This window comes from Faecalimicrobium sp. JNUCC 81, assembly GCF_053667625.1.
The window spans coordinates 2,536,781-2,767,466 of record NZ_CM132203.1 but is presented as its reverse complement, the minus strand read 5'-3'; the positions used below and the strand labels follow the sequence as shown (position 1 = coordinate 2,767,466).

Here is a 230,686-nt window from a genome sequence, read left to right as displayed (position 1 = left end):
CAATTTATTAAAAGTTGGTTTAGATGCAACAGACTTAAGAAATAAAGTTATTTCAAATAATGTGGCAAATATAAATACGCCAAATTATAAAAGAAAGTATGTGAGTTTTGAAGACAGTCTAAAAGGCAAAATGGATGATAAGGCTAAAATAGAGGTTAAGGCAGATGATACTTCAATAGTTAGATTAGATGGTAATAATGTTGATTTAGAAAGTGAAAAGGTAAATCAGGCAGCGACAACTCTTCAATATAATGCCCTAGTTAATATAACTAATATTAAGTTAGCAATGATCAAGAGTGTAATATCAGGGAGGTAATTAAATGAATATTTTTAGTGGGATGAGAATAAGTGCAAGTGGACTTTCAGCAGAAAGAATGAGAATTGACACTATATCATCAAATGTAGCAAATCTAAAGACGACAAGAACTGAAAATGGGGGAGCTTATAGACGAAAAGTAGCAGTATTTCAAGAAAACTTTGATGAGAAATTAGGGATGTTAGGTGTAAAAACGGTAGCAATAGAAGAAGATAAATCTCCATTAAGAAAACTATATAAACCAGATCATCCGGATGCAGATGCTCAAGGATATGTTGAATATCCAAATGTTGATATTCTTACAGAACGAGCAGATGTATTATCAGCAATTAGAAGTTATGAATCTAATGTTGAGACTTTGAATGCTCAAAAGAATATAATTTCAAAGGCATTAGAAATAGGAAGATAAATATAAATTTGGAGGAAGTTATGCAATCAATTACAAGTATAGGGGCAAATTCTAATATATTTGCAAAAGGAATAAAAAATGAAGTAGTAAACACTCAAGAAAAAAATGATTTTTCCCAAATCATAAAAGATGCTATACACAAAGTCAATGATTATCAAGTAAATGCCAATAGTTCTATAGAAGGTCTAGTGAAGGGTGAAGGATCAAGTATGCATAACGTAATGTTAACAATGCAAGAGTCACAAATTTCAATGCAACTAATGCTAGAAATTAGAAATAAACTATATGAGGCTTATCAAGAAGTAAATAGGGTGCAATTGTAGCCTATTGACAAGGAGTATGCAGATGAATTTAAAAGAAATTATACAAAAAATAAAGGATTTTATAAGCACTAAAAAACAACAGTTTCTAGAACTAAAAAAAGAGAAAAAAATAGCAATTATAGTTGCAGTGGTAGCGGGTATATTAGCAGTAGTATTTGGAACAGGTTATTTAAAAGAGAATAAGTATAAAGTACTTTTCTCAGGATTAGATTCTAATGATGCAGCATCTATAACAAAAGAGCTTGAAAGTAAAAAAGTTGATACAAAAATAAAAGGTGATAGTATATATGTACCTAAAGATGAAGTTGATAAATTAAGACTAGAACTATCAAATAATATATCTAATGGATCAAAAGGTTTTGAAATTATGGATGAAGGTTCGTCTTTTGGTATGACAGATGAAGAATTCAAAATAAAGAAGCAAAGAATGGCGCAAGGGGAGATTGAAAAAACAATAAAAACATTCCCTCAAGTTGATAATGCAAGAGTACATATAACTGAAGGAAAAGAGTCTGTATTTGCTAAGGAAAGCGTACCAGGAAAGGCAGCTGTATCTATTGACCTAAAGCCTGGAGAAAGCTTAGAATCTGAACAAATAAGATCGATAATGTCTTTAGTTTCAGCAAGTACTTCTAATGTACCAAAGCAAAATGTAGAAGTTGTAGATCAAAATATGAAGCTTTTATCAGAGGGACTATTTGATGAAGATGGAAAAGTAAAAGCAGCAAGCTCTAATGGGCTAGATATATCTAGAAAAGCAGAAAAAGAATTAAGCTCAGACTTAGAAAGATCTATTATTGGACTTTTAGAACCTATTTTTGGAAAAGGTAAGGTAAAAGCAACTGTTAATGCTGATTTAAACTTCGATACTAGTGAAAAGACAGAAACAGTAGTTGATCCTAATAAAGTTATAGTAAAAGAAGCAAGAAGCAATAACAAAACTACCGAGGCAGCAAACACTGGCGGAGCTGTTGACAATAATATGAATAATGTAGGTAAGGACAATAAATCTACTTTAGATAATAAGGAAGAAAATATAGAATATGAAGTTGGAAAAACAGAGACTAAGACTATAAAAGCTCAAGGTGAAGTAAATAAAATAACTGCATCAGTTGCCATTGACGGAAAAGTAGGAGCAGCAGAAACAAGAAAAATAGAAACTATGGTAGCTAATACTATCGGAATGAATAAAGATAGAGGAGACGATGTAGCAGTAGTATCAATGGACTTTAACATGAATTCATCTAAGGATAATAAGTTAGACATGATAAAAGAAGACGAAGGAATAAAGAAGATGTTAAAGATAACAGGTTTTATAGTAGGAGCGTTATTATTACTTTTAGTAGTGGTACTTACAACTATGTATATACGTAAGAAAAAGGCTTTAAATAAAGAAGAAATATTTGATGAAGAAAATGAAATAGATTTAATAAATCAAAAATTAGAAGAAATGGAACAAAATAGATTAAAGTACGTTGAAGAAGATGATGATAGCATTACATTAGAAGATGAAGTTAGAAATTATGCTTCTGAAAATCCAGAACAAGTAACAGAGTTAATTAAGAGCTGGTTAAACGAGTAGAAGGTGGTTGTTTATTTTGGAAAAGGAAATTAGTAAATCAGGAAATGCATTTGACTTAGGCGATATACCAAAAGTAAGGAAAGTTACTGGATCAAGAAAAGCAGCAGTTCTTTTAATGACTTTAGGTACGGATATATCTGCCGATATAATAAAAAATTTAACTGACAAAAAGATACAAAAGATAGGTGTAGAGATAGCTAATATACACACAGTAAGATCTAGAGAAAGAAGGGAAATCCTTCAAGAATTTATAGAACTTAATAAAGGGAAAGAGTTTGTTTTAGAAGGTGGTATAGATTATGCTAAATCATTGCTTAATGGTGCTTTAGGTAATCAAAGAGCCAATAAGCTTTTAGAGGGGATTAAGTATGATGCTTATACAAAGTTATTTATGTCAGCTAGAAGAGCTGAACCAGAACAAATTCTTTCGTGTATACAAGGAGAGAGTTCTCAAACTATAGCTATAATTCTTTCTCATATTCAACCTGATAAAGCAGCAGTGATTTTAAGTGAGCTACCAGAAAAAATAAAAAATGAAGTGTCTTTAAAAATAGGTAGTATATCATCAATATCTCCAAATATTATAAAGGCTATAGATAAAGCTGTTGAGTATAAGTTATCAAGACTAGGTCAAAGAGAGAAAGAAAGCTCAGGTGGAGTTGATAGCCTAGTAGATATATTAAGTAGTGTAGATAGAAAAACAGAAAAGAGTATTATCAACTACATAGAACAAAAGGATAGTGAGTTAGCTGAAGAAATCAAATCGAATATGTTTATATTTGATGACATTGTTAGACTTGATAACACAGCTATTCAAAGAATACTTAAAGAAGTTAACGTTAAAGATATTGCATTTGCTCTTAAAGGTTCTTCAAAAGATGTTGCAAATGTTATATTTAAAAATCAATCACAAAGGGCATCTCAAGCACTTAAAGAAGAAATTGATTTATTAGGTAAAGTTAAAATATCACAAGTTGAAGAGTCTCAACAAACTATTGTTAATATAGTAAGAAGACTTGAAGATGAAGGTGCAATAACATTATCTAGAGGTTCAGACGATGAATTCGTTATGTAGAGAAAGTAAAATCATAAGTTCTGAAGATATAAATGTTAGAGGAAAAATAACTTTACAAAATAATATTATTAGCAAAGTTAAAATTGAAGAACAAAAAAATTTAGAAGAAGAACTTGTAAAAAAAGAAGAAGAACTAAAAAATAAGATTCTAGAAGCAGAAAATAAATATAAAGAAATGATTTCAAAAGCTAATGAAGAGAGTTTGAATATTATAGAAGAAAGTAAAAATAAAGTTTCAGAAATAGAAAAGAACGCTTATGAGCAAGGTTATAGCCAAGGAAGTAAAAATGGTTATGAAGATGGGTATAAAGAAGCCTATGAAGAAAATGTTGAAAAAGCAAAAACAGATGCCGAAAGTATATTAAATAATGCTAATAATGTTTTAGAAGAAGCTAAAAACTATGTAGTTGAATATTTAAAGGCAAATAAAAATCAAATATTAGGATTAAGTGTAAGCATAGCAGAACAAGTCTTAAGAGAAAAATTTACAGAAACATCTTTTATGGATAATATGATACTTAATGTGATTGAAGAATATGAACTTAAAGAAAACTTTATTATAAAAACAAATTCTATATATAAAGAAAGCTTACAAAAACAAATTTTAGAGCTTAAAGAAAGTTACAAAATTAATGGTGATGTATTTGTCTTAAGTGATGAATCTGTTGAGCAGGGAAATGCAATAATAGAAACTTCTAAAGGGAAATTAATCATTGGAGTTGACTCTGTTTTAAAAGAAATAAAAGAGGAGTTATTATGATTAATATAGATTTTGAAAGATTAGTAAAAAAAGTTAAAGATATACCTGCTATTAGATCTGAGGGAAAAGTTAAAAAAATAATTGGACTTACTGTAGAGGTAGAGGGAATCAAAAGTTTTGTAGGAGAACTATGTACTATATACAATCAATTAGAACATCCGATAGACTGCGAAGTAGTAGGATTTAAGGATGGAGATGTTATACTTATGCCACTTGGAGAATTAACAGGAATTGGACCTGGATGTAGAGTTGTAGCAAGGGGCATACCACTAAGTGTTAAATGTAGTGATGAGTTATTAGGAAGAGTTCTTGATGGAGTTGGAAATCCAATAGATGAAAGTTCTATAACATCAGGAGAAAGATATAGTCTTTTTAATCAACCTCCTGATCCAATGAAAAGAAAAAGAATTACACAGATAATGCCTACAGGAATAAGGGCTATTGATGGATTTTTAACTTGTGGTGAAGGTCAAAGAATAGGTATATTTGCAGGTAGTGGAGTTGGTAAAAGTACTACTTTAGGAATGATTGCAAGAACTGCAAAAGCAGATGTAAACGTAATTGCTCTTATAGGAGAAAGAGGAAGAGAAGTATTAGACTTTATAGAAAGAGACTTAGGTGAAGAAGGTATGAAAAAATCAGTAGTAGTTTGTGCTACTTCTGATAAATCACCACTAGTAAGACTAAAAGGAGCACTAACAGCTACTTCAATAGCTGAATATTTTAGAGATCAAGGTAAAAAAGTTATTTTAATGATGGATTCTGTAACAAGATTTGCCATGGCACAGAGAGAGGTTGGACTTGCTATAGGTGAACCACCTGCACAGAAAGGATATACACCATCGGTATTTGCGATGCTTCCTAAATTAATGGAAAGAACTGGTTTATCTGATAAAGGTTCTATAACAGCTTTTTATACAGTATTAGTTGATGGTGATGATTTTAATGAACCTATAGCGGATACAGTTAGAGGGATTTTAGATGGACATATAGTTTTATCTAGAGAACTAGCACATAAAAATCATTACCCAGCTATAGATATTTTAAATAGTGTTAGTAGACTTATGAATGAGATTTGCGAAGATGACCATAAAAGGTCAGCATCATTTGCAAGAGACATTATTGCAACTTATAAAGAAGCTGAAGACTTGATTAATATAGGAGCATATGAAAAAGGCTCAAATAAAAATATAGATATGTCTATTACATATATAGATAAAATAAATAGTTTTTTAAAACAAAGAGTAGAAGAAAATACATCCTTTGATGATAGTAAGCAAATGCTAAGCACCATGTTCGACTAAAGGAGAGATGACTAAGTGGAGAAATTTAAATTCAGGCTTCAAAAAGTATTAGATATAAAGGTTAAAAATGAAGAAGAAAGTAAGCTGAAATATACCAAAGCTCAAAGTAAGAAGCGAACGGTTGAACAAAGTTTATCTAATTTACAACTAAGCTATAGTAAGCATTCAGACATAAGTAATATTAAGGATGTTATTACACAAAAAATAACCATTAATTATCTAGCTCATTTGACACAGTCTATAAAATCTACGTCAGAGCAGTTGGAAGAAGAAAAGATTAAGGTTAAGGAAGCAAAAGATGATTTTATAGAAAAGCAGATAGAGCGAAAATCTTTAGAAAAACTTAAAGAAAATAAAATCGAAAAATTAAGAAAAGAAGAAGAAAGAAAAGAACAAATAATTAATGATGAATTTGCATTATATGCATTTATAAGAAATAGAGTAGAGTTGGCATAAAAGGATGGTTAATATGGACTTAAATATATCAACAGAAATTTTAAATAGCTTACCGAATTTAATTGACTTGCAAGATATTAATAAGAGCAGCTCAGTATTTCAAGATATTTTAAATGATTCAATAAATATTGGTGATCTAATAGATTTAAAAGAGGATTTAAACTTAGAAATAAAAAAAGATGATGATGACTTGACTAATTATGAATTGCTTCAAGGTATGTTAGTTAATTTAAAAACTATAGATTTTGAAGAGTTTGTAAAAGTAAAGGATGATATATCTTTAAATTTGGAACAATTTACTGAAAATAATGATGCTATTACAAAGCTTTCAGATAAAGAGGTTGAGGTTTTAGGTAAATTAAACAAGTTATTAGATGAAATTAAAACAGATAAAAACTTTTTGATAGATATAAAAGACTTAGAAGTAAAACAAAAAAAATTTACTTTAATAAAAGAAGACTTAAAAGAGTTAAATTCAGATACAAATTTATCAGATAAAAAACTTTTAGTAAAAACAGACCATAAGAGTTTAAGTTTAGGTGTAAAAGAAGAACTTTATAAGCTTGAATCATATGACAAATTTGAAATTAGTAGCTTATATAATAAAAAAAATATACTGAAAAATAACATAGATTCTGATCCTAGTAATAAGGACTTAAAAACCCTAGAGAGCATTTTAGACAAGGATGATAATAATAATAATTTTATTGTACAAAGTAGCAATTTACATCCTACTAATTTAAATATTAAAAAGGATATAAGTTTAAAAGAATTGCCAGTTAATGAGATAAGGAAAGAATTTATAAGCGAAGATATTATAAAAACTGTTAAATATTTAAAAGCAAATAATATGGAAGAAATAAATATAAAAATAAGTCCAAGAGAATTAGGAGATATGACAATAAAGCTTGTAAAGAATCCAGAAGAGACAAAAGTATTGATTACTATAAGTAAAGATGATGTATTTGAATTGGTACACAAAAATACTCATGAGATAGTAAAACATTTAACTGATGCCAATATAAAGGTTAAAGAAGTGGTTGTAGATATAAAAAGTAATAATGATAAATTTTTCTCTAGTAATCTAAATCAAGAATTTAGTAGAAAAAATCAAGAAAATAAAAAGAGAAGAAATAAATACGAATCATCTTCTATTGAAGAAATAGATACTACAAAAGAAGATAGGATAGATGAAGATAATATAAATATATTAATTTAGAGGTGTGGGTATGAATAATGTAATAGCTCAAGGGAAAGAAATAACCCCGATTAAGAATAAGTCTTATGACAAAACTGAAAAGGGAACACCAATAGTTATGCCAGGGCAAGAAATGAATAAAAATATGTTCTTCAAACTGTTATCTGCTCAAATGTCAAATCCGGATCCAATGAATCAGCAAGATCCTACTCAATATGTAACACAGTTGGCTCAATTTACTATGTTAGAAGAGATGATGTCTTTTAATCAAGGAATGGAGTATCTTATAGGGATGCAAAATGGACTTCTTGCAAATTCTGCTTTAAGTACAGCATCATCTTTGATAGATAAGAATGTAGAAGTATATGCACCAGTGGAAGAGGGAGCTGAATCTGAAGATACTCCAAAAACTTATACAGGTAATGTTAAAGGAGTACATATTAAAGAGGGAATTGTTTACTTAGATATTAAATTAGATGAAACTGGAGAGACAAAATCATTTGAATATGGATCTCTTAAAAAAATAAATGAAAATGTAGAAAAAAAGGGAGAATAAAATAATGTTAAGATCAATGTATTCAGGAATAAGTGGAATGAAAGCAAATCAAACAAAAATGGACGTTGTTGGAAACAATGTTGCTAATGTAGGAACTACCGCTTTCAAAAAATCGGGAACAAGATTTACAGATGCACTAAATCAAACTGTTTTATACGCTAGTGCCCCAGGTGGTGGAGTAGGAGGGGTTAACCCAAGTCAAGTTGGTATAGGTGCTAAAGTAAGTGGAATTTTTAAAAGTATGAAACAAGGATCATTACAACCAACAGGAAGACCAACAGATTTAGCTATAGATGGAGATGGATTCTTTATAGTTGAAACAGCTCCAGGGCAAAAAGGTTATACAAGAGATGGATCATTTAGCTTAGATATGAACGGACTTTTAGTAACATCTGAAGGATATAAAGTTTTAGATAAAGATGGAAAAGCAATTGAAATACCTAAAGAAATGACTGCAGGAGGAGTTAAAAAGAAAGTACTTTCATTTAACTTCTCTAAAGAAGGAAAATTATCGTACCTTTTAGAAGATGGAACAAAAATGCCAGAACTTAAGCCAGATGGAACTCCAGTAGACCCAACAAAGCAACAAGTTGTAGGAGTAGCAACATTCCAAAATGCAGAAGGGTTAGAATTATTAGGTGGAAATATATATGGAGTTTCAGCTAACTCAGGGGCTCCAGTTGTTAATAAAGTTTTCGGTCATGTAACTCAAGGCTCTGTAGAAATGTCAAATGTTGATTTGTCTGAAGAGTTTACAGAGATGATAGTTACAACTAGAGCCTTCCAAGCTGCAAGTAAGGTAATAACAACTAGTGATGAATTATTACAAGAGATAATAAATCTTAAGAGATAGTAAGAGAGGAATAAAATGAAAAAACAAGATATCCTAACACCAATAGGTTTAATTTTAGCAGTAGGGTTAGTTACATTTGGAGCAATGCAAGGAAAATCAGGGCTTGGTATATTTTTCGATCCTGCATCTATAGCTATAACTATAGGAGGATCTTTTGCAGCTGTACTTATAACATTCTCTACCGAAGACCTTAAAAAAATAATAAAAATATTAAAAACAAGTTTTACATCTCATAACATATATAAAATAGACTTAGTAGACCAATTTAAAGAATTATCAAGAAAAGTAAGAAAAGATGGAGTTTTATCAATAGAGTCAGAAGTAAGTGAAATTGAAGATAATTTCTTAAGAAAAGGCCTAGAATTAGTAATAGATGGTCTAGAACCAGATACAATAAAAGAAATATTAGAATTAGAAATGTTAGAAATAGAAGGTGGCTATAATAAAGGTTCAAAGATATTTAAGGTTTGGGGTACTTATGCCCCAGCCTTTGGTATGATAGGTACCTTAATGGGGCTTATTCAAATGTTAGCAGGAGGTTTAGGATCTGCAGATGCTATAGCAAGTGGAATGTCTGTAGCTCTTATAACTACACTTTATGGATCTTTACTTGCAAATATAGTATTAAATCCAGTAGGATTTAATATTCAAAGTAAGGGAGAAAAAGAAATAGAGTATAGAGAAATGATGTTAACAGGAATAATGAGTATTCAGGATGGAGATAGCACAAGAGTAATAGAAGAGAAAATGATAACATTCTTAACTGTAGAAGAAAAGCGCAAATATTATACTAGGGAAGTTGATAGTGAAGGAGTGAGCGTAAATGCAGTCTAGAAGAAAGAAAAAAAGTTTTGACGATGATATAAATCCAGATAGTTGGCTTGCAACCTATGCTGATACTATAACATTATTACTTACATTTTTTATTCTTCTATATTCAATTTCATCTGTTGATAGCGAAAAGTTAAAACAACTTACCAAATCTCTGCAAAGTTCATTATCACCAACAGGATCAGTCGAAGTTGCAGAAATTGAAAATATTACAGATTTAAAAGTTCAAGGCGGAAATACAGAGTATGAAAATTTATCTGAAAAGCTAAACAAAGTAATAAATGATAATGCTCTTACAGATGTTATTAAAATAAGAGAAGAAGAAAGAGGTATAGTGCTTCAATTAGACGAGACTATATTATTTGATCCAGGAAAAGCAAAGTTAAAAGAAGATACTCAAGGTGTACTAGAAGCTATAACAACAATAATAAATAGTACAGATAATGATGTATTAATTGAAGGTAATACAGATAATGTACCTATGAATACAGCTCTATATGGATCTAACTGGGAATTATCAACGGCAAGAGGTGTTAGCGTTGTAAGATACTTTGTTGAATCAAAGAGCGTTGATCCAAGAAGGTTTGCAGTTAAAGGATATGGAGAATACAAACCTTTAGTGGCAAATGATACACCTGAAAACAGAGCTATAAACAGAAGAGTTGATATACTTATTGTAGAGCAAAAGGTGAAAAAAGATACAGAGGATACAAAGAATACAAAAGAGATTAAGGAAACAAAGGAGATAAAGTAAAAACATCATGGATGATATATTACAATACTTAATAAACTTAAGTATATTTGTACCGATTATTATTATATTAATAGTGGTATCTATAAGAATTAGCAAGTCAAACCTAGAGCGTATAGGTATATATAAATATGTTAATGTCATAGAAAGAACAAGCTTAAATAAAGATACAGATGTATTTGTACTAAAAATAGGAGATGAAGGTTGTGTGATAATGTCATCACCTTCATCAATAGAAAAGATTAAAGATTTAAATATAGAAGAAATAAATAATTTAGAGCATAAAAAAGAAGAAATTAAAAAAGTTAATGCATTTAAGTTTAGTATAGATAAAAACAATATAAAAAAATTAAACTTAAAAAAAATAAACCTAAATAAATTAAATTTAAAGGAGAAAAAAAATGGAGACACTAGGTAACCTTTTATCAAATCCACAGGAACTTACTCCTTTAATTAAACTCTTTATAATGATGACATTTTTAATGTTTTTACCAACCGTTATATTTATGATGACGAGTTTCGTAAGAATAATAATTACATTCTCTTTTTTAAAATCAGCACTTGGAGCTCAACAATCTATTCCAAATCAAGTGTTAATCGGAGTTGCCATGGCACTTACAATATTTATAATGGCACCAACTATAAAAAATATAAATGAGAATGCAGTAAAACCGTACATAGCTGAAAAAATTGAATTTGAAGAAGCACTAAAAGAAGCAGAAGTACCGATAAGAAAATTTTTGCTAAATCAAACTAGGGAAGAAGACATAAAACTATTTATAGAAAGTGCAGACGTTGAAAAAGCAGGTCTAACAAAAAATAATATGCCATTGTATGTTTTAGTACCAGCATTTGCAATAAGCGAACTTAAGACAGCATTTCAAATAGGATTTTTAATTTACTTACCTTTTTTATTAATAGACTTAGTAGTATCAAGTACTTTAATGTCTATGGGGATGTTTATGCTTCCACCAGTTATGATATCTCTGCCATTTAAGCTTTTATTATTCATAATGGTAGATGGATGGAATTTATTAATCAAATCTTTACTTTTAAGCTTTTCATAATAAGGAGAAATAATTATGAGTGAAAATATGGTAATGAGTATAGTAAAAGAAGCTTTATTTACAAGTATGTTAGTTGGAGGGCCAATACTTATATTATCTTTAATAGTAGGATTGCTTATAAGTATATTTCAGGCAACAACACAGATACAAGAACAGACATTGACTTTTGTTCCTAAGCTAATAGTTATAGCAATAACATTAGCGGTAGGTGGAAATTGGATGTTGCATGAAATTATGAAATTTACAACAAAGATTATGAATATAATATCAATGATAAATAGGTAATAAATTGATATTTGTATTTATTAGATTAATAACATTTTTTATTTCTATAAATGTTATATTTCCATCAGGTACACCAAATATATTTAAAGTAGGTTTTTCTTTATTTGTATCAGTTGTAATATCTTTTACTATAAATTTAGATGTAGGCATAGCAAGTACGGCAGATTTGATTAATTATTCAGTAATGGAAACGGTAACTGGGTTAGTACTAGGATTTATAACTAGTATATGCTTCAGTAGTTTAAAAGTAGGTGGTAGCTTAATAGATCAACAACTTGGGCTATCAATGGTAAATATATATGACCCAAATAGTAAGGATCAATCTACATTAGTAGAAAATATTCTTTATTGGATGGGGATAATAATATTTTTTAGCATGAATGGTCATCACATGTTAATAGAAGGAATACAAAAAAGCTTTAAATTAGTTCCATTAGGACAATCAATACTTAGTAACAATTTTACATATGTAATAAATGTTTTTATAGAGTATTTTATAATTGGTTTTAAAATAGCAGTTCCTATTATAATATCTCTTATAATAGCAGATTTAATAATGGGACTTATATCAAGGAGTGTACCACAATTAAATGTAATGGTTATTGGGATGCCTTTGAAAATATTAGTAGGGGTTATGTTTTTTATTATTGCATTACCATTTATATTAAATGAAGTACATAATCTATTTAATAAAATACCAGATGTATTAGATGGAACTCTCGCATTAAAAAATAGCTTTATAGGACCGATGGCTGTTATGTTGTCAACTGGAGATAAAACAGAAGAACCTACAGCGAAGAAAAAGAAAGATGCGAGAAAAAAAGGAAATATAGCAAAGAGTAAAGAAGTTCCAACCGCATTTACATTAGTTGGGATTTTACTTATAGCTTATATTATGTCAGATTATATAATATTAGAAATAAAAAATTCCGTAGTTGGATTTCTAAGTATGGATTTTGGTGTAAATATGGACTTTAATATCCTTAAAGTATTATTCACTAATTTAGGTATGACATTTATGAAAATATTTTTACCAATAGGAGTGATAATTATAGTATTTGGTGTTGTGGGCCATATTATACAATCAGGTTTATTATTTACAGGAGAGACTTTGAAGCCTAAGTTATCAAAGTTAAATCCAATAAATGGATTTAAAAATATGTTTTCAGCGAAAGCTTTAGGAAATATGATAAAAAGTATAGCTATTATAATAATACTTTTTATCATAGGATATTCATTTATGAAAAAAAACTTTGAAGGTATTATGAAAATTGGAGATGTATATTTACCATACTTAATGCCTAGTACAATGGAGCTTATAAGGCAACTATTAAAAAATATATGTTTAGCAGTGATTGTTATTTCAGTGTTTGACTTTGCATATCAAAAATATACACATAAAAAAGATTTGAAAATGACAAAGCAAGAGGTCAAGGAAGAATATAAACAAATAGAGGGGAATCCTCAATTAAAATCAAAGATAAAACAAAAGCAAAGAGAAATGTCAGCTCAGAGAATGATGCAGGCAGTACCTTCATCTACTGTTATTGTAACAAATCCGACGCATATATCAATTGCGATAAAATATGAAAAAGGCAAAGATAGTACTCCTATTATAGTTGCAAAGGGTGCGGATGTAATAGCATTTAAAATAAGAGAAATAGCTAATGAACATGATATACCTATTATAGAAAACAAACCATTAGCTAGACTTATATACAAAGAAGTAGAAATAAATCAAGAAATACCTGAGGGTATGTATCAAGAAGTAGCAGAGGTCTTAGTAGCTGTTTATAAAATAAAAAATAGATATAAGAAGCTATAAAAAAGAGGTTTTAAATGGATAAGTTAAATTTAAAGAAGAGATTTGATATATTAGTTGGATTTGGAGTTATAGGAATTGTATTAATGATAATAATTCCACTTCCACCATTTTTACTAGATGTTATGTTATCAATGAATATAGGTTTTTCTGTACTAATATTATTGTTAACTCTTTTTTCTACAGACATACTAGAATTATCAATATTTCCTACAATACTTCTTGTAACTACATTATTTAGACTTGGTCTAAATATATCGTCAACTAGACTTATACTTGGGCAAGGATATGCAGGTAATGTAATAGAATCCTTTGGAGAATTCGTAGTAGGCGGCAATTATGTTGTAGGTATAATTATATTTTTAATAATAGTAATAATCCAATTTGTTGTTATAACAAATGGTTCTAGTAGAGTATCTGAAGTATCAGCAAGATTCACATTAGATGCTATGCCCGGAAAGCAAATGAGTATAGATGCAGATTTAAATGCAGGTATGATAGATGATAAAACAGCTAGAAAAAGAAGAAGAGAGCTTCAACAAGAAGCAGATTTTTATGGAGCTATGGATGGTGCATCAAAGTTTGTTAAAGGTGATGCGATAGCAGGTATAATAGTAACAACTATAAATGTACTTGGTGGTATTGTAATTGGTATAGTTATGCTTAATATGAGTTTTCAAGAATCAGTTCAAACTTATATTAGATTAACAATTGGAGATGGGCTTGTGAGTCAGATACCTGCATTATTAATATCAACATCAGCAGGTATATTAGTAACAAGAGCAGATAGTGATGAGAATTTTGGTAATTTACTAGGAAAACAATTAATATCTATACCAAAGGCAATAGCCATGACAGGTGTAGTTTTACTAATTTTAGGATTTATGCCAGGTCTTCCTAAATTTTCATTCTTTTCATTAGGATTAGGTGCTATACTTATAGCTTATTTATTAAATAAAGATGAAAAGAGTATAGAGGAAGAATCTGAACAAATAAATAGCTCTGAACAAACTACAGAGGGTACTATAGAAATGGCAGAAGATGTTTCAACTCTTATAAATGTAGAGCCAGTAGAGATTGAAATAGGATATGGACTAATTCCGTTGGCAGATGAAAGCAACGGAGGAGACTTATTACAGAGAATAGTATCTGTTAGAAGACAGTGTGCAATTGATATGGGTATAGTAGTTCAGCCAATAAGAATAAGAGATAATCTTCAACTGAATCCAAATCAGTATAGTGTAAAAATAAAAGGAAATACAGTTGTAACATATGACCTTATGCCTAATATGTTACTTTGTATGAATCCTATGGGAATGAACATTGAGATAGATGGTATAAAAACTAAAGAGCCAACATTTGGGCTAGATGCTTTATGGATAAATAAAGATAAAGCAGAAGAGGCTGAATTATATGGACTTACAGTTGTAGACCCTACAACAATTTTAGTAACTCATCTACTTGAGATAATAAAAGAAAAATCGCATGAACTTATAGGTAGACAAGAAGTCAAAACTATAATTGATGCTACTAGAGAAAGATATAGCGCAGTGGTAGATGAATTAATACCTGATTTAATGACATTAGGTGAGGTGCAAAAAGTATTCCAAAATCTATTAAAAGAAAAAATAGCTATAAAAGATAGAGTTACAATTCTTGAAACTTTAGCAGATCATTCAAGGAATACAAAAGATATTGAACTACTTACTGAATATGTAAGGATAGCAATGAGTAGAAGTATTTGTGCAGACTTAGTGGATGAAAGTAATGCTTTGACAGTTGCTACATTATCTGTGGAAGTTGAAAATCTAATTAGTAATAATTTACAGAGGTCAATTAATGGAACATATCCAGCAGTAGATCCAGAAAGCACAAATAAAATATTTACAAGTATTCAAAGTTTAACAGACAGTATTAATTTTTATAACAATAGGCCGATACTAGTAGTATCACCTAAAATAAGAGCACCATTTAGAAGATTAGTTGAAATGATATTTCCTAATATAACGATATTATCATTAAATGAAATACCTAATGATATTCAAATAAAAGCTCAAGGAGTAGTCAACATATAGCAAGGGGGTTAACAGATTGAATTTGTATAATCAAGAAGAATTTATAATTAACAATATGCCTCTTGTGAAGCATATAGCATCTAAATACTATACAAACAAGATAGGTATAGAATATGAAGATTTAGTAAGTCTAGGTGTTATGGGATTGATAGATGCAAGCAGCAAGTTTGATGCTGACAGAGGGGTAAAATTTTCAACATATGCATCTATTAGAATTTCATCTTTTATAATAGATGAAATAAGAAAGCAGTCACCGGTATCTAGACTATATATAAAAAAAATAAATGAATATAATAAATCAGTTGAATCCTTACAAAATAAATTTTTTAGGGAACCAAATATAAATGAAATATCAGAACATATGAAAATATCAAAGCAAGAAGTACATGATATAAAGATGAAAATAGGGAACTTAAGCACCTCATCACTAGATAGCACTATATTTGAAGAAGAAAGTGAAGTTAAATTAATTGATACAATAAAAGAAAAAGAAAACCTATCACCAAGTATATTAGTAGAAAAAGATGAGCAACTAGAAGTTTTGGCAAAAGCTATAGATATGTTGAAAGAAAGAGATAGATTAGTAATATCTTTATATTACTATGAAGAGCTTAATTTAAAGGAAATAGGAATAATACTTGAAGTTTCAGAATCAAGGGTCTCTCAAATACATAGTAGAGCAATATCAAATTTAAGGGACAATATGAAAAAACTAAAGTATATAGACTAAAGGAGTGAAAAGTTATGTTAAGAGGAATTTATACATCTATTTCATCGATGATAAATTTACAAGCAAGACAAAGTATTATAACTAATAACTTAGCTAATATAAGGACTAATGGATATAAGGAAGAAGAACTAGTATCAAAAAGTTTTGATGAAGTAATTTTATCTAATAATGATAATTACTCAAATGGAGTGGCAAAGCATCAAATATTAGGAGGATTAAGTTTTGGAACAAAGATAGATGATACTGTAACTAATTATAAACAAGGTATACATAGATCTACAGACAATAAAACGGACATTGCTTTAGATGGTAAGGGATTCTTCCAAGTCCAAGATTTTAGTGGAAAAAAATTTGTTACAAGGGATGGGTCTTTTAAAATTAATAGCCAAGGATATCTTGTAACGAACGCAGGTCATAATGTAATGGGAGTAAATAAGCTTACAGGTAATTTAGAGCCAATAAATGTAGGCAATGATAAATTTGTTGTTACCCCAGAAAATAATATAGTTGTAAATGGTGAAAATAAATATAGTTTTAGTGTTGTAGACTTTAACGATTATAAGAGTTTAAAAAAAGTTGGAGACAATTTATATTCTGGAGAAAACCCAATTAAAGCTAATAATTTTTATGTTAAGCAAGGTTACATTGAAGAATCAAATGTTGATTATATAAGCGAAACAGCTAATTTAATGGAAACAGTCAGAGAATTTGAGGCTAATCAAAAGATAGTACAAAGTGTAGATTCAATACTTTATAAGATCGCAAATGAAATAGGCACAGTTAAATAAGGTGGGATAAAAGATGTATAATATAATGAATAATAGCAAAACAGGAATGTTAGCATACCAAAATAAGATAGATGTTATATCTAATAATACGACAAATGTTAATACAACAGGATATAAAAAGTTAGAATCTGGATTTTTAGATTTATACACAGAGACTTTAAATAGACAATCATACCCAAATAACTCAAAAGATGCTATTACTGGTACTGGTGTTAAAATTTCTCAAGCGATAAGAAATTTTGAACAAGGAAGTCTGAGAAATACTGAAATAAAAACTAATATGGCTATAGACGGAGAAGGATTTTTTAGAGTTATAAGATCTGATGGAAGCTTTGCATATACCAGAAATGGTGAGTTTAATTTAGATAGTTCAGGAAGATTAGTAGATGATAATGGAAATACATTAGATATAGAATTTAAAAATGGAATAGGATATCAGAATGCTAATTTATCAGATAGTTTAAGCGTAAATAAATCAGGAGAAGTATTTTCAAATAATGAAAAAGTTGGTAGTATAAATATATATACATCTACAGGAGATAATGATTTTATATCAGCTGGAGATAGCCTATTTACAACGATTAAAGGAGCTGATGTACAAAAAAATAATAATTCTCATATAATGCAAGGATATATAGAAATGTCTAATATAAATATGCAAAATGAAGTAACAGATTTGATTATGGCACAAAGGGCATTTCAGTTTAACAGTAGAGGAATGCAAGCAGTAGATGAAATGTGGGGAATGATAAATAATCTTCAAGGAAGATAATTTTAAAATTATTAATCAGTACTTATTACTCATATTACGTTGATGTATGTTGACAAAGAGATTGGGAAAAACAATAACTAATGTAAATGAGTTAATAAGTATAAAAATAGAGGAATATATAATACTTAGTGTTGGGGAGTGTAAAGTCTACAAGTGAAAGTTAAGCTTTATAAAAATACAAAAGGTGTTATATAATAAGTGGCATAAAGAAGGATGTGTAAAATTTATGAATGATAAATTTGGAAGAGTACTAGATATACCCCTAAAAGTTACTGCAATTTTAGGGAGGACTAAAATGAATCTAAAGGATATATTTGAGTTAACAAAAGGTTCATTAATAGAGTTAAATACATTTGAAAATCAAGAAGTTGAAATATTTGTAAATGGGCAAAAAATAGCTTATGGACAAGTAGTTATAGTAGAGCAAAATTTTGGAGTAAGAATAACTAGTATATTGGGTGAAGAAGAGCTAGCAAAAACTCTGGCTTAGTAGTATATCTAGATAGTAAAGGATGGATAAGGATATATGGCTAAAGTATTAAAAAATAAATATAATAGTACAGGTGAGCGATGTGTTGATGCATGCTTAAACTATGGGGAGTTAAGATATATAAATGAAGATGGCTCACCCATGAATATAGAAATACCATGCGATAAATATGAAGAAGCTGTAAGTGATTTTGAAGATAGAATAAGAGAAGGCATTATTCACCAAAATGCTGAGACAAAAGAAGTATTAAAGAGGGGCGCTTTTACATATAATCAAGCAAAGAATATAGCGATTGATGGCAAAGTAAGAGGACTATCTTTTTTTGAAATTGATGGAAGTGTAGAATGTGACCATATTTTGGGAGTGTCAGGGAGTATAGAATATGCACTAGCATTATGGAATGGAGATTCACCTAAAGATGCATTACTAAAATCTATAATAAGAGCTATGAAAGTTTATGGAGAAGAATTTATAAATGGATTGAGTTTAGATAATACCGTTGATATAAATTCATATACTAGATTTGCAAAAAATGTATCTACTATGGATTACATAACAGATATAAAATTATACAAAGCCAGAAATTACGCTATAGATAATGAGGTTCAGATTGAAGGTATTGGTGAGAAAATAAAAAATATAGGTCCTATGAACTTGATACTAGGTTTTATAGGAGCATTAATAGGGTTGATATTTATTCAAATTGCTACAAACTTTGGAAAAGTTATAGATAATAAGATATTATTCTTAATATTAAACTTACTTTGTATATCAATTGGAGGATGGATTTTTATGAGTGTTCCAAAGCATGTAGTCGATAAGTATGTAAAGAATAATACCAAGATGATTATGGATTTATTTAATGAAGAATTAGAAAAAGTTGCATATGATAATCTGTTGACAGAAAAGGAAGCTCATATAATATTAAAAAACATAACAAAAGGTGAAGTATCAAAACTGCTTATAGATATGAAGGGTAGTGTAAATAAGAAAGTATCTAGTAATAGCTTAGTAAGTAAGGAAAGTAAATTTATGTTAGATGCAAGAAAGACAGTTGTATTACCTAATGAATATGACATAAAAGAAGGATTAAGCAGACTTGTAGGAACATATAATGAAAAGCTAGCAAATGAATATAATATTGATTCTATATAAATAAAAACCTAATAGATTAATAATCTATTAGGTTTTTATTTATATATAGAAAAGTTTTTATGATATACTAAAAACATTAATATATAGGGGGAATCTTTATGAATTATAAACTAATAGTCACAGATATGGATGGAACATTACTTGGAAGTAATCATCAAATTACTAATGAAAATAAAATAGCTTTATCTAAAGCATTAAATAAAGGCATAAATGTAGCAATTGCAACTGGAAGATGGTATGATTCGGCAAAGTTACATACTGCATTTTTAGAAAGAAGAATACCTATAATAGCTTGCAATGGTGCATTAATCAGATATGAAGATAAAGTTATTTATTCTAATTATATGGATACAAATTTATGTTTAGATATTATCGATATATTAGAAAAGTATGAAGTATACTATCAGTGTTATGCTGATGATGCTTTATATTGTAAGAAAATGAATAAAGAGAATAAAAGATATCAAGAACTACATGATAAAATGAAAAAAGAAATGAATCTTATTTTTAAAAATGATTTAAAAGAAGATGTGTTAAATAATAATATTTTAAAAATGATAGTATTTGAAGAAGATAATAAAGAACTTTTAAGAGATATAGAAAAAGATTTAAAAGATTTAAAAGGAATAGAACTAACTACATCGGGACCAAATAATGTTGAAATTATGAATAAAGGTGTAAGTAAAGGGAAAGCCGTGGGTATACTATGCGACTACTTAGATGTAAATAAAGAGGAAGCGGTGGCATTCGGTGATAGTTATAATGATTTAAGTATGCTAGAGTACGTTGGAATGGGAGTTGCAATGGATAATGCTGATGATTTTATAAAATCAAAGGCTAATTATGTGACAGAAAGAAATGATAATAGTGGGGTAGCAAAGGCACTATATAATATCGTTGGAATATAATATTGACAATATATAGAAACATAACGTATTATAGATATAATGTACAAAATACTTTTTTTGGTTATTACCTGAGGGAGTAGTTTGCACCAATCGGTGTGGCTAGATCAACATAATGACTACGGTCTGGTCTAGTCTTAAAAAGCGAGACTCATGTATGCTTATTTAGCATACATAAGTCTCGTTTTTTATTGCGCTGAAATTTAGGAGGATGTTTATGAGTTTTACAGCAATTTTATTTACAGCATTTGCTCTTTCTATGGATGCACTTGCAGTGTCAGTTACTAAAGGTATGACATTAAAAAACTTATCAAAAGGCATTTCTATAAAAATAGCATTAGCCTTTGGATTATTTCAAGGAGGAATGCCACTTTTAGGATGGGCTTTAGGTATTAGTTTCGAAAGTTACATAAAGTCAATAGATCACTGGATAGCGCTTATATTATTGAGTTTCTTAGGATTTAAAATGATTCAAGAGTTTATTAAATCTAAAAAAGAAGGTGAAGAAGTTTCTCTAGAATGTGGAATAACAACAGATGAGAGCAACTTATCTAATAAGGAACTTATAATGCTTTCAATAGCAACAAGTATTGATGCACTTGCAGTTGGAATAAGTTTTGCATTTTTAAGTGTAGATATAATCCAAGCGTCTTTGATAATATGTATTATAACTTTTATAGTGTGCTTAATAGGAGTTATATTAGGTAATAAAATAGGTGATATTTTTAATGGCTATGCAGAACTAGTTGGAGGAATAATATTAGTTATAATTGGTATAAATATATTTAATGAACACACTCAAATTTTTAATAATATAATCAGTAGTTTATTTTAACTTAAAAATAGTAAAGGATAGGAATATAAAACATTCTTATCCTTTACTATTTTTTTTGATAACATGTCTCATCATAAAAAATACAGGAGGTGTTGAGAACACAGGAGCTATTATTGGAGCTATTATTTCACTTATATTAAACAAATTAACTAGTCCAATAATTATTGCCATATTAAGAAGATACTCAAAAATATAAATTAAAACAGAAAGAGAAAATTTTTTAAAAGAATAATTATTTTCATTAAAAGTTAATTTTGAATTTAAAATATAAGATGCAGTTATGCTTATTACACTAGTAATAGTATAAGCAATAATATAATGAAGTTTAAAGCCAAGATATAAGGTAAGATAAAGTAATTGTGATACTAGAAAATTACTTATACCTATTATATTAAATTTTATAAACTCTCTGACTTTTCCTTTAACGTTGATAATTTTTTCAGACATTTTAACAATCTCCTTATTATGATAGATTATGTCTATAAATTTAGTATTACATTATAAATTATAAAATATTTAGGTCGATGATTGGCAAAAAAGTAATAAATGCTTAAATTAAATTTCGTAAGAAAATCGTAAGAATTACAGTAGTAAAATTGTAAGAATTATATATTAGCATATAGATATAATCAAAAAGGATGTGAATTTAGTGTATAATACTTTTAGAAATAATAAAAAGATTATTTTTTGACATATTTAATAAAAAAATGAAAAAGCGTAGTTTTTAATCTAGACTATATAGTTAAATATAATTTTAATGTTAGAAAAGGGGTATTTATAGATGTACAACATATTAGTAGTGGATGATGACAAAGAAATAGTTGAATCCATTGAAATATATTTAAAAAATGAGGGATACAAAATATTTAAAGCATATGATGGACTTAAAGCTTTAGATATTTTAATTGAAGAAGAAATTCATTTAATTTTAATGGATATAATGATGCCAAAATTAGATGGTATAAAAGCAACTATAAAAATAAGAGAAGAAAGGAATATACCAATAATTTTAGTATCAGCTAAAAGTGAAGATACAGATAAAATAATGGGCCTTAATATTGGGGCAGATGATTACATAACAAAACCATTTAATTTATTAGAACTTATAGCAAGGGTCAAATCCAATTTAAGAAGATATGTAAGTCTTGGAAATTATAGTATTGAAAATAAAAGTGTTTTAAAAAGCGGAGAGTTAGAACTGAATTTAGAAAGTAAAGAACTAAAGGTAGATGGAGAAGTTGTTAAGATTACTCCAATAGAATATAGGATTATAAAATTACTTTTACAGAATAAAGGTAGAGTATTTTCCATAGATGAAATATATGAAAAGGTATGGAAAGAAGAGAGTTTTAATGTTGAAAATACAGTTGCGGTTCATATAAGAAGAATCCGAGAAAAGATTGAAATAAATCCTAAAGAACCAAGATATTTAAAAGTTGTGTGGGGGGTTGGATATAAAATTGAAAAGTTATAGTGGGAAATTTTTTAGAGAAAAAAGTCTTATGTTTAATACATTATTTATTTTAAGTATATTTATGATAAGTCAATTAATAGGAGTTTACATATGTTTTAAATTTTTTAGTGGGAATTTAATACTTACACTTTTATCTTTAACATTAATAAATTTTACATTTTATAAAAAAATAATAAGTTAAAAATTCTATAATTATGTATAAATAATGAAATTATAAATTTTTTAATATATAAAAGGGAGAATATTATGAAAGATAAAAAACGAATAAAAGGAATATTTTTTATTATATTAGTTATATCTTTATCTTTATGCTTAACTTCCTTAGCTAATATTTTTTCACAATATAGAGGAAATAATGGGCTTTGGAGTAGTTACATGCATGAAGATAGGAAAATACTTGAGGATGATTTCTATAAAAGTAATTTATTTGAATATAACACATTAAGACCGATATCTTATTGGTTAGGTGAAGTTGTAAAATATAATGAGGAATCAGTAAATGAGTATATACAAAACAACTCATATGAAGACTATGATAATGAAACAGACTCATATAAAACTAAGTACCTAAGCAAAGAAGAAGCGCAAAAACGTATAAATGGGCTTAAAAATAATGCAAAAAACAGATTAAATGAGTTACAAAACATTAAATTTATTGTAATAAATAATAAAACTAATGACTATTACTCAAATACTGAATATGGTAACTTAAATGATTTTAAGAAAAATATAAATGGACATTTAGATATAGAAATAAATAAAACTGATAGAAATAGAAACTATATTAAAAATTTAAATAATAAGACATATACTAGTAATCCCACTGTAGAGTGGGAACTTTTAAACGCAGTAAATACAGAAGATGTACAAATTTATATATCATTTTTAAATGCATCTTATCCAAAGTCATTTAACTACTTTGGAACAGATAAAATTTCAGAAAACTATGCTAGACATAATATGGCAATTAATAATGTAAAATTATGCATACCATTATTTATAACATCGTTAATATCAAGTATAATATCATTTATAATGTATAAGAAAATAGATATAGATTTATTTGATAAAGAAAGTAAGCTATTAAAGCTAGCAAAACTAATTCCAATTGAGATTTTAAGTATATTAATTTTATTAGAAATATCACTTTTAATAGGCGCTTCATCTAATTTATCATATATTGGTTACGGATATAATTATAGAGTTGATAAAATTATATATATAGCTCAAATATACACTTTATCAATTTCATTAATATTAACAACTTATTTTACAATAAAAAAATATAAGGTTTATAATAGTAAAGAAGATTTAATAAAAAGTAGCATACTAATAATTTTAATTAAATTTTTTATAAATAATATAAAAGTTATAAAATACTCACTTATAAAAGTACCTCTAGCAAGAAGGATAACATTAATAGGAATTGGGTGTTTAATTATAAATGCTATAGGGGTATTATTTGGAGTATTTATAAGTCATATACTTACTATTATAGGATCAACAATTGTATTAGGATTCTTTATCGTATATACATTAAAAACATTATCTTATGCAAATGAAATAATTGAAGGTACTGAAAGAATAAAAGAAGGAGACCTTAATTATAAAATACCTGTAAAAGGAAATGATAACTTTACAGTTCTTGCACAAAATATAAATAATATTGGTGAAGGGTTAGAAAAATCAATAGATAAACAATTAAAAAGTGAAAGAATGAAATCAGAGCTTATTACTAATGTAAGTCACGATTTAAAAACTCCATTAACATCTATAATAAACTATATAGAGCTTATAAAAAAAGAAGAAGATATAAAACCAGATCATATAAAGGATTACGTAAATGTACTTGATTCAAAATCAAAGAGACTTAAACATTTGATAGAAGATTTATTTGAAGCAAGCAAAGTAGGAAGTGGAAATATTGAATTAAATATTGAAAAAATAGATTTAAAACAACTTCTAAGACAAAGTATTGGAGAGATGGAAGAAAAATTATCAAGCTCTAATTTAGATATAAAGATTAATATACCAGATGAGAATGTATATATATATGCTGATGGAAGAAGAATGTATAGAGTATTTGAAAATCTTTTATCTAATATAGCTAAATATTCGTTAAGCGGAACACGTGTATATATTGATTTAACAGAAAATGAAGAAACTATAAAGCTAAGTATGAAAAATATATCATCTTATGAACTTAATTTCGACCCGAAAGAAATAATGGAAAGATTTAAAAGAGCTGATGAATCTAGAAATACAGAAGGAAGTGGCCTAGGACTTGCTATAGCTAAGGACTTGGTTAATATTCAAGGTGGAAAATTTGAAATTAACATAGATGGGGATTTATTTAAATCTACGTTAGAATTTAAGAAAATTAAAGAAAAATAGTTGAATAAAACTAAAGTTTAATATATACTTTAATTAAAATAATAAATATCTTCAGGGCGGGGTGTAAATCCCCACCGGCGGTAAAGCCCGCGAGCTAAATTTTAGCATGATTTGGTGAAATTCCAAAGCCGACAGTTATAGTCTGGATGAAAGAAGAAAAGTATTAGAATAGTTATGTATTTTACTATGTATTTGTATATGTATACCCTGATTAATTTTAGTCAGGGTATTTTTTATATGAAAATACATAAACTAATACTAAAGCTCCAGAAGAGTTACTTGGAGGAGAGATAATGAAAGAAAAAAACAATTTAAACACACTTATTAAAGTAGCACTTTTAAGTGCAATAGCATTTATACTTATGTACATTGATTTTCCCGTAATTCCAATGTTTCCATGGTTAAAAATTGACTTAAGTGAGGTTCCGGTTTTAATGGGAGCTTTTGCCTTTGGACCTGGTATTGGAATCGTAATAGAATTTATTAAGAATTTACTTATAGTAGTAATGAAAGGAAGTCAAACAGGCCTTGTAGGAGAGGCTGCTAACTTTATAGTAGGAATAGCTATGGTTGTTCCAGCAGCAATGATATACAAAAGAAATAAAACTAAAAGAAATGCTATTATAGGTATGATAGTAGGGATTTTAGTTATGGAAGTTGTAGGAATAGTAGCAAATGTATACTTCTTATTACCAGCATATGGAATGCAAATGAGTCCAGCTGATTTAATGCAGTATGTAACCGTTGGTTTATTACCGTTTAATGGAATAAAGGGGATATTAATTTCAATAGCTACATATATGCTATATAAAAAGCTATCAGTAACTGTATTTAATGATAGACCTATTAAAAATGATATTGTTTTAGATAATAAGTAATTATAATGTAAACTTAAGGTGTAATAAAGGTACCAATACTTTTATTGCACCTTTTTATAATGTGATTTTATTTGAAAATTATATATGATTATTTTGTAATATAATTAAATATAAATGGTAAAATTTATATTTAATATTTTATATGAGTATGTAACAGGAGGATAAGTAATGGATATTTGTATTCAAGAGATAAGTGATTATAAAAAAGTACCAATGGAATTACTTTTATTAGCGGATCCATCAGAGAGTGTAGTAAGAGATTATTTAAATAGAGGAAGTTGTTATATAGCAGAATATAAAGAAAAGATAGTAGGGGTTTATGTGTTAATATATACAAGACCATTAACGATGGAACTTGTATATATTGCAGTAGATAAAGATTATCAAAATAATGGAATAGCTAAAAAAATGATAAAAGATGCTATAGATAGATGTAAAAAAGAAAAAATTAAAGTATTAGAAGTAGGTACTGGAAATTCAAGTATAAAACAGTTACAACTATATCAAAGGTGTGGGTTTAGAATTACAGGAATAGATAAAGATTTTTTTAAGATACATTATGAAGAAGAAATATACGAAAATAAAATTCAATGTATAGACATGATTAGATTAAGTTTGTATTTATAATAAAAAATACTATATTAAATATATAAATCAAAATGTATAATATATTTAATATTCATAAAATTATACTGTAAATAATAAAGCAAATTGTTAAATAAGGAGGTAATTAATGATAATTGATATTACGCAAACTACTAAAATAGGTAGGGTTTATAGGAAAGGCTCAGAACCACTAAAGGTAGAAACGGTTAAGAGAAGTCAAAGTTTGGGAAAAGAGTATACTACAACTTCTTTTTCATGTGATGTACATAATATGGGAACTCATATAGATGTTATGTCTAATAAAGTTGTATTAGAAAATGAAAGATTAATTGCACAGGGAATAAAATTTGATGTTTCAAATATAACAGATAGACCGATTATCTTAGAAGATTTAAATCTTTCTATAGTAAAAGAAGGGGATTTTGTATTTTTCCAAACTAATTGGGACAAGTACTTTGATGATGAAGAAAAATATAATAATCACCCTGAAATATCTATGGAAGTTATGGAGTGCTTAGTTGATAAAAAAGTAAATATGATAGGTATAGATGCACTAGGGCTAGGCATTGGAAGAAATCATGGATTAATAGATGTTTTTCTTGGAAAAAGTGAAACTTATGCTATTGAAAACTTAACTAATCTTGATAAAATACCAGAAGATAATTTTAGAGTATATTGCTTACCTATGAAAATAGAAGGATTAGATGCATATCCAGCTAGAATACTAGTAGAATTTTAAATTAATAACCAGATTAAAGACGTATATATTACGTCTTTTTTTATACTAAAAATTATCTATATATTAATTTATATAAGTGATAAAATAAATTGGAATGTCGAAAAAAAACGAACGTATTTAGTTGCCAAATAATATTATACATCATATAGTATTAGTAAAGGTATATTATACGCCGTATAATATGAACCATCATATAATATGAAAGTAGAGGTGTGAAATATGTCTTTTCAATTAGGTTCAGCATTATTAGATGCATGTGTTTTAGCAGTACTTACAAGAGAAGATGCATACGGATATATTTTAACTCAGCAGGTTAAAGAAGTTATGAATATATCAGAATCAACATTATATCCAGTACTTAGAAGACTTCAAAAAGATGGTTATTTAATCACTTATGATCAATCATTTCAAGGCAGAAATAGAAGATACTATCAAATTACAGATTCAGGAAAAATAAAATACAAGGAGTATATATTAGAGTGGGGAGAGTATAAATTGAGGGTAGATAAGATTTTATTAGGAGGGATAGTAAGTGAATAAAAATCAATTTATAGAAGAATTGAGAAATAAATTAAAAAGATTACCACAAAGAGAAATAGATAATGCAATAAGCTACTATATAGAATATTTTGAAGATGCATCTGTAGGAGATGATGTGAATGTAGTCAGTGAATTTGGATCGCCATCAAGTATTGCATCACAAATTTTAGCAGACTATGCCATTAAAGATAATAAAGAAAGTAGAAAATTTGGAAAATCAGGAATATCTTCTATTTGGTTTGTAGTTCTTGCTATATTAGCATCTCCAATTGCATTTCCACTAGCACTTTCTATGATTATTTTGTTATTTGTACCGGTTATTGTAATAGGTGCTGTTACTTTTGCATTTATAGTTACTACAGTAGCTCTAATATTTAGTGGTTTTGCAATTTCTGTTGCAGGTATATCAGTTATATTAAGTGACTTTTCTACTACTATTTTATTTGTAGGAACAGGGATATTATTAATAGGAGTAGGTTTACTATTTTTAGTAATGGCGTTATTCTTAGCATCAAAATCTATTAAATTAATATCTAGTGCTTGTAGTAAACTACTAAATAAATTTAATAAAAGAGAAATATAGTAAAGGAGAATTTATTTATGAATATATATAAAAAAATAGTAATTACTTCACTTTGTTTAATTTTATTAGGTTTAGTTCTTGCATCTATAGGATATTTCTCAGGAGGTAAAACTCAACTTATAAAAGATAAAATAGGGTACAGTATAAAAGATGATTATAAAAGAATAAGCGAAAAAGAAAAATTAGAAGAATTTAAAAATATACAAATTAATGCTAATTATCTTGATAATATTGAAATAGTAAAAGGTGAAGAGTATAAGATAGAAGTAGACTATAGTGAAAGAATAGGTAAAATTAACTACAAAGTTGAAAATGGAAACTTAATAGTAAATCAGTTTAGTAGCAATGAAGGAGAAATTGGATTTGATTTTGGATTTATAAATAAAGAACCAGACTATATAAAAATTTATATACCAAAAAATAAAAATATGAAAGATTTAGTTATTGAATCTAAAAACTCAGATCTAAAAGTAGAAGATATAGATGGAGATACTATATCTATATTATGCAATTATGGAGAGATAAATTTAAATAATATACTATCAAACGATATGTCTATAAAAGCAAAAAATGGAGATATAGACATGAAAAATATAAAAAGTAGCTCATTAGAAGTAATTAATGATTATGGGGATACAAGTTTTGAATCTATAAACTCAAATGATTTTATAGTAAATATTAAAAATGGTGAAGCTAATATAAACGATATAGAGGTATTACAAAATTTTAATATAGAAAATGATTATGGAGAAGTAGATATAGCAGACTCAAAATTAAATAAACTCAAAGCTATTATATTAAATGGAGATATAAATATAAACAATAGTAATATAGTTGATAGTAATATAGAAAACTCATATGGAGAAGTGAATTACTTGGCTAAAAATCCAGAAAAATCATATAATTATTCTTTAAGTTGTAGTTATGGAGATATAAATATAGATGGAAAAGAATTAGGAGAAACTTTAGAAAAAAGTAATAATGCAAACAAGAATATTAATATTAATTCCGAAAATGGAGATATTAATTTAAATTTTAGGTAAGCTACAATAACAAAATAATAATAGTTTCATAGTATATATAATAGACTTTTAAGGAGACTTTTTATGAGAGAGATACATGAAACTATTTTATTTTTCTTTATATATAGCTTTTTAGGATGGATATGCGAAAGTATATACTGTTCTATTGGAAATAAGAAAATTATAAATAGAGGTTTTTTAAATGGTCCAATATGCCCTATATACGGCTTTGGAGCTATAGTTATTATATTTTTTCTAAAAAACTTTCAGAGTAATTTAACATTGCTTTTTATATTTGGAATGTTTATAACATCAACTTTAGAATATATAACAGGAATTGTATTAGAAAAATTATTTAATACAACATGGTGGGATTATTCTAAAAAAAGATTTAACATAAGAGGTAGGGTTTGCTTAAAAAACTCTGTATTATTTGGAATTATGTCGACGGTATTGATAGAAGTTATACATAAAAATATTTATAATTTAGTAGTATATATTTCTAATTTACTACTGATAGTATTAGTTATAAGTATTTTAGTATGCTTTTTTATAGACTTAAATTTTACATTATTATCACTTAATAAATTAAATCATAAACTAAAATTTATGGATGAGATATTATTAGAGCTAAGTAAATTAAATATAAATCTAGAAAAGTTTGATGAAGAAAATATAAAAAAATTATTTGAGCGTATTAAGAATAAAAATATAATAAACAAAATTGAATCTATAAAAGAAAAATCAACTTGTCAAAGGAGAATTATTAAAGCATTTCCAAATATGAAACATAAATATAAACAAGATAGATTAGTATATCTAAAACAAATAATAAAAGATAAAAAAAAGAGTAAACTTAAGTAAATATATACTTAAATTTACTCTTTTTTATTTAAAAATAAATTTATATAAATATAAGTACAATAATATAAAGATTATATATTTAAGGTAATAAACTTGTAGTATAATTGTTTTAATTATAATTTTAGGGGGGAAATATGGTTTTATTTTATATTTTTATGGGGATAATTGGATGTATTGAACTTTATTTTAGTAAACTACTAAAATCAATTGATAAGAAGTTTAGTTTATTTGAAGATTTTGAGAAATTTACAAATACTAATGAAGTTATTAAAATCCGTTTAAAGTATAGTAAAATACTTAAAATTGCTGGTAAATTTAGTATTGGAGCTTCTATATTTTCTACGATAGTTGAACCTTTTGCTATTAAATATGAATATTTATCTATGATAAGTATTTTTTTATGTATGCTTGTATTAATAACTATAATGATAATAGGAATATTATTTATATTTGTAAATATTAAAAACTCTAAAATCAATAAACAATATAAACTTATAGTATATATTATGATTGCAGTGTATTTTATAGGGCCTTATCACGATAATATAATATTTGGTGCAAAAAATTTATATGGACTTGTTTTTACAAGTTCTATAAAAAAAGATAAAGAGTTTACATTATTTAAATGTAAAAGTGATAATCATAAAAAAGAAAAAGTTTATATATCTATAAATGATATTTATAAGGATAAAAATAATGATTTAATATTAGATGTTAATTTAAGATATGATGGTAAAAGGACATTGAACTTATATGGAAAAGATGGATTTTCTGATCTTAGTGGATTTTATGCAGAAGCTGTAGCTTTAAACGATAGAACGAATTCAAAAGGATTTTATATTGATATTGAAAATGAGCTAGTTACTGAATATAATCCTCATATAAAAGACTTAAAATCTAAAATATCTAGTGGAGAGATTATAAATATTAAAGCACCGATACCAATTAAAGGAAGTAAATTAGAAGATGCTAATATAAAAGATTTAAAATTTAAAATTGACAAATCTTATAGTGGTAATCATTATGGAGTAGGAATATTTAAATATGTAAAAGTTGAAAAATAATAGAGAAAAAGCCTTAATCTTTAATAAGTTTAAAGCTTTTATTTTTTTGTAATATATTTACTAAATTAGGCTAAAAATACCACTATAAAGATAATGAGGTGAAAAAATGAAACTAACTAAAAGTATTAAAACAAATTATGATACTATAGCAAGTAAATTGAAAATTGATAAAAGTTTTGACTTAATTGCTAGGGAAATAAGTATAGGAGGAAGAAAATCATATCTATTTTTTGTAGATGGACTTATTAAGGATGATGTTACGGAAAGAATTTTAAACACCTTTATAACTATTCCAAAGGAAGAAATGGATAAAGTACCCGATATGGGAAGCTTCATGGCAAATTATATAGCTCATATAGAGGTAGATAAAGAGAATGATATAGATAAGATTGCAGCAGCGGTATTAGCGGGACCTATGGCAATAGTTATAGATGGATTTGAAGATGCAATAATATTAGATGTTAGAACATATCCAGCTAGAGGACCTGAAGAACCACAAAAAGAGCAAACACTTAAAGGATCAAGAGATGGATTTGTTGAGACTATTGTAATGAATACAGCACTTATAAGAAGAAGAATAAGAGATAAAAACCTTGTATTTGAAATGGCAAGTATAGGAAATATGTCAAAGACAGATGTATCAATAGGATATATCGAAGGAACTGCAAATAAAGAAACTGTAAGCTTAATAAAAAAAGAATTAGAAGAAATAGATGTAAGAGCTTTAGATATGGGAGATCAAAGTTTAGTAGAAACTTTAACTAAATCAAAATGGTATAACCCATTTCCTAAAATAAAAAGTACACAAAGACCAGATGTTGCATCAGCTCACATAGCAGAAGGTAAAATAGCAATACTTATAGATACATCCCCCAACGTTATAATACTTCCTACAAGTATATTTGACTTTATGCAAGAAGCTGATGACTATTATCAACCAATTTTAACCGGAAATTATTTAAGACTTATAAGAAATATAACTCTTTTAATGACATTAATATTAACACCACTTTATTTATTAGCAATAGAATATATTGATTTGCTTCCACAATGGCTTAAATTTATAGCACCAGATCCTGGTTATCAAGTGCCTTTAATTGTTCAATTTTTACTACTTGAAATAGCTGTTGATGCATTAAAACTTGCATCTTTAAATACACCGGGGTCTCTTGGAATGTCTCTCTCTGTAGTTGGAGCATTAATACTTGGGGAATTTGCAATTAAAACAGAGTGGTTTGTTGCAGAGACGATACTTTATATGGCAATTGTTGCACTTGGAGGTTTTGCACAGTCAAGCACAGAACTAGGTTTTGCAATTAAGCTTTGTAGGATGCTTATACTTATACTTACATTTATATTTAATGTATGGGGATTCATTGCAGGTATTATAATAACTATTTTACTAGTAGCTACAAACAAAACTATGACTGGGCAGTCTTATTTATACCCATTATTCCCATTTGATGGAAAAGCTTTAAAACATTTACTACTTAGAACTCCAATAAAATCTAATAGAAAATAAAAATAAAGGTGTGAAACTTATTCACACCTTTAAATATTAAAATCTTTTAGTTCTATAGAACCTATAAAGAAAATCTTTTTCTAAAGACTTGCTAAGAGTAGCGCTTTCTTGAAAATTTATAAATCTAATTTCTAAAGATGATTTATTTATAGGTATTACTTTATGAATAAGTCTTAAATTAACTATATATTGCTTATGAGTTGCAAAAAAATTTGGAGGTAGACGCTTTTCTAACTCATCAAAGTTCTCATAAAACTTTATAACATCATGGTCTTTAGTATACAAATTAATAGCTCTAGAATTTTTTTCAAACATAACTATATCATCAAAATTAATCATATGCATTTGCTTTCTAACTTTATAAACAAATAGCGTATCTTCTATAAAGTTATCTTTAGCAAATTTATGAGAATTTATATGATCTATAGCTATATTTATAGAATCTAGTATCTTTTCTTTTGTAAAAGGTTTAACGATAAAGTCTATTGGATGAACCTTAAAACTTTCTAAGCTATAGTCAGCAAAACCAGTTACAAATATTATATGAACGTCTTTATCTATAGAAGTTACTTCTTTTGCACAATCTATACCATTTTTATAAGGCATATCAATATCAATAATTAATAAATCTATTTTTTCGCTTTTTATAAACTCAATAGCATCTAATCCATTTTCAACTTTTTTTATATAATCAACATACCCAGATTCCTTAAGGATATCTTCAATATGATTTCTTACAGCTTTATCGTCATCACAAATTAAAACTTTTATCATAAGTACCCCCTAAATTTAGTAGTATTTTGGTATTAAAATTGTAAATTCAGTTAAAAAATCATCACTATTAGCGAAAATATGGTATCCGTATTTATCTAATATACTTTTAACTAAATAAAGTCCATATCCTCTATCTGGTCCATCTTTAGTAGAAAAGCCTTCTAAAAATATTGATTCAGTATTATTTATCTTAGGACCATTATTTTTTATAGATATAACATATTGAAATTCATCTTCATATATAAATAGTTTTATATATTTATTTTCCTTATATACATTAGATAAAGAATCTATAGCGTTATCTATTATATTAAGTATTACAGAACTCATATCACTTGGTTCAATAATCAAATTGTCCATAAAATCTTGAATATAAACATCAAAGGAAATATTTTTTATGAGACATTCTTCATATTTTAAAGAAGCAATAGCATCTAAATATGAAACTTTACCATATCTAGAAGTTTTAGATCTAAAGCTATTAGATATATTTGTTATATAATCCTTTGCATCTTCACTAAGACCAGTATTAAGTAGTGAATATACAACTTGTAGATGTTTTAAATAATCATGCTTTTGACTTCTTAATTTTGCTATTATATTGTCTTTGTGTTCAATTTTATTATTAAGATTGTTTAGTTTATTTTCCTTTGAAGTATTATCATTTAATATATTTATAAATTTTAATCCTATATAAAAACATAAGCATATTAGTATAAAAGCTAATACCGAATTTAATATCCCCTTTAATAATAAATCGTATTTAACTCTAAGTAAAATATAAACGTAACCTCTATAAAGTAAAAAATAAGTAATAATAGCTATAAAAATAGTAACTAAACTTTTTTCTAATATAGAAATTTCCCTATAAAATTTATATTTATTTAATATTAGATTGATAATTATAAATAAAATTAAACATATAGGAAACATAAAAATAATATCCATAGCACACCCCTAATTTCCAATTTATATGAGAATTATAACATTTATAAAAAAATATGTAAAAAGTGAAAATATGCAAATACAGTATATAAACTTGAAAATAACCATGTAATTTTAAGCATATAAGTACTAAAAACTTGAAAAAGTACCGTTTGCTACATTTTTTTTATAAATATATAATCTAGTTAAGTTAAAGAAAGGACGTGGTAAATTTGGAAAATGATTTAAAAATGGTATTAAAGTACATAAAAAGCTATAAATCAAGGTCGCTTGCTATAATTTTAAGTATTGTGCTTGGAACAGCTCTTATTGTAGGAGTAGGTACTTTATCAAGAAGTGCTCAACAAGCTGATTTAGATAGGTTAAAGAGAGAAACTGGTACTCATCATGTATATTTTAGAGACATAAATGAAGAACAACTAGATATTGTAAAAAAAGGAAAAGATATAAAAGATGTATCTATAACCTCATACTATGCAGCTACTGATGAGGGTGAAAAGTTACCTATAAATATAAATTATGCAAGTGAAAATTATTTAACTAATAATTCTAAACTTATAAAAGGTAGATTTCCTAAAACTGATAATGAAGTTGTATTAGAAGAGTGGATACTAAATAGTATGGGTCTTGAACCAGATGTAAATCAAGAAATAACATTTAGATTATATCAAAAGGAAAAACCAGAAACTTTTAAAGTGGTAGGAATTTTAAAAGATAGATATAGAGAAAAAAGTGTTGGAATATGTGAGATGTTTTTAGCTTTAGATGAAGATAAGCTTAATAAATTTACTCCTTATGTAGAGTTTAATGAAGGTAGTGATATAAGTAAAAACATAGATGATATAACTAAGAAAGCTAAACTAAATAAAGAGGAACAAGTTAGATCAAACAATATGCTTATAGCATCAGTAGGTAATAATGGAGCATTAGATGTAACAAGTAGAAATACAGCAATAGCAATAAGTTTATTTGCAGGCCTTGTGGTATACAGTATATATACTATATCTGTATATCAAAGAATAAGAGAATACGGTATGTTAAGGGCAGTTGGTTCAACTAATCTAAGGATATTTAAATTAATTACTAGCGAACTTTTAATACTTAGTTTAATAGCTATGCCTATTGGAATACTTATTGGTATGGGTGGAGCCCAAGTTTTTAATAAAATAGTTGGAAACATACAGTTTGAAGGAACTATAAGAGTAACACCTTTTGTTATACCATTAAAAATAATATTACTTTCTATAATATGCACAATTTTTGTAATATTTATTATAAGTATATTAACATATATGAAAATTAGAAAAGTATCACCAATTGAAGCAATAAGAAGAAACTTAGGTGAAGACAAAAAGATAAAGAAAAGTAATTTTATAGTATCAAGATTAAGTAAAAATATACCAATATCTAAATCTATTTCTATGAAAAATATATTTAGAAATAAGAAAGGATTTATAATGATTATGCTATCTATGAGTATAGGTGGAATAATGATTATACAAAGTAATTACGCATATTCTCGTTCAGATGCCATGGATGAAGATAAAAATAGAGGAATGTATAGAAATGGGGACTTTGTATTAAATGTAAATGCTGCTGGAGATGAGGAAAATGGTCTTAATGATGAACAAATAAATGAAATATCAAAAGTAGAGGGCATTAATGAAGTTAAGGCTGCACGAATAATTCATAGTAGAATGCCCTTAGGAGAAAAAGATATATTAGATATGCAATTCTTTGATGACTTAACTAAAGGCGGATATTTTGGAAAAGTTTTAAATGGATTATTAATGAAAGATAAAAAAAAGGATGGATACTTATTAAAACAAAAGTTAAAAGGTTTTAACGATGAAATGTTAAAATCATTAAATGATTATGTAATAAGTGGAAAAATAGATATAGAAAAAATGAAAAAAGAAAATTTGGCAGTAATATATATGCCACATACTTATGAAGATACTGATGGTACAAGAAGCAAAGTTGTAGGTGGTGGAGAGCCTATTGTTGATATAAAGGTTGGAGATACTGTAAAAGTTAAAGTACCTAAGGGTAAAATAGATGGAGAAAAGTACTGGAAAGGACAAGATAACTATGAGTATAAAGAACATGAGTTTAAGGTAGGTGCAATAGTTAATTATCCATTTGCTGATGAAAATCAGTACTCTGCTGATATGAGTGTTGATGTTATAACAAGTACTGATTATTTAGAAAAAATAGAAGGTAAAAATAATTATGATGTAGTTTATGCCAATATGGATAAAGGAGCTGATCATAAAGCTATAAATAAAAAACTAGGTAAAATAGGAAGTAAAGTACCTGGAGTTACAACTGTTGATATGATGCAAGAGAAAGAGACTAATGAGAAAATGCTTCAAAAAATGAAGATTTATGATTACGGAGTAATAGTTATCCTGTTTGTAATAAGTATATTTAACATAATAAACAATGTAAGTTATAATTTAACTTCAAGAACTAGTGAATTTGGAATGTTAAGAGCCGTTGGTATAAGTGAAAAAGACTTTAAAAATATGATAATATTTGAAGGACTATTATATGGAATAATTTCAAGTATAATAGTTATAGTCTTAGGGGTTTTATTACAAATTAGAATGTATAAAACTTATGGATTTGAAAGCTATGGAATGGAATTTGAATTAGTATATGGAGCTTATATATTAGTCGTAATTACGAACGTAGTTGTAGGTCTTATTGCAACTTATCTACCTTCAAGAAAAATAAAACAAAGTAATATAGTTGAAGCAATAAATATTATAGAATAGAGGGAATATTATGGTGATATTAGAAACTATTAATTTAGGTAAAATATATGGAAAAAAAGAAACATCTGTAAATGCACTTAAAGATGTAAATTTAAAAATAAATAAAGGGGAGTTTGTTGCAGTAGTTGGTCCAAGTGGAAGTGGAAAAAGTACATTTCTACATTTAATAGGAGGACTAGAAAGACCAAGCAATGGTACTATTAAAGTAGACGGTAAAGATATATGTTGTTTAAGTGATAAAGAGTTGGCTAAATATAGAAGACAAAAGGTTGGATTTGTATTCCAACAATATAACTTAATTCCAGTACTTAATGTTAAAGAAAATATAGAACTACCTTTAAAACTTGATAATAAAAAAGTAGATGAAGATTATATAAATGACCTTATGGATTTATTAGGTCTTAGTGAAAGAAAAAATCATCTTCCAAATCAATTATCAGGAGGTCAACAACAAAGAGTTGCAATTGCAAGAGCATTATCTTCAAAACCGAGTATAATACTTGCTGATGAACCTACTGGAAACTTAGATACTAAGACTACAGAAGAGGTTATGGAATTACTTAAGATGTCTATAAAAAAATACAATCAAACTCTTATAATGATTACTCATAATGAAAATATAGCTAAAAAAGCTGATAGAGCTATATCTATAGTAGATGGGAAACTTTATACTTCAGAAAAACAAGGATAGATTATAGTTATAGAAAAAGGAACTTTTAATTAAGTTCCTTTTTTATTTTTACTCTAACGTGTATAAGTGCTTATTTAAATCATATTTAAACTTGTACATTAAAAAAGTTATTATCTCTAATTAACAAGATGAATAAACTATAGAGAGAGTATATAAAAATAGGGGAGAGCCGTTATGAGTAAAAATAAACATAAAATTATAGTAATGAGTGGAATAGGGTTAATTATAGTATCAGTATTAATAATGGCTATTTTTGACTTAGGAATATTATCCTTTTTTGGATTTGAACATGAGTCTATAAAACCAGTGATTATATTTTTCGTAATATACTATATATTATATTTTCCAGTAACATTAGTGTCTGAAGCTTTTACAGAACTAATAGAAGAAATAAAGCATCTTACTCCTGTTCAGTATAAAATATTTAATTTTTGCATGGGAATGTGTATAAATGTAGCTATAGTAAGTTTAGTTGATTTAGCAATAAAAGGAGTAAAAATACCATTTACCACAGTTTTTGTATTTTCAATACTAAAGCATATTATGAGAAGATATATATCTAACTTTATGGATAAAAAATTTGGCAGTAGTGATGACTATGAAGAAGATGATGATTTTTAGAAAAATATAAAATACATTATAAATATACATAAAAATAGAGGATGAAATTTCATTCTCTATTTTTATGTATTTAAATATTAAAAATATAAATTATAATATTATATTGAATTCACATTGACAAATATGTTTATATATTACTACAATTATCTTAGATAAATAATAAAAAAACAAAGTCATGAAGGCTTTTAATACTTCATGGCTTTTTTTGTGTTTAAATTAAAAAAGGGGGAATATTATGGGGCAAGCAGAGTTTTTTGATAGTATAGCGAATCAGTGGGATGATATTATAGAAGTAAATGAAGAAAAGATAAACACTCTTTTATCTAAATTAAATATTAAAAATAATACTAATATATTGGATGTTGGTACAGGAACAGGGGTTTTAATACCTTTTATAAATAAGTTAAATCCTAATGGGAATATAACAGGGGTAGATATCTCAAAAGGAATGATTAATATTGCTAGTAAAAAGTTTAAAGATATGACTAACGTAACTTTTAAATTAGTAAATATTGAAAATGAAATTGTAAATGAAAAGTATGATAAAATAATTCTTTATTCAATGTTTCCGCATTTACAAAATAGAACCGCTACTATCAAGTCTCTAGTAGATAATAACTTAAAAGAGGATGGACAGCTTATGATAGCTCATTCTAATAGTAGAGAATTTTTAAACAATATGCATAAAGAGAAAAATGAAGTGGTTAGAGAAGATAGGCTTATATGTGTTAAAATGCAAAAGAATTTGTTTGAAGAAGTTGGTTTAAATGTGGTAGATGCTTTTGAAAATGATGATATTTATTATTTAGTTATAAATAGAAATTAATAATATAAAATTAGGGGGAATTTATTTATGAAAAGTAAGAAAATAGTTTTATCAGGAATTTTTATAGCATTTGGTATAATACTTCCAATGATATTTCATACGGTAAATATGGCAGGACCCATATTCTTACCAATGCATATACCAGTTTTAATAGGAGGATTTTTATTAGGACCTATTTATGGCGGATTAGTTGGACTTATAACACCCATACTGAGTGGACTTATGACAGGAATGCCACCAATAGTTCCTATGATGCCTATAATGGCTTTTGAACTCTGTGGATATGGAATAATAACAGGATTTTTATTTAACAAAACTAAAAATACGTATATATCTTTAATAGGTGCTATGATTGGGGGGAGATTGTTTGCTATGGTTGGTGCATTTTTAGTATCTATTACTATAGCTCCTCAAGTTAATCCAGTTATATTTATATTTGGAAACTTAGCACAAGCTATTCCAGGTATGTTGATACAAATAGTATTTATACCTATATTAGTTAAATTTATGACTAAAAACCCAGAAATATCTAAAGTATTAACTTAGAAAACAAAATATAAATAAAAAACTAAAAAATTACAAAAATGTTTCAATATTGTTAGATTTATAGACTAAATTAAAGTAAATATGCTAATATAAACCCATTCGAAGAAAAGACTGTTTTCGACAAAAAGTACTAGGTGGTGTTTATTAATGAATGGAAAAATATTCAAAATATGTATTGGTATATTACTAATATTAATAATAGGTTTTGTAGTTTGGAGAAAAAATTCAGATAACTCTGTGTTAAAACATGAAGCTAATTATGATAGAAAGTTTAGTAAAAATGTTGTATTTTATCCACAGCATCAGGATGATGAAGTTTTATGGGGAGCAAGCGCAATAGCCAGGGCAGTAAATGAGGTTGGAGAGAATAATGTATATGTAGTTTTAGTTTCAGATGGTTCTGGAGTTAATGTATTTAAAAATAATAAAAAATTTAAAGATTTAACTAGAGAAGAAAAGAAAGAGTTAAGAAATAATGAATTTAGAGATGCACTTAAGCAATTAGGGGTAAAAAAAGAAAATATTAAAATATTAGCAGATATAGATGAAAAGCCAGGAACTCATTATGAGTTAATGAAAAAAACTATATTAGATTTTGAAAAAAATTTAGGAAGTGTTACTCATATATCTCATCATTATAAGTATGATGATCATATAATGCATAGAAAAAATGGAGAAGTATTAAAAAAACTTAGTGATGAAAAAAAAGTAAAAGACGCTTTATATTTTGTTAAGCCTGAATATAGAAAAGATATACCTATGGATAAGAAGGTCATATATGAAGCAAATAATTCTGAAATGCATGACAAAGTAAAAAAAGCTTGCTATGAATATAGAGAAGTTGATGAGAAAAAGAAAAAATTTGGAATAGGTTATACTTCTGCACATAGCTACTTTGATAAACTACTAAGTGATCCACGTCTTACATCTGTTCTAAGTATTTATTAAATAAGTCTGAATCTATAAAATATTTTATTACTATGATAAGTTATTATTAAATATAATAATAAAATAAATTAAAATATACATAAATAAAAACTAATAAAGTAAAAAGGTATTAATTCTATTAAGGATTAATACCTTTTTTACTAAAAATATAAATTTAAAATGAATTTTTATAAAATCAGTCACAGAATAATTGAAATTTAAATATAAATATGATATCATCATATCAATATATTTGAGCAATGGACCTTATTCGTAGTTCATTGGCGATATAATTTTTAGGAGGTATGAAATGAATCCAGACCCTGAGCCCCAGAGGCTTGTATTACAATTAATATTAATACTTATACTTACAATGGTAAATGCTTTTTTTGCATCAGCAGAAATGGCAATTGTATCAGCAAACAAAAATAAAATCAAAAATTTAGCAAAAGAAAACAACAAAAAGGCGATATTATTAGAAAAACTAATAGAAGACCCAAGTAATTTCTTAGCTACAATTCAAGTAGGAATAACTCTAGCAGGATTTTTCTCAAGTGCATCTGCAGCAACAGGTATATCTAGTATTTTAAGTGAAAAACTACAAATACCTTATGCACAGCCAATATCAATGGTAATAGTAACCCTTATACTATCATATATAACTTTAGTATTTGGAGAACTTGTGCCAAAGAGGATAGCTTTAGAAAATGCAGAAAAAATAGCACTTTTCTCTGTAAAACCAATTTATTTTATATCAATAATTACAAAACCATTTATTAAAATATTATCTTTATCAACACATATAGTACTTAAATTTTTAGGATATAAAGAGGAGAATACAGAAGAACAAGTATCTGAAGAAGAAATTAGATCATTAATATCACAGTCTGAAGAACAAGGTTCTATTAATAAAGATGAAAAAGATATGATAGAAAGTGTATTTGAATTTAATGACAAGTTATGTAAAGAAATAATGACATCTAGAAAAGATACTTATTCGATTGATATAGATGATGATGTTGAAGATTATATAGATGAATTATTAAGTTTACCTTATTCGAGAATACCTGTTTATGAAGATAACATAGACAATATTATAGGTGTAGTTCATATTAAAGACTTATTAATTCAAGCGAAAAAAGTAGGATTTGAAAATATAAACATTAGAGAAATAATGAAAAAACCATATTTCGTTTTAAATACTGAAAAGGCCAATCAATTATTTAAAGTAATGCAATTAAAGAGAATTCAAATTGCGTTATTAATAGATGAGTATGGTGGATTTTGTGGGATAGTGACCATGGAAGATTTAATAGAAGAAATCATGGGTGATATTGAAGATGAGTATGATATAGAAGATAAAGAAATAGTTAAAACTGAAAATAATAGCTACATGGTCAAATGTAGTATAGGGTTGTCCGAGTTTAATGAAAGATTTGGATTACACTTAGAGGAAGGTGATTATGATACATTAAATGGATATATAATTACTAAATTAGGTGAAATACCAAAAGTAAATGATTGTAAGGAACTTCAAGTAGAAGGGATTAATATAAAGATTATAACTGTAAATGATAAGAGAATAGAAAATGTAAAGGTAACTTATTTAGAAAGCATAGATATAAAAGTAAGCTAAAAAGAAGCAGATTAAATCTGCTTCTTTTTTATATATATCTAAATTACATTTTTGTATAATTTTTCAATAATCTGATATAATGATTAGCCTCTCTTAATACGTGATCTGCAAGAAGAGGAAGTATTATAGATTTTATTTTACATTGATCAAGTCCAGCTGTTCCTGCTTGTTTAAAATCTTTAAATTGAATTGTTTGGTTTAGAGTTTCATTTGTAATACTATTTATTGTTACATTTGTCATGTTTTTTGCTTCTTCAATCAAATCTTCGTATTCATTAGCAAAATCATCGGAAGTTTCAATTAAATTATTTTCAGAAGGATCAAGTAAACCTCTAATAAATAATGCATGTTCCATCATGATTTGATCCCAAAATAGCTCTGTTTCTCTTATATCCATAGAATCAATGTCAATTCTATTTTCTAAATCATCTATTAAAGAAAGATATAAAATTGCTTCACGAGTTATGTGATCAATAAGTAGAGGATAATTAACTGTAAATAGATTACAAGATAACACACCATTTAATACTCTTCGTTTAAAATTAATAAGGCCATTAAGAAGTTTCTTCGCATTAGAGTTAAGTCTTTTTACATAGTCTACCATTTCAGAACTAACCTGAGGATTTCTTCCACTGTGTAATCTTGCCTCTGAATTAGTTATATTTTGATTTATCTCTATACCTGTTAAATTTTGTGTTTTTTGCTCTGTGCTTAATGTGTAATCAGTAACAATTTCTCCAGATTCTAAAACATCAGGTCTAATTACACCATTACTGGCACTTACTGTATATGATAACAGTTTTTCAAACTCCCTTTTATAATGATCAGCTTCTTTAGCAAGGTTCGAGTCTTTAGGAGTAAATCCAGCCTCTAAAAAAAGAGAATGCTCTTTCATAATTCTTGAAAAAAACAAGTGAAGTTCAAGTGATAAAATAACATATTTTTGATCGCTTAACATATTTTCTCCTCCTAAAATAAAAAATTTGATTTCATCATGTCCCAACGATATGACATTTGATATCGTTTAAGTCAAATCCGTTGCTTAAAATGTCCTATTTTACATTATTTATTAAGGTGATATATTGTGCATGTCAACACAAAAATAGGTTTAAACTTTAAGTTTAAATCCATTTTCTTTAAGCCAATTTTTTTTAATTATATAATCAGGGATAATACTTTGAACTAAAGACCAAAATTTATTAGAATGATTCATTTCTCTAAGATGGCAAAGCTCGTGAACAACTACATAATCAACTATGTCAATAGGGGCAAGTAGTATTTTGTAATTTATATAAATATTACCTAATGAAGAACAAGTTCCCCAAGTTGATTTTTGATCTTTAACTTTAAAACTTTTATAAGAAACATTTAATTTTTTTGAATAAATGTTTATGCGTTCGTTAACAATAACAGTTCCATACCATATTAACCATTCTATAAAAAGCCTTTTAAGCTCTTTATTTTGTTTATCAACGGACATAAATGTAGGAACATAAGCTATAAACTTATTTTTATCAAATTCTAATTTACAATTAATAATCTGGTTACTTTTAATAATATTTAGAATATAATTTTCTCCAAGGAAAGGTAGTTTACTATTATCTTCAAAACTTAGATTAACTTCCTTAACTTTTTTATTTTCAAATTCTTTTAATTTATTAAAAATCCAATTAGATTTAGATAAAACTAAATTATGTATTTCTTTATCAGATACATATGAAGGCGATAAAACTTCAACAGTATCAGGATATTTTATTTTAATAGAGATACTTTTTTTAGGCTTTGTTCTTTTTATATTATAGTTTATAAAAGTATCTTTATATTTTATCTTATGCAAATTAAAACCTCCTTAAATTAATAATGTATATAATATTACTTTCTATGTTATTATTATATAATATAAACTTTAAGGAGAGAAATACATGAATTATATAAAAGTAAATAACAAATATGAAGTATTTGTTAAAAATATAGGTATAAAACAAAGATTTGAAAAATTAATTACTAAATCTGTAAATGTGACACAAGAACAATTAAAAGAATGTAGAGAATTTGCTCTAAATGAATCTAAACACTTTGATAAATATAAAAATTTAATACCTAAAGAAATAAAAAATAAAGAATTGCAACAAGAAGTATTAGAACAAAGAATATTTGTAGAGAAAGTTTCTGAATGTGGATTTTTAAATTACTTAATGAGTAAGGGTATAGATGAAAGTGTTATAAATAAGAAAAAGATAGCTATAAAAACAGCAATAGCAAAAGAAATACACACTAGACTTATAATAGATAAAGACGAATTTGAAAATAATAAAAGTAATTATTATGTAGGTGTTCATTTAAATTTAGAAATGGAAGATAAAAAAGATAAAGTAAAAAGACATTTAATAAAAGATTTATATAATATAGAAAAAGTACAGATTTTTGGATACTTAGATTACAAATTTATTAATGAACTTAAATATGAGACTATAAAAAACAGAGATGGAAAAAAAGAGCACAAATTCTTTACTAAAAAAGCACATGATTATAAAAGTAAAAAAGAATATGCAAAATTTTTAGATACTGATTGTAAATGGTATTACCTTAATAGATTAATGCCAATAGATAACATAATTAAAAATCTAAAATAAATAAAAAAGAAGCATTTTTGCTTCTTTTTTATTTTATAAAATTTAAATTTTATATTAAATCATTCTTTAAAGAAGGAGAAACATACATGAAGAGTTAATATAATAAATTTAAGAGAAATATATCAAGAGGTGATTGATATGTACATAATAATTGCAGGATGTGGGAAATTAGGTTCTAGTATTGCAAAGGAATTTTTAGATGATGGACATGATGTAGTAATAATAGACAAAGATAAAGAAAAGTTAGAATCACTAGGAAAAGGTATAAATGCGCTAAGATTAGTAGGAGTGGAATATGATATAGATATATTAAGAGAAGCAGGAATAGAGTATTGTAATCTATTTTTAGCACTTACACAAAATGATAGTATTAATATAACCGCCTGCAAAATTGCTAAAAAAGTATTTAATGTAGATAAAGTAATTGCAAGGGTTGTAGATATGAATAAAGAACACATATATACATCATTAGGGATTAATTATATAAGCCCAATTAAGCTTGGGATACAAGAATTAAAATCTAGAGTATAAGAGGGAAGATATGAAAGTTATAGTTATAGGGGGAGGCAAGGTAGGATTTTATCTTGCTAAAAATTTAGTTAATAGAAAGCATAATGTAACACTTATAGAAAAAGATAAAAATTTATGTAATAAAATATCAAAAAAAATAAATACAGATATAATACATGGCGATGGTACTGATTTAGATGTATTAAGAGATGCAGAAATAGATATAGCTGATGTAGTGGTAGCTGCAACAGGTAAAGATGAAGAAAATCTAGTTATTTGTGAAGTTGCAAAAGAGAATTTTAATATAAAGCAAACCATATCGAGAATTAACAATCCTAAAAATCAAGAAGTATTTAAAATGTTATCAGTAGATAAAACAGTTTGCAGTACGGAAGTTATTAGCAACTTAATAGATTGGGAATTTGAAAATGAACAAATTAGAATACTTCAGATTTTTGAAAGAGGAAATATGGTTTTAGTAGAAATTTATATAGATAAAAATATTTCTTGGTGTAATAAGTTAATAAAAGATTTAGTAATGCCACTAGATTTTGTAATTGTTTATATATACAGAGATTCTAATGTGATATATCCCAAAGGAGACTTATTGCTAAAAGATAATGATAAAGTAGTAATAGCAACTGATAGTGAAAATATAAAAAGTAAAAGTCAGTTTATTTACTCTAAATTAGAAGAAGCTTTATATATATAAAGGAGCTTTAGCATGTTGAAATTTAAAAACGTTTTGCTTGGGATTGTAAAGGAAATAGGATATATAATCTTGTTATTACTAGCGTTGTTATTTATGACTTCGTTTATGTAAATGGAGGATTTCATGCGAAGAAGTAAAAGAAATAGTAGAGATTTAAAAGTAATCAGCTATTATACAGGGTATATAGTAGTTGGTAGCTCATTTTTTATGTTAATACCAATGATAGTAGCTTTATTATTAAATGAATATGAGCCATTAATGGATTTTATAATAAGTATAAATATAGCGTTTATAGTTGGATTTTCACTTATGGCAATTGGGAAAAATAATAAAAACAATACATATATGGAATGGAAGCATGGTTTGGTAACTGTATCCTTATCATGGTTAATACTTACGATACTAGCTGCTATTCCACTGTATTTGAGTGGCCATATGCTATCTTTTTTAGATGCAATATTTGATATTATGAGTGGGTTCACAACAACAGGAGTATTTTTAATACAAGATTTAGATCATGTAAGTATGAGTTTAAATATGTGGAGACACACAATAACATTTTTAGGATCACAAGGAATGGTAGTTCTTGCAATAACTTTTTTAACTAAAAAAACTCAAGGTGCTTATAAAATGTATGTGGCAGAAGGCAAAGATATTGAATTATTACCAAATACACATAATACAAGTAAACTTATATGGATTATAAGTTTATTATTTTTATTAGTAGGAACTTTTATGCTTTGGATAAATGGTATGCAAATAGGATTATCTCCCGTTAGAGCTTTGTACCACGGTTATTGCATAATATCATCAGCATGGAGTACATCAGGGTTTGCTCCAATGAGTCAAAATATAATGTATTATCATAGCTTTTCATATGAAATAATAGCAACTATATTTTTAATGTTAGGTTCAATAAATTTTGGACTTCATTATTGCATATGGAGAGGTAATAATAGGGAAATCTATAAAAATATAGAAATAAGAACATTTTTAATTACTATATTTTTAGGAGTATTTTTATTAACAAAGGGGCTTAATAATCTTAATTTATATCCAGATTTTATATCAACATTTAGAAAAAGTGTATTTACTCTATTATCAGCACATACAACTACTGGATTTATGAGTGCATATACAAGTCAGTTTGCATATGAGTGGGGCGATTTTAATATTTTAGTTTTGTCAATAATTATGCTAATTGGAGGAAGTGCTTGTTCAACTGCTGGAGGATTTAAAATACTTAGATTAGCAGTTGTATTTAAAGGGTTTATAGCAAGTATTAAAGAATCATTAGTATCAGAAAGAAGAATAAAAACATTTAAATTTCACCATATAAAAGACCATGTACTAGATAGTGAAATTGTTAGATCTAGTGCAATAATAATACTTTGTTATCTAATTTTATTTTTAGGTGGAGTATTATTAGCATGCTTTTATAATTATCCACTAAATCAATCGATATTTGAATCAGCATCAATGGCAGGAAATGTTGGATTATCTATAGGTATAATTGAACCAAATATGCCTATTATTTTAAAGATTTATTATATATTTGCTATGTATGTAGCAAGATTAGAATTTATGGCAGTATTTGTACTTATAGGATATTCATTTGAAGGGATTAAGAAAATATGCATGAAATGATAAAGAAAATATTGATTTTAATAAGCACATTTATTTTTGCAATATATCCAACTAAATCAGGTGCACAAAATATTAATATAAATGACTTAATTACAAATGCTAAGGAATTTAATCATAAGATTATTAGTGTAAAAGGTGAAGTAATTGGAGAATCATTGAAAAGAGATGGGTATGGATGGGTTAATATAAAAGACAGCACAAATGCTATAGGTGTATATATGAAAAATGAAGATATAAAAAATATAAAAGTATATGGTGGATACAACAAAATCGGAGATAAGCTTGAAGTCGAAGGTGTATATAATAAAGCTTGTAGTGAACATATGGGAGATACTGATATACATGCAATTAAAGTAGATATTATAGAGAGTGGAATTGTGACAGAGCCAGATGTACCTAGTTATAAAATATTAATAGCGGTAGGTTTAATAATGATTTCATTTTCTGTTAATTATATATTATATAAAAAACATAAATAGGAATTTAGATAGCATCCATAAAAATGGGTGCTATTTTTTATAAAAAAATTGTCGGAAAAAATAGTTTAACAAGAAAAATAAAATTAAAATATTAATATGCTTAACACTTAGAATGAAAGTGTATAAAAATTATAAAAAAGGTTAGCTATACTAATTTTTAATAAAATTAATATGAGGATATAATTAGTTATACTAAACTTTATAAAAATTAATAAAAACTTTTTTTTTCAAAAGTTGAATAAATGTGTAAAACACTGAACTTTAACTTTTATATAAAAAAATAAAAAAATATAAAAAAATGGTTGCAAAAAAAAATATAGAATGTATAATTAGATTTGTAAGTTTAATAAAAGTAAATAAAAAAGATAGTTATAATAAGTTTGATGACATAGATTATTAATAAAGGGGGATTTAAATGAAAGATATAGAATCGGAGGAAATACCTCTCTTATACAACTTGAAAAAATATTCAATGAAGGATATATCATGCTTTGATGTACCAGGACATGTAAAGAATCAAGGTGTTAGGATTTTAAATAATTATTTTGGTGACGATTTAATGAATATGGATATAAATTCATCTCCAAGAATGGATAATGTATCAAATCCCAAAAGTATAATAAAAGAAGCTCAGGAATTACTAGCAAAAGCATACAAAAGTGATAAAGCATTTTTTATAACTAATGGAACAACAGGAGCAATACAAATAATGATTTTATCTACAATAAATCCAGGAGATAAAGTGTTGTTACCAAGAAATATACACAAATCAGTTATAAATGCACTTATATTAAGTGGAGGAGAGCCAGTATTTATAGATCCAGAGTTTAGTAATGAACTTGGTATTAGTTTAAATGTTGATGCTAACAAGATTAAGAAAGCATTAGACGAAGTAAATGACATAAAAGCAGTATTTTTATTAAATCCAACTTACTATGGAGCATGTTGCGACTTAGAAGAAATAATTAAAGTTTGCAAGGAAAAAAATATCTTAGTATTAATTGATGAGGCACACGGTGCACATTTTCCGTTTAATGAAGAACTTCCAACATCAGCTATGGAACTAGGAGCACACATGAGTGCTGTAAGTATGCATAAAAGTGGAGGCGCATTAACTCAAGCATCAATGCTTTTAATAAATAAGGATATTGAGGCAGATAAAATTCAGCAAATTATAAATATGCTTCAATCAACGTCAGCATCTTATTTGCTTATGTCAAGTATTGATGGTGCAAGACATAATTTAGTAAAAAATGGTCAAAGTCAATTACTAAATGCAATAAAACTAGCTAGATATGCAAAGTCTAGGTTAAATAAAATTAATAATATAAAAGTTTTATCAAAAGAACTATTAAAAAACAAAGGTGTAGATTATATTGATGAAACGAAATTATGTATAAATGTATCGAATTTAAGTTTAACAGGATTTGAAGTTTATGACTTACTTTACAAAGGATTTGATATTCAAGTGGAACTGGGAGATATAAATAATATACTAGTACTTATATCGCTTGGAACTACAAAAGAAGACGTAGATAAACTTATAAATGCAATAGAAATAATTGCTTTAATAAGTTCAAAAAATGTAAGTAAAGGTGCGATTAAAATAAAACAAATAAATCCAATTATAAAGATGAACCCAAGAGAAGCTTTTTATTCAAAAAAAGAAAGTGTAAATATTGATGATTGTGTTAATAGAATAAGTGGTGAAAGTATAATGGCTTACCCTCCAGGAATACCAGTAGTTGCACCAGGAGAGCTAATTACAAAAGAAATTATTGATTATATAAAACTACTTAAAGATAGTAATGCATACTTATGCGATATGAAAGACAAAAATTTAGAAACAATTTTAGTTATAAATTAAGATTAGATATTTAGGAGAGTGAGAGTTATGAAATTTGAAACATTAGGACGTCATATATTAGTTGAATATTACAATTGCGATGAAGAGCTTTTAAGAGACCCAAAACTAATAGAAGAGTTTATGAATAAGTCAGCATTAAATGCAAAGGCAACTATAGTAGATTCAGTTTTCCATCATTTTAATCCATGGGGAGTATCAGGTGCGGTAATAATAGCTGAGTCTCATTTAACAATACATACATGGCCAGAATATGGATACGCATCAGCAGACTTCTTTACTTGTGGAGATATAGATCCGTGGAAAAGTTTTGAATTGTTAGAAGAACTTTTAAAAGCAGAAAGAAGCGAATCAACTGAAATACCTAGAGGATTAACGACTAAGATACAAAAATTTGCAAAAAAAGATTTAGGCACAATTACTCATAAGCCAGAAGCTATATAAATAAAAATACCTAAAATTCACTGCGTTCATATCGCCAACTAATTAACTTCACATACGTTTAGGTAATTTCGTTGCTCAAAATAACGCTTGAAAAATAAAAATAAATTTGGACTTATATTTTACCATATATATATAAATCGCGCAAATAAGTGCAGGTAAAATTCACTACGTTTAAGCTACTGTGTGGGCGATATTATTCACATCATCGAAACGATTAGATTCACATACATATTGATAATTGTTTTGATAAAAATGACGCTTAAAAATAGAAAATATAAATAAATTTGGAGGAGCTATTATGGAACTTTGGTACACAGAAGAGTGGACTGATAATGTACGTTTTTCGATAAAAGTAGATAAGCATTTATTTAGTGATAAATCTGATTTTCAACAAGTAGATGTGTTTGAAAGTAAAGAATTTGGAAAATTTTTAACACTTGATGGGCTTATGATGGTTAATTATAAAGATGAATTTATATACCATGATATGATAGTTCATACACCTATGGCTACTAATATGAATATAAAAAATGTATTAGTTATAGGTGGAGGAGACGGAGGTACGGTAAGAGAACTTACTCGTTATCCACAAATAGAAAAGGTAGATATGGTTGAAATAGATAAAATGGTTGTAGATGTATCTAGAAAATTTATAGATATATGTGCATGTAAATTAGATGATAAAAGAGTGAATCTTTACTACGAAGATGGTGTAGCATTTGTTAAAAATTCAAAAGATGCATCTTATGATTTAATAATAGTAGATTCAACTGATCCAATAGGACCTGGAGAAGGATTATTCTCAATTGATTTCTATAATGATTGCTATAGAGTGTTAAGTGAAGACGGAATACTTGTAAATCAAAATGAAAGTCCTTATTTTGACTTTAACGCTAAAGAAATGAAAAGAGCAAATGAAAAAATAACTAATTTATTCCCAATAGCTAAAGTTTATCAAGCTCATATACCAACCTATCCATCAGGACATTGGTTATTTGGATTTGCATCTAAAAAGTTTGACCCAATAAAAAATCAAAATAGAGAAGCATGGGAAAAATTAAACTTAAAAACTAAATACTATAACAGCGATATACATGTAGGTGCATTTATGTTACCTCAATATGTGAAGGATATGTTAAATGAAAGTAAATAATTTTTCTCATATAAACACTTTTATGGGAATGGATTCAAGTTATGATGAAGCTGATGTAGTAGTTTATGGAGTTGGATTTGATGGAACTACTTCTAATAGACCGGGAACAAGATTTGCAAGTAGCTCTATGAGACCTGAATTTTATGGGCTTGAAACATATTCTCCAATGCTAGATTTAGATCTGGAAGATTTCAAAATTTGCGATATTGGAGATTTAGAATTAAGTATTGGAGATACTAAAAAAGTATTAGATGAAATATATAAAAGTACTAAAGAAATAGTAAGTGATAAAAAAGTACCCTTTATGATAGGTGGAGAACACTTAGTTACACTACCTGCATTTAAGGCAGTTTATGAAAAATATGAAGATGTATGTGTACTTCATTTCGATGCCCATACAGACCTTAGAGAAGAATATAACAATAATAAAAATTCACATGCAACAGTAATAAAAAGAGTATGGGATTTAGTTGGAGATAATAGAATTTACCAATTTGGAATAAGATCTGGAACTAAAGAGGAGTTTGACTTTGCGTTAAAACAAAATCATACTTATATGGAAGTTGGAAGTATAGATACATTTAAAGATATAGTAGATAGCTTAAATGGAAAGAGAGTTTATTTAACAATAGATTTAGATGTATTAGATCCATCAATATTCCCAGGTACTGGAACTCCGGAGCCTGGAGGAATAACATATAGAGAGTTTCAAAATGTGTTTAGTATATTAAAAAATGGAAATATAAACTTAGTGGGATGTGATATTGTAGAGCTTAGCCCAGACTATGATAATACTAATGTATCTACAGTAACAGCATGTAAGATATTAAGAGAGTTATCACTTGTATTATGTGATAATATAAACAAATAGATAAGGATGGTGGTTAAAATGGCAAGACATTTATTTACATCAGAATCAGTAACAGAAGGGCATCCAGATAAAATATGTGACCAAATATCAGATGCAATATTAGATGAATTATTAAAGAAAGATCCACTATCAAGAGTTGCTTGTGAGACTACAGTAACAACGGGGCTTGTATTAGTAGCGGGAGAAATAACAACAAAAGCGTATGCTGATATACCTAAAATAGTAAGAGAAACAGTAAGAGAAATAGGATACGATAGAGCAAAATATGGATTTGACTGTGACACTTGTGCAGTTATAACTTCTATAGATGAACAATCAGGGGATATAGCTATGGGTGTTGATGAAGCATTAGAAAATAGAGATGGACAAACAGCAGAAGATGAAATAGAAAAAGTAGGTGCAGGTGACCAAGGTATAATGTTTGGTTTTGCTTGTAACGAAACAGAAGAATTAATGCCACTTCCAATATCTTTAGCTCATAAATTAGCTAGAAGATTAACAGAAGTTAGAAAAAATTCTACATTAGATTACTTAAGACCAGATGGAAAAACTCAAGTAACAGTAGAATACGAAGGAAATATTCCAGTAAGAGTTCATACAGTACTTATATCTACTCAACATGGAGAAGAAGTAACTAGTGAAACAATAAGAGAAGACTTAATAAATCATGTAATAAAAGCAGTTATACCAGCTAATTTATTAGATGAAGAAACTAAGATATATATAAATCCAACAGGAAGATTCGTTGTTGGTGGTCCTCAAGGAGATACAGGCCTTACGGGAAGAAAAATAATAATAGATACTTACGGAGGATACTCAAGACACGGTGGTGGAGCATTCTCAGGAAAAGATGCTACAAAAGTTGATAGATCTGCAGCTTACGCTGCAAGATATGTAGCTAAGAATATAGTTGCAGCTGGGCTTGCTGACAAGTGTGAAATAGAACTTGCATATGCAATAGGTGTAGCAAGACCACTTTCTATATTTATAGATACGTTTGGAACTGGAAAAGTATCTGAAGAAATATTAGTTAAATTAGTTGAAAAGAACTTTGACTTAAGACCAGGTGCAATAATAAGAGACTTAGACTTAAGACAACCAATATTCAAAAGTACAGCAGCTTATGGACACTTTGGTAGAACTGATATAGATTTACCATGGGAAAGAACAGATAAAGCTGAGTTATTAAAAGTTCAAGCATTTTAAAAATAATAAATAAAAATATTTAAATAAATAATTATAAGAATCTCATTTATTGAAGGTTAAACACTTTGATAAATGAGATTTTTATTTGGATTAAAAGCATGTATGCAATAAAAAGCTTCATAATGAATATAATATCTTATTACGTTTTTAGTTTTGAATTCATTTCATACTAAAATTATATAAGTATTAAAATAGGAGGTAAAAATGGAAATTAGTCTATGTATGATAGTAAAAGATGAAGAAGAAGTAATAGAAAGATGTTTAAATTCTATAAAAGAAGTTGTGGACGAAATTATCATAGTAGATACTGGTTCTAGAGATAAAACTATAAATAAAGCAAAAAATATTGGAGCGAAGGTATATGATTTTAAATGGGTTGAAGATTTCTCAAAAGCTAGAAATTTTGCATTTTCAAAGGCTACTAAGGATTATATAATCTGGATGGATGCAGATGATGTACTAAATAAAAGTGATATAGATAAATTTAAATTATTAAAAGAAAGTATAGATGAAAGTATAGATTCAGTAACTATGAATTATGTATTGTCAGTTAATAAAAATGGAGAAATTACAAGCTCTTTAAAAAGAAATCGATTAGTAAAGGCAAGTAATAATTTTAAATGGGTAGGTAAAGTTCATGAATATCTTGATGTAAGAGGAAATATAATCCATTCAGATATAAATATAATTCATAAAAAAGAAAAGGAATACACTAATAGAAATTTAAAAATTTATGAAAAACTAGTATCTACAGGAGAGAATTTTTCAACTAGAGATATTTTTTATTATGCAAATGAACTTTATGATAATAGACTTTATGACGATGCAATAAAACAATATATAAAATTTTTAGATAAAAAAGATGGATGGGTAGAAGATATTAAAGCAGCATGTTCTAAATTAGCAGATTGTTATTTATACAAAGGTGATAGCGAAAATGAGTTAAAATATATTTTAAAATCTTTTGAATATGATATACCAAGAGCTGATTTTTGCTGTAAACTAGGACGCAAATTTTTAAATGAAAATAAATTGGATGCAGCAATTTATTGGTATGAATGTGCAATAAATTTATCACCTCAAAAAGATAATATGAGTTTGATTAATCATGATATGTATACATTTTTACCGATGATACAACTTTGTGTATGCCATTATAGAAATGGAAATATTAAAAAATCGTATATGTATAATGAAATGGCTTCCAAATATAAGCCAGAAGATGTGTCAGTAAAATATAATAAAGAATTTTTTAAAGATAAAATTGATAGAGATATAATTGAAGAAGTTGAAAAATTTTTAAACACTATGAATAAATCCTAACTAGAGACAAAAACTAAGTAAAAATACTTAGGAGGTAATTTTATGGATTTTAATAATGATAATATGATAGGAAATTTACCTAAAAATATAAATAAAGAAGTGCCATCACCAAATGCAGATGCAAAAAAAATAACAGCGGTAGTAAAACACTCTGGAGAAATTGTAGGGTATGAATTATCAAATGGTCAGAGATTGACTAAAGAAGAAGGTATTCAAATGGCTAAAGATGGAGAGATATTAGGAGTAGGAGTTCCAACTAGAAAAGGGAATGAGTACTTAAGAACTCTACCAGATGAAAAAGAAAACAATAATTTAAGTAACCTGCCCTCTATAACAGAATAATATGTATAAAAGGTGGTAGTTATATAACTACCCCTTTTATATATTAAAATAATCAAAATACATATCTATTTTGAATTAATATAGTTTTCAATGAATAAATTTAATTTTTGATTACCATATGATTTATATTTATTGGCTAAATATAATACATTAGATTTATCTTCCTCCAAACTAAATACTCTTAGATAGTTAAAAGTCTCTAAGTAGTCGATTAGTATACTATATAAGTTGCCTATTTTTGCTTTATACTCTAAATCTGATGAAGAATTATATAATTCTCTAAGTTCTAGCAAATCAGCAATTATATGGCTTTGATATACACTAACTTGTCTATCTAAATATTTTATTTCACTTGGTACTTCAGATCCATCATAATCTGGATTGCTATTTAAAAATTTTTCATATCTATTTAATACTATATCTAAATTATCACGTAACGAAGTTATTCTATTTATTTCTTCATTAAAATCTATTATTGAAGTTGCAAAGCTAAAGTTTACAGAAAGCAAAAAGCATATAATAAAAATCATAATAAATTTTTTCATATAATTACTCCTTTTTTATATTTTAAGTAAAAAAAGTATAATTATTCAGTAATATATTTTGATTTGAAATAATTTTATAGTTATACATAAATAGTATTTCCTATTAAAAAAACTAATAGTATATTGATAATTCTCTACTAGTAGTTTTTTAAAATTATAGTTTAAGGTATTTAGGCATTAGTATTGTTATTAATTAATAATTGTAATTTTCTATCAGCACTTGATTTATATTCATTTGCTAAAAATAACATGCTTGCTTTATCTTCTTCTGTATAAAACAATCTCAAATGTATCAAAGTTATTAAGTATTGAGTTAATATACTATATAATCTAGCTATTTTTGCTTTATCTTTTAAATCCACTGTAACTGAATATAAATCTCTCAGTTCTGATAGATCAGATAATACGTGACTTTGGTATACACTCAGCTGTCTATTTAAATACTCTATTTCACTTGGTTCTTCATAACCATCATAATTTGGATAGTTATTTAAGAATGTTGTGTACCTATCTAACAATGTATCTAAATCATTGCTTAAATTAATTACTTTATCTATTTGAGTATTAAAATCTATTTTTGAATTAGCAAAACTAAAATTCGAAAAAAATAAAAAGAAAATAATAAAAAGTATAGTGAATTTTTTCATATAACTGCTCCTTTTTTATATTTTAAGTAAAAAAAATATAATTATTCATAGATAGATTTTTATAAAAAGTAGCAAATATTGTAAACGTAAATTAGTTATAATAATAAAATGGTAATAGCGAATTTTTTATAAAAATGATATTATAAAAAGATAAATATATTAAGTAAGGAGACAACAAGATGGAAATGAATATACTTATAACTCAAGAAGCAAAGAAAGAATTAGATAAATTATTAGCAACGAGTGATAAAAAATGCATAAGAATACTTACAAGATGTATAACAATGACTTCAGATGCTAAGCTAGATTTTGAATTAGACGAACCTAAAATTAGTGACAATTTATATGATGTAGATGGGTATAAAGTAATAATAGATAAAGCACTAGATTCTCAAATGAATTATATAACAATTTCATATGGAGGTCTTTTAAGTAGAGGACAATTTTGTGTAGAAGCAGATTTTTGTTTCTATTATTAATTAGAAAATAAGTAATAATGAAAATATTTACTTATAAAAGAAGGGAAAATTTATGAAAAAAATATTAGTCCTAGCAGAAAAACCTTCAGTAGGAAGGGATATTGCACGTGTATTAGGATGTAAAAATGAAAAAAATGGATATATAGAAGGACAAAAATATATAGTAACTTGGGCACTAGGTCATCTTGTTACATTAGCAGATCCTGAAGGATATGGAGAAAAGTATAAGTCTTGGAATATAGAAGATTTGCCAATATTACCAAAACATCTAAAGACAGTAGTAATTAAAAAAAGTAGTAAACAATTTAATACTGTAAAGTCTCAAATGAATAGAGATGATGTATCTGAAATTATTATAGCAACAGATGCAGGACGTGAAGGAGAGCTTGTTGCAAGGTGGATAATAGAAAAAGCACACGTTAAAAAAACTCTTAAACGCCTTTGGATTTCATCAAGTACAGATAAAGCTATAAAGGAAGGCTTTAATAAATTAAAAGATGCAAAGGAATATGATAATTTGTATGCTTCAGCGATAGCAAGGTCAGAAGCAGACTGGATAGTGGGAATAAATGCAACTCGTGCACTAACTACAAAGCATAATGCACAACTTTCTTGTGGTAGAGTTCAAACTCCAACAGTTGCTATGATTTTAAAAAGAGAAGAAGAAATAAGAGACTTTAAGGCAAAAGATTACTATGGAATAAGCTTAGTAGCTACAAAAGGAAATATAGATGTTAAATTTATGTGGAATGATAAAAATAATAGTAGTACAAGCTTTAATGAAGAAAAAATAGATAATATAATAAATAAGGTAAAAAACAAAGATTTAAAAATATTTAATGTTAATAAAGTTCAAAAGAAAAAGTATGCACCATCACTTTATGATTTAACAGAATTACAGAGAGACGCAAATAAAATTTTTGGTTATTCAGCAAAAGAAACATTATCTATAATGCAAAAGTTATATGAACATCATAAAGTACTTACTTATCCAAGAACAGATTCTAGATACTTAACTAGTGATATAGTAGAAACTTTGGCTGACAGAGTAAGAGCAGTTAATGTAAGTGACTATTCAAGGGTATGCAATAAAATATTAAAAAATAAGATAACTTCAAATAAGTCATTTGTAGATAATTCAAAGGTAAGTGACCATCATGCTATTATACCTACAGAAGAAAGAGTATTCTTAGGAGATTTAAGTGATAAAGAAAGAAAAATTTATGACCTTGTAGTTAAAAGATTTTTATCAGTACTATTACCTCCTTATGAGTATGAGCAAACTTCAATAATTGCTCAAATAGAAGGAGAAACTTTTACAGCCAAAGGAAATAAAGTTATAAACTTAGGTTTTAAAGAAACTTATAAAGATAGCGATGATGAAGAATTGATTTCTATACCAAATATAAATGAAAAAGATATATTGAGTGTAGTTAAAATAAACAAAACTAATGGAAAAACTAATCCACCAGCATATCTAAATGAAGGAACACTTCTAACAGTTATGGAAAAAAATGGATTAGGAACAGTGGCGACTAGGGCTGATATAATCGAAAAGTTATTTAATTCTTTTTTATTAGAAAAAAGAGGAAAAGATATACATGTAACTTCTAAAGCTAGACAATTATTAGAATTAGTACCAACAGAATTAAAAACTCCAGAATTAACAAGTGATTGGGAAGCTAAGTTATTAGATATATCAAAAGGAAAGTTAAATAAAAATAGCTTTATAAATGATATGAAAAATTACTCAAAAGATATTGTTAGAGAAATAAAAAATAGTGACTCTAAATTTAAGCATGATAATATTACTAAGAATAAATGTCCAGAATGTGGAAAGTTTATGCTTGAGGTTAATGGTAAAAGAGGTAAGATGTTAGTTTGTGAAGATAGAGAATGTAATACTAGAAAAACTGTATCACAAACGACAAACTCAAGATGCCCAGTTTGTCATAAAAAACTAGAGCTTCGTGGAGAGGGTGAAGGTAAAACTTTTGTATGTAGCTGTGGACATAGAGAAAAGTTAAGCTCATTTAATAAGAGAAAAGCAGAAGAAAAAAATAAAGCATCTAAAAAAGATGTAAATAAATATTTAAAGAACCAAAATAAAAATGAAGAGGTATTTAATAATCCTTTTGCAGAAGCTTTAGCTAAGCTTAAAAAATAAATATAAAAATAAAGACTATAGATTTAAAAAATCTATAGTCTTTTATTTTGAAAATAAAAAGTAATGTATAGACACAATTGTATTAAAATCAAAAATATGTAGAAAAAAGTAAAAAAATAATGTATACTTAGTTTTAGTACTAGGTAATAGTAATAAAAGTAAGGAGTAATATATGAAGAATAAGAAAAAAATAGCAATTATAATTATATCAATAATAACTATACTGTTTTTAACAGTATCTTATGTAGTAGGATATTTAGTTTATGATGGATCAGTTGGATCTGAACAAAGTATAAAAAATGAAGAAGTTTTAGAAGTATTTTCAAATAGAGAAAATAAACCATTAGATAGGCTTAAAAATTATAAATATGAAGATTTATCTATAAAATCACCAAAGAATGGATATGATGTAGAAACAAAGTTTATAAAGTCAAATATTAAAACAGACAATACAATTATATTAGTACATGGTATAGAAAGCTACTACTATGAATATTTAGAGAAAGCCTTTGAATATCTTGAAAGAGGATATAACGTTGTAATATATAATCAAAGACATACAGGAAACACTGGAGGGGATGATTATACATTTGGTTTATACGAAAAGTTTGATTTAGATAGTGTAGCTAAATTTGTTAAAGAAAGATATCCAAAAGGAAAATTAGGAGCTCATGGACATTCTATGGGAGCAGGAACAGCTTTAATGCATTCTAAAATAAATGAAAAAAATAAGTATGTAGACTTTTATATAGTAGATTCACCATATCATGAAATGGAAGATGCTATAAGATTAGGAATAGAAGCTGAAAATATACCACTTTTACCTATTAGCTATGCAAAGTTTATGGGTAATTTATATACACAAATGAAATCAGGATTTAGTTATGACGATGTAAAGCCATATGAAGCAGTTAGGGATATAACTGTACCAATATTTTTAATACACGGTAAGGAAGATAAAGTATGTGCACCTGAAAGCAGTAAAATAATATATGATAATATACCTCATGATAAAAAAGAGCTTTGGTTAATAGATGGAGTTCAACATGTAAATGGATATGATATATTAGGAGATGAATATTTTAATCGAATATATTCATTTATAGATAAATATGTTTTTAAAAAATAAATGTCGATATAGATAAAAGTACCTTTAATTAGGTACTTTTATTAGTTTATAAATAAAACTATGTTATAATTTATGCATAGAAATTTTATTATAATTAGGGGGAATTTTATGAAACTAAAGAAAAATATTTGTGCAAGTATAGTTATTAGTGCTATTGCTTTTAATGGCATAGTTCCATTATCTTATGCAAATGAAAATAATGAGTATCAAACATATCAAAAATCAATACCAAAGATATACCAATCTTATAATTATGCTCCAGAAGAAGTGCAACAAGATTTAGAAGAGTTATCTAGTATTAATTATTTCAAACTAAAAACAGATTCAAATTACGAAGTTGCCCTGGCTCATGTAAATGGTTCGTATACATTTGTAGAAGGGACTGATACTTTAGATAATGCAGTGAATATAGCTAATAGTTTAGAAAATGAATATGTATCTCAAAATATTATACCAACTGTTATAAATAGTGAGGGTATGGTAGCATATACAACAAACTCAATAGGGCGCATCGTTAAAATAGGAGAAGGGATATCTCAAGATTCAATGAATTACACAACAAATGTGTATCCAAATGCAAATAAGTCAGATGCTCATACATATATAAATCATGGATTTATAGACGATGTACCGGTAATAGAAGAGACTGCAGATATGGTAAAAGTAGAGATATCAGGGTATACAGGTTGGATAGAAAAAGCTGACAAAGATGGTGTTAATATAGTATTACTACCTATAAATCAAGCCAAGAATCTAAGTTATTATGAAAATGTAAATGGGCAACTAAACCACTATATAAGTTCTAATGTAGAGGGTAATAATGGAAGCAAAAGAAGTATAGGTAAAGCGCCATCATTTATGGTATCAGGGAAAAGATATTATAGTTATGATGGAAACTATTTCTATACTGATATAGAAAATTTAATATCTGATGCAAAATCAAATAATCATAACAATGCAGTAAATAGTAATAATCCATATTATAATTACTATCAGTATCTATCAGGAAGAAGTAAATCATCATACAGTGCAGATGATATAAATAAATACTTTGAAAGCAAAACTCCAGTAGATAGTGTATTAAAAGGAGCTGGGAAATATTTTATAAAAGCTCAAAATAAATATGGTGTTAATGCATCTTATATGATTGGTATAGCTATGAATGAATCGGCTAGAGGTAATTCAAAACTTGCTAAGGAAAAAAATAATATATTTGGATTAAATGCTAAAGATTCTAGTCCTCAAGATGCAAAGAAATTTGAAAGCATAGAAGTGTGTATTGATGAATTTGCTAGAGATTGGATGTCAAATGGATATTTGAATCCAAAAAGTTATAAATACTATGGAAGTAACGTAGGAAATAAAAATTTAGGAAATAATGTAAAATATGCATCAGATCCTTTTTGGGGAGAGAAGGCAGCCAGCTTTATGAATGAAATGGATGTTTATTTATCTTCGTTAGGTATAAATGATGATTATAATAGATATAGACTTGGTGTATTTAATACATCAACATTAGTAAACGATAAAAATGGGAAAAATTTATATAATGCATCAAAAGGGCATGTTACAATAATTTCTGATAATCGTGGATCAAATATAGAAATAAATCCAGATAGAGTGATACCTTCAAGTGTAACTAATTCAATACCAGGAAGTCATGATTTTACAGTTAAAGGATATGTGGGACAAGGTAGTATAAACACTATAAATCAAGCAAAATCTAACCTGATTATAGATGAAATAAAAGGTGAAAATAGATATGAGACAGCAGGCCTTATAGCAGATCATCAAAATTATAAGACAGCAATATTAGTCAATGCTGATAATACAGTGGCAGATGGTTTAAGTGCAAGTGGTTTAGCAGGTGCTACAAATGCTCCTATATTATTAACAAAAACGGACTCAATACCAAATGATACTATGTCAAGACTTAAAGGAGTTAATAAAGTTTATATTATAGGAAGTACATCAGCCGTAAGTAAAGCTGTAGAAGATAAATTAAAATCAGATAGTATACAAGTTGTAAGACTTGGAGGAATAGATAGATTAAAAACTAGTTATGAGGTAGCTAATGAGATAAAGAAAATAAAAAATATTGATAAGGTATTTTTAGTTAATGGATATAAAGGTGAAGCAGATGCAATGAGTGTATCATCTGTTGCGAGTAGAGATGGAGTACCAATCATATTAACAAATGGTAAAGATTTAACTTATAATACAAATAATGTACAAAACTATGTTATAGGTTCAACATCAGTAATGGATCAGTCTATAGTAAGTAAAACTAAAGCAACTAGATTAGGCGGATTAGATAGATATGATACTAATCAAGCAGTAGTTGAAAAATTCTATAAAGGTACAAATGAATTTTATATATCTAAAGGGGATATTTTAGTTGATGCTCTGACTGTTTCTCCTTTGGCAAAAAATTATCCTGTCATATTAGCTAAAAAAGGAAGCAATAAGTCTGTAGTTAAAAATGCAACTAAATTGATTCAATTAGGTGGTATGGATAATGAAGTTATTGATGAATGTATAAATATAATTAAATAGATTATAAGTTATTCAAATAAAAGAGGACCTATATATGGGTCCTTTTAATTATTTATATTGACAGACCTAAGATACTCTGTAGGAGAGAATCCATAAGCCTTTTTAAATGTATTTGAAAAATAATGTATTGAATTAAAACCTAATATATTAGATATTTCACTAATACTATACTTTGAGTCTTTTATTAATTCTTTGCCTATTTTTAACTTTAAAGTATTAATATAAGCTTTCGGTGTAGTATCAAGATTACTTCTAAAGAGAAGATGAAGCTTGGAAGTGCTAATATTAAATTCATCACACACTATCCTAATATTTATATTTTCATAAATATTTTTGTTAATAAACTTTAATATATCATCTAAAAGAGTGTCGTCATAAAATTGCTGAACCCTATTTTTAGGCTTAATTAAAGATTTTTCTATATTCATACTAAGTATAGTTAAAATAAGTTGTTTTAAATGACAGATTATAAGTTCATTTTTATATAAATTATCAGAATGTAATTCATCCATAAGACTATACATAATAGAATGAAGTTTTTTATTACAGGTAAAAACTTTATTAGAAAGAAGATATATATCTTCAAAATTCATATCAAAACTCAGAGTAAGGTAAGAGCAGGATTTATTTTCATCAGTATATTGGCTATGATACTGATTAGGAGAATAAAATAATATGTCACCCTGTTGTAATTTAAATTCTATTCCATCAACATTTGTATATAAAACACCTCTATCTACAAATGTAAGTTCCCAAAAATAATGTTTTTCTCCTTTAAATAAATAATTAACTGGCTTTTCTTGATAAAATTTTGTATATATTTTATCTATAGATATAGTAGGAATAACTTCATTATAAGTATAAGGATTCTCTAACAAAATATAATTTGTAGATTTATTATCTAAATATAATTCGAGTTGGCAGTCTTTAGATATAGGTATGAAATTGTAAAAAGTGCCTTTTTTTAATAAAATCTGTTTGTTTAGTATGTAAGAGTTTAAATTTATGCCAGATAAATTATCAGATACAACAATAAGAATAACTCCTTTTATAAGTCTAACATATGTATCTTCAGATGAAATAAATAAATTATCTATAGATTTAGATTTAAGTTTTAGAAAGATTTTGTCTTTAGAAGTTAAAATATTTGAGGGAAAATTAGATATTGTACTTCCGTATTTCTCAAATGTTAAGCATGCAGTTTGTTTAAACATTTTAAATCCTCCTTTTTGAAAATATATATTAATAATATGTTACAAGATATTTCAAGAAAATTCAAAATAAATAACAAAAAATTATAAAAACATTAAAGAAAATTACAAATACAAAAAATGTATATAGTACTACAATTATAGTTAATAAAAGATAAAGGCTTAAAATGAGGGGGATTATATATGAAAAAAATAACAGTAGCTATAATAGGCGCTGGGGCTAGAGGTATGCATGCATATGTTCCATACTTAAAAGAAAATCCAGAATTAGGCGAAGTCGTAGCAGTAGCAGAACCTCACGAATTAAGAAGAGATATATGTAAAAAACAATACAATATAAATGATGAAAATGTATTTGAAACCTGGGAAGATTTATTAGAAAAGGATAGATTAGCAGATGCGATAATAATAGCTAATAATGATGAGTCTCATTATGAACCAACAAAATTAGCGTTGGAAAAAGGGTATCATATACTTCTTGAAAAACCGATGTCTAATAGACTAGAAGATATAGTTAGACTAGGAGAGTTAGCAAAAGAGTTTCCTAATCAAGTATTTATGATATGTCATGTACTTAGATATACAACATTTTTCTCTAAATTAAAAGAAATAGTAGATAGTAAAGAATTAGGTGAACTTGTAAGTATACAACATAATGAGAATATAGGATATTGGCATTTTGCTCATAGTTTTACTAGGGGAAATTGGAGAAATAGCAATGAAACAAGTCCACTAATATTAGCTAAAAGTTGTCATGATATGGATATATTGCTATGGTTAACAAATAAAAAGTGTACTAGCGTGTCATCATTTGGACACTTAACTCATATGAGGGTTAAAAACTTTAAAGATGGAATGGCAGATAGATGCTTAGATTGTAAAGAGGAAGTTGAAAAAAAATGTCCGTACTCTGCTAAAAAATTATATTTATCAGAGAAACCAATATTTGCTAAAATAGTTCATCCAATACCTACAAAGGAAAATTTAAAAGAAGCTCTAAGAACAGGTCCTTATGGAAGGTGTGTATATAAATGTGATAATAATGTTGTAGATCATATGGTTACAATATTAGAATTTGAAGATGAAGTAACGGCAACATTTAACTTATCTGCATTTACAGAAGAATGCAACAGAACTATAAAGTTGATGTTTACTCATGGTGAGGTTGGCGGAAATCATGTTAAAAATACTATAGAGGTTAAAAGATTTAAGAAATATGGACAAAATACGATAGAAACTATAACACCTGAAGAGGTTGTAGGGGGTCATGGTGGAGGGGACCATGGTATAATGGAAGACTTCGTTAAGTTGGTTTCTGAAAATGGCGGAGAAGGTAAAACTAGTGCAACTAAATCTGTAGAAAGCCATATAATGGCATTTGCTGCAGAGCATTCAAGACTAAATAAAGAAGTTGTTGACGTACAAGCGTTTTGGAAGAAGGCCATAAATGATATAACTGCTAAAAATTAATAAGTTAAAATTTATTAGATAACTAGAAAAAGTTATTAAAATTAAAAAGAGGGAGAGCTATTATGTTATTTAAAAAAGGTATTATAGCAGGCGCATTACTAATGTCAATATTAGGTTTAACAGCATGTAGTTCTACAGGGGCAAGCGACAAAATAGAATTAAGATATGCAACTTGGGATCCGATGCATAAAGAAGCTATAGAAACATTAATAACAGAATATGAAAATCAAAATCCAAACATAGATATAAAATTAGAACAATATTCATTTGGAGATTATTGGACTAAAATGGAAACAGCAGCAACTGGAGGTTCTGCACCAGACATACTGTGGATGAATGCAACTAATTTTAACTTATATTCTAGTAGTGGTATGCTAGCTGATATGACTGATATGATAAAAGAAAATAATATTAATATGGATGATTATCTTGAAAATTTAACTAGTTTATATAATAAAGATGGAAAGCAATATGCAATTCCAACGTTTTGGGATGCAAATGTATTATTAGTAAATACAGAGTTAATGAAAGAGTATAGTATAGAGAAACCTAAAGAAGATTGGACTTGGGATGAAATGATGGCTTGGTTGCAAGATGCTAAAACTAAATTACCAAATGATATATATCCAATAACTACTTTTACAACTGAAAGTAATCAATTAGGTGTATTTAATGAAGTTGCAGCAGCAGGAGGAATTATATTAAGCGATGATAAGACAAAGGCAATGATAAATTCTCCTGAAACAGAAGACGGGTTTAAGAGATATTTTGAATTAGCAACTAGTGACTTACATACGCCGATAGATTTAAATAGAGAATTAAAAACTAGTACAATATTTAAATCAAATAAAGCTTTAGCAATACAAGCAGGCTCATATCACATACTTGGATATTCAGATCCAGAACAAGCAAAAGTTGCTGGAAATTTTGAAATATATCAAATGCCAAAAATTAATGAAAAAGCTAAAGGAAGTACTGTTATACATGGTTTAGGAAATGCAATATCTTCAAATAGTAAACATCCTAAAGAAGCATTTGACTTTATAAAATTTATGTCAAGTAAAGAATCTATGGAAAAATATATAAAGTTAGCATCAGTTCCTCAATCTCGTAAAGATGTTCAAGATGTATTTTCATCATCTATGAAGGAGCAACTAGGAATAGATGTCACTCCACTTACAGATGCTGCACAAGGAGCAATGCCTCTACCAAATAGTTTCGATACATCTAAATGGGATAAAGTAATAAATGATAATTTTAATGAATATTTAAATGGAAAAATGGCTCTAGATGAAGCACTTAAGAAAACTCAAGAAGGAATACAAAAAGTATTAGACGCTGAGAAAAAATAGAGTATTACTTTAAAAGAATACAGATTCTTATTTTGAATCTGTATTCTTTTAATAATAAGATATATGTTTAAGGAGGAGCTTGATTTGAGCGCTAAAGTAGAGAATATTGATTCTAAAAATAATACTTATGAAGATAAAGAATTAAGAAAAAAATCTAAATTTAAAAAGAAGATGAGAAAAAATATAACAGGGTACATGTTTATATTACCCCTTTTAATAGGTGTAGTAATATTTAACTTTATACCATTTGTATTGAATTTATTTTATAGTTTAACTGATTTAGGGTCTTTTGGACAATGGGATTTTGTAGGAATAGATAATTTTAAAAGATTATTAGATGATCCATTATTTTTTAAGGCAGTAGGAAATACTTTTTTATATGTTATAGTAACTGTACCTATAATGGTCATAATTTCTATATGTATTGCTAATTTATTAAATAAAAATATAAGAGGAAAAGGTATATATCGTACATTATATTTTTTACCAGTTGTTACAATGGCATCAGCATCAACATTAGTTTTTCAATGGATGTTTAATGCAGAGTACGGGTTGGTGAATCAAGTTCTAAAACTTATAGGACTTGAAGGTCAAATGTGGTTTTCAAATCCAGATTTAGCAAGAGTAGTAATAATGATATTTATTATATGGGGAGGGCTAGGGTATAAAATAATGATTCTTTTAGGTGGACTTCAATCTATACCAGAATCATACTATGAGGCTACATCAATAGATGGAGCATCTCCATTTAAGCAATTTATACATATAACAATACCTTTATTAACACCAAGTATATTTTTCATAGTTATATGGTCATTAATAGGATCATTCCAATTATTTGATGTTGTATTTATGTTAATTCCACAAGGAAGTCCATCATATGAAAGTACAATAACTATGACAAGGTACTTCTATGATTTAGGGTTTACGCTAGGAGATAAAGGATACGCATCTGGAGTTGCCGTAATTTTATTTTTAATAATAATGACAATAACTTTAATACAATTTAAACTTCAAAAAAGATGGGTACATTATTCTGATGAGTAATATTAAGGGGGAATAATAATATGAAAATAAAGAAGAGTTCTAAAATATTTACGCATATAACTCTTATAATAGTAGCTATATTTATAGTACTACCATTTGTATGGATGCTACTTACATCAGTAAAGACATTAGCAGAAGCAGAAGCTGTACCACCAGCAATTCTTCCAGAAGTATTTAGATTTGAAAACTACACGAAAATATTTGAAGAATTTCCATTTGGACAGTACTATATGAATACAATAACAATAACAGTACTTACAGTTATTTTCCAGCTAATAATAGTAACACCAGCAGCGTATGCATTTGCAAGATTAGATTTTAAATTTAAAAACACTATATTTTTACTTCTTATGGCAGCTATGATGGTGCCGGGACAAATGTATATAATACCACAGTACCAAATTATACAAAAAATGGGACTACTAAATACTCTAATGGCAATAGTAATACCTGGAGTGTTTAGTATATACTATACTTTTTTATTACGTCAACATTTTAAATCGATACCAAGAGAAATGGAAGAAGCGGCAGTAATAGATGGAGCTTCTCAATTTACAATATTTATTAAATTAATGGTTCCAATAGTAAGACCAGCACTAGCAACTGTTGCAATACTTGGAGGGCTTGGAGCCTGGAATAGCTTCTTATGGCCATTAATTGTTAATTCTACACCAGACAAGTTACCATTAGCATCCGGACTTAGATTATTTATAGGTCAGTTTGGAACTCATTATCCAAAGATGATGGCAGGAGCAGTTTTATCAGTATTACCAATGGTTGTGATATTTAGTATATTCCAAAAGAAATTTATAGCAAGTATGACAGTATCAGCAGGTAAAGAATAAAATATAAAGAGAGTAAGTATTAATACTTACTCTCTTTATATTTTATTCTTTAATTTTATATCTTAAAAATAATCTTAAACTCGGTATAATCATCATTACTTATTACAGATATTTTACCGTTGTTTTTATTTACTAATTCTTTTACTATAGATAATCCAAATCCATTATCTTTACTTCCCTTAGTTGTAAAACCTGGATTGAATATTTTATCTAATATTTTTTCATCAATTTTTGGTCCATCATTTCTTATATTTATATATATAGAATTAAAAATTTTATAAGTTTTGATAACGATTAATCCACTACCATTCATAGCAGTTACTGCATTGTTAACGATGTTAGAAATTATCTTTTGAAGTTCATACTCAGATATTTGAAGCTCAGATAAATCTGACTCTTCTTCTACTATTACATTTACATCATCAGTTATTAATGATGTAACAATAATAGAAATTATAGATTCTGAATTAGATAAAATTTTTAAATTATCGGAAATACTATTGTTACCATTTATAACATCTTTTAAAACAATACCTAACCTTTCATATTGTTCCATTATATATAATCCATTAATGTATGATATTTGAGAACCATAGTCATGCTTTATTTTTCTTAATTCGTCATTTTTTTCATTTAATACTTTGTTTAGCATATCTATTTCATACATTTTCTTTTTTAAATTAACAAAATACATACATACTATAGCTACAAAGGCTATTAACGATAATATAAAAATATTTTTTAAAACTACATTATCATTACCATGAATTATTAAAGACAGAGACAATATGTAATTAAGTGAAAATAAAATTAATAAAAGTATTTCAAAAGAATATTTTCTTCTATTTAAAAATTTATAAATTTCATAAATTTTATCGATAAATATAAAAATAGAAATTTCTATAAGATACATAGGAAGATACATTACAATTATTTCAGATATAATGGAGTCCTTGATAAAAACTAGACCTTGTACGTATGACCAATGTATATTTCCAAATATAATTGATGTTAGTATAAATAGAATAGATATTAAACTATATGAGATTATCACTCTATTATAATTTTTAAAGTAAAAACAAAGTAGTATTAGGATATTTAATATATCCATTAAAATAAGAGAAAGAGAACTTCCTCCTATTTTAATGCTTATAAATTGAATTGAAAGAAATATAAATAAAGCACTACCAACTAATTTTAAACTAGTACCCTCTTGTTGAATTAAATCGTCTTTTTTCATACAATAATATGGAAAATAACTAACTAAAATTGATTGAATTATAGTACTAATTAAATCAGCTATTAGTAACATATTTATCTTTTATTCTTCATTGATTGAGGCATTTCCTCTGTACCTACTAATGCCATTGATGCTACACCAGCATTAACTACAACAGCTGATAATAAAAGCATAACCCCACCTAAAAACTTTTTAATATTCATAACCTATTCCTCCCTTTTAAAAAATGTTTTTTTATTAAACATGAGACAGACTTCTATAAGAAGTGTCCATGTAATAATGCTACTATAAACCCCTATATTATGTAAAACTAGAGCTATTAAAGAAAATATAATGCTATTTATTACTCCTAATTTACAATTTCGATTTATTAAATCTACTCTAGTTATAGGCATATCAGCATTAATCACAGGAGCTCTACTATATATAGCAAAAATATTTAAGCTATTTAATAAAATTAAGCTTATTAAATTTAATTGATTGTTTAAAGATAAGTAAAGAATCATTGATGAGATTATAATTGATGATACTAAACATTTAACTTGAGTATCTTCATGATATCCCCCAATGAATGGCTTAGTGAATGACATTACTATCATAATAACTATAATTTCTTTGAAATATCCTAAAATTGAAAATAGTGAGATTATAATAATTATCTTTATTATTTCGAAAACTGTTATTAATAAACTGTACTCTATTTCCTCTTTTTTTTCTTTACTAAAGTTATTATGGTTACCTATATCATCTGTAATTTTTTTTATTAAGTTTCTAACCATATATTTTCCCATTCTTTTAAATTAAGTTATTTTATAATATTTTAAACTTTTCCCCAAAAGTTAATTACTTAAAATTTATCTTACTATCAATTATACAAGAAAACATTTGCATTACTAGACTTTTATTTTGTAAAAAATTTTGATATTATGAAAGGTAGTGTAAAAAAATGTATAAACACTATATAAATCATGATATTTAATAGATCTTAAAGTAGTATAAAAATATTTAACATAAGTATAAATTTGTGTTAAAATATAAAATACTAGCTACTCAAATATTAGCTAGGACTTGTTCGAGAACCTCCAAGTATAAAAAACTAAGGTATTTATATAGTGGCAGTATATAAGAATTACCCTTAGATACGGCTTTTTTATGTTAAAAAAGCGTATAGGTTCTCCTTATAAATATTTTAAGGAGGAGATTGTCATGCAAAAAAGAAAGGTAATAATTGATTGTGACCCAGGGATAGATGATTCTCTGGCAATTCTTCTAGCAATTAACTCACCAGAGCTAGATGTAGTAGGTATAACTACGTGCAGTGGAAATGTACCTGCAAGGTTAGGAGCAAAAAATGCTCTAAAAGCACTTCAAATGTGTTCTTCACTTAATATACCAGTATATGTTGGAGAAGAATACCCGATAAAAAGAGAACTTGTAACGGCACAAGATACTCATGGAGAAGATGGAGTAGGAGAAAATTTCTATGAAGATGTAAATGTAGAAATATTAGAAGATGGAGTAGACTTTATAATCGATACATTAAAAAATAATAAAGATGTATCTATTATAGCATTGGGACCTCTTACTAATATTGCAAAAGCTCTTATGAAAGATAAAGATGCATTTAATAACTTAGATGAATTTGTATCTATGGGAGGAGCATTTAGAATTCATGGCAATTGTTCGCCAGTAGCAGAGTTTAATTACTGGGTAGATCCTCATGGTGCAGATTACGTTTACAAGAACTTATCTAAAAAAATCCATATGGTAGGACTTGATGTAACAAGAAAAATTGTACTTACACCAAATATTATAGAGTTTATTGATAGACTTGATAAAACTACTTCTAAGTACATTACAGAAATAACAAGATTTTATATTGATTTCCATTGGGAACAAGAAGGCATAATTGGGTGTGTAATAAATGATCCACTAGCAGTAGCATACTTTATCGATAGAAAGTTATGTAGTGGATTTGATTCCTATGTTGAAATAGTAGAAGATGGAGTTGCTATGGGACAATCTATAGTAGATTCATTTAATTTCTATAAAAATACACCTAATGCTCATGTACTAACTAATGTTGATGAAAAGCAGTTTATGAAGATATTCCTTAAGAGATTATTTAAAGAGTATGAGGATGTTATAGACTCTGTAGAAGGGGTGCTATAGCATGAATAAAAGTATAAATGTTAGAAATGTTACAATGGTTGGATTAGGAGTAGCGTTAAATGTAGTAGGGGCATTTATAGCTCTTAATCTAAGGCTCCCAATATATATGGATTCTATAGGTACTATATTTATAGCTTGTTTACTTGGACCAAGATATGCTGTGTTAACAGGACTTTGTGGAAGTATAGTTAGTGGTATAACTTTTGACATATACTCACTTTATTTTGCACCTGTTCAAATATCAACAGGATTACTTGCAGGTATAATGTATAAAAATGGGTTCTTACAAGGTATAAAAACTCCAATTGGTGTATTAATATTTACAATACCAACATCTATAATAAGTGCGTGTATAGCTGCATTTTTATTTGGAGGAATTACATCTTCAGGATCTTCATATATAGTTCAAATATTAAAGTCTATAGGTATTTCAGACGTATTTAGTGTATTTATTACACAAGTATTTACTGACTATACAGATAAATTTATAGGTGTAGTATTTGTAGGTTTAGGTGTAAATGCATTGCCTAAAAGTGTTAAATCACAAATGGTAGTTAATAAATAAAGGAGACATTATGGATAGATATAGTGAAGTAACTAATAAAAATGTACGTGAGATAGTATTACTTAAAGGATTTCCTTGTATATGGGGAAAATGTAGTTTTTGTGACTATATATTAGATAATTCAACGTCAGAAGATGAAATAAATAAAATAAATTTTGAGGTTTTAGAAAATATAACTGGAAAATATAAAGTACTAGAAGTTATAAACTCAGGAAGTTGTTTTGAACTGCCAAAGGCTACTTTATTAAAAATAAAAGAAATAATAAAAGAAAAAAATATAGAAAAACTATTTTTAGAAAGTCATTGGGCTTATAAAAATAAGATACAAGAAATGAGGGAATTTTTTGAAATACCAATAACTTTTAAAATAGGAGTAGAGAGCTTTGACTATGAATTTAGAAATACATTTTTAAATAAAAATGCTAAATTTAAAAGTGTTGCACAGTTAAAAGAACATTTTGATTCACCATGTATGATGGTAGGAATAAAAGGTCAGACAAAAGAAATGATCGATAAAGATATGGAAATAGTTTTAAATAATTTTGAACATGCTACAATAAATGTATTTGTAAACAATAGCACAAGTTTAGAAAGAGATGATGAATTAGTAAAATGGTTTATAGAAAAATATAAATTTTTAGATGAAAGTCCTAAAATAGAAGTATTATATAATAATACAGATTTTGGGGTAGGAGATTAATAAAAAGCACATTGATAAATTTATCAATGTGCTTTTTTACATATAAGAAAATTATATTTTATCTGATTTGTTGATAAATATAATTTTAAACCGCTAAGCTTTAGTAAAGGACATGATTTATAAATCGTTGGTGATATGAGCGAAGTGAATTTTTTATTAATTTATATTAAAAAATTGTATTATTGGGTATAATTTAATCTTAAGTAAATAATTAAAAAGCTTATAATTATAGGAGGATTTTAATGGAAATATTCACAATAGGACATTCAAATTATAGTGTTGAAAAATTAATAGACATGCTTAGATATTACAAAATTGATTGTGTAGTTGATATTAGAGGAACTCCTTATTCAAAATATAATATTCAATTTAACAAAGATACAATAAAAAATACATTGATAAAAGCTGGATTTATATATATTTATATGGCTAAAGAGTTTGCAGCTAAAAGAGAAAATAAAATTTCTTATAATATAGAAGGATATTCAGATTTTGAAAAAGTAATAAATGAAAAAGATTTTTTAATAGGCATAAATAGATTAAAAGATGGTTGTAATAAAGGTTATAAGATTGCTTTGCTTGGTGCAATGCAAGATCCTATAAGATGCCATAGAAGCATTTTAGTAGGAAGAGAATTAATACATTATGGTTTTGAAGTGAAACATATACTTGATGATTATTCATTAGCATCTCAAGATGATATAGAAGAAAGCCTACTAGAGAAGTATTTTAGTGATAGGAATCAGTTAAGTATTGAAAATTTACTTGGAAATGAAAAATCAAAAGATGATATGATAAAAGAGAGTTATAAAATGGCAAATAAAGAAATTGGGTATAGAATAGAACACTTAGATGATTAATACAAAAGCTTAACATTATATAATGTTAAGCTTTTGTATTTGCTAATCCAATATATTTATTAATTTTCCACCATATTCAACTCCACAATTATGACCAACACCTTTATATATAAGCTTGTCTTCTTTAGTATCTACTAAAGTCATATAAACTTTAGCAGATAAAGTTTCTTTGACTAAAGGTATCATGTTTCCGTTCTTAGGTCCCATACATATAACAAAATTATCTCTATTAGTATAAGTACTTAAGGTGAGTTTTAGATTTTTATTAGTTGCAACTAACTCAATATCTTGACCGATACTTTTTAAAGTAAGTTTACTTTTATTTATAGTAGTAAACTTGTAAAAATCTTTTCCAATTGTTACACCAATTAAAAACCCACGGAAATCTCTAACAGGAAATGGAATAGTAGCTAAAGAGCAAGTGACACTTATAGATGGATTTTTAAAGCTATTGCTTTGTATCCAAATCCAAGACCTAGGGAAACTCTTACCCCAATTTTTTTCTATATAAACTTTACCACCAGTAAAATCAACTAATTCTCCGTTTATTTGTAGTTTACCAACTATATTTCCGTTTAGAATGCAAACTTGACTGTAACACTCCATAAAAGATAAATAATTATAAAATCCCATACTCCCAGGATTTAATAAATTACCTTTCCATTTAACTGTATTTTTAAAGGATAAACTTCCTTTTATAGTTTTATTTTTATACTTTAAATTTAAACTAATTTTGTCTAGTGAAAATACATTAGATCTTATTCCTATTTTAAAGTTTTTATTATTAAACTTAAAAGATTTTTCATTAAATCGTAAGTATTTATACTCATTATTAAAACTATCTATTATTTGTATAAAGCTATGATTCTCAGATTTTTTTTCTCCAAAAGATATGCCAGGTATGAATGCAAATTTATATAAATTATCTTTATCTACAATTTTAAAATACCAACCTTCAAAGAAATTGTTATTTTTACCAATTCCATGATATAAATCAGGATTTATCAAACTTTTCATTATTTTTCCTCCAATATGTTCTTATTTATAATAATTGCTTATTTTCATGGGAATTATACTAATATGAATTAATTAAATATAAAAAGGAGAATAAACATGAATCAATCATATTGGATTTTAAGCACACAATCTAAGAACTATGAAAAGCTAGGTAAGAATATAAAAACAAATACACTAATAGTAGGTGCTGGAATAGTAGGAATTACTACTGCATATTTATTGGCAAAACAGGGAGTCGATGTATTAATAGTGGATGCAGACAAAGTTGCATATGGAAGTTCTGGAAGAAATACAGGTAAAGTTACTACACAGCATGATGTGAAATACTCAGAAATCAATAATAAATATGGATTAGAGATAGCATCATTATATTATGAAGGCAACAATGAAGCTTTAAATTTAGTAAAAGATATTATAAAAGAAAATAATATAGATTGTAAATTTGAGCAAGTTTCAGCATATATGTATACTCAAAATGAAAATTATATACCAGATTTAAAAGATGAGTATGAACTATGTAAAAAAATTGGTATAGATTGTGAATATCATAATAAATTAGATTTACCAATGGACATAAAAGGTGCAATTAGTTTTAACAATCAAGGACAATTTAATCCAAAACAATATGTAGACACTTTAGCTAATAAATGTGTAGAATTAGGAGCTAAAATATATGAAAATACTCCAATTGCTAATTTAGAAAAAGGAAAGGTATGCAAAGCAAAAACTAGAGATAATACTGAGATTGAGGCTGAAAATATAGTAATTGCTTCACATGTTCCTTGGTATGATGGGCTAAACCTTTATTTTGCAAAAGAAAAAGCAGATAGATCTTACTTGTTAGGGGCTACATTAGAAACTGACTTTCCAAAAGGTATGTTTATAAGTATAGAAGAACCAACAAAAACTTTTAGAAGTTATGAAGGAGAAGGTAAAAAGTTATTAATATTTGGAGGAAACGACCATAAAACAGGTCAAGGAAAAAGAGAGGAAGAAATATTTGAAGATTTAAAACAATATGCAAGTGAAAACTTTAATGTTAATGACTTTAAATATGAATGGTCAGCACAAGATTGTATGAGTTTTGATAATATGCCGTATATTGGACATATAAATAAAAGTGAAAATAATATATATGTAGCTACGGGATTTTCAAAATGGGGTATGACAAATGGTACATTATCAGCAATTATAATAAGTGACCTTATAACTAAGAATAAATCTAAATATGAAGAAATATTCAAACCAACAAGAAAAGGAAGTTATTTAAATACGGATTTTATAAAAGAAAACTTAAATGTAGGAATCAACTATATAGCTGGAAAGTTAAAGTTTGGTAGTGAAGAAATGCCTAGAGAAAAAGGTGAAGGCAAAATTGTAAATATTGATGGAAAAAGATTTGGAGCATATAGAAATTATGATAATGAGCTATATGTAGTAGATATAACTTGTACTCATTTAGGATGTGAGCTAAAGTTTAATTCTGCTGAAAAAACATGGGATTGTCCATGTCACGGGTCGAGATTTAATTATGAGGGCAATATACTAGAAGGTCCAGCACTTAGACCTTTAAAGAGATATGGAGAAGGTAAGAATAAAGTAGATCCTAAATTATATTAATATAAAAAAGTACTGTAGATAAAAATTTATCTACAGTACTTTTAATATAAAATGTAATATTAAAATCGAATTTTCTATTTGATAAATTGTTGTAAATAATGATCCATCGATAAAGATACTTCTTTAGCATCAACAACAGCTTGAATAACTGTTCTAGCACCATGAGTAACATCACCACAAGCAAATACTCCTTCACGAGTTGTTTGACCAGTTTCGTTTGTTAAAAGTAACCCACCATGTTTAACATCAAGCCCTTTGTTATTTATAACTATATTATTTTTAGGTACCTGACTTACTGCTATTAAAACACTATCACATGTATAAAGTTTTTGACTACCTTCAATGCTAATAAGTGAAGTTGAACCATCTTCATTAACGATTTTTTTAGTATCTTCAAGTATTATACCTTCATCAACTATTTCAACTGGTGACTTGAAAGTTTCGAATAAAACACCTTCATCTTTAGCCTCACTAATTTCATGCTTAGTAGCAGTCATATCTGAAACATCACGTCTGTAAACGATATGAACATCATTAGAACCAAAATATTTAGCGCTTCTAGCAGCGTCCATAGCAACATTACCAGCACCTATAACTATAACTTTATTTCCCAGGTCATAGCTGTTAGGAGTTCTTAAATAATCAATAGCGTAATGAACGTGGCCAAAAGTTTCTCCTTTTATATTTAATCTCTTAGGATTCCAAACCCCTGTTCCTATAAATATTGATTTATACCCATCTTTAAGTAATTTATTTAAAGTAATAACAGGTCCTATTAAAGAATTTATTTTTATTTTTACTCCAGCATCAATAAGGCGTTTTCTCAGAAGGTCTATTATGCTTCTAGGTAATCTGAATTCTGGTATTCCATAACTTAATATACCACCTATTTTTTCATTTTTTTCAAAAATTGTTACATCATATCCTTTACTAGCAAGTTCAAATGCAACTGTAATGCCAGCAGGGCCAGAACCTACTACAGCAACTTTTACACCATTTTTAGGAGCTTTTTCTATTTTTATATTTTCTAAGTATTTTGTAGATATCTCATATTCTATTTCATGAAAGCGTACAGGCTCTCCCTTTATGCCTTTTATACAATTTCCACGACATTGATCTTCATGAGGGCAAACGATAGAACACACTGAAGATAAAGGATTATTATCAAATAATAATTTACCAGCTTCCATTAGTTTACCTTCCTTATACAATTCAATTACCTTAGGTATAGGAGTATCTATAGGACAATTTTTTTGACATCGAGCATTTTTACAGGTAATACATTTGTTAGCTTCATTTAAATTACTAAGCATAAATTTGCCTCCTCACGATATATAATTACAAGTTAATTCAGTTTTTCATATATTATAACAAACAATTTGTATTTATAAAACAATAAACATATTATTAACAAGATCTCATATTTATAAAAAATCGAATCATTTGTTAAACTATAGAAACTTTACATAATAGTTAAAATAAATAGTTTAAAAAATTTAATCTGTATAAGAAAATATGATTTAGTTATAATTGGAGCAAAATTAGCATATAAAATGAAAACTAAAGTATTAAAAGAATATTGATAAAAAATAACTAAAATATAAATGCTATGTATAACTTGAGTATATTTATAGTTATACGCAGAACTACTTAATAATATATTTTTAAATAATATTATAATTTAAGAATTAAAGGCTTAATTTAAGTAAATGCAATGGTATATACTTAACTAAGTCTTTTTATATATCTTAATAATGTTAGTTTACTAATATGTCATATTTTAGTAATATATTATAAGGCATAATATTTATTTATAAAAAAGATATACATTTTTAGGAGGACGAATTAATTGTTAAAGAAGCTTTTTAATATTATGAAAAAAAATGTAAAAGAGGAGAAAGAAGAAAGTAAAGAGATTGAATTTGGGACTAGTAAGTTAGAGATAGAAAGTGAAAATGAAGTTTTAGAAGATAAAATTATACTAAATAACAACGAAGAAGAAGTTAAGAGTAATGAAGTAGAAGGGAACGAAAGTGATTGCAGCTTAGATATAATTACTGATGAGGCAAACACAAAAGTTGTTAATTTTGATACTACAGTATGTTCAGAGAAAGTGGAAAAAGAGTGTAGTGAAAAAGAAAATGAGTTAGAGGAAAATACTCAATATATATATGTAGAATTATCTGAAGAAGATAAAGAATATATAAAAGATATAAAAATAAAAAGAGGAAAAAGCATAAGAGCGATAGATGTTTATTCTGAAGAGATTAAAGAATTTAAAACTCATGCAGAGTGTAGCAAAAGGCTTAAAATACCAATGGATTATATAAAAGAAAACTTAAAATATGGATATACTGATTATTTAGGACAAGCTATAAATTATTTAAGTGAAGAATTAAAATTAGATATAGATGGAGAAAGTAGTTATTTAGAGAGTAATAAAACACCAATAGAACTATTTAACAATCTAAATAATAAAATTTTTACGACTAAGATGTCTGACTCTAAAAGAGAAGAGATTTTATGTAGTGAAAAAATAGATCCAGTAAAAATGCATTATAAATTTGAATGCATAGATGAGGAATATGATGAATATTTTACAAAATACAAATCTATAATCAAAAGAGGTGGAAAGAAAAGAGTAGAGTTAGTAGATAAAAAAGGTGAAGTTATAGAAAGATTTAGGTCTTTAGATGACTGTGCTAATTATTTAAATAAAGAAAAAAATGAAGTTGTAGATATGTTAAAATACAAAGATACAAAAGTAGGAAGGCATGAAATAAGATATAGTTTAAAGGGATTATAATTTCACATTAATTTCATAAGGGTTTCATTTTTTATTCACACATTTTGAAAATATATAATGTAGAATATAATTATAAGTATAAAAGCAATTATAAATGATAGCTAATTAATTTTAAGGAGGACAGAAATGTCAGAGGATAAAAACTTAAGAGATACTGAAGAAAATAATGAAAAACAAGAGGGGGTAGAGTCTACAATTAATAGTGAGCTAGAAGATTTACATACTACAAATAAAGAAAAAGTAGAATCTAAAAAAAATAAAAAAAACACAAAGGTGATAGTATTTACTGTAGTAGCTTCAGTAATATGCTTAACAGTTGGGTTTAGTTTAGGAAAGTCAGAAGGTAGAAAGCTACCAGCAACACATAAAAGCTATAGTGACAGTAAAGTAATAGCAACTGTAGGAGATACAAAAATAACAGGAAAACAACTTAGACAAAGAATGGAACCATTATTTTATATGAATGGTAAAAAAGAATTAACATCAGATGAGATAAAAGCTTATGAACAAAGTATGATAGATTATATGACGACGACAGAAGTATTATACTTAGCAGGTAAAGAAGCTAAAATTGAAGTAAGTAAGGACGATGTAGCTGCACAATACTCAAGTCTTATGGGTAGTATAGGAAAGCAGTTTGGGTTAGATGAACAAGCTTACTTAAAAGAATTTAAAATGAATAAAGAAGACATAGAAAAAGATTTAGAAAAAGAATTAATAGCAACAGAATATATGGCTAAAGAAACTGAGGTTACTGATAAAGAAGCACAAAATTATTACAACAAAAATAAAGATGAATTTAAAAAAGTAAAAGCATCTCATATATTAATACAAAATAAGGGTGATGATGGCAAAGCAGTAAGTGAAGAGCAAAAGAAAAAGAATAAAGAAAAAGCTGAAGGGATACTAAAAAGAGCATTAGCAGGGGAAGATTTTGCTGCTCTTGCTAAAGAATATTCTTCAGATTCAAGTGCATCAAATGGTGGAGATTTAGGATTTTTCTCTAAAGGGCAAATGGTAGAGCCTTTTGAAAAATCAGCATTTGCATTAAAAGTAGGAGAAGTAGATAAGAAGTTAGTAGAAAGTGATTTTGGATATCATATAATTAAAAAGACAGATGAAAAATATGATGAGTTTGATACTATAAAAGAAGATTTAAAAACGAAATTATCTTATGAGAAACAAAGTAACTTAGTAGATAATTTATTAGAAAAATATAATGTAAAATCAAAAGAAAAATAATAATAATAAAAGCCTTAGGATTATCCTAAGGCTTTTATTATTATTTATATCTTATATTTAGATGTTATTTCGTTTAACTTATCAGGATTATTATTTATATATTCATAAAAATCACAGTCAATATTTTGTGCAATTTCTACTAACATCTTAGGTATATCACAAGCTTTATAATCTCCTAAGGAATCACCCAATTTAGTTTTAGTAAATTCACAGCGGCCTCCAATATGTAATTCAAAAGCATCTACAGATTTACCGTCAACATTTTTCATTTTACCAGAAAGTCCAATTTTACCTATTTGATGAACACCACATGAATTAGGACAACCAGATATATGAAGTTTAGGTATTTTATCTAAAAGACTATCATCTTTTTGTTTTTTAAAGTAATCTATTATTTCATTTAGCATTTTTTGAGTATTTTGTATTCCCATTTGGCAAATTGGAACACCAATACATGATACACTTTGCTCTAAGCTAGAAGTGCCACTTATAGATTTACTAACTTCTAAAATTCGTTTTGCTTCATTACCATCTAAGTTAATAATATATAATCCTTCAGTCATAGCAAGTCTTAGCATAGGATTCTTTACTTTATCTAATTCGTTAAGTATAGATTTTAGATCTTTAGTTAATAATTGACCACCTATAGGATGGATATAAACACTATAAAGTCCAGGTTGACCTTGCTTTATTAATCTAGGATCACATATATCTATTTCTATACCTTTTTTATCATAATCTATAGGCTGTGGATAAAGATCAAGTTCACCTTTTTCCTTCTCTTTATTAGAGTATTCTTTGAATTTTTCTAAGAAGTCTTTTTCTCCAAGTTCTTCTATCATATATCTTACTCTAGCTTTATTTTTATTTTCGTAATTACCATAATCTATAAACATTTTAGTTAGACCTTCAACGTAATAAAGAACATCAGAAGGTTTTATAAGTTCATCAAGTTCTAAAGCTATTTTAGGATTTCTACCTAAACCACCACCAACAAACACTCTAAAATAAGGTTCATTATTTTTAGTAGTAGCAATAAATCCTAAATCTTGAACTGTACAGTGAGATTTATCAGTATAATTACTAGAAAAAGATACTTTTAATTTTCTAGGTAAATGATAAGACGTTATTTTACTCATAAAATGTTTATCAGTAGCTACAGCATAAGGAGTAACATCAAATGACTCATCAATATCAACCCCAGAAAGTGGAGATAAACCAACATTTCTTGGATAATTTCCCCCAGAACCCCTACTATATATGTCCTTTTGTAAGGCTTCCTCCATTATATTACATAAATCATCGACAGAAAGACCGTGAAGTTGTATAGCTTGTCTAGTAGTTAAGTGTATTTTCTCTATATTATATTTATTAGCTATTTGGTATACCTTCTTAAGTTGGTGCTTAGATATAACTCCAGAAGATAGTCTAAGTCTTACCATAAAAGATTTTTTATCTCTTTGTGCATAAATACCATATCCACCAGAGAATCCTTTATATTCCATTTTAGAAATTTCACCATTTATAAATTTTAAAGTAGTTTCTTTAAAATTGGGAATTTCATCTAATAATATTTGTTTTAAATTTTGCATTTTCTCACCTCAGCAATATATTGATTACAAAGATATTATACACCTTATTAGTAAAAATTATGATATGTATATTGAATGATTATAATCAATAAAATATATGGAAAATACACTTAAATTAGTTGAAAAAATGTATAAAATATGGTTAAATAGTTAAATTATGGTTTATAATAACTATAAAACATGCTAAAAAGTATTAATAATAAATTTATAGTCTACAATTAGAGTATGCTATATTAAGCTGTCATTTGGGCAGTTTTTTAATATAATAAAGTATTAAGATTTAAAATATTAATCATGCTTTATTTTTATATACCTTTATAGAAAAATAAAGTATGATATTTAAAAGGAGAAATATATAATTATAAGAAATTAATATAACTATTAAGTCATTTAAGATTATTATTTACAGGTAGATATGAATATTCAAAAAGGAAGTGGTTATATGAGGTTTATAAAAGATAGACGCTATAGAGCTATTGCTATAGTAATATCTATACCTATACTACTTATTGCTCAATACTACCTTTTTAAATTTGGGATCATTAGACCGATGGTTAAGGGAGCAGAAGTTGAGATAGTAGATGGAGATTATATAAAAGATATAGATAAATTTATTATTAAGTTAGATGAAACAGTAACATTATCAAGTGGAAAGTATATAACAATACCTTCATACTCTAAGAAAGCTAATATTTGGTTTAATATATTAGATAAAAGTGGGACATTAAAAATAGAAGGAAATAAGCTAACTGGGGTTAAAGAAGGTATTTCATCAGTTGCAATAATGAAAAATACAAGAATCTTAAAAAAAGCAGATATAAAAGTAGTAGACCCACAGGTCATAGATTTAAAAGTTGATATTGATAATAACTTAAAATATGTGGGAGATAAAGCTACAATAAATTCTGTAATAGAAGTTGATTATGATAAATTCAAAGAAAAAGAAAAAGTTACCTATGAAAGTATGAATGAGAATGTAATCAAGATAAAAGGGAATAAGATAGAAGCTGTAGGAGTAGGAACAGCTAATATTTTAGTTAAAGCTAAGGGACAAGAACAAGTATTTAAGTATAATATCAAAGCTAAAGTAGAGAAAATAGATATAGCTGATGTATTTGAAGTTAAAATTGGTGAAAGTAAAAAATTAAGACCAAATATCATTACAAAGCCTAAAGGTTTAGAAGCTCCAAATATAAAATATGAATTGGTTGAGTCAAAATTACCAGTAGAAAGATCTATAAGTTTATATGCAGATGGAACTGTAGTAGCTATTAAAGAAGGTAGTGAAAAAGTGAAGATTAGTTGTGGAAATAAATCAAAAATTATAACTGTAAATGTAGTTAAAGAATCTATAACAAATAATAAAATAGAAAATCTAATATCAAGTTATGAAATTGTAGATAATAAAGCGGTTATATATTTAGAATGGGATCACTTAAAAGGTGTATATGGATATGATGTATTGGTAAGAAACAATTCTTTACAAGAAAGTGGATTTAGAACATATAAATCAATAAAGGTTAATAATGAAGATACTAATAAGTCTATTAAAATAAAAACAACTATAGAAGTAAACTTAATAGATGGTAAAGTACCAGATTTAAGTGTATACATTATAGGTAAAACTGATGTTGGAACAACAAAACCAAGTAATACTATAGAAATAAAACCTACACAAGATGATATACAAGATGTATCAGTTGAAAATTTATCATATAATGTAGATTATGAAAATAATGTTGCTAGACTTACATGGAACGATTTAAATATTGAAAATGTATCTTACAGTGTATATGTCAAAAATAATATAAATAATGATGGTTTTGTATTACTACAAAATGGAATACAAAACAGTGAGTTTACAATTCCTTTAGGGGATGAAGATATAGATTTAGATGTCTATATAATCGCAAATCAAAATGATAAATACTCAAAACAAAGCAATATAATCAATATAAAAAATAATTAATAAATAAAAAGTAGATTGATTTAAATCAATCTACTTTTTATTTTAAAATATGAAGTTTTAAAAATAGTTTAAAGTCAAAATAAATTCAAGATGAATATTGTAAAACAATGTGCTATAATTTAATCATATAGTCATAAATACTATTAAAAATGGTAAACTTTATAATTATCGGGGGATTTATAAAGATTTATATACATAATTATTTTTTAGGGGATAAAATTTAGCCATATATAGGCGATATGAAATTTTTATATATTTATAAAGGGAGAATAGAGAAATATGTACAAGTATAAAGAATTATTATTTGGATGTCCTATTCCTTTTACTATAATTAGATATGAAGATAATAATTATAGAGTAAAAGAAAGTAATATTAATTTTGAAGAAGATATTTATACGAAGATTAGAGATATAGAGAATAATGATACTATACAAAGTCTAGTAAAAGCTACTATTAAAGATACATCTAAAACTATAAATATAAAAAATATAGATGTTGAATATGAATTGGAGTCACAGAAATTATCAGAAAATGAAGTTATAATATGGTTTAAAATTAAAGAAGAAATAATTAAAGAACAGGCATGTGACATATCACATATGAATTTTTTGTCAAATTTAATTCATGAATTTAAGACACCTCTTAATCTTATATTTAGTTCTATGCAACTTTTAAATAAGAAAATAGACAATGACAATATTTCCAAAGGAGACATAAGTAAATATCTAAATATAATAAATCAAAACTCATATAGAATGCTAAAATTAGTAAATAATATAGTAGACGATAGTAAAATAGACATAGGACATGATGAGTATAATCCGATTAATCATGATATAGTCTCGTTTATAGAAAATATATGCGAATCAATAGATTCTTTTATTAAATTAAATAATATGACTCTAATATTTGATACAGATATAGAAGAATTAGTAGTAGCTTTTGATATGGAAAAAATAGAAAGAATTATTTTAAATCTAATATCAAATGCAATTAAATTTAGAAAAGAAGATGAGGGTAATATTTTACTAAAAATATCAAGTGATGATGAATTTGTAAATATAGCAGTAAAAGATAATGGAATAGGCATATCGAAAGAGAATATAAAAAAAATATTTGGAAAATATGTAAGGCTAAATGATGAAAGAAGTATGATAAAAGAAGGCACGGGAATCGGACTATCTTTAGTAGAATCACTAGTAAAGTTACATAATGGAAGTGTTAGTGTTAATAGTTCATTTGGAAATTGGACGGAATTTATAGTTAAAATACCAAATATTAAATCGAATAAAAAGTTAGAATACTCTATAAATTCAAATGAATTAGACAGAGTAGAGAAAATTAAAATAGAGTTTTCTGATATATATAGTTAAATTAAGAGTATCCCTTTGTAATAATGTGGTTTAAAAATACATATATTTTTATATACTGTATTTCAAGGGAGATGTTAGATTGAGAAGAAGATATGAGCAAATATCGAAAGCATCAAAGGGATTAGCTGAAGAAGCTTTTAAATCATACACAGGAAAAAAAGACTATAAAAGAGCTATAGAAATTTATAGTATATTAGCAACGTATAAGTGTGTTCCTGAGGATATATCGGATTTCTCAAAAAACATGCTTGGTAGGTTGAGCAAAAAAATAGAAGAAAACAAACAGTGATAAAAATCCCGTATATTGTCAATATGCGGGGTTTTTACGTATAAAAACTTGAAAAACGTTTTTCTTTATGTTAGAATTTATTTTAAAATAAAAGTAATTTTTCATCAATGTAAATATTATTGCATTTTGTAAATTATATGAGTAGATAGCAAACATAAGAAAGGGGGAAATGCCAAGAAATATAACTTGGTATTAAAACTTATGAATGAACAAACTAAAATTTCATTAGAAAGAGCATCTCAACTTAAGTCAAGGATAGAGGATTATATTAGTATAAAATCGAGTATACCTAAAGGTATAGAAAAGCAAGAGGAGATAGAAGGTAGAAAGAAAAAAATATTAGAAATATTAGGTGGTAACGAGTCAGATTGGAATAACTACAAGTGGCAATTATCTAATAGAATAACAGATGCAGACACACTAGGTAAGCTGCTTAATTTAACAGAAAAAGAACAAAATCATATAAAAGAAGTTCAAAGCCAATTTAGATGGGCAATATCTCCATACTACTTAAGCTTAATTGATCCAGATGATATATGTGACCCAATAAAGCTAATGTCGATACCAACGTGTATAGAGCTGGATGATGCTCAAGATGACTTAGATCCTATGGGGGAAGAATTTACAAATCCGGCAGGTAGTATAACTAGAAGATATCCAGATAGATTAATAATAAATGTAACAAATGAATGTGCAATGTATTGTAGACATTGTCAAAGAAGAAGAAATATAGGACAAGAAGATTGCCATAGAAGCAAAAAAGTAATACAAGAATCAATCGATTATGTAAGAGAGAATGAAGAGATAAGGGATGTATTAATAACAGGAGGAGATCCATTAACGCTTAAAGATGATATGCTAGAGTGGATAATAAGTGAAATTAGAAGTATACCTCACGTTGATTATATACGACTTGGTACTAGAACATTAGTTACTATGCCTCAAAGAATCACAGATGAGTTTTGTGATATGATAAAAAAATATCATCCAATATATATAAATACTCATTTTAATCACCCAATAGAAATAACAAAAGAAACTAAAGAAGCTTGTGAAAAGCTAGCTAATTCAGGAGTTCCTTTAGGTAATCAAGCAGTTCTTTTAAATGGTATAAATAATGATAAGTACGTAATGCGATGTCTAAATCAAGAGCTATTAAAAATAAGAGTTAAGCCATATTATATATTCCATAGTAAGCATGTAAAAGGGACAAAACATTTTAATACATCAGTAGATGATGGTCTTGAAATAATGGAATATCTAAGAGGATATACATCAGGAATGGCTATACCAACATATATAGTAAATGCTCCAAAGGGAAAAGGTAAAACTCCATTATTACCTCAATACTTAATATCAAAGGGTACTGATTACATGATGATAAGAACTTGGGAAGGTGAAGTTGTAAAAATTGGAGACGAGCCTTCTGTAGACATTAGATCTTTAATAAAAAAGGCTATTGAATAAAATAAAAAGAGTGGATGATATCCACTCTTTTTATTTTACTAATTCAAGGTATCCACTTGGATGGAAGAAGTAAATATCAGAAGTATTTTTATCAACAAAATATCCAATATCAGTATCTACATCAGGTAAAAACACATAACCTTGAAGATTTTTAGATTTTAAAGCATCAAATTGACTTGCATCACCTTGGAAGATGTAATCAACCTTATTATTGTAATTTAAAAGAAGTTGTTTAGCTTCTTCTTGAGTTAATATATGATTTTGTAATATAGATGCATTTTGGTTATTTTCTGCAAATATTAGTTGAGTTACAGGTTTAAATAAAAATAAAGATCCACATAAGATAAATGAAATTATAATTGCTTTTTTCAAATTAAACACCATCTTTCATAATTATATTAAATTTATACCATTTAAGGTACAACTTCTATATATAAATATTACCATAATAGGAAGTATATATAACAGTTACATACTTGTAATTTATAGTTACAATATCGTAATTAATTTATGTAAAAATAAACAGAAGTATAATTAATAACAGCTAATTTAGTAGATATAAAAAATAACCTTACTTATACAGTAAGGTTATTTTTTTAATTATTAATATCTATGTCAATATCAATATTAACATCGCTATCTCTATTTAGATTTTTATGCTTATATTCGATAAATTCAACTAAGTATATTTTTACTACACCGATTATAGGTACAGATAAAATCATACCAGGTATACCGAAAAATCCACCACCCACAGTAACTGCAAGAATAGTTAAGAATGGGCTAAGGCCTAACTGGCCACCTACTATTTTAGGTTCTATTACAGCAACTTCAATCTGTTGAACTAATACTAAATAAGCTAAGGAGAATAAAGCTACAGATGGGTTATAAAATAAATTTATTATAACCACAGGAGCCATACCAAGTACTGGTCCAAAATAAGGTATTAAATTAAAGAAGAACATTAAAGTACCAAATAATAAGGAATACTTAGATTTTAAGAAATAAAGCCCTACTGTAGATAAAAGTGCTACAATAAATGAATCAAGTATTTTACCTGTAAAATATTTTCCGATATTAGAATTTAGAGTTCGTCCAACATCTAATAAAAAGTCTCCATATTTCTTACCAAGTGACACATAAACAACTTTTTTAGAAAAAGATAAAAAGCTTTCCTTTTCTAGTAGAATATAGAAACAAATTATGAATGCTAGTACAAATTGAACTATAAACTTTGTTACAGAGAAGGTTGTATTAAATATTTGACCTATGTACCCAATTAGTAGGTTACTAATCTCAGGCATAGCCGACATAAACTTATCTCCATAATCTTTCAACGTATTAGGATCAACATTTTTTAAACTGTTACCAAGTTCTATAACAAAATCTTGGGTTTTTGAAACATATAAAGGGAATTGACTTACTATATCTGCTAAACTACTTATTATAGCAGGTGCAGTAAATAATACAAATGATACTAATAAAACTGCAATCAAACCATAGGTAATACCTAGTGATACAATTCTTTTTAGTTTTAGCTTATCTTCTAAAAAATTTATAATAGGATTAAATATATACGCTAATATAAAAGCTATTACAAATGGAGTAAGTAGCGATAGAAGTAAGTTAAATACACTGAAAAAATATTGATAGCTATCAATAAGTTTAATCAAAACATATGATATAACTACTGTAACTATAATATTTAAAGAAAACTTTGAACTTTTCAAAATAACACATCCTTATCAATTTATATAGATTTAATTACAATAATATAAAATTTTTATATCAAAAAATTAAATCAATATCAGTATTATACAATAAAAACAGGCTTAGTACATATATATATTAATAGAAAAATTAAATTATATCGGAGGTGATTATTATAGACTTTGAAGTTGTAGTAAAATATAATGGAAATATTTTAAGCCTTGAAGAAGAATTAGGAGTAGATGTAGAGATATTAAGTCCAATATATGCGATTATAACGGCTCAAAATGCAGAGCAAATCAATAACTTACTTTCATATCCACAAATAGAATATATAGAAAAGCCATTTATATTACAAGCACAAGACACTCAAAGTTTTTCAAGTACAGGAATTACAAACTTTAAAAATAGAAGTGGATTAACTGGAAAAGGAACTATACTAGGTATTATAGATTCAGGAATAGATTATACGCTCCCTGTATTTAAAGATAGTAATGGTAATTCTAAGATACTTTACTATTGGGATCAATCTATAACTGGAAATCCTCCAGAAGGATTTAAAGAGGGAATGTTATATACAAATGAAGATATAAATAATGCAATAAATAACCAGGGTACGATTCCAATTTCTCCAACAAGTGCTCATGGAACCCATGTAGCGGGTATATGTTCAGAAATTGCAAATGAGGCAAATATAATAGCTGTAAGAGTTGGAAATAGGTCAACAGATACTTTTTCTAGAAGTACAGAATTTATGAGAGCAATAAAGTTTATTCTTGATAGAGCGCTAGAGCTTAAGATGCCAGTAGCAATAAATATAAGTTATGGAAGTAATGAAGGTTCACATAGAGGACTATCTTTATTTGAACAGTATATTGATGATATGTGCTTATTTTGGAAAAATAATATAGTTGTAGCAGCTGGAAATAATAGAGATAAAGGTGGTCATAAAAGTATTCAATTAACGAACCAAGTTCAGGAAGTAGAATTTATAGTAGGAGAAAATGAAAGAATATTAAATATTAATATATGGCCGAATTTTTCGGATGATTTTAATGTTCAGTTAGTAAATCCATCAAATCAACGAACTCAAATAGTTTCACTTAACTCAGAAGAAGTAAGAAATGTAATAGGTAGTACAAGGATAAAGGGTTATTTTTTCCCGATAGCTCCATATTCACTTACAAGAAGAGTAACATTTCAACTAACATCAGATAGCTCCATAACACCAGGAATATGGAAAATAGTTTTTGAGCCAATAAACATAGTAAGTGGAAATATAAATATATATTTACCAACATCAGAAGGCTTAAGTCCAAATACTAGATTTTTGACACCTACTACGGAATTAACAGTCACAGTCCCGGGAACAGCATCTAGAGTAATAACTGTTGGAAGTTTTAATTCCAGAACTGATATAGTATCAGTATTTTCAGGTGAAGGAGATATTGATTCATGCGTATATAAACCAGATATATTAGCACCTGGAGAGAATATAGTATCATATCTTCCTGGTGGGAATACAGGAGCCCTTAGTGGAACAAGTATGGCAACACCTCATGTTACAGGAGTATGCGCATTATTTTTCCAGTGGGGAATTGTAAATGGAAATGATTTATTTTTATATTCAGCAAGATTAAAGGCACTTCTTTTAAAATCAGCAAGAAGAACTGGAAATTTGGTATATCCAAATGATTCGAGAGGATATGGATTTTTAAATCTATCAACTCTTGAATTAAGTCAGTTAGCTGAACTAAATAAAACACAAGACTATGAGTTTAGAAAAAGAAGAACTAAAAAAGTAAAAAAAAAAATAAAAGTACCAAAGATTACAATGATGAGGCAGAGAAATAACATAGAAGCGGTTAACGTTTTACATGGTCCAAACTTTGAAGAAGAAATAAATTCAATAGTTCCAGGAAATGAATTTTATAAACTAAGTGATGGCTTTGGCGTACTTTTTATAAATGAAAATAATTATTCAGCTCTTCCAGAAATATTATCAGTGCCATCGGTAACAAGATATGAACCAACCACAAGATTAACTTTATTAGGAGATATAACACAAGGAACTGCAAATGGAGTAAATGCAAATGAAGAAATAGGAGTAAACTTCTTTAAAAATAATCCTAATTTATCTTTAACAGGAAGAGGAGTTGCAATAGCTATAATAGGAAGTGGTATAGATTATTTACATCCAGATTTTATTTATGAAGATGGAACGTCAAAGATACTTTATCTATGGGATCAAACTAAAGAGGGAAATCCTCCTAAAGGTTATCTTATAGGAACAGAGTATACTAGAGAACAAATAAATGAAGCTATAGCTCAAAATGATAACACATTATCTGTTGATACAGAAGGCTATGGAACTATGATATCTGGAATATGTGCTGGACTTGGGAAGGTAAATAGAGAGTATGCAGGAGTTGCTGAAGATTCAGATTTAATAGTAGTAAAGATGGATAAAATAAATGGTTTTTACAATAATGCAATGGCTTTTATTGCTACTCAGTATGTATATGAAAAAGCTTTTATTAATAATCTGCCAATAGTTATTGATACAATTTATGGAACTAATAGCTCTGTTGGAGTATCAACTAGAACTATTACTCAGCAAGCTTTTTATTCTAGAGGCCTTTGCCTGGTGACAGCAGCAGGAAACGAAGGGAACACTCAAACACATACAAGTGGAAGAATTTTATTTAAGGGAGATGTTCAAGAAGTTGAATTTGAATTAACTAATAATGAAGAAAATCTTGAAATTCAAGTATGGATAGATAAGCCAGATATAGCTAAAGTGACTATAGTAACACCAACAGGAGAAACAAGCAAAGATGTTGATGTAGCAAATTATTCTAGAATATCAGGAATATTTGATTTAGAGTCAACCGGATACTCAATAACATATATTTATCCAACTACTTATTCAGGCCAACAACAAACAATAATAGGATTAACTAGTGCTAAAAGAGGTGTTTGGAAACTTAGACTTACAGGAGAATATATAACAAATGGTATATTTAATGTATATCTTCCCAATAGAGTATTTATAGACCCTGGAACTAAGTTTAGAAATCCAGACCCAGATGAGACTATAACATATCCAGGAACATATGACGATATTATAACAGTCGGAGCCTACAATACAATAAATAGTAGTTTATGGCAAAGCTCATCAAGGGGGCCATCTATATCAAAGCTACAAAAACCAGATATAGTTGCTCCGGGTGTAAATATAATAGCGCCGTATCCAGGAGGAAAATATGCAACAATTACAGGTACAGCTCCAGCATCAGCATATGCATCAGGTTGTGCTGCTTTATTTTTACAATATGTTTTAGTAGAAAGACGATATCCAGAAAAAGCATTTGTTCAAAAAATAAGAACATATTTTAGAGCTGGTGCAGTTAGAGATAGTAATATTTCATATCCTAATAATAGTTATGGATTTGGTGTTCTTAATATAAGAAATATTTTTGATCAATTAAGGTAAGGAGGAAAATATGGAAACATCATATACCATAATTTATCAAGGGGATATAGTTCAAGCTTTCAGCCAAAATAATATTAGTAAATATATGATTTTAAATGACCAGCTTGCTGTTATATATGTGCCTATGAATTCTAATGAGACAATTCTAAATAGAATACCAGAGGTTGCATGGTGGCAAAGGGAATCGCCATTAAGTTCTTTGATAGAGATAAATGAATCAATAGCAGGAGGAGTGACTGTTACAGCTGCTTCAGGAACAGATTATATATATAATCATCCATATTTAAATGTATCTGGAGCGGGTATATTAGTTGCTACAATAGATTCTGGTATAGATTATTTACATCCAGATTTTATAAGAAATGATGGTACTAGTAGGATAATATCTATTTGGGATCAAGAAAGTGATAAAAATAATCCCCCAGAAGGGATGATATTTGGAAGTGAATTTAGTCAAGAACAAATAAATAAGGCGATAGCAGAGAAAGACCCAACTCTAAGTGTAGATAATATTGGAACAGGAACAATAGCAGCTGGAATAGCTGTAGGAAGTGGTAGATTAAATTCTCTTTATAAAGGTGTAGCAATTAATAGTGAATTAGTAGTTGTTAAGTTAAGACATTATGAGGGAACTTATAAAGAAGGTAGAATAAATTACTTAAATACGGATTTTTTAGCTGCTATAAAGTATGTACTAGATGTATCAAAGAGAGATGATAGATTAGTTATAATAAACTTAACGGTAGCTGATAGATCAAAGTCTGTTATAATAACTAATTTATTAGATACTTTTCCTGATTTGAGCAGTAGAGGAATTATTGTAGTTAGTGGTGCAGGAAATGAAGGAAATACAGATATTCATTATGAAGGAACTTTTAGAAATGAAGCTACACCTCAAGATATAGTTATACAAGTCGGAGAACAAAAAGCACTAGATATTACTGTTGCTGCAAATGGGCCAGGAAAAATTGCTGCAATTTTAATATCGCCATCAGGAGAAATGAGTGACAGAGTAATATATTCTCCTGATATTCAAGTGTATAAAGGTAAATTTAATTTAGAGAATTCAACTTTTGAAATGTTTCTTACTTATCCATGGATTTTTTCTGGGAATGAGGAACTGATGATAAGAATAAGTAATGTAAAACCTGGAATATGGACTTTAAGATTATATTCTGAATTTATGATAACAGGGGATTATGATGTTTATCTTCCTAATAAAAATTTAATAGCTCAAGATACAAGATTTATAGATCCAAAGTCTTATTCGACAATAACATTATATGGAACTACAGAAAATGTAATAACTGTTGGAGCATATAATGATAAAACGACTAGTATGTGGATAGGATCATCAAAAGGTCCAGTAAAGGAAAGATACACAAAACCAGATATAGTAGCTCCAGGAGTTGATATAATATCAACATTTATAAATCAAAATTATGCTAAAGCTACAGGAACAGGAGTAAGTAGTTCTTTAGCAACAGGAGCTTTAGCTCTTTTAATGGACTATATAAGCCAGCAAAGTGCATATGCAAGAAGAGGGCTATTTACGCGAGTCCTTAAAACATACCTAATGCTTGGAGCAACAAAAAAAGACATATATGTTTTTCCAAATAGCTCTCAAGGATATGGAATTTTAAACATACAAAATACAACACAGGCTATTGCAAGGAATCTTTAAATTAATATGAATTGTAAAATAAATAATGGTTAAAACTAATACAAAAGAAAAAAGAGGTGATTACTTTGAATAATGATAAAACTAAAGCACTAAGTGGGGCAAATAATGAAAGGTTAAAAAAACATAGACCAACTAACAATGAATCAACTGCAGCTTGGGCAGATGTAGATAAACTAAAGCCTCACAGTAAAGTTACAATTCCATCTTTAGACAATGTTGAAGAAGCTAAAGATTGGGTAGATAATGGAAGTAGATTATAATATATATAAAATAAAGGTACGTAAGTACCTTTATTTTTCATATAAAAATTGCTAATCACTTGGAATAACTATATATTCTCCAGATTGTACATCATAAGATTTAGATACAAGTCCTTCATTTTCTTTATATATAACTTTCCTAAAATTTTCTATGTCATCAATATTAGTGTTATACTTTTTAATAATGTCATCTAATGTTTCACCTGAAGATACGAGGTGTTTTGTAAGATGTCTATCATTCATAACATCTTTATATGCTTTTTCATATGGTATATCCGCTAATATGGAAAAAGCATCAATATTATCAGCTAAATAATTAAATGTATTATCTAAACAAGTTATATAATTGTAAAATCCATCTTTAAATACTGATCCAAGGCTTTTATTACTATGAGCAGCGGGACCTATAAAAGAAAGTACGATGAGAAAATATAATATATATTTCAAATAATCACCTCCAATTACTATTATTTGTAAAAAATGAAATTTTAGTCATTTAAAAATTACAAGTATAAATAATATGTTGACTAAAATTTTATATGTTGGTATAATCTTGTTAAATAATTGAAATAATATGAAAAATAAAAATAAAGACTATGAAAAGAAGATTAGGTATAAAATGTAGTTTTAGCGAGTTGAGGATGGTGAAAGCTCAATACGAAGTTTATATTGAAGAACATCTTGGAGTCTCTAACCGAAATCATTAAGAGAGTAGACTTAGACGGTAAGTCCCGTTATAGACTATAAGCAAAGCTTAACTAAGAGGTCAATTATTTGACAACTAGGGTGGTACCGCGAAAGTACAGTCTTTCGTCCCTTTTATGGGATGAAGGGCTTTTTTTATTTTATATACAAATAATACGAGGAGGAAAATAAAATGCAAAATCAATTTGTAACAGTAAAAGAGTTATACAGACAAAAAGAAGAATACATTGGAAAAACTGTAAAAGTGGCTGGATGGATAAGAACATCTAGAGCATCTAAGAACTTTGGATTCGTAGAATTAAATGACGGAAGTTTCTTTAAAAATATGCAAGTAGTTTTATCTGATGAAAAATTAGAAAACTTTAAAGAATTAACAAAATTACCTATAAGCTCATCAATACTTGTAGAAGGGGAATTAGTTTCAACTGAAGGAGCTAAGCAACCTGTAGAGATACAAGCTACAAACATAGTGGTAGAAGGTGAGTCAGATAGTTCATATCCACTACAAAAGAAAAGACATACTCTTGAGTATTTAAGAACAATAGCTCATTTAAGACCAAGAAGTAATACTTTCTCAGCTGTATTTAGAGTAAGATCTTTAGCAGCGTACGCTATACATAAGTTCTTCCAAGATAGAAACTTTGTATATGCTCACTCACCAATTATAACAGGAAGTGACTGTGAAGGTGCTGGGGAAATGTTTAGATTAACAACTATGGATTTAACTAACATACCTACTACTGAAGATGGAAAAGTTGACTATAGCAATGATTTCTTTGGAAAAGAAGCAAATTTAACAGTTTCTGGTCAATTAAATGCCGAAATAATGGCATTAGCATTTAGAAATGTTTATACATTTGGACCAACATTTAGAGCTGAAAACTCATTTACACAAAGACATGCTTCAGAATTCTGGATGATAGAGCCTGAAATATGCTTTGCTGACTTAGAAGATAATATGGAACTTGCTGAAGATATGATAAAATACGTTATAAACTACGTAATGGAAAATGCTCCAGAAGAAATGGAATTCTTCAACAGTTTTATAGATAAAGGGTTATTAGATAGATTAAATAATGTAGTAAACTCAGAATTTACTAGACTTACTTACACTAGAGCAGTCGAAATGTTACAAGAATCAGGTTATGAATTTGAATACCCAGTTAAGTGGGGAGATGATCTTCAAACTGAACATGAAAGATATTTAACTGAACAAATATTTAAAGCACCAGTGTTTGTTACTGATTATCCAAAAGATATAAAAGCATTTTACATGAGAATGAATGAAGATGGAAAAACAGTTAGAGCTATGGACTTACTAGTACCAGGAGTAGGAGAAATAGTTGGTGGTTCTCAAAGAGAAGAAAGAGAAGAAAAATTACTTGAAAGAATAGATGAAATGGGATTAAATAAAGAAGATTACTGGTGGTACTTAGAACTTAGAAAGTTCGGAACAGCTACTCACTCAGGATTCGGTTTAGGATTTGAAAGAATAATAATGTATATGACTGGTATGGCAAATATAAGAGACGTAATACCATTCCCAAGAACTCCAAAGAACGCAGAATTTTAATATATTAAAAGCCCCTAAATTTTAGGGGCTTTTTGCATTGAAAATAGTAACAAAATAGACACTAAAATATAATTATTAAAAAATAATAGTATGAATATCTTATAAGTGTACACTATGTTAAATAGTAAAAATTTATTGGAGTGTGATAAATTGAAAAAAATAATATTTGTATTAATAATTTTATTAGGTGTTTATCTTTATAATTCTGATTTAAAAGAAGGGATATTTAATGAAAATATATCTAAAGAAACTAAAGTATTAAATCAGCAAATAAATAAAACTACTGATGAAATTAAATTTAATATAAAAAATCTTGAAAAGATAAAATTAGGAGATAGTAAAGAATATCTAGTAAGTTTAATTGGAAGTCCGGATAGAATTGATAATAGTGAATATACCTTTAGTTGGTATGTATATAATAGATATGAAAAAGATTTTGCAATGATTGGGATAGAAGGAGAAAAAGTAGTTGCAATTTATAGTAATTCTATAAATTCTATTGAATTAGAAAATATAAAAATAAATGACAATAAAGAATTTGTAAGAAAAAATTACAAGCCATTAGAATATAAGAAAAAAGGAAATACTAGATACATAATAAATTCTAATGACCAATATGACATAATCAATATAGGTAATAAATATATTACTGTATTTTATGATATTTATGAAAATAACAGAGTACGCTCATATCAAGTTGTATCAGAACAAGCGGAAGAAAGTTTAAATGGAATGTATCCAAAAGGTAGTGAAGATCTTAAGAGAAGCTTTGAATTGCAAACTATAGATTTAGTTAATAGTACTAGACTGCAAAATGGATTAAATTCTTTAAAATACAGTGAAAAGGCAACTTTAAGTTCTAGATATCATAGTGAAGATATGATGGAAAAAAAATATTTTGATCATGTAAATAAAAATAATGAAAGTCCTTTTGACAGAATGAAAAAGCAAGGAATATTTTACATGGGAGCCGGAGAAAATATCGCAGCAGGTCAAACTAGTGCAGTATATGCACATGAAGCGTGGATGAATTCTGAGGGTCATAGAAAAAACATTTTAGGGGATTATAAATATATAGGAGTAGGTGTAGTATTTGGAGGTCATTATACTATATATTATACTCAGAATTTCTATATATAGATAAAGGAATGAAAGGAAGTCATTATCATGAGACATAATAAAAAAAGTAAAGCATTAGTAGCAATATTAAGTTTAACATTTATTCTAGGCTTAAGTTTATCTGTATATGCAGTTAAAGATGAAGAAGTATTTGTAAGAAATGGATCTAGAGATAAAAAACTTATAGCTCTTACATTTGATGATGGACCACACCCTAAAGAAACAAATCAAGTTTTAGATGTTCTAAAAAAATATGATGTAAAAGCAACTTTCTTTATTGCAGGAAAGCATGCTAATTGGTATACAGATCCACTAATTAGAGCAAATAAAGAAGGACATGAAATAGGTAATCATACTTTTAGTCATCCAGATATAAGTAACTTAAGTAGTTCACAAATTGAAGAAGAAATATTAAAATGTGAAGAAACTTTAATGAAGCACATAGGTAAAAAAACAACTTTATTTAGACCTCCATTTGGAAGTTATAATGAAAAATCATTATCTGAAATAGCTAAAAAATTAGGATACAAAATTGTTTTATGGACTACTGTTGATGCAAAGGATTGGAAAAATCCACCGCCATCTCAAATCTCAGATACTATAGTGAATAATGTGAAAAATGGTGATATAGTATTATTACATGATTACGCTACTGATAATACTGTTGAAGCACTAGATTTATTAATACCGAAAATGATAGAAAAAGGTTTTAAATTTGTAACAGTATCAGAATTAATAAACAATTAAAAAAGAGTCTCTATAATAGAGACTCTTTTTTAATTGTTTATTAAATTTTAAATATAAGTTAAATATATTTAATTTAAGTAAAAGAAGTAATATAGGAAAATTTATAAGAATATATATACGGTATAGAACAATAAACCAGTTTTATATTATTTCTATATTCTACATAATATATTTTAATATATAAAACATAAAACATTTTAAGGGGAAATTAATATATTATATAGTAAGACTATCTTGAAAAGGATTGATTAAATGTATAATAAAATTTATGAGAGAAAAGAATTTATGATATTCCAAGTGAAAGAAGGTTATATAGTATATAATACCAAAAAAAGTTTTCAAGAAGGTCACACCCATCTTAAGCACTTTGAAGCTGCTAAAACAGCTATAGATTTAGTAATAAATAAAAAAGTTCCAAAGAGTACAGATGGTTATTACTTATCTAGTTTAATAAGAATAAGTGATGATGATAAGTATATAAGCAAAATTAATGAATTAATAAAAGCTAGAGAACAAAAAGGAAAAAAAGACAAGTATTATAATTCTGGATATAAAATAGCGAAGAGAAGCATATAGCTTCTCTTTGTTTTGTTATTTATAAAGATTAGGGGGAGTTAAATTATCAAAAGATATATCTCTATGAATTAAGTAACTACAAATACCATCTTTATCATATTGCTTAAGTTTTTTTATAGCTTCCTGCTTTGACATAGGAGGAGATATAGATTTAGTATCTGATCTTATAATAATGTATTTATCCATTTTTTAACCTCCAAAAATGAGATGTTTGTTAGTTAGTTTTTGTACAAAATGAATAAATATACTATGTGAGTTAGTTGTAATTTTTTGAAAAAATAACTTCGTTGACATACATTTCTAAAAGACTATATAATTAAAAATATATAGCTAATATATATAGTCAATATATGATTGAAAAAGTTTATATATGAAAAAAAATGTATATAAAAAATTTAACACTAAAAGCAAAACCAGGGGGGAAATAGAAATGATACTTATGATAGATAACTACGATTCGTTTGTTTATAACTTAGTTCAATATATTGGTGAATTAGGAGAAGAGGTAGTAGTAAAGAGAAATGATGAAGTAAGTATAGAAGATATTGAAAAGTTAAATCCAGAAATAATAATTTTATCTCCTGGACCTTGCTCGCCGAAAGAGTCAGGTATATGTATAGATGTAGTAAATGAATTTAAAGGTAAAAAACCAATACTTGGAATTTGTTTAGGTCATCAAACTATAGGACATGTATTTGGTGGAAATGTTATTAAAGCAAGTGAGCCAGTTCATGGAAAAGTACATAGCATAAAACATAATAATAAAGGTGTATTTGAAGGGTTAAAAAATCCTTTAAATGTAACTAGATACCATTCATTAATAATAGATGAAAATAACTTACCAGAAGAACTAGAAGTAACAGCTATGACCAATAAAAATGAAATAATGGGGATTAGACATAAAAAATACCTAATAGAAGGTGTACAATTTCACCCAGAAGCTATTTTATCAGAACAAGGGCATGAAATACTTAAAAACTTTATAGAAAAAGCAAGAACTAAGGTGGGTGATTAATATGATAAAAGAGATAAAAACTAGTTTAAATTCTTTTGAAATATTTACAATATTTAAAGATGAGAAAGATAGTTTTATATTAGATAGTGCGATGGATTCTAAAAAATTAGGAAGATATTCATTTATAGGAAGTAATCCATTTAAAGTATTAAAATATAAAAATAGTGAAAATAATCCACTTGATAACTTACAAATAGAATTAGATAAGTATAAAGTGGAAAATAATACACATCTTCCATTTATAGGAGGAGCTGTAGGATATTTATCATACGATTTAGGTAATTATATAGAAAAGCTTCCTAGGACTGCTATTGATGATACTAATGTATATGATTTATATTTTGGCCTATACGATCATGTAATAGCAATAGATCACTTAGAAGAAAAAACATATATAGCTACACCTGATTTAGATTTAAATAAAGAAGAAAAAATAATAATTGAAATAGAAAAAAAGATAGTAGAAGCCCACAATTTAGGCATAGATAAAATTTGTTATGAAGAAAAAGAAGTTGAACCTATCAAATTAAAATCCAATTTTACTAAGTCGGAATTTGAAGAGGCAGTTAGAAACGTGCAAAATTACATAAAACAAGGTGACATTTATCAAGCTAATCTAACACAAAGATTTAGTGGAAAAACAAACTTATCAAGCTTTGAATTATATAGAGACTTAAGAAGAGTTAGTCCTGCACCATTTGGAGCATTTTTAAACTTTGAACAAAGTAATATCCTATCAAATTCACCAGAACGATTCATAAAATGCATAAATAAAAAAATTGAGACAAGACCGATAAAAGGTACAAGACCAAGGGGTAAAACTATAGAAGAAGATTTAAGACTTCAGGAAGAATTAGTTAATAGTGAAAAAGACAGAGCGGAACTACTTATGATAGTTGATTTAGAAAGAAATGATATAGGAAGAGTATCAAAAATAGGTAGTGTAAAGGTACCAGAATTATTTGTAATAGAGCCATATGCAAATGTAAACCATCTAGTTGCGACAGTAGTAGGAGAACTAAAAGGTAACAAAAGCTGTGTAGATATTATAAAAGCAACATTTCCTGGAGGATCTATAACAGGAGCTCCAAAAATTAGAGCTATGGAAATTATAGATGAATTAGAGCCTACTCAAAGAAATGTGTATACAGGCTCTATAGGTTATATTGGATTTAATGGAGATATGGACTTAAATATTGCAATAAGAACAGTTATCAAACAAAATAATGATGTATACTTCCAAGTTGGAGGAGGGATGACTTGGGACTCAAACCCTGAAGATGAGTATCAAGAAACTCTAGATAAAGCAAAGTCTATAATGAAAGCATTAAGAGGATATTATGAAGAATGATTTATCTTTTGAAAGTAGCTTAGCTAAATTTGGTATCGGATTGTTTGAAACTATTAAAGTAAAAGAAGGTAAAGCGAACTTAAGTTTACATATGGATAGGATATTTAATTCTATAAAAGAATTAAATATTAATATAAATTATAAAAGAGAGTTCTTAGAGTTTGAAATCTTAAATTATATAAAAGAACATAATATTTGTAATAAAGCATTAAGATTAACTATATTTGATGAAGGATATAATATATCAACTAGAGAGATACCTTATAATGATAAAAGTTATGAACAAGGATTTAAGTTAAATATTTCGCCTATAGAAAGAGGAAATAGTATACTTTATAAGCATAAAACAACTAATTATTTTGAAAATATATATACTAAAAATTATGCAAATAATTATGGATTTAATGATGGTATATTTACGGATATGAATAACTACATATTAGAGTGCTCTATGAGTAATATATTCTTCATAAAAGAGAATGTTTTATATACTCCAAGTAATGATTTACCAATATTAAACGGAACAACAAAAAGAAGGATTTTAGAGGTTTGTGACGAATTTAACATAACAGTAAGAGAATCTCTTATAAAGATAGAAGAAATTAAAAACTTTGACTTTGTATTTGTGACAAATGCTCTTATGGGAGCTATGAAGGTTATACAAATAGAAGACATTATTTACGATGAAAAAAATCAATTATTTGAAAAAATACTAACTTATTTAAATGAAAGTTAGTGGAGAGAAAAAATGAAAAGTAAGATTTATGAAATATATAAAGAAGAAGTAAAAAATATAATAAAGAATGAAAATACACAAGCGATTTTTTTAGTAGGTTCTGCAAAATTATATGATTTGAGCTTAGAAGATACTAAGATCAATGATATTGATATATTTGTGTTTTCAAATCAAGATAAGAATCAAATAAGGGTAATAAAAGAAGTACAGGGGATAGAGTTTGATATAAATTATTTTTCAAAAGATGGAGTAAAATATTTTGTAAATAGTAAAGAATACTTTTTTTTAAATGAAATGAAAGATGCTAAAATTATATATGATAAAAATAATATATCTGAGAGTTTAATTAGTTTATGTAAATCAAAGTATACAGAGGGTCCAAATGAACTATCAAAAGAAGAAAAATCATTTTTAAAATCCGAAATAGAGTCTAAAATTCAAAGGTTAAGGATTAAAGAAGCATACCAAAATTATGAATATGAGTTTTTGACTAATTTATATTTAAAAGATATAATAGTTGGGTATTTTAGTATAAATAATAAGTGGATTCCAAAGGATAAAAAATTGATTAAAACTTTAAAAAAAGAAAATGAAGAACTCTTTAACTTAATACAAAATATATACAAAAATTATAGATATGAAGATTTATTGAATGTTTATAATTATGTTTTTGATAATATACAAATAAGTAAAAATATGAAGATAACTTACTAATACGGGGGTTAAGCCAATGAGCAAAGTAGATAAAGATAAAATAAGAAATGCAGTCAGAGATATATTAGAAGCTATAGGAGAAGATCCTAATAGAGAAGGATTAATAGATACACCAGATAGAGTAGCTAGAATGTATGAGGAGATATTTGCAGGACTTCACCAAGATCCAAAAGATCATTTAAAGGTTGTTTTCCAAGAAGAAAAACATGAAGAATTAGTTATAGTAAAAGATGTTCCTTTCTATTCATGCTGTGAACATCATATAGTACCGTTCTTTGGAAAGGCTCATATAGCATATTTACCTAAAGATGGTAGATTAACAGGACTTTCTAAACTTGCTAGAGTAATAGAAACGCTAGCAAAGAGACCTCAATTACAAGAAAGAATAACTAAAGATGCAGCAGATATAATAATGGAAGAATTACAGCCATACGGTGTAGTAGTTGTTGTAGAAGCAGAACATATGTGTATGACAATGAGAGGTGTTAAAAAGCCAGGGTCTAAAACTATAACATCAGCTGTAAGAGGTATATTTGAAAAAGATATAGCAGTAAGAGCAGAAGCTATGAGTTTAATAAATATGAGATAGTTAAATAGGAGAATAGATAAAATGTTTGATTATGGTAAGAAGACTTATATAATGGGAATACTAAATGTTACTCCTGATAGCTTTTCTGACGGAGGAAACTTTAATAGCGTAGAAACTGCTATAAAGCATGCTAAAGATATGATAAATGAAGGAGCAGATATGATAGACTTAGGTGGAGAATCAACTAGACCAGGTCATAAATATGTAGATGAAGATGAAGAATTAAGAAGAATAATACCAGTAATAAAAGAACTTAAAAAAGAAGTAAAAGTACCAATATCAGTAGATACTTATAAATCAAAAGTTGCAGATAGTGCACTTGAATTAGGTGTTGAAATGATAAATGATATATGGGGTTTAAGAAAAGATGAAAATATGGCAAATGTAATTGCCAAACATGATGCACACGTTTGTATAATGCACAACCAAGACGGAACTGAATACGATAAGGATATAATGGAATCTATAAAGGAGTTCTTGACTGAAAGTATTGAGATTGGAATAAATGCAGGCATAGATAAAGAAAAAATAGTACTAGACCCAGGAATTGGATTTGGAAAAACAGTTGAACAGAATCTAGAAGTATTAAAAAGATTAGATGAACTAAATGAATTAGGATACCCTATACTTCTTGGAACATCAAGAAAGTCTGTAATAGGAAATGTATTAAATGTTGAACCAAAGGAAAGAGTTGAAGGAACTATAGCTACAACTGTTTTAGGTATTAGAGATGGAGTAGACATAGTTAGGGTTCATGATATAAAAGAAAATTTAAGAGCGGCTAAAATGGCAGATGCCATATATAGAAGGTAGGAATGTATGGATAAAATATTATTAAATAATTTAGGATTTTATGGATATCATGGAGTTTTAAAAGAAGAAAATGTATTAGGTCAAAAATTTTTCATAGATATGGAACTTTACTTAGACACAAGAGAAGCAGGAAATACTGACGATATGACTAAATCGGTTAGTTATGCAGATGTATATGAAGTAGTAAAAGATATAGCAGAAAATAAAAGATTTAATTTAATTGAAAGTTTAGCTGAAAATATATCAAATGAAGTACTCTCAAAATTTGAACTTATAAAAGAAGTAATGGTTAGAGTTAAAAAACCTGAAGCTCCAGTAAATGGTATATATGATTACTTTGGAGTAGAAATAAGGAGAGCAAAGTATGAATAAAGCTTACCTAGGACTAGGAACTAATATGGGAGATAGACTAGAGTATATAAGTAGTGCTTGTGAGATATTATCAAATAATAATAATATAGAGATTACAAATAAGTCAAAATTATATGAAACAAAAGCATGGGGATATACAGATCAAGCAGATTTTTTAAACTTATGTTTAGAGATAGAAACTTCTTTAGATGAATATGGGCTATTAAAAGTTTGCCAAGAAGTTGAGCAAAAGTTAAATAGAGAGAGAATAATAAGATGGGGACCCAGAACTATAGATGTTGATATATTATTTTTTAATGATATAATATTAAACAATGAAAATTTATCTCTGCCTCATCCAAGAATAAGTGAGAGAGCATTTGTGCTTATACCCCTGATGGATTTAAATCAAAATCTTTTTATAAAGGGAAAAGTAATAAGTGAGTACTTAAACTCTTTGACGAATGAGGAAAGAGACGAAGTAAAGGAGTATATAGGTGATGAAAAAAAACCTATTTAATGAAAATTTAAAATTTGAAATAGATAGTAATGGAAATAAACTAATAGTAAAAGAAAATAAGCTTATAATGGCGGGACCATGTGCTATTGAAAGTTACGAACAGTTATTAGAGACAGCTAAATTTGTTAAAAGTAAGGGAGCAAACATATTAAGAGGTGGAGCTTACAAACCAAGAACATCTCCTAATTCGTTCCAAGGATTAAAGGAAGAAGGACTTGAAATATTAAAATCAGTAAAACAAGAAACTGGTCTAGCTGTAATAACTGAGCTAATGGACGTAAGAGAAATGGACAAGTTATGCGAAGTTGCAGATATAATTCAAATAGGTTCAAGGAATATGCAAAACTTCACATTATTAACTGAAGTTGGAAAACAAAATAAACCTGTTATGTTAAAAAGAGGTTTAAGTTCTACAATTAGTGAATGGATAGGAGCAGCAGAATATATAGCTATAGAAGGTAATCAAAATATTATAATGTGTGAGAGAGGTATAAGAACATATAATGATTATACTAGAAACACATTAGACTTAGCAGCAGTTCCTATAATTCAAAAAGAAACTGGACTTCCTGTAATAGTAGATCCTTCTCATGCATGTGGAATTAGATATTTAGTAAAACCAATGTCTATAGCTGCACTTGCAGCTGGTGCTGATGGAATAATGGTTGAAGTACATCCAGACCCTATCAATGCATTATCTGATGGAATGCAATCACTTCATTTTAATGAATTTGAAGATTTAATGAATTCTATAAAATAAAAAGAGGCTATAGCCTCTTTTTATTTTTTACTAAATTTATAAAAATATAAGTATAAGATAAAAATTATTTAAATGTCAAAAAATATGGGTAAATCTAATTAAAATAGGAAAAATTAAATTAGCAAATCTAAAAGTACAAAAATTTTAATTTTAAATAAAAAAATTATTAAAATAAGCATATATTTGTAATAGTCTAATTATCTAAATTTATGTATATAATCAATAAATATATGTACAAATTTATAAAAAATGAAAAAAAGTAAAAAAAAATCGATTTTTAAGAAGGATATTAACAAAAAAAGTCGAAATCTGTATAATGTGTATTTGACAAATTTATAATATAATGTAAAATAGATATGTTAGACAAAAATTACACCAGAAGGTGATAATATGAATGATATAAAAGAAATAATAGAAGAAGTTAAAAGTAGATGTGATGTAGCAAATGTTATATCACAGTATATGGCCATAAAACAATCAGGGTCAAATTTTAAGGGATTATGTCCTTTCCATGGCGAAAAAACACCATCATTCTACATAAATACACAAAAGCAAATGTATAAATGCTTTGGGTGTGGAGAAGGTGGAGATGTAATAAAATTTGTTATGAGTATGGAAAATTTAGAATTTATGGATGCACTTAAATTATTAGCAAAACAATGTGGTGTTGAAATTAATACTAATATGGACGAAGAGACAAAAATCAGAATGGAAAAAATCAATAAATTCCAAGACATACATAGAGAAGCAGCTAGATTCTATTTCGCAAATTTAGGAAGTGGTAAAAATCATGGGTACGAATATTTAAGAAATAGAGGGCTAGATGATAAAATAATAAAAAAGTTTGGACTTGGATATTCATTAGCATCATGGAATGCTCTTATGGATTACTTACAATCTAAAGGATATACAAAAGAAGAACTATCAGAATGTGGTTTAATAACATATACCAAAGAAGGAAATAAAGCCTATGATAAATTTAGAAATAGAGTAATGTTTCCAATATTTGATTATAGAGGTAACGTAATTGGCTTTGGTGGAAGAGTATTAGATGACTCTTTACCTAAATACTTAAATTCTCCAGATACTTTAATATTTAATAAGAGACAAAATTTATATGGTCTAAATTTTGCAAGAAAAGATATAACTGATAGAACTGTAGTCTTAGTTGAAGGATATATGGACTTAATATCACTTTATCAATATGGAATAAAAAATGTAGTAGCAACACTTGGAACGGCATTAACAGAGCAACAAGGAATGCTAATTAAAAGATATGCAGATACGGCTATTATATCTTATGATTCAGATGAAGCAGGAGTCAAAGCAACTTTAAGAGCTATAGAAATACTTAATAAGTTAGATATGAATATTAAAATATTGGATTTAAAGGAAACTAAAGATCCAGATGAATTTATAAGAAAGTATGGATTAGAAGAATTTAAGAAAGCTATGGAACTTTCCACTCACCAAATAAAATTTAAAATAGATAATCTTAAAATGCAATTTGATGTACAAAAAGATGATGATAGGGTGAAGTTTGCGAAAGAAGCTTCTAAAATTATAAAGGGAATAAAAAGTCCTGTTGAAATAGACTACTATACTAAATACCTAAGCAGCCAAATTGACATAAGTGCCGAATCTATAAAAAGAGAAGTATATGGTAAAAATTATAATAAGATAGAAAATAAAAAATATCAAAAATATTCAAATAAAAAAGAAGAAAAAGTTATTGAAAAACCAAAGACAATAATAGGTGGTAAAAAAATTGTTGAGGAAAATCTTATAAAAATAATGCTAGAAGATAAAAATCTTAGAGAAATTGCATTATTAAGGCTTGACGAAAATGATTTTTTATCAAAAGATAGTAAAGAAATTTTAAATTTTATAATTAAAAATCAAGAATTGGATAAAATAACTATTGACAAAATTAAAAGTTTAAACATATCCGAAGAATATTTGAAAGATTTAGAGAGCATATCTTTAGATAATATGAACTTAAATAATGTTAAAAATATAGATGAAATAGTAAAAAATATGAAGAAAAATAATCTTCACGAAAAAATTAATATATTGCTAGAAGAACAAAAGACACTTGAAGATAATAAACACAATAATGATGCGAAAGAGGTAGATGGTAAGATTATGGAAATTGCTTTAAAAATAGTTGAAATAAGAAGAACACTACAAAAACTATAATAAGGAAGGAGGCGCGAGTATGGAAAATAAAAACGGTAAAAAAGAATCAAAAAGGATAACGGCAAAAAGTTTAATAGAAAAAGGTAAAAAGCAAGGATCTCTTACTCTTGCTGAAATAATGGAAGCTTTTTCAGAAACTGATTTAGATAAAGATCAAATAGAAAATCTTTATGAAACATTAGGAAACTTAGGTATAGAAGTAACGGAAACAAAAAATGATAAAGTAGAAATTGATTTTTCGGTAGATGACGAATTAGATATGGAAAATATAGATGAAGGTGTGGATGAAGAACTATCTAAAGAAGAAAACCAAATGGATTTAGAACCAATAGATTTATCTTTACCAAAAGGTATAAGTATAGATGACCCTGTTAGAATGTATTTAAAAGAAATAGGTAAAATACCATTACTAAAGCCACATGAAGAAGTTGAATTGGCTAGAAGAATGCATGAAGGTGATGAAATAGCTAAACAAAGACTTGTAGAGGCCAACTTAAGACTTGTTGTAAGTATAGCAAAAAGATATGTTGGTAGAGGAATGCTTTTCTTAGATTTAATACAAGAAGGAAACTTAGGTCTTATAAAAGCAGTTGAAAAATTTGACTATGTTAAAGGATTCAAATTTAGTACTTATGCAACTTGGTGGATAAGACAAGCTATAACTCGTGCTATAGCTGACCAAGCAAGAACAATAAGAATACCAGTTCATATGGTTGAAACAATAAATAAATTAATAAGAGTATCAAGACAATTACTTCAAGAATTAGGAAGAGATCCAAAACCAGAAGAAATAGCTAAAGAAATGGAAATGACTGAAGAAAAGGTAAGAGAGATAATGAAAATAGCTCAAGACCCAGTATCTTTAGAAACTCCAATAGGAGAAGAAGAAGATAGTCATTTAGGAGACTTTATACCAGATGATGATGCACCAGCACCAGCTGAAGCTGCTGCATACTCTTTATTAAAGGAACAAATAGAGGACGTATTAGGTTCATTAAACGAAAGAGAACAAAAAGTATTAAAGTTAAGATTTGGGCTTGAAGATGGAAGAGCAAGAACTCTTGAAGAAGTAGGTAAAGAGTTTGATGTAACTAGAGAAAGAATAAGACAAATTGAAGCTAAAGCATTAAGAAAATTAAGACATCCAAGTAGATCTAAAAAACTTAGAGATTACTTAGATTAGAATTTATTTATATTAAAAATTCGCCTTCACAAAGGCGAATTTTTAATATGTGGAATTGAAATTAATATATTAATGCCAATAATTAATTCTTTTTCCATAATTAATTTCTTTTTGTAAATCTGATTTTAATTTAGAGGCATTTTCATCTTCAGCTTCTTGAATTATTTTTTGATCAGTTTGATTAGACCAAAGAATAGTATTTCCACCCCATTTATAGGTAGGATTATATTCAGATTTACGTTTTTTTATTTTAGGCAATGTAAACACCTCCTAATAATATTATTAGGATTTTATATAATATTATTATAAATACTTTAAATTTGAGAAAGGATGAAAAAATTGAAATTAACAGATAGATTATTAAAAATAGCATCACTAGTAACCAAAGGAAAGAGAGTAGCAGATATAGGAACAGATCATGGTTATATACCAGTTTATTTATTAAATAAAGGACATGTAGATTTTTCAATACTTGCAGATGTAAATAAAGGGCCACTTGAAAATGCAAGAGGTGAAGTAAGACATAATAAGCTTTTAGATAAGGTTGATTTAAGATTAGGTTCAGGGATAGAAGTATTAGAAGTTAATGAAGTAGATGAAGTTATAATTGCAGGTATGGGAGGGATATTAATAAGTGAGCTTTTAGAAGCTAAAACTGAAGTAGCTCACTCAGTAGAAAAATTAATACTTCAGCCTATGCAAGCACAAGATGAACTTAGAAAATATCTTTTAAACAATGGATATGAAATAATCGATGAGGTATTAGTTAAAGAAGATTTTAGAATATATGAAATAATCGTTACTAAATACACAGGAAAAAACACTGTCGTAGAAGATGAAATATACTATGAATTAGGGAAAAAGCTTATAGAGAATAAAGATCCTTTACTTAATGAATTTATAGACAAAAAAATATTTAAATACAAATCTATATTAGATAAAATAGATGGTAAAACTGGTGAAGGAATAGATAAGAAAAGAGAAGAAAGCTTACATATAATAGATAAGCTTGAGAAGTTAAGATAATATTATAAACTATATGGAGATGGTTAATATGAAATTAAAAACTCTTATAAAACAAATAGAAAATAAATATCCACTAAATTTAGCCTATGATTGGGACAATGTAGGTCTTTTAGTTGGAGATTTTGACTTAGAAGTGAAAAAAGTAATGGTTAGCTTAGAAGCAAATGAAAGTGTGATAGAAGAGGCTATTAGTAATAATATAGATTTAATAATCACTCACCATCCCTTTATATTTAAGAAGATGAACAAAATAAATACATCTAATCTAAAGGGAAAATTAATACATAGACTTATAAAAAATGATGTAGCTCTCTACTCAATGCATACAAATTTTGATATAGCATCTGATGGTTTAAATGATTATTTTATAGAAGTAATCGGGTTTGAGAATTCTAAAATATTAGATGTTACAAATACTGAAGTTTTATATAAGCTTGCAGTATATGTTCCAAATAGTCATGTAGAGATAGTAAAAAGCGCCTTAGGAGCATCTGGAGCAGGTCACATAGGTAATTATAGCCATTGTACTTTTAATAGCGAAGGTATAGGCAATTTTAAGCCTCTAGATGGTTCTAATCCATTTATAGGTAATGAAGGAATGATAGAGTCTGTAAACGAAGTTAAAATAGAAACTATAGTTCCTCAAAGAATTCTAGGTGGAGTAATAAGCAAAATGATAAGTTCTCATCCTTATGAAGAAGTAGCTTATGATTTATATAAGCTTGAAAATAAAGGAAGTTCTGTTGGACTGGGAAGAATTAGTAAACTAAATGAAAGTACTACATTAGAAAATCTATCTAACTTAATAAAAGAAAAGTTAAATATGAAGCATATAAGAATTGTAGGAAATTTAGATACATCAATTAATAAGGTAGCTGTAGTAACTGGGTCTGGAGCTGATATGGTTAAAAAAGCGTGTAGGAAAGGAGCTCAAGTATTAATAACAGGAGATGTAAAATATCATGATGCACAAGATGCTATTGATATGGGGATGTGCATAATAGATTGTGGGCATTTTGAAACAGAAGATATTTTTAAAGATGTAATGAAAAGATTTTTAGATAATATTGAAGAAATAGATGTTATTAAGAGTGATATATACTTAAATCCATTTAAAATAATATAAAATTATTAATGATTAATAGTTGACAATATGAAAATATTAGAATATTATTAAAATAATAAATCCTTTGACAAGGAAGAGTAACTAAATTTAGATTCAATATAGAGAGCTGAGGATGGTGGAATCTTAGCAAGAAAAAATTTAGTGAATGGACCTTAGAGGAGTAAATTGAAATCATATTTATGAGAGTAGACTTTACCGTGTGTCGCGCGTTATAGCGAATAGGGTATGATAGTACCTGAAAATGAGAGATATATGGTATAAATGTATTTTTTTACCATATATAAACTAGGTGGCAACGCGGATAATCTCCGTCCTATTAATTTAGGGCGGAGTTTTTTTATTATAAAAAAAGGTAGGTGATGGTAATGTTATGAAAGTTTGAACTTAGTGATAATGATTTGTCAGACTGGAAAATTAAAAATTTATTAAATTGCAAAATATTAGGAGGATACAATATGAGAACAAATACAAGAAAATTAGCTCTAAATTCAATACTTTTAGCTATAGGGCTATTACTACATCAAATAACACCAGCCTTAGGATTACCAATGCAACCAGATATGGCACTTATAATGCTATTTACAATAATGATATTAAATAAAGAAGATTATAAAATATGTTTAGTTGCAGGAATAGTAACTGGAATATTTACTGCAATGACTACTAAATTCCCAGCAGGTCAAGTACCTAACATGGTTGATAAAATAATTACAGTTAATTTAATATACATGCTAATGTATATTTTATATAAATTACCATTTATAAAAAATTTAAAAAATAAACATCAGGATTTAATAGTAGCATCAGTAATGCTACCAATAGGAACATTATTAAGTGGATGTGTATTTTTATTATCAGCTCAGATATTAGTTGGTTTACCAGGATCATTTGAAACTCTATTTTTAATAGCTGTAGTACCAGCTATAGTAATTAATTTATTAGTTGGACTATTCTTATTTAAGTTAGTAAATGTTTCTATAAGTAGAGGTGGATACCAAAGGGTAAATAATAAGTAGTAAAAAAGCAATAGTTAGCTTTAGAGGCTAACTATTGCTTAATAAAAGAATGAATTAATAAAGTCAAAAAATAGCCATATAAGTAATAATATTGTAGCTATTAGAAATATTTTTCCAAGTGGAGTAGCAATATTTATAGTCCATCCAATTCCAAACCTTTTTTGAACCATAAAAGATGGATCATTAGGATTATTGTAAATAGAGCCAAAAATCCAATAATTCTCATCATCATCAGGGCTATAAGATGATGTATACTTTGAGTTTGGAGATTTTAAATAAATAATAGTTAAATATGTAGTAGAGAAAATAGTAACTAAGAAAGTTAATATTGTAACTACCATATTTAAATTTGATCCATAGATAGAAGCTATTAACGAGTTTATAATAGTTAAATTAATAGAAAGTATAACAGCTAAAAAAGTATATCCAATTTTATTTAAATATTTAATATTTTCTAATCTACTTTGCTCAATATTTTCTGGATTTACTCTTACTCTAGATTTTATAGTGCTAAGAGCCATAAAGGATAATAAAATGCTAAGTACAAATTGAGCAATTATTAATAATATTATATTAGTATAAGATTTCTTAATAAAACTATCTGCAACACCCATAAAATTCCAATGAACTGGAATCATATCTGGAATTTTAGAATAGTTATTAAAAGTAAAAATAGATGCTATACATATTATAAAAATTGGTATTAAATATATATATCTAAACTTCTTAATAATTTTATCTTTTTCATTTATAAATTTAACATCTATTATTGATTTAGAAGATAAATTTACATTACAATCTCCATTGATTTCTAGTAATTTGTGCTTTAAATTTTTAGTTTTATTGTGAATTTTAATATATACTAAAGAGCTATATGCTATAACTGATAATATAAAAAATGTAAAGGAAAAGTATCCTTTATTTAATATAAATATAAGAAATAAGCATATCAAAAATATGGACAAAAAACCGATATTTAAAAGTTTCTTATACTCTTTACTTAATGATTTAAATTCTTCTTTATCTGTGTAATCCTGATTTATAGAAACACCAAAAAATTGTCTGTTTCCTGTAAGTGATTGCATATTATAAAAAAGCAGATATATAATAATTAAATGTGGAAGTAGCATCATTAAAGATCCAATTTTACTCATGATATTTCACCTCATAGCTATCAAATAATTTCGAACTTAAATTCATAAACTCTTCTTTGTTCATACCAGATAAATAGCACCTAGCTATTAAAAGTTCTAAGTCTATCTTATTTTTTTCAAGTGTTTCATTACTTTCTTTCATAGGAAGCGTTGCAACTACTGCACCTTTTCTTCTATCAATGTTTAAAAATCCTTCATCTTTAAGAGCATTATAAGATTTATTAACTGTATGAAGGTTAACACCTATAGTTTCTGCCATACTTCTAACTGATGGAAGGGATTCATCTATTTTTAGATCACCTTTAGCGATTGATTTAATTACTTCATTACAAATTTGTGTATAGATTGATTTATCACTATTAAAATCTAGATTTAAAATCATATTTTCACCTCCGAAATAACTGTTATATATATGATATAACAATACTAATGATAAAACAATATTATTATTAAAACATAAAATAAAACCTCTTATTATGTTGAGGTTTTATAATCTATTCAATATTATTTTTTTATATCATAAACAGCAGCTTCCAGTAAAATATCAGCTTGATTTGTAGTAATCTTATTATCTGAAAGCTCAGCTAATTTATTAATTGCCAGTTCTTTTTTATCGATACCAGCTAATTGAGGATTTGATTGCTCTATAGACATAACAACTTTTTGAGCTAAATCATAATAGTGTTTTGTTTTTTCTGATCCAATTTTGCTATTTAAAAAATTTATTAAATAGACTCCTCCAACACTTATAACTATACTTGCTATACTTAATAATAAATTAAATAAAGTTGAATACATTAAAATAAATCTCCTTTCTGTCAAAATGAAAAAAATGTAAATTAAAAATAATATAATTATTATTGAAATAATAGAAATACTATAACTATAATATATGACAATTAAGAAGGAGAATTACTATGATAAAATATTTAATTAAAAAGAAAGTGAAAAGAGAAGCAGAAGAGAAAGGTAAAAAAATGTTATTATATTCTGGTGTAGTAATAACAGGTGTTGGAGCGTATTGTTCATATAAAGCGATAAAAAAATATAAACAAAATAGAAACAGTGAAAATTATTTAGATGATTCAGAGTATGATATTTATGCTTATGATGAATATGGATGTGACCATGAATGTGGCTGTGAAAGCTATGAAGAAGTGAACGAAGAAAATTTTCCTAAAGATGAGTTAGAAGAAAAAATAGAAGAATTTAACTCAAGAAGAATAACTGATGAAAATACACCAGATGCAGATGTTAATGAAATGGAAAGTAAATTAAATAAAGTAGGGAATAATAAAATAGATATAAAAATAAATGAAAATAACTATAAAGAAGATGATTATAATAAATATGATCATTATGAAAATGATTTAAAAAAATAGTACTAATGAAAACAAGTTCTTTAAGAACTTGTTTTTTTTATGTGACTAATATGTAATTTTATAGATTTAAATATTTTAGGTATAATATATTTAAATAGATTTAAAGAAGGAGAAAATTATGATAAAAGTACTTATGGTGGAAGATGATAATACTATTGCCTTTGGTGTTAAGTATGCTCTAGAGCAAGAAGGATTTAATGTAGATATATCAAAAAATTTAGAAAGTGGTAGAGAAAATCTTAATAATAATGAATATAGTATAATTCTTTTAGACGTAACCCTTCCAGATGGAACAGGTTATGAACTTTGTAAAGAGATAAGAGATACATCAGAAGTTCCAATAATATTTTTAACGGCTTGTGATGAAGAAGTAAATATTGTTATGGGATTAGATATTGGAGGAGATGACTATATAACAAAACCTTTTAGAGTTAGAGAGTTAATTTCTAGAATAAAAGCTGTTTTAAGAAGAAAAGGCGGATATAATAAAGAAAACAAAAAGATACTAAAATTTGGAGATTTAAGTATTCATACACTTGAAGCAAGAGTTTATAAAAACAATGAAGAAATATTTTTAACATCTGTTGAGTACAAGCTTTTATTAATTTTAATTCAAAATAAAAATACAGTTCTTAGCAGAACACAAATATTAGAGAAACTTTGGGATGTAACTTATGATTTTGTTAATGACAATACACTTACAGTTTATATAAAGCGTTTAAGAGAAAAGGTAGAAGACGATTCATCCAATCCAAAAAAGATAATTACAGTTAGAGGATTAGGATATAAATGGGTAGGGTGTGAAAATGATGTTAATATTTAATCCGGAGATAAAAAGCTTTTTAAGAAAATATATATTGGTATTTATTATTTTTATAACTATATCATTTGGAGTTAGTATACTATCGTTAAATATAATAAAAAACAATGTAGTTGAAAATAATCAAGCTATAATTGGGAATATAGTAAATAAGTATCCAGATTTAGAAAAAGATATAGTAACTATAATGACTCAAGGAAGGGATAAAAATAATATAGAATTAGGTAAAAGTATACTAGCTAAATATAATTACGATGAAAATTTAGATTTAAATAAGGAATCAATTATAAGCAAAAGTTTAAATGATATTATAAAAATAAATAATTTATTTGTAGTTCTTATATTTTTTATTATTTTAATGTTAGTTCTAATATATTTTAAGAAAATATATAAAGATATAAAAGATATGACAGATTATGTTTATCTTAGTTCGGAGGGAATAAAAGTTAATATGGTAAATATAAACCAAGAGGGACAAATAGGGCTTTTAAAAACTGAACTTATTAAGATGACTACTATACTAAGAGAGAAAGTTCAACTTCTAAAAGATGAAAAGATATTTTTAAATAATACAATATCAGATATATCACATCAATTAAGAACTCCTATGACATCTCTTATGATATTAAATGATTTAATGTACGATGATATACCTAATGAAGTTAAGTTTGATTTTTTAGATAAAATAAAAAATCAGCTAAATAGAATGGACTGGCTTATAAAAAGCATGCTAAAACTATCAAAAGTTGAAGCAAAGGTTATAAACTTTAAAAAAGATGAAGTAATAATTGAACATCTTATAAATAGAGCAATTCAGCCTATATTAATTCCAATGGAGATGAAAAATCAAGTATTAACGATAAATGGAGAAACATCATCAAAGTATATAGGAGATATAGATTGGTCAGTAGAAGCATTACTAAATATAATAAAAAATTGTGTAGAACATACTCCTAAAGGTGGAAGTATAGAAATAAAATATGATGAAAATCCATTATTTGCAGAAATTATAATAAAAGATAGTGGAGAAGGTATAGATAAAAAAGATATAGCACATGTATTTAAAAGATTTTATAGAGGTAAAAGTAGTAGCAAAGAAGAGAGTGTAGGAATTGGACTTGCTATGGCAAAATCAATAATAGAAAGTCAAAATGGAGATATATTCGTAAAAAGTCAAAAAAATAAAGGAACAGAGTTTCATATAACTTTCCATAAAAATTATGGTGACTAATATGTCACCTTAAAGTTCACTTTTTAGTAAGGTGAACTTTGTAAAATAAAAGAATAAAGTTAATAATTTGTGGAGGTAAATATGGAAATTTTAAGAGTAGAAAATTTAACTAAAAGTTATGGAAAAGATGAGACTAAAGTTGATGCGCTTAAAAACGTTAACTTATCAATAAATAAAGGAGAATTTGTAGCAATAGTAGGCCCAAGTGGAAGTGGTAAATCTACCTTACTTCACTTATTAGGTGGAGTAGACAAGCCAACCAGCGGAAAAGTATTTATAAATGATGTTGATATATATAGTTTAAAGACGAAGGATTTATCAATATTTAGAAGAAGAAATGTAGGACTTATATATCAATTTTATAACCTAATACCAGTGTTAAGTGCAAAGGAAAATATATTACTTCCTGCAGAACTTGATAATAGAAAAATACAAGATGAATATTTAAATGACTTACTAAAAACATTAGGACTATATGAAAGACAAAATCATTTACCAAATCAACTATCAGGTGGACAACAGCAAAGAACATCAATAGGTAGAGCATTGATAAACAGACCTGCAATAGTCCTTGCAGATGAACCTACAGGAAATTTAGATAGTAAAAATTCAAAGGAAATATTAGAACTATTAAAGTTATCAGTAAAAAAATACAATCAAACCCTAATAATGATAACTCATGATAATAATATAGCTCTTCAAGCTGACAGAGTTATAACTATAGAAGATGGAACTATAAAAAGTGATGAGGTGATATAAATGAATTTATACACATCGTTAACTTTAAGATACTTAAGAGAAAATAAAAAAAGAACGATAGTTACCATAATAGGAATAGTATTATCTACTGCACTTATTTGCGGAATTGGTAATATATATGCAAGTTTAATGGACTATGAAATGAGAACTACTGTTAAAAGAGCAGGGGATTTTCATGCAACTTTTTATGATGTTAAAAAAGAAAACTTAGACTATATTACTAAATCTTCAGAAGTTGAAAAGTCTGGATTTAGCAGTGAATTAGGATATTCAAAGATAAATAAAAATACTAGTAATTTATTAGAGGTAAAGGCTTTTGATAAAAATGTTTTTAATGGATTTCAAATTAAATTAAAAGAAGGAAAATTACCTATAAATAATAGTGAAATAGTATTAAGTGAAAAAGCATTAGTAGCTTTGGATAATAAATATAAAGTAGGAGATAAAGTAACATTATCAATAGGAGATAGATTTGACTCTAAAGGGGAAAAGTTAACTGGATATTGGCTAAGTGAAGGCGAATATATAAAAAATACTAAAGATAGAGAGTTTAAAATTGTTGGAATAATAGAAAATCCAGGATTTGAATCTGGAAGCTTAGTTAGTTGTGCTATAACATACTTGGATACAAACAAATTAGAAAAAAATAATCCTATAAATTTATCAATTAATATAAGTGACCCCAAAAAAGTATATGAAGTAGTACCTAAAATAGCAAAAAATTCAAATTTCAAACTAGAAAAAAATGAATGGGGAGATTATAAGAACTTAATATATAATGAACATTTATTAAGATTATTAGGTGCAAGCCAATTTGAGAATATAAACGGTGGTATAGAGCAGATAGTAATAATGGTTTCATCGTTAGTTATTATATGCACTGTAGCCACAGTATACAATTCATTTAGTATATCAATAGGAGAGCGTAAAAAGCAATTTGGGATATTAAATTCTATAGGTGCAACAAGTAATCAAATAATGAAGATTGTATTTGCAGAAGGGCTTATAGTGAGTATAATTGCTATACCGATAGGTTTAGCAGCAGGAACACTTGCAATAGATCTTGTATTTAAAATAATAAATGGTTTATTTACTCAATCATTTATAGCAGATTTAGGATTAAAAGTGGTATATAATCCACAAGTTATAATACTTAGTGCTATAGTAGTTTTAATAACTATATTTATATCTGCAATACTACCTGCAATAAATGCAGCTAAAGTATCTCCATTAGATGCTATAAAAAATACTTCAGAGTATAAAATAGGTAAGGTAAAAAACTCAAAATTAATTAAATTAATTTTCAAGACTGAGGGAGTATTAGCTTATAAAAATTTAAGAAGAAATAAGAAAAAGTTTAGAATAACTTTATTTTCATTAATCATAAGTGTAGTAATATTTGTAACATTCTCTGGATATATGAAAATTATGATGAAGGCAGATTCTATAAGATTAGGACAAATGACTTATGATATTTTAATTGAATCAAATGATAGTCCTAATAAAATAGATAATGATAAAATTGATGAAATAAAAAATATTAAGGGAATAAAAGACTTTTCTGTAATTCCTAGATGGAACTATGGTGATATTACATTAAATATTAATGAAAAAAATATAAATAATGATAATAAAGAATTAGTAGAATCTATGTACTCTAAAGTTAAGAAAAGTAATGATTATGTATACGAATTTATTAATAGTGAAATAATTTCGCCAGGTGATACAGCTATAAGTAATTTAAAATTAAAACAGGGTAGTTTTGATAAAGAAAGTGCTATAGCTGAAAATGGAGTAATACTAGTAAATACAAACTATCAAGAGTCAAAAGGTAAAAAATCAGAGCTAAATTTAACTAACTATAAAGTTGGAGACACTATAAAAGGCTACAGATTATATTATAATGAAGAAGCTCAAGAAGAAATAAAGGAAGAATTTGAAGTAAAGATAATGGCAATAACTGATGATCTTGTTACAGGGCGTAACGAATATAAAAGTAAAGGGTTAGATCTTATAACATATGATGAAGTTTCAAAAAATATAGGATATGAACCTAAAAAAAATAATATATTCATTGAATCTGATGGATCTAAAAATACAAAGGATGCTATAAAAGAAATAGCAAAAAAGTATAGGTATAGTGTACAAGACTCAACTGAAGAAGCGTTAAAGATGAAACAAAACTATATGGCAATGCAAATATTTGTATATGGATTTGTATCTGTTATATCTTTAGTAAGTATAACTAATATAGTAAATACTATAAGCACAAATATAAATTTAAGAAAAAGAGAATTAGCTATAATTAGTTCTATAGGAGTTACACCTCAAGGGTTTAACAAAATGATATATTTAGAAAGTTTCTTATATGGAGCATTATCATTAATTTATGGAATACCAATAGGTATTGGGCTTATCACTATAATGAATAATACCATTTCAGAAGTAATAGAATTTAACTTAATACTTCCTTGGGAAGCAATAGGGATATGTATAATAGGTACATTTATTATAACTTTTATAGCATCATATATACCGATGAAAAAAATAAACAAAGAAAATATAATAGAAAATATAAGACAAGAGAGTATATAGAAATTCAAATTAAATATAAAAAACTCTTATGAATAATTTATTCATAAGAGTTTTTTATATTTAGAAAATTTAATTTTAATGTCCTGTTAAATCACTTTTACCAAAACTATCTTTAAAAGGAGTTAAAAGTTTGTTTATTGGCTTTTTTAATAATGTTGCTAGTAGGACAAATATTCCTAAGAACGCTAGTAGTATATACATATCTTTAGTTAAGTTTGGCATATAAATCCCAGCTACAGCTTCTCTTTGAGCTGATATTGCGTAAGTAAATGGTAAGAATGGATTTACATTTTGGAAAAATTGTGGAGTAACTTGTATTGGGAAAGTACCTCCAGAAGCTGCAACTTGTATAACAAGTAATATAACTGCAACAGCTTTACCAATATTTCCAAGTAATGAAACTAAAGAGTAAACTATACCAACAAATACTATTGAAGTAAATACTGATAATCCTATAAATAAACCATGATTTAATATATCAACCTTTAGTAAATATATATCACCTAAACTAACAACTAATGCTTGAACTATAGCAATACTTAAGAAAGTAAGACCTCTACCAAAGTAAACTTCAAGTGATTTATATTCATCATGAACTTCTGTAGAAAGTAGTGATACAAGTAATAAAACACCAACCCACAAGCAAAGTACAGTATAAAAAGGAGTCATACCAGCACCATAATTTGATATAGGATATAGTTTTTCAGTAACTACATCAACAGGTTGTTTTAGAAACTCTGCTTGTTTAACAGCATCATGTTTTAATAAGTTTATTAACTCATCCATATCTTCACTATTGTTAATTTTTTGCATAGCAGTAACTAATTCATCAACAAGAGATTTTGCTTTAGGTAACTTTTCTTTTATAAAAGCGATATTATCTTTAGCACTTGAAGAAAATTCTAAAGATGTATTTAATATATTTTCAACTTTAGGAAGCTTAGCTTCAGCATTTTCTAATACCTTTATTGCATCATTAGCTACATTTAAACCTTGTGAGAATATAGAATTCACAGGGCTTACAATTTGTGAATCAAAGTTATTTAGTAAAGATGATGATATATTGTTTATATCATTATCAACCTTTAATATAGAATTTAATTTATCTAATGATGGTTTTTGTCCAGAAGCAATTTGACCTTTAACTACATCTAAAGAAGATATAGCAGTATTAATCTTTGTATTAATAGCTGTAAGTTGGTCTATAGCACCTTTAAGAGGATGACCTGGAGTTATTTTATCTAATTTAGTTAAAAAGTCTATTAACGTCTTATTTGTAGAAGATAAACTAGATAATTTAGCATATAAGCTATCAACTAATTGAGGAGCATTTTCAGCACCTTTATTAATTGCATCTATTAAACCTTTAACAGAATTAGATGCAGAAGATGATACATTATTAATTATATTTAAATCGTCTTTTATTATAGGAACCACATTATCTAAGCTTCCTTTTGTATTTTCTAAGAATGTTTTTACATCAGTTGATAAAGCTTTAGAATTAACTAATGTATTTTTTATAGAAGGTACATCCTTTTGAATATCTTTTATAATATCTGACATTTTAGAAGTAGCGTCACCTGCTAAATCTACAGTTTTATTTATATCTTTAAATTTACCTTGAACTTCAATTAAAGAGTTTTCTATATTTGAAAGTTTAGGAAGTTGGTTTTCAATCTCTACTCCGATACTATTAAATACATCAAAAATTGTTTCACTAACAGTTTTTACAACAGTTTGATTAACTTCTAATTGAATAGTAGATGCACCTTTATCAGTTATTTTAGGAGCAATTGCATTTATTTTTTCATTTACTGTATATACGATTTTTCCTTTTTTAACATCTTCAGTAATTATAGACGTTAAATCCTTAGAAAAGTCTTCTGGTATTTCTATAAAAGCATAATATGTACCTTTATTGACACCTTCTAAAGCTTCTTCTTTATCAACAAACTTCCAACCTAAATTTTTGTTATCTTTAAGTTTGTCAACAACTTCGTTTCCGAAATTAACCTTTTTTCCCGATAGTTCATTACCTTTATCTTTATTTACAACGGCAACAGATATATTTTGGGTATTCCCATAAGGATCCCAAGACGCTTTGATATTGAACCATGCATATAAAGAAGGCAAGATAGCTAGAGCTATAATAACTATCAATAGAGCAGGGTTAGTAAATATATCTTTTAAATCTTTTTTGTATATTTTGAATATATTCCTCACACTGAGACACCTCCGTTAAATTAATCAAAAAAATTATTAGTTAGATTTATAACTATTTTACTATATTATATTTCTTTTTTTAAAATTAGTAAAGTAAAAATTATGTAACTTTTTGTAAATTAATAAATTTATAATTAAAGTGTATTATTACATTACCTATCTTATGATAGATAGTTTATGTAATTTACTTAATTTTTATATCGCATGTAAAATTATATTGGATTTAAAACTTAAATAAAAATAGAGCACTAATTTAAATAGAGCTCTAGTAATTTAACGATTAAAATAATAAATTTAGAAAAGATTAGAAATTATTCCTGTATGTTCATTTAATATATTTAAACCTATTAATATAAGTATTATTCCTCCTGCAATTTGTGCATAACCTTTAAACACATTACCTATTTTTTTACCAATTAGAACTCCTATAAAACACATTAAAAAAGTTATTATTCCTATACTTAAGCAAATTGGAATTATATCTATATTTAAAAAAGCGAAACTAACACCTATAGCTAAGGCGTCAATACTAGTTGCAATTGATAAAACAATGAGTTCCTTATTATTTAGATCATTTATACATCTAGTATCATAAGATACTTGTTTATCATCTTCCCTAGCATCAAAAATCATTTTTAAACCTATAAAACTCAATAAGAAAAAGGCAATCCAATGATCTATAGAAGTTATGTATGATTCAAAACGTATACCAGCGGCCCATCCTAAAAAAGGCATAATCCCCTGAAATAATCCAAAAAATAGAGCTACTTTAAGGGATATTTTCATATTTATGTTTTTTAAGGTTATTCCCTTAGTTACGGAAACTGCAAATGCATCCATAGAAAGAGCAAAGGCAGTAAGTAAAATACTTATAAAGCTCATATTTATTCCTCCTTAAATTTAAATCCTAAAAAATTAAATATGTAGATAAATATATTGTACAGTAATGAGTATTAAAATATTCATAATATGATTAAAATAAGAGGTAGATATAGGAGTATAAATAATTTTTTCAAAGGAATAATATAAAAGAATAAATATTACTTATAAATAAAATAAAAATAGTACATATTTAAAATAAGAAATGTAGTATGGAGGAAAAAATAATGAAAAAATTTGTTTGTACAGTATGTGGATATATACATGAAGGAGAGGCACCACCTGAAATTTGTCCAATATGTAAAGTAGGTCCAGAAAAGTTTGAAGAAATGAAAGGTGAATTAACTTGGGCGGATGAACATAGAATTGGAATTGGACAAGATATAGATGAAGAAGTAGTTGAAGGATTAAGAGCCAACTTTGTTGGAGAATGTAGTGAAGTTGGAATGTATCTTGCAATGGCACGTCAAGCTGATAGAGAAGGTCATCCAGAAGTTGCAGAAGCATATACAAGAATAGCTTATGAAGAAGCAGACCATGCAGCTAGATTTGCAGAGATGTTAGGAGAAGTAGTTACGTCTAGTACTAAAACAAACTTAAAAATGAGAGTAGAAGCAGAATATGGAGCAGCGGAAGGTAAGTTAAAATTAGCTAAGAAGGCGAAAGAATTAGGAATGGATGCAATACATGACTCTGTTCATGAAATGTGTAAAGATGAAGCTAGACATGGAAAAGCATTTTTAGGTTTATTAAATAGATATTTTGAAAAAGAAGTATAAAATAAATTCAATATAAAATAAAAAGGTTATTTTAATTAAAATAACCTTTTTATAATTTACAAATGGTATGCTAAGTAAGATTTTATGCTTAGATAGAATACGAAAGAATCTCTAAAGTTTTTTAAATCTAAATTTAATATTTCTTTTATTTTTTCAAGTCGATATATTAATGTATTTCTATGCAAAAATAGTGAATTTGATGTTTTAGTTATATTAAAATCATTTTCTATAAAATTAATACCTGTATATAATAAGTTCTCATCCATATTCTTTATACTTTCGAAATCGATTAAATTATTATAGAATCTTTCATTTCCGATTAAATTAATAATTTTATATATAGTCAAATCATGTAAGTCTAAAAATTTATTAGAATAAGAATCCTTAATTATAATAGGAAAAATTTCATCTAATATAGACATTCTATTATTAAAAATTTCTAAATTATCTATTTTACCAATATAAATTATGAAAGTATTTCGATATGTTTCAGATTCTATTATTTCTGGTGTTGATTTATCAATATCTAATTTAATTTTTGAATTTACTATAAAATATTTCTTATATTCAAAAATACTTATATCTTCATATAAATTGGATAATATTCTTTTTAAAGAATCAAAATCTATATCTTGTTGATAAATTAAGTAGAAGTAACCACTAATATTATTTAGTATAAACTTATTAGTCACTTCTATTATATAAGTTTTATTATTAAACCTAACTAGCTCTTGATTATCTTTTAATTCTTGATGGTTATATTCTAAGATATTAATTTGTTTATTAGTTTCTTTTTCGAAAAAATGTGCTAATTCCTGCATAAAATCACTCCCAAAGTATAATTAGTAAAAAAGCTCAAGTTTAGCTGTTGGAAATTATAATTTTCTTGTATCTAAAAAAGTAAGATGATTTAATCATCTTACTTTAATATATCATTAAATTCTATTAAATTAATATAGAATTTAAAATTATTTTAACTATCTTATAGCTTGTTGAGTTTCCTTATCAAATACATGGATTCTATGCTTATCCATTGCAAGTTTTAATTTGTCACCCATCTTAACTCTATATCTACCATCAAATCTAGCAGTTATATCATATTTACCAGCTTTTAGGTAAGCATATATTTCAGCACCCATAAGTTCTCCAAGTTCAACAGTAGCTTCAAAAGTACTATCTAAACTGTTATCGATAAAGATATCTTCTATATGGATATCCTCAGGTCTTATACCTATAACAACTTCTTTACCTATATAATGTCTTTCTAATAAAGCTGCACATTCACCTTTATTTAACTTTATATTTATTACTTCATTTTGAGCATATATTTCCCCATCTTTTTCAGATAAAGTAACATCTATAAAGTTCATTTGAGGAGCCCCTATAAATCCTGCAACGAACATATTACTTGGCATATCATATACTTCTTGAGGTGTTGCTATTTGCTGAACTAGACCATCTTTCATAACAACTATTCTATCAGCCATTGTCATAGCTTCAACTTGGTCATGCGTTACATATATAAAAGTAGTACCAAGAGATTTATGTAATTTAGTTATCTCAGTTCTCATTGATGTTCTAAGCTTAGCATCTAAGTTAGATAAAGGTTCATCCATTAAGAAAACTTTAGGATTTCTAACTATAGCACGTCCAAGTGCAACCCTTTGTCTTTGTCCCCCTGATAAAGCTTTTGGCTTTCTATCAAGTAATTTTTCTAAGTCTAGTATTCTAGCAGCCTCTCTAACTTTTTTATCTATTTCATTTTTAGGCAATTTTCTAAGTTTAAGAGCGAATGCCATATTATCATATACAGTTAAATGAGGATATAATGCATAGTTTTGGAAAACCATAGCTATATCTCTATCTTTAGGATCAACTTCATTTACAACTTTTTCCCCTATATATAACTCACCACTACTTATTTCTTCAAGACCTGCTATCATTCTTAAAGTTGTAGATTTACCACAACCAGAGGGCCCTACTAAAACTACGAATTCTTTATCCTCTATGTTAATATTAACGTTTTTAACTGCATTAAATCCATTATCATAAGACTTACATATATCTTTTAAAATTACCTCTGCCATAATAATTCTCCCCTTATTTTAAAATTATTTTTTAGTTATTTATTAATTTAATAATAACAAAAAAATGTTTTCCTGGAAATGTACAAAGTAACCAAAAACTTTTAGATAAAATATACAATTTAGAAAGACATTTTGAAAAACAAGCTTAATATGTAAATAAAAATTGTCCTTAGAGACAATTTTTTTATTTGGATTTTTAGAAAACTAATCCATTTTTGAAGAATATTTGTAATATATGTTATAATATGGACATAAAATGTAAATTAGTGTAGTATAAAATAAGACATTTTATAGAAAAGATTAGACGTAAGTGGGAGGTTATTTATGAAAGAATTTACTATAGGTTACTTTAGTAAAAATTTTGATAAAATTATAGATGTGATTACAACTAATAGTATAAAGCTTATAATAGGTCTATTAGTTATTTTTATAGGGTTTAAAGTTATAAGAAAGTTAGTAAAAAACTTCGTTTTATTTTTAGAAAAAAGAGAAGTTGATATGACTTTAATCAGATTTTTAGAATCTTTAATGGGTACGGGCCTTAAAGTATTGTTAGTATTTACTATAATAGCTGGATACTGGGAATTTAAGCTTGCAGGATTAGCTGCAATGCTTACTTCTGCCGGTGTAGCAATAGGTTTAGCACTTCAAGGCAGTTTATCTAATTTTGCAGGTGGATTTATAATACTTTTACTTAGACCATTTAAGGTAGGAGACTATATAGAAACTAGCATATATGGCGGCACAGTTGAACAAATCGGATTATTTTATACTAATCTAACTACAGTAGATAATAAAGTTATATTAATACCAAATGGAGCTTTATCAAATGGTAGTTTAATAAACTATTCAACTAAAGAAACAAGAAGAGTTGACTTAATGTTTAGTGTAGGATATGAAAATGATATAAATCATGTCAAAAAAGTATTAACAGATATAGTAAATAAACATGATTTAATATTAGATGATCCTAAAAAATTTATTGGTGTAACTGCACATGGTGCAAGTTCAGTTGATTTTGCAGTTAGAGTGTGGTGTAAAACTGAAAATTATTGGGCTATACATTTTGATTTATTAGAACAAGTTAAGAATAAATTTGATGAAGAAGGAATAAGTATTCCATACCCACAAATGGATCTTCATTTTAAAAATCCAATAAAATAAAAAGCAAAAGCTAAAGTAAATTTTAAACTTACTTTAGCTTTTTTTTATTATATTTTGCAAAATTGTAAGATAAATGTAATAATCTTGTAAGATAAATAGGGTATAATTTATTTATATCATAAAGATAAAGAGCTTAACATTTATTTAAAGTAAAATATTTTAAATAAATGTTTTTAATAAACAAAGGAGACAGGATGGATGGAGTATATTCAAGGGTTATTCGATTTAGCTAAAGATTACTGGGTTCTTGCTATGTTTGCAGGGCTAATAAGTTGCTTTATAGAGAGTTTCTTACCAATATTACCCCTTATAGCAATAGTTGGAGCCAATGCACTTATGCTTGGATTATGGGGGGGACTTTTTATATCTTGGATAGGCTCGGGACTAGGAACGATAGCATTATTTTTATTAGTTAGTAAATTTAATGATAATAAATTATTTAATAAGTTAAGAAATAATAAAACAGAGAAAGCTATAAAATGGATGGAAAAGCAAGGATTTAAATTATTATTTATTGCTTATTCATGCCCATTTGTACCAAGTTTTTTAGTTACAATAACATCTGCATTTTGTAAAAGAGAAGCAATAAACTTTATACCTGCAATGTTAGCTGGAAAATTTGTAATGTTTTTAGTAGTAAGTTATCCAGCAAGTGATATAGAAGGATTTATAAATAATCCTATAAAAATAGCTGTATTTGTATTATTAGTATTTTTATCTTGGACAATTGGAAGTAAAGTTAATTCAAGTCTTGAAGAGCATAAACATGATAATAATATAAAATAAGAGAAAGCCCTTATATATGTTATAGGGGCTTTTATATTAGAATAATATATAAAATCTATATCCAAGTAAAAATATAAATACAAAATTAAGCGCTTTGCAAATTATTTTTTCACATTTTGAACTAGTTTTTATAGGTAATAAAGAAAAGTTAATGCAAATAGGATAAAAAATTTGTATACCTTCTTTAGTGATTATATCAAGGCATAAATGTGATATATACCCAATTATGAATCCGTTATATAAACATAAAAACACAATATTATTATCTGAAAACTTGACTAATAAATCAAATATATAGCATAAAAATGATATGAATATTAGGCTATGGGTAAATCCTCTGTGTTTAAATTTAGATCCTATTTTTTTATATAATATAGGGTACCTTTTGCTAATATAAGAGCCTCTCATATCTATATCAGGAAATAAAGAGCCAATATATGAAAAATATATATAAATTGATATTAAAATAAGTTTATATATAAGGTCGTACCCAACTAAAAATTTATTGTTAATAAAAGGTAGTGCTAAAAGTGCAAAAATATATCCACCTTTTATATGAGTTTCTTTTACCATAATTCCTCCCATGATGCTTAAATGTAATGTCGATACTATAATACTAGATTCTTTAAATTATATAGCAAATGATAGATTTTTTCAAAAAACTTTAACAAACAATGGTATATAATATTACAAATATACCCATAGCCACTAAATTTAAATTTGAAAATTTATTTACTATTATAGTTTTCTAATGCTTTGTCCCAATTAACAAGGTTAAACCAATTATCTATATAGTTAGATCTATTATTTTTGTAAGATAAATAGTAGGCATGTTCCCAAACATCGATTCCAATTATAGGTTTAAGATTTACTGATATAGGAGTATCTTGATTTGAAGTATTAACTATAGATAACTTACCTTCTTTATTAGATACTAACCATGTCCAACCTGATCCAAAAACGTTAAGTGCAGATTTTTTAAATTGTTCTTTAAAGTCATCAAAAGACCCAAAATCTCTTATTATAGCATCGTTAAGATTTTTTGAAGGAGAAGTCTTTTTAGAAGTCATTATATTGAAGAAAAACTCGTGATTATAAACTCCACCGCCGTTATTTTTTATATCTTGAGCTACATCACTTGGTAAGCAATCTAAGCATGATAGTAATTCGTAAATACTAGCATTATAAAGTTCTGGATGAGTTTTAATTATGCTATTAAGTTTTTCTAAGTAAGTTATATAGTGTTTATCGTGGTGAAGAACCATAGTTTCTTTATTTATGTATGGCTCAAATGCGTCATATGCATAATTTAACGCTTTAGGCTTAAAAGGGGTATAATCAGGTATATTAGCAAAAGCATTTAAAAAATTTGAACATATGAATAAACTTGCTAAAAATAAAGCTAATAATTTTTTTTTCATAAGATCACCTCAGTATATAGTATGCATATAAACTATACAAAATAGATTGGTAATAAATAGCATATAATTATTAATTACAATAAGAGAAGTAAATTAATAGTATTCTTCTATAGAAGAAAAAGATTTATACAACAAATAATTTCATAATAAACTTGATAATTGTAAAAATTTAGGAAGAGTATAGATAGTTGTCCAGGAAAGGCCTTACTCATACACTTAGAGGATATAGTAAAGCTACAATAATTTAAATAGTAATAAGAATTAAACTTTGTATATAGTTTAAGTAAGGATTATGTATAAAGTTTATTATTATGTCAAAAATAAGAGATACATAGCTGTCAGGAGGAAATAAATTATATATGTGTGGATATGTATCAATATATTATAAGAAAAAAGATAAAAATATTAAAATAGATATAGAGAACTTAGCAGAAAATATACATCATAGAGGTCCAAATTATACAGGACTATATAAAAATGATAAGGTAGAGTTTGCATTTAAGAGATTAAGTATAATAGATGTTGAAAATGGAAATCAACCTTTAAAAAAGGAAAATAAGGTTATAGTTTTTAATGGTGAAATTTATAATCATGAGGAATTAAAAGAAAGCTTGATGGAAAAAGGACATAAGTTTAAAACAGAGTGTGATACAGAGGTTTTATTAACTAAATATATAGATAATGGTAATAAATGTGTAAATGACTTAAGAGGAATGTTTACATTCATAATTTATGATGAAAAAAATGATACAATATTTGGAGCAAGGGATCATTTTGGGATAAAACCTATTTACTATATAGAAAATGATGATTTAGTTGCATTTTCATCAGAATATAAGGCTATAATTAATATTTTACCTAAATTAAAAATAAATGAAAAAAGTTTACAAAACTATTTATCATTTCAGTTTGCACCACCAATTGAAACTATGATAAAAAATATAAAATTAATACCTCCAGGTTATTCATTTACAATAAAAGATAACAAATTAGTTTTAAATAAATACTATGATGTAGAGTTAATTGGAGATAAAGATGTTACATCTAAAGATGTACAAAATGTTATTGTAGATTCTATAACAAAACATATGGTGGCAAATGTTGAAGTAGGAACGTTTTTATCTGGAGGAATAGACTCAGCTATAGTGGCATCTGTAGCATCTAGTATAAACCCTAACATAAAATCATTTTCAATAGGGTTTGGAGTACAAGGATATGATGAATTAGAAGTTGCTAAAAAAACGGCAGATGCTTTAGGGATAGAGAATATAGCAATTAATGTAAGCCAAGATGAATATATAAAAGCACTTCCTAAAGTATTTTATTATTTAGATGACCCTGTTGCAGATCCATCTGAAGTGGGGATATATTTTTTATCTAAAGAAGCTAAAAAACATGTTACTGTAGTACTATCAGGAGAAGGCGCAGATGAACTATTTGGAGGGTATAATATATATAAAGAGTACAATAGCGTAAAAAATATACAAAGTATGCCAGAGAGTGTAAAGAAGTTTATAAATAAAGTTTCAGAGACTATGCCTAATATTAAAGGGAAAAGTTACTTACATAGAGCTAGTACTCCTTTAAATAGTAGATATATAGGAAATGCTAAAATATTTGATAATGATGAGGTAAAATTAATTTTAAAAAATTATAATGAAGAACATAAATATCAAAATATATTAGCTTCAATATACAATGAAGCTAATAAGAAAAATTATGATTATGTCACAACAATGCAGTACATAGATATAAACACATGGCTTCAAGGCGATATTTTGCAAAAAGCTGATAAAATGTCTATGTCTCAATCTATAGAACTTAGAGTTCCATTTTTAGATAAAGAAGTATTAGAAACATCTAAACATTTAAAGTTGCATCAAAAAATTAGTAAAGATAATACGAAAGTGTTACTTAGAGAAGCATTTAAAGATATAGTACCTAAGCATATGGTACAAAAGAAAAAGCTAGGTTTTCCAACTCCAATAAGAGTATGGCTTAAAGAAGATCTAGGAGATGTTGTTAGAAAGACTATAAATGAAGCCGATGTTAATAATTTTATAAATAAAAATTATGCATTAGGGCTTTTAGATAATCATATTAAAAATAAAGAAGATAACTCAAGAAAAATTTGGACAATATTTGCATTTTGCTTGTGGCATCAAATTCATATAGAGAAACAAAATATAAATTTCTAAAAAATTCGCTTCGCTCATATTGCTCAAGTAATTCGCCAACACGTTGATCAAACGACTACGTCCGTTACTTAAGTTTAGTTGTTGGGATTATAAAAATAGCTAAGGTTATAACCTTAGCTATTTTTTAGTAATACACAATTATTAGAACTTGAATTTTTCCAAGCTTTTAAATATTCACTTAATATTCTCTTTATAGATTTTCCTATTTTAGGATAATCTTCATCATGAAGATTTGCCAGAGAAACTCTTATGGACCAATTTGGTCCAGCGAACCCACCTCCACTAAGTAAAACAACAGAGTAATCATTTGCTAATTTATATAAAATATCTACTGGAGCGTAATTAGATTTAATATAATTTACAAAATCTTCTCCATAACTGACCCTAGCCCATTGTTCTATATCAAATTGAGTATAATAATAAGCATTGTTTTTATCCTCATTTAAAGGTACTTGTAAAGCGTTGTATAATAATTCTTGACGTTTTCTACAAATACTGATGTTAAGTGCTTTATAATCATTTTCAATATCGATTAAAGCAAAAGCAGAGAAAAATGCCATTTGAACTTGTTGTGGAGTAGAAAGTCCAGCAGTGTGGTTAAGTGCAACAAGCCTACTATCAGCAACTATTCTATCCATAAAAGAAATAGTTGATGGATTAAGCCTCATATCACCATAACGTCTATCTAAAGATTTCTTTAAATTATCGTCTAAATCGTTAATTCTTTTATCAAATACATTATTTTCATGAAGTGCCATTGTACCTAATCTCCAACCAGTAACACCAAAGTATTTAGAGTAAGAGTATACACCAATTGTATTATAAGGAAGTTTAGCCATTAAGGAAGTAAAGTCATTAACAAAAGTTCCATAAACGTCATCAGAGATAATCATTAAATCTTTATTGAAATTTTTAACTACATCTACTAAATTATTAGCAGATTCATCACTTATAGCTATAGAAGCTGGATTATTAGGATTAACAACAAATAAAGCTTTAATAGATGTATCTTTAAGTTTTTCTAACTCTTTTTTTGAGTATTGCCAAGTATGATTTCCAAAAGAGTCAACTTCATCTGCATTTATGTTTATAACATCGAATTCATACTTAGGTAGATGAGGAATTTCAAGATAAGGAGTGAAAATAGGTGTCATGATAGCTATTTTATCACCTTTTCTTAAAAGCTCATTAGCCATTAAAGAATCAAAAATGTAACACATAGCTGCAGTAGCGCCTTCAACAGCAAATATTTCTAAATTTCCACCTAAATTTATATCATACTTCATCTCTTGTACTAAATAATTATGAACTATTTTTTCTATATGAGGTAGCATTCTATCAGGTACTGGATAATTGTCTCCAATTATAGCATCAGCTAATTCATAAATAAAATTATCTCCATCAAAATTTAATTCATTTATACCATAATCAATTATGGCTCTTAAAAGGTTTATACCTGGCATATTACTATTATCTTCTATATATTTATAAAATCGTTTACAAATACCTTCTCTTTGAGGCATCCCAGCTAAGTCACCTAAATCCCAATTTAAGCGAGTTTCATTAACTGCAAATTGTCCAAATGTAAAGAATGCTTCTCTTGGAGTTGCAGCAGTCCAATTTGGATTTCCTCTGCCTGCATCAAGCATAGCTATATTTTTTATTTCAGCATTGTATTTTGCTAAATCTATTAATTTATCCTTAAATTCAAATGGACTAATTTTTCCATACATCATTTTTACTTCTTCGTAAGTATATTTTTTCATACTAAAAACTCTCCTCAATAACCAATAATTAAAATCTAACATACTTGATTATAATATAGTTATTGTTAAAAAGTAAATAAAAAAATAAAGCGTTTGACAAAAAACGCCGTTATAAAAATAAAGGAGAAATAAAAAACACTTAATTAATTAAACTTACATGAATGTAAAATAAAAAAGATTAAAATAAAATTTAAATTTATCTTAATAGAACTTAAAAATTTAATAAATTTATATAAATTTAAAATATCATTTTTTATACATTTATAATATAAATTTAATAAAATTCTTTTAATAATTTTATATTTTGACATTAAATATTATGAAAAATAAAAAATATTCAAATTTTTCAAGAAGTATTTATAAATATTATCATAAAATTTAATAAATGTAAATTAAAATAAAAAAGATTCAAAATTGTCTTGCAACTTATAAAAGTATAATGTATACTCTACTTAAATTAAAAGTGAATAAACATAAAGGGTAGAGGCGCGATACTTATCAGTACTAATAATGAGGTAAGCACAAAGACTTATTAGGAAAGGAATTATCGCCGAAGTATATAACTGATGCTTTAAGGTTATATGTCTGGGGATGCATAAAATATATGCATCACTGTCACAAACTTGTTTTGTGGTGAGCTACATTTAAGGAATTATTATAGTATAGTTTTATTTGTGTACATAATTTTATAGCCTTGAGTGTAAACTCAAGGCTTTTTTTATACCCTAAACCTATTCACAAAAATAAATAAGGGGGAATTTTTATGAACAGTAGAAATTTAAGGATTATATTTTTAACAATGATAGTATTCTTACTATCATCACCATTAGTTTTTGCAGCTGAGGCTGATATTGCATCAATTAATTCACAAAAATTTGGAGTATTTACTTTAATACCGCCAATAGTAGCAATAATACTTGCATTTATAACTAAAAACGTAGTAGTTTCTCTATTTATAGGTATTATGTCAGGAAGTTTCATAATTAGTTTATCAAACACTAATATGCTTAATGCGTTAATATTATCATTTTTAGATGTAGTAAACAGAGCATTGAGTTCATTAGCTGATCCATGGAATGCAGGTATAATACTTCAAGTTTTAGCAATTGGTGGAGTAATAAACCTTGTAGCTAAGATGGGTGGAGCTAAAGCTATAGCTGAAGCTCTTGCTAAAAGAGCAAAAACTCCAAAAGGAACACAAATGATAACATGGTTTTCAGGACTTTTAGTATTCTTTGATGACTATGCAAATTCATTAATAATAGGTCCGATGATGAGACCAGTAGCTGATAAAATGAAAATATCTAGAGAAAGATTAGCTTTCATAATAGATGCTACAGCAGCACCAATAGCAGGCCTTGCTATAATATCAACATGGATAGGACTTGAAGTTGGACTTATAAATGATGCATTTGTAGGTATAGGAGTAGAGACAGATGCTTTTGGAGTATTTTTAAATACTATACCATATAGATTCTACAATATATTAATATTAGCATTTATAGTAGTGACAACATTATTAATGAAAGATTTTGGTCCAATGAGAAAGGCGGAATTAAAGGCTAGAAGAAGTGGTTTAACCAACCTAGAAGTTGCAACTACTAAAGATGAGCACTCAGATTTAGAACCAAAAGAAGGTGTTAAATTAAGTATATGGAATGCAATAATACCAATAGGTACTTTAATAGTAACTGCATTAATAGCATTTTACTATAGTGGATATTCATCTATAATGGCTTCAGATGATGCTACTTTAATAGAATTATTTAAATTATCACCATTCTCATTTGAGTCGATAAGAGAAGCTTTTAGTGCATCTGATGCATCAATAGCTTTATTCCAATCAGCATTATTTGCAGGAATAGTTGCGATGGTTATGGCGGTGAGTAAGAAAATATTTACAGTTAGTGAAGCAATAGATGTTTGGGTGGATGGTATGAAAACTTTAGTAATAACAGGTGTTATATTAATACTTGCTTGGTCATTAAGTTCAGTAATAAAAGAATTAGGTACAGCTAAATATTTAGTAGAATTATTATCAGGTACATTACCATATTTCTTATTACCAAGTATAATATTTATATTAGGAGCTGTAATATCATTTTCTACAGGAACAGCTTATGGAACAATGGGAATATTAATGCCTTTAGCAGTACCTCTAGCTCACTCAATAAATCCAGAAATGTCATTTATAATAGTAAGTACAAGCGCAGTTTTAACAGGTGCTATATTTGGAGATCATTGTTCACCCATATCAGATACAACAATATTATCATCTATGGGGGCTGGATGTGATCATATAGAACATGTTAAGACACAAATGCCATATGCATTATTTGTGGCGGCGATAACAGTCTTATTTGGATATATACCAGCAGGATTTGGTTTACCTATTTATATAGTTTTACCAATTTCGATATTAGCAATTTATGTAGGTGTTCAGATATTTGGAAAAACAGTAGACGAAGAAAAATTAGAAGCTACAAAGTAGAACGTAGTTTATATAACAAATAATAAATATATAATTGAAGTTTATAATAGCGAGATAGTATATTTTTAAATTAAAAGTAAATAATAAAAATAAAACGTACTGATATATCAGTGCGTTTTATTTTACAACAGTTTAATTAGATTTTAAAGGAGTAAATTATGAGTTATATAAATTTTAAAGAAGAAAATGAAGTTGCAAGACAACAATTAGAAAGAAGAAAAAAAAATAACGAAAATGTATATAAATACATGGTGAAGCATAGAGATGAAGATTTAGTAGGATATAGACCAAGTCCAAAGTATAGCTATACTACATTTAATGGTCAGGAGTTTGGTAAAAAAGGTGTGCTAGACGAAGTTGATTTTCATGAAATTATCAATGAGGATATGATTTGTACTAAATTTAAGGATTGTAATTTTAAAAATGTTAAATTTAAAGATTGCAGATTCGTAGGATGTACATTTGAAGATTGTACATTTGCTGATGGTGGGGTAGTTTTTGAAAATTGTATATTAATAAAAGAAGATACAGAACAATCTCCATCATTAAATAAGAAAGATAATTTATCATGTAGTTTTTATAATTGTAAAATGTACGTAAAATTTTTAAATAGTGATATCTCATATTGTATATTTGAAAATTGTAATATAAAAGACACTGCTTTTGAACAAACATTTATGAAATGTACAATAATAGATAAAAGTGAACTAAATATGATAACTATAAAAGATTGTGATATGAGTGGATTTAAGATGACTAATTATTATATAACAAATTTAGATTTTAATGATGATTATAAAACTAAATTTGATGAAAAAACATACTTTGATAAAATACCAATAAGAGAGAAAATAAAACAAGAATACGAAGGTGTTTATATGACATATGAAACACTAGCAGATAAGTTTAAGGAAAATACATTAAATAATAACTTTGGTGAATATTATTATTTAGCAAAATGTACTGAACGTAAATCACTTAAGAAACCACTTCCAAAGCTTACATCGACTATAGCTTGGCTTACATGTGGATATGGTGAAAGACCTGAATTTGCATTGTTTTCAGGATTAGCAATAATATTTACATTTGCAGTTATATATATGTTTACGGGTGTAACTATAGATAAAGCAAAAGATATACATTACACATTATCTAGTATAGGTAGCTTAAGTTTATTTGAAGTGATTGGAGACTTTAATGAAACTTTAAACTTGAGTGTAGGAATGTTTGGTGGTATTGGTGTTAACAATGGTCAACCTTCAGAAATTAGTTATATGGTATCTAATTTTGAAATGATAATAGGTATTATTATGATGGGATTAGGTATAGGTACATTAACAAGAAAAATAATAAGATAAAATTGTTGCTAAACAAATTAAATAGGACTACAATTATATTGAAATAAATATTGGCGGATGTGGCGGAATTGGCAGACGCACCAGACTTAGGATCTGGCGCCTATGGCGTGGGGGTTCGACTCCCTTCATCCGCACCAATAATTAAAGAATATAAAAAAGAACACAGATTCATCTGTGTTCTTTTTTTATATTAAGCTATTAAATCATCTGGTTGAGTTCCTCTGATTTCAGCAGCTGTTTTTATTTTTGTATTTTTGAATATTGCATGTCCTATGAATGCTCCAATTATACTTACTACTATACATCCTGCAGCAGCTATTAAAGCTTTACCTCCGTTTTGAGCAAGTGCTATTGCAAAACCTGCTATTGGAGTAGCCATACCAGGAGTTGATACAGTAAGACCCATAGAAGCAACTATTATACCAGACATAGCTCCACCTATAAAGTTAGTACAGTAAACTGGTAATGGATTAGCAGATATTATATCTGATTGAGTTAATGGTTCTATTGCAACTGATATTGTATCTTTCTTTGAACCAAACTTCATTTTTGAGAAGAATACATAGTTCATGAAAGAAGAACCAAATACTGCTAAAGCACCTATAGCCATTGGTACACCTGTTAAACCTATTATTGAAGTTAATGCCATTGAACTAAGTGGAGCAGTTGCAACAACTGTTATTAATCCACCAAGTATAAGACCCATAACTATTGGAGAAGCATCAGCCGCTTGTATTAAAACTTGACCGATTTGTAATAAAGTACCATCAACTATTGGAGACATATTCATAGCTACAAATCTAGCTAATGGAGCTCCTACTAATATTATAACTATTAAATCAAGTCCTGCTGGAACTTTCTTTTCTAAGAATTTAACAACGAATGATGTTATATAACCAGCTATGAAACCTGGAAGTATACCAAATCCTGAACAAGCTAAACCTGTTAATACAGCGTAAACTGGAGATACACCTAATGCAAGTGGTACTAATATACCAGCTGCAACTCCACCTAGTGAACCGTTTGCAGCTCCAACTGCACCTAAGAATTTTATACCCATTAAGTCACCAAATACTGATGCATGGAAAGCTTCAACTAAGAAACTAGCACAAGCAGCGTTTGCTAATGCTCCCATTGCCTTCATTCCTTGTGGCGCTTTGTAACTGAATAAAGTGAATAATGCCAATACTACTAATAATAATGCAGTACCTGTTAAAATTTGTGTCATTTTAATTTTCCTCCTAATTAAAAAATTATAACTAACCAATTTTCTTGGTAGTGTTTTCCCCGCGGCGATCGAAGATGCCTTTGAACAATTATGAGTATAAAATAATTTTCGACAAAAGTAAATGGTTTTTTTTAGAAAAAACTGAAAATTAAATAAAAAAATAACAAAGATTTAAAAAAATAGTTTAAAAAAATAAGAAAAAATAGCGATTTCTAAAGATTTACAATAAATATAAAAAATAATGCAAAATATAAAATAATTTTTTAATTTATATATTAAAATTTAAATTAATATATATATATTAACCATAAATAAAGATTTTATTTGACAAAAAATTTATTATTTAATTACCACCTAAAATACTAGGGTTTTGTTAAACAATATATATTATGATACAATAAATAAACGAAATAATAGATGCATAATGATGGAGGAATAAATATGAAAGGAAATGAAAGACTAGATAAATTTTTAGAGTTACAAAATAAAGGAGTATCAATTGATGATATAGCAAAAGAACTTGGAATAGTTGCTAAAACATTAAAAGCTTTTTTAAATAAAAAAGGATATAAGCTAGAAAATGAAAGATATATTTTAAAAGATAAAAAAGAAATAAATCAAATTTCATTTACTGATATTAATTCAGCTAAGAAAGAAAATAGTAAAAAGAAAGTGACAGGAAAAAAGACAACCGCTAAAAAGGAAGAGGTTGTAAAGCTATCTAAAAAGAAAAACTTAAATAAAGATGTTAACACTTCTAAAACTACACCTAAGAAAACTCAGCCTAAAAAAGATAGAAAAATAAATATCACACAGGAAGATATGGATAAATTATGTGAAGTATATGATTGGTATATGCAAGTTAAAGATTATAGAGCTGTAAAACCGAAGAAAAATAATAAAAAAGATATAAATATTGATAAAAGAGAATTAAAGGATTTAAAAAGCGCGACTATAAGAGTAGATAAAAAAACATGGGAAGATTTTGAAAGAATATGCAGTAATTCTCAGTTTAGTAAGTCGGAAATACTAACTCAAGCATTAAATGATTTTATGAATGAATATAAACATTTATTGTAAATAGTTAATAAATAAAATGAAAACTGCAAAATTAAGTGAAATTATTGAAATATAAGAATATAATAATATTAATATTGAACATGAGGTGCTTAAATATGAAGAGATATATAAATAAATTATATTTATTAACTATAGCAATACTAGTAAATATTATTTTATTAACAGCGTGTACAAATGATAATTTTACTAAAGTTAAAGAAGAAAAATCCGTACATAGTATAGAAATAACTGAAAATAATGCAAAAGCTATTAGCATAGGAAATTCTGAAATTGTAAATATAGCTAAAAGTGATAAAAATAAAATAGATACGTCAACAAGAATAGAAAATAAAGCTAATTTTGATATATCTAAAATTTGGATAGAGTATGAAGAATTTGATAAAAGTAAAAATATAATAGATAAATCTGAATCACTTTTAGATATGACTCTAAATCCAGGAGAAAGTGCTTATATAGTGTTTGGACATAAAGAATATACAGATAGTTTAAAAGTAGTAGGCTATCGTTATGAAGCAGAAGGCAAAGAAGTTTTAGTAAATACTAAAAATGATGATACAGAGATAAAAGAAAAAACTTTAAAATTAGAAAGTAGTAAAGATTATGAGATTTTAGTGACATCAGACATATATAAGTTAAGTGAGTCTGAAGATGGAATAACTTATGGGGTAAAAGTTAAAAACTCATCAAATAAATCTTTAGGAAATATTATTCTAAAAATAGGAGAATTAAATGAAGATGGCGAATATATAATGGTAAGTCATATATCTGAATATAGCGTTTTAAAGCCATCACAAGAAGTTGAAATAGAAACTGTAACTTCTCAAGCTGCAAAAAAAATACAAATATTAGGCTATAACTACGATGATGTCAAAGAAAAAGCTAGTATAGATATTGACCTTAAAACTCATAAAGCTAGCATTAATAAATAATATATAAAAAAGGAGGAAAAGTAAATGTATAAATCCTACATCTACGACGAATAATAAAAATATTCTAAGGGGTGATAACATGAATGAAAATAATAATTTTAACCAGGGAAATTTAGATTTTGAAAAAATGAATGAAACTTTAGCAAATCCAGAATTTGCAAATTGGTATTATCATCAAATGATAGATAATACAGGTAATAATATGAATATAGAAGATTTTGTTAAGATTATTCAAGAGTATAACCAAAATAAGTTTGAGTAATATATCGAGTTAAAAGCAGTTATATCGAAAATAAATAATAAATTAAAAAAAGTGAAAGGCTTACTGTATTTACTTATTAATTAAGTATATAGTAAGCTTTTTATTTTTATAAATTATATTTTACATATTTTTCTTAAGAGGTATAATTTAATTATATGAAAATGAAGACTATAATTTTAAGAAGGAGTTAAAATGAAAGTATTAATAGTTGAAGATAATAAAAAACTTATAGAAAGTATATCCATAGAATTAAATAAACATTTTGAAACAGAGAAATGTGAAGATGGAGAAGAGGCTTTATATCTAATAAATCAGAATATATATGATTTAATAATACTTGATTTAATGCTACCAAATATAAATGGAGTAGATATTTTAAAAAATATGAGAAAAAATAATATAGATACTCCTGTTCTTATATTAACAGCAAAAGAATCATTAGATGATAAAGTAGAAGCCTTTACAATAGGAGCCAATGACTATTTAACAAAGCCATTTTATATAGAAGAATTAGTAGCAAGATCATATGCCATTCTTAGAACTAATGGAAAATTAAAAGAAAGAAATATTATAGAGTTTAAGGAATTAAAATTAGATACTAGTAAAAAAAGAATATTTATAGGTTCAGATGAAATAGTACTTCAAAATAAGCAATTTAATTTGCTAGAGTATTTTCTATTAAATAAAGGATCCATTTTACTAAAGGAACAAATTTATGACAGAATATGGGGAATGGAATCTGATTCAAGCATGGAAATAGTAGAAGTATATGTAAGTAATTTAAGAAAAAAATTAAATAAGTATGGATATGATAAATATATAAAAACTAAGAGAAAAGTAGGTTATATTTTTGATGATAAATAAAAATGTATTTACTAAGACAAAAAATAGTTTAATAAAGGTAAATATAGTAGTTGTTGTTAGTTTATTAATAATATTTTCTATATTTATATTCTCTTATTTTAAAAACCTTACTTATAATAGTATAGATAATAAATTAAGTGGAGAATTAAATTCTGTATCAAGGCAGTTAAAAAATACTTCATTTTTTGGCCCAATGGTATTAGAAGATCCGAGTAATATGGTGTATATATATGAAGGCGATGAAATAAGGTATTATACTAGAAACAGCTATTTCTATGATTTAGTACCTGAAAATCATAATAAAGAAAATCAATTTTTTACATATAGTAAAAATGGATATAAGTTTAGAGAACTAAGCATTAATATTGGTAAATATAGAATTCAAATAATAAGAAATATCGATATAGAAATGAATTCTTTTAAACAACTTATATTTGTATTTATAATTGGTATGGTAATAGCATTGATGATTACTTATTTTTTAGCCTTGTATTTAACAAAAAAGGCACTATCTCCAATAGAAACAGCATGGAATAATCAAGCACAGTTTATACAAGATGCATCACATGAAATTAGAACTCCCATATCAATAGTTTCGTCAAAATTAGAAAGCATGCTAAAGTCTCCTAATAATACTATAGGTGATGAAGTAGAGACTATAGCAGATGCTATGAGAGAAACTAGAAGAATAAAAAAAATGATAAGTGATTTATTGTCACTTACAAAAGAAGAAGCTATTGTCAAATTAAATCTAGAAAGTATAGATTTAAAAGATTTAATAGATGAAATAAGTAATGATTATATTGATATAGCTGAAATTCAAAATAAAAATTTTGAAGTATATTTTGATTTAAAGAATAAAATTATTACTACAGATAAAAATAAACTAAGACAGCTAATTATTATATTTATAGATAATGCATTTAAGTATACAAAAATGGAAGATAATATCTTAATAAAAGTTATTCAAAAGGATAATTTATATATAGGTATATCTATTATAGATACTGGAATAGGTATAAATAAAGAAGATATACCTCATATATTTGATAGATTCTTTAGAAGCGATAATATAAGAAATAAAGATATCGATGGATCTGGAATAGGATTATCTATAGCAAAGATGTTATGTTTAAATCTAAAATATAATATAAATGTAAATTCAGAAATAGGTAAAAAGACAGAGTTTGAAATAGTAATCCCAAATAAATAAACTGAAAAATAATTAATAAAAAAATTGATTTTACTTCGATATATTGGGTATAATTGGAATGTAGAAAACATTAATTAAAATTATTTAAAATTATAATAAATAATAACTATATTATATGGAAATTCATAGTATAGATAGAAGGATATTTAGGAGGGTAAGAAAATGGCGAAAATTATAAGTACTTCTCAATTTAGAGGCGAGGTTGAAAACAACAATGGGGTAGTAGTGGTAGACTTTTTTGCAACTTGGTGTGGGCCGTGTAAAATGTTAGCTCCAGTGTTTGAAGAATTAGGAAGTGAAATGCAAAATGAAGCAAGATTTGTAAAAGTTGATATAGACCAAAGTTTAGAAATAGCTCAACAATTTAATATATCAACAGTACCGACAATGATGATATTTAAAGATGGTAAACCAGTTGAATCTTTAGTAGGGTTTATGCCTAAAGAAAAAATAAAAGCTAAAGTTCAATCACATTTATAAAATGATAGGTGGTAAATATGAGATATGATATAGCTATAGTTGGAAGTGGTCCAGCCGGGCTATCTGCAGCCGTAAATGCGAAAATTAGAAATAAAAGTACAATTATATTTGGAAATGAAAATTTAAGCAATAAACTTGTAAAGGCTCCGTCAATAGATAATTATTTAGGTTTTTATGATATAAGTGGAGATGAATTAAAAGATAAGTTTAAAGAGCATATAACAAATATGGATATTGAGATATCTAATAAAAAAATAAACAACGTATATGCTATGGGCGATTATTTTGCACTAATGTCAGGTGATGAAATGTATGAAGCAACTACAGTAATACTAGCCACTGGTGTTGAATATGGGAAGCCTATAAAAGGAGAAGAAGAGTTTTTAGGTAAGGGTGTAGGTTACTGTGCAACTTGCGATGCACCTTTATATAAAGATAAAAAAGTAGCTATAATAGGATATAATAAAGAATCTGAAGAAGAAGCTAACTTTTTAAATGAAATAGCATCTAAAACTTACTTTATTCCAATGTATAAAAATGAATCTTTAATGAGATCAGCAGATGTATTAGATAGTTCAATAGAAATTATAAATGATAGACCTATGCAAATACAAGGAGATAATCTTGTTAATAAGGTTGCATTTAAAGAAAAAGAAATTGATGTAGATGGTGTATTTGTTATAAAAGACAGTGCATCTCCAAAATCATTAGTTCCAGGTATTGAAACTGATGGGCCTCATATTAAAGTTGATCTTAATATGAAAACAAGCATAGAAGGATGCTTTGCAGCAGGAGACTGTGTAGGAAAGCCATATTCTTATATTAAATCAGCAGGTCAAGGTCAAATAGCAGCACTTAGTGCAGTTTCTTATCTGGATAAATTAAAAATAGAGCAAAGAAAGCAACAACAATAGATAAAAAAAGAGTATCAATTAATTGATACTCTTTTTTTATCCTAAAGCTACAAAAATTGTTCCAATACCAATAAATATAACTCCGATTATCCCTTTAATGCTTATAGTTTCTTTAAAGATTAAGATAGATGCTATTACAGTTATAACAACTGAAAGTTTATCAATAGGAGCTACTTGCCAAGTTTTGCCTGTTTTTAAAGCAATATTTAAAAACAACCAAGATAAGGCTCCAGAAATTCCAGCGAAAATTAAGAAAAATAAGTCCTTTTTATGATCCATAAGCTGAGATATATTACTAAAATCACCTCTTGCAAAAGAAACACAAATTAAAAATATTGCCATTATTACAGCTCTAACTGATGTAGCCATAGATGGAGGTAAATTATTTATACCTATTTTTGTAAAAATTGTAACAAAACTTGCACTTATAGCAGCAAGTAATGCGTAAAATAACCATGAACTCAAATTAAAAAATCTCCCTTCAAAAATATATCTTTTATTATAACATAAATGAATATGAAAATCTTTATCAACTATAAAAATAAAAAATAACTATCACTTGTAGTTTAAAGCAATAGTTATTTTTATTTACTATAGATCTTTTGAATTAGTTTTTGCAAACTCTATTTCATTTAATATATCATTTAATTCTTTATTTAATCTTTCAAAATCATCTGAATTAACATTATAATTCAAAAATAAGTTTTCCATATTATAAGAAGCTAGATTTAGCTTTTTAGTCACACTTAAAAATAAATTAAAGTTGCTACTATTCATAGCTTTAGTAAATTTATTTAAATCTTTCTTTATAAAAGAAACTATTTCGTACTCGTCAGTAAAAATTCCCTGAGGAATAGGATAAGGTTTAATTCTTTGTAAAAAATATTGATTTTTAGCGTTAATATTATAAACATAAGATATTTCTAAATCTTCATTTAATTTAAACTTTATAAAGTATAAAAGTCCTCTTACTTTTGTTACTTGTGAAGCACCTATTTGTCGTAGTAAGGTCTCAATTGCATCACCTTGGGCAGTATTTACATTCATTTAAATATATCTCCTTTTTATAATTTATAAAATAAGTTTTATCTAAAATATAATTAGTAAATAAACTGTAGAAATAATAATAGATAAAATCATAATAGGAAAACCTACTTTAAAATATTCTTTAAAAGTTATTGGATGACCATGTTTTTGACCAACGCTAGCTAAAACTATATTTGCAGAGGCTCCAATTAAAGTTCCGTTACCTCCAAGGCAAGCACCAAGAGATGCAGCCCACCATAAAGGCATTACATCTACTCCTTGAGTTTGCATTGTCAATATAAGAGGAATAAGAGTTGCTACAAATGGTATGTTATCTAAGAAAGATGATACAATAGCAGAAACCCATAAAACGATTAACATAGTAAGTACAAGATGACCTTCAGTAGCTCCTATTAGCACTGTAGCTAGTTTATTAATTATACCAACTTCTTGTAGTCCTCCGACTATTACGAATAAACCTGTGAAAAATAATATTGTAGACCACTCAATACTTGCTAAAATCTCATCTATATCCTGTTTACCAATAAAAAGCATAACTGTTGCTCCAGTTAAAGCTACAATGCTAGAATCAATATGGATTATACTATGAAGAGAAAAACCTAAAAGAATAAATAACATAACAATAATACTTTTTATAAGTAAAGACTTATCTTTAATGGCTTTATTTTCGTCAAGATTTAAAATATTCTCTTTTTGAGCCTCATCAACAATAAGTTTTTTCTTAAAAATAAATTTGAAACAAAAAATTATCACAATAAGTAAAACCACAACTACAGGACCTAAGTTAACTAAAAAGTCTGTAAAGCTAAGATTAGCAGCACTACCAATCATAATATTTGGTGGATCACCTATAAGTGTTGCAGTTCCACCTATATTAGATGCAATAATTTGAGTAATTAAAAAAGGAATAGGATTAAGTCCTAAGATACTGGTGATAACAATTGTCATAGGCCCAATTAATAAAACAGTTGTTACATTATCTAATACTGCGGATAATAAGGCTGTTATTATAATAAAGCTAATCATTATCTTCCAAGGATCACCTTTTGATTTTTTGGCTGTAAATATTGCTATGTACTCAAATAAACCTGAATTTTTAACTACAGCAACAAAAAGCATCATACCGATTAAGACACCTATTGTATTAAAATCAACATGGCTTAATCCAACTTCCATAGGAATTATATTGAATAATATCATTAATAATGCACCACTTAAAGCTGCTACACATCGATTTACTTTTTCGGATATAATAGCCATCATAACTAATAAGAAAATGGTTATAGCTATTATTTGTTCAGTTATCACTATAATCGCCTCCCTGCAATAATTCTACCTAATATCTAAATGTTAGTACTTTTCTAAATCAATTTCAATTAAAGTATACATACTTTATACTTTATAAAAACATAAAATATTCTAAAAAAGTACAAAATAAAATTTTATTATTTAGAAAAAAGTTCGTAAAAATTATTAAATAGGCTCAAAATGATAAAAAAAGTATTAAATTTAATTGAAGTAATAATAAATATATATAAATATATGATTAGGGAAATGTTTTCCATGGGTAAAAATAGGAAATTTGCAATGTTGAAAATTAATTATGCAATTTCGATATTGAAAAAAGGCAAAAAATACTGTATAATGAGTCTAGAATGAATTTTATAAAATAAATTATGCATTAATCAAGCAGTTTTAAAAATTAAATATTTTAAATTTAATAAATAAATATTTTTGAAGGAGGAATTTAAATGGAAATATTAAATAAATTAGTTCTTAGCGTTAACGATTTTATATGGACATATATACTAATAGCTGCACTAATAGTGCTTGGGATTTACTTTACAGTGAAGACAAACTTTGTTCAGTTTAGGTATTTTAAAGAGATGTTTAGACTTTTAGGAGATGGAAGTTCTAAAGAAGCTAAAAAAGAAGGTAAAGTATCTTCTTTCCAAGCATTTTGTATAAGTACAGCTTCAAGAGTTGGAACAGGTAATATAGCAGGTATAGCACTTGCAGTAGTAGCGGGAGGACCAGGAGCGATATTTTGGATGTGGCTTATAGCTTTAATAGGTTCAGCATCAAGCTTTGTAGAAAGTACATTAGCTCAGATATTTAAAGTTAAAGATGGTAACGCATTTAGAGGTGGACCAGCTTACTACATGGAAAAGGGATTAAATAAAAAATGGATGGGAATAACATTCTCTATATTAATAACAATTTGTTTTGGATTTGTATTTAATGCAGTTCAAGCAAATACAGTTTCACTTGCATTTAGTAATGCCTTTGGAGCAAATAAGTTAGTAATGGGAATAGTTCTTGCAATCTTAACTGCACTTGTAATATTTGGTGGAGTTCAAAGAATAGCAAAGGTTTCTGAAATTATAGTACCAATACTTGCAGGATTATATATATTAGTCGCATTATTTATAGTAGCAACAAATATAGGTCAATTACCAGGTGTATTTAAAATTATATTTACAAGTGCGCTTGATTTTAGAAGTGTATCTATGGGTACTATGGGTGGTATGATGTTAACTGGAATAAAAAGAGGATTATTCTCTAATGAAGCTGGTATGGGTAGTGCACCAAATGCAGCGGCAACAGCAGATGTATCTCACCCAGTTAAACAAGGTTTAATACAAACTTTAGGGGTATTTACAGATACGATAGTTATATGTAGTTGTACTGCATTTATAATACTTTTATACCCAGAGTATCAAGCAAGTGGTCTTAGTGGTATAGAGTTAACTCAAGCAGCACTTACTGCACATATAGGTCCTATTGGTGGAACATTTATAGCGGTATGTATATTCTTATTTGCATTTAGTTCTATAGTAGGAAACTACTATTATGGTCAATCAAATATAGAATTTATGAGTAAAAATAAATCTATTTTAAATATATTTAGAGCTGGTGTTGTAGTTATGGTTTTATTTGGATCATTAACTCAAGTAGATATAGTTTGGAACTTAGCAGACGTATTTATGGGATTAATGGCGATAATTAATTTAATAGCAATAGCATTACTTGGGAAATTTGCATTTATGGCTTTAAATGATTATACAAATCAAAAGAAAGCTGGAATAAAAGATCCAATATTTACTGCATCAAATATAAAAGGTCTTGAAAATATAGAATGCTGGCAAGAAAAATCGGAAAAAACAGCATAGATAAAGATAAGAGATACCTCAACTAATTTAGTTGGGGTATTTTTTATTTTTAATATAAATCATAATAATACTTAAAAAATTCGGAAATAATAGATAAAGTAATTTTATAAAAAAATCAAAATATAACAATTATTTAAAAGAAAATTATTTTGAAATGAAAAGTATAAAAATTGCAATTTTAAATAAATAGTATGCAAAATTATATTGATATGAGGATAAAAGTAGACTACTATAAAAGTATAGTGAATAATTAAAAATAGATTATTCATTATGTATTTATTTTCTAATTATTTAAAAAATAAGGAGGAATTCAAGTGGAAGTTTTAAATAAATTAGTTATGAGTATGAATGATTTTATATGGACTTATATATTAATAGCTACTTTAATATTTCTTGGAATTTACTTTACAGTAAAAACAAGATTTGTTCAGTTTAGGTATTTTAAAGAGATGTTTAGGCTTTTAGGAGAGGGGAGTTCTAGAGAGGCTAGAAAAGAAGGAAAAGTATCTTCTTTTCAAGCATTTTGTATAAGTACAGCTTCAAGAGTTGGAACAGGTAATATAGCAGGTATAGCACTTGCAGTAGTAGCGGGAGGACCAGGAGCGATATTTTGGATGTGGCTTATAGCTTTAATAGGTTCAGCATCAAGTTTTGTAGAAAGTACATTAGCTCAGATATTTAAAGTCAAAGATGGTAATGCATTTAGAGGTGGACCAGCTTACTATATGGAAAAGGGATTAAACAAAAAATGGATGGGAATAACATTCTCTATATTAATAACAATTTGTTTTGGATTTGTATTTAATGCAGTTCAAGCAAATACAGTTTCACTTGCATTTAGTAATGCTTTTAAAGTGGATAAACTAGTAATGGGTATAATTCTTGCTATTTTAACTGCACTTGTAATATTTGGTGGAGTTCAAAGAATAGCAAAGGTTTCTGAAATTATAGTACCAATACTTGCAGGATTATATATATTAGTTGCACTATTTATAGTAGTAACAAATATAGGTGAATTACCAGGTGTATTTAAAATGATATTTGTAAGTGCACTTGATTTTAGAAGTATGTCTATGGGTGCCATAGGCGGTATGATGTTAACTGGAATAAAAAGAGGATTATTCTCTAATGAAGCTGGTATGGGTAGTGCGCCAAATGCAGCAGCAACGGCAGATGTATCTCACCCAGTTAAACAAGGTTTAATACAAACTTTAGGTGTATTTACAGATACGATAGTTATATGTAGTTGTACTGCATTTATAATACTTTTATACCCAGAGTATCAAGCGAGTGGTCTTAGTGGTATAGAGTTAACTCAAGCAGCACTTACTGCACATATAGGTCCTATTGGAGGAACATTTATAGCAATATGCATATTCTTATTTGCATTTAGTTCTATAATAGGTAACTATTATTATGGTGAATCAAATATAGAATTTATGAGTGAAAATAAATCTATTTTAAATATATTTAGAATTGGTGTTGTGTGCATGGTTATATTTGGTTCACTAACTCATGTAGATATAGTTTGGAATTTAGCAGATGTATTTATGGGACTTATGGCAATAATAAATTTAATAGCAATAGCATTACTTGGGAAATTTGCATTTATGGCCTTGAATGATTATACTAATCAAAAAAAAGCTGGAATAAAAAATCCAGTATTTAAGGCATCAAGTATAAAAGGTCTTAAAAATACAGAGTGTTGGAATGATAATCCGAAACAAACATTATAAATAAAAATACCTCAACTAATTTGGTTGAGGTATTTTTGTTTTTTCAAAGCTTTCTAGATAGGAATAAAAACTTTTAAATTCATCCATATTATGGATTTCTTTTAAATTTCTAATATCTATCATTATATTACTTGGTTTATGAAATATAAACTCCATATCGTATATAGGGCATTTACAAAATCCGTTTATAAAATTATATTTGTAAGGTTCGTATTTATCAAAATTTGCTTCAAAGTACTTTATTTTACCGTAGCATAATCTGTGTATATAAAATAAAAGAGCTAAGGTAGAATGTTTAGTAGCAAATTTATGTGAAAAATACTTGATAGTATGATATTTATCGTGCCTACATACCCAGGTAAGATTATCATCAAGGATTAAATTATATTTTTTTATAAGATTATATTTATCTGGTGTTAAAGGTGTTATTTCTTTTTTGTTCATATATAATCCCTCCAAAATTTTTTATGTTATTATAATATTTATGATAAAATATTAAATTAATGAGTTTAAATATATTAAGTAAGTTTAATTAATTCAAAACATTTATTAATAAAAAGTTAGGAGAAAATTAATGAGTATAAAACCTTTAGATATACTATCTAAATATTATGGATATACAAGCTTTAGAAGAGGACAAGAAAGTATAATAAATTCAATAATAAATAATAAAGATGTATTAGCTATTATGCCAACTGGTGGAGGAAAATCTATTTGTTATCAGTTACCTGCGCTTTGTTTAAATGGGCTTACAATAGTAATATCACCTTTAATATCTCTTATGAAGGATCAAGTAGATGCATTAAAGACTATGGGGATAGAAGCAGACTTTATAAATAGTTCTTTATCAACTAGTGAATATAATGAAATACTTGATAATATTAAAGATGATAAATATAAAATAATATATGTAGCACCAGAAAGATTAGATAGTATTGATTTTATTGAGATAATGAGATTAAAAAATATTTCTCAAGTTGCAATAGATGAAGCACACTGCGTATCTCAATGGGGTCATGATTTTAGATCAAGCTATAAGAGAATTCCATATTTTATAAAAAATTTAGAGAATAGACCTATAATAACTGCATTTACAGCAACTGCATCAGACGAAGTTAGAGAAGATATATTAAGCATATTAGAACTTAATGAACCAGATATTTATATAACAGGATTTGATAGAGAAAATTTATCTATAAATATAGTAAAATCATCATCTAAAAATAGATATCTTCTTAATTATATAGAAAATCATAAAAATGAATCTGGAATAATATATGCAGCTACGAGAAAAGAAGTAGAAAGTATTTATGAAGGATTGTTAAAGAGGGATGTATCAGTATCAAAATATCATGCAGGATTATCTAGTGAAATAAGAAAGAAAAATCAAGAAGATTTTATAAATGATGATATTAAGATAATGGTAGCAACAAATGCTTTTGGAATGGGTATAGATAAACCAAATATTAGGTGGGTTGTTCATTATAATATGCCACAAAGTATAGAAAATTACTATCAAGAAATTGGTAGAGCAGGAAGAGATGGAGAAGATAGTGAATGTACGTTACTATTTGCTCCAGGGGATATTCATACACATAAATATTTAATAGAAGTTGGTATAGAAAATCCAAATAGAAAATTAGTACAGTATAAAAAGTTACAGCAGATGGTAGATTTGGTTTATAGCAATATGTGTTATAGAAAAAATATATTATCATACTTTGGTGAAGATGTAGAAAATGATTGTAACAATTGTAGTAACTGTTTAAATGAAGGAGAAATTACAGATAAAACTTTAGATGCTCAAAAGGTTATATCATGTATTGCAAGAATGAAAAGAGGATACGGTGTAAATATGATAGTAGATGTTCTTAGAGGATCTAAGAATAAAAAAGTATTGGATTTAAACTTTAATACTTTATCTACTTATGGAATTATGAAAAACTATTCTAGTGATGATTTAAAGACATTTATAAATACATTAGTATCTCATGGATTTTTAGATATAATTGAAAACCCAGGGAATAGAGGAAGTTTTCCTACTATAGCACTTAACGAACAATCTATGAAAGTTATTAAAAAAGAAATAAAAGTAGAATTTAAAGAAGATAAAGTCACTAAATCTACTTATGTGGAAAATGAGTTATATGAAAGATTAATAACTTTAAGAAGTGAAATTGCTAAAAATGAAAAGATTGCACCTTATATGGTATTTGGAGATGCAACTCTTAAAAATATGGCCAGTATTTATGCAACTAACAAAGATGAAATGCTTAGTGTATCTGGTGTTGGTGAAATTAAATACGAAAGATATGGACCTTTATTTGAAAATGCTATAAATGAATATGTTATTGAAAAAAATATAGACAAGTCAGCTATGTCAAATAAAAAAGAAAGTGTATTTAAAGATAGCGAATATTTTGAAGTAAATACAGATATTAATTTATATAATAAGCTAAAAGAACTTAGATTAAATATGTCTAAAGTAGAAGGAATACTACCTTACATGGTACTTCCTAATAACTCATTAAAAGAAATAAGTGGTAGATACCCTTTAGAAAAGGATCAACTTAATGACATAGGTGGTATTGGACCAGTAAAAATAAATAAGTATGGTAAAGATATAATAGAAATAGTAAGAAAATATGTAAATGAAAATAATATAGAAGTTAAATGGGAAGATAAAAAAAGATTAAAGCTTATTTTAGATGGAGATAGTAGAAAAAATGATGAAATTACATTAGATTTATTAAATCAAGGTATTGATATAAAAGATGTATGTGAGGAAATAGAGATTTCTTTATCTACAGCACTAGGTTATGTTTGTGATTATATAAAAGAAAATAAAGAAATTAAATTTAAAATAGACACTAAATCTTTGTATAATGAAAGTGATAAGGATTTAATATTAGATGTATGTAATAAATTAGGTGAAGAAAAAATAGGAGCTATAAAAAAAGAACTTCCAGAACATATAAAATATGAAAATATAAGGGCTGTAATACTTGAAAAATATATGGATAAATAAATTATTATAAATAAAGGCTAGTGCACTATTAATTTAGATTACTAGTCTTTATTATATGTTATTTAGAATATAAAAAATATTGTAATGGAGTATGAATTATGGTAAGATTTTAATACCTAGTAATAATACTTATAATAAAATAGTAAGCCTAGTATATAGCAATTTGGAGGAAATTAATGAATAATATAAAAATAGTATGTGATAGCTTAACTGATTTGCCTAAGGAATTAATAGAAAAGTATGACATAGAAGTAGTACCACTTAGTGTAATATTTAATGAAAAAGAATATATAGATGGAATAGATATAACAAAAGATCAATTTTATAATATGTTAAGAGAAAATGAAAGTCTTCCTAAGACATCTCAAGTAACATATATGAATTTTAAGACTACTTTTGAAAAGTATACAAAGGATAGTATTGATGTTTTATACATAGGAGGGTCTTCAAATTTATCGGGAACTTACCAAAGTGGAGTAATGGCTAAAAATGATATAGAAGGTAATGTTTATACTTTTGACAGCTTATCTGCATCATTAGGATTAGGATGTATTGTATTAACGGCAGCAGAGTTAGTGAAAGAAGGAAAAAGTATAGAAGAAATTATATCTAAATTAGAATCACTTAGAAATAATACATCAGTGTTGTTCACAGTAGATACATTAGAGTATTTACAAAAAGGGGGAAGAATATCGTCAGCTAAAGCTACAATAGGTAATATGTTAAATATAAAACCTGTAATATGTTTAGAAGATGGATTAGTTAAGCCATTAGCACAATCAAGAGGTAAAAAGCAGGTAATAAGCAAGATGGTAGAACTTATAAAAGAAAATCATGGTGAAGATTTAACTAATAAAAGAGTTATAATTGGATGTGGAGATAATAAATCTGATTTAGAATTATTAAAGAAAAAATTATCTGAAGAACTAAAAGTAGGAGAACTTATTTTTATAAATATAGGTAGCAGTATATGTGCTCATACAGGCCCAGCCGTTGTTGGAATTGCATGTAGTGATAAATAAAAAAGATAGGCATTTTGCCTATCTTTTTTTATTAGTAAGTATTCAAACAAATTACAACTTTACAGATAAGAAATTATGGTTTAAAATAAAATGTATTTACATATAACTGACAAAAAAATTATCAAAATAAATGTAAGTAAAGGGGGTACTTATGGATATCAATAGAGTATTAAATTTCTCTTCAAATGCAGGTAAGTTAATGCTACAAAGTGGTGGAGAAACATACAGAGTAGAAGAAACTATATCAAGAATATGCCAGTCATTTGATGTAGACGAAGTAGACGTATTTGCTAGTCCCACAGCAGTAATAGTTTCGGTATCAGTAGATGGAAAAGTACATTCTATAGTTAAAAGAATAAAATCAAGAGGAATTGATTTAAATAAAGTACACAATATTAATTCATTATCTAGAAAGATATATAATGAAAGGTTAAATATATATGAATGTGAAAAAGAATTAGAGAAATTAAGTAAAGAAGATCCTTATGATATAAAAACACAATTAATAGTATCTGGTATTGCTACTTCATCATTTACATTAATATTTGGTGGAAGTACAAATGATATAATAGCATCTTTTATAATAGGTATTATATTAAAATTATCATTAATAGGTTTAGGAAAATCTTCATTAAATGAATTTTTCATAAATAGTATAGGTGGTGCACTTATAGCTATTTACTCAGTTGTGCTTTTAGATTTTGGAATAATAAAAGAAATAGATAAATTAATTGCAGGAGCTATAATGATTTTAGTGCCAGGATTAGCACTTACCAATTCTATAAGAGATATAATTGATGGACAATTGGTTTCAGGACTGACAAAAGCATCGGAAGTTCTTTTAATAGGAATTTCAATAGCTGTGGGAACAGGTACGATTATACATTTATATCTTAAAATGAGGGGGATATAAAATGATTATAGAAGTAATAGCTGCATCTTTAGCGGCATTTAGTTTTGGAGTACTTTTTAATATAAAAGGAAAAAGATTAGTAGTAGCTTGTATAGGTGGAGGTTTAGGTTGGCTTGTTTATAAACTTTGCTTAAGCTATCAAATGGGAGAGTCATCATCTTGCTTTATATCAGCAATATGCTTTAGTATATATTGTGAAATATGTGCTAGAGTATATAAAACTCCAGCAACTACACTAACTGTATGTTGCTTGATACCACTAGTGCCAGGATATGGTGTATACAATACAATGTATGAATTTATAATTGGTAACTACACAAAAGGGATGGATTATGGAATAAATACTTTAGCTGTAGCTGGAGCATTAGCACTTGGAGTTATATTTGTATCTACTATTTTCAGGAATATTAAAATAAATAGAATAATTAATAAAATAGGAAGACGAAAAGAAAAAGTAAGTTAAAAACCTTATGTATATATACATAAGGTTTTTTATTATTTAATTATAGTAAAGTTAGAATTTAGTTTTATATTTGCTTTTTCTCTGATTTTTTTAGCTTGTTCTTTTACTTTATCTAATAATTTAGATTCATCTAAAACTAATATTTCTTTTTCTTTCATTAACCACTTACCATCACAAATAGTCGACTCGATATTTTCACTACTCATAGCATAAACTATATTTCCAATTGGGTTGTGCATTGGTAAAGAATGAATAGTATTTGGATTTAATATTATCATATCAGCTTTTTTACCAACTTCAAGGCTACCTATTTCTTTATCTAATAAGGCACATTTAGCACCATTTATTGTAGCCATTTCAAGTATTTTTTCTGCATTAACTACAGTAGGATTTAATGTTCTACCTTTGTGTATAAGTGATGTCAAATACATATCTCTCATCATATCCATTCTATTATTTGATGGTGCACCGTCTGTTCCTATAGATACAGTAATTCCCTTATCTAGCATTTCGGGTATTGAAGCAAATCCTAATACTACTTTCATTGCGGCTGCAGGGTTATGAGATACTTTGACATTATTTAATCTAAATAAATCTATTTCTTTATTAGTTAACCATACTGTATGAACTGCTAATAAGTTTGGACCTAAAGCACCTAAGCTATTTAAATGCTCTACTGTAGATAGTCCTCTACGAGTTTTGGCGAAATCAACTTCGTCAGCTATTTCGGCTATATGCATGTGTATACCAGTACGATATTTATCAGCTAATTCTTTAGTTTTAATTATTAGTTCATCAGAGTTATTAAATATTGTTCTAAGAGCAAACCATATTTTTACTCTTTCATTTGATGTATTATTATATTTTTCAAATAAATCTATTTGAGTATTTAATTCTTCTTCACAAGTTTTTTGCCAAGCTTTAGGCAATCCTTCACCTTGATCCATAACAGATTTTGCAAGGCATGCTCTTATACCAGTTTTATCAACTGCGTCAACCATTGCATCTACGTATTGTCCACCTGATTCTAAGAATGTTGTTACACCAGAGCGTATTAATTCTATGCAGCAAGCAGTAGATGAGATTAATGAATCATTATAGTCAAAGCTACTTTCATAAGGCCATACTCTATCTCTAAGCCAAGTTAATAAATCTACATCATCAGCTATACCACGTCCTAACTGCTGAGATAAATGAACATGTGTATTTATAAGTCCTGGCATAAGTATTTTTCCATTAGCATCATAAATTTCTGCATCTTTATTTACGAGACTATCATCAAATTTACCAACAGCCTTTATTATATTATCTTCTATCAAAATATTACCATTTTCATAAACTTCTCTTTTATCATTCATTGTTATTAAGTAAGCATTTTTTATAAGTAATTGTGTCATAATTTACCAGTCCTTTAAGAATATATAGTTGAAAAATTTGTTTTATTTTAAAATATTATATAATAAATGTGAACATTATTCAATTAAAAAGTTTAAAAATTCGGATTTATAATAAGGTAAATAAATCGTACTTTAAAATAAATTTAAAATGAAATGTAAATCTTTAAAAGAACTTTTATATAAAAAAATATTGAAATGTTTGTTAAAAGCGTATAGAATATTAAAAAAAGACAGATTATTTGGAGGGACATATGAAAATTAGACAGCTATTATATTTAGGAATTATTCTATCTTTAACATCTTCAATGTTAATAGGATGTAGTTTAAGTAAAGAAAAGGAAAAAAAAACATCAGATACTATAAAAGTGACTATGGTATCAGATGTTGGGGGAATTAATGATCAATCATTTAATCAATCTGCTTGGGAAGGTCTTAAAAAAGCAAAAGATGAATTAGGTGTAGAAGTAAATGTTATAGAATCAAAGCAACAATCAGATTATGCTCCAAACGTTGAAACTGCAGTAGAACAAGATGCTGATTTAGTAATAGGCATAGGATTTCAAATGGATGAAGCTATAAAAGATGCTGCTAAACATTACCCAAATCAAAAGTTTGCAATAATTGACCATTCATATGAAGATCAACCTGAAAATGTAAATTCAATAATGTTTAATGCTCAAGAGGCTGCTTATTTAGTTGGTATAGTAGCTGCCAAAAAAAGTGAAACAGGAACTGTAGGGTTTATAGGAGGAACTAAAAATCCTATAATAGAAAGTTTTGAATATGGATATTTAGCAGGTGTTGATGCAGCAGGAAATAATACTAGAGTTTTAAGACAATATGCAGATACATATACAGATGCTTCTAAAGGAAAAGCTATAGCTAACCAGATGCATAGCAATAACGTAGATGTTGTATTTACAGCAGCGGGTGACACAGGTTCGGGATCAATAGAAGCTGCAAAAGAAAATAATAAAATGGCTATAGGGGTAGATAAAGACCAAAATTCATTAGCTCCAAATAATGTTATAACATCAGCTATTAAAAGAGTTGATATGGTTGTATATAATACAGTTAAAGATTTAGTAGATGGTAAATTCAAAGGCGGAGAAGTAAGTGTTTATGGACTTAAAGAAGATGCTGTTGGAATAGCAACTACCACAAATAAAAATGTTAGTGAAGATATAATTAATTTTGTAAATGAACAAGCTAAAAAGGTACAAAATGGAGAAATCATTGTTCCTGTTAATCAAGAACAATATGATAAATTTAGTAATTAGACAACTAGGAGGGATTTAAAATGGGATTAACACCACACAATAACGCAAATGCAGGAGATATAGCAGAAACTATATTACTTCCAGGAGATCCATTAAGGGCAAAATTTATAGCAGAAAATTTTTTAGAGGATGCTGTTGAATATAATACGGTAAGAGGTATGTATGGATATACAGGATATTATAAAGGTAAAAAAATATCTGTACAAGGAACAGGTATGGGTGGCCCATCGATGGGAATTTACTCATATGAGCTTATACATTTTTATGGAGTAAAAAATCTTATAAGAATAGGTTCGGCAGGAGCTTTAAATAGCGATTTAAAAATACAGGATATAGTAATAGGTAGTGGAGCGTGTACAGACTCAAATTATGCATCTCAATATAATTTACCAGGAATTTTTGCTCCAGTGGCTAGTTTTGAATTAACTAGAAAAGCTTATGATATAGCTAAAGAAAAAGGTATAGATGCTAAAGTTGGGAATATATTATCAAGTGATGTTTTTTATAGTGATGGCGGTTTAGATTCACTTAAAGTATGGAGTAAAATGAATGTATTAGCAGTTGAAATGGAAGCAGCTGCTTTATATATGAATGCTGCAAGAGCTGGTGTAAACGCACTTTGCATGCTTACAATATCAGATTTACCATTTGAAGGAGTAGCAACAACTACAATGGAAAGGCAAACAGCATTTACTAAGATGATGGAAATAGCTTTAGAATTAGCATAAAAAAAGAGAAGTTTTTAACTTCTCTTTTTTTCATAATAAAATTATATTTTTAATTAGTAACGGTATTAATCTCTACTTTATCATCATTAACTATATTTCTAAGCCATTTAAAAGATTTAAATCTTTTAACTATAAGGGTTGCTTTAAGTATCTCTTCAGATACAGTAAATGCAACTACTAAGTGAACCGGTAAATGTAGTATAAATGCAGCAACATAGGCTAAAGGTATACCTACAAACCAAAGAGTGCAACCTTGTAATACAGATCCATAAGTAGCATCTCCTCCACCTCTTAATATACCAACTATCATAACCGCATTATAAACTCTAAATAACATTATAATTGCATAAATATATAAGATATACTCTGAAGATAATTTAACTTCAGGTGATACATTAAAGAATGATACTATTGGATTAGCTGTGATTGCCATTAATACAGATAATAATATAGAAATTCTAATTGATAAACTTGCAATTTTTTTAGATGCATCTATAGCAGATTCTTCTTTGTTTGCACCAATTTCATTTCCTATTATAACAACTGCGGCATTTGCAAGTCCAAATGTAAATATCATAAATAAATTCATAACGGTACTGCATATTTGCATAGAAGCGGCAGCCCCTGTTCCAATTCTAGCGTAAATTGCATTATAAGTAATATTTCCAAATGCCCAACAAGCTTCATTAGCAAGTATTGGTATAGTAATAGCAACAAGAGTAGATGATATTGATTTAGGTAATGAGAATACATAACTAAATTTTAATTTTAAAACATCTATATTCCTGTAAACTGATATAACTATTATCAAGCATTCTGTAATTCTAGCAATAAGAGTAGCTATTGCAGCTCCTCTTATTCCGAGTGCAGGCATGCCTAAAAGTCCAAATATAAGTATAGTATTTAAAATACCATTAACTACAAGTCCTATGAAACTAGCCCACATTGGTAGACGAGTATTTCCAATACTTCTAAGTCCACTAGAGAATGTAAATGTTATAGTAGTAAAGAAATAACTTATAATAACTATTTGTAAATATTGAACTCCTATTTTAACTACATCTGAATCATTAGTAAATATTGACATGATTTTTTGAGGCATTAAAAGTCCTAAAGCCATAAAAGCTATAGTTAGGACTAAAGCATAAAATAACGATTTTGCTAAAACTTTTTTTATACTATTATTATCCTTTTTACCCCAAAGTTGGGCAATAAGAACTCCGGATCCGATTGCTATTCCATTAGAAAGTAGAGAGAATAAAAAGTAATATTGATTAGCTATACCAACTGATGCAAGTTCAACTTCTCCAACTTTACCTATCATCATAGTATCAAGCATATTAAGTGACGATGTTATTAAACTTTGAAGTACAATTGGTAATGTAATTAGGAATAAGTGCTTATAAAATTCTTTGTCTTTTTTATATTTGATTATTGTATTTTTAATCATAAATGTCCTCCTTAGAAAATTTCCATAAAAATAAAAAACACCCACTTAGAGTTTTTTTCAAGTGGATGTTCAACACTCATACATCTGAAAACAGTAAGATGTATAGTATATATATATAATTCAAACCAGTGTAGTTAAAATTTTGTATGGATTAATACAAAATCTTTATTATTATATAACATGGAATATATTAAGTCAATAAAAAAATCAAATATATATTTTTATAAAATGAATGATTGAATGAATAAATTTACTGTGTTACACTTAACTTGTAAAAATGATAAAAAATATTAGAGCTAGGGGAGCTAGAATTGGCTAGCTGAGATAAAAGCCTCAACTTACAAACCCTAACTACCTGATCAAGGTAATGCTTGCGAAGGGAAGCTTTATGTATAAAGTTAACTAATTTATATATTAAATTAGTGATTTATGCTAATTATTAAAGTGCTTTCCTTATATTAAAGAAAAGTACTTTTTTTAATGTAAGGAAAAAATAATCAAAAAATAATCTACATAAGCACAATAAGCTTTCTAAAAGCATTCCCTAACAAAAAAACTTTAGGGGGTAGCACATGAAATATTCAACTCAAATGGATGCAGCAAGAAAAGGAATTATAACTGAAGAAATGGAAATTGTAGCTAAAAAGGAATCAATGGATGTAAATAATCTAAGAGATTTAATAGCTAAAGGTCAAATAGTCATACCAGCAAATAAAAAGCACAAATCACTTAGTCCACATGGTATTGGAAAAAATTTAAGAACTAAAGTAAATGTAAATCTAGGTATTTCAAGAGATTGTAATAATGTAGAAAAAGAATTAGAAAAGGTTAAAACAGCCTTAGATATGAATATAGAAGCAATAATGGATTTAAGTAGTTACGGAAAAACAAGAGAGTTTAGAGAAAAATTAATAGATATATCTCATGCTATGATAGGTTCAGTTCCTATGTATGATGCAGTAGGATTTTTAGATAAAGACTTAAAAGATATTAAAGAAGAGGAATTTTTAAATGTAATAAAGCAACATGCAATAGATGGCGTAGACTTTATAACTATACATGCAGGACTTACTAGAAATGTTTGTAAAAAAATAAAAAATAATAACAGACTAACTCATATAGTATCTCGTGGAGGTTCATTATTATTTGCATGGATGGAGCTAAATGATAAAGAGAATCCTTTATATACTAACTTTGATAAAATATTAGATATTTGTGAAGAGTATGATGTTACTTTAAGTCTTGGAGATGCATGTAGACCAGGATCTATAAATGATTCTACAGATGGAGTTCAAATAGATGAACTTATTGTTCTTGGAGAACTTACTAAAAAAGCTTGGAAAAGAAATGTACAAGTTATGATAGAAGGTCCAGGACATATGGCAATTGATGAGATAGAAGCAAATGTTATTTTACAAAAGAGACTATGTCATGAAGCTCCGTTTTATGTATTAGGACCATTAGTAACAGATATAGCACCAGGATATGACCATATAACAAGTGCTATAGGTGGGGCATTGGCTAGTTCTAAAGGAGTAGACTTTTTATGCTATGTAACACCAGCAGAGCATTTAAGACTACCAAATTTAGAAGATATGAAAGAAGGAATAATAGCTACAAAAATAGCTGCACATGCAGGAGATATAGCTAAAAATGTAAAAGGCGCTAGAGAATGGGACAATAAAATGAGTAAGGCAAGGGTAGAACTAGATTGGGAAAAAATGTTTAAGCTTTGTATAGACCCAGTAAAGGCTAGAAAATTTAGAGAAGAATCAAGACCGACTCATGAAGATAGCTGCACAATGTGTGGAAAAATGTGCTCTATGAGAACAGTAAAAAAAGTACTAAATAATGAAGAGGTTAGTTTAGTATAAAATTTGTTTCACTCATATCGCCAACGAGATATCTTTGCTATAGCGTCAGATATATCCGTTGCCTAAAATTCGTTTCACTCATACTCATTGAAATTAGGAGGTGAATAAATGAAGGTTAATGGTAAAGATGTAGAATTTAAAAATAATACAAATATAATAGATTTATTAAATAACTATAATCTAAATAAAGATAGAGTTGTTGTTGAAATAAATTTTAATATAATAGATGAAAATGAATATGAAAACTACATAATAAATAAAGAAGATGTCATAGAGATTATAAACTTTGTTGGAGGTGGTTAAATGAAAATTTTTATAAATGAAATTTTGCAAGAAATCAATAAAAATATGACTGCCTACCAAGTTAAGAAAAAATATAAAGAAGATAGTGATGTATTAATATTAAATGGATATCAAATAAATGAAGATATTTTACTTAAAGATAATGATAAGATAACTCTAATAAAAAAGGGAGAAAAGCCATCTAAAGAAGATCTAAAAAATTTATTAATAGCAAGGCATACACCAAATATACATAGTAAATTAGAACAAGGAAAAGTGGCTATATTAGGTCTTGGAGGACTAGGGTCTAATATAGCTATATCCTTAGCAAGAATAGGAGTGGGTAAATTAGTACTTGCTGACTTTGATGTTGTAGAACCATCAAACCTTAATAGGCAACAATATTTTATCGATGATATAGGAAAAAATAAGGCAGATGCTTTAAAGGAAAATATAAAAAGAATAAATCCTTTTATAAATATAAAAACACATAATATATTTATAACTAAGGATAATATGGAATATTTTAATGATGTAGATATAATAATAGAAGCTTTTGATAATCCGAAATATAAGGCTCAAATATGTAACTATGTTTTACTAAATATGAAGGACAAGTATTTAATAGCATCTTCAGGGATGGCAGGATATTATGATTCAAATATTATAACTACAAAAAAGATAAGAGATAAGTTTTATATTTGTGGAGATTTTATAAATGCAGCAAAAATAGGAGAAGGTTTAATGGCGCCAAGAGTAGCTATTTGTGCAAATCATATGGCTAATATAGCTACAAAAATATTGATAGAAGAATAACTAAAAGGGGAATTTTATAATGGATAAATTAATTTTAGGAAATTATGAATTTAACAGTAGACTTTTAATAGGAACAGGGAAGTATGGTTCCAATGATATTTTACCAAAAGTTATAGAAGAAAGTGAAAGTGAAATAATAACGATGGCTCTAAGAAGAGTTGACTTGGATAATAAAGAAGAAAATATACTAACTCACATTCCAAAATCTATGACTATACTTCCAAATACATCTGGGGCTACAAATGCCAAAGAAGCAGTAAGAATAGCAAGAATAGCTCGTAAAATGGGGTGTGGAAATTTTATAAAAATAGAAGTGATAAATGATAATAAATATTTGCTTCCTGATAACGAAGAAACAATAAGAGCTACAAAAATATTATCAGATGAAGGATTTATAGTTCTTCCTTATATGAGTCCCGATTTATATGCAGGAAGAAAGTTAATAGAAGCAGGTGCATCAGCAGTTATGCCTCTAGGATCACCTATTGGGTCAAATCGAGGAATTAAGATGAAAGAAATGATAAGAATAATGATAGAAGAATTAGATATACCGATAATAGTAGATGCAGGGATTGGAAAACCATCTCAAGCAATGGAAGCTATGGAAATGGGCGCAGCAGCGGTTTTAGTTAATACAGCAATAGCATCAGCGGGAGACCCTATAAAAATGGGAAGAGCTTTTAAGTTAGCGGTAGAAGGTGGTAGAGAAGCCTATCTTGCAAAAACTGGTTCTGTATCAGATTATGCTAATGCATCATCACCATTAACTGGTTTTTTAAGTAGTGCAAATAGTTAGTAAAATTAGTTTATTTATAAAGGGGGTGTTAAAATGAGTTTTTATAATGTTATAGAAAGTTATAAAAATATAGATATAGATGAATATATGAATAATGTTAAAGATAAAGATATTATTAAAAGTTTAAACAAAAAAAATCTTGATGAATATGATTTATTAAATTTACTTTCAAAAAAAGCGTCTAATTATTTAGAAGAAATGGCACAAAAAGCAAATAAAATAACTAATCAATACTTTGGAAAAACTATATGTTTATATACTCCTATGTATATAGCCAACTATTGTGTAAATAAGTGTGTATATTGTGGCTATAATTTAGAAAGTAAGATAAAAAGAAAAAAGCTTAATTTAGAAGAAATAAAACTTGAAGGAGAAGCTATATCTAAAGAAGGATTTAAACATTTATTAATTTTAACAGGAGAAAGTAATATTCATTCAAATACTGAGTATATTTCTCAAGCCGTAGATAGTTTAAAAGAAAAATTTTCTTCAATAGGTATTGAGGTTTATCCAATGGAAACTGATGACTATGAATATATGGTCAAAAAAGGAGTAGATTCACTTACTATATATCAAGAGGTCTATGATGAAGAGATTTACAAAGAGGTTCATATTAAAGGCCCAAAATCTAATTACAAATTTAGACTAGATGCTCCAGAAAGAGGAGCAAAAGCAGGTATAAGAAGTTTGTCAATAGGAGCACTTTTAGGGCTTAATGACTTTAGAAAGGAAGTTTTTTATACATTATTGCATGGGAAATACTTAAAAAAAAATTATCCTCAAGTTGAATTATCTTACTCGGTACCAAGAATAAGACCTTTTAAAGGATGTTATGAAGGAATAAAAGAAGTAAATGATAAAGATTTAGTTCAATCTATATTATGTATTAGATTATTTGATAACAATGGTGGAATAAACCTATCAACAAGAGAAAGATTATCACTAAGAAAAAATTTAATACCACTAGGTATAACAAAATTAAGTGCAGGAGTTTCTACAGATGTAGGAGGACGAACTCAAAAGGATGATGATACATCACAATTTAAAATAAGTGATGAAAGCAGTGTAGATGAAATTAAAGATATGCTAAAAAGTATTGGATATCAACACATATTTAAAGATTGGGAGAGATTTTAATGTATCTTATTACAAATAGAAATCTTTGTAAAGAAAATAGATACATAAATGTTATAGAGGAAAGTATTTTAAGTGGAATAGAAAATATAATAATAAGAGAAAAAGATTTAGATAATAACAGTTTAGAAAAAATATATATAAAAATAAAAGAAACTTTAGAATATATAAATATTAAACATAAAAGTAAAAAATATAATGTAAATTTAATAATAAATAGTAATTTAGATGTATTTGAAAAAACTAATGCTGATGGGATACACCTTACATTAAATTTATTTGAAAATCTTGTAAATAATAAATATAAATTTAATAAAAAAAAATTCTAGGATTATCATTACATAGTATTGAAGATATTATTTATGTAGAAAAAATAATAAAAAAAGAAGATATAAAAATAGATTATATAATATTATCCCATATCTATGAAACAAAATGTAAAGAAAAATTAAAGCCTAAAGGAGTGGAGTTATTAAAAGAGGCTAAAATGATTACTGATTTAAATATAGTTGCATTAGGAGGAATACTTCCAGAGAATATTCATGAAATTAAAAAATATTGTGATGATTTTGCAGTGATGTCCACTATTATGAAATCTAAAGACATATTTAAAACTATTAATAACTATTTAAAAGAATATAAATATAGCAAATAAATAATAAATCATGCAAAATTCTGACATATAAAGCATATTATATTAGTGAAGTATTTATTTGGGGGTAAGTTTATGAATTTACTTAAATATCATTCCTTGGCAATTATTATAGATGATGAAAAAGAAATATATAAAGTAGATCAGATAATAGACATGCTTAAAAGTAAGGGGTATGAAGTAGTATGTATTAATAAAAATAACTACAATATAGTAAATGCACAAACATATGAAAGCCTAAAAGATGTTCCACATAATATAGATGTTGTAATTATTACAAATTTATCTTTACAAACCTATGAAATTCTAGATGAGATAGAGTTATTAGATATAAAAAATATTTGGTTTGAAAATGGAAGTTATAATGAATCAATGCTAAAAAAAGCAAAAGATCTTAAACTAAATATTTCATGTGGTTTAAGTTTATTTAAAGAAATTGCAAGGGATTAAAAAAAGAAATCTTTAAGGTTTCTTTTTTATTTGTGCTTATTTTAGTTTTTAGTATTCATAACTACAGTATATTTAAAAAGATATAAAAAGTTACTAAATTTACATAATATGAATATATATTTAAAAATTAGTTTATTTATTAAGGTAGATTATAAATAGTTAATTGAATTTATGATACAATTAAAATAAGAAATAGGAAGGGAGTGATAAATTTGTTAATATTAACGATTAATGATGTACCAGGAAAAAAAATTACTGAGGTAGTCGGATTAGTAAAGGGGAGCACAATAAGATCAAAACATATAGGCAAAGATATAGGAGCTAGTTTTAAACAACTTGTAGGAGGAGAACTTACTGGGTATGATGAAATGCTTGTAGAAGCAAGAAAAATAGCTATAGGAAGAATGGTAGAGGATGCAAAATCTCAAGGAGCAAACGCTATAATAGGATTTAGGTTAACTTCTGCAGCAGTTATGCAAGGAGCTGCAGAAATGCTAGCATATGGAACAGCTGTTGTAATAGAAGACGATATTAATGGGTAGCTTTATGGGAGTAATGGGAGTAATATTACTTATATTAGGTTTGTTAGTTCCATTTATGATAGTTATTGGGAGCATAGCATTATTAATAGTAAAGATAATTGAAAGAAAAAAAGAAAAGAAAAATGAACATTTAGAAAAATATGATAAATATTGATATAAAAATAGTATAAGGAGTCTATAAAATAGACTCCTTATACTATTTTTATATATAATTAAATTTAAAAATAACTTAAAATACGAATTATTAATCTATAAAATGACAAGTATGTATTGTATAATACTAATATACAAATAAAAAATAAAATAAAAGTTTGAGGAAAATTCTATGGAAAATATTATAGTAGTAAGAGGGGCAGGAGATTTATCTACAGCTATTATACATAGACTTAATAGATGTGGATTTAAAGTGGTTGCATTAGAAATAGATAACCCGTTAGCTATAAGAAGAAAAGTAGCCTTTAGCGAAGCAGTTTATAATGGTGAGATTACTGTAGAAGGCGTAGTTTGCAATCTTTGTAAGACTATTGATGAAATAGAAAACACAATAAATAAAGGAAAAGTTGCTTTAGTAGTAGATGCTAGAGGAGAGTATATAAAAAAATTAAAACCAAGTGTAGTAATAGATGCAATACTTGCTAAAAAAAATCTTGGAACAACTAAGGATATGGCAGATTTAACAATAGGTCTAGGTCCTGGATTTTGTGCAGGAGAAGATGTAGATATTGTTATTGAAACTATGAGAGGTCATAATTTAGGAAAAATAATTACAAAAGGGATTGCTATGAAAAATACAGGGATACCTGGAAGTATAAATGGGGTAAGTAAAGAAAGAGTAGTATATTCAAATAATAGTGGAAAAATTAAAACTTTAGCAAATATAGGGGACATAGTAAAAAAGAATCAATTATTAGCTTATATAATTGATGAAAATAATAACAAACATGAAGTAAAAGCGACTATAGATGGATTATTAAGAGGTATCATAAGGGATGGAGCTATAGTAACTAGTAACTTGAAGATATTAGATATAGATCCGAGAATAGAAGAGCTGAAAAATTCTTATACAATATCTGATAAAGGAAGATGTATATCTGGAAGTGTATTAGAAGCTATATTGTCAAATAGAGAGGTATTTACATGTACGAAAAAATGTTAGAAAGAATAAATAATGAGTTAAAACTAGGAAATGAGGTAGCATTTGCCACTTTGATGGAGGTTAAAGGGTCAAGCCCTGGTAAACAAGGAGCAACATTATGTTATTTTAAGGACAAAAGTACAATGGGAACTGTTGGTGGTGGAATATTAGAACACGAAATTATAAATAAATGCAAGGAATGTCTAGAAACTAAAGAAGATAGTTTATTTGAACACATACTTGGTGGAAATTCACAAGATACGCCAATGCAGTGTGGTGGAAGTGTAAAAGGATATATAAAAATATTTAAACCAAGACCAAGGTTTTTGATAGTTGGAGGAGGACATGTTGGACATAGTTTATATAATGTATCACAGTCTTTAGATTTTTATACTATAATAGTTGATGATAGAGAAGCTTTTGCTAATAAAGAAAGATTTAAAAATGCAGAAGAAGTTTATTCAGGGGAAATAGCTAATATATTAAGTGATATGAGAATAGATGATAATACTTATGTAGTAATAGCGACTCGTGGATATGAAAAAGACTTAGAAGCTTTAAGAGCTATAATAAATAAAAGTGCATCTTATATAGGAATGATTGGTAGCCGTAAAAAATGGATAACTTTAAAATCTGAGTTAGTAGAAGAAGGGGTTAGTGAAGAACTATTAGAGAAAGTTTATGCACCAGTAGGGCTTAATATTTCATCAAATGAAGTTGATGAAATAGCTTTTGGAATAATAGCAGAATTGCTATTAGTAAAAAATAAGGGAGACTTATCTCATAGAAAAAATAAAAATCTTAGAATAGATAAATAAAATATGGAGGTAAAGTATGTTTAAGGTATCAATAATAACGCTTAGTGATAAGGGATATGAAGGATTAAGAGAAGATATAACAGGGAAAAAATTAACTGAATTTGTTGAAAAAAATGGGATGTATAAAGTTGTAAGTTATAAATTAATAAAAGATGATAAAGAAATGTTAAAAGAAGAGCTTATAAATATTTGTGATAATGGAGAATCGGATTTAATTTTAACTAATGGAGGAACAGGATTTTCTAAGCGTGATATAACTCCAGAAGCTACTAAAGAGGTATTAGAAAAGGAAATACCAGGAATTAGTGAATATATGAGAATGAAATCTAGTGACATAACTAAAAAGGCTATTTTAAGTAGAGGATTAAGTGGAATAAGGAAAAATTCAATAATAATAAATTTACCAGGAAGTCCTAAAGGTGCAGTTGAAAATTTAAGCTTTGTAATAGATGTATTGGGCCATGGAATAGAAATTTTAAAGGGAGAGGCTACAGAATGTGCCACTAAAGTCGAAAAATAGTATATAATTAATATATAGATAATAGACGAAGAGGGTAGAACTAGCTATGATAGATAAATTTGGAAGAAAAATAAATTATGTTAGGATTTCACTTACTGATAAATGTAACTTAAGGTGTGTTTATTGTATGCCATCTGATGTTAAATTTGAAAGGAATTATATAAATAATGATTTAAGTTTTAATGATTATAAGTTTATAGTGAAATCCATGTCGGACTTAGGAATAACTAAGGTTAGATTTACTGGAGGGGAACCACTTTTATACCCTAATTTAATTGAACTTATAAAGTTTACACATGAAGATTGTGAAATAGAAGATATTGCAATAACTACTAATGGAATCGGACTTGCTGATATGGCATATGAATTAAAAGAAAGTGGACTAAAAAGTGTAAATATTAGTTTAGATTCTTTAAAAGAATATAAGTATAAAAGTATAACGAGAAATGGCCAATTAAAAGAAGTTTTAAAATCTATAAATACATGTTTAAAATTAGGAATTAAAGTAAAAGTAAACTGTATAGCTATAAATGGTTTTAACGATGATGAAATATATGATTTTATAATGATGGCAAAGTATTATCCTATAGATGTTAGGTTTATAGAGTTAATGCCATTAGGAGAAGCTAAAAAAGTTTATAATAGTGGATACTTTAATATAGGGGCTGAAATAGATAGAATAAAGGAATTATATAAAATTACTGATAATGAAAATAGTACTGCACAGTATTATAAGTTTGATGGAGCAAAGGGGAGAATAGGAGTGATAACTCCTATGAGATGTTCATTCTGTAGTGATTGCAATCGTATAAGGATAACATCAAATGGAACTATAAAACCTTGTCTTCATTCTAAAGAAGAGATAGACATAAAATATTATCTTCACAAGCCTATGATTTTTAAAGAAATTATGAGGGAAATAATATTGGGTAAACCGGAAAAACATTATTTAATAGAAAATCAATGTAGTGATACAGATAGAAGCATGTATGAAATTGGAGGATAAAATGTTAACTCATATAAATGAAAAAGGTTATGCAAAAATGGTAGATATCAGTGAAAAAGATGATACTAAAAGGGCTGCAACAGCAGTGGCAACAATTACAATGAGTAAAGAAGCTTTATATAAAGTAAAGAATGGTCAAGTTAAAAAGGGAGAGGTGCTTTCAGTAGCTCAAGTTGCAGGAATAATGGGTGCAAAAAATACTTCTAATAATATACCTATGTGCCATCAAATAAATTTAGTTGGATGCGACCTAGATTTTGAAATAAATGAGGAAACTTCAAGTATAAATATATATGCAACTTGTAAATCCCTTGGAAAAACAGGTGTTGAGATGGAGGCATTAAATTCAGCTACAATTGCAGCCCTTACAATATATGATATGTGTAAAGCTATAGATAAGAAAATGATTATAAGTAATATACATGTCCTTGAAAAAACAGGCGGAAAGTCAGGGGACTTTAAATTTTAAGGTAATATTAAATAAAAAAGTATGGATGATTCCATACTTTTTTTATTTAAAAGATTTCATCTTTTTAATCATATTATTTTTAATATTCTCAGCTAGTATAGTGGATTTTATTTTAGGATTCTCAATATGATCATAAACAGGGTCTAAAAATTCAACTTCAACCTTTGCTGAGTGAATTTTTCCAATAGGATGATAGCCTTCATACGTGTTTTTTGAATTTTTTATAACCATAGGAACTATTGGACATTTTGATTTATATGCAATTTTTAGAGCGCCACTTCTAAAATTTGATATTAAAGCATTTGGATCTTTAACCCAAGTTAAATCACCTTCAGGAAAAACTGCCATACTAAGTCCAGATAATATATTTTTTGAAGCTTGATTAATACTTTTTATACCTTCTCTATTATTTTCCCGATTAATATAAACACATCTAATAGCCTTTAAAATATCACTAATAATAGGCATACTTTTCCATATTGGTTCATCAGCAATTACACATCCAATGGGTCTCCCCGCACTAGACATTAATATAAAGCTATCTAACATACTAGAATGATTTACAACGAATAATACCGGTATTTTAGGTATTTTTTCTTTGCCAACTACACTTACATCAATATTTACTAAATCAAGAGATTTTCTAGTATGATTATGCAAAAAATTAAAAATATTTTTATAATTATCATCTCTAGAAGGATTTTTTTTCATTTTAATAAGTGTAGGAAGATAACAAGAAAGACCTATTATTTGATATAGAGCAAATTTTATATAATTAAACAATACATTCATCTCCTAATAATAATTTTATATAATAAGTATTTTATCATAAAATACTTATTATATAAAATTAACAGATAATTAAATAGTAATATAAGGAATAAAGCATATTATATAAAGAATATAAATTACAGTATGAGTATATTAAAACACTATATAATATTAAATTTTAGGAGGAACTATGCCAAAACAAATTACAAGAGCCTATGAAGAGAGACTCTTAAGAATAAGGGTTATGTCTCATACTGGAGATAAAATACATATAAAACTACCATTAGATTTTGTAAAAAGAATGGTAAAAAATAATGCACTAGATTTTTTTAGTGGCAAGGATGATATTATAGATAGCCAAAAACTATTAGATCTATTAATTAATGCATTTGATTATAATCTTACAGGCGAAATAGCATATTTAGAAAGAAACAATGGAGATATAATTAGATTAATAATAGATTAATAATAGATTAAAATAAGAAAAATATAAAAGCTAACTGTAAATAAAGTAAATACTTTACAGTTAGCTTTTATTAATATAATTATATATAAATTATAAAATAAATTTTACTGAAGTTTTAAAACCTGTTGTGCGATATTTACAGAATGATCAGATATTCTTTCTAAATTAGAAACTAAATCTAGATATAAAACACCGGCATCTATAGTACAGTTACCTTCATTTAATCTATTTATATGATATTTTCTAAAGGATTTTTCAAGATAATTTACTTCTTTTTCTACTTCTAACACTTTATTCGCTAAACTTGTATCTCCATCTTTTAGTGCAAGTAATGAATCTTTAAAATTAGATAAAGCTTTGCTATAGATATTTTTTATTTCACTTACAGCAGTATCTGAAAAATCAATATCTAATTCAATTACATCATTAGCAAGTTCTGCTATATTATCAGCATGATCAGAAACTCTTTCTATATCATTTATAGTATTAAAAAGCAAATCTGTCTTAAATCTCTCATCCTCATTTAAAGGAACCTTAGATAATTTTAATAAATAATTTAGTAAATCTTTTTGTAATCTATTGACAGTTTCTTCATACTCAAATGCTTTTTTTACTTCATTAGAATCCTTATTTAAAAAGCCTTTAAAAGAAGATTCTAAAGTAATAGTAGCTTTTTTTCCCATTCTTAAAGTTTCAGATACTGTATTACCAAGTGCGATAGAAGGAGTTTCAAGAATTCTTTCATCTAAATACTTAGTAGTATGAGTAGATTCTTCATCGTCTCTTTGAGGAACTAACTTCATAGCTAATTTTACTATGTACTTAGAGAATGGCAATAATATTATAACGTTTATAATATTAAATAGAGTATGCGCATTTGCTATTTGTCTAGCAGAGTCAGTTGGATTTATTGAACTTACTATTGCGACAATTGGTTTATTCAAAATAAGAACAAATATTATAGTACCTATGACGTTAAAGCTTAAATGCATTATAGCTGCTCTTCTAGCATTAATGCTTGCACCGATACTAGAAAGCAAAGAAGTAACACAAGTACCTATATTATCGCCATAAAGTATAGGTAAAGCAGATGATAGAGGCAATAACCCTTCAGAAGCTAATGCTATAAGCATACCCATAGAAGCACTAGAACTTTGGACTATACCAGTTATTAAGAAACCTGCTAATATACCTAATATAGGATGATGACCAAAGTATAGTAGTGCATCTCTAAATTGTGGAAGATCAGCTAAAGGCTTAACTGCATCTTTCATAAACTCCATACCAGTAAATAAAATACCAAAACCTATAAGTATTTCTCCAATATTTTTAAATCTTTTTTTACCAGGAAACATATATAAAATAATACCAATTCCAAGAGCAACTGGTGCAAGTCCTTCTAATTTAAAGGACACAATCTGAGCAGTTATGGTAGTACCTATATTTGCTCCCATTATAACACCGATTGCTTGAGAGAGACTCATGATCCCAGCATTTACAAAACCAACAACCATAACAGTTGTTGCACTAGAACTTTGTATTATACCTGTAACTACGGTACCGACTAAAACACCCATTAAAACATTGCTTGTTAAAAGTTCTATTATTCTTTTTAATTTGTTTCCAGCAGATTTTTGAAGACCTTCTCCCATTAAATTCATTCCAAATAGGAAAAGTCCGAGACCTCCAATAAGGCTTATTGCTATATCCAATTCTTTGCCTCCTTAATCCTTAATAAAGTTTACTATTATAATAGTGTGTCCAAAAAATGTAATATAAAACTTTTTATATTTAACTATTTATTAAAACTTTTTAATAAGCAGAATTGACAAAATGAAAAAATATAATATAATTAAAATGTAAACCTAAATAAAAAAATGAGTTAACTAAAATATAAAGTTAAATAAAGGAGGAAGTTATGAAATTAAGCACTAGGGAAATTATAATGTGTGGATTATTTGCAGGTGTAACGTCTATATTATCTCAAATATCTATACCAATACCTTTTACAACCGTACCACTAACAATGCAAATATTTGCTGTAGCATTATCAGGTTTGATATTAGGTGCTAAAAATGGATTTATTTCGCAATTAATATATATACTAATAGGAATTATAGGAATGCCGGTATTTGCTCAAATGTCAGGAGGAATTAATATAGTAGTTGGTCCAACGGGAGGATTTATACTAGGGTTTCCTATAATGGCATTAGTAATAGGATATTTTTCATCAAAATTTAAAAATACAATAGGTATAATAATAGGCATGGTTATAGGATTAAGTATAGATTATTTAATAGGAACAATTATGTTTACATTTATAACTAAAATGACATTTACTCAAGGCCTTATGGCCTGTGTAATACCATTTATACCTATAGATTTAATTAAAATAGGATTAGCAACTTTAGTTGGAAGTACTATTTCAAAGAGAGTTAGAATAGAGGCTAAATCATGTTAAAAATAAGACCACATCATATTTTATGTATGAGAGCATATCAAGGAAAAGGGTATAGTGAAGAATTCAATGATAATATGAAACGTGTTATTAAAAGTATAAATGCTTATAATGATTTTTGTAAAACTACAGATATAAATGAAGATAACAAAGTAGAAATAGCATTTAATATAGATAGTATATGTAATAAATGCCCAAATAATATAGACGATAATTCATGCTCTAGTCAGGATAAGATAAATGCTCTTGATTTAAAAGTAAGTGAATATTTTAATATAAAAGAAGGTATATATAACTATAAAGATTTAGAGAAAATAGTATATAATAATATTACAGAAGAAATCTTTGATGATATATGCCAAAATTGTGAGTGGTATAGGATAACAAACTGTAAAGCTTTTATATTATAGTTAGGGGTAGAAAGATGGATAGATTAAGGGAACTATTAGATAGGAAATTTCTAAAGGATGTAGAATTATTAGAACTAGAGGATAGTGAGTATGTACTTAGTTGTAAATTTACTAAGCCGTATAATGCTCACTATAATGAGTATTTAATTATTTTAAAGTATGAAAGTATATTAGAAGAACATTTTGTATATTTAAAGCATAGATAATAATAAAAAAACTACCTGCTTATATAAGTAGGTAGTTTTTTTATTATTTAATTTTATTAACTATTTTAGATAAGGTAGAATCTAATTCATCACTTACTTCTTCAACTCCATTATGAGTAATATCAACTATTTCTCTAGTCATAGGAAGCTCTCCAAGTAAGTCTAGTTCCATTCCTTTTAAGAATTTTTCAGTTTCTTCACCGTCGAATAACTTTATTTTCTTATCACAATCAGGACATTGTATGTAGCTCATATTCTCAACAACACCTAATACATTTATTTTCATCATAGCAGCCATATTAACAGCTTTAGATACTATCATAGATACTAGATCTTGTGGAACTGAAACCATAACTATACCACTAATTGGAATAGATTGCATTACAGTTAAAGCAACATCTCCTGTACCTGGAGGCATGTCTATTAATAAATAATCAACTTCTCCCCAAAGTACATCACTATAAAATTGTTTTACCATATTACCAACCATTGGACCTCTCCACACAACTGGTTGACTTTCATCATCTGTCATAAGATTTATAGACATTACTTTTATACCATTTGAATTTTCTACAGGTATTATACCATTTTGACCTTGATAGGCTTTACCGTTTCTAACGCCCATAAGTCTAGGAATACTTGGACCTGTTATATCAGCATCAAGTATTCCAACTTTATATCCCATTTTATTTAATTTCTTAGCAATAAGTGCAGTTACAGTTGATTTACCAACTCCCCCCTTACCACTCATTACACCGATTATTTTACCTATTTTATTGTTAGGATTATTTTCTATATTACAAGTTGCTTGACTACTACAGTTACTTTTTGATGGACAAGAATTACAGTTTCCCATCTCGCATCCCTCCGATTTACATATATTTATTACAATACTTTATTATTGTTAAAATTATTTAAGATAATACTACTATATATAATTTTAGCACTATAATTAATTAAATCAATTATAAAAAATTATATATTTATAATATACCCCTTACACTCTATTAAAAACAAATTATCTTAATTGTTCCATAGAGTACTTAATTTTATCAGTTTTAAAATAGGATTTAAAATATTCAAAAGGCACATCAACTCCATCAAAAGAGCCATAAGTTATAGTTTTGAAAAGTAAAAGAGGATGGCCATCTTCAACATTTAAGTTATCAGAAATTTTAGTAGTCGAAGCTGATGCTTCTAATACTTGACTAGCTCTTGTAATTTTTAAATTATAGAAATTTTCTAAAATATAGTAAAGTGAATTATTAACAAAGTCAAAGCACTCAATTTTAGGAAATAATTTATAAGGAAGTACAGTTTTAGTTAAGCAAATAGGGTCATCATTTGCATAATATATACGCTCTAAAATAAATATTTCATCATTTTCATTTAAATTTAATCTCTTCATTTTTTTTACATCAACTTTTTTTATTTTCATATTTAGAATTTTTCTTGATGGTACCATTCCATGATTTATAATTTCTTCAGTATAACTATGTACATTAGTTAATTTCTGTTTAAGAGTATCGCCTTTTACAAAGCTACCTTTGCCTTGAATTTTGTATACATATCCTTCTTTAACAAGCTCATCAATAGCTCGTCTTACTGTAATTCTACTTACGTCATATTCTTCTATAAATTCCCTTTCAGAAGGTAGTAGTTGATTAGCAGTAAATTTTTCGTTATTGATTTTTTCTATTATATCATTTTTTATAACGTAATACTTTGGCAACACATTATTCATAATAAAAACCTCATTTAACAATATTTGTACTTAATATTATAACAATTTATAAAGTTAAAATACAACAATTAAGCTATAGTATGCAGATAAAAAGACATTTAAAATCAAATAGTATAGCGTAATTGTAAAAATAATTATAATAATAAGGCTTTTTGAAAGAAATGAAATACACTATTGACATTATTTATGATGGGAATTAAAATGAATCATATATAACAACTTGTTATACATCTATTAACAGATGTAATGAATATTAGGTAGGAGGACATATGAAAGATAAAATAGCAGGAACAATATACGGAATGGCATTAGGCGATGCAATGGGAATGCCGCCAGAACTTTGGAGTAGAAAGAAAATTAAAAGTTATTTTGGTGAAATAAAAGATTTTTTAGATGGACCTAAAGAAAATGATGTAGCATGTAACTACACAAAGGGTCAATATACAGATGATACAGCTCAAGCTTTGATAATAATAAATTCATTAATAGATACAAACTTTATACCAAATCCTAATGACATAGCAAACAAATTATTAGATTGGGCAGATAAAGAAAATGCATTTGAAAATAATATACTAGGGCCGACTTCTAAGCTTGCATTATCAAGTTTTAGAGAAGGAAAGGATGCAAGTGAAGTTACAAATACAGCTCAAAGCAATGGAGCAGCTATGAGAATAGCTCCAATAGGATGCTTATTTAAGGCTAATGAGAAAAATAATATTGTAAACTATGTGTATGAAGTTTCTAAAATAACTCACAGCAGTGATATAGCAATAGCAGGAGCATCTATGATAGCTATGGCAGTAAGTTCAGCTATGGAAAATAATAATTTTGATAAAGTCATGGAAGATGTCTATGAAATAGAAAAGATAGCTTTAAAATTAGGAGATGATACCATAAACCCATCTATTGCTGAAAGAGCAAAGATTGGAGTAGAATTGGCTAAAAGATTTGATGGAAATGATGATATGTTTTTAGAGAGTATTTATAACATAATAGGTGCTGGTGTTATAACTAGTGAATCAGTACCAGCAGCATTAAGTATAGCTTATTATGCAAAGGATGCAAATAAATGCAGTTTACTTTGTGCTAATTTAGGTGGAGATACTGACACAATAGGGGCAATGGCAACGGCAATATGTGGAGCTTTTACAGGCATAGAAAAAATAAATAAGAAATATTTAGAAGTTTTAGATAAAGAAAATGAAGTAAATTTAAATAAATATATTGAGATTTTAGATAAAAAAAGAGGTGAGAAAAATTAAAACATTAGTATTAGGTGCAGCTATAGTCGATAAAATTTTAGAAATAGATAAACTACCTAAATCAGGAGATGATATATGTGCAAGTTCAGAAGTGTTAACTGTTGGAGGTTGTGCGTACAATGTAGCTAACATACTTAAAAACTTTGAAGTAGAACATGATTTAGTAGTTCCTGTAGGAAGTGGAATATATGGGAATTTAGTAGAGAAAGATTTATTAAATAATGGATATGAAGTGTTAATAAGGGATAATAGAAAAGATAATGGGTATTGCTTATGTCTAGTTGAAGGGTATGGAGAGAGGACATATATAACTATTCAAGGAACAGAATGTGAATTTAAAAAAGAATGGCTATGTTCTTTAAATTCTAAGGATTATAAAAATATTTACATATCAGGATATGAATTAGAAGGAAAAAGTGGAGAAGTAATATGTGATTTTTTAGAAAGTAATAATCATTTAAATATTTACTTTGCTCCAGGTCCTAGAATTTCTAATTTAGATAAAAATATATTAGAAAGAATATATGACTTATATCCTATAATTCATTTAAATGATAAAGAAGCATTAGAATATACAGGATTAAGTAGTGTAGAAGATGCAATATTTGATATACATAGTAAAAGTAATAATACAGTATTTATAACGCTAGGAGATAAAGGCGTGCTATATTTAAATCCAAGTATAGCAAAATATAAGAATAGATTAAAAGAATCAATTAAATTAATTGATGGCAATAAAGTTGAAGTAGTTGACACAATAGGTGCAGGAGATAGTCATTTAGCAAGTATTATAGCGGCTAAGTCCATAGGATATAGCTTTGAAGATTCTTGTAAAATAGCAAATGAGGTAGCATCTAAAGTTGTAAGTATTAAGGGGCCTAAAATAGAAAAACATTTATTTAATAAAGGGGAGTATTTAAAATGCAAAATGTAGCTAATAAGAAGTCATTATTAAATGATTGGACTTTATTTGAAAAAACTTGGTTAATAGTTTCGACTATAACTATGGTAGCATTAAGTGTAATATGGAAAGATTCAGTAGTAGCTTTAATAAGCGGAGTTACAGGAATTATAGGTGTTGTTTTATGTGCTAAAGGAAAGATATCAACATATTTCTTTGCAACAATAAACGTAGCTTTATATGCATGGCTATGTTTTGGAAATAAATTATATGGGGAAGTAATGCTAAATGCCCTTTACTTTATTCCAATGAATATAATAGGTTTTTTATTATGGAATAAGAAAAAAGATGAAGATGGAAATGTAGAGGCAAAGGCATTGACTAAAAAAGGTCTAATATTGTTATTTATAGGAGTAATAGTGTCTATATTTGCGTATTACCAATTACTTAAATCATTTGGTGGAAATCTTCAACTCATAGATTCTATAACTACGGTAACATCAGTAGTTGCACTTATCTTACAAGTTTTAAGATATAAAGAACAATGGTTAATATGGATAATCGTAAATATTGTATCTGTTGTAATGTGGGTAATATTATTACAAACACCAGAGGGAAGTGTTACTATGATTGTAATGTGGTCGGCATACTTATTCAATTCGATATATGGATACATAAATTGGAGTAAATTAAATAAAAAATTGTCTTAATCTAGAAATGACAGACTTTTAATATTAAAAGGCTGTCATTTTTGTTTATAATATATCTTTTAATTGTAATAAGCTATTTATTTCATAAGTAGGCTTTATACTTGATTTATTTTCTTTTTTATGCTGATTAAACCAACAAGTGTCAACACCAGCGTTAATTCCACCTTTTATATCTGAATTTAAGCTATCCCCTATCATTAAGACACTTTCTTTATTATTATGACTTAAATTATTTAAAGCATGTTCAAATATATCAGGACTTGGTTTAGCTATTTTTATTTCATCAGATATAACAACATTCTCAAAATAATGGCCTATAATAGAATTTCTAATTCTTCTATGTTGAACGTCTGCTAGACCATTAGTTATTATTCCGATTCTGTAATTTTTAGATAGGTAACTTAACAATTCTTCAGTTTCTTGATACAAGAAAGATCCATCCCCTAAAAATTTAACATACATATTACAAAGTTCATTAGCATCAGAATTTATATTTAACTTTTTGACTAACCTATTAAATCTTTCTACTTTTAAAACATCAGAAGTAATTTTACCTTCTTCAAATTCTATCCAAATTTTAGTATTTATATCTTTATATGTATCTATAATATACTCGTCATCAAAATTAGAATCTAGAGTAGATACTAGTTTTCTTATAGCAAAATCTTCACTTTTTTTAAAGTCAAATAGTGTATCATCTGCATCAAATAGAATAATTTCGTACTTCATAATTATGTTCCCCTCCTTTGAATAAAATATATAATTTGATAAATTATAACATAATATAAAATATTACTCTAGTATTATATATTTTTAATATAAAATATTTTTTTAAAATTAAAAAAAAAATAAAAAAAAAATTAAAAAAAATTATAAAATATGGAAAACGTTAATTGCAAAATATTGAAAATACCTATAAAAAAAATTAATAGATATCATTTAAAATTATATTAAAAAAAATGTTCGGAATCTAACAAAATGAATTGACTTAAGAAAAGAATAGGAATATAATTGGATTTATTGAAAATAGATATATATAAATAAGAGGTGATTTAATTGGAAAGTACAGTAGAAGCAATAGCAACTAATAATTTACTATTAATATTTGCAGCTATAGCTATAACGGGTATAGTTTTAGGTAAATTAAGTGAAATTATAAAAGTGCCAGACGTAATTTTATATTTATTAGCAGGAATAATAATTGGCCCATCGTTATTAAATTTAGTAAGTATTCAAGCATTTCCAATAGAGAATAACTTAATTCTTACATTTGGTTCTGCTTTCATATTATACGAAGGTGGAAGAGAAATAAATTTAAAAGTTTTAAACAAAGTGAAAATAAGTGTAGGTATGTTAGCTACATTAGGTGTTATAGTATCAACTGTAGTAGTTGGATTATTTGCAGGAAAAATATTTGCATTACCTATAATGACAGCTTTACTTTTAGGAGCAGTTATAGCATCAACAGATCCAGCAGCACTTATACCAGTATTTAAACAAGTTACGATAGAAGATAAAATAAAGCAAACTGTAGTTAGTGAATCAGCATTTAATGATGCAGTTGGAGCAATATTAGTTTCTACATTATTGGCAGTAGTTACAAGTGGAGAATTTTCATTAGGAGAAAGTTTAAAAGAGTTATTTGTATCAGCAGGTGTTGGAGTAGTAATCGGTGTAGTAACAGGATATATATTCTCAGTATTAATATCTGATAAAAAATGGGGGGTATTCCACTCATACGCACCAATAATGTCTATGCTACAAGTTGCCTTATCTTATGAATTAGCAACATTACTTCATGGTAGTGGATATATGGCAGTATTTATAGCGGGTCTTATCGCAGGAAATAAAAAGATATTTGGTCTTTGGATTCCGGAATATGACTTCCATTCCGAACATTGTTTTAGAGAAAGTATCGGATCATTATGTCGTATGGCTATATTTGTTGTATTAGGAACACAAGTAGATCTAAACTCATTATCACAGTACTGGTTACCATCATTAGGAGTAGTTTTAGTACTAATGTTTATAGCAAGACCTTTAGTAGTATTAGTTTGTTGCTTATTTGATAAGAAAGCTAATTGGAATTTTAGAGAAAAACTATTTATGATGTGGGTAAGAGAAACGGGAGTTATACCAGCAGCCCTATCTGGAATAATTGTTTCTATGAAACTACCAGGTTATGAAATAATATCATCAACAGTATTTATGACAATACTTATAACATTAGTAGTTCAAGCTAGTACAACTAAGCTTGTAGCTAAGAAACTTGGAGTATTAGAAGAAGTTGAAGAAGAACATAAATTAGAGACAGTAATGTAAAAAGAGAGGATTTTATTCCTCTCTTTTTATTTAGCTATAAAAGTTTCGCAACTACTATTTTCAAAGTTTATATCTACGTGACTAGCATTACATCCACCATTAATATTGTAAGTACAATTAACTGCACTACATGATATATCTTGGGTACTGGTAAGGGAAGTTTCTCCACTATAGTTTGAAAGATTAAAGTATGATCCATTTTTGAATGTGTCACAATAAGTTTCAGGAGTTATAGCTGCATCAAATCCTTCAATTTTTATATGTGAAGCATAGCAATCGCCAGATTTATTAAAAGCACAATTGTGAGCCATACAGTTTAAATTAGTGTCCATAAATTACCTCCAAATTAAAATTCTATTATAGTATATGGCATTTTTATAAAACTTAAACATTAAAACAAATTAAGCTAATAAATTAATAAATAAAATTATACAAGGCATTGTAAATACATCTAGTAAAAAAGCAGCAACTAGAGGTACAACTAAAAAAGCTTTTTCAGAATAACCATATATTTGACTTACAGAAGTCATATTAGCTAGTGCATTTGGAGTAGCGCCAAGACCATGTCCAATAAGCCCACTTATAATTATTGCAGCATCTAAATTTTTACCAAGCACTTTAAAGGCTATAAATATGGAGAATAAAACTATAAAAATAGCTTGAGATACTACGATTATTACAATAGGTCCAAATAAACTAGATAATTTAAATAAATCAATACTCATAAGTGCCATAGTCAAAAATAAACCTAGACTAATCTCACTAAGAAAATCTAAAATTTTAAAATTTAAGTTTATAAATTTTAACTTATCATTAGTATTTCTAAATATAGCTGCAAAAAGTACACATCCACTTATAGCGGGTATTATTATACCGTTTATATTAAATACTAATTTTGAAATAAGTTCTCCAAAACTTACGCAAAGTAATACAACTAATACTTGTTCAAGAAATAATGATGGACTTAGTTTGAAATTATTGCTAACTTGATTTTGATTATGTCTATTAAAATTAAATGATAAATTAGTTGATTTTAAATTATTTTTTTCAATTAAATATTTTGCCACAGGACCGCCTAATACACCAGCTAGAATAAGGCCAAAAGTAGCAGCAGCAATACCAACGCTGCATGCATTTTCTACTCCAAGACTTTCTATAGAAGCTCCATAAGCAGCAGCAGATCCATGTCCACCTTCCATAGATATAGTTCCACACATTAGCCCTAAAAGAGGATTTATATTAGTTAATTTAGATAAAATAAGTGTTAAAAGATTTTGACTAAAAGCTAATACACCACAGAGTAGCCAATATTTAATTAATAAACTACCTCCTTTTTTTACCAAAGCTATACTTACGGAAAGTCCAACAATGGTAAAGAAAAAGCATATAAGATAATTCATTAGGCTAGTATTCATACTTATTTCACATATTTTAAAAATTCTAAGAATCAAACTTAAAATACAAAATAGTAATCCTCCTATTACAGGAGATGGAATGCACATTTTAGTCAATAATTTGCTTTTATTTTTTATTATATTACCTAATAAAAAAAGTAATATAGATAAAATTAGGGTTTGAATAAGATCAAGCGATATAGATAACAAAATTAATCACCTCATAAAGATAGACGTAAATAGTAAATTATATTAAAGCTTGGCATAAAATATTAATAGAATTTATAAATAAAAAACCTAACTTTAATTGCTCAAAGTTAGGCTATCAAAATAGTATTAAGCTTGTCTCATAATTTCAAGGAAATCATTTACACTATCTAGCATATATTTACCTTTATAATACTCAAGTTTTATATCATCAAAGCTAGATGCATTAGCTACTATTTTAGGTCTTTCTTCAAATAAACCTAAAATATTGTAGTTATTATCTAGTATTACAATAGTAGGACCTTTAAAATTTTCAATTTCAAGTATAGGAGCTAAAAATTTTTTCCCACGTGCTGTAGATATTATAGATATATCAAAGTTAGGATTAAGTTCACAGAATTTATTAACTATAGTTGCATTAAGTTGAAAGTCAGGGCACCATATTTCTCCTGAAACTAAAAATTTTAGTTCCTTTTTAAATTCTTGTATCTCAGAGATTAAATTTTCGCTAAGGTGTAATCTAGATAAATTTTTAGGAATTCTAAGTCTTTCACCTTTTGTACCATCTCCTACACAAGATTCAAAGCTTACCCCCACATCAAATAATTCCTCAATAGTCATTTTAATCATAAAATTACCTCCAATTAAATTATATATTCATACTAACATGTATGAATATCTTTATCTATAAAATTTGTGCATAAATGAACATTTGCAAAATAAAATTTACATTTTTTAAATAATATGATATTATGAATTTATAAAACTACACAGGCGATGGAGTTCGCCATTAAATGCGAAAGCTAATGACTCCTACTCTTTTATATAAAGGGTAGGAGTCTATTTTTTTGCAAAATAAAAAATATTAGGAGGGAATTATGATTGTAGTTATAAGTTTAATTTTAATAGGAGTTTTATCAAATTATAGTGGAAAATTAGCCGAAAAAGTAAAGCTTCCATCATTAATAGGTATGATAATAATAGGAATGTTAATAGGACCAAGCATACTAAATTTAGTTCCTAAGAGTACTATAGATATAGCTCCATTAATAAAAGATATAGGATTGGTTACGATTTTATTTATAGGAGGTCTTGGAATAAGTGTATCTCAAATAAAGCAGATTGGTAGACCAGCAGTACTTTTAAGTACAGTTCCTGCAATACTAGAAGGCTTTACCATAGCTTTTTTAAGTACAATTTTATTAGATTTTACATTTGTACAGGGAGCAATATTAGGATTTATAATAGCTGCAGTAAGCCCTGCTGTGCTTATACCATCGATGGTTTCTTTAATAGATAGAAAAGTAGGTCAAGATAAAGCTATACCTCAAATGTTGCTTGTTGGTGCAAGTGCAGATGATACCGTAGCTATAACTTTATTCACTACATTTCTAGGAATATATATGCAAAGTCAAAGTGGAAAAAGTACCTCATTTATATTTGAACTTATTTTAATACCATTAACTATATTATTAAGTATAGGAGTTGGGTTTATTATATCGAAGATAACAAAACCATTTATAGAAAAAATAACAAATAAATATGTGAAAGTATTTTTAGTATTTTTAGTTTGTTTATTAATGAGATTTATAGAAAAGGATTTACATGTGGAAATTTTTAATTCACTTTTAACTATAATGATATATGGATTTTTTATTAGAAACTATATAACTGATAGCTATAAAATTATATTAGACAGTATGAATGCTATGTGGAAAGTAGGAAAACTGTATTTATTTGTATTTGTTGGAATGGCTATAAATCCTAATTTAGTAGGGGAGTACTTCTTAATAGGGTTAGTAATATTAACATGTTCATTATCTATTCGTTCAATAGGAGTATTAATAGCACTTATAGGAACAAATCTTACTAAGAAAGAAAAACTGTTTTGTATTATAGCATATCTTCCAAAAGCTACAGTACAATCAGCAAAGGCAGCTATACCACTACAAATGGGTGTAATAGGAGGCGAAATAATGCAAGCAATAGCTATACTAAGTGTACTTATAACAGCTCCAATAGGGGCAATAGGAATAAAATTAACATCGGATAAATTTCTTCATAAAGATGTAATTTAAAAAGTTATATTTATATATAAATATAATTAAAAAAATTACAAAAACTATATATAATTTATATACAAAGGAGTTTATACTATGGAACTAAAAAAATCATGGATAAATGAATGCAATGGATAATAGAAAATCTAGGAGAACCTATACTGAAGAAGATGTAAATGAAAAAGACGTAAAAATACTTAAAGAATTGATAGATAATATAAATAAAGGAACAAAGTTAAATATTCAATATATAAAGGATGGCAAAGATGGTATAAGTGGATTTAAGGCATCTTATGGAATGATATCTAAAGCCAAATCATTTATAGCATTAGTAGGATATAAAAATATAAAAAATTATAAAGAAAAACTTGGATACTACGGCGAAAGTATAGTTTTAGAAGCTACTAGTTTAAATCTTGGAACTTGTTGGATAGGTGGAACATATAAAAAAGAAGAATGTAAAAAATATATAAAGTTTAATGAAAATGAGGAGTTAGTTTGTATAATAGCAATAGGAAATACAGATAGAGATTTATCTATTAAAGAAAAGCTTGTAAAGACACTTAATAAAAATGAAAAATCATTTAATGATATACTAATATCACATAATAAAGAAATACCATCATGGGTTGAAGTTGGAATAAATTATGTATCGAAGGCTCCATCGGCATTAAATAAAAAGCCAGTAGGTTATAAGTTAAAAGATAATAAAGTTGAGGCTACAATAATAAAAGAAAATCATGGATATGAAAAGATTGATTTAGGAATATCTATGTTACACTTTGAATTAGGAGCTTATAGTGAAGGTTATATAGGAAAGTGGAAATATAAAAATGGAGAATATATATTTTATTAGGAGATAGATATGAATAGTTATAATGTTATGGCAAGAAAAGATTTAGATAAATGGAAAAAAGCCATGCGTAAAAATCCATCTATAATTGAAAGGGCATCAAAAGGAGTACAAAATAAATTTAATGAAGTATTGCCACAGAAATATCATGAAATAATGACACAAGCAATAAAAAGTATGACAAAATCAGTTTTGTTTGGATATAAATATATAACAAAAAAACCATACAAAAATATTTCATTAGAAGAAAGAGAGGTATTAGTAGCACAAAAAACTAAAACATATAAAACTACAGCTAGAATAGAAGGCGCTTCAACAGGAGCAGCAGGTATACTTATAGGACTTACAGATTTACCATTATTACTTGGTATCAAAATAAAACTGCTTTATGATATTGCAGCTATATATGGATATGATGTTTCAGATTATAGAGAAAGAATCTATATACTACATATATTACAGCTAGCATTTTCAAGTAAAAAAAACATGAATGAGACATTTTATAAAATGGAAAACTGGGATGAATATGTAAAAACATTTCCTGATAATATAAATGAATTTGATTGGCAAAATTTTCAACAACAATATAGAGACTACTTAGACATAGCAAAACTTTTCCAACTTATGCCTGGAGTAGGAGCATTTGTAGGATTTTATGTCAATGGAAAACTAATAGATAAGCTTAGCGAAACTGCAATATTTTCATATAGAATGAGAAGTGAAGAACTTAATAGTAAGTCTATATAAAAAGAGTTATTAATGTAAATATTTACATTAATAACTCTTTTTATTATTTTAAAATATAATTAGCATTTACTTTTATAAAACTTAATACTAATATCTTTTAAAGAAATTTTATTAGGGTTAAAGTTGTGCTCTTTTAAATAATTATAAAAATCTAAGTCATAAGCAAATCTAGTATATTCATATGCACTTTTATAATATTTATAATCTAAATATTTTGAAAATCCTTCAACTAAATTTTCCTCACACCATTCTTCGAAAGTATAAAGTTCTTTACCTATATCATTATAAGCTTGCATAAATTCTTTATCTTTTTTTAATAAATTGCAAATATCTAAAAACTCAGGAGTTTTGGTAAATGTTTTAAATAAAGAATGCGAATATTCATAAAAAGGAATACTTAAAATATCTTTAGCAGTTGTATCTGGTTGTATAGTTGATACTAAAAGATTTTCTTGTTTAAACTCTTGATGTTGGAATGGGTTGAAATTATAATAAAAAACTGACTTAATTTCTTTATCAAATTTTATTCCAGAGGTAGTTTCCATAAACTTTATAACATTAACATCATTTAATCTTAAAATTTCATTTATCTTGTTTGATTTTTTATCGAATTTATTTACATTTTTCTTAAAATATGATTCAAAATAATTATCATAAAAATAATTAAAAAACTTATTAATATCTTTTTTTAGATATCCTGGCAAGTTTAAATTTTCATCATTAATAATAGTATTAACTATTTCTTGAGTAGTAGTACTATCATCTAAATTTATAACGGAATATACATAATCTAAATGGCTACCATATGTAAAAATATTTTTTAAACTTTTTTTCATATTATTATCCATTTCATTGTATGAAGATTTAATCCATTTATAATGTTTATAAGCTTCTTTTCCATAATCTTTGTATAATGCTTCTGAAAATGTGTCTGGGCTTCCTATATTTACATTATACATTTCGTACGCTGTTTGTATTAAAGATATTTTTAGTGTTAATCCGCGAACATCTATGTTTGGAATATAATCTTCAGCATTTATACTTGAACAACCTGTAAAAAGATTCATCAATAATATATTTAAAATAATTATATACTTTTTATATTTCATTTTATCACTCCTTATTTTTATAAAATTGAACTTAAAAGTTAAAATACCTTTTAAAACCATTCTCCAATATATGCTTATAAAACTTAGGGAAAATAAATAATTTATGTCTATAAAAAGATTAAAACAAAGCAAAATAATAAAAATGGTTAGAAAATATTGTGGATAAATTAAGGAATGACGTATTTTGTAAAATGAAATTTTTAATAAATAGCAAAATACTTACTCAGAAAAGTGCCACAGTATATAATTCTGTGGCTCTAATTTTTTATAATTATAATTTCTTAATAGATACTATTGAATTTAAAGGTAGGTAAAATTTTGAACTTTCATTAAAAGATGAATTAAGTTTACCTAAATATTTTGAATCAAGTACAATTACTAAAGGAGTTACTTCTACAACTTCACCATATAAAGGATCAAGGCTAAAGTATGTGTAAAGCTCTACATATTCATTTAAAAAAGTTAAAAGATAATTATAGAAATTTTTAGGCATTTGCTCAGTTGATTTAGGCATACTATCAACTCCTTTATGAGATATAAAGCCTAATATAATATATGATATTTGTAAAAGTTTGGTTCTTGATAAATAAAAAATAATATATATAATAGTTATATAGTAGCATTTAGTCTAATAAATTATATAGTTGTAAAATAAAGAGGATATTATGAAACTAAAAGAAAAGATAAATCAATTCCCAAAAACTCCGGGTATATATATGATGAAAGATAAAAATGGAGATATCATATATGTTGGAAAATCAAAAAAACTAAGAGATAGAATAAAAAGTTATTTTGTGAATTCAGCAAATCATTCAAGAAAAGTGACTAGAATGGTAAAAGGAATTTATGATATTGAAATTATAACTACAGATACAGAATTAGATGCACTTTTATTAGAGTGTGAGATGATTAAAAAAATAAGGCCTATTTACAACAAATTAATGAAAAATCATGAGAACTATAAGTATATTAAAGTTCATAAAAACTTAGAGTATCCATATATAGAAGTGGTAAAAGAAATAGATAATGATAGTTTATATTTTGGTCCATATAGCATGGAAAAAAAAATAGAAGAAATAAAAGAAATTTTAGTTGAATTTTATAAAATACGATCATGCAAAAGATTAGTAAAGTGTGTAAAATATGACTTGAATCAATGTCTAGGTCCATGTAGAGAAACAATTAGCAAAGAAGAATATAATAAAATATTAGATAAAGTTAAAGATACTTTAATGGGAAAAAATAAAGATATACTAAAAAGTTTAGAAAATAAAATGCAGGATGAAATACTAAAGCTTAATTTTGAAAAAGCATCAGTAATAAGTAATAAGATAGATTTACTTAAAAGTTTTTTATCTAAGCAGAATATTATAAATACTATGAATAAAAAAGAAAGAATATTTGCTTGGATTAAGCTAAAAGAAAATAAATTTAAAGTTTACATAATTGAATATGGAATCCTAAAAAACTCTAAAATAATAGAGACTAAAAACTTTAATTTAATTAATATAAATGATTTAATAACAGAAATGCAAGAAAAAGATATAAATCCTAAAGAAAAACAAAATTTAATAAATAAAGATGATATAGATTTTATTAATATAATTTACTCATATATAAAAAATAATGAAGAAATTAATTATATTATTCTTTAATAATAAAAAAGAGTTAACTACTTATTAGTTAGCTCTTTTTTATTATAGCTTATTAAAATTTGTTTAGATGTATGTCAATGATATTATATGGAGAAAATAATGCGAATTATAAATAAGGATGTGTATTAATATAATGGAAGAAGAATTAAATATACTAGGAAATTTATTAAGAAAAAAACAAATAACATATAATGAATTTAACAATCTTATCGGAAATTATTATGTAAAAGAATATGAGGAACTAGAAGATAATTATTATTTAATAAAAGTAATAAGACCATCAGATTCTATAGACAGTAGTAAGAACTATTATACTGACTATGTAGAAGTAATTGGTAAGATTTATACATTTACAATAAGATAAAAGTTATTATAAAATAATATTCGTAGGGAATGATTTTAATATAAAATGAATTATTATAAAATTTGGATACTAATTTGTGATGCAATTAATAAAATAAAGCATAGAGAAGAATTTTCTCTATGCTTTATTTTATGAAACCATAGTTTTAATAAAAAATTAAAGTTTTTAAAACGTTTTGTTTAAGGACAATGTCTAATAAGTGTAATCATAAATGAAAGTATATAATGAGGGAGAAAATATGGAAGATATAGTTACAGTAAAGCGAGCTATTAAAGGTGATAGGGAAGCCTTTGAACAGTTAATAGGGGTACATATGAATTATTTATATAGGGAAGCATACCTAAGAACTAAATATGAAGATGATGCTAAAGAAGTAGTTCAAGAAACAGTATACAAAGCATTTAGAGGCATAGAAAAACTGAGGCAACCTGAGTATTTTAAAACATGGATAACGCGAATACTTATAAATGTATCTAATGATTTTTTATCAAAGAACGGAATTATAGATTTAGAACATGATGAAGAGGCATTTATAAAAGAGGTAGTTGTAGACGATCAAAGGGAGATAAAAATAGATTTATATAATGCTATAGATGAACTAGAAGATAAGTATAAAGACGCAATTATCCTCAGATATATTCATGATATGAAAGTAGAAGAAGTAGCAAATATACTAAATCGCCCTGTAAATACAATAAAAACACATATAAGAAAAGCTATAAGTGACATGAAAAATTTATTGAGGGAGGGATATAAAAATGACTAAGGATAAGATAAATAAAAATAATCTAGATGATATAAATGATTTAGATTTTGATGAGATAGATATAAAAGAACTAGATAAAAAAATGGAAGAATTTTATATAGATAGAGAAAAAATAAGTAATATAAAAGTTCCTGATGACATGATGTTTCTAGCTAAAAAATCAATAGATAAAGCACAAAATGATATGAAAAAAGAAAAGTTTAAAAAAATATCAACATCTGTAGTAGCAAGTATAACTATAATATTATCCATTGGGGCTTATAATCCGATATTAGCACATAAAATACCTTATATAGAAAAATTATTACAAAATATAAATAACATACTGCATATTGATGAGATAGCGCGTATTACAGAAATAGATAAGATTTTACCGAGGGCTAAGATAGATAAAAATGGGAAAATAAAATTTGAGGTAAGAAAAGAAGAACTTGCACAACCGAATTTGTCAGATAAAGATGAGAAAGTACATAATCAAGGGGCTATATATGAACCTAAAGAAGATGAAAAGTATATAGAGGTACACGAAGATAGCGTAAATATACCAGTAACAGATGAAGAAACTATAAACCTAATACATGAAATGGCAAATGGGATAATCGTTGCTAGAGATTACTCTAGAGGTTACACAGAAATAAGTCCTAAAACAATAGATGCAGCCTTAAAAGGTGTAGAAAATATGTCTGATGAAAGCAGCAAAAACTATTTGCGTAACGAACTAAAAAAATGGGAAGCTGGCAATTTTGATAATGGAGTAGAATTACATAATTATGTATGGAGAAAGTTAAATGGAGAAGTAGGAGAAGCAATAGGCCTTCATTATGGGGAAATAGAAAATATAAAAAATAGTCATTTTAGGTAAATTTAGGGGGATTAGTATGAAAAATATAAATAAAAAAGTTAATTTAATACTTTTAATTATAATTACTATTAGTTTGAATATTATAGGATGTAATAAAGCAGATAAAGAAAAAGATAGTTTAGATAAATATATAAAAGCATGGAGCAGTCAAAGCTATGAAAATATGTATGAATTACTATCTAAAGAATCTAAGGAATATATTGATAAAAACACATTTATAAAAAGATATTCAAATATATATTCAGCAATAGGAGCTAATAATATAAAAATAGATATAAATAAAGGTGATAAATCTAATTCATCTGATATGCCAATAAGTGTAAGTATGAACACAATAGCTGGGGATTTAAAATTTGATAATTTTAATATAGATTTAGCTAAAGAAGATAGAACATATAAAGTAAAATGGAAGGAAAGTTTAATACTTCCTAATATGATAAAAGATGATAAAGTAAGGGTAGTAAATAATTTTGCAGAAAGAGGAAGCATATTAGATAGAAATGGAAATAAACTTGCAACTAATGGTACTGTAAACTCTATAGAAATACACCCAAGTGTATTTGAAGCAAAAAAAGAAGAAAATATAAGTAAGATGGCTCAAATTTTAGATATTGATGAAAGTTATATAGAAGATAAACTAAATAAAAATACTAATCCAGAACACTTAGTTCCTATAGTAGACGTATCAGACCATGAAGTAGATAAAGCGAATAAATTATTTGAAATGGAAGGTGTTAAAGTATATAAAAAAAACTCAAGGGTATATATACAAGGTGAAGCACTAGGAAATCTAATTGGATATATAGGGGAAATAAATAAAGAGGAATTAGACAAAAATAAAGGAAAAGGATATAGTCCATATAGTAGGATAGGAAAATCAGGATTAGAATCTATATATGAAGAAAAGCTAAGAGGCAAAGATGGGGCTTATATCTACTTAGAAAGAGGAGAAGAAAAAATAACTATACAAAAAACAAATCCGACTAATGGAGAAGATATAAAATTATCTATTGATTCAGATTTACAAAATAAAATATATAATGAAATGAATAAAGAAAAAGGAGCATCAATAGCCTTAGACCCTAAAACTGGAGAAGTATTAGCTATGGTAAGTTCTCCATCTTATGACTCTAATATCTTAGTAACATATAAAACAAAAGAAATAGAGAATATATACAAAAATAGTAACAATGCACAATTTCAAAATAGAGCAAACGATGTATATTCTCCAGGTTCTACAATGAAGTTAATAACATCAGCTATAGGTTTAGAAAGTGGAGTAATTAATCCAAGTGAAGCCATGGAAATAAAAGATAAAGATTGGCAAAAAGATAGATCTTGGGGACATTACAAAATAAGTAGGGTTAAAGGAGATAAATTATATATTAATTTAAAAGATGCAGTTAAATACTCTGATAATATATATTTTGCAGACAAAGCACTTAAAATAGGCAGTGATAAATATATAGAAGGAAGTAAAAAATTTGGAATTGGAGAACAATTAAAATTTGAATACCCTATGCAAAAATCACAAATATCTAATAATAAAAATTTAGATAATGAAATACTATTAGCTGATACAGGTTATGGCCAAGGAGAAGTTTTAATGAGTCCTTTAGATGTGGCCATGTCATATAGTTCTTTAGGCAATGAAGGTAATATAATGGCACCAAGGTTAGTTATAAGTGAAAATAAAGAAGCTAAAGTTTATAAAAAAGCAATAGATAGTAACCATATAGGTCAATTAGTAGATGTATTTTCTGCTGTTGTAAATGAAAATGATGCAACGGCTAGTATTGGTAAGATAGATGGAATAAACATAGCAGGAAAAACGGGAACTGCTGAAATTAAAAAAATTAAGGAAGATCCTAATGGAAGCGAAAATGGATGGTTCGTAGCGATAAATACTGATAACCCTAAAATAGTAGTATCTATGATTATAGAAGATGTAAAAGAAAAAGGTGGAAGTGAGTTTGTAGTTAAAAAGGTAAGTAATTCAATAAAGCACTATTTAGAAAGATAATAAAAAAAGTACCTACTAGTAGGTACTTTTTTATATTAAAATTTAATTATAACGCAAAAAAAGAGCATTTGCTCTTCTTTTGAAATAAAAATATATCTATATTAATATAATTATATTCTATTTACGTTTGCAGCTTGAGGTCCTCTAGCTCCATCAGTTATTTCGAAGCTAACCTTTTCGCCTTCTTCTAAAGTCTTGTATCCGTCACCTTGTATAGCTGAGAAATGTACGAAAACGTCATCTCCACCTTCTACAGATATGAATCCAAATCCTTTTTCACTGTTAAACCATTTTACTATTCCGTTTTTCATTAGAAAAATCCTCCGTGTATTTAAAAAATCCAAACTTATTAAATTAAGTCTGTTCCATAAGTATATATTATATAAAAAATAAAAACAAGTACTATTTCAAAAAAACATTTAAATAAGTTAAAAATATATTCAAAATATACATACAACAGATAAATTTAATAAATTTTAATAAATTTTAATATTTACAATTTCTACTTTATAACAATTATAAAACACAATATATAGGAAAATATAAAAAGTGTGATACAATATATTGTGTATATATAGAAAAGTTGGGTATGAAGTAAATGTTAAAATAGTATTTAAAATTGGAGGGATTTGAATGTGCAAAGTAATAAAAAGAGACTTAAGTGAAGAAGTATTTGACAAAAATAAAATATTTAATGCTGTTTATAAATCTAGTATAAATAGTAAATTTGGAATAGACATAGATTTAGCAAAGTCGATATCTTTAAAAATAGAAGAAGAAATAAAAAATAGTAAAAAAGATTTTACAGTAGAGGAGATACAAGATAAAGTTGAAGATCTACTTATGGAATCAAATAGAAAAGATATAGCTAAAAAGTATATTTTATATAGAGAAAAAAGAGCTGATATAAGAAGTTCTAAATGGAAAATGGATGAACTGCAAAAATCAATATGGTCTAATAAGTATCAATATGAAAATGAAAGTTTTGATAGTTGGATAGAAAGGGTATCTGGAGGCAATAAAAAAATATCAAAATTAATAAGAGAACGTAAGTTTTTATTTGCCGGAAGAATATTAGCAAATAGAGGCTTGAATAAAGATGGAATAAAAGTAACGTATTCTAATTGCTATGTACTTAGTAAACCAGAAGATAATTTAGAAAGCATATTTGATACTGCAAAAAAATTAGCTAAAACATTTAGTTATGGTGGAGGTGTTGGTATTGATATATCAAATCTTAGACCAAGTGGTGCTTTAGTTCATAACTCTGCAAGAACTACTACAGGGGCTGTATCTTTTATGGATCTTTATTCTATGACAACGGGTCTTATAGGTCAGAGAGGAAGACGTGGAGCTCTTATGATATCAATGGATGTAAGCCATCCAGATATAGAAGAATTTATAGATATAAAAACTGACTTAGAAAGAGTTACTAAAGCTAATATATCAGTGAGAATAAATAAAGAATTTATGGATGCTGTATTGAATAATAAAGAATATGAATGCAAATTTGAAGTTAATGATACTGGACAAATAATAATTAAAAAAGTAGATGCAAAAGAATTATTTATGAAATTAATAAAAAACAACTGGGACTATGCAGAACCGGGAATACTGTTTTGGGATAATATAGAAAAAAATCACCTATTAAGTGAAGACAAAAACTTTAAGTATGCGGGAGTAAATCCATGTGCAGAAGAACCACTTCCTGCAGGTGGAAGTTGTTTGTTGGGTTCTATAAATTTAGCAGAATTTATAGTAGAACCATTTACCAAAAATGCAATATTTGATATAGAAAAATTCAAATCATGTGTATCTGATTGTGTTATAGGATTAAACGAAGTTTTAGAAGAAGGGTTAAGCTTACATCCTCTTAATGAACAAATTGAATCGGTTACAAATTATAGACAAATAGGGTTAGGGGTTATGGGAATTGCAGATATGCTAATAAAACTTAACTTAAGATACGGTAGTGATGAGTCTATAAAACTATGTAGAGAGTTATCTAAAACTATGCTAAATGCAGCAGTAAAACAATCAGCGATGTTAGCTAAGGAATTAGGAACATATGAAAAATATAACAAAGAAGCAGTATTAAACTCTAAGTTTTTCAAAGAAAATATTACTGAGGATGTAGAACAATTAGTTAAAGAGTATGGACTTAGAAATTCGCAAATATTAACTATAGCACCTACAGGTTCAATATCTACAATGCTAGGTATTAGTGGAGGAATTGAGCCGATGTTTAATACATCGTACAATAGAAAAACAGAATCATTACATGATGAGGATGTATATTACAAAGTATATACACCAGTAGTATCTGAATATATGCATATTAATAATATAGAAAATGAGGATGATCTACCAAATATATTTGAAACAGCTATGACTCTAAAACCAATAGAAAGAATAAAAATGCAAAGTTCATGGCAAAAGAGTATAGATGCATCTATTTCTTCTACAATAAACTTGCCACATGAAGCAACAGTTGAAGAAGTTTATGATATATATGTTGAGGCTTATAAAAATAATTTAAAAGGAATAACTATATACAGAGATGGATGCAAAAGAAGTGGAATACTAATAAATGAAAAGCCTAAAAAAAGTAAAAAAACACAAGATGAAGAAAGTATTAGCATAGAAAAAGAAATATCTATAACTACAGATGAAGTAGAAAAATTTGTATGCCCTGAATGTAAAAGTGAGACAATAATACCTACAGGAGGGTGTGCAATTTGCCTTCAATGTGGATACAGTAAATGTAATTAAAAATTTATATAAAAAATGCCCAAGCCTATTAAATAAAAGGTTTGGGCATTTTTACATTTAATCACATATAAATTATAAATTTACAAAAATTGTATAACTCTGATACAATAATTTTCAGATAATACATTAAAATAAGAATAAGAAGGTGATAAATATGATAGATATATTTATTGTAGAAGATGATAAGGCTTTAAGTAGGGAGATCAAAACACATCTAAGTAAGTGGGGATATAATGTACATGAAGTAGAGAACTTAGAAGATATAACTAATGAGGTAATAAAAGCTAACCCAAAACTTATATTGATGGATATTAATTTACCTTGCTATGATGGATTTTACTGGTGTGGTCAAATTAGAAATTTTATGAAAGTGCCAATAATATTTATATCATCAAGAGATAGTGATATGGATATAGTAATGTCTATAAATTTAGGTGGAGATGATTATATAACAAAGCCATTTTCCCCTCAGGTTCTAGTAGCAAAAGTTCAGGCTATACTTAGAAGAACATATTCATATAATAATAGTTTAAATAGCGATATAATCAAATATAAAGATGTAATACTTAATATTTTAGAAAGTAAAATTTACTTTAAGGAAAAATTCGTTGAATTAACTAAAAATGAATTTAAGATAATTAATATTTTAATTAAAAATCAAGGTAACATTGTAAATAGAGATACAATAATAGAAGAACTTTGGGATAGTGATGAATTTATAAGTGAAAATACGTTGACAGTAAATATAAATAGGCTTAGAAAAAAATTAGGAATAATAGGTTTAGATAATTTTATAACTACTAAAAAAGGACAAGGGTATAGTATATAATGAATATTTTTAGATATTTAAAGGAAGTAAGAATATATTTGTTTTTAGTTTTTGCAATATTGATTATTTTAAATTTAAATGTAATATTAGACCTGAATTTATCAAATGTATTAAACAGTTTAATTTATATAAATGCATTAATAATAATAACTTGTATAATATTTTTTATACTTGGATATTTTGAGTATAAAAAAAAATATAATGAGTTATATAACCATATAAATAATAATAAAAAACAAGAAAATGGTTTAGTTAATCCATATTTTTATGATGTTATAGACAATAAAATAAATAACTATGAAAAAAATATACAAAGTTTAAAATATGAACTTCAAGAGATAAATGATTATATGACAAATTGGATACATCAAGTGAAAATACCAATAGCAGTACTTGAAATAATATCTCAAAGAGTTAAAGAATTAGAAATCCAAAATAATTTACAAAATAAACATAGTTTATACAAAGAAATAAATATAGAATTAAAAAGAATTGAAAATTTAGTTGGGCAAGCGTTATATATATCAAGATCTGGGAATTATAGCTCAGATTTTTTGATAGAAGAAGTTAATTTAGAAAAAGTAATAAAAGAAATTGTAAGACGAAATAAACATTTATTTATATACAATAAGGTAGATTTAAAACTAGAGAACTTAGATGCTAATGTATTAACTGATAAAAAATGGATAACTCATATAGTAGAACAAATAATAGATAACTCATGTAAATATGTGGAAAAGAATGGACAAATTAAAATCTATACAACTAAAGATGATAAAAGTATAAAACTTCATATAAAAGATAATGGAATAGGAATAGTACCACAAGATATAGAAAGAGTATTTGATAAAGGATTCACAGGAAAGAATGGTCGCAAAAAAACTAAATCAACAGGGATGGGCCTTTATATATCTAAAAAAATATTGAATAAATTAAGTCACAGCATAGATGTATCTTCAACTCAAGGTGAATTTTGTGATATATACATCACATTTTACAAATTATCAGATTATTTTACGCTCTAAAACAAACAATTTCTAATGTTACATAAATGTAATTTTAATATCCAAATTGTAAGGCTGATGGATGGATTATAATGAATTAAATTTATAAAATATATGTATAGTTATAATTTGGAGGTAGATTAATATGTTAAAAGTTGTTAATTTAAAAAAAGAGTATAATGCTCAAACGAATAAATTTAAAGTTATAGATAATATTAACTTAGAAGTCAAAAAGGGTGAATTTATAAGTATAATGGGACCATCAGGTGCAGGTAAAACTACACTTTTGAATATATTATCAACAGTAGATAAGCCAACTGAAGGAAAAGTATATTATGATAATAAAGATGTACATGTCTTAAATAATAAAGAAATATCAAAGTTCAGAAGAGATAATATAGGATTTATATTTCAAGACTATAATTTATTAGACAGTATGAGTGTAGAAGATAATATAGCACTTCCTCTTGTCATAGGAGGTAACAAACAAAGTTATATACAATCAGAAATTATTAGACTATCAAAGTTTTTTGGAATAGAGCATCATCTTAAAAAATACCCATATGAATTATCAGGAGGTCAAAAACAAAGAGTTGCAGCAGCTAGGGCTTTGATTACATCTCCGTCTATAATATTTGCAGATGAGCCAACTGGAGCACTTGATTCTAAATCATCATCAGAACTTTTAAATTGTCTAAAGGATATGAATGAAAAGTTTAATGTTACAGTAATTATGGTAACTCATGATGCATTTGCAGCAAGTTACTCGAAAAAAGTAATTTTTATAAAAGATGGAAAATTAAATGCAAGAATAGATAGCAATGGAAAAAGAAAAGAATTTTTTAAAAATATAATGGATTTACTAACATCTCTTGGAGGTGAAGTAAATGAACTTATTTAGGTTATCAACAATGAATTTAAAACAAAATTTAAAAAATTACGGAATGTATATATTTTCAATGGTTTTTTCAATAACAGTTTTTTATAATTTTATATCACTTATATTTAGTGATCAAATTAAAGCACTATCTCAGCTTAAAACAGTATCGATGATAACCAATATGTGTGCAGTAGTATTAGTTTTATTTTTTATATTTTTTATATCTTATTCAAGTGGATTTTTTATAGAACAAAGAAAAAAAGAGTTTGGGATATATACATTTATGGGAGTGGAAAATAATAAGATTGCACTTTTATTTGCAACTGAAGGATTAATTACAGGAATAATAGCATTAATAGTAGGGATATTTTTAGGAATATTAGTTAATAAGCTATTTTTAATGGGGATTGTAAAGGTAGCTAAGATAGATGCAGTTATAAAATTTGAAGTGTCAAACTTAGCTATAATTTTAACTTCTTTAGTATTTTTAAGTATACTTTTATTTGTATTTATAAAAGAGTATATAACTTTAATAAAAACGGATATAACAAAACTAATAAATGCGAAAAATACATATCAAGTTGAAAATACTAAAGGATCTAAAATAAAAGGATTGTTAGGTTTTTTTGTAATAATATTGGCTTATATATTTATTATAGGGTATAAAAGATTTAATATACCATTTCCAATAGCTATAATGGGTACAGTTATTATGATTATGGTTGGTACTTTGTATTTATTTAAAGGATTTTTTACATTAGTAATAAGTAAAATAATAAAAAATAAAAAGTTATTATATAAAAAAACTAATATAGTAAGTTATAATAATATAATATTTAGAATAAAAAATAACAATAAAACATTAGCTCAAGTTGCTATTTTAATAACTTGTACATTGACAAGTCTTATAACTGCTTTTTGCATGAAAAACTTAATTTCAGGTGGAAGGGAAGTTGAGGTTCCATATAGTTTATACTATATTAGTCAAAATTCTAATGATGATAAAATAGTTGATGAAGCTATTAAATTAAGTAAAGAAGAAATAGATTTCAAAGTGAATCTAGATTTTATACCATATAAAATTAATGGAAACCCATATAAAACTAATTTAAATCCATATATAAGTAATTTTAGTATAGTTAGATACTCAGATATAGAGCATATTATGGATAATAAAAAATTAATAAATGAGAAAAAAATAATGAAAAATAAGCCTAAAGAAGGTGAAGGTATAATAATAATACCTAAAAATTTTATAAATGCATTTAACTTTAAAGTAAATGTGAATATAGGTGATAAAAAGATAAAAATAAATGATGGTCTTGCATCTTCAATAACCGGGATTTTGGAGAATCCCAGTATTTTAATTGTAAATGATAATGATTATTCGTATTTTAAAAATAATTTAAAATACGATGATATAATAAAATTTAGAGGCATAACTTTAAAAAACTATGAAAATACAAATAAAATATCAAATTATATAAAAAAGTATACGGATATGCCTATGTTTAGTTTTGATATGTTTAATGAAGATGATTATAACTTTATAAATTCAGTATATTTTATAGGTATTTTCTTAACATTAGTATTTATGATATCCCTTGGAAGTATAATGTATTTCAAATGCATATCTGATGCAAGTATAGATAAAATAAGGTTTGAAACTCTAAGAAAATTAGGAATTAGTCAAGAATATATAAATAAAGCTATATATAAGCAAATAGGGATATTTTTTTCTATGCCCATAATAGTAGGTATTGTTCATAGTATAGTTGCAGGATATGCAATTAATGGTTTATTTAATGAAAGTGGTTATGTTGTAACATTTGGATCCATATTCATATTTACACTTATTTATATAATTTATTATATTGCTAGTGCAAGAAAATATATACGAGTAACAAAATAAAAAAGAGCATTCTTAGGTATGCTCTTTTTTATTTTGTTATTTTAATTCAATTATAGAAGCTTTTGTTTGAGGTGGTATGCTCATAGTCATTGCATTAGAGTGATAAGCAAGTACTGTATCTCTAATATTTAAATTTGCTATAGAAATTTCATTACATTCTGAGTCTAAAATTAAAGTTTTAGGTGATACAACTAAAGTAATATAAGTATAAATGTTATTAATATTTTTACCTATAGTTATAAAAGTGGTTTCATTATCTATTTTTCGTATATCGACTATATAACCGCACGCATAGCTTACATATTTCATAATCTCATCTCCTTTATTTAAATTTATTTATTAATGGTACTTTTTAGATATGAAATCAAATTTCAAGGTAGATTAGGTGCACTATTTTGAGTTAAACATTCAACTCTAGTAATTAAGCTTACATCGATTAAAGTATATTCAGGAATAGAGCTATTTCTTATTCTATATCCTTTAATATTATTATTTCTCTCATCTATATCAGTAACTAAAAATGGAAAGTTTGTGGTATTTTTACATTGGCCTCCCTCTAAGTTTGTACATTGTGTTATTCTTACAAATCCCCTACAGTTTCTAATTATGTCAAAAATATAAGATTTATCTGGAGTTTGGCCCTCACCCATGCATTGAACATTTAATATTTGGCTATTTTTTAATATAATATCTTCAACAGGCTCTCTATTTATTAAAATTACACCCTCTACCATTTCACAAGGTCTATTTATTTTAGTTACTCTCATTGTTATTGTTTTGGTATTTACACACTGTTTATTTAATGTTAAAGAACAATAAGTAATTCGAAGTGTCTTACTTTTACATTTATCAATAATATCGTATAAGTCACTGGTAGTTACAGCTTTAATACTGGGCCCTGAAGCTTGAAAATTCATATTTCTTCCTCCTTATATTTTATAGTAGTACTTATATATAAGCTATGGATGTATATAAATATATGTTCCAGATGATTGCTATAAAAATTTATAAATAAACAAATAATAAATATATAAAAAATTTTTATTGCAAAAAATAAACAAAAATGTATAATATTATTATATATAAAATTATAGCAGGAGGAAAAAATGAGCGAAAATAAAGTTAAGATAGTTGTAGCTGACCCATCGGCGCTAGGACTTTTCGGATTAGCAATTATAACACTTGTAGCATCATCTCAAAAATTAGGGTTAACATCAGGAGTATCATTAATAATACCATGGGCAATCTTTTTAGGTGCTTCAGCTCAGTTAATGGCATGTATAAATGACTTTAAACACAATAATACTTTTGGAGCAACAGCATTTGGAGCGTATGCATTTTTCTGGTTTGCTGTTGGATTCACATGGTTAATACAAAACGGAGTATTCGGAGCAGAGCTTGCTTCAAGTATTGATACAAAGCAATTAGGATTTGCATATTTAGGATACTTAATATTCACATTATTTATGACTATAGGAGCAATGGAAACTCACAAGGTATTATTTGCAATATTTGTATTTATAGACTTTTTATTTATAGGATTAACATTAATGTCATTTAACATAATTCCAGAATTAGCACATCAAATTGCAGCTTATTCTGAATTATTAATAGCAATATTTTCATTTTATGGATGTGGTGCATCTGTTTTAAATACTCACTTTGGAAAAGTATTTTTACCAGTTGGAAAACCATTTGGAATCTTTAAATAGTAATTACTAAAAATTTTAATTATATAAAAGCCCTTATAGAAATTCTATAAGGGCTTTTTTATTAAATTAAGTATTAAAATGACGAAATTATATCCTCAACGCTTTGAGAACTAAGCATAGTTCTAATTTTTTTTCTATGATCTAAAAACTTATAATACAAATCTTCAGATGGCTTTGGATCTCCATAAATTTTCCAATATTTTGTATTATAAAATTGATAGTTTCCATATCCCATAAACCCTATAACGTCTTTAAGCGGATACCCCAAAAATATTCCTATTTCATCAGGAAAAATATCCCCTTTTAATTTACTAATTAAATGAGAAAGAGCGGACTCTACATTAAAATCTACAGGATAACCTAAAAACTTTAAGAGATTTTTAATTTTAATATTATTTAATTGATTAGTTAAAGATTCTTTATTTATAAATAGGATTTTATATCCTTTTTTTTCTTTATTAATAACGACAATATCTATTTTTTTACAATTATTAAAATGGCTATAAATATCATCTAATTTACTCTCTTTAGCTTTATCAAATGTTGGAATTGTAACTATTTCACAGGGCTTAGAACCCATAAGTACAGGACCTAACAACTCTAGAAGCCATTTTGTATAGGATGAATTCATCTTATTTTCACAAGAATAACAGTTCATAATTAAATCTCCTTAATTAAGAATGATAATAAATAAAAAATACCATTTAACAAATGATAACCTTTTTTAATGACAAATATTCATAAAATTATTAATTATTTTAATTTAAAAATTTTATAAATAATTTTATGAAATTTACAAATAATAATATTGGAAAATAAAGTTTTAAATGAAAGGAGTAACAATTATGAAACGTATATTACTATTAGGTCTTTTTATACTTTTCATCTTTAATATTTCAGGATGCACACCACAGCCTAAAAAAACAGAGGAGCCAACTACACAACCAAATAAAATAGATGAGAATATAGATAAACAAAAATCACCAATGAGTAAAGTAGAATATAAAGAGAATCTAGTTAAAAGTTATGAAAAATACATAAAACCATTAGATTTAAAAAATTATGATGACTTAGAAGATATGTTAGCTAAAAAAGGTGAAATAGATCACGAAAAATTTCTAAATGATTTAGAAGAATCATTAAATGACAGCAAAATAAATATAAAAGCTTTTGAAGAATCTATTATAGGATTAGAAATAGATGATGATAAGTTAAAAAAACTAAATGATAAATTAGTAGAAGAATGCAAGGTATTAATGGATGATATAAAAGTTAAAGAAACAGAAATAGCTAAAATAGATGAAAATATTTTAAAAAAACCAACTAAAGAGTTAATACAATATTTAAAGACTAATTTAGATGACGATATAACAGAAAAAAATAAATTTGATGAAACTTTAGATCAAATAGAAGATATATTAGGTATAAATTTAGAAAGTTAGACCAAGATATTAATGAATAATTGATATGATACATATCAAATAAAAATAAATTAACAAAATAAACCTAGGAGGAAGAATATGAAAGGCAAAAAATTAATAACAGTAGGTATAGCAATAGCAATATCATTAGGAGCGGTGGCGTGTACTAAGAAAACACCAGCACCAACACCAACACCAGCACCATCAGAACAAAAGAATGTACCTGCAGGAGAAGACTATACAGCTAGCTACTCTAAACATTATAACGAATATATGACAGGATTGGCTGATTATAGTATGTATAAGAATACAGAAAGTGTAAATGAATACTATAAGACAAATAAATATCCAGGAAATGAAAAATATGTATCAGATTTAAAAGCTGCATATAAAGATAGTAGAGATAAAGTTAAATCATTTGTAGATTCTCTAAAAAAAGATGGAAAAACAGAAGATGAAAAATTAAAGAAAATGAATGAAGATTTAATAGCAGAGGGAGAAAAGACAATAGCTAATTTAGATGAAAGAATTAAGAAATTAGATGAGCTTCCAAAAGATATAATGAATAAGAGTCAAGATGAGTTTATATCAGCAGTTGATGAAGCTACAAGAATAAAAGACAAAACTGAAAATGGATTTAACAAAATGATAGAAGACATGAATAAGGCATTAGGATTTAAGCCTAATACTACTAATAATACAAACAAACAAAAATAATATATTATAAATAAAATGCCTCATAAATATAATTTTTTATTGAGGTATTTTATTTTTCATATATATTTTAAAATTAATTTAAATTAAAATATTTTGAAAAAATAGAAGTATTATCAAAAGCATTAACTAGCCAGGAAGTAAAATAATTTATAGAAAAACAATATAAAGGAAGTATAATTTTGTCATTTTAGTTTAATAAAAAGGAGTAGCTATTAGCTGCTCCTTTTTATTATAAAAAAGTTTATGTAAATTCATAAAACGACAAATTTTTTTTGAAATTAATGTTAATATATTTATATAAAATATAAAAAGTGGGGAATTTTATGAATGCAAGTTGTGCTGATATAAAAGAAGATAGTAATGATTTAAAAAGATTAATTAAAGATTGTAGAGGATATATAATAATTAACATCATGTTTACTATTATTGGAATAATAAATATTGATCTTTACTCTACATTTATAAATATAGTAAGAATAAGTTTATTATGGATATTTATATATACAATAGGCCATAATATAGTTTTAGAAAATCAGAAATTTTTTAATATAATGAATATAAGTAGTATAGTATTAGTTATTTTAGCGGGGTTAAGTGCTGTTAAAGTAGAAGAAAATGTATTTCAATTTTTTATATTAAATTTTATCATAATAAACCTAACTAACTTTATATATATTAGACATAATGAAAAAAAAATAACAAAAAAATACAGTCTAATAATGTTTTATATAATTTTAGCATTTATATATAGTATGTGTATATTGCATATAAATAGAATGTTAACTAATAATTTATTTATGTTCATTAACCTTAGCATAGCCATTTATAATGCAGTATTATCTCAAACAAAAGAAAGTAAAAATATGAATCATTATGAAATGATAAAAAACTTATCACTCATATCTTTACTTGGTAATATATTAGGTGTTTTATATGTTGTATATATTTTTAAATACAGTTTAACTCATATATACTTACTTAAAGGAGTTATATATCTTATTTTATTTAATTATACATATTATGGATATCAATATTGTATAAAAAATATAATAAAAAATCCATATTGTGAGTTGTTAAATACAAACAAAGAACTTGATAATAAATCAAAGCAATTAAATAAAATAAATGTTGCAATTAAAAATGAAATTGAAATTTGTAATAAAATAAAAAAATATATAAACCAAAGAAATGAATTATTAAATCAATCTTTAGATGCTATGCCGAATATATGGATAATTACAGATTATGAATTTAATATATTATATACAAATAATAAATATAAAAATATTTTTAATGATGATATAGAAAACTTTTTTGATTTAATAATAAACGTAAAAGATTATAAACAAGTAAGAGAAGATATTATAATTAACAAAAATAAAGAATGCATAGCAGACAAAATTATTTATTTGGATGAAGATATTTATACTTTAAATATAAATAATAATTTATTAGATAATACTTACTTAATTTGTTTAAATAATATTACAAAAGAAATCAAATTAGAGCAAGAACTTAAAGACATAAAAGAAGAGTATGAATATATAATTGAGAATATACCATGCGCTATAATGATTAGAACTTCTAGTAATTTAATAGAAAATATTGATATTTTAGGAATAAATAAAAGCTTCTCAAAGCTATTTGGATATAGTAAAGAGGATATAGAAGGTATGAATTTATTAGATTATTATAAAACATTTAATATCGAATTTTTAGATAACAAACATTATAATAAATTAAATTTAACAATTGAGGAAAAAATTAAAAATATACAAGAAAATGCAAAAGACTATAATCTTATAACGATGGTTATGGAAGATAGAGAGTGCACAAATAGGAACATAGAAATAACTGTAGATGATTACATAGATGATGATAGTAATCATAAAATATTAATTTTAAAAGATATGACTGAGGAAATAAATACATATAAAGGTGTAAATAGACAAAATCAAATTTATAGACAAGTTTTAAACTCTGTACCAGAAGGTATAATAATTGAATCAGCAAGTGATGAAAAAATAATTTATACTAATAAAAAGTTTAGAGAGATATTTGGTATAAGAGGAGATAGGAAAACAATAGAAAAACTATCAACTAAATATAGAGATAGGCTATACACTAAGTTTTTATATAATCTACATGTTGGAGAAAAGGATAAAAGTATATATATAGTTAATGAAGACAAAAAAATAAAAGAAATAAAGATATCAACTAAAACTTGGTATATGGGAGAAGAAAGATTTAAAGTAAAATTAATTGAGGATTTAGGTCAGCAAAGAGAAGCTGAAAGAATAAAGGAAATACTAATAAGGCAGAGAGAATATGATCAATTGAAAATGGAATTTTATGCCAATATGTCTCATGAATTAAAAACTCCATTAAATAATATATATAGCTCAACTCAATTAGTAGAAAACTTATATAATAAAAATAAAGTCAAAGATGGACATAATGAAATAACAAATCATGTAAAGATTATAAAGCAAAATATGCTTAGGCTGGTAAGACTTATTGATAATATTATAAACATATCACAAGTAAAGTCTGAAATTTACAAGATAAAATCTGTAAACTTTGATATTGTGTATTTAATTGAAGAAATAGTAAGTTCTGTACAACCATATGCAAGTGCAAAAAATCTAAATTTAATATTTGATACTAATGAAGAAATACTGTTAGTCGGATTAGATCCTGAGACTATTGAAAGAATAGTATTAAACTTATTATCTAATGCTATTAAGTTTACAAAATCTGAAGGAGAAATATTAGTTGCAGTGTATAAAGTAGAAAATAAAGTACAAATAATGGTTAAAGATAATGGCGTAGGGATTGATGAAGAAAAACTTACAGATATATTTGGAAGATTTAAACAAATAGAAGATGGAGGAGTATCAAATGAGTTTGGTAGTGGAATAGGGCTATATTTATCAAAGTCATTAGTAGAAGTTCAAGATGGAAGTATTGATATAAAAAGTAGGCTAAATGAAGGTACAGAGATTACAGTTGAGTTCCCTATTAAAAAAGTAAAGGAAGAAGAAGAAACAATTGTTGAATACAGTAATAATATAGAAAAATTTAAAATAGAATTTTTTGATATTTACAAATAACCACCTATATAAAAAGTACTATAAATAATTTATAGTACTTTTTAGCGTGAGAAATTTTTAGAAGAAATAAAAAACATAAAAAAACATAAAAATATATTAAAAAAATAAGGAAAACGTTATATAATAATCTTAAATAAAGAAGTTAAGTAAAAATATACAAATAGGTTAATATTTTAGGAGTATAAGAGATTATCATTTAAAAAGTTAATAAAAAATTAAAATTTAGTATTTTAGTGAATTATTAATTTTAGGCAATAACACATTTAGCTTAAGAAAATTTTAGGGGGGAGTGTAATATTAAAATGAATCAGCTTAAAATAACTGAAACGGCTTTAAGAGATGGACATCAATCCTTAATAGCAACTAGGTTGAAAACTGATGAAATAATACCAATATTAGAGACTATGGATCAAGTGGGGTATCATTCTTTAGAGGTATGGGGAGGAGCTACATTTGATGCATGTATAAGATTTTTAGACGAAGATCCTTGGGAAAGATTAAGAAAGATAAAATCAAAAGTAAAAAATACAAAGCTTCAAATGCTTTTAAGAGGTCAGAATTTACTTGGATACAGAAACTATGCAGATGATACTGTAGATAGATTTATAGAATTATCTATAAAAAATGGTATAGATATAATAAGAGTTTTTGATGCATTAAATGATGTAAGAAATATTGAAGCATCAATGAAAGCAATAAAGAAATATAAAGGTCATTGTCAGTGCGCAATATCCTATACAACTAGTGAAGTACATACTACAGATTATTATTTGGAATTAGTTAAGACTATGGAAAATATGGGAGCAGACTCAATTTGTATAAAAGATATGGCGGGAGTATTAACTCCATACAATGCTTACAACTTAGTAAAAAAAATTAAAGAAATAACTATACTTCCTATTCAGCTTCATACACATTGTACAAGTGGAATAGCAGATATGATATATATGAAGGCTGTTGAAGCGGGCGTAGATATAATAGACACCGCTATATCTCCATTTAGTGGAGGAACGAGTCAACCACCAACAGAATCTTTAGCAGTAACATTCTCGGAAATGGAAAGAAATCCAAATTTAGATATGGAAAAGCTTTTGAAAACAGCAGAATACTTTAAGCCCATAAGAGACAAATATATGAAAGAAAATATATTAAATCCTAAAGTGTTATTAACGGAACCACAAGCACTTAAATATCAAGTACCTGGAGGAATGTTATCAAATTTATTATCACAGCTAAAGCAGCAAAATGCTGAAGATAAATATGAAGAAGTTTTAAAAGAAGTTCCTAGAGTAAGAAAAGACTTAGGTTATCCACCGCTTGTAACACCAATGAGCCAAATGGTTGGGACTCAAGCATTATTTAATGTACTAAGCGGAGAGAGATATAAGTTAGTACCAAAAGAGATAAAAGATTATGTAAGAGGACAATATGGAAAGGCTCCAGCACCTATAAGTGAAGATATAAGAAAAAAAATAATAGGGGATGAAGAAGTTATAACTATAAGACCGGCAGATTTATTAAAATCAGAATTTGAAAATATGAAAAAAGAAATTGGAGATTTGGCAAAATGCGATGAGGATGTTTTAGCATATGCTTTATTTCCACAAGTAGCACCAAAGTTTTTAGAAAACAAGTATGGTAAAAAATATAATAAGGTTGAAGATGAAATTTCATATATAACAGTAACTATGTAGAGATAGGGGATTGAGGTATGGGAAATGAAGTGAATTTATTAGAGGGAGTATATATAAGTTTATCAAGTATGAGTTTGGTATTTATAATTTTATTAATAATTTCATTGGTATTAGGTAGCTTTAAACATATTTTTAAGGAAAATAATAATAAGAAAGATTTAGCATCTGAGTCTAATAGCCAAAGTAACAAAGAATTAGCGCTAACAGATGAAGAGGATGAAGAAAAAGTAGTTGTAGCTTTGGCTGCATCTATAATAGCAGGTAAAGGAAAAGTAAACCCAAATCTTCATATAAAAAGTATTACAAGAATTAAGTAATAACGTATAAATTTAAGGTTTATAAAAAGGGGGATATTAGGATGAATGCTAAAACATATCATATAAAATTAAATGGAAAAGTATATGAGGTTGAAATAGAGGAAGTAAAAGAGAAAGATAATAATAGAGATGATGTAAAGGAAACAAAAATAAATTCAAAGACAATAGAAAATAGAGATGGAGAAATGATTAATGCTCCAATGCCTGGAACAATATTAAATGTACTTGTTAAAGAAGGCGAGAATATTAAAAAAGGCCAAGTTGTAGCAATACTTGAAGCTATGAAAATGGAAAATGAGATAGTATCTTCAGTTGATGGAAAAGTGATGTGTATAAATGTTAGTAAAGGTCAAAATGTAAACCTTGGTGATAATTTATTACAAATAATATAACTTAAGCTAACTGAAGGAGGAATTTTAAAGTGGGTAATATATTAGTTGATTTTTTTACAGAATCAGGGTTTGCAATGATTACATATAAAGAAATTATTATGATAGCAATAGCTTGTATATTTTTATATTTAGCTATAAAAAAGGGATACGAACCATATTTATTAATACCTATATCAGTAGGGATGTTGTTAGTTAATATGCCTGGCGTAGATCTTATGAAAGCACCAACTGATAATCAAGTAGGGGGACTACTTTATTATTTATATCAGGGGGTTAAGCTTGGAATATATCCACCACTTATATTTTTATGTATAGGAGCAAGTACAGACTTTGGACCAATGATTGCAAATCCAAAGACGATATTACTAGGAGCGGCGGCTCAGTTTGGTATATTCTTTGCTTTTTTAGGTGCAATACTTCTAGGATTTAGCGGGTTTGAAGCGGCGTCAATAGGTATAATAGGTGGAGCTGATGGTCCAACAGCTATACAACTGGCCTCTAAGCTAGCTCCACATTTACTAGGAACTATAGCTCTAGCTGCTTATTCATATATGGCGTTGGTTCCAGTTATACAACCACCGATAATAAGAGCTTTAACAACAGAGAAAGAGCGTAGTGTAAAAATGGAGCAATTAAGACCAGTATCTAAGACTGAAAAAATAATATTCCCTATAGTAGTAATGATAATAGTTATAGGATTACTACCTACTGCAGCTCCGTTAATTGGCATGCTTATGTTTGGAAATTTATTAAAAGAATCAGGTGTTGTACCAAAATTAGTTGAGACAGCACAAAATTCCCTTTTATATATAATAACAATAATGCTTGGTATTACAGTTGGGGCAACGGCAAATGCAGAAACTTTTTTAACAGTGCAGACATTAGGTATAACTGCAATGGGTTTACTTGCTTTTTCCGTTGGAACAGCATCAGGAGTTTTAGGCGGAAAGTTAATGTATAAGTTAACTAAAGGGAAGGTGAACCCAATGATAGGTGCAGCGGGAGTATCAGCAGTACCTATGGCTGCAAGAGTTGTCCAAAAAGTTGGACAAGAAGAAAATCCTTCAAACTTTTTGCTTATGCATGCTATGGGTCCAAATGTAGCAGGAGTCATAGGCTCAGCAGTAGTTGCAGGTATATTGCTTAAATTCTTTGGATAATTAAATAAACACAAAATAAACACTTATAAATATAAAAGTTATGCTATTATATTAGTAAAATAGAAAATATAAGGTATAATTTAAGTTAGGATATTTATAAAATATATATAACAAAGGCATGGAATTATTCCATGTCTTTTTATATATAATGACTTTATTCAAGGGGGCATATAGGGTATGATTTTATATTTTTTTACTACAATTTTGGTAGGTGTTATAGGGGCCTTTATAGCAAAAAAATTAAAAGTACCAGCCGGAGCTATGGTTGGTTCTATGATATTTGTTGGAATATTTAATGTAATTACAGGTGCAGCATATGTAGAAAACTCAACTCGATTTTTTGTACAGGTTATAGCTGGAGCATTTATAGGGATAGATATGGATAAAGAAAAATTAATGGAAATAAAAAATTTAATAAAACCAGCAATAGTAATGATAATTGGACTTTTAATACTTAATATCCTAGTAGGTATATTTGTTTATAAAACTACATCTCTAGATTTATTATCATCTTTATTTGCTGCAGTACCAGGTGGTATGGCAGATATGTCTATAATAAGCTCAGAAATGGGAGCAGATACTTCCATGGTAGCAGTATTTCAATTAGCACGGCTGATATCAGTTATAAGTATATTTCCAACTCTTATAAAGCAAGTTCAAAAAAGAATAATTTGTGATAATGGAGATCAAATTGATATTGCTTCTACTATAGAATTAAATATAGATAAAAAGGATTGTAAATATAGTAACAAAAACAAAGATATTATACTTACTTTAATAATTGCAATCATATTTGGAATTATAGGAAAAGTGACTAAAATACCAGCAGGAACTATGATATTTTCATTAATAGGAGTGGCAGGATTAAAAATTTACAGTAATAAAGGATACATATACCCAATAATAAAGCAAGGAGCACAGGTAGTAGCGGGAGCATTTATAGGGAGTAGTATAACTATAGATGTTGTATATAGTTTAAAATCATTTATAATCCCTATAATTTGTATGATAATAGCTTATACTATTATGTGTGGACTTATTGGCTTTATAATAAGTAAATGGTTTGATATAGATATTATAACGGCGATGTTTTGTTGTACACCAGCAGGAGCATCAGATATGGCATTAATTGCAAGTGAACTAGGAACTAATGGAGCAGATATAGCATTACTTCAAGTAACGAGACTTGTAAGTGTAATAGTAATATTTCCAAGTATTATTAGGGTTATAATAAGTTTGTAAAAAATTATAAGGAGTGCTAAATGTGGATATCGATTTTTTTAGAAAAGATGGAATAAGTGTAGCTAAGAATATACTAGGAAAATACTTAATAAGAGAATATGATAATAAAAAAATAGTAACAAAAATAGTAGAAACAGAAGGATATATGGGAATAAATGATAAAGCTGCTCATGTATATCAAGATAAAAAAACAGATAGAACAAAACCTCTATATTTAGATGGTGGACATATATATGTTTATTTAATTTATGGAATGTATTATTGTTTAAATCTATCCGCGAATGTAGAAAATATCCCAGAATGTGTTTTAATAAGAGCAGTAGAGCCTATAAATGGTTTTGAAGACATAGCTTATAATAGATTTGGTAAAAGTTATGAAAATTTAAGTAATTATCAAAAGAAAAATATTACTAATGGACCGGGAAAACTTTGCATGGCATTAAATATTAATAAGGAATTAAATTCTAGGAGTATTTTAGACAGCGGGTTATATATAAGCGATTTTTATTATGATGGAAATAAAAAAATATATAGTGATAATGAGTTTGAAATAGAGACTAGTAAACGTATAAATATAGATTATGCTGAGGAAGCTAAGGATTATTTATGGAGATTTTATATAAAAAATAATAAATATGTCTCTATAAATAAGGTAAAGTAGATTATAATTAGAGTTAAAATATTAATGAACTAAAGGAGATAAGACATGAAAATAGGATTTATAGGTGCTGGTAATATGGCTAGTGCTATGATAGGTGGTATAATTAAATCAAATCTTGTGAATTCAAAAGATATTATAGCGTCTGCAAAAAGTGATAAGACTCTAGACAAAATAAGTAAAGAATTCGATATAAACGTAAGCAAAGATTCAAGAGAAGTTGCTAAAACTTCAAATATAATAATAATAGCTGTAAAGCCAAACATATATGATTTAGTATTAAATCAAATAAATGATTTAATAGATGATAGTAAAATAATAGTAACTATAGCAGCTGGAAAAAGTATAAGAAGCATAGAAAATATAATAGGAAATGATAAAAAGATAGTAATGACTATGCCAAATACTCCAGCTCTAGTAAATGAAGGAATGAGTGCAATATGTCCAAATAAAAATATAAATGAAGAAGATTTAAAAAAAGTAAAAAATATATTTAATTCTTTCGGGAAGAGTGAAGTTGTAGAAGAGTATTTAATAGATGCTGTAATAGGTGCTAGTGGATCTTCTCCTGCCTATGTATTTATGCTTATAGAAGCTATGGCTGATGCCTGTGTAATAAATGGTATGCCAAGAGATAAAGCGTACAAGTTCTGTGCTCAAGGTGTTTTAGGTGCGGCTAAGATGGTTTTAGAAACAAATATGCATCCAGGTCAGCTAAAAGATATGGTTTGTTCTCCAGGAGGAACTACAATAGAGGCAGTAAAAGTGTTAGAAGAAGAAGGTATGAGAGCATCTGTAATAAAAGCAATTGGTGCATGTGTTGATAAATCTAAGAAGATGAAATAAAAATGAATTACTTAAAATGGATAGGAATATATTAAACAGATAGAGTATATTTGTGTTACAATTTAAAATATACATAATAAAATATAGCATTCAAAGAGTATGGCAAATTTAAATCATAAGAATTTGTCATACTCTTTTTAGTTTTAAGTTAAGGTTTATAGTAAAAAGTATATTGGGAGGAAGTTAAATGGAGAAAAAGGTTTTAACAGTCTGTCCATACTGTGGAGCAGGATGTCAACTTTATTTAGTAGTAAAAGATGATAAGATAATTAAAGCGGAACCTGCTAATGGTAGAACTAACGAAGAAAATTTATGCTTAAAAGGTTACTATGGGTGGGATTTTTTAAATGATCCGCAAATATTAACATCAAGACTTAAAAAACCTATGATAAGGAAAAATGGAATTTTAGAAAATGTAGAATGGGATGAAGCTATAAGTTATACTGCAAATAAATTAAATAAAATAAAAGCAAAATATGGACCAGATTCCATTATGGGAACTGGTTCTGCAAGAGGACCAGGGAATGAAGCTAACTATATAATGCAAAAATTTATGAGAGCTACAATAGGAACTAATAATATAGACCACTGTGCTCGTGTATGACATGCACCATCAGTAGCCGGTCTGGCTTACTCATTAGGTAATGGAGCGATGTCTAATTCTATACCAGAAATAGAAAATTCAGATGTACTTTTTATATTTGGGTACAATGGAGCAGATTCACATCCGATAGTAGCAAGAAGAATCGTCAGAGCAAAAGAAAAAGGAGCTAAAATAATAGTAACAGATCCAAGGGTAACTGAATCAGCAAGGATTGCTGATATGCATTTACCTATAAAAGGTGGGACTAATATGATTTTAGTAAATGCCTTTGGAAATGTATTAATAGAAGAAGAACTGTATGATAAAGAATTTGTCAAAGAACATACCCAAGGATTTGAAGAATATAAAGAAATCGTCAAAATATACACACCAGAATATGCTGAAAAATTCACAGGAGTTAAAGCAAACTTAATAAGAAGAGCAATGAGGGAATACGCAAAAGGTAAAAATGCAATGATACTTTATGGAATGGGAGTTACTCAATTTTCACAAGCAGTAGATGTTGTAAAAGGATTGGCGTCACTGGCTCTTTTAACTGGAAACTTTGGAAGAGAAAGCGTTGGAATCGGACCAGTTCGTGGTCAAAATAATGTTCAAGGAACTTGTGATATGGGAGTACTTCCTAATGTATATCCAGGATATCAAAATGTGGAAGACGAGAAGATAAGAGAAAAATTTGAAAAAGCATGGGAAGTAAGCTTATCATCTAAAAATGGTTATAGTTTGACTCAAGTACCGGATTTAGTTTTAAAAGATAAAAAGCTAAAAGCATATTATATATTTGGAGAAGATCCAGTACAAAGTGATCCAGATGCAAATGAAGTTAGAGAAACCTTAGATGAATTAGAGTTCGTTATTGTTCAAGATATATTTATGAATAAAACAGCACTTCATGCAGATGTAGTATTACCGTCCACTTCATGGGGAGAACATGAAGGTGTTTATACTTGTGCAGATAGAGGGTTTCAATTAATGAGAAAAGCAATAGAACCAAAAGGCGATGTAAAAACAGATTGGCAGATAATTTGTGAAATATCAACAGCCATGGGATATAAAATGGAATATAACAATACTAAAGAAATATGGGATGAAATGAGAAATCTATGTCCGATTTTCTATGGCGTTACATATGAAAAAATGGAGAAACTAGGATCTGTTCAATGGCCTTGTGAAAATGAAGATATGAATGATGTAGGAACTAAGTACTTATATGAAGGTGAAATATTCTCAACTTCAAATGGTAAAGGTAATTTATTTGCTACAGAATGGAGACCTCCATTTGAAATGGAAGATGAAGAATATCCTTTTAGTTTATGTACTGTAAGAGAGGTTGGACATTATTCAGTTAGAACAATGACAGGAAATTGTAGAGCATTAAGAAGTCTTGAAGATGAACCGGGTTATCTTCAAATAAGTGTTGAAGATGCAGAAAAATTAGATATAAAAGAAAATGAATTAATAAGAGTAAGTTCAAGAAGAGGTAGTGTAATAACTAGGGCTTTAGTAACTGATAGAGTTAAAAAGGGAGCTACCTATATGACTTATCAATGGTGGATAGGGGCTTGTAATGAACTTACCATTGCTAAGCTAGATCCTGTTTCTAAAACACCAGAGTATAAGTACTGTGCTGTTAAAGTTGAAAAAATTGAAAATCAACAGTGGGCAGAAAACTATATTAAAGATGAGTATAAAAAAATAAGAGAAAGTATGATGATTAAGAAGGAAAATATATGATAAATTCAACTTTAAAAGTTCCAATAACAAAATTTGAAGATTTTAAAATGAATAATTTAGATGAAGATATTGTAGTGGAATACCCTCTAAAAATTACTTTAAATAATGTGGATATAGGAACATTGTTATGTACTCCATACAATCTTTATGAACTTGTAGTTGGCTTTATCAAAAATAAAGGATATATAGATAAATTTAAAGATTTAGATGTTTTGAAAATAGATAAAGAAAATAGAGTTGCTATAGTAAATACCAATAATAAAAGAATAAATATTAAAGATTTAAGTACTTCAAAATCAGATATTAGTATTAACATAGAAAGTATCTATAAAATTATGGAGAGGAATTTAACTTACTCAAGTTTATTTAAAGATACTGGAGGTGTTCATAGTGTATCTATATTCGATGATAATAAAGAAATTATAATATGTGAAGATGTTGCAAGGCATAATGCAATGGATAAGGCTATAGGTTATTGTATTATTAATGATATATCTTTAGAGGATAAGATAGTTGTAGTTAGTGGTAGAATTTCTCAGGAAATGATGTTAAAAGCTGTTAATAATAATATACCTATAGTTGTATCTAAATCAGCTCCAACTAATTTATCGATAGAACTTGCAAAAAAACTAAATATAACTCTTATCGGGTTTGTAAGAGGAAAAAGAATGAATATTTATGCAAATGATCATAGAGTTATAATTAAATAAACTTAATTTAAGTTTAAAAGGTGGGGGAATATGGAAAAATGTATATCTTCATTTGTAGTAGCAGACTACAGTAAATGTATAGGTTGTAGAGCTTGTGAGGTAGCTTGTTTTGTTTCTCATAATAAAAATAATAATATAGGGTTTACAGTTGGAACTGTTGAAGTACCCATTATACCAAGGTTATATTTAGTCAAGGATAAACATTCATGTATTCCAATACAGTGTAGACATTGTGAAGATGCACCATGTTTAAATAGCTGTATAAATGGAGCTATTAAAAAAGAAAACAACATAATGTTTATAGACGAAGACTTATGTGTAGGGTGTAAAACTTGTATGTTGGCATGCCCTATAGGGGCAATAGACCTACAATCTCAATATAAAGAAGGAAAAAAGGTAGAACAAATAAATTTAGATGATGGAAAAAAAATAGCATATAAATGTGACTTATGCAGAGATAGCGAAAAAATAGCATGTATAAATGCATGTCCTAATAAAGCCTTAAAGTTAATTGATCCAATAGATGATAAAAAACAGAAAAATAAAAAAGCTGCAATAAGTTTATTAATGACTAAAAACTAAAGGGATATGGGGGATTTTATGATAGTTAATATAGATGAAGAGGTATGTACAGGATGTAAACAATGCTCTAAAGTCTGTCCGGTAGATGCAATTTATGGAGAAGAAGGCTTACCTCAAAGAATAGATACTAATAAATGTGTTATATGTGGTCAGTGTATTCAAATTTGTAAATCATATGCTTCTATTATAGATGAAGGATATGAGTTTTTAGACAACAAACTAAAAGAAAGAAAAGTTCCAGTTAGTTTAAAAGAACCATTATTTGCAGCTTTTAATACTTGCGATATAGAAAAAGTTAAAGAAGCTTTAAAAGATCCAGAAATTTTTACAGTAGTTCAATGTGCACCGGCAGTGAGAGTAGCTTTAGGTGAAGATTTTGGTTACGATTTAGGAGTTTTAACGCCAGAAAAAATGGCCGCAGCACTTAGAAAATTAAATTTTGATAGAGTTTATGACACGAACTTTGCAGCAGACTTAACTATAATGGAAGAAGGCAGTGAGCTTATAAAAAGAGTAAGTGAAAATAAAAATTTACCTATGTTTACTTCTTGCTGTCCTGCCTGGGTTAAATTTATGGAAGATAATTACCCACATTTAATCCATCACTTATCTTCTTGTAAATCACCACAGCAAATGGGTGGAACTGTATTTAAAACTTACGGTTCAAAACTAAATAAAATAGAGCCATCAAAAATATATAGTGTGTCTATAATGCCATGTACATGCAAAAAGTATGAGTGCGATAGAGAAGAAATGAATTCAAGTGGATATAAGGATGTGGATGTTGTTTTAACAACAAGAGAGTTAGCTTATTTAATAAAAGAAATGAATATAGATTTTAAAAATATTATAGAAGGCAAATTTGATGATATATTAGGAAATTATACGGGAGCTGCTACAATATTTGGAGTGACTGGTGGCGTTATGGAAGCTGCTATTAGAACTGGTTATGAGTTAATAACAAAAGAAAGTATACCTAAAATAGATATTTTAGAATTAAGAGGAGACAGTGAAATTAGAAAGTCCACTATAAAAGTTGGAGATTTAAACTTAAGAGTTGGAGTTATTAGTGGGCTTAAGAATGTAGTATCAATTTTAAAAGATTTAGAGGATGGAAATTTGAATTTGGATTTTATAGAGGTTATGACCTGTCCTGCTGGATGTGTAAGTGGAGGTGGTCAGCCAAAGTTATTATTAGAAGAATACAGAGATATTGCATATTCAAATAGAGCAAAATCAATTTATAATCATGATAGTAACTTAGATATTAGGAAATCCCATGAAAATCCTGCAATAAAACAAATATATAAAGATTACTTAGGTGAACCACTAGGAGAAAAGTCACATAAGCTGTTACACACAAAGTATTGTATGGGAAGGGAAGTGACTAATTAATGAATTCTTTTGTAATAGCAGATCCAAATAAGTGTATAGGATGTAGAACTTGCATGATAGCTTGTGTAGTTGCTCATAATAACGAAAATATATTTGAAAAAAATATAGATGAAATAAATTTTAATCCTAAATTAGATGTTATAAAAACTAATAAAGTAAGTGCTCCTGTACAATGTAGACATTGTGAGGATGCGGTTTGTGTAAATGTATGCCCAAATGGATGTATAGTTAAAGTTAAAGATACAATAAAAATTTTAGAAGAAAAATGTGTAGGGTGTAAAACTTGTATGATTGCTTGTCCCATAGGTGCAATAGATTTAGCAAACTTAAAAGAAATTGATGAAAATAAGTTATGCTTCAAAGAAAAAATGGTAGCTAATAAGTGTGACTTATGTGTTGAAAGTGAAGATGGACCTCAATGTGTTAAAGTATGTCCAACACAAGCATTTAAAATAATTAAAAAAGAGGATTTAGATATTTCTGTAAAAAATAAAAGAAAATCAGCATCTAGTCGTATGAATTTTTAAATATAAAATATAAATAAAAAATATCAGATATTGAGTTAAATAACTTTATCCGATATTTTTTATGCTAAAAATTTTAATAAAAAGTAAAGAAAGTACAAGAAAATGGTTAAGAATTTGAAACTAATAGATATGGATATTTATGTTATAATAATATCAAATGATTAATAGCTTTATTGGGAGGTAAAATGAGTAATTCAGAAAAAATAATAGAAATAAAAGACCTTAAAATGACTTATGGCGATAAAGAGGTCTTAAAGGAAATAAATTTAGATATATATAAGGGGAATATAATAGGATATATCGGTTCAAATGGTGCAGGGAAAAGTACAACAATAAAAATACTTTTAGGTTTAGTAAAAGGTTATAGTGGAGAAGTATCTATATTTGGGAAAAACATCGAAAATGAAGATAACAATTATAAAGAAAAAATAGGATATGTGCCAGAAATAGCAAAAGTATACGAAAGCTTAACAGCAAGAGAATATCTTACATTTACGGGGCAAATATATGGACTTGATTATGAAGAATGTGATAAGAAAGCTTTAAAACTTATGGAAGTTTTAGGTATAGAAGAAGCATATAACTCAAGACTATCTTCTTTTTCAAAGGGAATGAAGCAAAAGGTTGTAATAATATCAGCTTTAATTCATAACCCAGATATATTATTTTTAGATGAGCCACTAAGTGGACTGGATGCAAACAGTGTTCTTCTCATAAAAGAGATACTACAAAAATTAAAGGACGATGGTAAGACTATTTTTTATTCATCTCATATAATGGAAGTCGTTGAAAAGCTTAGTGATAGAATAATTCTTTTAAATGAAGGAAATATAGTGGCGGATGGTAACTTTGAAGAAATAAAAAATTGTAATTTTGAAGGTTCTCTAGAAGAAATATTTAATAATCTTACAGGATTTGATGAACATAGTGAACTTGCAGATAAATTTGTAGATATTTTAAAAGGAGAGTAGATATGAAGGAATTTTTTATGTTAAAAATCTTAGATTTATTCAAAGGTATCTACCAAAAATGTGGAGTAAACTATAAGATAATGAGATTAATTGTCCAATCTAAATTAGTAATGGATGGAAGACGTGGACAAAATGTAGCCGGATTTAATGAAGATACAACTAAAGATAAAAATTATTTTTTTACTGCATTAATAGTGTATGCAATAATAGGCGTATTTTCAGCGCCAATAGTTATTATGAATATAAATCCTATTATAAAAATGAGTTTATATTTTAGTTTCTTTATGATAATGATTTTAAGTGTTTTTATATCAGATTTTTCAAGTGTTATATTAGATATAAACGACAAAGATATAATAGTAACTAAAGGAGTAGATTCAAAAACCTTAAATGCAGCTAAAATTACCCATATATTTATATACATATCTCTTTTAAGTTTAGCAATAGGTGGAGGTGGGCTTATTGCATCATTTAGATATGGTATAATGTATTTTGTATTACTTTTAGTCAGCATATTATTTATAGATATATTAATGATTATAATAACTGCAAGTATGTACTTTGTTATATTAAAGTTATTTAGTGGAGAAAAACTAAAAGATATGATAAATACATTCCAAATAGGTTTTTTACTTATATTTGTAGTAGGATATCAATTTGTAGTAAGAGCTTTTAGTTTTATAGATATGGAGTTTGTATATGTTCCTAAAGTATGTAATATACTACTTCCTCCAATGTGGTTTGGAGCTAATTTTAATATATTTTTAGGAGATGAACCAAATAATATAATAAGATTGCTAAGTATATTATCGTTAATAGTACCTATAGTATCAATATTCATATATATAAAGCTTATACCAACATTTGAATATAATCTTCAAAAATTAAGTGATAACACTTATAAGAAAATAAAAAATAAAGATAGCCTATCTTATAAAGCAAGTAAAATTATTTGTAAAAATAAAGAAGAAAGAACATTTTTTAATTTTGTATATAATGTATTAGACAAAGATAGAGACTTTAAAACTAAAGTATATCCATCGTTAGCCTTAGCTACTTTCATGCCATTTATAATGATGATGTCTTCATATGATTCAAGTGGGATAATAAATTATATAAACAGTTTAAGCAATGAGAAATATTACCTAATGGGCTATATGTTTGTTTTAATGAGCCAAACTATAGTTACTACTCTTAAGTTCTCAAGTCAGTATGAAGCATCTTGGATTTATGATGTACTTCCTATAAAGGATGACAAAAATTTATATTCAGGTATGTTTAAAGCAAGTATCTATAAATTAATACTCCCAGTTTACATAGTTTTAAGTGTAGTATTTTTATTAATATTTAAAGCTAAAGTTATAATTCATTTAGCTGTTATGTTTGTAGCTATAATAGTTACTTCTATGGTTACATTTAAACTTAATAAAAAAGAGCGTCCTTTTTCATCAGAGTATAAAAATACTAACTCAGGTGAAAATATTTTGACTATGATAAAGTCAATGTTTGTTGTAGGGATTATAACTATAATACATTTTATAGTTAGTAGTAGTTTATTATATACAGGAATTTATTTTATAGTATTATTACTATTTATTAAATTAAGCTGGAATAAAATATTTAAAGTATAGGGAGATATAAAATAATTTATATATCTTATTATTAAAATAATCAGTTAAGGTTGAAAATAATATTAATTATTATCAACCTTATTTAAAGGGGAAATAAAAATGACATATATTTATACAATTCTAGCATATATAGGAATGGTATTAGCTTTTATAAATATATATAGTCTAAAAGTTAATAAATTTTTAATAATAATATACTCTTTTGTAATATATGTATTTTTATTAATTGCATATAAATATTTAGGAATATCGCCTTTGTACGTTGGAAATATTGTTATGTCGTTTATTATATATAAATTTACGAAGAAGATATCGCTTACTATTATAGTACCATTGAGCACAACTTTACTAAGTATGATTGTTAATATTGTTTGTTACAATATATATTTTGATATATTTAATATAAGTATATGTAAGGATAATAATATATTAAATATAGGAATATATTATATAATTAATTATTTATTATTATTTTTATTGGCTAGATATATAAATAAATTAATAATGAGAAATATAGAAAAATTCAATGCCAAAATTCAAACAATGATTATATTAACTTCTATATTAGTATTAATAATATACTTAGAGACTATAAGGCAAATAAAGTTACTTAGCATAGAAGATATAGATCAACCTTGGGGAAGAATACTACTGATTTTATATTTTATAACATTTATAGCTTTTTTATTTTTAGTAAGTATGATAAATAATGAAAATAGATTGAAGGAAATAAATGAATATAATAAGAAATTAGAAATTATGACTAATGAGATGAAGAAATTTAGGCATGACTATAAAAATATTTTACTGTCTATGAACGGATATATGCAAGAAAATGATATGGAAGGCTTAAAAAAGTTTTTTTATTCTAATATAGAGCCTTTAAGTGAAAATTTAAACTCTTATAATTTCAATATTACATCAGTGTCGAATATAAAAATTATAGAATTAAAGGGGTTAATTTTATCTAAATTAATAAAGGCCGAAGAATTAGGAATAAATATAAATATAAATATCTATAAAAATATAAAAAATATAAATATGAACGTTGTAGATTTATGCAGAGTTTTAGGTATTATTTTAGATAACTGTATAGAAGCTAGCTTAGAATGTAAGAAACCTAATATAGATATATGCATAGACAGAAATTCAAGTTGTACATATTTTTTAATTTCAAATACATATATAAAGAAAATTGATAGTTTAGCCGAATTAATTAAAGGAGGAACTTCTACGAAAGGAATAAATAGAGGTATAGGATTGAGTAATTTAAATGAGATACTAGACAAATATGAAGATATCTGTTTTTCAATTAAATTAGATGAAAATTTTATACAAAAACTAGAGATATATAGCTAGGGGAGAGAGATATTTGAATATATTTATATGTGAAGACAATAAAGAACAAAGAAAAAATTTAAAAAATACTATAGAGGAGATATTAACTGATAAAGAAATAAAAGGTAAAATACAATTATCCACAAATTCAGCCTATGAAATATTAGATTATATAAACATAAATAACTCCAATGGGGTTTACTTTTTAGATATAGAAATAGGGCAAGATATAAATGGTATTGAGTTAGCTAGAAAGATAAATGATATAGATAAAAATGCTATTATAGTAATGATTACATCTCATCCAGAGATGAGTCAACTTACTTTTAAATACCATATACGGGCTGTAGATTATATAGTTAAAGATAGCATAGAAGGCATTTATAAAAGAGTAGAAGAGTGTTTAACATTTATAGACGAAAAACTTAGAAAAAGTAGTGAGAGTGAATTCATAACGATAGAAAATAACCAATGTGTAGAAAAAATAAGGTATGATGATATTCTTTTCTTTGAGACTGCAAAAAAAAGAACCATAGCCTTACATACCTATGATAGTTATGTAGAATTTAAAGGAACTTTAAAAGATATAGAAGATAAACTAGACAAAAGATTTATAAAATGTCATAGGTCTTTTATTGTAAATAGAGATAAAGTATTACGTATTGATAAAAAGCAAAGAATTTTATTTATGGAAGACGGCAGTAGATGTCTTATTTCGATGCTTTTAATAAATAAGATTATAGATAATATGATAGATAATAAAAATGCTATATAAAATTTGAAAAATAAAAAACAGTTGAATTAATTGATTCAACTGTTTTTTATTTTTTAATTATAATACCTAAATTAGCGACTCAGTTTTCAGATTATATATTATTTATAAAGCAGTATCTTTATCTAAAGGAGTTAATATTGCATTTTGATACGGCATTACCCATGATCCTCCAAATCCCATTTTTAATACAAAATATTCATCATACATTTTTATTATAGGGTTAGCTCCTAAATATTTTTCTGTATCGAAACATTCAAAGCCTTCTTTAGTTAAATATTTAATTAGTGAATACTTGAGTTTATCAAGTGAAAAATTCAAATCATCTAAAACCACTATGATATTGTCTTTGTAAACATTTATATCATCTTTTCCTAAATTCTTGTATTCTATTAATGCATTTTCGAATTGTTTTGAACAAATCATTATATTACCTCCAATTAATATAATTATACAAATACTCATCTAAATATATTTATTTAAATACTATCACAAAAATATATTTAAAATTATAATTGGACTAAGATGGAGTTTTTAAGGAGTAAAATAATAAAAAATACAAATAATATTATATTAACTTAAATGAAATTTTAAACTCCATAGGTGTTTGGTGTTAAATTTTTTCAACTCTAAATTTATATAAAAAACTAGAAAAAATATACTATGGCAAAGATAAACAAATGTAGAGAATACAGATCTTATAAAACTGATTAAGAGAAATAATGTGCCTATAAATACAGTAATGTCTTCAAAGTGTGATATAAAAGATATTCAAAATGCATCAAAAGCTAAGTTAAATATAGTAACAGATATGATAGCGCGAGATTTAGCAGAGTCAATGAAGAAAAAATTTGATATAGATTATATTTATTTTGATAAATATATGAATAAAGAAACTATAATTAAAAACTATGAAAAATTAGGAGAACTTTTAGATATTAATTTACTAGAGGGTCTAAATAAAGAAGTTGAAAAATACGATGAGTTAAATAGAATATGTACTAATCTTCTTGAAGGAAAGAAATTAATATATGGTAATACTTCTATGATGGCATTTTAAATGGTATATTTTTTAAGTGACTTAGGCATAGAGCTATATTTATACAAGTTAGAGAATTATATGATTAAAATATAGTATATAAAAATAATATATCTAAAAAAGGATTTAGCCTATATGTAAGTAGAATTGCTAATATTGATCTAGTAGGGTGTAGTAGTAGGCTTAGATGGAGATGATAATAATTTAAAGGATGAAGTAAATAGTGTAAAAAATCATATATTTGGGATTAAACGTAAATTTTACTTCTACAAAGGAAGTAAAAAAGTTGCAATATTTGGTGATTATGACATAGTTATGGGTATAAATAAATTATTAAAAGAACTAGGTATTGAAGTTGATAGAAAAGAGATCTTGTACAAAACAACTTGTGAAGATAAATCTGTTATAGTAAGTTCTAAATAATTAGATAGAATGAAATATCTAAAGGAAACAGAACTTTTAATGTTACTTGCCGATGGACCTAGTTTAGATATGAAGCATAACTCAAAGTTTGACTTACAGGTAAGTAACCCAAATTTACACAGAGTAAATATTTATTCATCTACTCCTTATATAGGATTTAGAGGGTGTCTGTGGATGATAGAAAATATATTAAACATAAATTTATAAGATATAAGGAGAATGATACAATGGAACAATTATTAAAAAATCAAAAAAGCCTAATGATAAGCTCAATAGATAAAGATAATAACCCAGCTATAAGTTATGCACCTTTTGTTATGATAGGTGAAAAAATATATGTATACTTAAGTAAGGCAGCTAATCATTACTATAATTTAAGAGATAACAAAAAATGTGCAGTTATGATAATTGAAGATGAAAGCTTAGCTCAAACAATATTTGCAAGAGCTAGATTATCATTCGATTGCGAAGCTAAAATTGTAGAAGATGTTAGTGAAGATGTATTTAATAAATTTGATGAAGTGCATGATGCTAAAATGATGGCAATGTTTAAGAAAATGGATTTTGATATGTTTGAACTTGATATAATACAAGGAAGACTTGTAAAAGGATTTGGTCAAGCTTTTGATATAAAATTCGTAAATGGAGAAATACAATCAGAACAAGTAACTGGAATAGGACATAGAAACTAAAATACAAGGCTCTGCTTGGAAAAACAAGTAGAGCTTTGTATTATTTTGCGTGTTATGGATTTTCTAGATACTCAACAGATAAAATGTGGATAGTTCCTCATTTTGAAAAAATGCTTTATGATAATCCAAATACTATAGTGGTAGTAAAAGATGAAGATTATAAAATAGAATGGATACTGTACTTATCAGGTTATGGACTAAAAGATAATAATAGAACATATTATATTTGCCGAAATAATAGTTGTACACAATCATTTAATGATATAAAATATTAAAATTGGGAGGATTTATGTATATAGATTCACATACACATTTAGATTTTTTTGAAGATAATATAGAAATTGCAATAGATGAAATAAATAAAAATAAAATAATTACGCTAGCTAATAGTATGGATATAGAAAGCTATATTAAAAACAAAGAATATAGCAAACAAAGTGAATATATAAAACCTTGTTTTGGAGTACATCCTTGGAAGGCCTCACAATTTAATGGAGACTTTAAAGACCTTATACCTTATATAGAAGAAAGTGAATTAATAGGAGAAATAGGTCTAGATTATGTATGGATAGAAGATACATCGACTTATGAAAAACAAAGAGAAGTATTTAAGTTTATATTAGAAGAAAGTGTAAAAAGAAATAAAATAGTAAATTTACATACTAAAGGAGCTGAAATTGAAATATATAATTCATTAAAACGATATAATTACAGAAAAGCTATAATACATTGGTACAGTGGTGATATGGATACTCTAGATAAATTTATAAGTTTAGGATGCTACTTTACTATTAGTGTAGATATAGGATATTCAGATATTGCATATAAGGTATTAGATAAAATTCCATTAAATAAATTACTAGTAGAAACTGATGGACCAACAGCTCTTAAGTGGGTAAATGGAGAATATGGATATCCAAGTATTATTAAAGAAGTAGTTAAAAAGATAGCAAATTATAAAAATATTGATGATAAAAAATTAGAAGATATAATTTATGAAAATTATAATAAATTACTAAATTTATAATAAAAGAGATAAAATAAAAAGCCACAATATCATATTGTAGCTTTTTATTTATATAAGTTATTTTATATTATCACCAAATGTTTTATTTATTATTTTAGTATAGCTTATAGATTTAGAAATCCTGTCTAATATATCTTCTTTATTATCTAAAATAATATCACCCTTAGCATTCCAAAGTGCATTAAAGAGACTATCACACATACCTTTAAAAACTTTATCCCATATTATAGAATAGTCATTTTCTCCAGATTCAGGATGAACTTTTGTGAATTTTAAATTTTTAGATAAATAAAGCGAAGGGTTTTCATTGTTCTTGAAATCTTCTACGAAGTGTCCATCAACTAATCTGATTTCAACATCATTAGATTCCATAAGTATTTTTTCAATATATTCTATATGTCTTTCTCTTTCTTTAAAAGTTAAGGTAACAGGAGTATTAAAAAAATGTAGACATCCTGAGGACATATATTTCCTTAGTTCTGATTCATATAAAAGAACTTTTAATTTAGATTTATAGGTTGCATTATGAAGAAATACATTTATTTTTTTTAATTCATTCATTATTTTTTTATTGTCACCAAAAACTCTCTTAGCTATTTCCATAAATAAATCTTCAGGCATAAAAAATTCATTTATTGACCCTAGTAAGCATCTTAAATCATTATTCATAATATATTGAATATAAGTTTGATCTTCAATCATTAAATCTGGAGTTTTTTTGTAACATATATTTTTTCCTTTGTTCCTTAAAGTGTATTCAATACTATCATACAATTCTGAAACCAGTTTTTTTTCTTTAGAAGTAGTTGAAAATAAGCAGTCTCCTTCTTCTGAAAATATTGAAGTAGATAAAAATTTATCCTTAATTGCTACAATAACTGTATTGTAATTCAAATTACAA

At 26.9% G+C, this 230,686-nt stretch carries 234 protein-coding genes, 1 tRNA gene, 5 riboswitches and 2 other annotated features (2 of these 242 cut by a window edge); of the genes, 183 read left to right on the top strand and 52 right to left on the bottom strand.

Features of this window, described 5'->3' with window-relative positions:
• From flgB to JNUCC81_RS13750, 25 genes are all read left to right on the top strand, one after another.
• A protein-coding gene (flgB, locus tag JNUCC81_RS13870) for a flagellar basal body rod protein FlgB (protein WP_454094027.1) crosses the window boundary here: on the top strand, positions 1–316 show its 3' portion. Its footprint begins 11 nt before the window's first position; the window shows 316 of its 327 coding nt (coding positions 12–327); its start codon lies beyond the left edge, outside the window; its stop codon occupies positions 314–316.
• Positions 317–320: 4 nt separating this feature from the next.
• Entirely contained in the window at positions 321–725 is a 405-nt protein-coding gene (gene flgC / locus JNUCC81_RS13865; RefSeq protein ID WP_454094026.1) for a flagellar basal body rod protein FlgC, read from the top strand.
• A gap of 20 nt (positions 726–745) precedes the next feature.
• The gene (gene fliE / locus JNUCC81_RS13860; RefSeq protein ID WP_454094025.1) at positions 746–1,048 is read left to right on the top strand and encodes a flagellar hook-basal body complex protein FliE; all 303 of its coding nucleotides are present in this window, start codon (positions 746–748) and stop codon (positions 1,046–1,048) included.
• 22 nt (positions 1,049–1,070) lie between these two features.
• On the top strand, positions 1,071–2,630 hold the full coding sequence (gene fliF / locus JNUCC81_RS13855; RefSeq protein WP_454094024.1) for a flagellar basal-body MS-ring/collar protein FliF: 1,560 nt from the start codon (positions 1,071–1,073) through the stop codon (positions 2,628–2,630).
• A gap of 16 nt (positions 2,631–2,646) precedes the next feature.
• Entirely contained in the window at positions 2,647–3,705 is a 1,059-nt protein-coding gene (gene fliG, locus JNUCC81_RS13850; protein ID WP_454094023.1) for a flagellar motor switch protein FliG, read from the top strand.
• A complete protein-coding gene (locus JNUCC81_RS13845) occupies positions 3,689–4,465 on the top strand; it encodes a FliH/SctL family protein (RefSeq protein WP_454094022.1) in 777 nt (258 codons plus the stop codon). The genes fliG and JNUCC81_RS13845 overlap by 17 nt, the downstream gene beginning before the upstream one ends.
• Positions 4,462–5,769 carry a flagellar protein export ATPase FliI gene (fliI, locus tag JNUCC81_RS13840; RefSeq protein ID WP_454094021.1) on the top strand — a complete coding sequence of 436 codons (1,308 nt, stop codon included), beginning with the start codon at positions 4,462–4,464 and terminating at the stop codon, positions 5,767–5,769. Before JNUCC81_RS13845 ends, fliI begins: the two co-directional genes overlap by 4 nt.
• A 15-nt stretch (positions 5,770–5,784) precedes the next feature.
• Entirely contained in the window at positions 5,785–6,225 is a 441-nt protein-coding gene (fliJ, locus tag JNUCC81_RS13835) for a flagellar export protein FliJ (RefSeq protein ID WP_454094020.1), read from the top strand.
• A gap of 13 nt (positions 6,226–6,238) precedes the next feature.
• On the top strand, positions 6,239–7,444 hold the full coding sequence (locus JNUCC81_RS13830) for a flagellar hook-length control protein FliK (RefSeq protein WP_454094019.1): 1,206 nt from the start codon (positions 6,239–6,241) through the stop codon (positions 7,442–7,444).
• Between the two features lie 10 nt (positions 7,445–7,454).
• A complete protein-coding gene (locus JNUCC81_RS13825; RefSeq protein WP_454094018.1) occupies positions 7,455–7,979 on the top strand; it encodes a flagellar hook assembly protein FlgD in 525 nt (174 codons plus the stop codon).
• Between the two features lie 4 nt (positions 7,980–7,983).
• Entirely contained in the window at positions 7,984–8,832 is an 849-nt protein-coding gene (locus JNUCC81_RS13820) for a flagellar hook-basal body protein (protein WP_454094017.1), read from the top strand.
• A gap of 15 nt (positions 8,833–8,847) precedes the next feature.
• Positions 8,848–9,666 (top strand): motility protein A, encoded by an 819-nt coding sequence (locus tag JNUCC81_RS13815; RefSeq protein ID WP_454094016.1) that lies wholly within the window; start codon positions 8,848–8,850, stop codon positions 9,664–9,666.
• Entirely contained in the window at positions 9,656–10,417 is a 762-nt protein-coding gene (locus JNUCC81_RS13810) for a flagellar motor protein MotB (RefSeq protein ID WP_454094015.1), read from the top strand. Before JNUCC81_RS13815 ends, JNUCC81_RS13810 begins: the two co-directional genes overlap by 11 nt.
• Before the next feature lie 7 nt (positions 10,418–10,424).
• Complete coding sequence (locus JNUCC81_RS13805) at positions 10,425–10,832, top strand: flagellar biosynthetic protein FliO (protein WP_454094014.1); 408 nt, start codon at positions 10,425–10,427, stop codon at positions 10,830–10,832.
• The gene (gene fliP, locus JNUCC81_RS13800; protein ID WP_454094013.1) at positions 10,816–11,481 is read left to right on the top strand and encodes a flagellar type III secretion system pore protein FliP; all 666 of its coding nucleotides are present in this window, start codon (positions 10,816–10,818) and stop codon (positions 11,479–11,481) included. Before JNUCC81_RS13805 ends, fliP begins: the two co-directional genes overlap by 17 nt.
• Positions 11,482–11,496: 15 nt before the next feature.
• Complete coding sequence (fliQ, locus tag JNUCC81_RS13795; protein WP_454094012.1) at positions 11,497–11,766, top strand: flagellar biosynthesis protein FliQ; 270 nt, start codon at positions 11,497–11,499, stop codon at positions 11,764–11,766.
• 4 nt (positions 11,767–11,770) lie between these two features.
• Entirely contained in the window at positions 11,771–13,591 is a 1,821-nt protein-coding gene (locus JNUCC81_RS13790) for a fused FliR family export protein/FlhB family type III secretion system protein (protein ID WP_454094011.1), read from the top strand.
• A 14-nt stretch (positions 13,592–13,605) separates the two neighbouring features.
• A complete protein-coding gene (flhA, locus tag JNUCC81_RS13785; protein ID WP_454094010.1) occupies positions 13,606–15,663 on the top strand; it encodes a flagellar biosynthesis protein FlhA in 2,058 nt (685 codons plus the stop codon).
• Positions 15,664–15,679: 16 nt separating this feature from the next.
• Positions 15,680–16,393, top strand: a complete 714-nt coding sequence (locus JNUCC81_RS13780) for a sigma-70 family RNA polymerase sigma factor (RefSeq protein ID WP_454094009.1) — start codon at positions 15,680–15,682, stop codon at positions 16,391–16,393.
• 14 nt (positions 16,394–16,407) lie between these two features.
• Positions 16,408–17,181, top strand: coding sequence for a flagellar hook-basal body complex protein (locus JNUCC81_RS13775; protein ID WP_454094008.1), 774 nt, complete (start codon positions 16,408–16,410; stop codon positions 17,179–17,181).
• 13 nt (positions 17,182–17,194) lie between these two features.
• A complete protein-coding gene (locus JNUCC81_RS13770) occupies positions 17,195–17,953 on the top strand; it encodes a flagellar hook-basal body complex protein (protein WP_454094007.1) in 759 nt (252 codons plus the stop codon).
• Between the two features lie 295 nt (positions 17,954–18,248).
• A complete protein-coding gene (locus JNUCC81_RS13765; RefSeq protein ID WP_454094006.1) occupies positions 18,249–18,443 on the top strand; it encodes a FliM/FliN family flagellar motor switch protein in 195 nt (64 codons plus the stop codon).
• Positions 18,444–18,479: 36 nt separating this feature from the next.
• Positions 18,480–19,598, top strand: a complete 1,119-nt coding sequence (locus tag JNUCC81_RS13760) for a hypothetical protein (protein WP_454094005.1) — start codon at positions 18,480–18,482, stop codon at positions 19,596–19,598.
• A 98-nt stretch (positions 19,599–19,696) separates the two neighbouring features.
• Complete coding sequence (locus JNUCC81_RS13755; protein WP_454094004.1) at positions 19,697–20,506, top strand: HAD family hydrolase; 810 nt, start codon at positions 19,697–19,699, stop codon at positions 20,504–20,506.
• A gap of 214 nt (positions 20,507–20,720) precedes the next feature.
• The gene (locus JNUCC81_RS13750) at positions 20,721–21,338 is read left to right on the top strand and encodes a manganese efflux pump MntP (RefSeq protein WP_454094003.1); all 618 of its coding nucleotides are present in this window, start codon (positions 20,721–20,723) and stop codon (positions 21,336–21,338) included.
• Positions 21,339–21,374: 36 nt separating this feature from the next.
• Here JNUCC81_RS13750 and JNUCC81_RS13745 read toward each other — a convergent pair whose 3' ends face one another.
• Positions 21,375–21,785 carry a GtrA family protein gene (locus JNUCC81_RS13745; protein ID WP_208333669.1) on the bottom strand — a complete coding sequence of 137 codons (411 nt, stop codon included), beginning with the start codon at positions 21,783–21,785 and terminating at the stop codon, positions 21,375–21,377.
• 334 nt (positions 21,786–22,119) lie between these two features.
• Between JNUCC81_RS13745 and JNUCC81_RS13740 the strand changes: the two genes are divergently transcribed.
• From JNUCC81_RS13740 to JNUCC81_RS13690, 11 genes are all read left to right on the top strand, one after another.
• The gene (locus JNUCC81_RS13740) at positions 22,120–22,812 is read left to right on the top strand and encodes a response regulator transcription factor (protein ID WP_454094002.1); all 693 of its coding nucleotides are present in this window, start codon (positions 22,120–22,122) and stop codon (positions 22,810–22,812) included.
• A gap of 246 nt (positions 22,813–23,058) precedes the next feature.
• Positions 23,059–25,206, top strand: coding sequence for a HAMP domain-containing sensor histidine kinase (locus tag JNUCC81_RS13735; protein ID WP_454094001.1), 2,148 nt, complete (start codon positions 23,059–23,061; stop codon positions 25,204–25,206).
• A gap of 43 nt (positions 25,207–25,249) precedes the next feature.
• Positions 25,250–25,368, top strand: a riboswitch (FMN riboswitch).
• Positions 25,369–25,499: 131 nt separating this feature from the next.
• Positions 25,500–26,084: an ECF transporter S component gene (locus JNUCC81_RS13730; protein WP_454094000.1), complete on the top strand. Its 585-nt coding sequence runs from the start codon at positions 25,500–25,502 to the stop codon at positions 26,082–26,084.
• A gap of 168 nt (positions 26,085–26,252) precedes the next feature.
• Entirely contained in the window at positions 26,253–26,711 is a 459-nt protein-coding gene (locus JNUCC81_RS13725) for a GNAT family N-acetyltransferase (protein ID WP_454093999.1), read from the top strand.
• A gap of 106 nt (positions 26,712–26,817) precedes the next feature.
• Positions 26,818–27,429, top strand: a complete 612-nt coding sequence (locus tag JNUCC81_RS13720; protein WP_454093998.1) for a cyclase family protein — start codon at positions 26,818–26,820, stop codon at positions 27,427–27,429.
• 219 nt (positions 27,430–27,648) lie between these two features.
• Positions 27,649–27,969, top strand: a complete 321-nt coding sequence (locus JNUCC81_RS13715; RefSeq protein ID WP_454093997.1) for a PadR family transcriptional regulator — start codon at positions 27,649–27,651, stop codon at positions 27,967–27,969.
• Entirely contained in the window at positions 27,962–28,552 is a 591-nt protein-coding gene (locus JNUCC81_RS13710) for a DUF1700 domain-containing protein (RefSeq protein ID WP_454093996.1), read from the top strand. The genes JNUCC81_RS13715 and JNUCC81_RS13710 overlap by 8 nt, the downstream gene beginning before the upstream one ends.
• Before the next feature lie 17 nt (positions 28,553–28,569).
• Positions 28,570–29,595, top strand: a complete 1,026-nt coding sequence (locus JNUCC81_RS13705; protein ID WP_454093995.1) for a DUF4097 family beta strand repeat-containing protein — start codon at positions 28,570–28,572, stop codon at positions 29,593–29,595.
• A gap of 63 nt (positions 29,596–29,658) precedes the next feature.
• Positions 29,659–30,438: a putative ABC transporter permease gene (locus tag JNUCC81_RS13700; RefSeq protein ID WP_454093994.1), complete on the top strand. Its 780-nt coding sequence runs from the start codon at positions 29,659–29,661 to the stop codon at positions 30,436–30,438.
• A 134-nt stretch (positions 30,439–30,572) separates the two neighbouring features.
• Positions 30,573–31,502, top strand: a complete 930-nt coding sequence (locus JNUCC81_RS13695) for a hypothetical protein (RefSeq protein ID WP_454093993.1) — start codon at positions 30,573–30,575, stop codon at positions 31,500–31,502.
• Positions 31,503–31,608: 106 nt separating this feature from the next.
• The gene (locus JNUCC81_RS13690; protein ID WP_454093992.1) at positions 31,609–33,024 is read left to right on the top strand and encodes a spore germination protein; all 1,416 of its coding nucleotides are present in this window, start codon (positions 31,609–31,611) and stop codon (positions 33,022–33,024) included.
• Positions 33,025–33,060: 36 nt separating this feature from the next.
• Here JNUCC81_RS13690 and JNUCC81_RS13685 read toward each other — a convergent pair whose 3' ends face one another.
• Both JNUCC81_RS13685 and JNUCC81_RS13680 read right to left on the bottom strand, forming a co-directional pair.
• Positions 33,061–33,798: a LytR/AlgR family response regulator transcription factor gene (locus JNUCC81_RS13685; RefSeq protein ID WP_454093991.1), complete on the bottom strand. Its 738-nt coding sequence runs from the start codon at positions 33,796–33,798 to the stop codon at positions 33,061–33,063.
• A gap of 15 nt (positions 33,799–33,813) precedes the next feature.
• Positions 33,814–34,746 carry a sensor histidine kinase gene (locus JNUCC81_RS13680; protein ID WP_454093990.1) on the bottom strand — a complete coding sequence of 311 codons (933 nt, stop codon included), beginning with the start codon at positions 34,744–34,746 and terminating at the stop codon, positions 33,814–33,816.
• Between the two features lie 209 nt (positions 34,747–34,955).
• Between JNUCC81_RS13680 and JNUCC81_RS13675 the strand changes: the two genes are divergently transcribed.
• The 7 genes from JNUCC81_RS13675 (at position 34,956) to JNUCC81_RS13645 (ending at position 42,770) form a co-directional block, all read left to right on the top strand.
• Entirely contained in the window at positions 34,956–37,523 is a 2,568-nt protein-coding gene (locus tag JNUCC81_RS13675; protein ID WP_454093989.1) for an ABC transporter permease, read from the top strand.
• A gap of 10 nt (positions 37,524–37,533) precedes the next feature.
• Positions 37,534–38,214 (top strand): ABC transporter ATP-binding protein, encoded by a 681-nt coding sequence (locus JNUCC81_RS13670; RefSeq protein WP_454093988.1) that lies wholly within the window; start codon positions 37,534–37,536, stop codon positions 38,212–38,214.
• Between the two features lie 174 nt (positions 38,215–38,388).
• Positions 38,389–38,835, top strand: coding sequence for a YrvL family regulatory protein (locus JNUCC81_RS13665; RefSeq protein ID WP_454093987.1), 447 nt, complete (start codon positions 38,389–38,391; stop codon positions 38,833–38,835).
• 235 nt (positions 38,836–39,070) lie between these two features.
• Positions 39,071–39,661: a class I SAM-dependent methyltransferase gene (locus JNUCC81_RS13660; protein WP_454093986.1), complete on the top strand. Its 591-nt coding sequence runs from the start codon at positions 39,071–39,073 to the stop codon at positions 39,659–39,661.
• A gap of 27 nt (positions 39,662–39,688) precedes the next feature.
• Positions 39,689–40,207: an ECF transporter S component gene (locus JNUCC81_RS13655; RefSeq protein ID WP_454093985.1), complete on the top strand. Its 519-nt coding sequence runs from the start codon at positions 39,689–39,691 to the stop codon at positions 40,205–40,207.
• Positions 40,208–40,354: 147 nt separating this feature from the next.
• Positions 40,355–41,155: a PIG-L deacetylase family protein gene (locus JNUCC81_RS13650; protein ID WP_454093984.1), complete on the top strand. Its 801-nt coding sequence runs from the start codon at positions 40,355–40,357 to the stop codon at positions 41,153–41,155.
• A 289-nt stretch (positions 41,156–41,444) separates the two neighbouring features.
• On the top strand, positions 41,445–42,770 hold the full coding sequence (locus tag JNUCC81_RS13645) for a hemolysin family protein (RefSeq protein ID WP_454093983.1): 1,326 nt from the start codon (positions 41,445–41,447) through the stop codon (positions 42,768–42,770).
• A gap of 43 nt (positions 42,771–42,813) precedes the next feature.
• Here the strand turns inward: JNUCC81_RS13645 and JNUCC81_RS13640 are convergent, their stop codons facing one another.
• Positions 42,814–43,728: a DUF2935 domain-containing protein gene (locus JNUCC81_RS13640; protein WP_454093982.1), complete on the bottom strand. Its 915-nt coding sequence runs from the start codon at positions 43,726–43,728 to the stop codon at positions 42,814–42,816.
• A 150-nt stretch (positions 43,729–43,878) separates the two neighbouring features.
• Entirely contained in the window at positions 43,879–44,607 is a 729-nt protein-coding gene (locus JNUCC81_RS13635; RefSeq protein ID WP_454093981.1) for a M48 family metallopeptidase, read from the bottom strand.
• A gap of 85 nt (positions 44,608–44,692) precedes the next feature.
• Here JNUCC81_RS13635 and JNUCC81_RS13630 point away from each other — a divergent pair, with 85 nt between their 5' ends.
• The 12 genes from JNUCC81_RS13630 to JNUCC81_RS13575 all read left to right on the top strand — a co-directional run bounded on the left by JNUCC81_RS13630 (position 44,693) and on the right by JNUCC81_RS13575 (position 55,954).
• Positions 44,693–45,403 carry a hypothetical protein gene (locus tag JNUCC81_RS13630; RefSeq protein WP_454093980.1) on the top strand — a complete coding sequence of 237 codons (711 nt, stop codon included), beginning with the start codon at positions 44,693–44,695 and terminating at the stop codon, positions 45,401–45,403.
• A gap of 138 nt (positions 45,404–45,541) precedes the next feature.
• Positions 45,542–45,934 carry an NAD-binding protein gene (locus tag JNUCC81_RS13625; RefSeq protein ID WP_454093979.1) on the top strand — a complete coding sequence of 131 codons (393 nt, stop codon included), beginning with the start codon at positions 45,542–45,544 and terminating at the stop codon, positions 45,932–45,934.
• Between the two features lie 10 nt (positions 45,935–45,944).
• Entirely contained in the window at positions 45,945–46,625 is a 681-nt protein-coding gene (locus JNUCC81_RS13620; protein WP_208333693.1) for a potassium channel family protein, read from the top strand.
• A 123-nt stretch (positions 46,626–46,748) separates the two neighbouring features.
• Positions 46,749–48,272 (top strand): TrkH family potassium uptake protein, encoded by a 1,524-nt coding sequence (locus tag JNUCC81_RS13615; protein ID WP_454093978.1) that lies wholly within the window; start codon positions 46,749–46,751, stop codon positions 48,270–48,272.
• On the top strand, positions 48,260–48,751 hold the full coding sequence (locus JNUCC81_RS13610) for a hypothetical protein (protein WP_454093977.1): 492 nt from the start codon (positions 48,260–48,262) through the stop codon (positions 48,749–48,751). Before JNUCC81_RS13615 ends, JNUCC81_RS13610 begins: the two co-directional genes overlap by 13 nt.
• A 415-nt stretch (positions 48,752–49,166) precedes the next feature.
• Positions 49,167–50,618: an aminotransferase class I/II-fold pyridoxal phosphate-dependent enzyme gene (locus JNUCC81_RS13605; RefSeq protein WP_454093976.1), complete on the top strand. Its 1,452-nt coding sequence runs from the start codon at positions 49,167–49,169 to the stop codon at positions 50,616–50,618.
• A 27-nt stretch (positions 50,619–50,645) separates the two neighbouring features.
• The gene (speD, locus tag JNUCC81_RS13600) at positions 50,646–51,059 is read left to right on the top strand and encodes an adenosylmethionine decarboxylase (RefSeq protein ID WP_454093975.1); all 414 of its coding nucleotides are present in this window, start codon (positions 50,646–50,648) and stop codon (positions 51,057–51,059) included.
• A gap of 298 nt (positions 51,060–51,357) precedes the next feature.
• On the top strand, positions 51,358–52,212 hold the full coding sequence (gene speE, locus JNUCC81_RS13595) for a polyamine aminopropyltransferase (protein ID WP_454093974.1): 855 nt from the start codon (positions 51,358–51,360) through the stop codon (positions 52,210–52,212).
• Positions 52,199–53,083 carry an agmatinase gene (gene speB / locus JNUCC81_RS13590; RefSeq protein WP_454093973.1) on the top strand — a complete coding sequence of 295 codons (885 nt, stop codon included), beginning with the start codon at positions 52,199–52,201 and terminating at the stop codon, positions 53,081–53,083. Before speE ends, speB begins: the two co-directional genes overlap by 14 nt.
• Positions 53,084–53,101: 18 nt before the next feature.
• The gene (gene metK / locus JNUCC81_RS13585) at positions 53,102–54,289 is read left to right on the top strand and encodes a methionine adenosyltransferase (RefSeq protein WP_454093972.1); all 1,188 of its coding nucleotides are present in this window, start codon (positions 53,102–53,104) and stop codon (positions 54,287–54,289) included.
• Between the two features lie 204 nt (positions 54,290–54,493).
• A complete protein-coding gene (locus JNUCC81_RS13580; protein ID WP_454093971.1) occupies positions 54,494–55,612 on the top strand; it encodes a tetratricopeptide repeat-containing glycosyltransferase family 2 protein in 1,119 nt (372 codons plus the stop codon).
• Between the two features lie 42 nt (positions 55,613–55,654).
• The gene (locus JNUCC81_RS13575) at positions 55,655–55,954 is read left to right on the top strand and encodes a DUF3892 domain-containing protein (RefSeq protein WP_454093970.1); all 300 of its coding nucleotides are present in this window, start codon (positions 55,655–55,657) and stop codon (positions 55,952–55,954) included.
• A gap of 65 nt (positions 55,955–56,019) precedes the next feature.
• Here the strand turns inward: JNUCC81_RS13575 and JNUCC81_RS13570 are convergent, their stop codons facing one another.
• Together JNUCC81_RS13570 and JNUCC81_RS13565 are read right to left on the bottom strand one after the other, a co-directional pair.
• Complete coding sequence (locus JNUCC81_RS13570) at positions 56,020–56,499, bottom strand: hypothetical protein (RefSeq protein ID WP_454093969.1); 480 nt, start codon at positions 56,497–56,499, stop codon at positions 56,020–56,022.
• 170 nt (positions 56,500–56,669) lie between these two features.
• Positions 56,670–57,146 (bottom strand): hypothetical protein, encoded by a 477-nt coding sequence (locus tag JNUCC81_RS13565; RefSeq protein ID WP_454093968.1) that lies wholly within the window; start codon positions 57,144–57,146, stop codon positions 56,670–56,672.
• 179 nt (positions 57,147–57,325) lie between these two features.
• Here JNUCC81_RS13565 and JNUCC81_RS13560 point away from each other — a divergent pair, with 179 nt between their 5' ends.
• The 4 genes from JNUCC81_RS13560 (at position 57,326) to JNUCC81_RS13545 (ending at position 63,477) form a co-directional block, all read left to right on the top strand.
• Positions 57,326–57,625: a hypothetical protein gene (locus tag JNUCC81_RS13560; protein ID WP_208334806.1), complete on the top strand. Its 300-nt coding sequence runs from the start codon at positions 57,326–57,328 to the stop codon at positions 57,623–57,625.
• A 52-nt stretch (positions 57,626–57,677) separates the two neighbouring features.
• Positions 57,678–59,792 carry a DNA topoisomerase III gene (locus JNUCC81_RS13555; RefSeq protein WP_454093967.1) on the top strand — a complete coding sequence of 705 codons (2,115 nt, stop codon included), beginning with the start codon at positions 57,678–57,680 and terminating at the stop codon, positions 59,790–59,792.
• Between the two features lie 172 nt (positions 59,793–59,964).
• A complete protein-coding gene (locus JNUCC81_RS13550) occupies positions 59,965–60,921 on the top strand; it encodes an alpha/beta hydrolase (RefSeq protein WP_454093966.1) in 957 nt (318 codons plus the stop codon).
• A 108-nt stretch (positions 60,922–61,029) separates the two neighbouring features.
• On the top strand, positions 61,030–63,477 hold the full coding sequence (locus JNUCC81_RS13545) for a cell wall-binding repeat-containing protein (RefSeq protein WP_454093965.1): 2,448 nt from the start codon (positions 61,030–61,032) through the stop codon (positions 63,475–63,477).
• A 44-nt stretch (positions 63,478–63,521) separates the two neighbouring features.
• On the opposite strand, the gene JNUCC81_RS13540 is transcribed toward JNUCC81_RS13545, so the two are convergent.
• Positions 63,522–64,691 (bottom strand): AraC family transcriptional regulator, encoded by a 1,170-nt coding sequence (locus JNUCC81_RS13540; RefSeq protein WP_454093964.1) that lies wholly within the window; start codon positions 64,689–64,691, stop codon positions 63,522–63,524.
• Between the two features lie 180 nt (positions 64,692–64,871).
• Here JNUCC81_RS13540 and JNUCC81_RS13535 point away from each other — a divergent pair, with 180 nt between their 5' ends.
• The 4 genes from JNUCC81_RS13535 to JNUCC81_RS13520 all read left to right on the top strand — a co-directional run bounded on the left by JNUCC81_RS13535 (position 64,872) and on the right by JNUCC81_RS13520 (position 69,402).
• On the top strand, positions 64,872–66,158 hold the full coding sequence (locus tag JNUCC81_RS13535) for a Gfo/Idh/MocA family protein (RefSeq protein WP_454093963.1): 1,287 nt from the start codon (positions 64,872–64,874) through the stop codon (positions 66,156–66,158).
• A gap of 62 nt (positions 66,159–66,220) precedes the next feature.
• A complete protein-coding gene (locus JNUCC81_RS13530; protein ID WP_454093962.1) occupies positions 66,221–67,510 on the top strand; it encodes an ABC transporter substrate-binding protein in 1,290 nt (429 codons plus the stop codon).
• An 84-nt stretch (positions 67,511–67,594) separates the two neighbouring features.
• Complete coding sequence (locus tag JNUCC81_RS13525; protein WP_454093961.1) at positions 67,595–68,557, top strand: carbohydrate ABC transporter permease; 963 nt, start codon at positions 67,595–67,597, stop codon at positions 68,555–68,557.
• 20 nt (positions 68,558–68,577) lie between these two features.
• Positions 68,578–69,402 (top strand): carbohydrate ABC transporter permease, encoded by an 825-nt coding sequence (locus tag JNUCC81_RS13520; protein ID WP_454093960.1) that lies wholly within the window; start codon positions 68,578–68,580, stop codon positions 69,400–69,402.
• Positions 69,403–69,457: 55 nt separating this feature from the next.
• Here the strand turns inward: JNUCC81_RS13520 and JNUCC81_RS13515 are convergent, their stop codons facing one another.
• Genes JNUCC81_RS13515 through JNUCC81_RS13505 form a run of 3 tightly spaced genes read right to left on the bottom strand, consistent with a single transcriptional unit; the run spans position 69,458 to position 71,433 of the window.
• The gene (locus JNUCC81_RS13515) at positions 69,458–70,714 is read right to left on the bottom strand and encodes a sensor histidine kinase (RefSeq protein WP_454093959.1); all 1,257 of its coding nucleotides are present in this window, start codon (positions 70,712–70,714) and stop codon (positions 69,458–69,460) included.
• 2 nt (positions 70,715–70,716) lie between these two features.
• Positions 70,717–70,845: a hypothetical protein gene (locus JNUCC81_RS13510; RefSeq protein ID WP_454093958.1), complete on the bottom strand. Its 129-nt coding sequence runs from the start codon at positions 70,843–70,845 to the stop codon at positions 70,717–70,719.
• A gap of 3 nt (positions 70,846–70,848) precedes the next feature.
• Positions 70,849–71,433 carry an accessory gene regulator B family protein gene (locus JNUCC81_RS13505; protein ID WP_454093957.1) on the bottom strand — a complete coding sequence of 195 codons (585 nt, stop codon included), beginning with the start codon at positions 71,431–71,433 and terminating at the stop codon, positions 70,849–70,851.
• A 270-nt stretch (positions 71,434–71,703) separates the two neighbouring features.
• A riboswitch (PreQ1 riboswitch) is annotated at positions 71,704–71,748 on the top strand.
• Positions 71,749–71,848: 100 nt separating this feature from the next.
• Between JNUCC81_RS13505 and JNUCC81_RS13500 the strand changes: the two genes are divergently transcribed.
• The 4 genes from JNUCC81_RS13500 to JNUCC81_RS13485 all read left to right on the top strand — a co-directional run bounded on the left by JNUCC81_RS13500 (position 71,849) and on the right by JNUCC81_RS13485 (position 74,939).
• Positions 71,849–72,814 (top strand): nucleoside hydrolase, encoded by a 966-nt coding sequence (locus tag JNUCC81_RS13500; protein ID WP_454093956.1) that lies wholly within the window; start codon positions 71,849–71,851, stop codon positions 72,812–72,814.
• Between the two features lies 1 nt (position 72,815).
• On the top strand, positions 72,816–73,379 hold the full coding sequence (locus JNUCC81_RS13495) for an ECF transporter S component (protein WP_454093955.1): 564 nt from the start codon (positions 72,816–72,818) through the stop codon (positions 73,377–73,379).
• A 10-nt stretch (positions 73,380–73,389) separates the two neighbouring features.
• Positions 73,390–74,079, top strand: a complete 690-nt coding sequence (locus JNUCC81_RS13490) for a radical SAM protein (RefSeq protein WP_454093954.1) — start codon at positions 73,390–73,392, stop codon at positions 74,077–74,079.
• A 242-nt stretch (positions 74,080–74,321) separates the two neighbouring features.
• Positions 74,322–74,939 carry a DUF488 domain-containing protein gene (locus tag JNUCC81_RS13485; RefSeq protein WP_454093953.1) on the top strand — a complete coding sequence of 206 codons (618 nt, stop codon included), beginning with the start codon at positions 74,322–74,324 and terminating at the stop codon, positions 74,937–74,939.
• A gap of 42 nt (positions 74,940–74,981) precedes the next feature.
• On the opposite strand, the gene JNUCC81_RS13480 is transcribed toward JNUCC81_RS13485, so the two are convergent.
• Complete coding sequence (locus JNUCC81_RS13480) at positions 74,982–75,956, bottom strand: tocopherol cyclase family protein (protein ID WP_454093952.1); 975 nt, start codon at positions 75,954–75,956, stop codon at positions 74,982–74,984.
• 96 nt (positions 75,957–76,052) lie between these two features.
• On the opposite strand from JNUCC81_RS13480, the gene JNUCC81_RS13475 reads away from it, so the two are divergent.
• Positions 76,053–77,576, top strand: a complete 1,524-nt coding sequence (locus JNUCC81_RS13475; RefSeq protein ID WP_454093951.1) for an FAD-dependent oxidoreductase — start codon at positions 76,053–76,055, stop codon at positions 77,574–77,576.
• 74 nt (positions 77,577–77,650) lie between these two features.
• Here the strand turns inward: JNUCC81_RS13475 and JNUCC81_RS13470 are convergent, their stop codons facing one another.
• Positions 77,651–78,889, bottom strand: coding sequence for an NAD(P)-dependent oxidoreductase (locus tag JNUCC81_RS13470; protein WP_454093950.1), 1,239 nt, complete (start codon positions 78,887–78,889; stop codon positions 77,651–77,653).
• Positions 78,890–79,425: 536 nt separating this feature from the next.
• Between JNUCC81_RS13470 and JNUCC81_RS13465 the strand changes: the two genes are divergently transcribed.
• Both JNUCC81_RS13465 and JNUCC81_RS13460 read left to right on the top strand, forming a co-directional pair.
• On the top strand, positions 79,426–80,382 hold the full coding sequence (locus JNUCC81_RS13465) for a hypothetical protein (RefSeq protein ID WP_454093949.1): 957 nt from the start codon (positions 79,426–79,428) through the stop codon (positions 80,380–80,382).
• Positions 80,383–80,508: 126 nt separating this feature from the next.
• Positions 80,509–81,624, top strand: coding sequence for a peptidylprolyl isomerase (locus JNUCC81_RS13460; protein ID WP_454093948.1), 1,116 nt, complete (start codon positions 80,509–80,511; stop codon positions 81,622–81,624).
• 44 nt (positions 81,625–81,668) lie between these two features.
• Here JNUCC81_RS13460 and JNUCC81_RS13455 read toward each other — a convergent pair whose 3' ends face one another.
• Positions 81,669–83,216: a nitrite/sulfite reductase gene (locus tag JNUCC81_RS13455; RefSeq protein ID WP_454093947.1), complete on the bottom strand. Its 1,548-nt coding sequence runs from the start codon at positions 83,214–83,216 to the stop codon at positions 81,669–81,671.
• Between the two features lie 442 nt (positions 83,217–83,658).
• Here JNUCC81_RS13455 and JNUCC81_RS13450 point away from each other — a divergent pair, with 442 nt between their 5' ends.
• From JNUCC81_RS13450 to eam, 4 genes are all read left to right on the top strand, one after another.
• Entirely contained in the window at positions 83,659–85,185 is a 1,527-nt protein-coding gene (locus JNUCC81_RS13450; protein ID WP_454093946.1) for a hypothetical protein, read from the top strand.
• Positions 85,186–85,464: 279 nt separating this feature from the next.
• Positions 85,465–86,559: a sensor histidine kinase gene (locus JNUCC81_RS13445; protein WP_454093945.1), complete on the top strand. Its 1,095-nt coding sequence runs from the start codon at positions 85,465–85,467 to the stop codon at positions 86,557–86,559.
• A gap of 79 nt (positions 86,560–86,638) precedes the next feature.
• On the top strand, positions 86,639–86,848 hold the full coding sequence (locus JNUCC81_RS13440) for a hypothetical protein (RefSeq protein ID WP_208333458.1): 210 nt from the start codon (positions 86,639–86,641) through the stop codon (positions 86,846–86,848).
• A 201-nt stretch (positions 86,849–87,049) separates the two neighbouring features.
• Positions 87,050–88,315, top strand: a complete 1,266-nt coding sequence (eam, locus tag JNUCC81_RS13435) for a glutamate 2,3-aminomutase (RefSeq protein WP_454093944.1) — start codon at positions 87,050–87,052, stop codon at positions 88,313–88,315.
• A gap of 30 nt (positions 88,316–88,345) precedes the next feature.
• Here the strand turns inward: eam and JNUCC81_RS13430 are convergent, their stop codons facing one another.
• A complete protein-coding gene (locus tag JNUCC81_RS13430; protein WP_208333456.1) occupies positions 88,346–88,687 on the bottom strand; it encodes a hypothetical protein in 342 nt (113 codons plus the stop codon).
• 224 nt (positions 88,688–88,911) lie between these two features.
• Entirely contained in the window at positions 88,912–90,045 is a 1,134-nt protein-coding gene (locus JNUCC81_RS13425; RefSeq protein WP_454093943.1) for an AI-2E family transporter, read from the bottom strand.
• Between the two features lie 146 nt (positions 90,046–90,191).
• Between JNUCC81_RS13425 and cspBA the strand changes: the two genes are divergently transcribed.
• The 3 genes from cspBA to JNUCC81_RS13410 are packed head-to-tail and all read left to right on the top strand — an operon-like array spanning position 90,192 to position 95,465.
• Positions 90,192–93,521, top strand: coding sequence for a bifunctional germination protease/germinant receptor pseudoprotease CspBA (cspBA, locus tag JNUCC81_RS13420; RefSeq protein WP_454093942.1), 3,330 nt, complete (start codon positions 90,192–90,194; stop codon positions 93,519–93,521).
• Between the two features lie 10 nt (positions 93,522–93,531).
• On the top strand, positions 93,532–95,205 hold the full coding sequence (gene cspC, locus JNUCC81_RS13415) for a bile acid germinant receptor pseudoprotease CspC (protein ID WP_454093941.1): 1,674 nt from the start codon (positions 93,532–93,534) through the stop codon (positions 95,203–95,205).
• Positions 95,206–95,261: 56 nt separating this feature from the next.
• Positions 95,262–95,465, top strand: coding sequence for a CDIF630_02480 family spore surface protein (locus JNUCC81_RS13410; RefSeq protein ID WP_454093940.1), 204 nt, complete (start codon positions 95,262–95,264; stop codon positions 95,463–95,465).
• Between the two features lie 51 nt (positions 95,466–95,516).
• Here JNUCC81_RS13410 and JNUCC81_RS13405 read toward each other — a convergent pair whose 3' ends face one another.
• Entirely contained in the window at positions 95,517–95,912 is a 396-nt protein-coding gene (locus JNUCC81_RS13405; protein ID WP_454093939.1) for a hypothetical protein, read from the bottom strand.
• A 140-nt stretch (positions 95,913–96,052) separates the two neighbouring features.
• Positions 96,053–96,286: a binding site (T-box leader), on the top strand.
• A gap of 56 nt (positions 96,287–96,342) precedes the next feature.
• Between JNUCC81_RS13405 and asnS the strand changes: the two genes are divergently transcribed.
• The 4 genes from asnS to JNUCC81_RS13385 all read left to right on the top strand — a co-directional run bounded on the left by asnS (position 96,343) and on the right by JNUCC81_RS13385 (position 100,185).
• Positions 96,343–97,743, top strand: a complete 1,401-nt coding sequence (asnS, locus tag JNUCC81_RS13400; protein ID WP_454093938.1) for an asparagine--tRNA ligase — start codon at positions 96,343–96,345, stop codon at positions 97,741–97,743.
• 150 nt (positions 97,744–97,893) lie between these two features.
• Positions 97,894–98,883: a CAP-associated domain-containing protein gene (locus JNUCC81_RS13395; protein WP_454093937.1), complete on the top strand. Its 990-nt coding sequence runs from the start codon at positions 97,894–97,896 to the stop codon at positions 98,881–98,883.
• A 27-nt stretch (positions 98,884–98,910) separates the two neighbouring features.
• Positions 98,911–99,609 carry a polysaccharide deacetylase family protein gene (locus JNUCC81_RS13390; RefSeq protein WP_454093936.1) on the top strand — a complete coding sequence of 233 codons (699 nt, stop codon included), beginning with the start codon at positions 98,911–98,913 and terminating at the stop codon, positions 99,607–99,609.
• A 252-nt stretch (positions 99,610–99,861) separates the two neighbouring features.
• The gene (locus tag JNUCC81_RS13385) at positions 99,862–100,185 is read left to right on the top strand and encodes a hypothetical protein (RefSeq protein WP_208333579.1); all 324 of its coding nucleotides are present in this window, start codon (positions 99,862–99,864) and stop codon (positions 100,183–100,185) included.
• A 15-nt stretch (positions 100,186–100,200) separates the two neighbouring features.
• Here JNUCC81_RS13385 and JNUCC81_RS13380 read toward each other — a convergent pair whose 3' ends face one another.
• Positions 100,201–100,371, bottom strand: a complete 171-nt coding sequence (locus JNUCC81_RS13380) for a hypothetical protein (RefSeq protein ID WP_454093935.1) — start codon at positions 100,369–100,371, stop codon at positions 100,201–100,203.
• A 244-nt stretch (positions 100,372–100,615) separates the two neighbouring features.
• Here JNUCC81_RS13380 and JNUCC81_RS13375 point away from each other — a divergent pair, with 244 nt between their 5' ends.
• The 11 genes from JNUCC81_RS13375 to rpoD all read left to right on the top strand — a co-directional run bounded on the left by JNUCC81_RS13375 (position 100,616) and on the right by rpoD (position 110,416).
• Positions 100,616–101,200, top strand: a complete 585-nt coding sequence (locus tag JNUCC81_RS13375; RefSeq protein ID WP_454093934.1) for an anthranilate synthase component II — start codon at positions 100,616–100,618, stop codon at positions 101,198–101,200.
• Position 101,201: 1 nt separating this feature from the next.
• Positions 101,202–102,551, top strand: coding sequence for an aminodeoxychorismate synthase component I (gene pabB, locus JNUCC81_RS13370; protein ID WP_454093933.1), 1,350 nt, complete (start codon positions 101,202–101,204; stop codon positions 102,549–102,551).
• Positions 102,541–103,287 (top strand): aminotransferase class IV, encoded by a 747-nt coding sequence (locus tag JNUCC81_RS13365; protein WP_454093932.1) that lies wholly within the window; start codon positions 102,541–102,543, stop codon positions 103,285–103,287. The genes pabB and JNUCC81_RS13365 overlap by 11 nt, the downstream gene beginning before the upstream one ends.
• Positions 103,288–103,299: 12 nt before the next feature.
• On the top strand, positions 103,300–104,001 hold the full coding sequence (locus tag JNUCC81_RS13360) for a hypothetical protein (RefSeq protein ID WP_454093931.1): 702 nt from the start codon (positions 103,300–103,302) through the stop codon (positions 103,999–104,001).
• 16 nt (positions 104,002–104,017) lie between these two features.
• Positions 104,018–104,590 carry a GTP cyclohydrolase I FolE gene (gene folE / locus JNUCC81_RS13355; RefSeq protein WP_454093930.1) on the top strand — a complete coding sequence of 191 codons (573 nt, stop codon included), beginning with the start codon at positions 104,018–104,020 and terminating at the stop codon, positions 104,588–104,590.
• A 21-nt stretch (positions 104,591–104,611) separates the two neighbouring features.
• The gene (gene folP, locus JNUCC81_RS13350; protein WP_454093929.1) at positions 104,612–105,403 is read left to right on the top strand and encodes a dihydropteroate synthase; all 792 of its coding nucleotides are present in this window, start codon (positions 104,612–104,614) and stop codon (positions 105,401–105,403) included.
• A gap of 6 nt (positions 105,404–105,409) precedes the next feature.
• Entirely contained in the window at positions 105,410–105,775 is a 366-nt protein-coding gene (gene folB / locus JNUCC81_RS13345) for a dihydroneopterin aldolase (RefSeq protein WP_208333587.1), read from the top strand.
• Positions 105,768–106,274, top strand: coding sequence for a 2-amino-4-hydroxy-6-hydroxymethyldihydropteridine diphosphokinase (gene folK / locus JNUCC81_RS13340; protein ID WP_454093928.1), 507 nt, complete (start codon positions 105,768–105,770; stop codon positions 106,272–106,274). Before folB ends, folK begins: the two co-directional genes overlap by 8 nt.
• The gene (aroF, locus tag JNUCC81_RS13335) at positions 106,255–107,034 is read left to right on the top strand and encodes a 3-deoxy-7-phosphoheptulonate synthase (RefSeq protein ID WP_454093927.1); all 780 of its coding nucleotides are present in this window, start codon (positions 106,255–106,257) and stop codon (positions 107,032–107,034) included. Before folK ends, aroF begins: the two co-directional genes overlap by 20 nt.
• Positions 107,035–107,424: 390 nt before the next feature.
• A complete protein-coding gene (gene dnaG / locus JNUCC81_RS13330; protein ID WP_454093926.1) occupies positions 107,425–109,233 on the top strand; it encodes a DNA primase in 1,809 nt (602 codons plus the stop codon).
• 19 nt (positions 109,234–109,252) lie between these two features.
• Positions 109,253–110,416, top strand: coding sequence for an RNA polymerase sigma factor RpoD (rpoD, locus tag JNUCC81_RS13325; protein ID WP_454093925.1), 1,164 nt, complete (start codon positions 109,253–109,255; stop codon positions 110,414–110,416).
• 69 nt (positions 110,417–110,485) lie between these two features.
• On the opposite strand, the gene JNUCC81_RS13320 is transcribed toward rpoD, so the two are convergent.
• Complete coding sequence (locus JNUCC81_RS13320) at positions 110,486–110,674, bottom strand: hypothetical protein (RefSeq protein WP_454093924.1); 189 nt, start codon at positions 110,672–110,674, stop codon at positions 110,486–110,488.
• Between the two features lie 81 nt (positions 110,675–110,755).
• On the opposite strand from JNUCC81_RS13320, the gene JNUCC81_RS13315 reads away from it, so the two are divergent.
• From JNUCC81_RS13315 to JNUCC81_RS13305, 3 genes are all read left to right on the top strand, one after another.
• Entirely contained in the window at positions 110,756–111,442 is a 687-nt protein-coding gene (locus JNUCC81_RS13315) for a tRNA (adenine(22)-N(1))-methyltransferase (protein WP_454093923.1), read from the top strand.
• Positions 111,443–111,470: 28 nt separating this feature from the next.
• Positions 111,471–112,568 (top strand): Nif3-like dinuclear metal center hexameric protein, encoded by a 1,098-nt coding sequence (locus JNUCC81_RS13310; RefSeq protein ID WP_454093922.1) that lies wholly within the window; start codon positions 111,471–111,473, stop codon positions 112,566–112,568.
• Positions 112,569–112,623: 55 nt separating this feature from the next.
• Positions 112,624–112,887: a binding site (T-box leader), on the top strand.
• 136 nt (positions 112,888–113,023) lie between these two features.
• Positions 113,024–113,584: a tryptophan transporter gene (locus tag JNUCC81_RS13305; protein WP_454093921.1), complete on the top strand. Its 561-nt coding sequence runs from the start codon at positions 113,024–113,026 to the stop codon at positions 113,582–113,584.
• Between the two features lie 38 nt (positions 113,585–113,622).
• Here JNUCC81_RS13305 and JNUCC81_RS13300 read toward each other — a convergent pair whose 3' ends face one another.
• From JNUCC81_RS13300 to JNUCC81_RS13290, 3 genes are all read right to left on the bottom strand, one after another.
• Positions 113,623–114,738, bottom strand: a complete 1,116-nt coding sequence (locus JNUCC81_RS13300; RefSeq protein ID WP_454093920.1) for a DUF5808 domain-containing protein — start codon at positions 114,736–114,738, stop codon at positions 113,623–113,625.
• Positions 114,731–115,120, bottom strand: a complete 390-nt coding sequence (locus tag JNUCC81_RS13295) for a GntR family transcriptional regulator (protein ID WP_454093919.1) — start codon at positions 115,118–115,120, stop codon at positions 114,731–114,733. The genes JNUCC81_RS13300 and JNUCC81_RS13295 overlap by 8 nt, the downstream gene beginning before the upstream one ends.
• Before the next feature lie 122 nt (positions 115,121–115,242).
• On the bottom strand, positions 115,243–115,536 hold the full coding sequence (locus JNUCC81_RS13290; RefSeq protein ID WP_454093918.1) for a phage holin, LLH family: 294 nt from the start codon (positions 115,534–115,536) through the stop codon (positions 115,243–115,245).
• 119 nt (positions 115,537–115,655) lie between these two features.
• On the opposite strand from JNUCC81_RS13290, the gene JNUCC81_RS13285 reads away from it, so the two are divergent.
• The 5 genes from JNUCC81_RS13285 to JNUCC81_RS13265 all read left to right on the top strand — a co-directional run bounded on the left by JNUCC81_RS13285 (position 115,656) and on the right by JNUCC81_RS13265 (position 121,525).
• Positions 115,656–116,120 carry a hypothetical protein gene (locus tag JNUCC81_RS13285; RefSeq protein ID WP_454093917.1) on the top strand — a complete coding sequence of 155 codons (465 nt, stop codon included), beginning with the start codon at positions 115,656–115,658 and terminating at the stop codon, positions 116,118–116,120.
• Positions 116,121–116,238: 118 nt separating this feature from the next.
• Entirely contained in the window at positions 116,239–116,943 is a 705-nt protein-coding gene (locus JNUCC81_RS13280; RefSeq protein ID WP_208331349.1) for a response regulator transcription factor, read from the top strand.
• Positions 116,927–118,171, top strand: coding sequence for a sensor histidine kinase (locus JNUCC81_RS13275; protein WP_454093916.1), 1,245 nt, complete (start codon positions 116,927–116,929; stop codon positions 118,169–118,171). Before JNUCC81_RS13280 ends, JNUCC81_RS13275 begins: the two co-directional genes overlap by 17 nt.
• Positions 118,172–118,252: 81 nt before the next feature.
• On the top strand, positions 118,253–118,930 hold the full coding sequence (locus JNUCC81_RS13270; RefSeq protein WP_454093915.1) for an ABC transporter ATP-binding protein: 678 nt from the start codon (positions 118,253–118,255) through the stop codon (positions 118,928–118,930).
• Positions 118,931–121,525 carry an ABC transporter permease gene (locus JNUCC81_RS13265; RefSeq protein WP_454093914.1) on the top strand — a complete coding sequence of 865 codons (2,595 nt, stop codon included), beginning with the start codon at positions 118,931–118,933 and terminating at the stop codon, positions 121,523–121,525.
• A 75-nt stretch (positions 121,526–121,600) separates the two neighbouring features.
• On the opposite strand, the gene JNUCC81_RS13260 is transcribed toward JNUCC81_RS13265, so the two are convergent.
• On the bottom strand, positions 121,601–123,748 hold the full coding sequence (locus JNUCC81_RS13260) for a YhgE/Pip family protein (protein WP_454093913.1): 2,148 nt from the start codon (positions 123,746–123,748) through the stop codon (positions 121,601–121,603).
• Between the two features lie 294 nt (positions 123,749–124,042).
• Positions 124,043–124,630 carry a manganese efflux pump MntP gene (locus JNUCC81_RS13255; protein ID WP_454093912.1) on the bottom strand — a complete coding sequence of 196 codons (588 nt, stop codon included), beginning with the start codon at positions 124,628–124,630 and terminating at the stop codon, positions 124,043–124,045.
• A 224-nt stretch (positions 124,631–124,854) separates the two neighbouring features.
• Between JNUCC81_RS13255 and JNUCC81_RS13250 the strand changes: the two genes are divergently transcribed.
• Complete coding sequence (locus JNUCC81_RS13250; RefSeq protein WP_454093911.1) at positions 124,855–125,406, top strand: NADH peroxidase; 552 nt, start codon at positions 124,855–124,857, stop codon at positions 125,404–125,406.
• 56 nt (positions 125,407–125,462) lie between these two features.
• Here the strand turns inward: JNUCC81_RS13250 and JNUCC81_RS13245 are convergent, their stop codons facing one another.
• Together JNUCC81_RS13245 and JNUCC81_RS13240 are read right to left on the bottom strand one after the other, a co-directional pair.
• Complete coding sequence (locus JNUCC81_RS13245; protein WP_454093910.1) at positions 125,463–126,227, bottom strand: PucR family transcriptional regulator; 765 nt, start codon at positions 126,225–126,227, stop codon at positions 125,463–125,465.
• A gap of 156 nt (positions 126,228–126,383) precedes the next feature.
• Positions 126,384–127,493, bottom strand: a complete 1,110-nt coding sequence (locus JNUCC81_RS13240; RefSeq protein WP_454093909.1) for an ABC transporter ATP-binding protein — start codon at positions 127,491–127,493, stop codon at positions 126,384–126,386.
• A gap of 324 nt (positions 127,494–127,817) precedes the next feature.
• Between JNUCC81_RS13240 and JNUCC81_RS13235 the strand changes: the two genes are divergently transcribed.
• Both JNUCC81_RS13235 and JNUCC81_RS13230 read left to right on the top strand, forming a co-directional pair.
• Complete coding sequence (locus tag JNUCC81_RS13235; protein ID WP_454093908.1) at positions 127,818–128,657, top strand: mechanosensitive ion channel family protein; 840 nt, start codon at positions 127,818–127,820, stop codon at positions 128,655–128,657.
• A 198-nt stretch (positions 128,658–128,855) separates the two neighbouring features.
• Positions 128,856–129,443, top strand: a complete 588-nt coding sequence (locus tag JNUCC81_RS13230; protein WP_208331341.1) for a TVP38/TMEM64 family protein — start codon at positions 128,856–128,858, stop codon at positions 129,441–129,443.
• A gap of 36 nt (positions 129,444–129,479) precedes the next feature.
• Here the strand turns inward: JNUCC81_RS13230 and JNUCC81_RS13225 are convergent, their stop codons facing one another.
• Together JNUCC81_RS13225 and JNUCC81_RS13220 are read right to left on the bottom strand one after the other, a co-directional pair.
• The gene (locus JNUCC81_RS13225) at positions 129,480–130,016 is read right to left on the bottom strand and encodes a metal-dependent hydrolase (protein WP_454093907.1); all 537 of its coding nucleotides are present in this window, start codon (positions 130,014–130,016) and stop codon (positions 129,480–129,482) included.
• 155 nt (positions 130,017–130,171) lie between these two features.
• Positions 130,172–130,864 carry a superoxide dismutase gene (locus JNUCC81_RS13220; protein ID WP_454093906.1) on the bottom strand — a complete coding sequence of 231 codons (693 nt, stop codon included), beginning with the start codon at positions 130,862–130,864 and terminating at the stop codon, positions 130,172–130,174.
• A gap of 359 nt (positions 130,865–131,223) precedes the next feature.
• Here JNUCC81_RS13220 and asnB point away from each other — a divergent pair, with 359 nt between their 5' ends.
• On the top strand, positions 131,224–133,062 hold the full coding sequence (gene asnB, locus JNUCC81_RS13215) for an asparagine synthase (glutamine-hydrolyzing) (protein WP_454093905.1): 1,839 nt from the start codon (positions 131,224–131,226) through the stop codon (positions 133,060–133,062).
• A gap of 113 nt (positions 133,063–133,175) precedes the next feature.
• Here asnB and aspD read toward each other — a convergent pair whose 3' ends face one another.
• Positions 133,176–134,828, bottom strand: coding sequence for an aspartate 4-decarboxylase (aspD, locus tag JNUCC81_RS13210; protein ID WP_454093904.1), 1,653 nt, complete (start codon positions 134,826–134,828; stop codon positions 133,176–133,178).
• Positions 134,829–135,301: 473 nt separating this feature from the next.
• Positions 135,302–135,477, top strand: a riboswitch (Lysine riboswitch).
• Between the two features lie 114 nt (positions 135,478–135,591).
• Here aspD and JNUCC81_RS13205 point away from each other — a divergent pair.
• The 3 genes from JNUCC81_RS13205 (at position 135,592) to JNUCC81_RS13195 (ending at position 138,814) form a co-directional block, all read left to right on the top strand.
• Entirely contained in the window at positions 135,592–137,319 is a 1,728-nt protein-coding gene (locus JNUCC81_RS13205; protein WP_454093903.1) for a Na+/H+ antiporter NhaC family protein, read from the top strand.
• Between the two features lie 158 nt (positions 137,320–137,477).
• The gene (locus tag JNUCC81_RS13200) at positions 137,478–138,677 is read left to right on the top strand and encodes a pentapeptide repeat-containing protein (RefSeq protein ID WP_454093902.1); all 1,200 of its coding nucleotides are present in this window, start codon (positions 137,478–137,480) and stop codon (positions 138,675–138,677) included.
• 53 nt (positions 138,678–138,730) lie between these two features.
• A tRNA-Leu gene (locus JNUCC81_RS13195) sits at positions 138,731–138,814 on the top strand.
• A gap of 53 nt (positions 138,815–138,867) precedes the next feature.
• On the opposite strand, the gene JNUCC81_RS13190 is transcribed toward JNUCC81_RS13195, so the two are convergent.
• Complete coding sequence (locus JNUCC81_RS13190; protein WP_454093901.1) at positions 138,868–139,905, bottom strand: PTS sugar transporter subunit IIC; 1,038 nt, start codon at positions 139,903–139,905, stop codon at positions 138,868–138,870.
• Between the two features lie 441 nt (positions 139,906–140,346).
• Here JNUCC81_RS13190 and JNUCC81_RS13185 point away from each other — a divergent pair, with 441 nt between their 5' ends.
• The 7 genes from JNUCC81_RS13185 (at position 140,347) to JNUCC81_RS13155 (ending at position 145,647) form a co-directional block, all read left to right on the top strand.
• Positions 140,347–140,985, top strand: coding sequence for a DNA-binding protein (locus JNUCC81_RS13185; protein WP_454093900.1), 639 nt, complete (start codon positions 140,347–140,349; stop codon positions 140,983–140,985).
• A 95-nt stretch (positions 140,986–141,080) separates the two neighbouring features.
• Complete coding sequence (locus JNUCC81_RS13180; RefSeq protein WP_454093899.1) at positions 141,081–141,914, top strand: hypothetical protein; 834 nt, start codon at positions 141,081–141,083, stop codon at positions 141,912–141,914.
• Between the two features lie 79 nt (positions 141,915–141,993).
• Complete coding sequence (locus tag JNUCC81_RS13175; protein WP_454093898.1) at positions 141,994–142,176, top strand: hypothetical protein; 183 nt, start codon at positions 141,994–141,996, stop codon at positions 142,174–142,176.
• Positions 142,177–142,368: 192 nt separating this feature from the next.
• A complete protein-coding gene (locus JNUCC81_RS13170; protein ID WP_208331331.1) occupies positions 142,369–143,040 on the top strand; it encodes a response regulator transcription factor in 672 nt (223 codons plus the stop codon).
• On the top strand, positions 143,030–144,253 hold the full coding sequence (locus JNUCC81_RS13165; RefSeq protein ID WP_454096403.1) for a sensor histidine kinase: 1,224 nt from the start codon (positions 143,030–143,032) through the stop codon (positions 144,251–144,253). Before JNUCC81_RS13170 ends, JNUCC81_RS13165 begins: the two co-directional genes overlap by 11 nt.
• A gap of 162 nt (positions 144,254–144,415) precedes the next feature.
• Entirely contained in the window at positions 144,416–144,733 is a 318-nt protein-coding gene (gene trxA, locus JNUCC81_RS13160) for a thioredoxin (protein WP_208331330.1), read from the top strand.
• A 17-nt stretch (positions 144,734–144,750) separates the two neighbouring features.
• Positions 144,751–145,647, top strand: a complete 897-nt coding sequence (locus tag JNUCC81_RS13155; RefSeq protein ID WP_208331329.1) for an NAD(P)/FAD-dependent oxidoreductase — start codon at positions 144,751–144,753, stop codon at positions 145,645–145,647.
• Between the two features lie 36 nt (positions 145,648–145,683).
• On the opposite strand, the gene JNUCC81_RS13150 is transcribed toward JNUCC81_RS13155, so the two are convergent.
• The 3 genes from JNUCC81_RS13150 to JNUCC81_RS13140 form a co-directional block, all read right to left on the bottom strand.
• Positions 145,684–146,112 (bottom strand): EamA family transporter, encoded by a 429-nt coding sequence (locus tag JNUCC81_RS13150; RefSeq protein ID WP_454093897.1) that lies wholly within the window; start codon positions 146,110–146,112, stop codon positions 145,684–145,686.
• A gap of 126 nt (positions 146,113–146,238) precedes the next feature.
• Entirely contained in the window at positions 146,239–146,694 is a 456-nt protein-coding gene (locus JNUCC81_RS13145) for a hypothetical protein (RefSeq protein ID WP_454093896.1), read from the bottom strand.
• Between the two features lie 42 nt (positions 146,695–146,736).
• Complete coding sequence (locus JNUCC81_RS13140; RefSeq protein WP_454096402.1) at positions 146,737–147,957, bottom strand: ArsB/NhaD family transporter; 1,221 nt, start codon at positions 147,955–147,957, stop codon at positions 146,737–146,739.
• 488 nt (positions 147,958–148,445) lie between these two features.
• Here JNUCC81_RS13140 and JNUCC81_RS13135 point away from each other — a divergent pair, with 488 nt between their 5' ends.
• Positions 148,446–149,867, top strand: a complete 1,422-nt coding sequence (locus JNUCC81_RS13135) for an alanine/glycine:cation symporter family protein (protein ID WP_454093895.1) — start codon at positions 148,446–148,448, stop codon at positions 149,865–149,867.
• Positions 149,868–150,205: 338 nt separating this feature from the next.
• Positions 150,206–151,603: an alanine/glycine:cation symporter family protein gene (locus JNUCC81_RS13130; RefSeq protein ID WP_454096401.1), complete on the top strand. Its 1,398-nt coding sequence runs from the start codon at positions 150,206–150,208 to the stop codon at positions 151,601–151,603.
• 15 nt (positions 151,604–151,618) lie between these two features.
• Here JNUCC81_RS13130 and JNUCC81_RS13125 read toward each other — a convergent pair whose 3' ends face one another.
• Positions 151,619–152,047, bottom strand: a complete 429-nt coding sequence (locus JNUCC81_RS13125) for a hypothetical protein (protein WP_454093894.1) — start codon at positions 152,045–152,047, stop codon at positions 151,619–151,621.
• Positions 152,048–152,177: 130 nt separating this feature from the next.
• Between JNUCC81_RS13125 and recQ the strand changes: the two genes are divergently transcribed.
• The 4 genes from recQ to JNUCC81_RS13105 all read left to right on the top strand — a co-directional run bounded on the left by recQ (position 152,178) and on the right by JNUCC81_RS13105 (position 157,029).
• Positions 152,178–154,631, top strand: a complete 2,454-nt coding sequence (recQ, locus tag JNUCC81_RS13120; RefSeq protein ID WP_454093893.1) for a DNA helicase RecQ — start codon at positions 152,178–152,180, stop codon at positions 154,629–154,631.
• A gap of 176 nt (positions 154,632–154,807) precedes the next feature.
• A complete protein-coding gene (locus tag JNUCC81_RS13115; RefSeq protein WP_454093892.1) occupies positions 154,808–155,653 on the top strand; it encodes a DegV family protein in 846 nt (281 codons plus the stop codon).
• 151 nt (positions 155,654–155,804) lie between these two features.
• Positions 155,805–156,566 (top strand): threonine/serine ThrE exporter family protein, encoded by a 762-nt coding sequence (locus tag JNUCC81_RS13110; protein WP_454093891.1) that lies wholly within the window; start codon positions 155,805–155,807, stop codon positions 156,564–156,566.
• Position 156,567: 1 nt separating this feature from the next.
• Positions 156,568–157,029 carry a threonine/serine exporter family protein gene (locus JNUCC81_RS13105; protein WP_454093890.1) on the top strand — a complete coding sequence of 154 codons (462 nt, stop codon included), beginning with the start codon at positions 156,568–156,570 and terminating at the stop codon, positions 157,027–157,029.
• A gap of 32 nt (positions 157,030–157,061) precedes the next feature.
• Here the strand turns inward: JNUCC81_RS13105 and JNUCC81_RS13100 are convergent, their stop codons facing one another.
• Entirely contained in the window at positions 157,062–158,426 is a 1,365-nt protein-coding gene (locus tag JNUCC81_RS13100; protein WP_454093889.1) for an amidohydrolase, read from the bottom strand.
• Positions 158,427–158,677: 251 nt separating this feature from the next.
• On the opposite strand from JNUCC81_RS13100, the gene JNUCC81_RS13095 reads away from it, so the two are divergent.
• Together JNUCC81_RS13095 and deoD are read left to right on the top strand one after the other, a co-directional pair.
• Positions 158,678–159,706 carry a BMP family lipoprotein gene (locus JNUCC81_RS13095; RefSeq protein WP_454093888.1) on the top strand — a complete coding sequence of 343 codons (1,029 nt, stop codon included), beginning with the start codon at positions 158,678–158,680 and terminating at the stop codon, positions 159,704–159,706.
• 20 nt (positions 159,707–159,726) lie between these two features.
• Positions 159,727–160,434: a purine-nucleoside phosphorylase gene (gene deoD, locus JNUCC81_RS13090; protein WP_454093887.1), complete on the top strand. Its 708-nt coding sequence runs from the start codon at positions 159,727–159,729 to the stop codon at positions 160,432–160,434.
• A 49-nt stretch (positions 160,435–160,483) separates the two neighbouring features.
• On the opposite strand, the gene JNUCC81_RS13085 is transcribed toward deoD, so the two are convergent.
• Complete coding sequence (locus JNUCC81_RS13085) at positions 160,484–161,884, bottom strand: MATE family efflux transporter (protein ID WP_454093886.1); 1,401 nt, start codon at positions 161,882–161,884, stop codon at positions 160,484–160,486.
• 288 nt (positions 161,885–162,172) lie between these two features.
• A riboswitch (TPP riboswitch) is annotated at positions 162,173–162,283 on the top strand.
• A 173-nt stretch (positions 162,284–162,456) separates the two neighbouring features.
• Here JNUCC81_RS13085 and thiC point away from each other — a divergent pair.
• The 15 genes from thiC to moaC all read left to right on the top strand — a co-directional run bounded on the left by thiC (position 162,457) and on the right by moaC (position 172,378).
• Positions 162,457–163,758, top strand: a complete 1,302-nt coding sequence (gene thiC / locus JNUCC81_RS13080; RefSeq protein ID WP_454093885.1) for a phosphomethylpyrimidine synthase ThiC — start codon at positions 162,457–162,459, stop codon at positions 163,756–163,758.
• A gap of 108 nt (positions 163,759–163,866) precedes the next feature.
• On the top strand, positions 163,867–164,061 hold the full coding sequence (thiS, locus tag JNUCC81_RS13075; RefSeq protein WP_454093884.1) for a sulfur carrier protein ThiS: 195 nt from the start codon (positions 163,867–163,869) through the stop codon (positions 164,059–164,061).
• Positions 164,062–164,856, top strand: coding sequence for a sulfur carrier protein ThiS adenylyltransferase ThiF (gene thiF / locus JNUCC81_RS13070; protein WP_454093883.1), 795 nt, complete (start codon positions 164,062–164,064; stop codon positions 164,854–164,856).
• A gap of 19 nt (positions 164,857–164,875) precedes the next feature.
• Positions 164,876–165,652 (top strand): thiazole synthase, encoded by a 777-nt coding sequence (locus tag JNUCC81_RS13065; protein ID WP_208331913.1) that lies wholly within the window; start codon positions 164,876–164,878, stop codon positions 165,650–165,652.
• 33 nt (positions 165,653–165,685) lie between these two features.
• Positions 165,686–166,789 (top strand): 2-iminoacetate synthase ThiH, encoded by a 1,104-nt coding sequence (thiH, locus tag JNUCC81_RS13060; protein ID WP_454093882.1) that lies wholly within the window; start codon positions 165,686–165,688, stop codon positions 166,787–166,789.
• Positions 166,789–167,115 (top strand): thiamine phosphate synthase, encoded by a 327-nt coding sequence (locus JNUCC81_RS13055; protein WP_454093881.1) that lies wholly within the window; start codon positions 166,789–166,791, stop codon positions 167,113–167,115. The genes thiH and JNUCC81_RS13055 overlap by 1 nt, the downstream gene beginning before the upstream one ends.
• The gene (locus JNUCC81_RS13050; protein ID WP_454096400.1) at positions 167,109–167,441 is read left to right on the top strand and encodes a thiamine phosphate synthase; all 333 of its coding nucleotides are present in this window, start codon (positions 167,109–167,111) and stop codon (positions 167,439–167,441) included. Before JNUCC81_RS13055 ends, JNUCC81_RS13050 begins: the two co-directional genes overlap by 7 nt.
• Before the next feature lie 72 nt (positions 167,442–167,513).
• Complete coding sequence (locus JNUCC81_RS13045) at positions 167,514–167,888, top strand: CoA-binding protein (protein WP_454093880.1); 375 nt, start codon at positions 167,514–167,516, stop codon at positions 167,886–167,888.
• Positions 167,889–168,100: 212 nt separating this feature from the next.
• The gene (locus tag JNUCC81_RS13040) at positions 168,101–168,430 is read left to right on the top strand and encodes a heavy metal-binding domain-containing protein (protein ID WP_208335001.1); all 330 of its coding nucleotides are present in this window, start codon (positions 168,101–168,103) and stop codon (positions 168,428–168,430) included.
• On the top strand, positions 168,423–168,584 hold the full coding sequence (locus JNUCC81_RS13035; RefSeq protein ID WP_454093879.1) for a hypothetical protein: 162 nt from the start codon (positions 168,423–168,425) through the stop codon (positions 168,582–168,584). Before JNUCC81_RS13040 ends, JNUCC81_RS13035 begins: the two co-directional genes overlap by 8 nt.
• A gap of 171 nt (positions 168,585–168,755) precedes the next feature.
• Entirely contained in the window at positions 168,756–169,586 is an 831-nt protein-coding gene (gene yqeB / locus JNUCC81_RS13030; protein WP_454093878.1) for a selenium-dependent molybdenum cofactor biosynthesis protein YqeB, read from the top strand.
• Positions 169,568–170,383 (top strand): XdhC family protein, encoded by an 816-nt coding sequence (locus JNUCC81_RS13025; protein WP_454093877.1) that lies wholly within the window; start codon positions 169,568–169,570, stop codon positions 170,381–170,383. The genes yqeB and JNUCC81_RS13025 overlap by 19 nt, the downstream gene beginning before the upstream one ends.
• A gap of 16 nt (positions 170,384–170,399) precedes the next feature.
• A complete protein-coding gene (locus JNUCC81_RS13020; protein ID WP_454093876.1) occupies positions 170,400–170,903 on the top strand; it encodes a MogA/MoaB family molybdenum cofactor biosynthesis protein in 504 nt (167 codons plus the stop codon).
• A gap of 46 nt (positions 170,904–170,949) precedes the next feature.
• Positions 170,950–171,909: a GTP 3',8-cyclase MoaA gene (gene moaA / locus JNUCC81_RS13015; RefSeq protein WP_454093875.1), complete on the top strand. Its 960-nt coding sequence runs from the start codon at positions 170,950–170,952 to the stop codon at positions 171,907–171,909.
• A gap of 1 nt (position 171,910) precedes the next feature.
• Positions 171,911–172,378 carry a cyclic pyranopterin monophosphate synthase MoaC gene (gene moaC / locus JNUCC81_RS13010; protein WP_454093874.1) on the top strand — a complete coding sequence of 156 codons (468 nt, stop codon included), beginning with the start codon at positions 171,911–171,913 and terminating at the stop codon, positions 172,376–172,378.
• Positions 172,379–172,420: 42 nt separating this feature from the next.
• On the opposite strand, the gene JNUCC81_RS13005 is transcribed toward moaC, so the two are convergent.
• The gene (locus tag JNUCC81_RS13005) at positions 172,421–173,161 is read right to left on the bottom strand and encodes a lysophospholipid acyltransferase family protein (protein ID WP_454093873.1); all 741 of its coding nucleotides are present in this window, start codon (positions 173,159–173,161) and stop codon (positions 172,421–172,423) included.
• 178 nt (positions 173,162–173,339) lie between these two features.
• Here JNUCC81_RS13005 and JNUCC81_RS13000 point away from each other — a divergent pair, with 178 nt between their 5' ends.
• Positions 173,340–173,615 (top strand): hypothetical protein, encoded by a 276-nt coding sequence (locus tag JNUCC81_RS13000; RefSeq protein WP_208334632.1) that lies wholly within the window; start codon positions 173,340–173,342, stop codon positions 173,613–173,615.
• 104 nt (positions 173,616–173,719) lie between these two features.
• On the opposite strand, the gene JNUCC81_RS12995 is transcribed toward JNUCC81_RS13000, so the two are convergent.
• The gene (locus tag JNUCC81_RS12995) at positions 173,720–175,327 is read right to left on the bottom strand and encodes a Na/Pi cotransporter family protein (RefSeq protein ID WP_454093872.1); all 1,608 of its coding nucleotides are present in this window, start codon (positions 175,325–175,327) and stop codon (positions 173,720–173,722) included.
• Positions 175,328–175,533: 206 nt separating this feature from the next.
• Between JNUCC81_RS12995 and JNUCC81_RS12990 the strand changes: the two genes are divergently transcribed.
• The 3 genes from JNUCC81_RS12990 to JNUCC81_RS12980 are packed head-to-tail and all read left to right on the top strand — an operon-like array spanning position 175,534 to position 176,689.
• Positions 175,534–176,076, top strand: a complete 543-nt coding sequence (locus JNUCC81_RS12990) for a biotin transporter BioY (protein WP_454093871.1) — start codon at positions 175,534–175,536, stop codon at positions 176,074–176,076.
• On the top strand, positions 176,070–176,483 hold the full coding sequence (locus JNUCC81_RS12985) for a DUF1284 domain-containing protein (RefSeq protein WP_454093870.1): 414 nt from the start codon (positions 176,070–176,072) through the stop codon (positions 176,481–176,483). The genes JNUCC81_RS12990 and JNUCC81_RS12985 overlap by 7 nt, the downstream gene beginning before the upstream one ends.
• Positions 176,484–176,497: 14 nt before the next feature.
• Complete coding sequence (locus JNUCC81_RS12980) at positions 176,498–176,689, top strand: hypothetical protein (protein ID WP_454093869.1); 192 nt, start codon at positions 176,498–176,500, stop codon at positions 176,687–176,689.
• Positions 176,690–176,732: 43 nt separating this feature from the next.
• Here JNUCC81_RS12980 and JNUCC81_RS12975 read toward each other — a convergent pair whose 3' ends face one another.
• Together JNUCC81_RS12975 and JNUCC81_RS12970 are read right to left on the bottom strand one after the other, a co-directional pair.
• Positions 176,733–177,545, bottom strand: a complete 813-nt coding sequence (locus tag JNUCC81_RS12975) for an Mrp/NBP35 family ATP-binding protein (protein WP_454093868.1) — start codon at positions 177,543–177,545, stop codon at positions 176,733–176,735.
• A 162-nt stretch (positions 177,546–177,707) separates the two neighbouring features.
• A complete protein-coding gene (locus JNUCC81_RS12970) occupies positions 177,708–178,433 on the bottom strand; it encodes a GntR family transcriptional regulator (RefSeq protein WP_454093867.1) in 726 nt (241 codons plus the stop codon).
• Positions 178,434–178,702: 269 nt separating this feature from the next.
• On the opposite strand from JNUCC81_RS12970, the gene JNUCC81_RS12965 reads away from it, so the two are divergent.
• Genes JNUCC81_RS12965 through pnuC form a run of 3 tightly spaced genes read left to right on the top strand, consistent with a single transcriptional unit; the run spans position 178,703 to position 181,309 of the window.
• On the top strand, positions 178,703–179,698 hold the full coding sequence (locus JNUCC81_RS12965; RefSeq protein WP_454093866.1) for an ADP-ribosylglycohydrolase family protein: 996 nt from the start codon (positions 178,703–178,705) through the stop codon (positions 179,696–179,698).
• A complete protein-coding gene (locus tag JNUCC81_RS12960; RefSeq protein WP_208334624.1) occupies positions 179,685–180,632 on the top strand; it encodes a PfkB family carbohydrate kinase in 948 nt (315 codons plus the stop codon). Before JNUCC81_RS12965 ends, JNUCC81_RS12960 begins: the two co-directional genes overlap by 14 nt.
• Positions 180,620–181,309: a nicotinamide riboside transporter PnuC gene (gene pnuC, locus JNUCC81_RS12955; protein ID WP_454093865.1), complete on the top strand. Its 690-nt coding sequence runs from the start codon at positions 180,620–180,622 to the stop codon at positions 181,307–181,309. Before JNUCC81_RS12960 ends, pnuC begins: the two co-directional genes overlap by 13 nt.
• Positions 181,310–181,354: 45 nt before the next feature.
• Here pnuC and JNUCC81_RS12950 read toward each other — a convergent pair whose 3' ends face one another.
• Positions 181,355–182,038, bottom strand: a complete 684-nt coding sequence (locus JNUCC81_RS12950; RefSeq protein WP_454093864.1) for a YjjG family noncanonical pyrimidine nucleotidase — start codon at positions 182,036–182,038, stop codon at positions 181,355–181,357.
• A 327-nt stretch (positions 182,039–182,365) separates the two neighbouring features.
• On the opposite strand from JNUCC81_RS12950, the gene JNUCC81_RS12945 reads away from it, so the two are divergent.
• Positions 182,366–183,631 carry a cation:proton antiporter gene (locus JNUCC81_RS12945; protein WP_454093863.1) on the top strand — a complete coding sequence of 422 codons (1,266 nt, stop codon included), beginning with the start codon at positions 182,366–182,368 and terminating at the stop codon, positions 183,629–183,631.
• 26 nt (positions 183,632–183,657) lie between these two features.
• On the opposite strand, the gene JNUCC81_RS12940 is transcribed toward JNUCC81_RS12945, so the two are convergent.
• From JNUCC81_RS12940 to JNUCC81_RS12930, 3 genes are all read right to left on the bottom strand, one after another.
• Positions 183,658–183,963 carry a DUF1540 domain-containing protein gene (locus JNUCC81_RS12940; RefSeq protein WP_208334854.1) on the bottom strand — a complete coding sequence of 102 codons (306 nt, stop codon included), beginning with the start codon at positions 183,961–183,963 and terminating at the stop codon, positions 183,658–183,660.
• A gap of 69 nt (positions 183,964–184,032) precedes the next feature.
• A complete protein-coding gene (locus tag JNUCC81_RS12935) occupies positions 184,033–185,235 on the bottom strand; it encodes a sodium/glutamate symporter (protein ID WP_454093862.1) in 1,203 nt (400 codons plus the stop codon).
• A gap of 126 nt (positions 185,236–185,361) precedes the next feature.
• Positions 185,362–185,862: a thioredoxin family protein gene (locus JNUCC81_RS12930; protein WP_454093861.1), complete on the bottom strand. Its 501-nt coding sequence runs from the start codon at positions 185,860–185,862 to the stop codon at positions 185,362–185,364.
• A 134-nt stretch (positions 185,863–185,996) separates the two neighbouring features.
• Positions 185,997–186,055, top strand: a riboswitch (Fluoride riboswitch).
• Positions 186,056–186,110: 55 nt separating this feature from the next.
• Here JNUCC81_RS12930 and JNUCC81_RS12925 point away from each other — a divergent pair.
• The 3 genes from JNUCC81_RS12925 to JNUCC81_RS12915 all read left to right on the top strand — a co-directional run bounded on the left by JNUCC81_RS12925 (position 186,111) and on the right by JNUCC81_RS12915 (position 188,892).
• The gene (locus JNUCC81_RS12925; RefSeq protein ID WP_454093860.1) at positions 186,111–187,310 is read left to right on the top strand and encodes a cation:proton antiporter domain-containing protein; all 1,200 of its coding nucleotides are present in this window, start codon (positions 186,111–186,113) and stop codon (positions 187,308–187,310) included.
• A 103-nt stretch (positions 187,311–187,413) separates the two neighbouring features.
• Complete coding sequence (locus tag JNUCC81_RS12920) at positions 187,414–188,148, top strand: nitroreductase family protein (protein ID WP_454093859.1); 735 nt, start codon at positions 187,414–187,416, stop codon at positions 188,146–188,148.
• A 9-nt stretch (positions 188,149–188,157) separates the two neighbouring features.
• Entirely contained in the window at positions 188,158–188,892 is a 735-nt protein-coding gene (locus JNUCC81_RS12915) for an EcsC family protein (protein ID WP_454093858.1), read from the top strand.
• A gap of 59 nt (positions 188,893–188,951) precedes the next feature.
• Here the strand turns inward: JNUCC81_RS12915 and JNUCC81_RS12910 are convergent, their stop codons facing one another.
• Both JNUCC81_RS12910 and JNUCC81_RS12905 read right to left on the bottom strand, forming a co-directional pair.
• The gene (locus tag JNUCC81_RS12910) at positions 188,952–190,001 is read right to left on the bottom strand and encodes a hypothetical protein (RefSeq protein WP_454093857.1); all 1,050 of its coding nucleotides are present in this window, start codon (positions 189,999–190,001) and stop codon (positions 188,952–188,954) included.
• Between the two features lie 271 nt (positions 190,002–190,272).
• Positions 190,273–190,515 carry an ATPase gene (locus JNUCC81_RS12905; RefSeq protein WP_454093856.1) on the bottom strand — a complete coding sequence of 81 codons (243 nt, stop codon included), beginning with the start codon at positions 190,513–190,515 and terminating at the stop codon, positions 190,273–190,275.
• 151 nt (positions 190,516–190,666) lie between these two features.
• On the opposite strand from JNUCC81_RS12905, the gene JNUCC81_RS12900 reads away from it, so the two are divergent.
• From JNUCC81_RS12900 to JNUCC81_RS12880, 5 genes are all read left to right on the top strand, one after another.
• Positions 190,667–191,656 carry a GIY-YIG nuclease family protein gene (locus tag JNUCC81_RS12900; RefSeq protein ID WP_454093855.1) on the top strand — a complete coding sequence of 330 codons (990 nt, stop codon included), beginning with the start codon at positions 190,667–190,669 and terminating at the stop codon, positions 191,654–191,656.
• Between the two features lie 133 nt (positions 191,657–191,789).
• Positions 191,790–192,020 (top strand): hypothetical protein, encoded by a 231-nt coding sequence (locus JNUCC81_RS12895; RefSeq protein ID WP_454093854.1) that lies wholly within the window; start codon positions 191,790–191,792, stop codon positions 192,018–192,020.
• A gap of 238 nt (positions 192,021–192,258) precedes the next feature.
• Complete coding sequence (locus JNUCC81_RS12890; protein ID WP_454093853.1) at positions 192,259–192,786, top strand: sigma-70 family RNA polymerase sigma factor; 528 nt, start codon at positions 192,259–192,261, stop codon at positions 192,784–192,786.
• Complete coding sequence (locus tag JNUCC81_RS12885) at positions 192,779–193,648, top strand: DUF6241 domain-containing protein (protein WP_454093852.1); 870 nt, start codon at positions 192,779–192,781, stop codon at positions 193,646–193,648. The genes JNUCC81_RS12890 and JNUCC81_RS12885 overlap by 8 nt, the downstream gene beginning before the upstream one ends.
• Before the next feature lie 16 nt (positions 193,649–193,664).
• The gene (locus JNUCC81_RS12880) at positions 193,665–195,671 is read left to right on the top strand and encodes a penicillin-binding transpeptidase domain-containing protein (protein WP_454093851.1); all 2,007 of its coding nucleotides are present in this window, start codon (positions 193,665–193,667) and stop codon (positions 195,669–195,671) included.
• A 110-nt stretch (positions 195,672–195,781) separates the two neighbouring features.
• Here the strand turns inward: JNUCC81_RS12880 and JNUCC81_RS12875 are convergent, their stop codons facing one another.
• Positions 195,782–195,982 (bottom strand): cold-shock protein, encoded by a 201-nt coding sequence (locus tag JNUCC81_RS12875; RefSeq protein WP_042275034.1) that lies wholly within the window; start codon positions 195,980–195,982, stop codon positions 195,782–195,784.
• A gap of 322 nt (positions 195,983–196,304) precedes the next feature.
• On the opposite strand from JNUCC81_RS12875, the gene JNUCC81_RS12870 reads away from it, so the two are divergent.
• From JNUCC81_RS12870 to JNUCC81_RS12850, 5 genes are all read left to right on the top strand, one after another.
• Complete coding sequence (locus tag JNUCC81_RS12870) at positions 196,305–198,443, top strand: adenosylcobalamin-dependent ribonucleoside-diphosphate reductase (RefSeq protein ID WP_454093850.1); 2,139 nt, start codon at positions 196,305–196,307, stop codon at positions 198,441–198,443.
• A 154-nt stretch (positions 198,444–198,597) separates the two neighbouring features.
• A complete protein-coding gene (locus JNUCC81_RS12865) occupies positions 198,598–199,272 on the top strand; it encodes a response regulator transcription factor (protein ID WP_454093849.1) in 675 nt (224 codons plus the stop codon).
• Entirely contained in the window at positions 199,272–200,297 is a 1,026-nt protein-coding gene (locus JNUCC81_RS12860; RefSeq protein WP_454093848.1) for a sensor histidine kinase, read from the top strand. The genes JNUCC81_RS12865 and JNUCC81_RS12860 overlap by 1 nt, the downstream gene beginning before the upstream one ends.
• 124 nt (positions 200,298–200,421) lie before the next feature.
• On the top strand, positions 200,422–201,177 hold the full coding sequence (locus JNUCC81_RS12855) for an ABC transporter ATP-binding protein (RefSeq protein WP_454093847.1): 756 nt from the start codon (positions 200,422–200,424) through the stop codon (positions 201,175–201,177).
• The gene (locus JNUCC81_RS12850) at positions 201,164–203,068 is read left to right on the top strand and encodes an FtsX-like permease family protein (RefSeq protein ID WP_454093846.1); all 1,905 of its coding nucleotides are present in this window, start codon (positions 201,164–201,166) and stop codon (positions 203,066–203,068) included. The genes JNUCC81_RS12855 and JNUCC81_RS12850 overlap by 14 nt, the downstream gene beginning before the upstream one ends.
• Positions 203,069–203,104: 36 nt before the next feature.
• Here JNUCC81_RS12850 and JNUCC81_RS12845 read toward each other — a convergent pair whose 3' ends face one another.
• Together JNUCC81_RS12845 and JNUCC81_RS12840 are read right to left on the bottom strand one after the other, a co-directional pair.
• Positions 203,105–203,377, bottom strand: a complete 273-nt coding sequence (locus JNUCC81_RS12845; RefSeq protein WP_454093845.1) for a hypothetical protein — start codon at positions 203,375–203,377, stop codon at positions 203,105–203,107.
• A gap of 62 nt (positions 203,378–203,439) precedes the next feature.
• Positions 203,440–203,985 (bottom strand): hypothetical protein, encoded by a 546-nt coding sequence (locus JNUCC81_RS12840; protein ID WP_454093844.1) that lies wholly within the window; start codon positions 203,983–203,985, stop codon positions 203,440–203,442.
• Between the two features lie 189 nt (positions 203,986–204,174).
• Here JNUCC81_RS12840 and JNUCC81_RS12835 point away from each other — a divergent pair, with 189 nt between their 5' ends.
• Complete coding sequence (locus JNUCC81_RS12835) at positions 204,175–204,780, top strand: acetate uptake transporter (protein WP_454093843.1); 606 nt, start codon at positions 204,175–204,177, stop codon at positions 204,778–204,780.
• Positions 204,781–204,853: 73 nt separating this feature from the next.
• Here the strand turns inward: JNUCC81_RS12835 and JNUCC81_RS12830 are convergent, their stop codons facing one another.
• On the bottom strand, positions 204,854–205,438 hold the full coding sequence (locus tag JNUCC81_RS12830; protein ID WP_454093842.1) for a DUF3793 family protein: 585 nt from the start codon (positions 205,436–205,438) through the stop codon (positions 204,854–204,856).
• A 187-nt stretch (positions 205,439–205,625) separates the two neighbouring features.
• On the opposite strand from JNUCC81_RS12830, the gene JNUCC81_RS12825 reads away from it, so the two are divergent.
• The 19 genes from JNUCC81_RS12825 to JNUCC81_RS12735 all read left to right on the top strand — a co-directional run bounded on the left by JNUCC81_RS12825 (position 205,626) and on the right by JNUCC81_RS12735 (position 226,607).
• Positions 205,626–206,222, top strand: a complete 597-nt coding sequence (locus JNUCC81_RS12825; protein WP_454093841.1) for a hypothetical protein — start codon at positions 205,626–205,628, stop codon at positions 206,220–206,222.
• Positions 206,223–206,300: 78 nt separating this feature from the next.
• Entirely contained in the window at positions 206,301–206,918 is a 618-nt protein-coding gene (locus JNUCC81_RS12820; protein WP_454093840.1) for a hypothetical protein, read from the top strand.
• A gap of 323 nt (positions 206,919–207,241) precedes the next feature.
• Positions 207,242–210,031, top strand: a complete 2,790-nt coding sequence (locus JNUCC81_RS12815; RefSeq protein ID WP_454093839.1) for an ATP-binding protein — start codon at positions 207,242–207,244, stop codon at positions 210,029–210,031.
• A gap of 302 nt (positions 210,032–210,333) precedes the next feature.
• Positions 210,334–211,725 (top strand): oxaloacetate decarboxylase subunit alpha, encoded by a 1,392-nt coding sequence (locus JNUCC81_RS12810; protein ID WP_454093838.1) that lies wholly within the window; start codon positions 210,334–210,336, stop codon positions 211,723–211,725.
• A gap of 17 nt (positions 211,726–211,742) precedes the next feature.
• Positions 211,743–212,042: an OadG family transporter subunit gene (locus JNUCC81_RS12805; RefSeq protein ID WP_454093837.1), complete on the top strand. Its 300-nt coding sequence runs from the start codon at positions 211,743–211,745 to the stop codon at positions 212,040–212,042.
• A gap of 41 nt (positions 212,043–212,083) precedes the next feature.
• Entirely contained in the window at positions 212,084–212,434 is a 351-nt protein-coding gene (locus tag JNUCC81_RS12800; protein ID WP_454093836.1) for a biotin/lipoyl-containing protein, read from the top strand.
• Positions 212,435–212,463: 29 nt separating this feature from the next.
• Positions 212,464–213,594, top strand: coding sequence for a sodium ion-translocating decarboxylase subunit beta (locus tag JNUCC81_RS12795; protein ID WP_454093835.1), 1,131 nt, complete (start codon positions 212,464–212,466; stop codon positions 213,592–213,594).
• Between the two features lie 177 nt (positions 213,595–213,771).
• Positions 213,772–214,836: an AbrB family transcriptional regulator gene (locus tag JNUCC81_RS12790; protein WP_454093834.1), complete on the top strand. Its 1,065-nt coding sequence runs from the start codon at positions 213,772–213,774 to the stop codon at positions 214,834–214,836.
• 22 nt (positions 214,837–214,858) lie between these two features.
• Entirely contained in the window at positions 214,859–215,497 is a 639-nt protein-coding gene (locus JNUCC81_RS12785; protein WP_454093833.1) for a DNA-3-methyladenine glycosylase, read from the top strand.
• A gap of 45 nt (positions 215,498–215,542) precedes the next feature.
• Positions 215,543–216,340, top strand: a complete 798-nt coding sequence (gene proC / locus JNUCC81_RS12780) for a pyrroline-5-carboxylate reductase (protein ID WP_454093832.1) — start codon at positions 215,543–215,545, stop codon at positions 216,338–216,340.
• 187 nt (positions 216,341–216,527) lie between these two features.
• Positions 216,528–218,678 (top strand): formate dehydrogenase subunit alpha, encoded by a 2,151-nt coding sequence (gene fdhF / locus JNUCC81_RS12775; protein ID WP_454093831.1) that lies wholly within the window; start codon positions 216,528–216,530, stop codon positions 218,676–218,678.
• Positions 218,675–219,388 carry a formate dehydrogenase accessory sulfurtransferase FdhD gene (fdhD, locus tag JNUCC81_RS12770; protein WP_454093830.1) on the top strand — a complete coding sequence of 238 codons (714 nt, stop codon included), beginning with the start codon at positions 218,675–218,677 and terminating at the stop codon, positions 219,386–219,388. The genes fdhF and fdhD overlap by 4 nt, the downstream gene beginning before the upstream one ends.
• 30 nt (positions 219,389–219,418) lie before the next feature.
• The gene (locus JNUCC81_RS12765) at positions 219,419–219,970 is read left to right on the top strand and encodes a 4Fe-4S dicluster domain-containing protein (RefSeq protein ID WP_454093829.1); all 552 of its coding nucleotides are present in this window, start codon (positions 219,419–219,421) and stop codon (positions 219,968–219,970) included.
• Between the two features lie 18 nt (positions 219,971–219,988).
• Complete coding sequence (locus JNUCC81_RS12760; protein ID WP_454093828.1) at positions 219,989–221,365, top strand: [FeFe] hydrogenase, group A; 1,377 nt, start codon at positions 219,989–219,991, stop codon at positions 221,363–221,365.
• Positions 221,365–221,892, top strand: coding sequence for a 4Fe-4S dicluster domain-containing protein (locus JNUCC81_RS12755; RefSeq protein WP_454093827.1), 528 nt, complete (start codon positions 221,365–221,367; stop codon positions 221,890–221,892). Before JNUCC81_RS12760 ends, JNUCC81_RS12755 begins: the two co-directional genes overlap by 1 nt.
• A gap of 185 nt (positions 221,893–222,077) precedes the next feature.
• Positions 222,078–222,863: an ABC transporter ATP-binding protein gene (locus JNUCC81_RS12750; RefSeq protein WP_454093826.1), complete on the top strand. Its 786-nt coding sequence runs from the start codon at positions 222,078–222,080 to the stop codon at positions 222,861–222,863.
• 2 nt (positions 222,864–222,865) lie between these two features.
• Entirely contained in the window at positions 222,866–224,494 is a 1,629-nt protein-coding gene (locus tag JNUCC81_RS12745) for a hypothetical protein (protein WP_454093825.1), read from the top strand.
• Positions 224,495–224,593: 99 nt separating this feature from the next.
• Positions 224,594–225,853 (top strand): sensor histidine kinase, encoded by a 1,260-nt coding sequence (locus JNUCC81_RS12740; protein ID WP_454093824.1) that lies wholly within the window; start codon positions 224,594–224,596, stop codon positions 225,851–225,853.
• Positions 225,854–225,866: 13 nt separating this feature from the next.
• On the top strand, positions 225,867–226,607 hold the full coding sequence (locus JNUCC81_RS12735) for a LytR/AlgR family response regulator transcription factor (protein WP_454093823.1): 741 nt from the start codon (positions 225,867–225,869) through the stop codon (positions 226,605–226,607).
• 102 nt (positions 226,608–226,709) lie between these two features.
• On the opposite strand, the gene JNUCC81_RS12730 is transcribed toward JNUCC81_RS12735, so the two are convergent.
• Entirely contained in the window at positions 226,710–227,030 is a 321-nt protein-coding gene (locus JNUCC81_RS12730; RefSeq protein ID WP_454093822.1) for a hypothetical protein, read from the bottom strand.
• Positions 227,031–227,328: 298 nt separating this feature from the next.
• Here JNUCC81_RS12730 and JNUCC81_RS12725 point away from each other — a divergent pair, with 298 nt between their 5' ends.
• From JNUCC81_RS12725 to JNUCC81_RS12705, 5 genes are all read left to right on the top strand, one after another.
• Positions 227,329–227,664 (top strand): nitrogenase component 1, encoded by a 336-nt coding sequence (locus tag JNUCC81_RS12725; protein ID WP_454093821.1) that lies wholly within the window; start codon positions 227,329–227,331, stop codon positions 227,662–227,664.
• A gap of 411 nt (positions 227,665–228,075) precedes the next feature.
• Positions 228,076–228,273, top strand: coding sequence for a hypothetical protein (locus JNUCC81_RS12720; protein ID WP_454093820.1), 198 nt, complete (start codon positions 228,076–228,078; stop codon positions 228,271–228,273).
• Between the two features lie 20 nt (positions 228,274–228,293).
• Positions 228,294–228,758 carry a HugZ family pyridoxamine 5'-phosphate oxidase gene (locus tag JNUCC81_RS12715; RefSeq protein WP_454093819.1) on the top strand — a complete coding sequence of 155 codons (465 nt, stop codon included), beginning with the start codon at positions 228,294–228,296 and terminating at the stop codon, positions 228,756–228,758.
• Positions 228,759–228,793: 35 nt separating this feature from the next.
• Entirely contained in the window at positions 228,794–229,033 is a 240-nt protein-coding gene (locus JNUCC81_RS12710; RefSeq protein ID WP_454093818.1) for a hypothetical protein, read from the top strand.
• 14 nt (positions 229,034–229,047) lie between these two features.
• The gene (locus JNUCC81_RS12705; protein WP_454093817.1) at positions 229,048–229,785 is read left to right on the top strand and encodes a TatD family hydrolase; all 738 of its coding nucleotides are present in this window, start codon (positions 229,048–229,050) and stop codon (positions 229,783–229,785) included.
• A 57-nt stretch (positions 229,786–229,842) separates the two neighbouring features.
• On the opposite strand, the gene JNUCC81_RS12700 is transcribed toward JNUCC81_RS12705, so the two are convergent.
• On the bottom strand, positions 229,843–230,686 hold the 3' portion of the coding sequence (locus JNUCC81_RS12700) for a hypothetical protein (protein WP_454093816.1). The gene runs 677 nt beyond the window's last position; 844 of the gene's 1,521 nt are visible here — the last part of the coding sequence; the start codon falls outside the window, past its right edge; the stop codon is at positions 229,843–229,845.

What these genes read in the sequence shown, in the direction of transcription:
- JNUCC81_RS12760 (WP_454093828.1), top strand. Translation starts at nt 219,989, where the DNA reads ATGATAGTTAATATAGATGAAGAGGTATGTACAGGATGTAAACAATGC.
- JNUCC81_RS13520 (WP_454093960.1), top strand. Translation starts at nt 68,578, where the DNA reads ATGAAAATAAAGAAGAGTTCTAAAATATTTACGCATATAACTCTTATA.
- JNUCC81_RS13805 (WP_454094014.1), top strand. Translation starts at nt 10,425, where the DNA reads ATGGATGATATATTACAATACTTAATAAACTTAAGTATATTTGTACCG.
- JNUCC81_RS12840 (WP_454093844.1), bottom strand. Translation starts at nt 203,985, where the DNA reads ATGAATTTTCAAGCTTCAGGGCCCAGTATTAAAGCTGTAACTACCAGT.
- JNUCC81_RS13165 (WP_454096403.1), top strand. Translation starts at nt 143,030, where the DNA reads ATGATAAATAAAAATGTATTTACTAAGACAAAAAATAGTTTAATAAAG.
- JNUCC81_RS13470 (WP_454093950.1), bottom strand. Translation starts at nt 78,889, where the DNA reads ATGCTTAGTAATTTAAATGAAGCTAACAAATGTATTACCTGTAAAAAT.
- JNUCC81_RS13715 (WP_454093997.1), top strand. Translation starts at nt 27,649, where the DNA reads ATGTCTTTTCAATTAGGTTCAGCATTATTAGATGCATGTGTTTTAGCA.
- JNUCC81_RS13705 (WP_454093995.1), top strand. Translation starts at nt 28,570, where the DNA reads ATGAATATATATAAAAAAATAGTAATTACTTCACTTTGTTTAATTTTA.
- JNUCC81_RS13540 (WP_454093964.1), bottom strand. Translation starts at nt 64,691, where the DNA reads ATGTTTAAACAAACTGCATGCTTAACATTTGAGAAATACGGAAGTACA.
- JNUCC81_RS12855 (WP_454093847.1), top strand. Translation starts at nt 200,422, where the DNA reads ATGTTAAAAGTTGTTAATTTAAAAAAAGAGTATAATGCTCAAACGAAT.
- eam (WP_454093944.1), top strand. Translation starts at nt 87,050, where the DNA reads ATGAATGAACAAACTAAAATTTCATTAGAAAGAGCATCTCAACTTAAG.
- flgC (WP_454094026.1), top strand. Translation starts at nt 321, where the DNA reads ATGAATATTTTTAGTGGGATGAGAATAAGTGCAAGTGGACTTTCAGCA.
- JNUCC81_RS13665 (WP_454093987.1), top strand. Translation starts at nt 38,389, where the DNA reads ATGAGTAAAAATAAACATAAAATTATAGTAATGAGTGGAATAGGGTTA.
- JNUCC81_RS13775 (WP_454094008.1), top strand. Translation starts at nt 16,408, where the DNA reads ATGTTAAGAGGAATTTATACATCTATTTCATCGATGATAAATTTACAA.
- aroF (WP_454093927.1), top strand. Translation starts at nt 106,255, where the DNA reads ATGAAAAAAAACCTATTTAATGAAAATTTAAAATTTGAAATAGATAGT.
- JNUCC81_RS13830 (WP_454094019.1), top strand. Translation starts at nt 6,239, where the DNA reads ATGGACTTAAATATATCAACAGAAATTTTAAATAGCTTACCGAATTTA.
- JNUCC81_RS13720 (WP_454093998.1), top strand. Translation starts at nt 26,818, where the DNA reads ATGATAATTGATATTACGCAAACTACTAAAATAGGTAGGGTTTATAGG.
- JNUCC81_RS13845 (WP_454094022.1), top strand. Translation starts at nt 3,689, where the DNA reads ATGAATTCGTTATGTAGAGAAAGTAAAATCATAAGTTCTGAAGATATA.
- JNUCC81_RS13045 (WP_454093880.1), top strand. Translation starts at nt 167,514, where the DNA reads ATGAATTTACTTAAATATCATTCCTTGGCAATTATTATAGATGATGAA.
- JNUCC81_RS13275 (WP_454093916.1), top strand. Translation starts at nt 116,927, where the DNA reads ATGATGTTAATATTTAATCCGGAGATAAAAAGCTTTTTAAGAAAATAT.
- JNUCC81_RS13725 (WP_454093999.1), top strand. Translation starts at nt 26,253, where the DNA reads ATGGATATTTGTATTCAAGAGATAAGTGATTATAAAAAAGTACCAATG.
- JNUCC81_RS13035 (WP_454093879.1), top strand. Translation starts at nt 168,423, where the DNA reads ATGGGTAGCTTTATGGGAGTAATGGGAGTAATATTACTTATATTAGGT.
- JNUCC81_RS12845 (WP_454093845.1), bottom strand. Translation starts at nt 203,377, where the DNA reads ATGAAATATGTAAGCTATGCGTGCGGTTATATAGTCGATATACGAAAA.
- JNUCC81_RS12925 (WP_454093860.1), top strand. Translation starts at nt 186,111, where the DNA reads ATGATTGTAGTTATAAGTTTAATTTTAATAGGAGTTTTATCAAATTAT.
- JNUCC81_RS13140 (WP_454096402.1), bottom strand. Translation starts at nt 147,957, where the DNA reads ATGATGGCTATTATATCCGAAAAAGTAAATCGATGTGTAGCAGCTTTA.
- JNUCC81_RS13550 (WP_454093966.1), top strand. Translation starts at nt 59,965, where the DNA reads ATGAAGAATAAGAAAAAAATAGCAATTATAATTATATCAATAATAACT.
- JNUCC81_RS12820 (WP_454093840.1), top strand. Translation starts at nt 206,301, where the DNA reads ATGAAAGGCAAAAAATTAATAACAGTAGGTATAGCAATAGCAATATCA.
- JNUCC81_RS13245 (WP_454093910.1), bottom strand. Translation starts at nt 126,227, where the DNA reads ATGCAGGAATTAGCACATTTTTTCGAAAAAGAAACTAATAAACAAATT.
- JNUCC81_RS13455 (WP_454093947.1), bottom strand. Translation starts at nt 83,216, where the DNA reads ATGCAAAATTTAAAACAAATATTATTAGATGAAATTCCCAATTTTAAA.
- JNUCC81_RS13025 (WP_454093877.1), top strand. Translation starts at nt 169,568, where the DNA reads ATGTACGAAAAAATGTTAGAAAGAATAAATAATGAGTTAAAACTAGGA.
- JNUCC81_RS13680 (WP_454093990.1), bottom strand. Translation starts at nt 34,746, where the DNA reads ATGGATATTATTTTTATGTTTCCTATATGTTTAATTTTATTTATAATT.
- JNUCC81_RS12980 (WP_454093869.1), top strand. Translation starts at nt 176,498, where the DNA reads ATGGATAGATTAAGGGAACTATTAGATAGGAAATTTCTAAAGGATGTA.
- JNUCC81_RS12865 (WP_454093849.1), top strand. Translation starts at nt 198,598, where the DNA reads ATGATAGATATATTTATTGTAGAAGATGATAAGGCTTTAAGTAGGGAG.
- JNUCC81_RS13295 (WP_454093919.1), bottom strand. Translation starts at nt 115,120, where the DNA reads ATGATTTTAAATCTAGATTTTAATAGTGATAAATCAATCTATACACAA.
- JNUCC81_RS13500 (WP_454093956.1), top strand. Translation starts at nt 71,849, where the DNA reads ATGCAAAAAAGAAAGGTAATAATTGATTGTGACCCAGGGATAGATGAT.
- JNUCC81_RS12985 (WP_454093870.1), top strand. Translation starts at nt 176,070, where the DNA reads ATGTTAAAAATAAGACCACATCATATTTTATGTATGAGAGCATATCAA.
- JNUCC81_RS13000 (WP_208334632.1), top strand. Translation starts at nt 173,340, where the DNA reads ATGCCAAAACAAATTACAAGAGCCTATGAAGAGAGACTCTTAAGAATA.
- JNUCC81_RS13570 (WP_454093969.1), bottom strand. Translation starts at nt 56,499, where the DNA reads ATGAAAAAATTTATTATGATTTTTATTATATGCTTTTTGCTTTCTGTA.
- asnB (WP_454093905.1), top strand. Translation starts at nt 131,224, where the DNA reads ATGTGTGGATATGTATCAATATATTATAAGAAAAAAGATAAAAATATT.
- JNUCC81_RS13155 (WP_208331329.1), top strand. Translation starts at nt 144,751, where the DNA reads ATGAGATATGATATAGCTATAGTTGGAAGTGGTCCAGCCGGGCTATCT.
- JNUCC81_RS12920 (WP_454093859.1), top strand. Translation starts at nt 187,414, where the DNA reads ATGAATGCAATGGATAATAGAAAATCTAGGAGAACCTATACTGAAGAA.
- cspC (WP_454093941.1), top strand. Translation starts at nt 93,532, where the DNA reads ATGGAAACATCATATACCATAATTTATCAAGGGGATATAGTTCAAGCT.
- pnuC (WP_454093865.1), top strand. Translation starts at nt 180,620, where the DNA reads ATGCAAAATGTAGCTAATAAGAAGTCATTATTAAATGATTGGACTTTA.
- JNUCC81_RS12745 (WP_454093825.1), top strand. Translation starts at nt 222,866, where the DNA reads ATGAAGGAATTTTTTATGTTAAAAATCTTAGATTTATTCAAAGGTATC.
- JNUCC81_RS13020 (WP_454093876.1), top strand. Translation starts at nt 170,400, where the DNA reads ATGTTTAAGGTATCAATAATAACGCTTAGTGATAAGGGATATGAAGGA.
- JNUCC81_RS12750 (WP_454093826.1), top strand. Translation starts at nt 222,078, where the DNA reads ATGAGTAATTCAGAAAAAATAATAGAAATAAAAGACCTTAAAATGACT.
- JNUCC81_RS12965 (WP_454093866.1), top strand. Translation starts at nt 178,703, where the DNA reads ATGAAAGATAAAATAGCAGGAACAATATACGGAATGGCATTAGGCGAT.
- JNUCC81_RS13755 (WP_454094004.1), top strand. Translation starts at nt 19,697, where the DNA reads ATGAATTATAAACTAATAGTCACAGATATGGATGGAACATTACTTGGA.
- JNUCC81_RS12900 (WP_454093855.1), top strand. Translation starts at nt 190,667, where the DNA reads ATGAAACTAAAAGAAAAGATAAATCAATTCCCAAAAACTCCGGGTATA.
- JNUCC81_RS12895 (WP_454093854.1), top strand. Translation starts at nt 191,790, where the DNA reads ATGGAAGAAGAATTAAATATACTAGGAAATTTATTAAGAAAAAAACAA.
- JNUCC81_RS13220 (WP_454093906.1), bottom strand. Translation starts at nt 130,864, where the DNA reads ATGAAAAAAAAATTATTAGCTTTATTTTTAGCAAGTTTATTCATATGT.
- asnS (WP_454093938.1), top strand. Translation starts at nt 96,343, where the DNA reads ATGCAAAATCAATTTGTAACAGTAAAAGAGTTATACAGACAAAAAGAA.
- JNUCC81_RS12755 (WP_454093827.1), top strand. Translation starts at nt 221,365, where the DNA reads ATGAATTCTTTTGTAATAGCAGATCCAAATAAGTGTATAGGATGTAGA.
- JNUCC81_RS13390 (WP_454093936.1), top strand. Translation starts at nt 98,911, where the DNA reads ATGAGACATAATAAAAAAAGTAAAGCATTAGTAGCAATATTAAGTTTA.
- JNUCC81_RS13575 (WP_454093970.1), top strand. Translation starts at nt 55,655, where the DNA reads ATGGATTTTAATAATGATAATATGATAGGAAATTTACCTAAAAATATA.
- thiF (WP_454093883.1), top strand. Translation starts at nt 164,062, where the DNA reads ATGAAAATTTTTATAAATGAAATTTTGCAAGAAATCAATAAAAATATG.
- JNUCC81_RS13065 (WP_208331913.1), top strand. Translation starts at nt 164,876, where the DNA reads ATGGATAAATTAATTTTAGGAAATTATGAATTTAACAGTAGACTTTTA.
- deoD (WP_454093887.1), top strand. Translation starts at nt 159,727, where the DNA reads ATGGGATTAACACCACACAATAACGCAAATGCAGGAGATATAGCAGAA.
- JNUCC81_RS13280 (WP_208331349.1), top strand. Translation starts at nt 116,239, where the DNA reads ATGATAAAAGTACTTATGGTGGAAGATGATAATACTATTGCCTTTGGT.
- thiS (WP_454093884.1), top strand. Translation starts at nt 163,867, where the DNA reads ATGAAGGTTAATGGTAAAGATGTAGAATTTAAAAATAATACAAATATA.
- JNUCC81_RS12930 (WP_454093861.1), bottom strand. Translation starts at nt 185,862, where the DNA reads ATGATTAAAATGACTATTGAGGAATTATTTGATGTGGGGGTAAGCTTT.
- JNUCC81_RS13385 (WP_208333579.1), top strand. Translation starts at nt 99,862, where the DNA reads ATGTATAATAAAATTTATGAGAGAAAAGAATTTATGATATTCCAAGTG.
- JNUCC81_RS13510 (WP_454093958.1), bottom strand. Translation starts at nt 70,845, where the DNA reads ATGAATATTAAAAAGTTTTTAGGTGGGGTTATGCTTTTATTATCAGCT.
- JNUCC81_RS12915 (WP_454093858.1), top strand. Translation starts at nt 188,158, where the DNA reads ATGAATAGTTATAATGTTATGGCAAGAAAAGATTTAGATAAATGGAAA.
- JNUCC81_RS13580 (WP_454093971.1), top strand. Translation starts at nt 54,494, where the DNA reads ATGGAAATTAGTCTATGTATGATAGTAAAAGATGAAGAAGAAGTAATA.
- JNUCC81_RS13555 (WP_454093967.1), top strand. Translation starts at nt 57,678, where the DNA reads ATGAAAAAAATATTAGTCCTAGCAGAAAAACCTTCAGTAGGAAGGGAT.
- moaC (WP_454093874.1), top strand. Translation starts at nt 171,911, where the DNA reads ATGTTAACTCATATAAATGAAAAAGGTTATGCAAAAATGGTAGATATC.
- JNUCC81_RS12990 (WP_454093871.1), top strand. Translation starts at nt 175,534, where the DNA reads ATGAAATTAAGCACTAGGGAAATTATAATGTGTGGATTATTTGCAGGT.
- fdhD (WP_454093830.1), top strand. Translation starts at nt 218,675, where the DNA reads ATGATAAATTCAACTTTAAAAGTTCCAATAACAAAATTTGAAGATTTT.
- JNUCC81_RS13100 (WP_454093889.1), bottom strand. Translation starts at nt 158,426, where the DNA reads ATGACACAATTACTTATAAAAAATGCTTACTTAATAACAATGAATGAT.
- JNUCC81_RS13685 (WP_454093991.1), bottom strand. Translation starts at nt 33,798, where the DNA reads ATGATAAAAGTTTTAATTTGTGATGACGATAAAGCTGTAAGAAATCAT.
- JNUCC81_RS13285 (WP_454093917.1), top strand. Translation starts at nt 115,656, where the DNA reads ATGATAAAATATTTAATTAAAAAGAAAGTGAAAAGAGAAGCAGAAGAG.
- JNUCC81_RS13545 (WP_454093965.1), top strand. Translation starts at nt 61,030, where the DNA reads ATGAAACTAAAGAAAAATATTTGTGCAAGTATAGTTATTAGTGCTATT.
- fliQ (WP_454094012.1), top strand. Translation starts at nt 11,497, where the DNA reads ATGAGTGAAAATATGGTAATGAGTATAGTAAAAGAAGCTTTATTTACA.
- JNUCC81_RS13560 (WP_208334806.1), top strand. Translation starts at nt 57,326, where the DNA reads ATGGAAATGAATATACTTATAACTCAAGAAGCAAAGAAAGAATTAGAT.
- JNUCC81_RS13670 (WP_454093988.1), top strand. Translation starts at nt 37,534, where the DNA reads ATGGTGATATTAGAAACTATTAATTTAGGTAAAATATATGGAAAAAAA.
- JNUCC81_RS13645 (WP_454093983.1), top strand. Translation starts at nt 41,445, where the DNA reads ATGAATCCAGACCCTGAGCCCCAGAGGCTTGTATTACAATTAATATTA.
- JNUCC81_RS13185 (WP_454093900.1), top strand. Translation starts at nt 140,347, where the DNA reads ATGAAAGGAAATGAAAGACTAGATAAATTTTTAGAGTTACAAAATAAA.
- JNUCC81_RS13125 (WP_454093894.1), bottom strand. Translation starts at nt 152,047, where the DNA reads ATGAACAAAAAAGAAATAACACCTTTAACACCAGATAAATATAATCTT.
- JNUCC81_RS13605 (WP_454093976.1), top strand. Translation starts at nt 49,167, where the DNA reads ATGAAAGATATAGAATCGGAGGAAATACCTCTCTTATACAACTTGAAA.
- thiC (WP_454093885.1), top strand. Translation starts at nt 162,457, where the DNA reads ATGAAATATTCAACTCAAATGGATGCAGCAAGAAAAGGAATTATAACT.
- JNUCC81_RS13095 (WP_454093888.1), top strand. Translation starts at nt 158,678, where the DNA reads ATGAAAATTAGACAGCTATTATATTTAGGAATTATTCTATCTTTAACA.
- JNUCC81_RS13255 (WP_454093912.1), bottom strand. Translation starts at nt 124,630, where the DNA reads ATGAGCTTTATAAGTATTTTACTTACTGCCTTTGCTCTTTCTATGGAT.
- JNUCC81_RS13770 (WP_454094007.1), top strand. Translation starts at nt 17,195, where the DNA reads ATGTATAATATAATGAATAATAGCAAAACAGGAATGTTAGCATACCAA.
- JNUCC81_RS13170 (WP_208331331.1), top strand. Translation starts at nt 142,369, where the DNA reads ATGAAAGTATTAATAGTTGAAGATAATAAAAAACTTATAGAAAGTATA.
- JNUCC81_RS13360 (WP_454093931.1), top strand. Translation starts at nt 103,300, where the DNA reads ATGAAAAGTAAGATTTATGAAATATATAAAGAAGAAGTAAAAAATATA.
- JNUCC81_RS13205 (WP_454093903.1), top strand. Translation starts at nt 135,592, where the DNA reads ATGAACAGTAGAAATTTAAGGATTATATTTTTAACAATGATAGTATTC.
- JNUCC81_RS13305 (WP_454093921.1), top strand. Translation starts at nt 113,024, where the DNA reads ATGAGAACAAATACAAGAAAATTAGCTCTAAATTCAATACTTTTAGCT.
- JNUCC81_RS13535 (WP_454093963.1), top strand. Translation starts at nt 64,872, where the DNA reads ATGAAAAAAATAACAGTAGCTATAATAGGCGCTGGGGCTAGAGGTATG.
- aspD (WP_454093904.1), bottom strand. Translation starts at nt 134,828, where the DNA reads ATGAAAAAATATACTTACGAAGAAGTAAAAATGATGTATGGAAAAATT.
- JNUCC81_RS13085 (WP_454093886.1), bottom strand. Translation starts at nt 161,884, where the DNA reads ATGATTAAAAATACAATAATCAAATATAAAAAAGACAAAGAATTTTAT.
- recQ (WP_454093893.1), top strand. Translation starts at nt 152,178, where the DNA reads ATGAGTATAAAACCTTTAGATATACTATCTAAATATTATGGATATACA.
- JNUCC81_RS13380 (WP_454093935.1), bottom strand. Translation starts at nt 100,371, where the DNA reads ATGGATAAATACATTATTATAAGATCAGATACTAAATCTATATCTCCT.
- JNUCC81_RS13495 (WP_454093955.1), top strand. Translation starts at nt 72,816, where the DNA reads ATGAATAAAAGTATAAATGTTAGAAATGTTACAATGGTTGGATTAGGA.
- JNUCC81_RS13105 (WP_454093890.1), top strand. Translation starts at nt 156,568, where the DNA reads ATGATTATAGAAGTAATAGCTGCATCTTTAGCGGCATTTAGTTTTGGA.
- fliF (WP_454094024.1), top strand. Translation starts at nt 1,071, where the DNA reads ATGAATTTAAAAGAAATTATACAAAAAATAAAGGATTTTATAAGCACT.
- flhA (WP_454094010.1), top strand. Translation starts at nt 13,606, where the DNA reads ATGGATAAGTTAAATTTAAAGAAGAGATTTGATATATTAGTTGGATTT.
- JNUCC81_RS12825 (WP_454093841.1), top strand. Translation starts at nt 205,626, where the DNA reads ATGAAACGTATATTACTATTAGGTCTTTTTATACTTTTCATCTTTAAT.
- JNUCC81_RS13660 (WP_454093986.1), top strand. Translation starts at nt 39,071, where the DNA reads ATGGGGCAAGCAGAGTTTTTTGATAGTATAGCGAATCAGTGGGATGAT.
- JNUCC81_RS13270 (WP_454093915.1), top strand. Translation starts at nt 118,253, where the DNA reads ATGGAAATTTTAAGAGTAGAAAATTTAACTAAAAGTTATGGAAAAGAT.
- JNUCC81_RS12815 (WP_454093839.1), top strand. Translation starts at nt 207,242, where the DNA reads ATGAATGCAAGTTGTGCTGATATAAAAGAAGATAGTAATGATTTAAAA.
- JNUCC81_RS13490 (WP_454093954.1), top strand. Translation starts at nt 73,390, where the DNA reads ATGGATAGATATAGTGAAGTAACTAATAAAAATGTACGTGAGATAGTA.
- JNUCC81_RS13700 (WP_454093994.1), top strand. Translation starts at nt 29,659, where the DNA reads ATGAGAGAGATACATGAAACTATTTTATTTTTCTTTATATATAGCTTT.
- JNUCC81_RS13690 (WP_454093992.1), top strand. Translation starts at nt 31,609, where the DNA reads ATGAAACTAACTAAAAGTATTAAAACAAATTATGATACTATAGCAAGT.
- JNUCC81_RS13450 (WP_454093946.1), top strand. Translation starts at nt 83,659, where the DNA reads ATGAGGTTTATAAAAGATAGACGCTATAGAGCTATTGCTATAGTAATA.
- JNUCC81_RS13130 (WP_454096401.1), top strand. Translation starts at nt 150,206, where the DNA reads ATGAGTATGAATGATTTTATATGGACTTATATATTAATAGCTACTTTA.
- folP (WP_454093929.1), top strand. Translation starts at nt 104,612, where the DNA reads ATGTTTGATTATGGTAAGAAGACTTATATAATGGGAATACTAAATGTT.
- JNUCC81_RS13365 (WP_454093932.1), top strand. Translation starts at nt 102,541, where the DNA reads ATGAAGAATGATTTATCTTTTGAAAGTAGCTTAGCTAAATTTGGTATC.
- JNUCC81_RS13765 (WP_454094006.1), top strand. Translation starts at nt 18,249, where the DNA reads ATGAATCTAAAGGATATATTTGAGTTAACAAAAGGTTCATTAATAGAG.
- JNUCC81_RS13815 (WP_454094016.1), top strand. Translation starts at nt 8,848, where the DNA reads ATGAAAAAACAAGATATCCTAACACCAATAGGTTTAATTTTAGCAGTA.
- fliP (WP_454094013.1), top strand. Translation starts at nt 10,816, where the DNA reads ATGGAGACACTAGGTAACCTTTTATCAAATCCACAGGAACTTACTCCT.
- moaA (WP_454093875.1), top strand. Translation starts at nt 170,950, where the DNA reads ATGATAGATAAATTTGGAAGAAAAATAAATTATGTTAGGATTTCACTT.
- JNUCC81_RS12810 (WP_454093838.1), top strand. Translation starts at nt 210,334, where the DNA reads ATGAATCAGCTTAAAATAACTGAAACGGCTTTAAGAGATGGACATCAA.
- JNUCC81_RS12910 (WP_454093857.1), bottom strand. Translation starts at nt 190,001, where the DNA reads ATGAAATATAAAAAGTATATAATTATTTTAAATATATTATTGATGAAT.
- JNUCC81_RS13640 (WP_454093982.1), bottom strand. Translation starts at nt 43,728, where the DNA reads ATGTTAAGCGATCAAAAATATGTTATTTTATCACTTGAACTTCACTTG.
- JNUCC81_RS12830 (WP_454093842.1), bottom strand. Translation starts at nt 205,438, where the DNA reads ATGAACTGTTATTCTTGTGAAAATAAGATGAATTCATCCTATACAAAA.
- JNUCC81_RS12890 (WP_454093853.1), top strand. Translation starts at nt 192,259, where the DNA reads ATGGAAGATATAGTTACAGTAAAGCGAGCTATTAAAGGTGATAGGGAA.
- JNUCC81_RS12875 (WP_042275034.1), bottom strand. Translation starts at nt 195,982, where the DNA reads ATGAAAAACGGAATAGTAAAATGGTTTAACAGTGAAAAAGGATTTGGA.
- JNUCC81_RS13810 (WP_454094015.1), top strand. Translation starts at nt 9,656, where the DNA reads ATGCAGTCTAGAAGAAAGAAAAAAAGTTTTGACGATGATATAAATCCA.
- JNUCC81_RS12975 (WP_454093868.1), bottom strand. Translation starts at nt 177,545, where the DNA reads ATGGGAAACTGTAATTCTTGTCCATCAAAAAGTAACTGTAGTAGTCAA.
- JNUCC81_RS13190 (WP_454093901.1), bottom strand. Translation starts at nt 139,905, where the DNA reads ATGACACAAATTTTAACAGGTACTGCATTATTATTAGTAGTATTGGCA.
- JNUCC81_RS13745 (WP_208333669.1), bottom strand. Translation starts at nt 21,785, where the DNA reads ATGTCTGAAAAAATTATCAACGTTAAAGGAAAAGTCAGAGAGTTTATA.
- yqeB (WP_454093878.1), top strand. Translation starts at nt 168,756, where the DNA reads ATGGAAAATATTATAGTAGTAAGAGGGGCAGGAGATTTATCTACAGCT.
- JNUCC81_RS12720 (WP_454093820.1), top strand. Translation starts at nt 228,076, where the DNA reads ATGAAATATCTAAAGGAAACAGAACTTTTAATGTTACTTGCCGATGGA.
- speB (WP_454093973.1), top strand. Translation starts at nt 52,199, where the DNA reads ATGAAAGTAAATAATTTTTCTCATATAAACACTTTTATGGGAATGGAT.
- JNUCC81_RS13505 (WP_454093957.1), bottom strand. Translation starts at nt 71,433, where the DNA reads ATGGGAAAATATATGGTTAGAAACTTAATAAAAAAAATTACAGATGAT.
- JNUCC81_RS13825 (WP_454094018.1), top strand. Translation starts at nt 7,455, where the DNA reads ATGAATAATGTAATAGCTCAAGGGAAAGAAATAACCCCGATTAAGAAT.
- JNUCC81_RS12705 (WP_454093817.1), top strand. Translation starts at nt 229,048, where the DNA reads ATGTATATAGATTCACATACACATTTAGATTTTTTTGAAGATAATATA.
- folB (WP_208333587.1), top strand. Translation starts at nt 105,410, where the DNA reads ATGGATAAAATATTATTAAATAATTTAGGATTTTATGGATATCATGGA.
- metK (WP_454093972.1), top strand. Translation starts at nt 53,102, where the DNA reads ATGGCAAGACATTTATTTACATCAGAATCAGTAACAGAAGGGCATCCA.
- JNUCC81_RS12860 (WP_454093848.1), top strand. Translation starts at nt 199,272, where the DNA reads ATGAATATTTTTAGATATTTAAAGGAAGTAAGAATATATTTGTTTTTA.
- fliE (WP_454094025.1), top strand. Translation starts at nt 746, where the DNA reads ATGCAATCAATTACAAGTATAGGGGCAAATTCTAATATATTTGCAAAA.
- JNUCC81_RS13250 (WP_454093911.1), top strand. Translation starts at nt 124,855, where the DNA reads ATGAAAAAATTTGTTTGTACAGTATGTGGATATATACATGAAGGAGAG.
- JNUCC81_RS13695 (WP_454093993.1), top strand. Translation starts at nt 30,573, where the DNA reads ATGGTTTTATTTTATATTTTTATGGGGATAATTGGATGTATTGAACTT.
- JNUCC81_RS12715 (WP_454093819.1), top strand. Translation starts at nt 228,294, where the DNA reads ATGGAACAATTATTAAAAAATCAAAAAAGCCTAATGATAAGCTCAATA.
- JNUCC81_RS13630 (WP_454093980.1), top strand. Translation starts at nt 44,693, where the DNA reads ATGAATTATATAAAAGTAAATAACAAATATGAAGTATTTGTTAAAAAT.
- JNUCC81_RS12800 (WP_454093836.1), top strand. Translation starts at nt 212,084, where the DNA reads ATGAATGCTAAAACATATCATATAAAATTAAATGGAAAAGTATATGAG.
- JNUCC81_RS13740 (WP_454094002.1), top strand. Translation starts at nt 22,120, where the DNA reads ATGTACAACATATTAGTAGTGGATGATGACAAAGAAATAGTTGAATCC.
- JNUCC81_RS13475 (WP_454093951.1), top strand. Translation starts at nt 76,053, where the DNA reads ATGAATCAATCATATTGGATTTTAAGCACACAATCTAAGAACTATGAA.
- proC (WP_454093832.1), top strand. Translation starts at nt 215,543, where the DNA reads ATGAAAATAGGATTTATAGGTGCTGGTAATATGGCTAGTGCTATGATA.
- rpoD (WP_454093925.1), top strand. Translation starts at nt 109,253, where the DNA reads ATGGAAAATAAAAACGGTAAAAAAGAATCAAAAAGGATAACGGCAAAA.
- JNUCC81_RS13135 (WP_454093895.1), top strand. Translation starts at nt 148,446, where the DNA reads ATGGAAATATTAAATAAATTAGTTCTTAGCGTTAACGATTTTATATGG.
- JNUCC81_RS13225 (WP_454093907.1), bottom strand. Translation starts at nt 130,016, where the DNA reads ATGGTAAAAGAAACTCATATAAAAGGTGGATATATTTTTGCACTTTTA.
- dnaG (WP_454093926.1), top strand. Translation starts at nt 107,425, where the DNA reads ATGAATGATATAAAAGAAATAATAGAAGAAGTTAAAAGTAGATGTGAT.
- fliI (WP_454094021.1), top strand. Translation starts at nt 4,462, where the DNA reads ATGATTAATATAGATTTTGAAAGATTAGTAAAAAAAGTTAAAGATATA.
- JNUCC81_RS12850 (WP_454093846.1), top strand. Translation starts at nt 201,164, where the DNA reads ATGAACTTATTTAGGTTATCAACAATGAATTTAAAACAAAATTTAAAA.
- JNUCC81_RS13485 (WP_454093953.1), top strand. Translation starts at nt 74,322, where the DNA reads ATGGAAATATTCACAATAGGACATTCAAATTATAGTGTTGAAAAATTA.
- JNUCC81_RS13200 (WP_454093902.1), top strand. Translation starts at nt 137,478, where the DNA reads ATGAGTTATATAAATTTTAAAGAAGAAAATGAAGTTGCAAGACAACAA.
- JNUCC81_RS13300 (WP_454093920.1), bottom strand. Translation starts at nt 114,738, where the DNA reads ATGAGTAAAATTGGATCTTTAATGATGCTACTTCCACATTTAATTATT.
- JNUCC81_RS12970 (WP_454093867.1), bottom strand. Translation starts at nt 178,433, where the DNA reads ATGAATAATGTGTTGCCAAAGTATTACGTTATAAAAAATGATATAATA.
- JNUCC81_RS12950 (WP_454093864.1), bottom strand. Translation starts at nt 182,038, where the DNA reads ATGAAGTACGAAATTATTCTATTTGATGCAGATGATACACTATTTGAC.
- JNUCC81_RS13310 (WP_454093922.1), top strand. Translation starts at nt 111,471, where the DNA reads ATGAAATTAAAAACTCTTATAAAACAAATAGAAAATAAATATCCACTA.
- JNUCC81_RS13515 (WP_454093959.1), bottom strand. Translation starts at nt 70,714, where the DNA reads ATGTTACTAATAGCTGATTTAATTAGTACTATAATTCAATCAATTTTA.
- JNUCC81_RS12740 (WP_454093824.1), top strand. Translation starts at nt 224,594, where the DNA reads ATGACATATATTTATACAATTCTAGCATATATAGGAATGGTATTAGCT.
- JNUCC81_RS13180 (WP_454093899.1), top strand. Translation starts at nt 141,081, where the DNA reads ATGAAGAGATATATAAATAAATTATATTTATTAACTATAGCAATACTA.
- JNUCC81_RS12835 (WP_454093843.1), top strand. Translation starts at nt 204,175, where the DNA reads ATGAGCGAAAATAAAGTTAAGATAGTTGTAGCTGACCCATCGGCGCTA.
- JNUCC81_RS13625 (WP_454093979.1), top strand. Translation starts at nt 45,542, where the DNA reads ATGTACATAATAATTGCAGGATGTGGGAAATTAGGTTCTAGTATTGCA.
- JNUCC81_RS13110 (WP_454093891.1), top strand. Translation starts at nt 155,805, where the DNA reads ATGGATATCAATAGAGTATTAAATTTCTCTTCAAATGCAGGTAAGTTA.
- JNUCC81_RS13735 (WP_454094001.1), top strand. Translation starts at nt 23,059, where the DNA reads ATGAAAGATAAAAAACGAATAAAAGGAATATTTTTTATTATATTAGTT.
- folE (WP_454093930.1), top strand. Translation starts at nt 104,018, where the DNA reads ATGAGCAAAGTAGATAAAGATAAAATAAGAAATGCAGTCAGAGATATA.
- speD (WP_454093975.1), top strand. Translation starts at nt 50,646, where the DNA reads ATGAAATTTGAAACATTAGGACGTCATATATTAGTTGAATATTACAAT.
- JNUCC81_RS12870 (WP_454093850.1), top strand. Translation starts at nt 196,305, where the DNA reads ATGTGCAAAGTAATAAAAAGAGACTTAAGTGAAGAAGTATTTGACAAA.
- JNUCC81_RS12805 (WP_454093837.1), top strand. Translation starts at nt 211,743, where the DNA reads ATGGGAAATGAAGTGAATTTATTAGAGGGAGTATATATAAGTTTATCA.
- JNUCC81_RS12790 (WP_454093834.1), top strand. Translation starts at nt 213,772, where the DNA reads ATGATTTTATATTTTTTTACTACAATTTTGGTAGGTGTTATAGGGGCC.
- JNUCC81_RS13265 (WP_454093914.1), top strand. Translation starts at nt 118,931, where the DNA reads ATGAATTTATACACATCGTTAACTTTAAGATACTTAAGAGAAAATAAA.
- JNUCC81_RS13055 (WP_454093881.1), top strand. Translation starts at nt 166,789, where the DNA reads ATGTATCTTATTACAAATAGAAATCTTTGTAAAGAAAATAGATACATA.
- JNUCC81_RS13820 (WP_454094017.1), top strand. Translation starts at nt 7,984, where the DNA reads ATGTTAAGATCAATGTATTCAGGAATAAGTGGAATGAAAGCAAATCAA.
- JNUCC81_RS13620 (WP_208333693.1), top strand. Translation starts at nt 45,945, where the DNA reads ATGAAAGTTATAGTTATAGGGGGAGGCAAGGTAGGATTTTATCTTGCT.
- JNUCC81_RS13175 (WP_454093898.1), top strand. Translation starts at nt 141,994, where the DNA reads ATGAATGAAAATAATAATTTTAACCAGGGAAATTTAGATTTTGAAAAA.
- folK (WP_454093928.1), top strand. Translation starts at nt 105,768, where the DNA reads ATGAATAAAGCTTACCTAGGACTAGGAACTAATATGGGAGATAGACTA.
- thiH (WP_454093882.1), top strand. Translation starts at nt 165,686, where the DNA reads ATGAGTTTTTATAATGTTATAGAAAGTTATAAAAATATAGATATAGAT.
- JNUCC81_RS13460 (WP_454093948.1), top strand. Translation starts at nt 80,509, where the DNA reads ATGTCAGAGGATAAAAACTTAAGAGATACTGAAGAAAATAATGAAAAA.
- JNUCC81_RS13480 (WP_454093952.1), bottom strand. Translation starts at nt 75,956, where the DNA reads ATGAAAAGTTTGATAAATCCTGATTTATATCATGGAATTGGTAAAAAT.
- JNUCC81_RS13290 (WP_454093918.1), bottom strand. Translation starts at nt 115,536, where the DNA reads ATGTATTCAACTTTATTTAATTTATTATTAAGTATAGCAAGTATAGTT.
- JNUCC81_RS13445 (WP_454093945.1), top strand. Translation starts at nt 85,465, where the DNA reads ATGTACAAGTATAAAGAATTATTATTTGGATGTCCTATTCCTTTTACT.
- JNUCC81_RS12940 (WP_208334854.1), bottom strand. Translation starts at nt 183,963, where the DNA reads ATGGACACTAATTTAAACTGTATGGCTCACAATTGTGCTTTTAATAAA.
- JNUCC81_RS13610 (WP_454093977.1), top strand. Translation starts at nt 48,260, where the DNA reads ATGCATGAAATGATAAAGAAAATATTGATTTTAATAAGCACATTTATT.
- JNUCC81_RS13145 (WP_454093896.1), bottom strand. Translation starts at nt 146,694, where the DNA reads ATGAATGTAAATACTGCCCAAGGTGATGCAATTGAGACCTTACTACGA.
- speE (WP_454093974.1), top strand. Translation starts at nt 51,358, where the DNA reads ATGGAACTTTGGTACACAGAAGAGTGGACTGATAATGTACGTTTTTCG.
- JNUCC81_RS13230 (WP_208331341.1), top strand. Translation starts at nt 128,856, where the DNA reads ATGGAGTATATTCAAGGGTTATTCGATTTAGCTAAAGATTACTGGGTT.
- JNUCC81_RS12885 (WP_454093852.1), top strand. Translation starts at nt 192,779, where the DNA reads ATGACTAAGGATAAGATAAATAAAAATAATCTAGATGATATAAATGAT.
- JNUCC81_RS13750 (WP_454094003.1), top strand. Translation starts at nt 20,721, where the DNA reads ATGAGTTTTACAGCAATTTTATTTACAGCATTTGCTCTTTCTATGGAT.
- JNUCC81_RS13615 (WP_454093978.1), top strand. Translation starts at nt 46,749, where the DNA reads ATGCGAAGAAGTAAAAGAAATAGTAGAGATTTAAAAGTAATCAGCTAT.
- JNUCC81_RS13655 (WP_454093985.1), top strand. Translation starts at nt 39,689, where the DNA reads ATGAAAAGTAAGAAAATAGTTTTATCAGGAATTTTTATAGCATTTGGT.
- JNUCC81_RS12905 (WP_454093856.1), bottom strand. Translation starts at nt 190,515, where the DNA reads ATGCCTAAATCAACTGAGCAAATGCCTAAAAATTTCTATAATTATCTT.
- JNUCC81_RS13760 (WP_454094005.1), top strand. Translation starts at nt 18,480, where the DNA reads ATGGCTAAAGTATTAAAAAATAAATATAATAGTACAGGTGAGCGATGT.
- JNUCC81_RS13730 (WP_454094000.1), top strand. Translation starts at nt 25,500, where the DNA reads ATGAAAGAAAAAAACAATTTAAACACACTTATTAAAGTAGCACTTTTA.
- JNUCC81_RS13650 (WP_454093984.1), top strand. Translation starts at nt 40,355, where the DNA reads ATGAATGGAAAAATATTCAAAATATGTATTGGTATATTACTAATATTA.
- JNUCC81_RS13565 (WP_454093968.1), bottom strand. Translation starts at nt 57,146, where the DNA reads ATGAAAAAATTCACTATACTTTTTATTATTTTCTTTTTATTTTTTTCG.
- JNUCC81_RS13240 (WP_454093909.1), bottom strand. Translation starts at nt 127,493, where the DNA reads ATGGCAGAGGTAATTTTAAAAGATATATGTAAGTCTTATGATAATGGA.
- JNUCC81_RS12880 (WP_454093851.1), top strand. Translation starts at nt 193,665, where the DNA reads ATGAAAAATATAAATAAAAAAGTTAATTTAATACTTTTAATTATAATT.
- JNUCC81_RS13115 (WP_454093892.1), top strand. Translation starts at nt 154,808, where the DNA reads ATGAATAATATAAAAATAGTATGTGATAGCTTAACTGATTTGCCTAAG.
- JNUCC81_RS13375 (WP_454093934.1), top strand. Translation starts at nt 100,616, where the DNA reads ATGATACTTATGATAGATAACTACGATTCGTTTGTTTATAACTTAGTT.
- JNUCC81_RS12730 (WP_454093822.1), bottom strand. Translation starts at nt 227,030, where the DNA reads ATGATTTGTTCAAAACAATTCGAAAATGCATTAATAGAATACAAGAAT.
- trxA (WP_208331330.1), top strand. Translation starts at nt 144,416, where the DNA reads ATGGCGAAAATTATAAGTACTTCTCAATTTAGAGGCGAGGTTGAAAAC.
- JNUCC81_RS13530 (WP_454093962.1), top strand. Translation starts at nt 66,221, where the DNA reads ATGTTATTTAAAAAAGGTATTATAGCAGGCGCATTACTAATGTCAATA.
- pabB (WP_454093933.1), top strand. Translation starts at nt 101,202, where the DNA reads ATGATAAAAGAGATAAAAACTAGTTTAAATTCTTTTGAAATATTTACA.
- JNUCC81_RS12765 (WP_454093829.1), top strand. Translation starts at nt 219,419, where the DNA reads ATGGAAAAATGTATATCTTCATTTGTAGTAGCAGACTACAGTAAATGT.
- JNUCC81_RS13235 (WP_454093908.1), top strand. Translation starts at nt 127,818, where the DNA reads ATGAAAGAATTTACTATAGGTTACTTTAGTAAAAATTTTGATAAAATT.